The sequence below is a fragment of the Klebsiella sp. K5-204 genome (assembly GCF_030128585.1).
In the GTDB taxonomy this organism is placed as follows: domain Bacteria; phylum Pseudomonadota; class Gammaproteobacteria; order Enterobacterales; family Enterobacteriaceae; genus Klebsiella; species Klebsiella quasipneumoniae.
The window spans coordinates 284,338-490,333 of the sequence record NZ_JAKUZS010000004.1 but is presented as its reverse complement, the minus strand read 5'-3'; the positions used below and the strand labels follow the sequence as shown (position 1 = coordinate 490,333).

184 protein-coding genes, 1 pseudogene and 1 riboswitch (1 of these 186 cut by a window edge) are annotated in these 205,996 nt (G+C 59.3%); of the genes and pseudogenes, 82 read left to right on the top strand and 103 right to left on the bottom strand.

Annotated features, from left to right (window positions below; translation table 11 throughout):
- The 9 genes from MKR05_RS13830 to fkpA all read right to left on the bottom strand — a co-directional run.
- On the bottom strand, window positions 1-232 hold a 232-nt coding region (locus MKR05_RS13830; RefSeq protein ID WP_032439543.1), incomplete at its 3' end, for a GTP-binding protein.
- Between the two features lie 69 nt (window positions 233-301).
- The gene (gene fusA / locus MKR05_RS13825; protein WP_023291175.1) at window positions 302-2,416 is read right to left on the bottom strand and encodes an elongation factor G; all 2,115 of its coding nucleotides are present in this window, start codon (window positions 2,414-2,416) and stop codon (window positions 302-304) included.
- A gap of 96 nt (window positions 2,417-2,512) precedes the next feature.
- Window positions 2,513-2,983 (bottom strand): 30S ribosomal protein S7, encoded by a 471-nt coding sequence (rpsG, locus tag MKR05_RS13820; RefSeq protein WP_002920113.1) that lies wholly within the window; start codon window positions 2,981-2,983, stop codon window positions 2,513-2,515.
- 96 nt (window positions 2,984-3,079) lie between these two features.
- Window positions 3,080-3,454 (bottom strand): 30S ribosomal protein S12, encoded by a 375-nt coding sequence (rpsL, locus tag MKR05_RS13815; RefSeq protein WP_002920115.1) that lies wholly within the window; start codon window positions 3,452-3,454, stop codon window positions 3,080-3,082.
- A 124-nt stretch (window positions 3,455-3,578) separates the two neighbouring features.
- A complete protein-coding gene (gene tusB / locus MKR05_RS13810) occupies window positions 3,579-3,866 on the bottom strand; it encodes a sulfurtransferase complex subunit TusB (RefSeq protein WP_004202221.1) in 288 nt (95 codons plus the stop codon).
- Between the two features lie 7 nt (window positions 3,867-3,873).
- On the bottom strand, window positions 3,874-4,233 hold the full coding sequence (gene tusC / locus MKR05_RS13805; RefSeq protein WP_032454214.1) for a sulfurtransferase complex subunit TusC: 360 nt from the start codon (window positions 4,231-4,233) through the stop codon (window positions 3,874-3,876).
- Window positions 4,233-4,619 carry a sulfurtransferase complex subunit TusD gene (tusD, locus tag MKR05_RS13800; RefSeq protein WP_002920128.1) on the bottom strand — a complete coding sequence of 129 codons (387 nt, stop codon included), beginning with the start codon at window positions 4,617-4,619 and terminating at the stop codon, window positions 4,233-4,235. The genes tusC and tusD overlap by 1 nt, the downstream gene beginning before the upstream one ends.
- Window positions 4,619-5,341 (bottom strand): transcriptional regulator, encoded by a 723-nt coding sequence (locus tag MKR05_RS13795; RefSeq protein ID WP_002920130.1) that lies wholly within the window; start codon window positions 5,339-5,341, stop codon window positions 4,619-4,621. The genes tusD and MKR05_RS13795 overlap by 1 nt, the downstream gene beginning before the upstream one ends.
- A gap of 168 nt (window positions 5,342-5,509) precedes the next feature.
- A complete protein-coding gene (gene fkpA / locus MKR05_RS13790) occupies window positions 5,510-6,340 on the bottom strand; it encodes an FKBP-type peptidyl-prolyl cis-trans isomerase (RefSeq protein ID WP_004202215.1) in 831 nt (276 codons plus the stop codon).
- Window positions 6,341-6,562: 222 nt separating this feature from the next.
- On the opposite strand from fkpA, the gene MKR05_RS13785 reads away from it, so the two are divergent.
- A complete protein-coding gene (locus tag MKR05_RS13785) occupies window positions 6,563-6,781 on the top strand; it encodes a protein SlyX (RefSeq protein WP_002920136.1) in 219 nt (72 codons plus the stop codon).
- 58 nt (window positions 6,782-6,839) lie between these two features.
- Here MKR05_RS13785 and slyD read toward each other — a convergent pair whose 3' ends face one another.
- From slyD to kefG, 4 genes are all read right to left on the bottom strand, one after another.
- Window positions 6,840-7,433: a peptidylprolyl isomerase gene (gene slyD / locus MKR05_RS13780; RefSeq protein ID WP_004202213.1), complete on the bottom strand. Its 594-nt coding sequence runs from the start codon at window positions 7,431-7,433 to the stop codon at window positions 6,840-6,842.
- Between the two features lie 93 nt (window positions 7,434-7,526).
- The gene (locus tag MKR05_RS13775; protein WP_002920143.1) at window positions 7,527-7,727 is read right to left on the bottom strand and encodes a YheV family putative zinc ribbon protein; all 201 of its coding nucleotides are present in this window, start codon (window positions 7,725-7,727) and stop codon (window positions 7,527-7,529) included.
- 11 nt (window positions 7,728-7,738) lie between these two features.
- Window positions 7,739-9,544 (bottom strand): glutathione-regulated potassium-efflux system protein KefB, encoded by a 1,806-nt coding sequence (gene kefB / locus MKR05_RS13770; RefSeq protein ID WP_004202210.1) that lies wholly within the window; start codon window positions 9,542-9,544, stop codon window positions 7,739-7,741.
- Window positions 9,531-10,094, bottom strand: coding sequence for a glutathione-regulated potassium-efflux system ancillary protein KefG (gene kefG / locus MKR05_RS13765; RefSeq protein ID WP_004202208.1), 564 nt, complete (start codon window positions 10,092-10,094; stop codon window positions 9,531-9,533). Before kefG ends, kefB begins: the two co-directional genes overlap by 14 nt.
- Before the next feature lie 173 nt (window positions 10,095-10,267).
- Between kefG and MKR05_RS13760 the strand changes: the two genes are divergently transcribed.
- From MKR05_RS13760 to MKR05_RS13745, 4 genes are all read left to right on the top strand, one after another.
- A complete protein-coding gene (locus MKR05_RS13760) occupies window positions 10,268-12,172 on the top strand; it encodes an ABC transporter ATP-binding protein (RefSeq protein WP_023291178.1) in 1,905 nt (634 codons plus the stop codon).
- Between the two features lie 219 nt (window positions 12,173-12,391).
- Entirely contained in the window at window positions 12,392-13,390 is a 999-nt protein-coding gene (locus MKR05_RS13755) for a hydrolase (protein WP_072096663.1), read from the top strand.
- Window positions 13,387-13,605 (top strand): YheU family protein, encoded by a 219-nt coding sequence (locus tag MKR05_RS13750; protein WP_002920151.1) that lies wholly within the window; start codon window positions 13,387-13,389, stop codon window positions 13,603-13,605. Before MKR05_RS13755 ends, MKR05_RS13750 begins: the two co-directional genes overlap by 4 nt.
- 36 nt (window positions 13,606-13,641) lie before the next feature.
- Complete coding sequence (locus MKR05_RS13745) at window positions 13,642-14,511, top strand: phosphoribulokinase (RefSeq protein WP_004202201.1); 870 nt, start codon at window positions 13,642-13,644, stop codon at window positions 14,509-14,511.
- 55 nt (window positions 14,512-14,566) lie between these two features.
- On the opposite strand, the gene MKR05_RS13740 is transcribed toward MKR05_RS13745, so the two are convergent.
- A complete protein-coding gene (locus tag MKR05_RS13740) occupies window positions 14,567-14,971 on the bottom strand; it encodes an OsmC family protein (RefSeq protein ID WP_023291180.1) in 405 nt (134 codons plus the stop codon).
- Window positions 14,972-15,277: 306 nt separating this feature from the next.
- On the opposite strand from MKR05_RS13740, the gene crp reads away from it, so the two are divergent.
- On the top strand, window positions 15,278-15,910 hold the full coding sequence (gene crp / locus MKR05_RS13735) for a cAMP-activated global transcriptional regulator CRP (protein ID WP_000242758.1): 633 nt from the start codon (window positions 15,278-15,280) through the stop codon (window positions 15,908-15,910).
- Between the two features lie 51 nt (window positions 15,911-15,961).
- Window positions 15,962-18,040, top strand: a complete 2,079-nt coding sequence (locus MKR05_RS13730) for a YccS/YhfK family putative transporter (protein ID WP_023291181.1) — start codon at window positions 15,962-15,964, stop codon at window positions 18,038-18,040.
- Here MKR05_RS13730 and MKR05_RS13725 read toward each other — a convergent pair.
- The 5 genes from MKR05_RS13725 to ppiA form a co-directional block, all read right to left on the bottom strand.
- Window positions 18,030-19,250 carry an aspartate aminotransferase family protein gene (locus tag MKR05_RS13725; protein ID WP_238874789.1) on the bottom strand — a complete coding sequence of 407 codons (1,221 nt, stop codon included), beginning with the start codon at window positions 19,248-19,250 and terminating at the stop codon, window positions 18,030-18,032. The genes MKR05_RS13730 and MKR05_RS13725 overlap by 11 nt on opposite strands.
- Window positions 19,251-19,339: 89 nt before the next feature.
- Window positions 19,340-19,903, bottom strand: coding sequence for an aminodeoxychorismate synthase component 2 (gene pabA / locus MKR05_RS13720; RefSeq protein WP_044524952.1), 564 nt, complete (start codon window positions 19,901-19,903; stop codon window positions 19,340-19,342).
- A 31-nt stretch (window positions 19,904-19,934) separates the two neighbouring features.
- Window positions 19,935-20,537, bottom strand: a complete 603-nt coding sequence (locus MKR05_RS13715) for a putative adenosine monophosphate-protein transferase Fic (RefSeq protein WP_238874787.1) — start codon at window positions 20,535-20,537, stop codon at window positions 19,935-19,937.
- Complete coding sequence (locus tag MKR05_RS13710) at window positions 20,527-20,694, bottom strand: YhfG family protein (protein WP_004202194.1); 168 nt, start codon at window positions 20,692-20,694, stop codon at window positions 20,527-20,529. Before MKR05_RS13710 ends, MKR05_RS13715 begins: the two co-directional genes overlap by 11 nt.
- Before the next feature lie 106 nt (window positions 20,695-20,800).
- Window positions 20,801-21,370 (bottom strand): peptidylprolyl isomerase A, encoded by a 570-nt coding sequence (gene ppiA / locus MKR05_RS13705; RefSeq protein WP_032454218.1) that lies wholly within the window; start codon window positions 21,368-21,370, stop codon window positions 20,801-20,803.
- 276 nt (window positions 21,371-21,646) lie between these two features.
- On the opposite strand from ppiA, the gene tsgA reads away from it, so the two are divergent.
- Complete coding sequence (tsgA, locus tag MKR05_RS13700; RefSeq protein WP_004202192.1) at window positions 21,647-22,834, top strand: MFS transporter TsgA; 1,188 nt, start codon at window positions 21,647-21,649, stop codon at window positions 22,832-22,834.
- Here tsgA and MKR05_RS13695 read toward each other — a convergent pair.
- Entirely contained in the window at window positions 22,831-24,153 is a 1,323-nt protein-coding gene (locus MKR05_RS13695; RefSeq protein WP_050533984.1) for a cytosine deaminase, read from the bottom strand. The genes tsgA and MKR05_RS13695 overlap by 4 nt on opposite strands.
- Window positions 24,154-24,391: 238 nt before the next feature.
- Here MKR05_RS13695 and nirB point away from each other — a divergent pair, with 238 nt between their 5' ends.
- The 3 genes from nirB to cysG all read left to right on the top strand — a co-directional run bounded on the left by nirB (window position 24,392) and on the right by cysG (window position 28,785).
- Entirely contained in the window at window positions 24,392-26,935 is a 2,544-nt protein-coding gene (gene nirB, locus MKR05_RS13690; protein ID WP_147734104.1) for a nitrite reductase large subunit NirB, read from the top strand.
- Window positions 26,932-27,258: a nitrite reductase small subunit NirD gene (nirD, locus tag MKR05_RS13685; RefSeq protein WP_023291187.1), complete on the top strand. Its 327-nt coding sequence runs from the start codon at window positions 26,932-26,934 to the stop codon at window positions 27,256-27,258. The genes nirB and nirD overlap by 4 nt, the downstream gene beginning before the upstream one ends.
- Window positions 27,259-27,411: 153 nt before the next feature.
- On the top strand, window positions 27,412-28,785 hold the full coding sequence (gene cysG / locus MKR05_RS13680; RefSeq protein ID WP_023291188.1) for a siroheme synthase CysG: 1,374 nt from the start codon (window positions 27,412-27,414) through the stop codon (window positions 28,783-28,785).
- 74 nt (window positions 28,786-28,859) lie between these two features.
- Here the strand turns inward: cysG and trpS are convergent, their stop codons facing one another.
- The 12 genes from trpS to MKR05_RS13620 form a co-directional block, all read right to left on the bottom strand.
- Window positions 28,860-29,864: a tryptophan--tRNA ligase gene (trpS, locus tag MKR05_RS13675; RefSeq protein WP_002920253.1), complete on the bottom strand. Its 1,005-nt coding sequence runs from the start codon at window positions 29,862-29,864 to the stop codon at window positions 28,860-28,862.
- Window positions 29,857-30,618 (bottom strand): phosphoglycolate phosphatase, encoded by a 762-nt coding sequence (gene gph / locus MKR05_RS13670; RefSeq protein WP_023291189.1) that lies wholly within the window; start codon window positions 30,616-30,618, stop codon window positions 29,857-29,859. Before gph ends, trpS begins: the two co-directional genes overlap by 8 nt.
- Window positions 30,611-31,288, bottom strand: coding sequence for a ribulose-phosphate 3-epimerase (gene rpe, locus MKR05_RS13665; protein WP_023291190.1), 678 nt, complete (start codon window positions 31,286-31,288; stop codon window positions 30,611-30,613). The genes gph and rpe overlap by 8 nt, the downstream gene beginning before the upstream one ends.
- Window positions 31,289-31,305: 17 nt before the next feature.
- Window positions 31,306-32,133 carry an adenine-specific DNA-methyltransferase gene (gene dam, locus MKR05_RS13660; RefSeq protein WP_004202178.1) on the bottom strand — a complete coding sequence of 276 codons (828 nt, stop codon included), beginning with the start codon at window positions 32,131-32,133 and terminating at the stop codon, window positions 31,306-31,308.
- A gap of 78 nt (window positions 32,134-32,211) precedes the next feature.
- Entirely contained in the window at window positions 32,212-33,501 is a 1,290-nt protein-coding gene (gene damX, locus MKR05_RS13655) for a cell division protein DamX (RefSeq protein ID WP_032429003.1), read from the bottom strand.
- An 84-nt stretch (window positions 33,502-33,585) separates the two neighbouring features.
- On the bottom strand, window positions 33,586-34,680 hold the full coding sequence (aroB, locus tag MKR05_RS13650; RefSeq protein ID WP_023291192.1) for a 3-dehydroquinate synthase: 1,095 nt from the start codon (window positions 34,678-34,680) through the stop codon (window positions 33,586-33,588).
- A gap of 55 nt (window positions 34,681-34,735) precedes the next feature.
- Window positions 34,736-35,257 (bottom strand): shikimate kinase AroK, encoded by a 522-nt coding sequence (aroK, locus tag MKR05_RS13645; protein WP_002920267.1) that lies wholly within the window; start codon window positions 35,255-35,257, stop codon window positions 34,736-34,738.
- A gap of 270 nt (window positions 35,258-35,527) precedes the next feature.
- Window positions 35,528-36,769 carry a DNA uptake porin HofQ gene (hofQ, locus tag MKR05_RS13640; RefSeq protein ID WP_284118847.1) on the bottom strand — a complete coding sequence of 414 codons (1,242 nt, stop codon included), beginning with the start codon at window positions 36,767-36,769 and terminating at the stop codon, window positions 35,528-35,530.
- Entirely contained in the window at window positions 36,705-37,085 is a 381-nt protein-coding gene (locus MKR05_RS13635) for a HofP DNA utilization family protein (protein WP_023291194.1), read from the bottom strand. The genes hofQ and MKR05_RS13635 overlap by 65 nt, the downstream gene beginning before the upstream one ends.
- Entirely contained in the window at window positions 37,075-37,503 is a 429-nt protein-coding gene (locus tag MKR05_RS13630) for a pilus assembly protein PilO (protein WP_072413867.1), read from the bottom strand. The genes MKR05_RS13635 and MKR05_RS13630 overlap by 11 nt, the downstream gene beginning before the upstream one ends.
- On the bottom strand, window positions 37,493-38,026 hold the full coding sequence (locus tag MKR05_RS13625; protein WP_087826923.1) for a PilN domain-containing protein: 534 nt from the start codon (window positions 38,024-38,026) through the stop codon (window positions 37,493-37,495). Before MKR05_RS13625 ends, MKR05_RS13630 begins: the two co-directional genes overlap by 11 nt.
- Window positions 38,010-38,810, bottom strand: coding sequence for a pilus assembly protein (locus MKR05_RS13620; RefSeq protein WP_284118849.1), 801 nt, complete (start codon window positions 38,808-38,810; stop codon window positions 38,010-38,012). Before MKR05_RS13620 ends, MKR05_RS13625 begins: the two co-directional genes overlap by 17 nt.
- A 118-nt stretch (window positions 38,811-38,928) precedes the next feature.
- Between MKR05_RS13620 and mrcA the strand changes: the two genes are divergently transcribed.
- Complete coding sequence (gene mrcA, locus MKR05_RS13615; RefSeq protein ID WP_032454231.1) at window positions 38,929-41,487, top strand: peptidoglycan glycosyltransferase/peptidoglycan DD-transpeptidase MrcA; 2,559 nt, start codon at window positions 38,929-38,931, stop codon at window positions 41,485-41,487.
- Window positions 41,488-41,540: 53 nt separating this feature from the next.
- Here the strand turns inward: mrcA and nudE are convergent, their stop codons facing one another.
- Window positions 41,541-42,101 carry an ADP compounds hydrolase NudE gene (nudE, locus tag MKR05_RS13610; protein WP_004202164.1) on the bottom strand — a complete coding sequence of 187 codons (561 nt, stop codon included), beginning with the start codon at window positions 42,099-42,101 and terminating at the stop codon, window positions 41,541-41,543.
- A 320-nt stretch (window positions 42,102-42,421) separates the two neighbouring features.
- Here nudE and MKR05_RS13605 point away from each other — a divergent pair, with 320 nt between their 5' ends.
- The 5 genes from MKR05_RS13605 (at window position 42,422) to pckA (ending at window position 48,578) form a co-directional block, all read left to right on the top strand.
- The gene (locus MKR05_RS13605) at window positions 42,422-44,551 is read left to right on the top strand and encodes an intracellular growth attenuator family protein (protein WP_248569183.1); all 2,130 of its coding nucleotides are present in this window, start codon (window positions 42,422-42,424) and stop codon (window positions 44,549-44,551) included.
- Between the two features lie 60 nt (window positions 44,552-44,611).
- The gene (gene yrfG / locus MKR05_RS13600) at window positions 44,612-45,295 is read left to right on the top strand and encodes a GMP/IMP nucleotidase (RefSeq protein ID WP_072413864.1); all 684 of its coding nucleotides are present in this window, start codon (window positions 44,612-44,614) and stop codon (window positions 45,293-45,295) included.
- Window positions 45,292-45,693 carry a ribosome-associated heat shock protein Hsp15 gene (gene hslR, locus MKR05_RS13595; protein ID WP_023291201.1) on the top strand — a complete coding sequence of 134 codons (402 nt, stop codon included), beginning with the start codon at window positions 45,292-45,294 and terminating at the stop codon, window positions 45,691-45,693. Before yrfG ends, hslR begins: the two co-directional genes overlap by 4 nt.
- An 18-nt stretch (window positions 45,694-45,711) precedes the next feature.
- Window positions 45,712-46,596: an Hsp33 family molecular chaperone HslO gene (hslO, locus tag MKR05_RS13590; RefSeq protein ID WP_017899960.1), complete on the top strand. Its 885-nt coding sequence runs from the start codon at window positions 45,712-45,714 to the stop codon at window positions 46,594-46,596.
- Between the two features lie 359 nt (window positions 46,597-46,955).
- Window positions 46,956-48,578: a phosphoenolpyruvate carboxykinase (ATP) gene (gene pckA, locus MKR05_RS13585; protein ID WP_023291202.1), complete on the top strand. Its 1,623-nt coding sequence runs from the start codon at window positions 46,956-46,958 to the stop codon at window positions 48,576-48,578.
- 77 nt (window positions 48,579-48,655) lie between these two features.
- On the opposite strand, the gene envZ is transcribed toward pckA, so the two are convergent.
- Complete coding sequence (gene envZ / locus MKR05_RS13580; protein WP_044524966.1) at window positions 48,656-50,011, bottom strand: two-component system sensor histidine kinase EnvZ; 1,356 nt, start codon at window positions 50,009-50,011, stop codon at window positions 48,656-48,658.
- On the bottom strand, window positions 50,008-50,727 hold the full coding sequence (gene ompR, locus MKR05_RS13575; protein ID WP_001157751.1) for a two-component system response regulator OmpR: 720 nt from the start codon (window positions 50,725-50,727) through the stop codon (window positions 50,008-50,010). The genes envZ and ompR overlap by 4 nt, the downstream gene beginning before the upstream one ends.
- A 227-nt stretch (window positions 50,728-50,954) precedes the next feature.
- Here ompR and greB point away from each other — a divergent pair, with 227 nt between their 5' ends.
- From greB to feoC, 5 genes are all read left to right on the top strand, one after another.
- Window positions 50,955-51,428: a transcription elongation factor GreB gene (greB, locus tag MKR05_RS13570; protein ID WP_002920503.1), complete on the top strand. Its 474-nt coding sequence runs from the start codon at window positions 50,955-50,957 to the stop codon at window positions 51,426-51,428.
- Between the two features lie 101 nt (window positions 51,429-51,529).
- Window positions 51,530-53,860, top strand: a complete 2,331-nt coding sequence (locus MKR05_RS13565; RefSeq protein ID WP_044524967.1) for a Tex family protein — start codon at window positions 51,530-51,532, stop codon at window positions 53,858-53,860.
- Window positions 53,861-54,278: 418 nt separating this feature from the next.
- A complete protein-coding gene (gene feoA / locus MKR05_RS13560) occupies window positions 54,279-54,506 on the top strand; it encodes a ferrous iron transporter A (RefSeq protein WP_002920506.1) in 228 nt (75 codons plus the stop codon).
- 28 nt (window positions 54,507-54,534) lie between these two features.
- A complete protein-coding gene (gene feoB / locus MKR05_RS13555; protein ID WP_032454235.1) occupies window positions 54,535-56,853 on the top strand; it encodes a Fe(2+) transporter permease subunit FeoB in 2,319 nt (772 codons plus the stop codon).
- A gap of 9 nt (window positions 56,854-56,862) precedes the next feature.
- Entirely contained in the window at window positions 56,863-57,102 is a 240-nt protein-coding gene (gene feoC, locus MKR05_RS13550; RefSeq protein ID WP_004202151.1) for a [Fe-S]-dependent transcriptional repressor FeoC, read from the top strand.
- 87 nt (window positions 57,103-57,189) lie between these two features.
- Here feoC and MKR05_RS13545 read toward each other — a convergent pair whose 3' ends face one another.
- Both MKR05_RS13545 and bioH read right to left on the bottom strand, forming a co-directional pair.
- Window positions 57,190-57,459, bottom strand: a complete 270-nt coding sequence (locus MKR05_RS13545) for a YdgH/BhsA/McbA-like domain containing protein (protein ID WP_004202149.1) — start codon at window positions 57,457-57,459, stop codon at window positions 57,190-57,192.
- 120 nt (window positions 57,460-57,579) lie between these two features.
- Window positions 57,580-58,353: a pimeloyl-ACP methyl ester esterase BioH gene (bioH, locus tag MKR05_RS13540; RefSeq protein ID WP_049013521.1), complete on the bottom strand. Its 774-nt coding sequence runs from the start codon at window positions 58,351-58,353 to the stop codon at window positions 57,580-57,582.
- A 39-nt stretch (window positions 58,354-58,392) separates the two neighbouring features.
- Between bioH and gntX the strand changes: the two genes are divergently transcribed.
- The 3 genes from gntX to gntT all read left to right on the top strand — a co-directional run bounded on the left by gntX (window position 58,393) and on the right by gntT (window position 61,354).
- The gene (gntX, locus tag MKR05_RS13535; RefSeq protein ID WP_023291207.1) at window positions 58,393-59,067 is read left to right on the top strand and encodes a DNA utilization protein GntX; all 675 of its coding nucleotides are present in this window, start codon (window positions 58,393-58,395) and stop codon (window positions 59,065-59,067) included.
- 58 nt (window positions 59,068-59,125) lie between these two features.
- On the top strand, window positions 59,126-59,701 hold the full coding sequence (gene nfuA / locus MKR05_RS13530; protein WP_004202143.1) for a Fe-S biogenesis protein NfuA: 576 nt from the start codon (window positions 59,126-59,128) through the stop codon (window positions 59,699-59,701).
- Window positions 59,702-60,037: 336 nt separating this feature from the next.
- Window positions 60,038-61,354: a gluconate transporter gene (gene gntT / locus MKR05_RS13525; protein ID WP_008806999.1), complete on the top strand. Its 1,317-nt coding sequence runs from the start codon at window positions 60,038-60,040 to the stop codon at window positions 61,352-61,354.
- Window positions 61,355-61,456: 102 nt separating this feature from the next.
- Here gntT and malQ read toward each other — a convergent pair whose 3' ends face one another.
- Together malQ and malP are read right to left on the bottom strand one after the other, a co-directional pair.
- Window positions 61,457-63,550, bottom strand: a complete 2,094-nt coding sequence (malQ, locus tag MKR05_RS13520; protein WP_087848951.1) for a 4-alpha-glucanotransferase — start codon at window positions 63,548-63,550, stop codon at window positions 61,457-61,459.
- A gap of 10 nt (window positions 63,551-63,560) precedes the next feature.
- Window positions 63,561-65,951, bottom strand: coding sequence for a maltodextrin phosphorylase (gene malP, locus MKR05_RS13515; protein ID WP_023291209.1), 2,391 nt, complete (start codon window positions 65,949-65,951; stop codon window positions 63,561-63,563).
- 624 nt (window positions 65,952-66,575) lie between these two features.
- Here malP and malT point away from each other — a divergent pair.
- A complete protein-coding gene (gene malT / locus MKR05_RS13510) occupies window positions 66,576-69,281 on the top strand; it encodes an HTH-type transcriptional regulator MalT (protein WP_023291210.1) in 2,706 nt (901 codons plus the stop codon).
- Window positions 69,282-69,296: 15 nt separating this feature from the next.
- Here malT and MKR05_RS13505 read toward each other — a convergent pair whose 3' ends face one another.
- From MKR05_RS13505 to glpE, 3 genes are read right to left on the bottom strand one after another with little or no spacing between them, the layout of a single operon-like run.
- Complete coding sequence (locus MKR05_RS13505) at window positions 69,297-70,055, bottom strand: DeoR/GlpR family transcriptional regulator (RefSeq protein ID WP_002920548.1); 759 nt, start codon at window positions 70,053-70,055, stop codon at window positions 69,297-69,299.
- Window positions 70,056-70,104: 49 nt separating this feature from the next.
- The gene (glpG, locus tag MKR05_RS13500) at window positions 70,105-70,935 is read right to left on the bottom strand and encodes a rhomboid family intramembrane serine protease GlpG (RefSeq protein ID WP_004151408.1); all 831 of its coding nucleotides are present in this window, start codon (window positions 70,933-70,935) and stop codon (window positions 70,105-70,107) included.
- A gap of 50 nt (window positions 70,936-70,985) precedes the next feature.
- The gene (glpE, locus tag MKR05_RS13495; RefSeq protein ID WP_023291211.1) at window positions 70,986-71,315 is read right to left on the bottom strand and encodes a thiosulfate sulfurtransferase GlpE; all 330 of its coding nucleotides are present in this window, start codon (window positions 71,313-71,315) and stop codon (window positions 70,986-70,988) included.
- A gap of 204 nt (window positions 71,316-71,519) precedes the next feature.
- Here glpE and glpD point away from each other — a divergent pair, with 204 nt between their 5' ends.
- A complete protein-coding gene (gene glpD, locus MKR05_RS13490; protein ID WP_049013519.1) occupies window positions 71,520-73,028 on the top strand; it encodes a glycerol-3-phosphate dehydrogenase in 1,509 nt (502 codons plus the stop codon).
- Between the two features lie 101 nt (window positions 73,029-73,129).
- Here the strand turns inward: glpD and glgP are convergent, their stop codons facing one another.
- From glgP to asd, 6 genes are all read right to left on the bottom strand, one after another.
- Window positions 73,130-75,577 (bottom strand): glycogen phosphorylase, encoded by a 2,448-nt coding sequence (gene glgP, locus MKR05_RS13485; RefSeq protein WP_023291212.1) that lies wholly within the window; start codon window positions 75,575-75,577, stop codon window positions 73,130-73,132.
- Between the two features lie 17 nt (window positions 75,578-75,594).
- Window positions 75,595-77,028: a glycogen synthase GlgA gene (gene glgA, locus MKR05_RS13480; protein ID WP_004202133.1), complete on the bottom strand. Its 1,434-nt coding sequence runs from the start codon at window positions 77,026-77,028 to the stop codon at window positions 75,595-75,597.
- Entirely contained in the window at window positions 77,028-78,323 is a 1,296-nt protein-coding gene (glgC, locus tag MKR05_RS13475) for a glucose-1-phosphate adenylyltransferase (protein ID WP_002920566.1), read from the bottom strand. Before glgC ends, glgA begins: the two co-directional genes overlap by 1 nt.
- Window positions 78,324-78,403: 80 nt before the next feature.
- On the bottom strand, window positions 78,404-80,380 hold the full coding sequence (glgX, locus tag MKR05_RS13470) for a glycogen debranching protein GlgX (protein ID WP_023291213.1): 1,977 nt from the start codon (window positions 80,378-80,380) through the stop codon (window positions 78,404-78,406).
- Complete coding sequence (gene glgB / locus MKR05_RS13465; protein ID WP_284118862.1) at window positions 80,377-82,563, bottom strand: 1,4-alpha-glucan branching enzyme; 2,187 nt, start codon at window positions 82,561-82,563, stop codon at window positions 80,377-80,379. The genes glgX and glgB overlap by 4 nt, the downstream gene beginning before the upstream one ends.
- A gap of 239 nt (window positions 82,564-82,802) precedes the next feature.
- Window positions 82,803-83,909, bottom strand: a complete 1,107-nt coding sequence (gene asd / locus MKR05_RS13460) for an aspartate-semialdehyde dehydrogenase (protein WP_023291215.1) — start codon at window positions 83,907-83,909, stop codon at window positions 82,803-82,805.
- A gap of 103 nt (window positions 83,910-84,012) precedes the next feature.
- Between asd and MKR05_RS13455 the strand changes: the two are divergent.
- Window positions 84,013-84,374: pseudogene (locus MKR05_RS13455) on the top strand (hypothetical protein).
- On the opposite strand, the gene gntU reads toward MKR05_RS13455, so the two are convergent.
- From gntU to MKR05_RS13430, 5 genes are all read right to left on the bottom strand, one after another.
- Window positions 84,371-85,711, bottom strand: coding sequence for a gluconate transporter (gene gntU, locus MKR05_RS13450; protein ID WP_004202127.1), 1,341 nt, complete (start codon window positions 85,709-85,711; stop codon window positions 84,371-84,373). The pseudogene MKR05_RS13455 and the gene gntU overlap by 4 nt on opposite strands.
- Window positions 85,711-86,241 (bottom strand): gluconokinase, encoded by a 531-nt coding sequence (gene gntK / locus MKR05_RS13445; RefSeq protein WP_065812634.1) that lies wholly within the window; start codon window positions 86,239-86,241, stop codon window positions 85,711-85,713. Before gntK ends, gntU begins: the two co-directional genes overlap by 1 nt.
- Before the next feature lie 180 nt (window positions 86,242-86,421).
- Window positions 86,422-87,417, bottom strand: a complete 996-nt coding sequence (gene gntR, locus MKR05_RS13440; RefSeq protein WP_023291217.1) for a gluconate operon transcriptional repressor GntR — start codon at window positions 87,415-87,417, stop codon at window positions 86,422-86,424.
- A gap of 239 nt (window positions 87,418-87,656) precedes the next feature.
- Window positions 87,657-88,352: a pirin family protein gene (locus tag MKR05_RS13435; protein ID WP_002920779.1), complete on the bottom strand. Its 696-nt coding sequence runs from the start codon at window positions 88,350-88,352 to the stop codon at window positions 87,657-87,659.
- A 121-nt stretch (window positions 88,353-88,473) separates the two neighbouring features.
- A complete protein-coding gene (locus tag MKR05_RS13430) occupies window positions 88,474-89,511 on the bottom strand; it encodes an oxidoreductase (RefSeq protein WP_032454242.1) in 1,038 nt (345 codons plus the stop codon).
- Between the two features lie 264 nt (window positions 89,512-89,775).
- Between MKR05_RS13430 and MKR05_RS13425 the strand changes: the two genes are divergently transcribed.
- Together MKR05_RS13425 and yhhY are read left to right on the top strand one after the other, a co-directional pair.
- Window positions 89,776-90,417, top strand: a complete 642-nt coding sequence (locus tag MKR05_RS13425) for a polymer-forming cytoskeletal protein (RefSeq protein WP_023291219.1) — start codon at window positions 89,776-89,778, stop codon at window positions 90,415-90,417.
- Window positions 90,418-90,657: 240 nt separating this feature from the next.
- Window positions 90,658-91,134, top strand: coding sequence for an N-acetyltransferase (gene yhhY, locus MKR05_RS13420; RefSeq protein ID WP_072421083.1), 477 nt, complete (start codon window positions 90,658-90,660; stop codon window positions 91,132-91,134).
- An 89-nt stretch (window positions 91,135-91,223) separates the two neighbouring features.
- On the opposite strand, the gene ggt is transcribed toward yhhY, so the two are convergent.
- Complete coding sequence (gene ggt / locus MKR05_RS13415) at window positions 91,224-92,969, bottom strand: gamma-glutamyltransferase (protein ID WP_023291221.1); 1,746 nt, start codon at window positions 92,967-92,969, stop codon at window positions 91,224-91,226.
- Window positions 92,970-93,092: 123 nt separating this feature from the next.
- On the opposite strand from ggt, the gene MKR05_RS13410 reads away from it, so the two are divergent.
- Complete coding sequence (locus MKR05_RS13410) at window positions 93,093-93,413, top strand: DUF2756 family protein (protein ID WP_023291222.1); 321 nt, start codon at window positions 93,093-93,095, stop codon at window positions 93,411-93,413.
- A 24-nt stretch (window positions 93,414-93,437) separates the two neighbouring features.
- Here the strand turns inward: MKR05_RS13410 and ugpQ are convergent, their stop codons facing one another.
- The 10 genes from ugpQ to livK all read right to left on the bottom strand — a co-directional run bounded on the left by ugpQ (window position 93,438) and on the right by livK (window position 103,521).
- Window positions 93,438-94,178, bottom strand: a complete 741-nt coding sequence (ugpQ, locus tag MKR05_RS13405; RefSeq protein WP_238874780.1) for a glycerophosphodiester phosphodiesterase — start codon at window positions 94,176-94,178, stop codon at window positions 93,438-93,440.
- Window positions 94,175-95,245 (bottom strand): sn-glycerol-3-phosphate import ATP-binding protein UgpC, encoded by a 1,071-nt coding sequence (locus tag MKR05_RS13400; protein ID WP_238874779.1) that lies wholly within the window; start codon window positions 95,243-95,245, stop codon window positions 94,175-94,177. Before MKR05_RS13400 ends, ugpQ begins: the two co-directional genes overlap by 4 nt.
- A 1-nt stretch (window position 95,246) precedes the next feature.
- Window positions 95,247-96,092 (bottom strand): sn-glycerol-3-phosphate ABC transporter permease UgpE, encoded by an 846-nt coding sequence (gene ugpE / locus MKR05_RS13395; RefSeq protein ID WP_008806976.1) that lies wholly within the window; start codon window positions 96,090-96,092, stop codon window positions 95,247-95,249.
- On the bottom strand, window positions 96,089-96,976 hold the full coding sequence (ugpA, locus tag MKR05_RS13390; RefSeq protein WP_032454247.1) for a sn-glycerol-3-phosphate ABC transporter permease UgpA: 888 nt from the start codon (window positions 96,974-96,976) through the stop codon (window positions 96,089-96,091). The genes ugpE and ugpA overlap by 4 nt, the downstream gene beginning before the upstream one ends.
- A gap of 106 nt (window positions 96,977-97,082) precedes the next feature.
- Window positions 97,083-98,399, bottom strand: a complete 1,317-nt coding sequence (gene ugpB / locus MKR05_RS13385; protein ID WP_032454248.1) for a sn-glycerol-3-phosphate ABC transporter substrate-binding protein UgpB — start codon at window positions 98,397-98,399, stop codon at window positions 97,083-97,085.
- Between the two features lie 271 nt (window positions 98,400-98,670).
- A complete protein-coding gene (livF, locus tag MKR05_RS13380; RefSeq protein WP_074423169.1) occupies window positions 98,671-99,384 on the bottom strand; it encodes a high-affinity branched-chain amino acid ABC transporter ATP-binding protein LivF in 714 nt (237 codons plus the stop codon).
- 1 nt (window position 99,385) lies between these two features.
- Window positions 99,386-100,153: a high-affinity branched-chain amino acid ABC transporter ATP-binding protein LivG gene (gene livG / locus MKR05_RS13375; RefSeq protein ID WP_023291227.1), complete on the bottom strand. Its 768-nt coding sequence runs from the start codon at window positions 100,151-100,153 to the stop codon at window positions 99,386-99,388.
- Window positions 100,150-101,427, bottom strand: a complete 1,278-nt coding sequence (gene livM, locus MKR05_RS13370) for a branched chain amino acid ABC transporter permease LivM (RefSeq protein WP_004202111.1) — start codon at window positions 101,425-101,427, stop codon at window positions 100,150-100,152. Before livM ends, livG begins: the two co-directional genes overlap by 4 nt.
- Window positions 101,424-102,350 carry a high-affinity branched-chain amino acid ABC transporter permease LivH gene (gene livH / locus MKR05_RS13365; RefSeq protein WP_002920807.1) on the bottom strand — a complete coding sequence of 309 codons (927 nt, stop codon included), beginning with the start codon at window positions 102,348-102,350 and terminating at the stop codon, window positions 101,424-101,426. The genes livM and livH overlap by 4 nt, the downstream gene beginning before the upstream one ends.
- Before the next feature lie 61 nt (window positions 102,351-102,411).
- On the bottom strand, window positions 102,412-103,521 hold the full coding sequence (livK, locus tag MKR05_RS13360) for a branched-chain amino acid ABC transporter substrate-binding protein (protein ID WP_248569186.1): 1,110 nt from the start codon (window positions 103,519-103,521) through the stop codon (window positions 102,412-102,414).
- A gap of 423 nt (window positions 103,522-103,944) precedes the next feature.
- On the opposite strand from livK, the gene panM reads away from it, so the two are divergent.
- Window positions 103,945-104,328 carry an aspartate 1-decarboxylase autocleavage activator PanM gene (gene panM, locus MKR05_RS13355; RefSeq protein ID WP_023291228.1) on the top strand — a complete coding sequence of 128 codons (384 nt, stop codon included), beginning with the start codon at window positions 103,945-103,947 and terminating at the stop codon, window positions 104,326-104,328.
- Between the two features lie 646 nt (window positions 104,329-104,974).
- Here the strand turns inward: panM and livJ are convergent.
- The 3 genes from livJ to MKR05_RS13340 all read right to left on the bottom strand — a co-directional run bounded on the left by livJ (window position 104,975) and on the right by MKR05_RS13340 (window position 108,992).
- The gene (gene livJ / locus MKR05_RS13350) at window positions 104,975-106,078 is read right to left on the bottom strand and encodes a branched chain amino acid ABC transporter substrate-binding protein LivJ (protein WP_002920812.1); all 1,104 of its coding nucleotides are present in this window, start codon (window positions 106,076-106,078) and stop codon (window positions 104,975-104,977) included.
- 257 nt (window positions 106,079-106,335) lie between these two features.
- Window positions 106,336-107,580 carry an aromatic amino acid transport family protein gene (locus MKR05_RS13345; RefSeq protein WP_023291229.1) on the bottom strand — a complete coding sequence of 415 codons (1,245 nt, stop codon included), beginning with the start codon at window positions 107,578-107,580 and terminating at the stop codon, window positions 106,336-106,338.
- A 146-nt stretch (window positions 107,581-107,726) separates the two neighbouring features.
- A complete protein-coding gene (locus tag MKR05_RS13340) occupies window positions 107,727-108,992 on the bottom strand; it encodes a 4-aminobutyrate--2-oxoglutarate transaminase (protein WP_238875245.1) in 1,266 nt (421 codons plus the stop codon).
- A gap of 118 nt (window positions 108,993-109,110) precedes the next feature.
- Here MKR05_RS13340 and MKR05_RS13335 point away from each other — a divergent pair, with 118 nt between their 5' ends.
- A complete protein-coding gene (locus MKR05_RS13335; protein WP_032454254.1) occupies window positions 109,111-110,634 on the top strand; it encodes a PLP-dependent aminotransferase family protein in 1,524 nt (507 codons plus the stop codon).
- Window positions 110,635-110,679: 45 nt separating this feature from the next.
- Here the strand turns inward: MKR05_RS13335 and rpoH are convergent, their stop codons facing one another.
- The 4 genes from rpoH to ftsY form a co-directional block, all read right to left on the bottom strand.
- Window positions 110,680-111,534: an RNA polymerase sigma factor RpoH gene (gene rpoH / locus MKR05_RS13330; RefSeq protein WP_002920815.1), complete on the bottom strand. Its 855-nt coding sequence runs from the start codon at window positions 111,532-111,534 to the stop codon at window positions 110,680-110,682.
- A 269-nt stretch (window positions 111,535-111,803) separates the two neighbouring features.
- Complete coding sequence (gene ftsX, locus MKR05_RS13325; RefSeq protein ID WP_002920816.1) at window positions 111,804-112,859, bottom strand: permease-like cell division protein FtsX; 1,056 nt, start codon at window positions 112,857-112,859, stop codon at window positions 111,804-111,806.
- On the bottom strand, window positions 112,852-113,520 hold the full coding sequence (gene ftsE / locus MKR05_RS13320; RefSeq protein WP_004202097.1) for a cell division ATP-binding protein FtsE: 669 nt from the start codon (window positions 113,518-113,520) through the stop codon (window positions 112,852-112,854). Before ftsE ends, ftsX begins: the two co-directional genes overlap by 8 nt.
- A 2-nt stretch (window positions 113,521-113,522) precedes the next feature.
- The gene (ftsY, locus tag MKR05_RS13315) at window positions 113,523-115,055 is read right to left on the bottom strand and encodes a signal recognition particle-docking protein FtsY (RefSeq protein WP_238875250.1); all 1,533 of its coding nucleotides are present in this window, start codon (window positions 115,053-115,055) and stop codon (window positions 113,523-113,525) included.
- A 182-nt stretch (window positions 115,056-115,237) separates the two neighbouring features.
- On the opposite strand from ftsY, the gene rsmD reads away from it, so the two are divergent.
- The gene (gene rsmD / locus MKR05_RS13310) at window positions 115,238-115,834 is read left to right on the top strand and encodes a 16S rRNA (guanine(966)-N(2))-methyltransferase (protein WP_023291233.1); all 597 of its coding nucleotides are present in this window, start codon (window positions 115,238-115,240) and stop codon (window positions 115,832-115,834) included.
- Window positions 115,824-116,099 (top strand): DUF1145 family protein, encoded by a 276-nt coding sequence (locus MKR05_RS13305; protein ID WP_004202092.1) that lies wholly within the window; start codon window positions 115,824-115,826, stop codon window positions 116,097-116,099. Before rsmD ends, MKR05_RS13305 begins: the two co-directional genes overlap by 11 nt.
- Window positions 116,100-116,112: 13 nt before the next feature.
- Here MKR05_RS13305 and MKR05_RS13300 read toward each other — a convergent pair whose 3' ends face one another.
- Window positions 116,113-116,463 carry a DUF2500 domain-containing protein gene (locus MKR05_RS13300; RefSeq protein ID WP_023291234.1) on the bottom strand — a complete coding sequence of 117 codons (351 nt, stop codon included), beginning with the start codon at window positions 116,461-116,463 and terminating at the stop codon, window positions 116,113-116,115.
- A 150-nt stretch (window positions 116,464-116,613) separates the two neighbouring features.
- Between MKR05_RS13300 and MKR05_RS13295 the strand changes: the two genes are divergently transcribed.
- Together MKR05_RS13295 and zntA are read left to right on the top strand one after the other, a co-directional pair.
- Window positions 116,614-117,240 (top strand): lysoplasmalogenase, encoded by a 627-nt coding sequence (locus MKR05_RS13295; protein ID WP_072422216.1) that lies wholly within the window; start codon window positions 116,614-116,616, stop codon window positions 117,238-117,240.
- A gap of 78 nt (window positions 117,241-117,318) precedes the next feature.
- Window positions 117,319-119,529, top strand: coding sequence for a Zn(II)/Cd(II)/Pb(II) translocating P-type ATPase ZntA (gene zntA / locus MKR05_RS13290; RefSeq protein ID WP_284118869.1), 2,211 nt, complete (start codon window positions 117,319-117,321; stop codon window positions 119,527-119,529).
- Between the two features lie 364 nt (window positions 119,530-119,893).
- Here zntA and tusA read toward each other — a convergent pair whose 3' ends face one another.
- Window positions 119,894-120,139: a sulfurtransferase TusA gene (tusA, locus tag MKR05_RS13285; RefSeq protein ID WP_044524980.1), complete on the bottom strand. Its 246-nt coding sequence runs from the start codon at window positions 120,137-120,139 to the stop codon at window positions 119,894-119,896.
- A gap of 206 nt (window positions 120,140-120,345) precedes the next feature.
- On the opposite strand from tusA, the gene MKR05_RS13280 reads away from it, so the two are divergent.
- The gene (locus MKR05_RS13280) at window positions 120,346-121,011 is read left to right on the top strand and encodes a 7-cyano-7-deazaguanine/7-aminomethyl-7-deazaguanine transporter (protein ID WP_023291236.1); all 666 of its coding nucleotides are present in this window, start codon (window positions 120,346-120,348) and stop codon (window positions 121,009-121,011) included.
- A gap of 73 nt (window positions 121,012-121,084) precedes the next feature.
- The gene (locus MKR05_RS13275) at window positions 121,085-121,642 is read left to right on the top strand and encodes a DcrB family lipoprotein (protein WP_023291237.1); all 558 of its coding nucleotides are present in this window, start codon (window positions 121,085-121,087) and stop codon (window positions 121,640-121,642) included.
- Here the strand turns inward: MKR05_RS13275 and MKR05_RS13270 are convergent, their stop codons facing one another.
- Window positions 121,643-122,863, bottom strand: coding sequence for an MFS transporter (locus MKR05_RS13270; protein ID WP_072422214.1), 1,221 nt, complete (start codon window positions 122,861-122,863; stop codon window positions 121,643-121,645).
- Between the two features lie 405 nt (window positions 122,864-123,268).
- On the opposite strand from MKR05_RS13270, the gene MKR05_RS13265 reads away from it, so the two are divergent.
- The 20 genes from MKR05_RS13265 (at window position 123,269) to MKR05_RS13170 (ending at window position 140,033) form a co-directional block, all read left to right on the top strand.
- The gene (locus MKR05_RS13265) at window positions 123,269-123,664 is read left to right on the top strand and encodes a lipoprotein (protein ID WP_023291239.1); all 396 of its coding nucleotides are present in this window, start codon (window positions 123,269-123,271) and stop codon (window positions 123,662-123,664) included.
- A gap of 62 nt (window positions 123,665-123,726) precedes the next feature.
- Complete coding sequence (locus MKR05_RS13260; RefSeq protein WP_032454260.1) at window positions 123,727-124,788, top strand: methyltransferase; 1,062 nt, start codon at window positions 123,727-123,729, stop codon at window positions 124,786-124,788.
- Window positions 124,789-124,808: 20 nt separating this feature from the next.
- Entirely contained in the window at window positions 124,809-125,531 is a 723-nt protein-coding gene (locus MKR05_RS13255; RefSeq protein WP_060589759.1) for a beta-ketoacyl synthase chain length factor, read from the top strand.
- Window positions 125,510-126,343, top strand: coding sequence for a 1-acyl-sn-glycerol-3-phosphate acyltransferase (locus MKR05_RS13250; RefSeq protein WP_170849519.1), 834 nt, complete (start codon window positions 125,510-125,512; stop codon window positions 126,341-126,343). The genes MKR05_RS13255 and MKR05_RS13250 overlap by 22 nt, the downstream gene beginning before the upstream one ends.
- A complete protein-coding gene (locus MKR05_RS13245; RefSeq protein WP_072422212.1) occupies window positions 126,324-126,581 on the top strand; it encodes a phosphopantetheine-binding protein in 258 nt (85 codons plus the stop codon). Before MKR05_RS13250 ends, MKR05_RS13245 begins: the two co-directional genes overlap by 20 nt.
- 11 nt (window positions 126,582-126,592) lie before the next feature.
- On the top strand, window positions 126,593-126,844 hold the full coding sequence (locus MKR05_RS13240; RefSeq protein ID WP_072422211.1) for an acyl carrier protein: 252 nt from the start codon (window positions 126,593-126,595) through the stop codon (window positions 126,842-126,844).
- Window positions 126,845-126,850: 6 nt separating this feature from the next.
- Window positions 126,851-127,432 (top strand): hypothetical protein, encoded by a 582-nt coding sequence (locus MKR05_RS13235; protein WP_032454262.1) that lies wholly within the window; start codon window positions 126,851-126,853, stop codon window positions 127,430-127,432.
- Window positions 127,429-128,778 (top strand): AMP-binding protein, encoded by a 1,350-nt coding sequence (locus MKR05_RS13230; protein ID WP_072422210.1) that lies wholly within the window; start codon window positions 127,429-127,431, stop codon window positions 128,776-128,778. Before MKR05_RS13235 ends, MKR05_RS13230 begins: the two co-directional genes overlap by 4 nt.
- Window positions 128,765-129,118 carry a beta-hydroxyacyl-ACP dehydratase gene (locus tag MKR05_RS13225; protein WP_023291247.1) on the top strand — a complete coding sequence of 118 codons (354 nt, stop codon included), beginning with the start codon at window positions 128,765-128,767 and terminating at the stop codon, window positions 129,116-129,118. The genes MKR05_RS13230 and MKR05_RS13225 overlap by 14 nt, the downstream gene beginning before the upstream one ends.
- The gene (locus MKR05_RS13220; RefSeq protein ID WP_072422209.1) at window positions 129,109-130,800 is read left to right on the top strand and encodes a glycosyltransferase; all 1,692 of its coding nucleotides are present in this window, start codon (window positions 129,109-129,111) and stop codon (window positions 130,798-130,800) included. Before MKR05_RS13225 ends, MKR05_RS13220 begins: the two co-directional genes overlap by 10 nt.
- A gap of 3 nt (window positions 130,801-130,803) precedes the next feature.
- On the top strand, window positions 130,804-131,226 hold the full coding sequence (locus tag MKR05_RS13215) for a thioesterase family protein (protein WP_284118594.1): 423 nt from the start codon (window positions 130,804-130,806) through the stop codon (window positions 131,224-131,226).
- Window positions 131,223-131,828 (top strand): outer membrane lipoprotein carrier protein LolA, encoded by a 606-nt coding sequence (locus MKR05_RS13210; protein ID WP_049014526.1) that lies wholly within the window; start codon window positions 131,223-131,225, stop codon window positions 131,826-131,828. The genes MKR05_RS13215 and MKR05_RS13210 overlap by 4 nt, the downstream gene beginning before the upstream one ends.
- Window positions 131,797-134,115 carry an MMPL family transporter gene (locus MKR05_RS13205; RefSeq protein WP_284118595.1) on the top strand — a complete coding sequence of 773 codons (2,319 nt, stop codon included), beginning with the start codon at window positions 131,797-131,799 and terminating at the stop codon, window positions 134,113-134,115. The genes MKR05_RS13210 and MKR05_RS13205 overlap by 32 nt, the downstream gene beginning before the upstream one ends.
- Entirely contained in the window at window positions 134,112-134,696 is a 585-nt protein-coding gene (locus tag MKR05_RS13200) for a DUF3261 domain-containing protein (protein WP_049014523.1), read from the top strand. The genes MKR05_RS13205 and MKR05_RS13200 overlap by 4 nt, the downstream gene beginning before the upstream one ends.
- A 1-nt stretch (window position 134,697) precedes the next feature.
- Window positions 134,698-135,867: a beta-ketoacyl-[acyl-carrier-protein] synthase family protein gene (locus MKR05_RS13195; protein WP_072422207.1), complete on the top strand. Its 1,170-nt coding sequence runs from the start codon at window positions 134,698-134,700 to the stop codon at window positions 135,865-135,867.
- Window positions 135,864-136,340, top strand: a complete 477-nt coding sequence (locus MKR05_RS13190) for a 3-hydroxy-fatty acyl-ACP dehydratase (protein ID WP_072413848.1) — start codon at window positions 135,864-135,866, stop codon at window positions 136,338-136,340. The genes MKR05_RS13195 and MKR05_RS13190 overlap by 4 nt, the downstream gene beginning before the upstream one ends.
- The gene (locus MKR05_RS13185; protein WP_065812648.1) at window positions 136,337-137,068 is read left to right on the top strand and encodes a 3-ketoacyl-ACP reductase FabG2; all 732 of its coding nucleotides are present in this window, start codon (window positions 136,337-136,339) and stop codon (window positions 137,066-137,068) included. Before MKR05_RS13190 ends, MKR05_RS13185 begins: the two co-directional genes overlap by 4 nt.
- The gene (locus MKR05_RS13180; RefSeq protein ID WP_023291256.1) at window positions 137,065-138,294 is read left to right on the top strand and encodes a beta-ketoacyl-ACP synthase; all 1,230 of its coding nucleotides are present in this window, start codon (window positions 137,065-137,067) and stop codon (window positions 138,292-138,294) included. Before MKR05_RS13185 ends, MKR05_RS13180 begins: the two co-directional genes overlap by 4 nt.
- A 1-nt stretch (window position 138,295) precedes the next feature.
- Entirely contained in the window at window positions 138,296-138,898 is a 603-nt protein-coding gene (gene acpT / locus MKR05_RS13175; RefSeq protein ID WP_072422206.1) for a 4'-phosphopantetheinyl transferase AcpT, read from the top strand.
- Window positions 138,899-138,983: 85 nt separating this feature from the next.
- The gene (locus MKR05_RS13170) at window positions 138,984-140,033 is read left to right on the top strand and encodes an AI-2E family transporter (protein WP_004202085.1); all 1,050 of its coding nucleotides are present in this window, start codon (window positions 138,984-138,986) and stop codon (window positions 140,031-140,033) included.
- On the opposite strand, the gene arnF is transcribed toward MKR05_RS13170, so the two are convergent.
- The 8 genes from arnF to MKR05_RS13130 all read right to left on the bottom strand — a co-directional run bounded on the left by arnF (window position 140,030) and on the right by MKR05_RS13130 (window position 148,308).
- Window positions 140,030-140,410, bottom strand: a complete 381-nt coding sequence (arnF, locus tag MKR05_RS13165) for a 4-amino-4-deoxy-L-arabinose-phosphoundecaprenol flippase subunit ArnF (protein WP_032454284.1) — start codon at window positions 140,408-140,410, stop codon at window positions 140,030-140,032. The genes MKR05_RS13170 and arnF overlap by 4 nt on opposite strands.
- Complete coding sequence (gene arnE / locus MKR05_RS13160; protein WP_023291259.1) at window positions 140,410-140,748, bottom strand: 4-amino-4-deoxy-L-arabinose-phosphoundecaprenol flippase subunit ArnE; 339 nt, start codon at window positions 140,746-140,748, stop codon at window positions 140,410-140,412. Before arnE ends, arnF begins: the two co-directional genes overlap by 1 nt.
- On the bottom strand, window positions 140,745-142,400 hold the full coding sequence (arnT, locus tag MKR05_RS13155; protein WP_023291260.1) for a lipid IV(A) 4-amino-4-deoxy-L-arabinosyltransferase: 1,656 nt from the start codon (window positions 142,398-142,400) through the stop codon (window positions 140,745-140,747). Before arnT ends, arnE begins: the two co-directional genes overlap by 4 nt.
- Window positions 142,400-143,302 (bottom strand): 4-deoxy-4-formamido-L-arabinose-phosphoundecaprenol deformylase, encoded by a 903-nt coding sequence (gene arnD, locus MKR05_RS13150; protein WP_072422205.1) that lies wholly within the window; start codon window positions 143,300-143,302, stop codon window positions 142,400-142,402. The genes arnT and arnD overlap by 1 nt, the downstream gene beginning before the upstream one ends.
- Window positions 143,299-145,284: a bifunctional UDP-4-amino-4-deoxy-L-arabinose formyltransferase/UDP-glucuronic acid oxidase ArnA gene (gene arnA / locus MKR05_RS13145; RefSeq protein ID WP_032454287.1), complete on the bottom strand. Its 1,986-nt coding sequence runs from the start codon at window positions 145,282-145,284 to the stop codon at window positions 143,299-143,301. Before arnA ends, arnD begins: the two co-directional genes overlap by 4 nt.
- A complete protein-coding gene (gene arnC, locus MKR05_RS13140) occupies window positions 145,281-146,264 on the bottom strand; it encodes an undecaprenyl-phosphate 4-deoxy-4-formamido-L-arabinose transferase (protein WP_048298531.1) in 984 nt (327 codons plus the stop codon). The genes arnA and arnC overlap by 4 nt, the downstream gene beginning before the upstream one ends.
- 1 nt (window position 146,265) lies before the next feature.
- Complete coding sequence (gene arnB / locus MKR05_RS13135) at window positions 146,266-147,405, bottom strand: UDP-4-amino-4-deoxy-L-arabinose aminotransferase (RefSeq protein ID WP_048298533.1); 1,140 nt, start codon at window positions 147,403-147,405, stop codon at window positions 146,266-146,268.
- A 396-nt stretch (window positions 147,406-147,801) separates the two neighbouring features.
- A complete protein-coding gene (locus MKR05_RS13130) occupies window positions 147,802-148,308 on the bottom strand; it encodes a phenolic acid decarboxylase (protein WP_012540376.1) in 507 nt (168 codons plus the stop codon).
- A gap of 97 nt (window positions 148,309-148,405) precedes the next feature.
- Here MKR05_RS13130 and MKR05_RS13125 point away from each other — a divergent pair, with 97 nt between their 5' ends.
- From MKR05_RS13125 to MKR05_RS13090, 8 genes are all read left to right on the top strand, one after another.
- A complete protein-coding gene (locus MKR05_RS13125) occupies window positions 148,406-149,266 on the top strand; it encodes a LysR family transcriptional regulator (RefSeq protein ID WP_048298535.1) in 861 nt (286 codons plus the stop codon).
- 137 nt (window positions 149,267-149,403) lie between these two features.
- A complete protein-coding gene (gene nikA, locus MKR05_RS13120; RefSeq protein ID WP_048298536.1) occupies window positions 149,404-150,972 on the top strand; it encodes a nickel ABC transporter substrate-binding protein in 1,569 nt (522 codons plus the stop codon).
- Window positions 150,972-151,916 (top strand): nickel ABC transporter permease subunit NikB, encoded by a 945-nt coding sequence (gene nikB, locus MKR05_RS13115; RefSeq protein ID WP_023291267.1) that lies wholly within the window; start codon window positions 150,972-150,974, stop codon window positions 151,914-151,916. Before nikA ends, nikB begins: the two co-directional genes overlap by 1 nt.
- On the top strand, window positions 151,913-152,746 hold the full coding sequence (nikC, locus tag MKR05_RS13110; RefSeq protein WP_048298537.1) for a nickel ABC transporter permease subunit NikC: 834 nt from the start codon (window positions 151,913-151,915) through the stop codon (window positions 152,744-152,746). Before nikB ends, nikC begins: the two co-directional genes overlap by 4 nt.
- Window positions 152,746-153,510: a nickel import ATP-binding protein NikD gene (gene nikD / locus MKR05_RS13105; protein ID WP_044524994.1), complete on the top strand. Its 765-nt coding sequence runs from the start codon at window positions 152,746-152,748 to the stop codon at window positions 153,508-153,510. The genes nikC and nikD overlap by 1 nt, the downstream gene beginning before the upstream one ends.
- A complete protein-coding gene (gene nikE / locus MKR05_RS13100) occupies window positions 153,507-154,298 on the top strand; it encodes a nickel import ATP-binding protein NikE (protein WP_044524995.1) in 792 nt (263 codons plus the stop codon). The genes nikD and nikE overlap by 4 nt, the downstream gene beginning before the upstream one ends.
- Window positions 154,286-154,684 carry a nickel-responsive transcriptional regulator NikR gene (nikR, locus tag MKR05_RS13095; RefSeq protein ID WP_023291271.1) on the top strand — a complete coding sequence of 133 codons (399 nt, stop codon included), beginning with the start codon at window positions 154,286-154,288 and terminating at the stop codon, window positions 154,682-154,684. The genes nikE and nikR overlap by 13 nt, the downstream gene beginning before the upstream one ends.
- A 98-nt stretch (window positions 154,685-154,782) precedes the next feature.
- A riboswitch (M-box (ykoK) riboswitch) is annotated at window positions 154,783-154,964 on the top strand.
- Window positions 154,965-155,020: 56 nt separating this feature from the next.
- Window positions 155,021-156,034, top strand: coding sequence for a magnesium transporter (locus tag MKR05_RS13090; RefSeq protein WP_023291272.1), 1,014 nt, complete (start codon window positions 155,021-155,023; stop codon window positions 156,032-156,034).
- A gap of 37 nt (window positions 156,035-156,071) precedes the next feature.
- On the opposite strand, the gene MKR05_RS13085 is transcribed toward MKR05_RS13090, so the two are convergent.
- Window positions 156,072-157,265 (bottom strand): NAD(P)/FAD-dependent oxidoreductase, encoded by a 1,194-nt coding sequence (locus tag MKR05_RS13085; RefSeq protein ID WP_032454294.1) that lies wholly within the window; start codon window positions 157,263-157,265, stop codon window positions 156,072-156,074.
- 229 nt (window positions 157,266-157,494) lie between these two features.
- Here MKR05_RS13085 and pitA point away from each other — a divergent pair, with 229 nt between their 5' ends.
- Window positions 157,495-158,991, top strand: a complete 1,497-nt coding sequence (gene pitA, locus MKR05_RS13080; protein WP_004204940.1) for an inorganic phosphate transporter PitA — start codon at window positions 157,495-157,497, stop codon at window positions 158,989-158,991.
- Window positions 158,992-159,050: 59 nt separating this feature from the next.
- Here the strand turns inward: pitA and uspB are convergent, their stop codons facing one another.
- Window positions 159,051-159,386: a universal stress protein UspB gene (gene uspB / locus MKR05_RS13075; RefSeq protein ID WP_002921203.1), complete on the bottom strand. Its 336-nt coding sequence runs from the start codon at window positions 159,384-159,386 to the stop codon at window positions 159,051-159,053.
- Between the two features lie 382 nt (window positions 159,387-159,768).
- Between uspB and uspA the strand changes: the two genes are divergently transcribed.
- Together uspA and dtpB are read left to right on the top strand one after the other, a co-directional pair.
- Complete coding sequence (gene uspA, locus MKR05_RS13070) at window positions 159,769-160,206, top strand: universal stress protein UspA (protein WP_284118601.1); 438 nt, start codon at window positions 159,769-159,771, stop codon at window positions 160,204-160,206.
- Window positions 160,207-160,461: 255 nt separating this feature from the next.
- The gene (gene dtpB, locus MKR05_RS13065) at window positions 160,462-161,934 is read left to right on the top strand and encodes a dipeptide/tripeptide permease DtpB (protein ID WP_044524998.1); all 1,473 of its coding nucleotides are present in this window, start codon (window positions 160,462-160,464) and stop codon (window positions 161,932-161,934) included.
- Window positions 161,935-162,079: 145 nt separating this feature from the next.
- On the opposite strand, the gene rsmJ is transcribed toward dtpB, so the two are convergent.
- The 3 genes from rsmJ to MKR05_RS13050 form a co-directional block, all read right to left on the bottom strand.
- Window positions 162,080-162,832, bottom strand: coding sequence for a 16S rRNA (guanine(1516)-N(2))-methyltransferase RsmJ (rsmJ, locus tag MKR05_RS13060; protein WP_032429010.1), 753 nt, complete (start codon window positions 162,830-162,832; stop codon window positions 162,080-162,082).
- Window positions 162,833-162,839: 7 nt separating this feature from the next.
- Window positions 162,840-164,882, bottom strand: a complete 2,043-nt coding sequence (gene prlC / locus MKR05_RS13055) for an oligopeptidase A (protein ID WP_023291276.1) — start codon at window positions 164,880-164,882, stop codon at window positions 162,840-162,842.
- A 182-nt stretch (window positions 164,883-165,064) separates the two neighbouring features.
- The gene (locus tag MKR05_RS13050; protein ID WP_048298538.1) at window positions 165,065-166,336 is read right to left on the bottom strand and encodes a phosphatase PAP2 family protein; all 1,272 of its coding nucleotides are present in this window, start codon (window positions 166,334-166,336) and stop codon (window positions 165,065-165,067) included.
- Between the two features lie 193 nt (window positions 166,337-166,529).
- Between MKR05_RS13050 and MKR05_RS13045 the strand changes: the two genes are divergently transcribed.
- Window positions 166,530-167,372, top strand: a complete 843-nt coding sequence (locus tag MKR05_RS13045) for a 23S rRNA (adenine(2030)-N(6))-methyltransferase RlmJ (protein WP_004204945.1) — start codon at window positions 166,530-166,532, stop codon at window positions 167,370-167,372.
- Window positions 167,373-167,444: 72 nt separating this feature from the next.
- The gene (gorA, locus tag MKR05_RS13040) at window positions 167,445-168,797 is read left to right on the top strand and encodes a glutathione-disulfide reductase (RefSeq protein ID WP_048298539.1); all 1,353 of its coding nucleotides are present in this window, start codon (window positions 167,445-167,447) and stop codon (window positions 168,795-168,797) included.
- 32 nt (window positions 168,798-168,829) lie between these two features.
- Here the strand turns inward: gorA and MKR05_RS13035 are convergent, their stop codons facing one another.
- The gene (locus MKR05_RS13035; RefSeq protein ID WP_048298540.1) at window positions 168,830-169,921 is read right to left on the bottom strand and encodes a serine hydrolase; all 1,092 of its coding nucleotides are present in this window, start codon (window positions 169,919-169,921) and stop codon (window positions 168,830-168,832) included.
- A 195-nt stretch (window positions 169,922-170,116) separates the two neighbouring features.
- Complete coding sequence (locus MKR05_RS13030; protein ID WP_048298718.1) at window positions 170,117-170,740, bottom strand: glutathione S-transferase family protein; 624 nt, start codon at window positions 170,738-170,740, stop codon at window positions 170,117-170,119.
- 126 nt (window positions 170,741-170,866) lie between these two features.
- Here MKR05_RS13030 and MKR05_RS13025 point away from each other — a divergent pair, with 126 nt between their 5' ends.
- From MKR05_RS13025 to MKR05_RS13015, 3 genes are all read left to right on the top strand, one after another.
- Entirely contained in the window at window positions 170,867-172,015 is a 1,149-nt protein-coding gene (locus tag MKR05_RS13025) for an iron-containing alcohol dehydrogenase (protein WP_048298541.1), read from the top strand.
- A gap of 239 nt (window positions 172,016-172,254) precedes the next feature.
- Entirely contained in the window at window positions 172,255-173,907 is a 1,653-nt protein-coding gene (locus MKR05_RS13020; RefSeq protein WP_023291282.1) for an alpha,alpha-trehalase, read from the top strand.
- Window positions 173,908-173,973: 66 nt separating this feature from the next.
- Window positions 173,974-174,507, top strand: coding sequence for a GNAT family N-acetyltransferase (locus tag MKR05_RS13015; RefSeq protein ID WP_023291283.1), 534 nt, complete (start codon window positions 173,974-173,976; stop codon window positions 174,505-174,507).
- Window positions 174,508-174,541: 34 nt separating this feature from the next.
- On the opposite strand, the gene MKR05_RS13010 is transcribed toward MKR05_RS13015, so the two are convergent.
- The gene (locus MKR05_RS13010; RefSeq protein WP_023291284.1) at window positions 174,542-175,300 is read right to left on the bottom strand and encodes an SDR family NAD(P)-dependent oxidoreductase; all 759 of its coding nucleotides are present in this window, start codon (window positions 175,298-175,300) and stop codon (window positions 174,542-174,544) included.
- Between the two features lie 119 nt (window positions 175,301-175,419).
- Here MKR05_RS13010 and MKR05_RS13005 point away from each other — a divergent pair, with 119 nt between their 5' ends.
- From MKR05_RS13005 to MKR05_RS12995, 3 genes are all read left to right on the top strand, one after another.
- Window positions 175,420-176,319 (top strand): LysR family transcriptional regulator, encoded by a 900-nt coding sequence (locus MKR05_RS13005; protein WP_023291285.1) that lies wholly within the window; start codon window positions 175,420-175,422, stop codon window positions 176,317-176,319.
- Window positions 176,320-176,425: 106 nt separating this feature from the next.
- A complete protein-coding gene (yhjD, locus tag MKR05_RS13000) occupies window positions 176,426-177,457 on the top strand; it encodes an inner membrane protein YhjD (protein WP_012967097.1) in 1,032 nt (343 codons plus the stop codon).
- Between the two features lie 271 nt (window positions 177,458-177,728).
- Entirely contained in the window at window positions 177,729-179,051 is a 1,323-nt protein-coding gene (locus MKR05_RS12995) for an MFS transporter (RefSeq protein WP_017900001.1), read from the top strand.
- 37 nt (window positions 179,052-179,088) lie between these two features.
- On the opposite strand, the gene MKR05_RS12990 is transcribed toward MKR05_RS12995, so the two are convergent.
- Window positions 179,089-181,140: an AsmA family protein gene (locus MKR05_RS12990; protein WP_064158038.1), complete on the bottom strand. Its 2,052-nt coding sequence runs from the start codon at window positions 181,138-181,140 to the stop codon at window positions 179,089-179,091.
- A 194-nt stretch (window positions 181,141-181,334) separates the two neighbouring features.
- On the opposite strand from MKR05_RS12990, the gene MKR05_RS12985 reads away from it, so the two are divergent.
- Window positions 181,335-182,264 carry a sugar kinase gene (locus MKR05_RS12985; protein WP_044525007.1) on the top strand — a complete coding sequence of 310 codons (930 nt, stop codon included), beginning with the start codon at window positions 181,335-181,337 and terminating at the stop codon, window positions 182,262-182,264.
- 54 nt (window positions 182,265-182,318) lie between these two features.
- Here the strand turns inward: MKR05_RS12985 and MKR05_RS12980 are convergent, their stop codons facing one another.
- From MKR05_RS12980 to bcsR, 9 genes are all read right to left on the bottom strand, one after another.
- Window positions 182,319-183,821 carry a pitrilysin family protein gene (locus tag MKR05_RS12980; protein ID WP_101990860.1) on the bottom strand — a complete coding sequence of 501 codons (1,503 nt, stop codon included), beginning with the start codon at window positions 183,819-183,821 and terminating at the stop codon, window positions 182,319-182,321.
- A gap of 219 nt (window positions 183,822-184,040) precedes the next feature.
- The gene (locus MKR05_RS12975) at window positions 184,041-185,327 is read right to left on the bottom strand and encodes a dicarboxylate/amino acid:cation symporter (RefSeq protein ID WP_023291290.1); all 1,287 of its coding nucleotides are present in this window, start codon (window positions 185,325-185,327) and stop codon (window positions 184,041-184,043) included.
- 156 nt (window positions 185,328-185,483) lie between these two features.
- Window positions 185,484-187,490 (bottom strand): biofilm formation regulator HmsP, encoded by a 2,007-nt coding sequence (hmsP, locus tag MKR05_RS12970; protein ID WP_064154933.1) that lies wholly within the window; start codon window positions 187,488-187,490, stop codon window positions 185,484-185,486.
- A 243-nt stretch (window positions 187,491-187,733) separates the two neighbouring features.
- Window positions 187,734-191,213: a cellulose synthase complex outer membrane protein BcsC gene (bcsC, locus tag MKR05_RS12965; protein WP_238875241.1), complete on the bottom strand. Its 3,480-nt coding sequence runs from the start codon at window positions 191,211-191,213 to the stop codon at window positions 187,734-187,736.
- Window positions 191,195-192,304, bottom strand: coding sequence for a cellulose synthase complex periplasmic endoglucanase BcsZ (gene bcsZ / locus MKR05_RS12960; protein ID WP_023291293.1), 1,110 nt, complete (start codon window positions 192,302-192,304; stop codon window positions 191,195-191,197). The genes bcsC and bcsZ overlap by 19 nt, the downstream gene beginning before the upstream one ends.
- 3 nt (window positions 192,305-192,307) lie before the next feature.
- Window positions 192,308-194,653: a cellulose biosynthesis cyclic di-GMP-binding regulatory protein BcsB gene (gene bcsB, locus MKR05_RS12955; protein WP_049013024.1), complete on the bottom strand. Its 2,346-nt coding sequence runs from the start codon at window positions 194,651-194,653 to the stop codon at window positions 192,308-192,310.
- A 10-nt stretch (window positions 194,654-194,663) separates the two neighbouring features.
- Window positions 194,664-197,282 (bottom strand): UDP-forming cellulose synthase catalytic subunit, encoded by a 2,619-nt coding sequence (gene bcsA, locus MKR05_RS12950; RefSeq protein WP_238875239.1) that lies wholly within the window; start codon window positions 197,280-197,282, stop codon window positions 194,664-194,666.
- The gene (gene bcsQ, locus MKR05_RS12945) at window positions 197,279-198,010 is read right to left on the bottom strand and encodes a cellulose biosynthesis protein BcsQ (RefSeq protein WP_072421040.1); all 732 of its coding nucleotides are present in this window, start codon (window positions 198,008-198,010) and stop codon (window positions 197,279-197,281) included. The genes bcsA and bcsQ overlap by 4 nt, the downstream gene beginning before the upstream one ends.
- 11 nt (window positions 198,011-198,021) lie before the next feature.
- Window positions 198,022-198,210, bottom strand: coding sequence for a cellulose biosynthesis protein BcsR (gene bcsR, locus MKR05_RS12940; protein WP_023291297.1), 189 nt, complete (start codon window positions 198,208-198,210; stop codon window positions 198,022-198,024).
- Between the two features lie 169 nt (window positions 198,211-198,379).
- Here bcsR and bcsE point away from each other — a divergent pair, with 169 nt between their 5' ends.
- Genes bcsE through bcsG form a run of 3 tightly spaced genes read left to right on the top strand, consistent with a single transcriptional unit; the run spans window position 198,380 to window position 201,803 of the window.
- The gene (gene bcsE, locus MKR05_RS12935) at window positions 198,380-199,933 is read left to right on the top strand and encodes a cellulose biosynthesis protein BcsE (RefSeq protein ID WP_023291298.1); all 1,554 of its coding nucleotides are present in this window, start codon (window positions 198,380-198,382) and stop codon (window positions 199,931-199,933) included.
- On the top strand, window positions 199,933-200,130 hold the full coding sequence (bcsF, locus tag MKR05_RS12930; protein ID WP_004204976.1) for a cellulose biosynthesis protein BcsF: 198 nt from the start codon (window positions 199,933-199,935) through the stop codon (window positions 200,128-200,130). The genes bcsE and bcsF overlap by 1 nt, the downstream gene beginning before the upstream one ends.
- Window positions 200,127-201,803: a cellulose biosynthesis protein BcsG gene (gene bcsG, locus MKR05_RS12925; protein ID WP_044525010.1), complete on the top strand. Its 1,677-nt coding sequence runs from the start codon at window positions 200,127-200,129 to the stop codon at window positions 201,801-201,803. Before bcsF ends, bcsG begins: the two co-directional genes overlap by 4 nt.
- Window positions 201,804-201,909: 106 nt before the next feature.
- Here the strand turns inward: bcsG and MKR05_RS12920 are convergent, their stop codons facing one another.
- The 3 genes in view from MKR05_RS12920 to MKR05_RS12910 are tightly spaced (at most 11 nt apart) and all read right to left on the bottom strand, a layout consistent with a single transcriptional unit that may run on beyond the window.
- The gene (locus tag MKR05_RS12920; RefSeq protein WP_023291300.1) at window positions 201,910-202,911 is read right to left on the bottom strand and encodes a glycosyl hydrolase family 8; all 1,002 of its coding nucleotides are present in this window, start codon (window positions 202,909-202,911) and stop codon (window positions 201,910-201,912) included.
- Window positions 202,912-202,922: 11 nt separating this feature from the next.
- On the bottom strand, window positions 202,923-203,399 hold the full coding sequence (bcsD, locus tag MKR05_RS12915) for a cellulose biosynthesis protein BcsD (RefSeq protein WP_004204979.1): 477 nt from the start codon (window positions 203,397-203,399) through the stop codon (window positions 202,923-202,925).
- Window positions 203,399-205,996, bottom strand: partial view of a cellulose biosynthesis protein BcsC gene (locus MKR05_RS12910; RefSeq protein WP_101995562.1) — the 3' portion only. Its footprint extends 1,455 nt past the window's final position; only the last 2,598 of its 4,053 coding nucleotides appear in the window; its start codon lies beyond the right edge, outside the window; the stop codon is at window positions 203,399-203,401. Before MKR05_RS12910 ends, bcsD begins: the two co-directional genes overlap by 1 nt.

Here is a 205,996-nt window from a genome sequence, read left to right as displayed (position 1 = left end):
CGTAGTGGCGAGTCGGGGTGTCATATTCAACGTGAGAGGTGTTGATGGTGATACCACGAGCTTTTTCTTCCGGCGCGTTATCGATCTGGTCGAATGCGCGAGCGGAACCACCGTAGGTTTTAGCCAGAACGGTAGTGATGGCAGCAGTCAGGGTAGTTTTACCATGGTCAACGTGGCCGATAGTACCAACGTTGACGTGCGGTTTTGTACGTTCAAATTTTTCTTTAGACACGGCTATATTCCTTACTATAGTGCTCTCCCCTTCGGAGAGAGCACGGGACTTAGGTTTTAATCCTGTGGATTATTTACCACGGGCTTCAATAACGGCCTGAGCAACGTTGTTCGGCGCATCATCATACTTCAGGAATTCCATGGTGTATGATGCACGACCTTTGGTCAGAGAACGCAGCTGAGTTGCATAACCGAACATTTCGGACAGCGGTACTTCAGCGTGGATCTTAACGCCGGTTACTTCGGATTCCTGACCGCGCAGCATACCGCGACGACGGCTCAAGTCACCGATAACGTCACCAGTGTTCTCTTCCGGAGTTTCTACTTCAACCTTCATGATCGGCTCAAGCAGAACTGGTTTTGCTTTCTTAAAGCCTTCTTTAAAGGCAATAGACGCAGCCAGTTTAAACGCCAGCTCAGAGGAGTCAACGTCGTGGTAAGAACCGAAGTGCAGACGGATACCCATATCAACTACCGGGTAACCTGCCAGCGGACCAGCTTTCAGCTGTTCCTGGATGCCTTTATCAACGGCCGGGATGTATTCGCCAGGAATTACACCACCTTTGATGTCGTTGATGAACTCGTAACCTTTCGGGTTAGAGCCCGGCTCCAGCGGGTACATGTCGATCACAACGTGACCGTACTGACCACGACCACCAGACTGCTTGGCGTGTTTACCTTCGATATCGGTAACTTTCGCGCGAATTGCTTCACGGTAAGCAACCTGAGGTTTACCGACGTTCGCTTCAACGTTGAATTCACGCTTCATACGGTCAACGATGATGTCGAGGTGCAGCTCACCCATACCGGCGATAATGGTCTGGTTAGACTCTTCGTCAGTCCATACGCGGAAAGACGGGTCTTCTTTAGCCAGACGACCCAGAGCCAGACCCATTTTTTCCTGGTCAGCTTTGGTTTTCGGCTCAACGGCGATGGAGATTACCGGCTCAGGGAATTCCATACGCTCCAGAATGATCGGCGCATCCGGGTTACACAGGGTGTCACCAGTAGTTACGTCTTTCAGACCGATTGCAGCAGCGATGTCGCCCGCGCGAACTTCTTTGATCTCTTCACGTTTGTTAGCGTGCATCTGTACGATACGACCGAAACGCTCACGTGCAGCTTTCACGGAGTTCAGTACGGTATCACCAGAGTTAACCACACCGGAGTACACGCGGAAGAAGGTCAGGTTGCCCACGAACGGGTCAGTAGCGATTTTGAACGCCAGTGCAGAGAACGGCTCGTCGTCGCTTGCGTGACGCTCAGCCGGAGTATCTTTACCGTCGTCCAGGATGCCGTTGATCGCCGGAACGTCAACAGGGGATGGCAGGTAGTCAATTACCGCATCCAGCATCGCCTGAACACCTTTGTTCTTGAACGCAGAACCACAGGTTACCAGGATGATTTCGTTGTTCAGAACGCGCTGACGCAGAGCTTTTTTGATCTCTTCTTCAGTCAGTTCTTCACCACCCAGGTATTTTTCCATCAGCTCTTCAGAAGCTTCAGCTGCGGACTCGATCAGGTTCTGGTGCCATTCGTCAGCCAGATCCTGCATGTCAGCCGGGATATCTTCGTATTCGAAGGTTACGCCCTGGTCTGCATCGTTCCAGTTGATGGCTTTCATTTTCACCAGGTCAACAACGCCGGTGAAACCTTCTTCAGCACCAATTGCCAGCTGCAGCGGAACCGGGTTCGCGCCCAGACGGGTTTTGATCTGACCAACAACTTTCAGGAAGTTAGCGCCCATGCGGTCCATTTTGTTAACGAACGCGATGCGCGGAACTTTATATTTGTTTGCCTGACGCCATACGGTTTCAGACTGCGGCTGAACACCACCAACTGCGCAGTAAACCATTACCGCACCATCAAGAACACGCATGGAACGTTCTACTTCGATAGTGAAGTCAACGTGCCCCGGGGTGTCGATGATGTTTACACGGTGCGGTTCATACTGCTTAGCCATACCAGACCAGAATGCAGTAGTCGCAGCGGAAGTGATGGTGATACCACGTTCCTGCTCCTGCTCCATCCAGTCCATGGTAGCGGCGCCGTCATGAACTTCACCGATTTTGTGGTTTACACCGGTGTAGAACAGAATACGTTCGGTAGTAGTGGTTTTACCGGCGTCGATGTGCGCACTGATACCGATGTTACGGTAGCGTGCGATGGGTGTTGTACGAGCCATTTGATTCCTCGTTTATTTCTTTAGGCGTTCAGTTAAGTTATCCAGAGCGGGCGACTCATCTGAAGCGCCCGCCTGGTGACTATGACTCCGAAGGGATTACCAACGGTAGTGAGCGAACGCCTTGTTGGCTTCGGCCATACGGTGAACGTCTTCACGTTTCTTAACTGCAGTACCTTTGTTGTCTGCAGCATCAGTGAGTTCGTTCGCCAGGCGCAGAGCCATGGATTTATCACCGCGTTTACGAGCAGCTTCAACGATCCAACGCATTGCCAGGGCATTACGACGGACCGGACGAACTTCAACTGGAACCTGATAAGTAGAACCACCTACGCGGCGGGACTTAACTTCGACAGTCGGGCGCACGTTTTCGAGCGCAACTTCGAAGGCTTCCAGTTCAGATTTACCAGAACGCTGAGCCAGGGTCTCCAGCGCGCTGTATACGATAGTTTCTGCAGTAGATTTTTTACCATCTACCATCAGGATATTGACAAATTTAGCCAGCAGTTCTGATCCGAACTTCGGATCCGGCAGAATTTTACGCTGACCAATGACGCGACGACGTGGCATGGAAATACTCCGTTGTTAATTCAGGATTGTCCAAAACTCTAAGAGTTTAGTATGACATTAAGATAAATCAGTTTGGCCTTACTTAACGGAGAACCATTAAGCCTTAGGACGCTTCACGCCGTACTTGGAGCGAGCCTGCTTACGGTCTTTAACGCCGGAGCAGTCAAGCGCACCACGAACGGTGTGGTAACGAACACCCGGAAGGTCTTTAACACGACCGCCACGGATCAGGATCACGGAGTGCTCCTGCAGGTTGTGACCTTCACCACCGATGTAGGAGGTGACTTCGAAACCGTTAGTCAGACGCACACGGCAAACTTTACGCAGTGCGGAGTTCGGTTTCTTAGGAGTGGTGGTATATACGCGAGTACATACGCCACGTTTCTGCGGGCAGGCTTCCAGCGCTGGCACGTTGCTCTTTGCAACTTTGCGCGCGCGTGGTTTGCGTACCAGCTGGTTAATTGTTGCCATTAAATAGCTCCTGGTTTTAGCTTTTGCTTCGTAAACACGTAATAAATCGCCTCATATATTATGAGGACGCAGAATTTTAGGGCGGTGCCGAAAAGGTGTCAAGAAATATACAACGATCCCGCCATCACCAGGCCAACTGACCGGCATGTTTGACTGTGAGTCTGACGAAATCAGTATAGCTAACCCTGCCGACACTGTCCGCAATTTGACCAGTTAGCCCGCGGGCGTCAACGTCGTCTTGCAGCACGTAAAGGGTTATGGGGGCGGATTGCAGGATCTCAAGGAAGCGACCGCCGGCGATAGCCGCCGCGACGCCATCAGACAGCAGTAACAGATCGTCACCCTGCTCCATCAAGCGAAGCATTGCTGCGATATCGGCATGCCAGGGAGAAACACTGAGCGTATGGAGCATGGGGGCCTCAGAAACGCAAAATCACATCAAATTCATGCAGACGGGCGCGCAGGGCATCCGGCGCCAGGCATTCGACATCCACCACCCACGGTGTCGCGGGGTCCAGGCCGCGCTCTCGCGCCGACTCGGCGCACAGCCAGCACTGGTCGATATCATATAGCGACAGCAGTTTAAAAGTGGCGATGTAATCGCGGGCCAGCACAGCGCCAGGCCGCTGGGCGGGCAACAGCTGAAACACGCCGTCGCCCACGAAAAATACGCCAATCTCGTCGGTGAGGGCGGAGGTGGCTAATAAGGCGTCGAGGCCTTCCCTGCCGGCGGCGCTGCCGTGCGGCGCGGAGGAAAAAACGAAAGCCACACGTTTCATCAAAACTGTACCATCCGATCGCAAGTAAGCGCCGCTTCCGCCAGCGCGCCAAGTCCGCTCAACGTAAACCCCGGCTGCAGATTATGGCCAGGCAGAGCGAGCTGTTGCGCTTCGCGCTCGTCCGTTACGCCACGACGCAGGGCGGCCGCCACGCAGATATGCAGCGCGACGCCGTGCTCATCGTGGAGGGATTGCCACCCGCGCACCAGATCGAACTCATCGCTGGCGGGCGCCGTCAGCTGGTTAGCGTTAAGCACGCCTTCGCGATAGAAAAAAACGCACGCCAGCTCATGGCCTTCCTGCAGCACGGCCTGCGCAAATTGCCAGGCGCTGCTCGCCTGCTGCGTGCCATAGGCAGGGCCGGTCACCGTGAGGGCAAAACGCATTACTTATCCAGCCCCTGGAAATCGCCGCTTTTGAACTGGCGAATATAGAGGTAGACGGTGTGCTTGGAGATGTTCAGACGATCGGCCACCTGGTTAATGGCGTCTTTAATATCGAAGATCCCTTTCTCGTAGAGATTCAGCACGATTTGACGGTTTTTAGCATTGTTGGACACGCTGCGATCGGCATTCACCTCTTCGATGGTAAATTCCAGAGTCTGGGCGACCAGATCGTCAACCGAGGAAGCAAAGTTCACCGGCGAGTTAACCTCGGGCGTTTCTGGCGGAATAAAGGTGCTCATGATCTGGGAAAACGGCACATCCAGATTCATATTGATGCACAGCAGACCAATCACCCGGTGATCGCGGTTGCGGATGGCAATCGTCACCGACTTCATCAGGACGCCGCTTTTGGCGCGGGTAAAGTAGCATTTGGAAACGCTGCTATCGGCGCCCGTCATATCGTGCAGCATGCGCAGCGCAAGATCGGTAATCGGTGAACCGATTTGGCGGCCGGTATGTTCACCATTGGCGATACGGATGGCAGAGCATTTCAGATCCTGCAAAGAATGCAGCACGATTTCACAGTGCGAACCGATGAGCATCGCCAACCCGTCCACCACCGCTTCATAAGATTTAAGAATATCGAAATCGGTCTGGTCAAAGGGACGTTGATCCAGCAGGTCAAGCTCGCTGGTTTCGTTGGTTAAAAGCGACCTGGACATGAAAAAAAGCACTCCTTTTCAGGAGCCTGTCGTTATTGTCAGGGCAGGCTCATCATCATTATTAAGCTATCTAAAGTAATACAGCGCCTGAGGATCTTTCCAGTTTTAATTATATCTGCGCTCAATAAAAAAGCCGCCGCCTCTGACGAGACGGCGGCCTGAACCCGATTACTTCTTAGCGTCAGCTTTCGCGTCCGCGGCTTTCGCATCGCCAGCGGCTTCCGGCTGAGCATCTGCCTTCGGCGCCGGTTTGATATCCAGCAGCTCTACATCAAAGACCAGCGTAGAGTTGGCCGGGATGCCCGGGACGCCGGTTTTGCCGTAGGCCAGATCTGGCGGAATGACCAGCTTGATTTTGCCGCCTTTCTTGATGTTCTTCAGGCCTTCAGTCCAGCCCGGGATCACCCCGTCGAGACGGAAAGAGAGCGGCTCGCCGCGGGTATAAGAGTTATCAAACTCTTTGCCGTCGATCAGCGTACCTTTGTAGTTAACCACCACGGTGTCGCTGTCTTTCGGCGCATCGCCAGTGCCTTCTTTCTCGACTTTATACAGCAGGCCAGTTTTCGACGTTTTCACGCCCTTCTCTTTGGCAAAGCTGTCACGGAAAGCTTTACCTTTGGTTTCGTTCTCAGTGGCGTCTTTTTCCATTTTCTGCTGAGCCGCGGTCTTCACGCGCGTTTCAAAGGCCTGCAGAGTCTGTTCGATCTCCTGGTCGGACAGTTTGCTCTTATCGGCAAACGCGTCCTGTACGCCGGCGATCAGCTGGGCTTTATCCAGCTTAATGCCGAGTTTTTCTTGTTCTTTCAGGGAGTTTTCCATGTAACGCCCCAGGGACGCGCCCAGCGCATAGGCCGATTTCTGATCGTCATTTTTAAATGCCGATTTACTCTCAGCCGCCGGGGCTGCTTTCGCCGCGGTATCTGCAGCAAAGGTCAGCGGTGCATTCAGGGCGACGGCCATTGTGGTCGCCAGCAGCGTTACTTTAAACAGTGATTTCATCCATTTCTCCAGGGCCGGGGCCTCTCACCCCAGGGTTATCGTAAAAAGCAAAAAACGTACTATAGAACGTCGCCGTTAAAATCTACATACGGACGTTCCTGAATATCGCCTCTTTTAGGACTATTTTTGTATGAATAAGTTTCCTGTAGGACGCAGCGATGCTGCGCGCCGGGGGAAACTTAAGTAGAATCCGCCCGCAGGATCAGACTAAAGAGGTTACCCATGCACGATAGCACATTAGAAACGCGCCTTGCGGAGCTGGAAAGCCGGCTGGCGTTTCAGGAAATCACCATCGAAGACCTCAATAAAACCGTAACCGCCCACGAGATTGAGATGGCAAAGATGCGCGAGCATATGCGTCTGATGATCGAGAAGCTGAAGGCGACCCAGCCCTCCCATATCGCCTCCCAGGCCGAAGAGACGCCGCCGCCGCATTATTGAGGCGTAAAAAAAGCGGGTCTCCCCGCTTTTTTGTTGTCTTCGTGCCGAAGCGCGAAGATTAGTGGCAACCGCAGCCACCGTGGCCGCCGCAACCGCCTTTACCATGGTCGTGGCCATGATCGTGGTCGTGACCGTGACCGCCGCAGCAGCCATCGTGACCATGATCGTGGTCGTGATCATGACCATGCGCGCCGTGCACGTGACCGTGCTCCAGTTCTTCAGCGGTCGCTTCGCGGATGGCGACAACTTCCACATTGAACTTCAGGTTCTGGCCTGCCAGCATGTGGTTGCCATCAACCACAACGTGGTCGTCTTCAACTTCAGTAATCTCTACTGGTACCGGACCCTGATCGGTTTCCGCCAGGAAGCGCATGCCAACCTGCAGTTCATCAACGCCCATGAAGACGTCTTTCGGTACACGCTGCACCAGGTTTTCGTCATACTGACCGTAAGCGTCGTTAGCGCCAACGGCTACGTCAAATTTGTCGCCCACTTCGTGGCCATCCAGCGCGTTTTCCAGGCCGGAAATCAGGGAGCCGTGACCGTGCAGGTAATCCAGCGGCGCGCTTACCGGAGACTCATCAACCAACACACCGTCTTCTGTACGTACCTGATAGGCCAGGCTGACCACCAGGTCTTTTGCTACTTTCATGATATCTCCTGAGATGGGAAGAATAGTGGCGCAGATTGTAGCGGAATTCTGCTGCCGTGTACCCTTTAGCTTAAAAAAAGCCGACGGATAACGCTAGTCGGGATGAAAAATGCCAATCACCTGCTCCTCTTTGCGTACATGCTCACGGGCCTCTTTATCCGCCTCACGCATCTGATGACCGCACTTAACGCATTCAACAACATCGACATTATTCTCACGCCACATCGCCAGTGAATCCTGCGCCTGGCACGCCGGACATTTCGCCCCGGCAATAAAACGTTTACGTACTGCCATATGATTTACCTTTATTCAAACTCGTCCCAGCCGTCCAGCTGCCGGCTCTCTTTCTGCATTTCGCGCTGAAAAATCTCTTCCAGTTCGCGCCGGGCTTCCCGCACGCGTGATATCTGTACCGTATCAGTATGCACCGGCATTAACTCACGCAGCATTCGCATATCGAGGCGTCGGAAGTGCAGCTGCGCGCGCTGGGCCTGGTGAGGATGCATCCCGAGGGTGATGAGCGCTTTACGCCCCAGCTCCAGCGCGCTGGAGAAAGTCTCACGAGAAAACTGCGTCACGCCGGCCTGCAGCAGCTCATGCGCCTCGACGCGCCCGCGAGCGCGCGCCAGGATGTGCAGATGTGGAAAGTGTTGTTGACACATCTCCACCAGCCGCATGGTGTCTTCCGGCTCATTACAGGTAATGACGATCGACTGCGCCTCCTCCGCCCCCGCCGAGCGCAGCAGCTCCAGCTGGGTGGCGTCGCCAAAATAGACTTTATAGCCATAGTTGCGCATCAGATTCACCGCGCTGATGTCTCGCTCCAGCACCGTAATACGCATCTTATTGGCCATCAGCAGGCGACCGATGACCTGGCCGAAACGGCCAAAGCCAACAATAATCACCTGCGGTTTATCGTCCTCTACCCACGGCGCCTCATCGGTATCCTCCGCTGGATTCAGGCGTCGCGACAGTATCTTATCGATCCCTTTCATCAGCAGCGGCGTGGTCATCATCGACAAGGTGACGGCCACCAGCAGCAGCGCCATCTGGTCGTGCTGGAACAACCGCTGAGAAGCGGGCAGCGAAAAGAGGACAAACGCGAACTCGCCGCCCTGGCTTAATACGCCCGCAAACTGCATACGCTCGGAACTCCGCAGGCCATAGAGACGGGCCAGCAGATAGAGCACCAGCATTTTTACCGCCACCAGCACCGCCACGCTCACCGCCACCCACAGCAGATGGGTGTACAGCACGCCAAGGTTCAGCGCCATACCGACGGAGATAAAGAACAACCCAAGCAGCAGCCCCTTGAACGGATCGATGGCGATCTCCAGTTCATGGCGATACTCACTTTCCGCCAGCAGCACGCCGGCGATAAAGGTACCCAGCGCCATCGACAGCCCCAGCGCCTCCATAAACAGGGCGGATCCAAGGACCAGCAGCAGCGTGGCGGCAGTGAACACTTCCCTGACCCCGGAGCTGGCGATAAAGCGGAACACCGGCCGCAGTAAATAGCGTCCGCCAATCAGCATCCCGGCAAACGCCAGGACCTTCATGCCGACCGTTAGCCAGTTCACATGCTCATCCGCGGAACCCGCCAGCAGAGGCACCAGCGCCAGCGCCGGGATCACCGCCAGATCCTGAAACAGCAGGACCGAAAAGCCTAACTGCCCTGATTCGCTGCGGCTCATTCCCTTCTCGCGCATCAGCTGCAGTGCCATCGCGGTAGAGGACATCGCCAGGCCGATCCCGCCGACCACCGCCGCCTGCCATGAAAATCCTGTCGTCATCAACAGACCGCCGAGGATCGCCGCGCTGAGCATCACCTGCGCCGCGCCAACGCCGAAGATGGAGCTTCGCAGCCGCCATAGCTTGGCGGGATTGAGCTCCAGGCCGATGATAAACATCAGAAACACCACGCCGAGTTCAGAGAAATGGAGAATTTCATCCACATCGCTGATAAACCCGAGCCCCCACGGACCTATGGCGATCCCGGCCAGCAGATAGCCCAGCACCGCGCCAATCCCCAGTCTTGAAGCCAGAGGGACGGCGATAACGGCCGCGAACAAAAACAGCACCCCTGCCAGCAGCAAATCAAATCCCGCCATGGACACCTCCGGCGGCAAGGGGGTTGGCCAGCCAGTCCCGATAGGCCAGGGCGCGGCTGCGCAGCTCCTCTGGCTGTTGCCGCCGGGCCCAGTAGACGATAATGGGGCTCATCCAGTGCATACGGCACATGCCGGCGGTCAGTTCAAAAGGACGTAAAATATCGTTCATCGGATAGCGATTCGCATCGCGACGGTAGGCGCTCTCAGGTTCGCCGGTGGTGATCACGCTGCGCCAGTACTTTCCCGCCAGTTCGTTCCCTCCGGCGCCGCTGGCGAAGCCGCGGCTTAAGACACGATCCAGCCACTCCTTGAGCAGCGCCGGACAGCTCCAGGTATATAAAGGATGCTGGAAAACGATCACCTCATGCTGGCGCAGCAGGTCCTGTTCGTGAGCAATATCGATAAAAAAATCCGGATAGTGCGCGTAGAGATCGTGCACGGTGACGTTTGGCAACTGTAAGGCCGGTTGTAATAAAACCCGGTTGGCCACGGAATCCTGAGATTCTGGGTGGGCATACAGCAGCAACACTTTCGCTGTCTGAGACATCATTCCCCTCCCGTAGGTCTTCTGGCGGCCTGCACAGCCCTGGCGTTTTGACACAGCCAGAATGACTTTGTGTATCGTCTTCGTTTTGGGCTACCATGGCGGCCCGGTGAAGCGATTCGCTTCCACACTACATTATCATAATGACAAATTAACATAGTCTGAACATACGGCGCCTTATGATTGTTTTCTCCTCGTTACAAATTCGTCGCGGCGTACGCGTCCTGCTGGACAACGCCACCGCTACCATCAACCCTGGCCAGAAGGTCGGTCTGGTGGGGAAAAACGGCTGCGGGAAATCGACGCTGCTATCGCTTTTGAAAAACGAGATAAGCGCTGACGGCGGCAGTATGACCTTTCCCGGCAACTGGCAGCTGGCCTGGGTGAATCAGGAAACCCCGGCCCTGCCGCAGCCGGCAATCGATTATGTCATTGACGGCGATCGCGAATATCGCCAGCTGGAAGCCGCGCTCCAGCAGGCTAACGAGCGCAACGACGGCCATGCCATCGCCACCGTCCACGGCAAGCTGGACGCCATCGACGCCTGGACCATCCGCTCCCGCGCCGCCAGCCTGCTGCACGGCCTGGGTTTCAGCAATGAACAGCTCGAGCGGCCGGTCAGCGATTTTTCCGGCGGCTGGCGTATGCGTCTTAACCTCGCGCAGGCGCTGATCTGCCGCTCCGATCTGCTGCTGCTCGATGAACCGACTAACCACCTCGACCTTGATGCGGTGATCTGGCTGGAGAAGTGGCTGAAGGGCTACACGGGGACGCTGATCCTGATCTCCCACGATCGCGATTTCCTCGATCCTATCGTCGACAAAATTATCCATATCGAACAGCAGACGATGTTTGAGTACACCGGCAACTACAGCTCGTTTGAAGTGCAGCGCGCCACCCGGCTCGCTCAGCAGCAGGCGATGTACGAAAGCCAGCAGCAGCGTGTCGCGCATCTGCAAAGCTATATCGATCGCTTCCGCGCCAAAGCCACCAAAGCCAAGCAGGCGCAGAGCCGTATTAAAATGCTGGAGCGGATGGAACTCATCGCCCCGGCGCACGTGGATAACCCGTTCCACTTCAGCTTCCGCCAGCCGGAGAGCCTGCCAAACCCGCTGCTGAAGATGGAGAAAGTCAGCGCCGGCTATGGCGAGCGTATTATCCTCGACTCCATTAAGCTCAATCTGGTGCCGGGGTCGCGTATCGGCCTGCTGGGCCGCAACGGCGCAGGGAAATCGACGCTGATTAAGCTGCTGGCTGGCGAACTCCAGCCCGTGAGCGGCGAGATCGGCCTCGCCAAAGGCATCAAGCTCGGCTACTTCGCCCAGCATCAGCTGGAGTTCCTGCGCGCCGATGAGTCGCCGCTGCAGCACCTGGCGCGCCTGGCGCCGCAGGAGCTGGAGCAGAAGCTGCGCGATTATCTTGGCGGCTTTGGTTTCCAGGGGGATAAGGTCAGCGAAGAGACCCGCCGCTTCTCCGGTGGAGAAAAGGCGCGTCTGGTGCTGGCCCTGATCGTCTGGCAGCGCCCTAACCTGCTGCTGCTCGACGAACCGACCAACCATCTCGACCTCGATATGCGCCAGGCCTTAACCGAAGCGCTGATCGACTTTGAAGGGGCGCTGGTGGTCGTATCGCACGATCGCCACCTGATCCGCTCCACCACCGACGATCTGTACCTTGTCCACGATGGCAAAGTCGAACCGTTCGACGGCGATCTGGACGATTATCAGCAGTGGCTCAGCGACTCGCAAAAACAGGAGTCCCAGAGCGGCGACGCGCCAAAAGAGAGCGGCAACAGCGCGCAAGCGCGCAAAGACCAGAAGCGTCGGGAAGCGGAGCTGCGCAGCCAGACCCAACCGCTGCGCAAAGAGATCGCCCGTCTGGAGAAAGAGATGGACAAGCTCAACGCGCAGCTGGCCAGTGCGGAAGAGAAACTTGGCGACAGCGAACTCTACGACGCCTCGCGGAAAGCGGAACTGACCGAATGCCTGCAGCAGCAGGCCAGCGCGAAATCCGGGCTGGAAGAGTGCGAAATGGCCTGGCTGGAGGCTCAAGAGCAGCTGGAGCGCATGCTTCAGGAAGGCTAACGCCGCCTCATCATTCTGCCTGCGACGGCGCGGGCAGAATGGGTTTCTGCCATTCCCATGCTCAGGCCATCAATGACATCAATGGTTTGTTTTCGGTGTCACCGGGCGTCATTGGCCACAAGACCACATATTGGCTAACTCCCGCGCGCCCTGCGCGGTATAGTCATCATCACGTTTATTAATTATTCTGGTGCTATGGTTGAAATCATCCCCACAGACATGACGCCCCCCGAAAACGATTCGCGTGAGTTCCATCCCATGCGCGGCGTGGGCAATCGTCATCTGCAAACCATGCTGCCGCGGCTGATCCGCCGTAAATTGCGCTTTACCCCGCACTGGCAGCGCCTTGAGCTGCCGGACGGCGATTTTGTCGATCTCGCCTGGAGCGAAGACCCGCACCAGGCGCGCCACAAGCCGCGCCTCGTCGTCTTTCATGGTCTGGAAGGGAGTCTGCACAGCCCGTATGCCCATGGCCTGATCCACGCGGCGATGCAGCGCGGCTGGCTGGGCGTGGTCATGCACTTTCGCGGCTGCAGCGGCGAACCTAACCGCAATCACCGCATCTATCACTCCGGCGAAACGGAAGATGGCACCTGGTTTCTCCACTGGCTGCAGCGCGAGTTTGGCCCCGCGCCGACCGCCGCCGTCGGCTATTCGCTGGGCGGCAACATGCTGGGCTGCCTGCTGGCAGAAGAAGGCGACCGCTGCCCGCTGGATGCGGCGGTGATCGTTTCCGCGCCTTTCATGCTGGAAGCCTGCAGCTATCATATGGATAAGGGCTTCTCGCGAGTTTATCAGCGTTATCTGCTCAATCTGTTAAAAGCCAACGCCTCACGTAAGCTGAAAGCGTATCCTGGCTCGCTGCCCGTCGATTTACGCCAGCTCAAAGGGATGCGCCGCATCCGGGAATTTGACGACATGATCACCGCCAAAATCCATGGCTTCGCCGATGCGCTGGATTATTACCGGCAATGCAGCGCTATGCCGCGGCTCAGCGATATCACTAAGCCGACGCTCATCATCCATGCGAAAGACGACCCGTTTATGGACCACCACTCCATTCCCCCGCAGGAGCAACTGCCGGCGAACGTTGAGTATCAATTGACTGAACAAGGCGGCCACGTCGGCTTCGTCGGCGGCACCCTGCGTAAACCGGAGATGTGGCTGGAAAGACGCATTCCCGACTGGTTAAACCGCTGGCTGGAGGTTCCCGTATGATTATTCCCTGGCAGGATCTGGATCCCGAAACGCTGGATAACCTGATTGAAAGCTTTGTGTTACGCGAAGGCACCGATTATGGTGAACATGAACGTTCACTTGCCGATAAAGTCGCCGATGTAAAACAGCAGCTGAAACGCGGAGAGGCGGTCCTCGTGTGGTCGGAACTGCATGAGACAGTCAATATTATGCCGCGCGCCCTGTTTAACGGCTAAGGCGACGCCACTACATCGTTTAACCAGGGAGTTGTTATGTCTGCCAAACATCCGGTGATCGCCGTCACGGGCTCCAGCGGCGCGGGCACTACCACCACCAGCCTCGCCTTTCGCAAAATCTTCGCGCAGCTAAATCTTCACGCCGCGGAGGTGGAAGGCGACAGCTTTCATCGCTACACCCGCCCGGAAATGGACATGGCGATCCGCAAAGCGCGGGATCAGGGCAAACATATCAGCTACTTTGGCCCGGAGGCGAACGACTTCGGCCTGCTGGAGCAGACCTTTGTCGACTATGGCCGCCATGGCAAAGGCCAGTCGCGTAAATACCTGCACACCTATGACGAAGCCGTGCCGTGGAATCAGGTGCCGGGAACCTTCACCCCATGGCAGCCGCTGCCGGAGCCGACGGACGTGCTGTTCTATGAGGGGCTGCACGGCGGGGTTGTCACGCCGCAGCATGATGTCGCCAGCCATGTCGACCTGCTGGTCGGGGTCGTGCCTATCGTTAACCTGGAGTGGATCCAGAAACTCATTCGCGACACCAGCGAACGCGGCCACTCCCGGGAGGCGGTGATGGACTCCGTCGTCCGATCGATGGAAGATTACATCAACTTCATCACCCCGCAGTTTTCCCGCACCCATATCAATTTCCAGCGCGTGCCGACGGTGGACACCTCCAACCCGTTTGCCGCGAAGGCGATCCCCTCTCTGGACGAGAGCTTTGTGGTGATCCATTTCCGCAATCTGCAGAACATCGACTTCCCCTGGCTGCTGGCGATGCTACAGGGCTCGTTTATTTCGCACATGAACACCCTGGTGGTGCCGGGCGGTAAAATGGGGCTGGCGATGGAGCTTATTATGGCGCCGCTGGTCGAGCGTCTGATGGAAGGCCGAAAGATCGGCTAACAGAAAAAACCCCGGCCAGGCCGGGGTTGAGATCATTCACATCAGCAGGCGAAGACTACGCCTCGATCACTTCATAGGAGTGGGTGATCTTCACCGCTTTTTCCAGCATCAGCGCCACCGAGCAGTATTTCTCTGCCGACAGATCCACCGCACGGGAGACTGCGGCATCTTTCAGCGCCTTACCGGTGACGATAAAGTGCAGATTAATATGCGTGAACAGGCGCGGCGCCTCTTCCCGACGCTCAGAGGTCAGCTTCACTTCGCAGTTGGTCACGTCGTGACGACCTTTTTGCAAAATAGAGACCACATCGATCGCACTGCAACCGCCCGCCGCCATCAGCACCATCTCCATCGGGCTGGGCGCCTTATCTCCGGAGTTGCCATCCATCAGAATCTGGTGTCCTGACGCGGACTCCCCGATAAAGGTTAACCCTTCAACCCATTTCACACGCGCTTGCATAAAATTTAACTCCAGTATCGCAATATTCCTGTCAGATTACGCGCACATAACAATTCTCGCAACGGAAGGCGACCTGCGTCATGCTGAAGCGAGACACCAGGAGACATGCGGCGAAAGCTATGCTAAAACAGTCTGGATGCTACAGTAATACATTGATGTACTGCATGTATGCAGAGGAGTTCACATTACAGGCTGTCGAAAAATCATCAGCCAGCTTCCCAGGTATAGGGAAACAATACGATTGCATGCCCGGACGCCGTGTAGTGTCGGCGCCCGGAGATAGCTTATAACAGAGGATAACCGCGCATGGTGCTTGGCAAACCGCAAACAGACCCTACCCTTGAATGGTTCTTGTCTCATTGCCACATTCATAAGTACCCATCAAAGAGCACGCTGATCCACCAGGGTGAGAAAGCAGAAACGCTGTACTACATCGTTAAAGGCTCCGTGGCTGTACTCATCAAGGATGAAGAAGGTAAAGAGATGATCCTCTCCTACCTCAACCAGGGCGATTTCATCGGTGAATTAGGCCTGTTTGAAGAGGGTCAGGAGCGTAGCGCCTGGGTACGGGCGAAAACCGCATGTGAAGTGGCCGAGATCTCTTATAAGAAATTCCGTCAGCTGATCCAGGTGAACCCGGACATTCTGATGCGTCTCTCTTCGCAAATGGCTCGCCGTCTGCAGGTGACGTCTGAGAAAGTGGGCAACCTCGCCTTCCTCGACGTGACGGGCCGTATCGCCCAGACGCTGCTGAACCTGGCGAAGCAACCCGATGCCATGACCCACCCGGACGGTATGCAAATTAAAATTACCCGTCAGGAAATTGGTCAGATCGTCGGCTGCTCTCGTGAAACCGTTGGCCGTATTTTGAAAATGCTGGAAGATCAGAACCTGATTTCCGCCCACGGTAAAACTATCGTCGTCTACGGCACCCGTTAAGTTGCTAAGCGGCGTATTGCTCCTGCAGTACGCCGTTTTTGTTTTTCCCTCATGTGGCGCAGGCTGATTTACCACCCGGAAGTCAACTATGCACTGCGGCAAACGCTGGTGCTGTGTCTGCCTGTGGCCATCGGTCTTCTGCTCGGCCATCTCCAGCAGGGACTCCTGTTTTCCTTAGTTCCCGCCTGCTGCAACATCGCCGGTCTCGACACTCCGCATAAGCGCTTTTTTAAGCGTCTGATTATCGGCGGCTGTCTGTTTGCCGGATGCAGCCTGGTGGTGCAGCTGCTGCTCGCCCAGACCATACCTTTGCCGCTTATTCTCAGCGGCCTGGCGCTATTGCTCGGCGTCACCGCGGAAATCAGTTCGCTGCACGCGCGCCTGCTGCCCGCGTCGCTGATCGCCGCCATCTTTACCCTGAGCCTGGCGGGCAATATGCCCGTCTGGGAGCCGCTGCTGATCTACGCCTTCGGCACGCTATGGTACGGCGTGTTTAACTGGTTCTGGTTCTGGCTGTGGCGCGAACAGCCGCTGCGGGAGTCGCTCAGTCTGCTCTACCGGGAACTGGCCAATTATTGCGAAGCCAAATATAGCCTGTTGACCCAGCATACCGATCCCTCGACCGCCCTGCCGCCGCTGCTCATCCGCCAGCAGAAGGTGGTCGATTTAATCACCCAATGCTATCAGCAGATGCATATGCTGGCCGCCAACCAACGTAACGACCACAAACGTCTTCTGCGAGCGTTCCAGATGGGGCTGGATCTACAGGAGCATATTTCGGTTAGCCTGCATCAGCCGGAAGAGGTGCAAAAGCTGGTTGAGCGCAGCCATGCCGAAGCGGTGATCCGCTGGAACGCGCAGACCGTCGCCGCCCGGCTGCGGGTGCTGGCGGATGACATGCTCTATCATCGTTTTCCGCAGCGTTTCCAGATGGATAAACAGATCGGCGCCCTGGAAAAAATCGCCCGCCAGCATCCGGATAACCCGGTCGGCCACTTCTGCGCCTGGCACTTCAGCCGTATCGCCCGGGTGCTGCATACCCAGCGCCCACTGTATGCCCGGGATCTGATGGCTGACAAAGAGCGTCGTTTACCGTTGTTTCCCGCGCTAAAGAACTATCTGTCGCTGAAGTCGCCCGCGCTGCGCAACGCCGCCCGCATCAGCGTGATGCTGAGCATCGCCAGCCTGATGGGCAACGCCCTGCATTTGCCGAAGCCCTACTGGATCCTGATGACCGTCCTCTTCGTGACACAGAACGGCTATGGCGCCACGCGGGTACGTATTGTCCACCGGGCGGCGGGGACGCTCGCCGGCCTGATCATCGCCGGGCTGACCTTGCACTTTCACGTTCCGGAGAGCTATACCCTGAGCGGGATGCTGCTGATCACCCTGCTCAGCTATCTGATCATCCGCAAACACTATGGCTGGGCGATGGTGGGGTTTACGGTGACGGCGGTATATACCCTGCAGCTGCTGACGCTCAACGGCGAACAGTTTATTATCGCCCGGCTGATCGACACGCTGATCGGCTGCCTGATCGCCTTCGGCGGGATGGTCTGGCTGTGGCCGCAGTGGCAGAGCGGCCTGCTGAAAAAAAACGCCCACGATGCGCTGGAGGCCGACCAGCAGGCGATTCGCCTGATCCTCAGCCCCGACCCCAAAGCGCCCGCGCTGGCCTACCAGCGCATGCGCGTCAATCAGGCGCACAACGCGCTCTACAACTCCCTGAATCAGGCGATGCAGGAGCCCGGGTTTAATACCCACTACCTGGAAGATATGAAGCTATGGGTGACGCACAGCCAGTTTATCGTCGAACACATCAACGCCATGACCACTTTGGCCCGGGAGCATACGATGCTCACCCCGGATCTTGCCCAGCGCTATCTCGAATCCTGTGAGATTGCCCTGCAGCGCTGTCAGCAGCGGCTGGACAGCGATGGTCCCGGCAGCGCAGGGGATGTCAATATTATGGAGTCACCGGAAAGCGAGGTGCCGATCGGTCCGTTAAGCACCCTGGAGCAGCATCTGCAACGCATTCTGGGCCATCTGAACACCATGCACACCATTTCGTCAGTGGCATGGCGTCAGCGGCCGCATCACGGCATCTGGCTGCGGAAGATCAGCCGTTAATCACCTTTGCCACGGCCTGGGCAAAGCGCGCCATCCCCTCGACAATATCCTGCTCTTCGATGATCAGCGAGGGAACAAAACGCATCACGTCCGGCCCGGCGTTAAGCACCATGACGCCGGCTTCCGCAGCGGCATAGAGAAAATCACGCGCGCGGCCCTTGTGCTGCGGCTTGAGTTCGGCGCCAATCAGCAGGCCCATCCCGCGAATATCACTGAACAGATCAAACTCGGCATCCAGCTGCTGCAGGTGTTTGACGAACAGTTCGCGTTTGGCGTTCACGCCATCCAGCACCGCCGGGGTATTGATCAGATCGAAAGCGGCGTTGGCGACCGCGCAGGCCAGCGGGTTGCCGCCGTAGGTTGAGCCATGGGAACCCGCATGGAAGGCGCTGGCGATCTCGTGGGTGGTCAACATGGCGCTGACCGGGAAACCGCCGCCCAGCGCTTTGGCGCTGGTGAGAATATCCGGGGTTACGCCATAGTGCATATAGGCAAACAGCGATCCGGTACGCCCCATTCCGCACTGCACTTCATCAAAGACTAACAGCGCCTGGTGTTGATCGCACAGTTCGCGCAGCCCCTGCAGGAACGCCGGCGTCGCTGCCGTCACGCCGCCTTCGCCCTGAATCGGCTCCACCACCACCGCGCAGGTGTGGTCATCCATCACCGCTTTTACCGCCTGCAGGTCGTTGAAGGGAACATGGACAATATCCGCCGGTTTCGGGCCGAAACCATCGGAGTACTTCGGCTGCCCGCCGACGGAGACGGTAAACAGGGAGCGACCATGAAAGGCATTATGGAAAGCGATGATTTTGGTTTTGTACGGGCTATGGCGGGTCACCGCATAGTGACGCGCCAGCTTAAAGGCCGTTTCATTGGCTTCGGTACCGGAGTTCATAAACACCACTCGCTCGGCGAAGGTGGCATCGACAAGTTTACGTCCCAGGCGCAGCGCTGGCTCATTGGTAAAGACGTTGCTGGTATGCCACAGCGTTTCGCCCTGCTCGTGGAGCGCCGCCACCAGCGCCGGGTGGCAATGGCCGAGCGCCGTCACCGCGATACCGCCGGCGAAATCAACATACTCTTTGCCCTGCTGATCCCAGACGCGGCTGCCTTTTCCCTTTACCGGGATGAATTCTGCCGGTGCATAAATTGGCAAAATAACTTCATCGAATGTGGCGCGGGTGATTGCCGGTTGTTCAGTTGCCATGTCTTGCCCATCCCTCTTCGTTATGCAGATGCGATTATGATAATCTAATCACAAAATATGCATAAAAAATCAGTCAATGGCAACCGAAATCACCGCTTAATAAAGTTCGCCAGCAATTGATGGCCCTGTTCGCTGAGGATGCTTTCCGGATGGAACTGCACGCCCTCGAGATCCCAGTCGCGATGACGGATCCCCATAATCTCACCGCTGGCGCTGCGGGCGGTGACGATAAACTCAGGCGGCAGCGTCGGCGGGTCAATCACCAGCGAATGATAGCGGGTCACCGTCAAAGGATTATTCAGCCCCTGAAACACCCCTTCGCCGTTATGCTCGATAAGCGAGGTTTTTCCATGCATCACCTGCGCCGCCCGCACAATGGTCGCGCCAAACGCCTGGGCTATCGCCTGATGCCCGAGGCAGACGCCCAGCAGCGGCGTTTTCCCTGCATAGTGACGGATTACCGCGAGGGAAATCCCCGCTTCATCCGGCGTACAGGGACCAGGCGAAATCACTATCTTCTCCGGCGCCAGCGACGCTATCTCCTCCAGCGTCAACGCATCGTTGCGCCTGACCAGCACTTCCGCCCCCAGTTCGCAAAAGTACTGATACAGATTCCAGGTGAAAGAGTCATAGTTATCGATAAGCAGGATCATAGCGGCTCCGGAACAATCAAACCGGGCTATTCTACTCAGATTCCCGCGCTTCGCTTACCACTTTGCGAAAGATCGCCGCCAGCGGGTCCGGATCGCCCATCGCGCCCTGCTGACAGGCGGTGCTCCAGGCGGCAGGATCGACGTCACGCCAGTCAAGAAGGTAGCCGGCATGTATCGCCAGCTGTTCAAAGAAAATGCGCTGGGTCAGGCCATTGCCGAGACGAAAAGGGTGCAGCACATTAATTTCACCATAGAACCAGCTCAGGCGTTCGATAAAGGTATCCCGCGGCAGGCCGCAGAGATAATCCTCCTGCTCCAGGGCCTGCATCAGGGCGTTCCCCTCCTCTTCGATGCGGGCAAAGTGGCAGAACGGCGTATCGCCCAGGTAGAGGTTCACTTCACGCAGCCTACCCGCCCAGTCAAACAGATCCTGATACAGCTGATGATGAATAGCGCACAGATAGGGTAAGCCGCGCACCCGCGGGCCCAGCGGCAGGGTGGCCGCCCGCAGGGACGTCATCTTTAGGGCAGCCTGCTGCAGCGTTTTAGCCTGGCGGATGCCGAGGCGGTTGCGCAGGACGTTCAGCGCCGGATAGAGGTAAGGATCGCGTTCATCGCCAAATTTATCGCTCATACTCCCTCCGCAGCGTCGCGAGACGAGCCTGCGCCTCCTCGGCAGTCAGCGTAACCAGCGGCACCGATACGCCTTCGAGGCGACGGCTGGCCTGAAAATTGCTATTACGTGTCTGTTCCCAGAGCCGGGATTTTTGCTTATCGGTGAGTGGACGCATCGTCGCCCCCCTTATCGTCCCCTGTGTGCCACAAGTATAAGCAGCAATTACAGGTTATGCCGGGGGGCAACCGGGCGCGGCGATAAACCACCGCGCCGCGGGAGGATTAGGGCAGCACTTTCGCAGAGAGGATAACAACCGGTTTAGACGGCACATTCTGGTATGGGCCGACGTTATGGGTCTGGACCTGGGAGATCTTATCCGCAACGTCCATGCCTTTGACTACCTTGCCAAACACCGCATAGCCAAAGTCGCGCTGGCCATGGTCGAGGAAGGCGTTATCCGCCACGTTGATAAAGAACTGGCTGGTGGCGCTATCCTGATCGGCGGTACGCGCCATCGCGATGGTGCCGCGGGTGTTGCGCAGGCCGTTGTCTGCTTCATTCTTGATCGGCGGGTTAGGCTGTTTCTGCTGCATCTGCTCGTTAAAGCCGCCGCCCTGCACCATGAATCCCGGGATCACGCGGTGGAAGGTGGTGTTGTTGTAGAAGCCGCTGTTAACGTACTTCAGGAAGTTATCCACTGAAATCGGGGCTTTCTGGCTGTTTAACTCAAGCTCAATGTTACCTGCCGAGGTGGTCAGCAGCACATGCGGATCGCCCTTTGCCGCCATGGCCGGGGAGAAAGCTGAAATGGCGAAAACGGCAGCCATCGCCGCCAGTGTTGATTTGAGCATGGAAATTCCTTAACGGAGCAGAATAAAAGCGAGTGCCTTGATTCTAAAGAGCCTTTGCATCCTGGGCCAGCCTTTTACCAAATTTTACTTAGCTGTAATAATTGTAACCGCGCAAACGTTCTCCCTGGCGTCGAAAAAGCGTGATGCAAGTCACATTAAAACATGCAAAAGATAACGTATTTCACAATAAACATTTAATTACATCACCTGAACGACTAAAATCTGTCCGCCCGGCGCAGCGTCAACGCGCTTTACCTTTCTATTCACAGGCCAGTCATGACTAACAGCAACCGTATTAAGCTCACATGGATCAGCTTCTTCTCCTACGCCCTGACCGGCGCGTTGGTGATCGTCACCGGGATGGTGATGGGTAACATTGCGGATTATTTCCATCTGCCCGTTTCCAGTATGAGCAACACCTTTACCTTTCTGAACGCCGGTATTCTGATCTCCATCTTCCTCAATGCCTGGCTGATGGAGATCGTGCCGCTGAAAACTCAGCTGCGTTTTGGCTTTATTTTAATGGTGCTGGCGGTGGCCGGCCTGATGCTCAGCCACAGCCTGGCGCTGTTCTCCGCGTCGATGTTCGTTCTCGGCCTGGTCAGCGGGATCACCATGTCGATCGGGACCTTCCTGATCACCCATATGTATGAAGGCCGTCAGCGCGGGGCGCGTCTGCTGTTTACCGACTCCTTCTTTAGCATGGCGGGAATGATTTTTCCGATGGTCGCCGCGGTCCTGCTGGCGCGCAGCATCGAGTGGTACTGGGTCTACGCCTGTATCGGTCTGGTGTATGTCGCTATTTTCGTCCTGACATTCGGCTGTGACTTCCCGGTGCTCGGCAAAAAAGCGCAGAGCGAAAACAGCCAGCCGGTGGTGAAAGAGAAGTGGGGCATCGGCGTGCTGTTCCTCTCCGTCGCGGCGCTGTGCTACATCCTCGGTCAGCTGGGCTTTATCTCCTGGGTACCGGAATATGCCAAGAGCCTGGGCATGAGCCTCGGCGATGCCGGTAAACTGGTGAGCGATTTCTGGATGTCCTACATGATCGGCATGTGGTCATTCAGCTTTATCCTGCGCTTCTTCGACCTGCAGCGCATCTTAACCGTCCTCGCCGGCCTCGCGACGGTGCTGATGTACCTGTTTATCAATGGTTCGCCGGAGCATATGCCGTGGTTTATTCTGACACTGGGCTTCTTCTCCAGCGCCATCTACACCTCGATCATTACGCTCGGTTCGCAGCAAACTAAAGTCGCTTCACCAAAGCTGGTGAACTTTATCCTCACCTGCGGCACCATCGGCACCATGCTGACTTTCGTGGTCACCGGCCCGATTGTGGCTGCCAGCGGTCCGCTGGCAGCGCTGCACACCGCTAACGGCCTCTACGCCGTGGTGTTCGTGATGTGCTTTATCCTCGGCTTCGTCTCCCGTCACCGCCAGAACAACGCGCAGGCGGCGTCTCACTAAGCCTTCGGCCCCTTTGCGTCCGCAAGGGGGCTGTTCCTCATAAAAGAGAGCGCCTCGCCACCGCGGTCGGTCTGGATCCAGGTTTGCGCCAGCTGGGTAATCGCGATCACCCTTCCCTGGCGAATTGACCAGCGCACCGGCACCTGGCAGCGTACCGCCTCAAAGCCATTCTCCGCCGGGAGGATGATCAGGTTAGCCGGGTTGCCGCTGACGATGCCGTAATCGGTCAGGCCAAACGTGCGGGCGCTGTTGTCAGTGATAAGCTGCAGGCCGTCGTTAATCTGCTGGTAGCCCATCAGCTGGCAAACGTGCAGCCCCATATGCAGGACCTGCAGCATATTACCGGTCCCCAGCGGGTACCACGGGTCAAAGACATCATCATGACCAAAGCAAACGTTGATCCCCGCCGCCATCAGCTCCTTCACCCGGGTAATGCCCCGTCGCTTCGGGTAGTCGTCAAACCGGCCCTGCAGATGAATATTGACCAGCGGATTGGCGACAAAGTTGATGCCGGAGAGCTTTAGCAGGCGGAACAGGCGCGAGGTATAGGCGCCATTATAGGAGTGCATTGCGGTGGTATGGCTGGCCGTCACCCGCGGCCCTATCCCCGCCTTTAGCGCCAGCGCGGCAACGGTTTCAACAAAGCGCGACTGTTCATCGTCAATTTCATCGCAGTGAATATCCAGCGGGCGGTCATATTTCTGCGCCAGTCGAAAGGCGATATGCAGCGATTCCACCCCATATTCACGGGTGAACTCAAAGTGCGGGATCGCCCCGACGACATCCGCCCCCAGCTTCAGGGCCTCTTCCAGCAGCGCCTCGCCGTTGGGGTAAGAGAGGATCCCCTCCTGCGGAAAAGCGACAATCTGCAGCTCGACCCATGGCGCCACCTCCATTTTGACCTCCAGCATCGCCTTCAGCGCCGTCAACGTTGGATCGGAGACATCGACATGGGTACGGACAAACTGCACGCCATTGGCGATCTGCCACTTGAGGGTTTTCCACGCCCGGGCTTTAACGTCCTCATGGCTGAGCAGCGCTTTCCGCTCCGCCCAGCGCTCAATCCCCTCGAACAGGGTGCCGGACTGGTTCCAGTTCGGCTCACCGGCCGTCTGGGTGGTATCCAGATGGATATGCGGCTCAATAAAAGGCGGGATCGCCAGGCCGCCGCGAGCGTTCAGCACCTCGTAGCTTTCGTCCCGCGCCTCCCCCATCGGTGTGATCTCGCCAAAGCGGCCCTTATCTATCGCTATCTGCCACAGGCCGTCGCGGTCTGCCAGGCGTACGTTCTGAATCAACCAAAGCGGCGCTGCTGTCATATCACCCTCTCTATTCAATACGGCTTGTTTTCTACTCAACCCCAATCGCGACCCACCCAATTCTTGTACACAAAATCGGCAAAAAGGAAAAGCCAGCGTTTTCCACAACTTAGAAAATTACAGACAAATCAATTATATACCCATTAAGTGGTAGGTGAAGTTGTCATTGATTTGCATCAATAAGCCTGATGGCTGAATCGTTAAGGTAGGCGGTAATAGAAAAGAAATCGAGGCAAAAATGAGCAAAGTCAGAATCGCTATTATCGGTAACGGCATGGTTGGCCATCGCTTTATCGAAGAGCTTCTCGATAAGGCGCCTACCGGACAGTTCGACATTACCGTGTTCTGTGAAGAACCGCGTATCGCCTACGACCGTGTCCACCTGTCGTCTTATTTCTCCCACCATACCGCAGAAGAGCTGTCGCTGGTCCGCGAAGGTTTCTATGAGAAACACGGCGTCAAGGTGCTGGTCGGCGAACGGGCCATCACCATCAACCGCCAGGAGAAAGTGATCCACTCCAGCGCCGGGCGCACGGTGTTCTACGACAAGCTGATTATGGCAACCGGCTCATACCCATGGATCCCGCCGATTAAAGGCGCGGAAACTCAGGATTGCTTCGTCTATCGCACCATTGAAGATCTTAACGCCATTGAATCCTGCGCCCGTCGCAGCAAACGCGGCGCGGTGGTCGGCGGCGGCCTGCTCGGCCTGGAAGCCGCAGGCGCCCTGAAAAACCTCGGTGTCGAAACCCATGTTATCGAATTCGCGCCGATGCTGATGGCCGAGCAGCTCGACCAGATGGGCGGCGAGCAGCTGCGGCGCAAAATTGAAAGCATGGGCGTGAAAGTTCACACCAGCAAAAACACCAAAGAGATCGTTCAGCAGGGTACCGAGGCGCGCAAAACCATGCGCTTCGCCGACGGTAGCGAGCTGCAGGTCGATTTCATCGTCTTCTCTACCGGGATCCGCCCGCGCGATAAACTGGCCACCCAGTGCGGACTGGCGGTTGCCCAGCGCGGCGGCATCATGGTCAACGATAGCTGCCAGACCTCCGACCCGGATATCTATGCCATCGGCGAATGCGCCAGCTGGAACAACCGCGTGTATGGCCTCGTCGCGCCGGGTTATAAAATGGCCCAGGTGGCCGTCGACCACCTCCTCGGCAGTGAAAACAGCTTCACCGGCGCCGACCTCAGCGCCAAGCTGAAGCTGCTGGGTGTAGACGTGGGCGGTATCGGCGATGCCCACGGCCGCACGCCGGGCGCCCGTAGCTATGTCTATCTCGACGAAAGCAAAGAAGTTTATAAGCGTCTGATCGTCAGCGCCGACAACAAAACCCTGCTCGGCGCGGTGCTGGTCGGCGACACCAGCGACTACGGCAACCTGCTGCAGCTGGTGCTGAACGCCATCGAGTTGCCAGAGAATCCGGATTCGCTGATCCTCCCGGCCCACGCCGGCAGCGGCAAGCCGTCGATCGGCGTCGATAAACTGCCGGACAGCGCGCAAATCTGCTCCTGCTTCGACGTCAGCAAAGGCGACCTGATCGCCGCCATAAACAAAGGCTGCCATACCGTCGCGGCGCTGAAAGCGGAAACCAAGGCCGGTACCGGCTGCGGCGGCTGTATCCCGTTGGTCACCCAGGTACTCAACGCCGAGCTGGCGAAACAGGGTATCGAGGTCAACAACAACCTGTGCGAACATTTCGCTTACTCCCGCCAGGAGCTGTTCCACCTGATCCGCGTGGAAGGCATCAAAACCTTCGACGAACTGCTGGCCAAACACGGCCAGGGCTACGGCTGTGAAGTGTGTAAACCGACCGTCGGCTCCCTGCTGGCCTCCTGCTGGAATGAGTACATCCTCAAGCCTCAGCACACGCCGCTGCAGGACACCAACGACAACTTCCTCGCCAACATCCAGAAAGATGGCACCTACTCGGTCATTCCGCGCTCCGCGGGCGGCGAAATCACGCCGGAAGGGCTGGTCGCCGTGGGCCGTATCGCTCGTGAATTCAATCTGTACACCAAAATCACCGGTTCCCAGCGCATCGGCCTGTTTGGCGCGCAGAAAGACGACCTGCCGGAGATCTGGCGGCAGCTGATTGAAGCGGGCTTCGAAACCGGCCACGCCTACGCCAAAGCGCTGCGTATGGCGAAAACCTGCGTCGGCAGCACCTGGTGCCGCTACGGGGTCGGCGACAGCGTCGGCTTCGGCGTCGAACTGGAAAACCGCTACAAAGGCATCCGTACGCCGCACAAAATGAAGTTCGGCGTCTCCGGCTGTACCCGCGAATGTGCGGAAGCCCAGGGCAAAGACGTCGGGATCATCGCCACCGAGAAAGGCTGGAACCTGTACGTGTGCGGTAACGGCGGGATGAAGCCGCGCCACGCCGATCTGCTGGCCGCGGACCTCGATCGCGAGACGCTGATTAAGTATCTCGACCGCTTTATGATGTTTTACATCCGCACCGCCGATAAGCTGACCCGCACCGCGCCGTGGCTGGACAACATGGAAGGCGGGATCGACTATCTGCGCAGCGTCATCATCGATGACAAGCTCGGTCTGAACGACCATCTGGAAGAGGAGCTGGCTCGCCTGCGCGCCGCCTTCGCCTGCGAGTGGACCGAGACCGTCAATAACCCGGCGGCGCAGACCCGCTTCAAACACTTTATCAACAGCGACCAGCGCGACCCGAACGTTCAGGTGGTGCCAGAACGTGACCAGCATCGCCCGGCCACGCCGTATGAGCGCATCCCGGTTACTCTGGTGGAGGAAAAAGCATGAGCCAGTGGGTAAACATCTGCAACATTGACGACATCCTGCCCGCCACCGGCGTCTGCGCCCTGCTCGGTCAGCAGCAGGTGGCGATCTTCCGTCCCTATCATGACGACAGGGTGTTCGCCATCAGCAACATTGATCCGTTCTTTAACGCCAGCGTACTGTCTCGCGGCATTATCGCCGAGCATGACGGCGCCCTGTGGGTTGCCAGCCCGCTGAAAAAACAACGTTTCCGCCTGAGCGACGGCCTGTGTATGGAAGATGCCAGCCATTCTATCGCCCGTTTCGACGCCCGGGTAAAAGACGGCCACGTTCAGCTTAAGGCGTGAGTCCCGCATCCTCCCCCCGGCCACGGGGGGAGATATAAGTAACACTTCTGACCGACAGCGCATGAGTGCGGGATATGTCGCATGTTTTGTATTACCTTTGCTGCTATTCTACGACCACTCATTTTCTACCCCTTATTTTTATGAGGTTATTCTGTGGATCACTTACCCATATTCTGCCAGTTGCGCCAGCGTGATTGTTTACTGGTTGGCGGCGGGGATGTCGCCGAACGCAAGGCCCGTCTGCTGCTGGATGCTGGCGCAAACGTCACGGTCAATGCGCTCGACTTTACCCCGCAGTTTCATGTGTGGGCCGATTCACAGATGCTAACCCTGGTGCAGGGGGAGTTTATCCCCTCGCTGCTGGACAACTGCTGGCTGGCCATCGCCGCTACCGATAATGAGACGGTGAACCAGCAGGTCAGCGACGCGGCCGAAGCGCGGCGTATCTTCTGTAACGTGGTGGATGCCCCGCGCCAGGCCAGCTTTATCATGCCGTCCATTATCGACCGCTCGCCGCTGATGGTCGCCGTCTCCTCGGGCGGGACATCCCCGGTGCTGGCGCGCCTGTTGCGCGAGAAGCTGGAGTCAGTCTTACCCCTGCATCTTGGCCAGCTGGCCCGCTACGCCGGCCATCTGCGCGCGCGCGTGAAGCAACAGTTTGCCACCGTAGGCGAACGCCGCCGCTTCTGGGAGAAGCTGTTCGTTAACGACCGGCTGGCGCAGTCGCTGGCCAATGACGATCGGCAGGCGGTGGCGGATACCACCGAGCAGCTGCTGACCGAGCCGTTAGAGCATCGCGGCGAGGTCGTCCTGGTTGGCGCCGGCCCAGGTGACGCCGGGCTGCTCACGCTTAAAGGCCTGCAGCAGATCCAGCAGGCCGACGTGGTGGTCTATGACCGGCTAGTCTCCGACGACATTATGAATCTGGTGCGCCGCGATGCCGACCGGGTGTTCGTCGGCAAGCGCTCAGGCTATCACTGCGTGCCGCAGGAGGAGATCAACCAGATCCTGCTGCGCGAAGCGCAAAAAGGAAGACGCGTGGTCCGGCTGAAAGGCGGCGATCCCTTTATCTTTGGCCGCGGCGGAGAGGAGCTGGAGACCCTCTGCGAGGCGGGGATCCCCTTCTCGGTTGTGCCCGGCATCACCGCCGCCTCCGGCTGCTCCGCCTACTCGGGGATCCCGTTGACCCATCGCGATTTCGCCCAGGGCGTCCGCCTGGTCACCGGCCATCTGAAAACCGGCGGCGAGCTGGACTGGGCGAACCTGGCGGTGGAGAAGCAGACCCTGGTGTTCTACATGGGTCTGAACCAGGCGCCGGCGATCCGCGAGAAGCTTATCGCCCACGGCATGGCGGAAGATATGCCTGCCGCCATCGTCGAGAACGGCACCGCCGTGACGCAAAAAGTGGTCAGCGGCACCTTAGGACAGCTGGATATTCTGGCGCAGCAGATGGCCAGCCCGGCGCTGATCATTGTCGGCCGTGTGGTCGGTCTGCGGGATAAACTGAACTGGTTCTCGAACCACTAACCTTCGCCTGACGGTGTGAACGACAGGCATAAAAAAGGGCGGGATAATCCCGCCCTTTTTAGCTGTTGCGTCGCTTACGGCTTGGCGACAAAGCCAATCGCTTCGTATACCGCTTTCAGGGTTTGAGAAGCCCGCGCGCTGGCCTTTTCTGCGCCGTCCTTCATCACCTGATTGAGAAACGCTTCGTCGTTACGGAAACGGTGATAGCGCTCCTGCAGGTCAATCAGCATGCCCGATACCGCTTCGGCGACTTCGCCTTTCAGGTGGCCATACATTTTGCCTTCGAAATGCTGCTCCAGCTCAGGAATGGTTTTCCCGGTGACCGCGGAGAGGATATCCAGCAGGTTGGAGACGCCCGCTTTCTCTTTCAGGTCGTAGCGCACCACCGGCGGCTCGTCGGAGTCGGTGACCGCACGTTTGATCTTCTTGACCACCGATTTCGGGTCTTCCAGCAGGCCGATGACGTTGTTGCGGTTGTCGTCGGACTTGGACATCTTTTTCGTCGGCTCCAGCAGCGACATCACGCGCGCGCCGGATTTAGGGATAAACGGCTCAGGCACTTTAAAAATATCGCCGTAGATGGCGTTAAAACGCTGGGCGATATCGCGGCTCAGTTCAAGGTGCTGTTTCTGATCTTCGCCCACCGGAACCTGGTTGGTCTGGTACAGCAGAATGTCAGCGGCCATCAGTACCGGATAATCAAACAGACCGGCGTTGATGTTCTCCGCGTAGCGCGCGGACTTGTCTTTAAACTGGGTCATGCGGCTCAGTTCGCCGAAATAGGTGTAGCAGTTCAGCGCCCAGCCTAACTGGGCATGTTCCGGCACGTGAGACTGAACGAAAATAGTGCTTTTCTGCGGGTCGATGCCGCAGGCCAGATACAGCGCCAGGGTGTCCAGCGTCGCCTTACGCAGCTGCTGCGGATCCTGGCGCACGGTGATGGCGTGCTGGTCCACGATGCAATAGATGCAGTGGTAATCGTCCTGCATGTTTACCCACTGACGCAGCGCACCCATGTAGTTGCCAATGGTCAGTTCACCTGAGGGCTGTGCGCCACTAAAAACGATGGGCTTAGTCATGTTTCAATTCCTGAGTTTCACTGTGCGGTAACCCGAGAGCGGGTAAGAGTTCATTAAACTGGTCGAAGAGATAGTCCGGCTCGCTCAGCGCAAGCGGTTCGCCATAGTTATAGCCGTAGGTCAGGCCAACAGAGCAGCAGCCTGCCGCTTTGGCCGCCTGAATATCATTACGGGAATCGCCGACGAACAGCAGCGCCTCCGGCGTCAGGCCGAGCTTTTGCGCCACCAGCAGCAGCGGTTCCGGATGCGGCTTTTTGTTCTGTACGTCATCGCCGCCGATCACCACGGTAAAGTATTTCGCAATATCGAGCGCGTCCAGCAGCGGGGCGACGAACGGCGTCGGCTTATTGGTCACCAGCGCCAGCGGCAGGCCTTTGGCCTGCAGCGCGCCGAGCGTATCGGCCACTGCCGGAAACAGGAAACTGCCCTCTTCCGCCGCTTCGGCGTAATAGCGGTCAAACAGTTTACGCAAAATGCGCAGCTGTTCGTCTTGCGGAATATCATGATCGTCGACGGAAGGCTTGCCCATCGCCGCACGTAACGTTGCACGCTCCTGACGAGCCCAGGTCAGCGCCCGCTCCATCAGAACATCGGCGCCGTTGCCGATCCAGGTCACGACGCGTTCTTCTCCCGCCACCGGCAGCTCCAGGGCGTAGAGGGCGTTATCAACGGCGGCGGTCAGACCCGGCGCGCTGTCCACCAGCGTGCCGTCGAGATCAAACGCGATGCCGCGGATCGCCTGTAATTTATCCATGACTTACCTTCGCTAATTCATTACGCATGTGATCAATGACTTTCTTGTAGTCCGGCTGGCCGAAGATCGCCGAACCGGCAACGAACATATCCGCACCCGCCGCGGCGATTTCGCCGATATTGCTCGCTTTCACTCCGCCATCCACTTCCAGGCGAATATCGTAGCCGGACGCATCGATGCGCTGGCGCACTTCACGCAGTTTATCCAGCGTCTGCGGAATAAAGGACTGGCCGCCAAAGCCCGGGTTAACCGACATCAGCAGGATCACGTCCAGCTTATCCATCACGTAATCGAGATAGCTCAGCGGCGTCGCGGGGTTAAACACCAGGCCCGCTTTACAGCCGTGCTCTTTGATAAGCTGCAGGCTGCGGTCGACGTGTTCGGAAGCTTCCGGGTGGAAGGTGATGATGCTGGCGCCAGCTTCGGCAAAATCAGGAATGATGCGGTCGACCGGCTTCACCATCAGGTGGACGTCGATCGGCGCGGTAATACCGTAGTTACGCAGCGACTTCAGCACCATCGGGCCAATCGTCAGGTTCGGCACGTAGTGGTTGTCCATGACGTCGAAGTGCACGACATCCGCACCCGCCGCCAGCGCCTTCGCGGTATCCTCACCCAGACGGGCAAAATCAGCCGACAGAATCGAAGGGGCAATCAAATACTGCTTCATCCGCATCTCCTTGAAATTTATTTGGTCTTAGGCGGACGGTAGAGCGCTAAGAGCTCGTCCACCTTTTTACGCGTACCACCGTTGCTGCTGATGCTGCGCCGAACCTTCACAATATGCGTTTCTGCCGCGTTTTTATACCACTCCTGCGTCAACGGCGTGCGGTGGTTGGAAATCAGCACCGGGATCCGTTTCTTCATCAGCGATTCCGCCTTTTGCGCCAGCAGCACCTGTTGCTCCAGGTTGAAGCTGTTGGTGTGGTAGGCGGTAAAGTTCGCCGTCGCCGTCAACGGCGCATAGGGCGGATCGCAATACACCACCGTGCGGCTATCCGCACGCTGCATGCACTCTTCATAAGATTCGCAGTAAAACTCAGCGTTTTGCGCCTTGTCGGCAAAATGATAGAGCTCAGCCTCGGGGAAATAGGGCTTCTTATAGCGGCCAAACGGCACATTGAATTCGCCGCGCAAATTGTAGCGACACAGGCCGTTGTAGCCGTGACGGTTCAGATACAGGAACAGCACCGCGCGACGCAGCGGATCCTGGCTCTGGTTGAATTCATCTCGGTACTGGTAGTAGCGCTCAGCGACGTTGTTTTCCGGGGTAAACATCTCGCGGGCGGCAGCGACATACTCGTCGGTGCGCAATTTGACGATGTTGTACAGGCCGATTAAATCACTGTTGATATCCGCGAGGATATAACGAGAAAAGTCGGTATTGAGAAATACCGACCCGGCGCCCACAAAGGGCTCGATTAAGCACTCACCTTCCGGCAAATGCTTTTTAATATCGTCAAGCAGGGGGTACTTCCCCCCTGCCCACTTTAGAAAAGCGCGATTCTTTTTCATGCTGCCTAACTAATTACACATTCTCCGGCTGTGGAGAAAGCTCCGACAGCATCCTGCGCTTAAGACTACCCCACGGCATTATTTCAGATCAGCCTGAACCTGATGCAGTGGTTTTGCCCATGGATTTTTCGCCTGCACGTCCGGCGGCAGCGAGGTGACCGCGCGTTTCGCTTCATCTTTCGATGAATAGATACCGCTCACCAGCACGTACCACGGTTGGCCGTTACGCGACGTTTCATAGACAACATATCTGTCCAGCTTCTCTTTCTTCGCCCAGTTATTCAGGTTTTCATAGTTAGAGGAGCTGCTGAGCTGCAGGGTATAGTTACCCGACGGCGCAGATTTCATCGAGCTGACGTCACCTGCCGTTTTACCGCTCTTCGCCGCCGGCGCTGCCGCGGCTGCCGTTGCGGCTGGCGCTGCGGTCGTCGCGGTCGTGGCTGGTTTGCTCTGCGCGGTGGCTGCCGGTTTACTTTCGCTGACGGTCGTTTTCGCCGGAGCGGTAGTGGCCGCGCTTTCAACATGCTTCGGCTGGACCGGTTTCGTTTCTACCGGCGCTTTCGCCACCGCCTGTGGTTTAGGCTGCGGCTTCGCTTCGATGACGGTGTGCTTACGCTCGGCCGGACGCGGCGTTGCAGCCGTCTGACGTTCGGTCGTCTGGCGCGGCGCCGCGGCGCCACTGGCGCCATTACGGATCGGCGCGACGGTTGCCGGCTCAGTTGGCAGCGTCGAGTTAGCTACGGCGCCGTCCAGCTGGCCCTGCTGCTGGGTCAGCGCGTTATTCAGATCGCCCTGAACTTCAACGCGCTGCTGGCCCTGCGGCTCTGCCGCTGCCTGGCCCTGGGTCGGGTTCGCGGCAATAGGCGGTACCGTGACGTCCTGCTGTGTGGTGGTATTGGCGGCTGTCTGATCCTGGCCGGCAGCTGGGGTGCTGGCGGACTGGTCATCAGACAGATTAATGCTCTTCTCGCCGGAAGCGGTCTGCTGGCTGGACGAAGATGGCGATTTCAGCGCGGAACCGATACCTACGATTAACAGCAACAGCACCAGAATCCCCACGCCCATCATGATGTACTGGCGGGAAGCGGGTTTCGCCGGCGCTTTTTTACGCTTACGCGGACGACGCTCTACAGGCTGCTCTTCGAGCATCTCCTCATCTTCCGCATCCAGTTCTTCTTCGAACTCTTCCTCTTCACGCTCACGACGGGCCTTGCCGGCGCGCGTCGGACGGCCTTCATCGGCATCAAGATCAACATCGTCAAAATTGATCTGCGGATCGGCATCACGCTCGGAAGACTGACGGGAACGACCAGCACGACGATCGTTGCGATCGGCTTTCATATCGTCTTCTGGTTTGAAATCATCCATTTAACACCCCACTAAAAGGCTTATGCTCACGATTATTGCACATCACCCGAAATGATAACGCCGCGCGAACGCGGCCAGACCTTCTTATTGTTGCGCCTGCTGAGTATCAGCAATCGCGCCAAGAACCACATCATGCGGCACTCCGCCGCGCAGCTCGCTGCTTCCTATTGCGAGCGGGAGCACCAGCCGCATTTCGCCAGCCAGTACTTTCTTATCGCGCATCATATGGGGCAAATACGCCTGCGCACTCATTTCCTGCGGGCCGCGTACCGGTAAACCTGCACGCTTGAGCAGATCGATAAGGCGCTGAGTATCCTGCGAGCGGAACTGCCCCAGCCGCTCGGACGTATGCGCCGCCATCACCATACCTGCCGCCACCGCTTCGCCGTGCAGCCAGTTACCGTAGCCCATTTCAGCCTCGATAGCATGGCCGAAGGTATGTCCAAGATTGAGTAAAGCACGTAACCCGGTTTCACGCTCGTCGGCAGCCACAACTTCCGCTTTCAGCTCACAGCAACGGCGAATGCAGTACGCCATGGCCTTTTCATCCAGCGCCAGCAGGGCATCAATGTTGTTTTCCAGCCAGCTGAAGAATGCGCCGTCGAGGATCACCCCATACTTGATGACCTCAGCCAGTCCGGAAGCGAGTTCGCGCTTCGGAAGCGTCTTCAGACAGTTAAGATCAACCACCACGGAAACCGGCTGCCAGAAGGCGCCAATCATGTTTTTGCCGAGAGGGTGGTTCACTGCGGTTTTGCCGCCGACCGACGAGTCGACCTGCGACAGCAAGGTGGTAGGGACCTGGATAAAACGCACGCCGCGCTGATAGCTTGCCGCGGCGAAACCGGTTAAATCACCGATAACACCGCCGCCGAGCGCCACCAGCGTGGTGTCGCGGCCATGGGGTTTTTGTAACAGCGCGGTAAATACGGTATCCATCACCGCCAGGCTTTTATACTGCTCGCCGTCGGGCAGGATCACGCTGTCAACGTTGACCCCTGCCTGCTCCAGCGCAGAGCGGACGGTATCCAGATAAAGCGGCGCCAGCGTTTCGTTGGTGACCAGCATAGCCTGGTCGCCCGACTTGAGTGGCAGGAAGGAAGCTGGATCGTTAAACAAACCAGCCGCGATGGTAATCGGGTAACTACGTTCCCCGAGGGTAACAGTAAGCCTCTCCATAACGCGACATCCACCTCAATGACTTTTACTCTGACGCACTTTTATTAAGCCAGAATCAGTTGCTTTCCAGCATATGAATAATCTGGTTCGCGACGACTTTCGCACTCTGATCGTCTGTGCGGATAGTCACATCGGCGATCTCTTCATACAGCGGGTTACGCTCGTCAGCCAGCGCTTCCAGTACTTCACGAGGCGGCGCATCGACTTGTAGCAAAGGACGCTTTTTATCGCGCTGCGTACGGGCCAACTGCTTCTCGATCGTTGTTTCCAGGTAGACCACCACGCCGCGGGCGGAGAGACGGTTACGCGTTTCACGGGATTTTACAGAGCCGCCGCCAGTCGCCAGCACAATCCCCTGTTTTTCCGTCAACTCATTGATAATTTTTTCTTCACGGTCGCGGAAGCCTTCTTCGCCTTCAACATCGAAGACCCAGCCCACATCAGCGCCAGTGCGTTTCTCAATCTCTTGATCAGAATCGTAAAATTCCATGTTGAGCTGTTGGGCTAACTGGCGCCCAATAGTGCTTTTGCCGGCACCCATAGGCCCAACCAGAAAGATATTGCGTTTCTCTGCCATTTTTTCGGTACTACTAAGACTATTCGTTAATGATAAACCCGCTTCGCAGACACCCAGCGCCGCAGGGCATGAACTGAAACCTCATATGCAATAGAGCGAGAGTCAGACTAAAAATTATCTCAATACTCCGGCTGGTTTGGCAACTGAATAAAATCGCCGGACAATAAAGGGAGGATTGATGTCGTACCCGACTCTCAAATCGGTACCCCTTGTATGCTAAATCCGTCCTCACGTCAAACACCTGAAACGTGTTTAGCATGAAAAACCTGCTTAACGTACTGCCAGAATCCGTGGCGTAATAAAGACAACCAGTTCACGGCGTTCATTATCTTTCCCGTCGCGGCGAAACAGACGCCCCAGCACCGGGATATCGCCAAGCAGCGGGACGCTGTCGCGGGCGGTTTTGTTTTTCTGCGAAAAGATGCCGCCCAATGCCAGGGTCTCGCCGCTGCGGACTTCCACCAGGGTCTCGATCTCCTGTTTATCAATGGCCAGCGCCTCGCCGTTATCCTGCTTCAGCACCTGGCCTGGCGTGTTCTCGCTTATTCGCAGCTTCAACCGCACTCTCCCCTGCTGCAGCACCGTCGGCGTCACCTCCATGCCCAGCACCGCCTCTTTAAACTCCACCGACGTGGCGCCGCTTTCACCGCTGGAGACCTGATAGGGGATCTCGCTCCCCTGCTTGATGCTGGCGGGCTGCATATGGGAGGCGAGCAAACGAGGACTGGCGATAATCTCGACCTGCTGCTTGCGCTCCAGCGCGGAAAGCTCCAGCTCAAGCAAGCGCCCGTTAATTTTGCCGATGTTAAAGCCTGCGCGGGTGCTGGCATCGTTGACCGACACATCGCTGCTTAGGGTGGTGATGTGCCCGGATCCCGGGGTGCTTTCAGCCTCCGCCAGCCGCCACTTCACCCCCAGTTCACGCAGGCTGGTTTCGCTCATCGACACGATATGGGCGGCCAGCTCCACCTGTCCGACCGGCAGATCCATCTCCTGCGCCCAGGCCTTCAGCGCCGGCAGATGCCGCGCATCATCGCGGATCAGCAGCCGATTGGTCCGCTTGTCCGCCATCAGGTTTCCCCGGGCGCTAAGCAACTTACCGCCGCTTTTAGCCAGCTCCTCGGCATCGGCATAGTGCAGCGTCACGCTCTCCGCCAGCAGCGGCAGGTTCTGCAGACGTTTCGCCTGTTCAGCTTCGCGCTGCGCCAGATTGGCTTTTTGCCAGGCCTGCGTATGCGCGTAGATGACCGTCCCCTGCTGTTGCAAAGAGAGGCCTGCGCTATCCGCCACTGCCCGCAGCGCCTGGGTCCAGGGGACCTTCTGCAGGCGCAGGGAGAGCGTGCCGCTGACGTCCGGTGCGACAACGAGGTTCTTATGGTTCATTTCGGCCAGGGCTTGCAACACCTGGGCCACTGGCGCGTCGCCAACGACCAGCGAAACCGGCTTGTCATTTCGCGCGGCGACCACCGCCAGCGGTAGCAGCAGAAGCAGCAGGCTTATCCATCGCATCATCTTGTTTTCCTTCACGTTGCCAGCGCCACGCTGGCGGTTCACATCCCGGGGGCGTGACGATGTCCAGCTCGCCGGCCGTCAGCCGACTCACCCGCCAGCCCGTGGGCAATTGCTCATCCAGCCGTACCCGTCGCCACATGCCGCTTCCGTCCTGCAAAAACCCCGTCCAGCCTGCGCCATCGCCGGCCGCGCCGCCATAGCGCCATTGCGACAGCTGCGCCGTGCGGCAAGGATCTTCAACCGGCAGGAAAGGATCGCGCCCGGCCGCCAGCAGCGACAGCGGCAACCACAGCAAAATCCAGCATTTACCGCCCATCTTCCGCCTCCAGCTGCAGCCGCATGCGCAGCGCCTGCCCCTCGCGCTCCAGCGAGAACGAACGCGGGTTCATCCCGCAGCGCGCCAGCCATGAGAACAGGGCGGGTACCGTCGGCCAGGGGAGAGACAGCGCCATCTCACCGCCGCTCCCCTGCGGATGCCAGGCGATTAGCTTCGCGCCGGCGAGCGGAATGGCGATGGGCGAAAACGGCTGCTTGTCGATGCGTTCCCCGGAACTTTCACCGGCGGGGATGCGCAGCGCCATGATCCGCCGCCACTGCGTTTGCAGAGCGCCATCGCGGGACAGCGCCGCCAGCGGCTGGGGGGCATCGCGCCAGAGCGCCACGCCGCCCCCCATCAGCCCCATCGCGAGCAGAATCAACAGCCCCGCCCGGGTGCGCCGGGTGTTAATCCGCATCGGTGCGCGCTCCCGACAGGGTAAAACTGAACTGCCAGCGCCCCTCGGCGTCGCGCTGCGTTCCGCCGGCTTTAGCCGGCGCGAATCCCGCGACGCTGGCCAGAGCAGCCTCCACCCGGGCCAGCGCCTGCAGGTTGAGGGCCAGGCCATCCAGCGTCAGGCGCGCCCCCTGGTACTCCAGCCGCGTCAGCCATGCCTGAGCGGGCAGGCCTGCCGCGAGCGCCATTAGTCGGGGTTGCCAGGCGGCGATCGTCGATCTGCGCTGGCGCTGCTCGCGCTGGCGTTGATGCTGCTGCCATGCCTCGCGCATCGCCTGTTCGCGCTGTTTGAGCGAGGCGAGCAACGCTGCGTCGGCTGTCGTGTGGATCCTCGCCAGGGCGTCGCGCTGTAGACCCGCTGTTCGCCCCGCCTGCAGGGTCGTTCCCACCAGCAGCACGATACCGGTGGCTAACAACAGGGCGTAGCGCAGGCGCTGGCGGCGACGCAGGTCACGCCAGGGGAGAAGATTAACGACATGCGTCATGGCGCCCGCCTCCCAGCGCCAGCCCAAGGGCAATGGCGTAGCGATCGCCGTCGGCTGGCAGCGGAGGCTGCCGGCGGTAAACCACCTGCCAGACATCAAAACGACTGGCCTCGTCGCCCGCATCAGCGCACAGGCGCAGAGGAACCTGAAGTTGCCCCGCCAGCTGGCTTAAGGACCCTATCGCATCGCAGGCGTCACAGCCCCAGGCCTCCTGGGTCGCCCATAGCCAGTACTTTTCATCCCGCCACGCCAGGCCTTGCTCTGCTGCCGTCACCCAGGGGAAAAAGGCGCCGAGCGCGCTGGCATCCGGTACGATGGCCGCCACCCGCAGCCGCAGCCGCCCTGCCAGCTCCCGCAGAACATTGATATCCAGCCGCTGCGCCGCCGTCACCTGCCAGCCGTCATCCCGCGAGGTGGGCGCATAATCAATACATAGAGAGGAGGCGGGCATCGCCAGCTGTTGGGTCATGGCGCTGGCTATCCACGTCGCCTGTTCCCGCTCTCGCAGGGCGAACTGGGGATAAGGCAGGCGTTTTTGCAGCGTGCGAGCCGCGGGAAAGGCGATACTGATCTGATGCTGCGCCGGTAGCTCCCGCCGCCAGGCGGCCAGCCGTGAGCCGAGGGCGCTAACGTCCGCCACCATCCCCTGCCGCACCAGACCTGGCGGCAGAGGAATGCGCCACCAGCGGCGCAGTGCCCAGTGTGAGCGCTCATGCAGTAGCGCGACAATGGCAATGCTATCCTGTTGGATATGCATTCCGATCCGCCAGTTTCTGAAAGCCATGCTTACGATCTCCTTATCCGGCAAAACTGTCCGGCTATATCAATGCACCTGGCTTGCCTTTATACTACCGCGCGTTTGTTTATAAACTGCCCAAATAAAACTAAATGGGAAAACACCGGTGAAGTTCGTAAAGTATCTATTGATCCTTGCAGTCTGTTGCGTACTGCTGGGAGCAGGCTCGATTTTTGGCCTCTACAAATACATAGAGCCGCAACTCCCCGACGTCGCAACCCTGAAGGATGTGCGTTTGCAGATCCCGATGCAGGTCTATAGCGCCGACGGTGAGCTTATTGCGCAGTACGGCGAAAAGCGCCGTATCCCTGTAACGTTGCAGCAAATTCCCCCCGAGCTGGTGAAAGCGTTTATCGCCACCGAAGACAGTCGTTTCTATGAGCATCACGGCGTCGATCCGGTGGGTATTTTCCGCGCCGCCAGCGTGGCGATGTTCTCAGGCCACGCCTCGCAGGGCGCCAGCACCATCACCCAGCAGTTAGCGCGTAACTTCTTCCTCAGCCCCGAGAAGACGTTGATGCGTAAGATTAAAGAGGCCTTTCTGGCCATCCGCATCGAGCAGCTGCTGAACAAAGATGAAATCCTTGAGCTGTATCTGAACAAGATTTACCTCGGCTACCGCGCCTATGGCGTCGGCGCCGCGGCGCAGGTCTATTTTGGCAAACCTATCGACCAGTTGACCCTCAGCGAAATGGCGGTGATTGCCGGTCTGCCGAAAGCCCCGTCCACCTTTAACCCGCTCTATTCGATGGATCGCGCCACAGCCCGTCGCAACGTGGTGCTGTCGCGTATGCTGAGCGAGGGGTACATCACCCAGGCGCAATACGATGAAGCGCGCAGCGAACCCATCGACGCCAGCTACCACGCGCCGAAAATCGCCTTCTCAGCGCCTTATCTGAGCGAAATGGTGCGCCAGGAGATGGTGAATCGCTATGGCGAGCAGGCCTATGAAGATGGCTACCGGGTGTACACCACGATTACCCGCAAAAACCAGCAGGCGGCCCAGCAGGCGGTCCGCAATAACGTGCTGGATTACGATATGCGTCACGGCTACCGCGGCCCGGCCAGCGTGCTGTGGAAGGTCGGCGAAACGCCGTGGGAGGCGAAAAAGATCGTCGACGCCCTGAAGCGCCAGCCTGGCTTAGGCCCGCTTTCTCCTGCGGTGGTCACCTCCGCGAATGCCCAGGAGGCCGTCGCGCTGTTGGCTAACGGCGACTCCGTTTCACTGACGATGGACGGCGTGCGCTGGGCTCGTCGCTTTATCTCCGATACGCAGCAGGGAGCGACTCCGCGTAAAGTCAACGACGTCGTGCAGGCCGGGCAGCAGATCTGGGTTCGCAAAGTGGGTGACAGCTGGTGGTTGTCGCAGGTCCCGGACGTCAACTCGGCGCTGGTCTCCATTAACCCGCAAAACGGCGCGATTATTGCCCTTGTCGGTGGGTTTGACTTTAACCAGAGCAAGTTTAACCGCGCCACCCAGGCGCTGCGCCAGGTCGGCTCCAACATCAAGCCGTTCCTCTACACCGCTGCGATGGATAAAGGCTTAACTCTGGCAAGCATGCTCAACGATGTGCCAATCTCGCGCTGGGACGCCGGGGCCGGCTCCGACTGGCGGCCGAAAAACTCGCCGCCGCAGTATGCCGGTCCGATTCGTTTACGCCAGGGCCTGGGGCAGTCGAAAAACGTGGTAATGGTGCGCGCCATGCGCGCCATGGGCGTTGACTATGCCGCCGAGTATCTGCAGCGCTTTGGTTTCCCGGCGCAAAACATTGTCCACACCGAATCGCTGGCGCTGGGCTCCGCCTCATTTACGCCTCTGCAGGTCGCCCGCGGGTATTCGGTGATGGCCAACGGCGGCTTCCTGGTCAACCCGTTCTTTATCAGTAAGATTGAGAATGATCAGGGTGGGGTCCTCTTCGAGGAGCGCCCGAAAATCGCCTGCCCGCAGTGTGATTTACCGGTGATTTACGGCGATACGCCAAAATCCAATGTGCTGGAAAACAAAGATGTGGAAGATGTCGCCACCTCGACGGAACCGCAGAATGGCAACGTGCCGCCGCAGCCGCAGCTGGAGCAGGCCAATCAGTCACTGGTGGCGCAGAGCGGCGCCCAGGAATACGCGCCGCATGTGATCAATACCCCGCTGGCCTTCCTGATCAAGAGCGCGCTGAACAGCAACATCTTTGGCGAACCGGGCTGGATGGGAACCGGCTGGCGCGCCGGACGGGATCTGCAGCGGCATGATATCGGCGGCAAAACCGGAACCACCAACAGCTCGAAGGACGCCTGGTTCTCAGGCTACGGGCCGGGCGTGGTGACCTCGGTTTGGATCGGCTTTGACGATCATCGTCGCGATCTTGGCCGGACCACCGCGTCAGGGGCGATTAAAGATCAGATCTCCGGCTACGAAGGCGGCGCCAAAAGCGCCCAACCGGCCTGGGACAGCTTTATGAAGAGCGTGCTGGAAGGCGTTGCGGAAGAGCCGTTAACGCCGCCGCCGGGAATCGTCACGGTGAATATCGATCGCAGCACCGGTCAGCTGGCGAACGGGGGCAACAGCCGGGCGGAATACTTTATTGAGGGTACCCAGCCCACGCAGCAGGCGGTCCATGAGGTGGGCACCACCTTGACGGACGGCGGCGGTGAAACCCACGAGCTGTTCTGACAAAAAAAGCGCCTGCGGGCGCTTTTTTATTGCTGCTTAGCGTGAACGCTCGTTCAGAGTCTCCCCTGGGCCTGCAGCCATTCCCGCACTAAAAACAGCGCGCTGACGTTGCGGGCCTCGTTAAAATCTTCTTCATCCAGCAGCGACATCAGCTGCGCCAGCGGCCAGCGCACCTGCGGCAGCGGCTCGGGCTCATCGCCCGGCAGCGACTCCGGATAGAGATCTTCCGCCACCAGGATATTCATTTTGCTGGAGAAGTAAGAGGGAGCCATACTGAGCTTCTTCAGGAACGTCAGCTTATTGGCGCCGAAGCCAACCTCTTCTTTCAGCTCGCGATTGGCCGCTTCATCCACGGTTTCACCCGGATCAATCAGCCCTTTGGAGAAGCCCAGCTCGTAGGATTCCGTCCCGACGGCATACTCGCGAATCAAAATAATATGATCATCCACAATCGGCACAATCATTACCGCTTCGCGGGTGGAAGGCCGCATACGTTCATAAACGCGACGCACACCGTTGCTGAATTCCAGATCGACGCTTTCGACATTAAAGAGGCGCGAACGGGCGACAGTTTCAACATTGAGAATGGTGGGTTTTTGTAATGATTTGCTCATTGTCATCGGTCTATGCTGTGATTAAGCAGTCATTGTGCGATACGCAACACGCTTTCGGCAATCCAAATCGCCACTTATTTACAGAGTTGTAACCTTTTCCCTGCAAAGGTGAAAGTAATAAAGATAAAAAAGTCAATAGCTTGAATTCTGTTTGAGAATTTACCGATTTCTGCGCTTTAACGTTTTTGGTAAGCTTATACACTGCTGCATGACATATTCACTACCCTGCAAGCAGGTGCGCCGCTAACACTGCAGCTTGACGTTAGTCTTCACGTTCACCGACGATTTCGTAAGAAAAATATAACTATGATGGGATGGGCATGGGCACCTTTCTGATATTCCTTACAGCTCTGCTAATCTGCGTATTGCTCATTGGATGGTGGTATCGCACGCACGCCAGACGCCGCCGGCTCCCCCTACTGCACGCCTTTAGCGATGCCACCACGCGGCCGCTCCCTGCCGATGAGCGCCAGGCCATCGAAAAGTATCTTGCCGAACTGAGCCGCGCCCAGCAGGTGCCCGCGTCCGGCGCCACCAGCGCGCCCGTCGCTCTGGCGCTAAACGAACAGAGCGATACCGTCTATGGGTTGACGCGAGCCATCACCCGCTACGGGATCACCACCGACGCGCCGAATAAATGGCGCTATTTTCTCGATTCGGTGGAGGTACATCTGCCGCCGTTCTGGGAACAGCATATCAACGATGAAAACAGCGTCGAGCTGATCCCCACCGACAGCCTGCCGCTGGTTATCACCCTTAACGGTCATACCCTGAGCGACTATCGTCAGGAAGCGCAAAGCTACGCTCTGGAACGCGCCTCGGCCACCCAGGCCTCGATTCGCGGCGAAGAGAGCGAACAGGTAGAGCTGCGGCAGATCCGGCGGGAAAGCCCGGAAGAGCACGCCCTGAATCGCCCGGACGGTCTGCGGGAAGCGATCCTGATCGTCGCCTCTTTCCTGGTCTTTTATTTCAGCCTGATTGGGCCAGCCGTCTTTACCCCGTGGCTGGTGGCCGCCGGTTTGCTGCTGCTCGCCGCCGGCCTGTGGGGGATCTATGCCCCGCCGCGCCGCGCCGCGCTGCGCGAAATCCACTGCCTGCGCGGCGTCCCGAAGCGCTGGGGGCTGTTCGGCGAAAACGATCAGGAACATATCAATAATATCTCGCTGGGCATTATCGATCTCATCTATCCGCGCCACTGGCAGCCCTGGATCGCCCAGGACCTCGGACAGCAGACCGATATTGATATCTATCTCAACCGCCATGTGGCCCGTCAGGGACGCTACTTGTCGCTTCATGATGAAGTGAAAAATTTCCCGCTGCAGTACTGGCTGCGCAGCGCGATTATCGCCGCCGGCGCCCTGGTGGTGGTGATCATGCTATGGGCCAGCGTACCGCTGAATATGCCGTTTAAGTTCACCCTGTCGTGGCTGAAGGGGGCGCAGACGATTGAAGCCACGACCGTCAGCCAGCTGGAAAAGGCCCATGTGCGCATTGGCGATACGCTGCGCCTGACCGGTACCGGGATGTGCAACATCCGCACGCCGGGCAGTTGGACGGCCAAAGAGGATTCGCCGTTCCTGCCTTTCGATTGTTCGCAGATTGTGTGGAACGATGCCCCTCCTCTGCCGCTGCCGGAGTCTGACATTGTCAGCAAAGCGACCGCCCTGATGGAGTCCGTCCAGCGTCAGCTGCACCCGGAAACCGACGACGACTCCCGCGTCAGCCCGGCGCTGCGCTCCGCCATTCAAAAATCTGGCATGGTGCTGCTGGATGATTTCGGCGATATCGTTCAGAAAACCAACGATCTCTGTTCGGCTGCCGATGATTGCCTGCGCCTGAAGAACGCGCTGGTTAATCTCGGCAATACCCGTAACTGGGAGACCTTAACCAAGCGCGCGTCCGCCGGGAAACTGGATGGCGTGAACGTGCTCCTGCGACCAGTCAGCGCCGAGTCGCTGGAGAATCTGGTGACCACCTCAACCGCCCCCTTTGTAATGCGTGAAACCTCGCGAGCGGCGCAGGCGCTCAACAGCCCGGCCCCGGGCGGCTTCCTCATCGCCAGCGACGAGGGCAGCGTGCTGGTCAATCAGCCGTGGCCGGCGGTAAGCCTGTATGATTACCCGGCGCATGAGCAATGGGGCGAACTGCGGCGGCTGGCCGGTATGCTGATGCATACTCCCTTCCATGCCGAAGGGATCGTCACCAATCTGTTTACTGACGCCAACGGCACCCAGCATATCAACCTGCACAGCATTCCCGACCGCAGCGGCCTGTGGCGCTATCTGGGCATCACTCTTCTGCTGCTGTCGATGGTGGGATGCATGGCTTACCACGGCGTGCAGGCGCTGCGTCGTTATCAACGCCATCGCCAGCGTATGGAAGAGATTCAGAAATATTACGAAAGCTGCCTGAACCCGGTGCTGCTCCCCTCGTCTGACCCGCAAGATTAATTTCCCCGGCGGCAGGGTGTGATACCCTGTCGGCCATTTCCCGCTCGCTGGAGAGTCATCATGCATTTTGATATCGCCTGGCAGGAGGTCGATACCGTTCTGCTGGATATGGACGGCACGCTCCTGGATCTCGCTTTCGATAACTATTTCTGGCAAACGCTGGTGCCGGAAACCTGGGGGGCCGCCCGCGGCCTCAATCTGCAACAGGCGAAAGAGGCCATGCGCCAGGAGTATCATGCCGTGCAGCATACGCTAAACTGGTACTGTCTGGATTACTGGAGCGAGCGCCTGGGTTTGGATATTTGTGCGATGACCAGCGAACAGGGTCCGCGCGCCACGCTGCGTGAGGATACCGTGCCGTTCCTTGATGCGCTCAAGGCCAGCGGTAAGCGACGTATTCTGTTGACCAATGCCCATCCCCACAATCTGGCGGTGAAACTCAAACACACCGGCCTGGATGCGCACCTTGATTTATTACTTTCCACCCACACATTTGGTTATCCGAAAGAGGATCAGCGTCTGTGGCGCGCCGTGGCGGAGGAAACCGGCCTTGAGGCGCATAAAACGCTGTTTGTCGACGACAGCGAGGCGATTCTGGATGCCGCGAGGGAGTTTGGCATTCGCTACTGCCTGGGCATTACCAATCCCGACTCCGGGCTGGCGGAAAAGCAGTATCTGCGCCATCCGGGGCTGAATGATTACCGACGACTGATCCCTTCGCTTACCCCGAAGGAGAGGCGATGAAAGAGAAGCCTGCCGAAACCGTCAGACTGGATAAATGGCTTTGGGCCGCCCGCTTTTACAAGACCCGCGCGCTGGCGCGGGAGATGATTGAAGGCGGCAAGGTGCATTACAACGGACAACGCAGCAAACCAGGGAAAATCGTCGAACTGGACGCCATGCTGACGCTGCGTCAGGGCAACGACGAGCGGACGGTGCGCATCGTCGGTATCACCGAGCAGCGCCGCCCGGCAAGCGAAGCCGTCACCCTGTATGAAGAGACGGCGGAGAGTATCGAGAAGCGTGAAAAAATGGCCCTGGCGCGCAAAATGAACGCCCTGACCATGCCGCACCCTGACAGACGTCCGGACAAGAAAGAGCGCCGCGACCTGATGAGATTTAAACACGGCGAGAGTGAGTAACTCGCGCCAGAAAGAGAGATGATTATGACTCAACACGATCAATTACATCGTTATCTGTTTGAAAACTATGCCGTGCGCGGCGAGCTGGTGACGGTGTCGGAAACCCTGGAACAGATACTGGCGAATCACACTTATCCCCAGCCGGTGAAAACGGTGCTGGCGGAGCTGCTGGTCGCCACCAGTCTGCTGACTGCGACCCTGAAGTTTGCCGGCGACATTACCGTGCAGCTGCAGGGCGATGGGCCTTTACAGCTGGCGGTGATCAACGGCAATAACCAGCAGCAGCTGCGCGGCGTCGCGCGCGTGCAGGGCGAGATTGCGGACGATGCGGATCTAAAAGCGATGGTCGGCAACGGTTATCTGGTCATTACCATCTCCCCGGAAGAGGGTGAGCGCTATCAGGGCGTCGTCGGTCTGGAAGGCGATACGCTGGCCGCCTGCCTGGAAGATTACTTCCAGCGTTCAGAGCAGCTGCCGACGCGCCTTATCATCCGCACCGGCGAACATGAAGGCCAGCCGATGGCGGGCGGGATGCTGCTGCAGGTGATGCCGGCCCAGGATGCCCAGACTGCCGACTTTGAGCACCTGGCGACGCTCACCGAGACCATCAAGGCGGAAGAGCTGTTCACCCTGCCGGCGAACGATGTGCTGTGGCGTCTGTACCATGAAGAAGAAGTCACGGTCTACGATCCGCAAAGCGTGGAGTTCAAGTGCACCTGCTCCCGCGAACGCTGCGCCGGCGCGCTGAAGACGCTGCCGGACGAAGAGATAGATAGCATCCTTGCCGACGAAGGCGAGATTGATATGCACTGCGACTACTGCGGTAACCACTATATCTTCAACGCCATGGACATCGCCGAGATCCGTAACAACGCCTCTCCGGCCGACCCGCAGGTCCATTAATCCTCACTTCTTCTTCAGGCGCCGGGCGGCGATGTGGTTTGTCGCCCGGTGCCTGACTTTTATTTATTCACGAGTTGAATCGATTCTCGCTGAAAGAGTTACGTAATTTTATTCCAGGAAAGCGATTACATTCACATTTCAGCAGTTTTTTTAATTACTTTTTAACCATTGAGAAACATCTAACCCCACCATCCGGCCATTTCCTGAGATAATCCACTTCACTTCGTGACAGGAGTCACCGTTTTTTTCGTCATTCTGCGGAATGTCGAGATAGGTAAATCTATGAGCCTGGTCGCGGTCAATACCCGGTAATAAACCCTACAATTTACAGCAGTACATCTTGGCTAAGGAGCAGTGACATGCGCGTTAATCATGGTTTAACCCCGCAGGATCTCAAGGCTTATGGTATCAATGACGTTCAGGATATCGTCCACAACCCCAGCTACGACATGTTGTTTCAGGAAGAGCTCGACCCCAACCTGGAAGGCTACGAACGTGGCGTATTAACCAGTCTGGGTGCTATCGCCGTCGACACGGGCATTTTTACCGGTCGTTCTCCGAAAGATAAGTACCTCGTGCGCGACGACACCACCCGCGATACCGTCTGGTGGTCCGATAAAGGCAAGGGTAAAAACGACAACAAGCCGCTTTCGCAGGAAACCTGGCAGCATCTGAAAGGGCTGGTGACACAGCAGCTGTCCGGTAAACGCCTGTTTATCGTCGACGCCTTCTGCGGCGCTAACGCCGATACCCGTCTCAGCGTACGTTTCATTACCGAAGTGGCCTGGCAGGCGCACTTCGTGAAAAACATGTTCATTCGCCCGAGCGACGAAGAGCTGGCGGAATTCGCGCCCGACTTCATCGTGATGAACGGTGCGAAGTGCACCAACCCGCAGTGGAAAGAGCAGGGCCTGAACTCGGAAAACTTCATCGCTTTCAACCTCACCGAGCGCATTCAGCTGATCGGCGGCACCTGGTACGGCGGCGAAATGAAGAAAGGGATGTTCTCGATCATGAACTACCTGCTGCCGCTGAAGGGCATCGCCTCCATGCACTGTTCTGCCAACGTCGGCGAGAAAGGCGATGTCGCCATTTTCTTCGGCCTCTCAGGCACCGGCAAAACCACCCTTTCCACCGATCCGAAACGCCGCCTGATTGGCGATGACGAACATGGCTGGGATGACGATGGGGTGTTTAACTTCGAAGGGGGCTGCTACGCCAAGACCATCAAGCTCTCTGAAGCGGCCGAGCCGGATATCTATCACGCCATCCGCCGCAACGCCCTGCTGGAAAACGTGGTGGTGCGCGCCGACGGCACAATCGATTTCGATGACGGTTCAAAAACCGAAAACACCCGGGTCTCCTACCCCATCGACCATATCGATAATATCGTCAAACCGGTCTCCAAAGCGGGTCACGCCACCAAAGTGATCTTCCTGACGGCCGATGCGTTCGGCGTACTGCCGCCGGTCTCCCGCCTGACCGCCGATCAGACGCAGTACCATTTCCTGTCCGGGTTTACCGCCAAACTGGCCGGCACCGAGCGCGGCGTGACCGAACCCACGCCAACCTTCTCCGCCTGCTTCGGCGCCGCCTTCCTGTCGCTGCATCCGACGCAGTACGCCGAAGTGCTGGTCAAACGTATGCAGGCGGCTGGCGCGCAGGCTTATCTGGTCAATACCGGCTGGAACGGCACCGGCAAGCGCATCTCGATTAAAGATACCCGCGCCATCATCGACGCCATCCTCAATGGCTCGCTGGACAACGCGGAGACCTTTACCCTGCCGATGTTTAATCTGCAGATCCCGACGGCGCTCCCGGGCGTGGATACCCAGATCCTCGATCCGCGCAGCACCTATGGTTCCCCGGAGCAGTGGCAGGAAAAAGCCGACCAGCTGGCGAAGCTGTTTATTGAGAACTTTGAGAAGTATACCGATACGCCAGCGGGCGCCGCGCTGGTGGCGGCAGGGCCGCAGCGCTAACGGACGCAGAGATGAAAAAGCCGGGCTTGCCCGGCTTTTTATTGCGCAACGTTTTGACCAGCCAACCGCGGGCGCGATCAGCTCTCTTTGGCCGGTTTCATCGGCGTCAGCGCCCGGTGCACCGGCAGCCAGGCGCGGATCAGTAACCCGCCGCGTTCGCTGGAGCCAATCTCCAGCCGGCCGTTGTGATTGTCGATAATACGCTGAACAATCGCCAACCCCAGCCCGGTTCCGCTGGTGCTGCGGGCGCTGTCGCCGCGCACAAACGGCTGAAACAGGTGCTCCCGCTGCTCAGGTTTAATCCCCGGTCCGTCATCTTCAACCTGGAACCACGCCCGGCTCGCTTCGCTGCCGCTGCTGACCTTGATCCAGCCATTGCCATAGCGGGCCGCGTTGACCACCATATTCGCCAGCGCGCGCTTGATAGACAGAGGATGCATGCGTACCGGAATTTCGCCGGCCTGCAGGGCGGTGGCGATCTCCCGCTCATAGCCGCTCTCCGCAGCGATCACTTCCCCCAGCACCGCATTCAGATCCGCCAGCTCCAGCGGCATCTCCTGCCCGGTGCGCAGGTAGTCGATAAACTGCTCGATGATGGCATTGCACTCTTCGATATCTTTGTTGATCGACTCTGCGAGATAGCCATCCTGCTCGCCCATCATCTCGGTGGCCAGACGAATGCGGGTCAGCGGAGTACGTAAATCATGGCTGACCCCGGCCATCAGCAGCGTACGGTCGTCGGCCAGCTGCTTCACGCCCGCGGCCATGTGGTTGAAGGCGCGGGTCACCGATCGCACCTCAGAGGCGCCGTACTCGCGCAGCGGCGGCGGGATAATGCCGCGCCCGACCTGCAGCGCCGCATGCTCCAGATCCACCAGCGGGCGGTTCTGAATACGGATAAACAGCCAGGCGCCGCCTATCGCCAGCAGCATGATCGCCAGGGTATAGCGGAACAGCGGCGAGAAGTCGCCCTGATGGATCTCGGTCAGCGGCACCCGCACCCAGATATTGGGCGACAGCCAGGTCTTCAGCCACACCACGGGGGAGCTTTTATTGACCTCCACCCGCACCTCAGTGGGGCCGCCAAGCTGATGAGCCATCTGCTGGCTCAAGAATTCATAATGCTGCGCCCAGCGCAGGCCTGCGTCTTCCGCCGCTTCATTGGAATAGAGCGAAATCCCCAGCTCGCGATAAATTTCACGACGAAACGCCGGGGGCACCACCAGTTGGGTGCCATCCTCCAGCTGCAGCTTATCGGTCATCAGCATACGCACTTCGTAGGCCAATACTTTATTAAACTGCTGGAGGCTCGGCAGGATCGCGAAATTCAGTACCACCAGATAGGTCGTCACCAGGCTGACGAACAGCAAGGTGACGATCAGGAGCAGCGTGCGAGCAAAGGAGCTGCGCGGCGAAAAGCGCACGCGTTTCATGCCTTAGAACCGTCCGGGACGAAGACGTAGCCCAGACCCCAGACGGTCTGGATATAGCGCGGATGCGCCGGGTCCTCTTCCACCATGCGGCGCAGGCGGGAGATCTGTACGTCGATGGAACGCTCCATCGCAGAGTATTCGCGGCCGCGAGCGAGGTTCATTAACTTATCGCGCGACAGCGGCTCACGAGGATGGCTCACCAGCGCCTTCAGGACCGCGAACTCGCCGCTGGTCAACGGCATCGGCTCGTCTTCACGGAACATTTCGCGGGTGCCCAGGTTCAGTTTGAATTTACCAAAGGCGATAACCGCCTCTTCCTGCGACGGCGCGCCCGGCAGCTCGTTCGCCTGACGGCGCAGCACCGCGCGGATGCGGGCCAGCAGTTCGCGCGGGTTGAACGGCTTCGGAATATAGTCGTCAGCCCCGATCTCCAGGCCTACGATCCGATCGACCTCTTCGCCTTTCGCCGTCACCATAATGATCGGCATCGGGTTGCTCTGGCTGCGCAGACGGCGGCAAATCGAGAGTCCATCTTCCCCGGGCAGCATCAGATCCAGCACCATCAGGTGGAAGGATTCGCGGGTTAACAGACGATCCATCTGTTCGGCGTTCGCCACGCTACGAACCTGGAAGCCCTGCTCGGTCAGATAACGTTCGAGCAGCGCACGCAGGCGCATGTCGTCATCCACAACCAGAATCTTATAATTCTCTTGCATTGTTTGTACTCCCAAAGGTTCACTGCAATAGTCAGTGCGTATTCTCAAAAAAGCCCGGCGCGCTCACCAGCTAAATCTGGTATACATTCCAGGCTAAATTGTTACAAAGCATATTTAACAGCAGGTTAAGTATACATTTAATCATAAGACACAGTATTTATCCTGTCGGTATTATTGCGCGCTACAAATTGTGCGCAACGACAGACTGTCAGAAGGTTGAACTCACGATGAAAACGCCGCTGATCACCCGCGAGGGATATGAAAAACTGAAGCAGGAGATGGACTACCTGTGGCGCCAGGAGCGCCCGGAAGTGACCAAAAAGGTGACCTGGGCCGCCAGCCTTGGCGACCGCAGCGAGAACGCGGATTACCAGTACAACAAAAAGCGCCTGCGCGAGATCGATCGCCGGGTCCGCTATCTGACCAAATGTCTGGAACAGTTAAAGATCGTCGATTACTCCCCGCAGCAGGAGGGCAAAGTCTTCTTCGGCGCCTGGGTAGAAATTGAAAACGATGAAGGCGATATCAAGCGCTTTCGCATCGTCGGTTACGATGAAATTTTTGGCCGTAAAGACTATATCTCCATCGACTCGCCGATGGCGCGCGCGCTGTTAAAAAAAGAGGTCGGCGATCTGGCCATCGTTAACACGCCGGCGGGGGAAGCCAGCTGGTATGTCAACGAGATCGAATACGTAAAATAGACAAGAACTTTCCGAGAGACGCCGGGCGCGGCTGGCATTTTCAGCCGCCAGTCCGTATAACTAGTCCCTGTTTTTTTGACCCTAAAGATGAATTAAAAGCCATGATGAATGATTCGCTCTGCCGCATTATTGCGGGTGAACTTCAGGCCAGAGCCGAACAGGTAGAAGCTGCCGTTCGCCTGCTTGATGAAGGGAACACCGTGCCGTTTATTGCACGATATCGTAAAGAAGTCACCGGCGGTCTGGATGACACGCAGCTGCGTAATCTGGAAACCCGCCTCGGCTACCTGCGCGAACTCGAAGACCGTCGTCAGGCGATCCTCAAATCCATCGCTGAACAGGGCAAACTGACCGACGCGCTGGAAAAAGCCATCACTACCACGCTCAGCAAAACCGAACTGGAAGACCTCTACCTGCCGTACAAGCCGAAGCGCCGTACCCGCGGACAGATCGCCATCGAAGCCGGGCTGGAGCCGCTGGCTGACCTGCTGTGGAACGAACCGTCCCACGATCCGGAAACGGAAGCCGCAAAATATATTGACGCCGATAAAGGCGTGGCCGACAGCAAAGCGGCGCTGGATGGCGCGCGCTATATTCTGATGGAGCGTTTTGCCGAAGACGCCGCGCTGCTGGCGAAGGTCCGTGACTATCTGTGGAAAAACGCCCACCTGGTTTCCACCGTCGTCAGCGGCAAAGAAGAGGAAGGCGCCAAATTCCGCGACTACTTCGATCACCACGAACCGATCGCCGCCGTGCCGTCGCATCGTGCGCTGGCGATGTTCCGCGGCCGCAATGAAGGCGTCCTGCAGCTCTCTTTAAACGCCGACCCGCAGTTTGACGAGCCGCCGAAAGAGAGCCACGGCGAGCAGATTATTATCGACCACCTGGGCCTGCGCCTGAACAACGCCCCGGCGGACAGCTGGCGTAAAGGCGTCGTCAGCTGGACCTGGCGGATCAAAGTCCTGATGCACCTCGAAACCGAGCTGATGGGCACCGTGCGCGAGCGCGCCGAAGACGAAGCCATTAACGTCTTCGCCCGCAACCTGCACGACCTGCTGATGGCCGCGCCCGCCGGGCTGCGCGCCACCATGGGCCTTGACCCGGGTCTGCGCACCGGGGTGAAAGTGGCCGTGGTTGACGGTACCGGCAAACTGGTGGCGACGGACACCATTTACCCCCACACCGGCCAGGCCGCCAAAGCGGCCGTCGCCGTCGCCGCGCTGTGTGAGAAATACAACGTTGAGCTGGTGGCCATCGGCAACGGTACCGCCTCGCGTGAAACCGAGCGTTTCTTCCTCGACGTGCAGAAGCAGTTCCCGAAGGTCACCGCCCAGAAGGTGATCGTCAGCGAAGCCGGGGCTTCCGTTTACTCCGCCTCCGAGCTGGCGGCGCAGGAGTTCCCGGACCTCGACGTGTCGCTGCGCGGCGCGGTCTCCATCGCCCGCCGTCTGCAGGATCCTCTGGCCGAGCTGGTGAAAATCGACCCGAAATCCATCGGCGTCGGTCAGTATCAGCATGATGTCAGCCAGACCCAGCTGGCGCGTAAGCTGGACGCGGTGGTGGAAGACTGCGTGAACGCCGTCGGCGTTGACCTGAACACCGCCTCCGTGCCGCTGCTGACCCGCGTTGCCGGCCTGACCCGCATGATGGCGCAGAACATCGTCGCCTGGCGCGACGAGAACGGCCAGTTCCAGAACCGTCAGCAGCTGCTGAAGGTCAGCCGTCTGGGGCCGAAAGCCTTTGAACAGTGCGCCGGCTTCCTGCGTATCAACCACGGCGACAACCCGCTGGACGCCTCCACCGTTCACCCGGAAGCCTATCCGGTGGTCGAGCGCATTCTGGCCGCCACTCAGCAGGCGCTGAAAGATCTGATGGGCAACAGCAGCGAGCTACGGAACCTGAAAGCCGTCGATTTCACCGATGAGAAGTTCGGCGTACCGACCGTTACCGACATCATCAAAGAGCTGGAAAAACCGGGCCGCGACCCGCGTCCTGAGTTCAAAACCGCTCAGTTCGCCGACGGCGTGGAGACTATGAACGACCTGCTGCCGGGGATGATCCTCGAAGGCGCGGTGACCAACGTCACCAACTTCGGCGCGTTTGTTGATATCGGCGTTCACCAGGACGGCCTGGTGCATATCTCTTCCCTTTCGAACAAGTTCGTTGAAGACCCGCATACGGTGGTGAAAGCGGGCGACATCGTGAAGGTCAAGGTCATGGAAGTCGATCTGCCGCGTAAGCGTATCGCCCTGACCATGCGTCTCGACGAGCAGCCGGGCGACAGCAACGCCCGCCGCGGCGGCGGTCAGGATCGCCCGCAGGGCAATCGCCCGGCCGCGAAAGCCGCCAAACCCCGCGGTCGCGACGCGCAGCCTGCCGGCAACAGCGCGATGATGGATGCCCTCGCCGCGGCGATGGGTAAAAAACGCTAATCCCTCCCTGCCCCTTTTCAGGGGCAGTTTTCCTTTTCATTGTCACTGCCCTATAGCCGCCTTTTCGCGCAAATGGCTCTCAGTTATTTCTGATAACCTGCATTTATTCCGCGCCGGGCAGATAGCGAAATTAATATTTTCATTTCGTTAACTTAAGAAACCTTAATTAAACATTAGAGCGACGAAATAATATTTCGCATATTTTCGATCACTGGCGGACTTTGCGGCATATCAATAAAAAGGTGAATTTCACTTTAAAAATGGCATAAAGCGCATCATATGTATTGATGATAAAAACCATTCTCATTATCATCGCTTGCAGAATGTTTTTTCTTTTTCGTTGGCTACGGTCCCCGGCGCAACTGCCTCCAGGCGTCCGGAAAATTCTTCTTCGGTTAGCGATAGACAAGTAGGCCCTATGCAATTCACACCTGATAGTGCGTGGAAAATTACCGGATTTTCCCGCGATATTAGCCCAGCATACCGTCAGAAATTGCTCTCCCTCGGCATGCTGCCCGGATCCTCTTTTCATGTGGTGCGCGTGGCGCCGCTCGGCGATCCTGTTCATATTGAAACCCGACGCGTCAGTCTGGTATTACGCAAAAAAGATCTCGCCTTAATCGAACTGGAAGCGGTTGCACAATAACGGCTGACCCGGCACAAGAGTTTGAAATATGAAAAAATTAACCGTTGGTTTAATTGGTAATCCTAATTCCGGCAAGACTACCCTGTTTAATCAGCTGACCGGCGCCCGCCAGCGCGTGGGCAACTGGGCCGGGGTCACCGTTGAGCGTAAAGAGGGCGTGTTCGCCACCACTGACCACCAGGTCACGCTGGTCGACCTCCCGGGAACCTACTCTCTGACCACCATCTCTTCGCAAACCTCGCTGGACGAGCAGATCGCCTGCCACTACATCCTCAGCGGCGACGCCGACATGCTGATTAACGTGGTCGACGCCTCCAACCTCGAGCGAAACCTCTATTTGACGCTGCAGCTGCTCGAGCTGGGGATCCCCTGCGTCGTGGCGCTGAACATGCTGGATATTGCCGAAAAGCAGCAGGTGCGTATCGATATCGATGCCCTCGCCGCACGCCTCGGCTGCCCGGTCATTCCGCTGGTTTCGACCCGCGGACGCGGGATCGAAGCGCTGAAGATTGCCCTCGACCGTCATCAGGCGAACAGCGATATCGAGCTGGTCCACTATCCACAGCCGCTGCTGCGCGAAGCCGACCTGCTGGCGCAGCAGATGTCAGCGCAGATCCCGGCCCGGCAGCGGCGCTGGCTCGGTCTGCAGATGCTGGAGGGCGACATCTACAGCCGGGCCTATGCCGGCGACGCCGCCGATAAACTGGATATCGCCCTGGCGAATCTCAGCGACGAGATCGACGACCCGGCCCTGCATATCGCTGACGCGCGCTATCAGACCATCGCCGCCATTTGCGACGCCGTCAGCAACACCCTGACCGCCGAGCCGAGCCGTTTCACCGCGGCGATGGACAAAGTGATCCTCAACCGCTTCCTCGGGTTGCCGATTTTTCTCTTTGTTATGTACCTGATGTTCCTGCTGGCCATCAACATCGGCGGCGCGCTGCAGCCGATTTTCGACGCCGGCTCGGTCGCGGTCTTTATTCACGGTATTCAATGGCTGGGTTACACCCTGCACTTCCCGGACTGGCTGACCGTCTTCCTCGCCCAGGGGATCGGCGGCGGTATCAACACCGTACTGCCGCTGGTGCCGCAGATCGGCATGATGTATCTGTTCCTCTCCTTCCTCGAGGACTCCGGCTACATGGCGCGCGCCGCCTTTGTCATGGACCGCCTGATGCAAGCTCTCGGCCTGCCGGGGAAATCCTTTGTCCCGTTGATTGTCGGTTTCGGCTGCAACGTGCCGTCGGTGATGGGCGCCCGCACCCTCGACGCCCCGCGCGAACGTCTGATGACCATTATGATGGCGCCGTTTATGTCCTGCGGCGCGCGGCTGGCGATCTTCGCCGTCTTCGCGGCCGCCTTCTTTGGTCAGAACGGCGCGCTGGCGGTCTTCTCGCTCTACGTGCTGGGCATTGTGATGGCCATTCTCACCGGCCTTATGCTGAAGCACACCATTATGCGCGGCGAAGCCTCGCCGTTCGTGATGGAGCTGCCGGTGTACCACGTCCCGCATATTAAGAGCCTGATTATCCAGACCTGGCAGCGCCTGAAAGGCTTTGTGCTGCGCGCCGGGAAGGTGATCGTCATTGTCAGCATCTTCCTCAGCGCGCTGAACAGCTTCTCGCTGAGCGGTAAGGTCGTCGACAACATCAACGACTCCGCGCTGGCCTCGGTGAGCCGGGTCATTACTCCGCTGTTTAAGCCGATCGGCGTGCATGAAGATAACTGGCAGGCCACCGTGGGCCTGTTTACCGGCGCAATGGCGAAGGAGGTGGTGGTCGGTACGCTGAACACCCTCTATACCGCCGAAGATATCCAAAACGAGGAGTTCAATCCGCAGACCTTCAGCCTCGGCGAGGAACTGCTGGCCGCCGTCGACGAAACATGGCAGGGACTGAAAGACACCTTCAGCCTCAGCGTCCTGGCCAACCCCATCGAAGCCAGCAAAGGCGATGGCGAAATGGCCACCGGCGCGATGGGCGTGATGGGCAGTAAATTTGGCAGCGCCGCGGCGGCTTACAGCTACCTGATCTTCGTTCTTCTCTATATCCCCTGCATCTCGGTGATGGGGGCCATCGCCCGCGAATCGAGCCGCGGCTGGATGACCTTCTCTATTCTGTGGGGACTGAATATCGCCTATTCGCTCTCGACGCTCTACTACCAGACCGTCAGCTTTAGCGACCATCCGCGCTACAGCCTGGTGTGTATCCTGGCGGTGATATTGTTCAACGTGGTGCTCTTCGGTCTGCTGCGTCGGGCGCGCAGCCGGGTTGACGTCTCGCTGCTGGCCACCCGGAAAACGCCGGCCTCCTGCTGTTCCAGCCCGGCTGGCGATTGCCACTAAGGAGGATCTGTGGCGTCGTTAATGGAAGTCCGCGATATGCTGGCCCTGCAGGGCCGCATGGAGGCGAAACAGCTCAGCGCCCGCCTGCGGACGCCTCAGCCGCTGATTGACGCCATGCTCGAACGCATGGAAGCCATGGGTAAGGTGGTACGGATCAGCGAAACCAGCGAGGGCTGTCTCTCCGGCAGCTGTAAAAGCTGTCCTGAAGGGAAAGCGGCGTGCCAGCAGGAGTGGTGGGCGCTGCGATGAAGGGAGTAAGGCCTGCCAGCGCCACGGGATAAAACGAGTGCGACAGCAGGGAAAAACGGGCCAGCAGGCCCGTTTTTTATGACTGGATTATTTATACACGTCAGCGTTAGCGTGAACGGTTTTTTCGTTTTTCTGCCCGGCAATCACCACAAAGTATTTTCCACCCAGCTCATCGGCTTTTTTCGACAGATCGCGTCGGGCGTCCATCGGCGAGGTCGTCCTTGAGGTCGTGATGCTGCCGACCTTGGTCAGATTCATCTTCGCCACGTCCTCTTTTTGGATCTCTTTCGCTGCGAATGCGCCAAAAGACAGACAGCCAATCACCAGAGATGCAACCATTCCTGTAACAAGTTTCATAGCCTCTACTCTCCATTAGGTTGTTATTTTAGGTCACGGTGGCGGAATGAAATAATCAACCACCGTAACAACCTAAGTATTGCTGTGAATGGCCCTTTTACCATGGCGCGGCAAAAAAAATTACCCCAGCCGTTTTTTCAACGCCAGCAGCGGCTCGCAGAAGGCTGCGGGATGGGAAACAAACGGCGCATGCGCTGCCTTGTCAAAGAGAATGGACTCACTTTCCGGCCATAGCTTATCCAGCAGCGGGACAATCTTGCGCGGCACCAGCCCGTCCAGCCGACCGTACAGCCGCAGAAACGGCATCGGCAGTCCGACCAGCGCCTGACGCAGATCGACGGTTCTGAGGATCTCCAGACCGCCGTTCAGCGCCTCAGCGGAAGGCATCGGCAGCGAGAGCACCGCCTGCTTTAACGCCCGCGCATCCTGACGGGCGCTCTCCGTTCCCATGGTTTGCAGGGCGAGGAACCGCTCGACGGTACGCTGGAAATCCTCGCTCAGCTGCTGCTGAAACCCGGCCAGCACCTCCGGCTTGATGCCCGGCCAGTCCTCATGGGCCGCGAAACAGGGGGAAGAGGCGACCGTTACCAGCGCCTGCACCCGTTGCGGGCACCTTATCGCGATCTGGCTGGCCACCAGCCCGCCCAGGCTCCAGCCCAGCCATACCGCCTGAGGCGGAGCCTGCTCCAGCACCCGCTGCGCCATCGCCTCCAGCGACATCGCCCCAAACCCGCCGCTACGGCCATAGCCCGGCAGGTCCACCAGGTGAAGGGTAAAATGCGAAGCCAGCTGCGGCGTGATGCAATCCCAGACCTGAGCGTTCAGCCCCCAACCGTGCAGCAGCACAAGATGACAATCACCTTCGCCGATTGTTTGCCACCAGATGTCGTTCATCCGTTACCGTTCTCTTTTTTACTGTACAGAAGGCCAAATATGCTAACAGCACACAGCTTATGCTGGCTATGCCAAATGCCGCTGGCGGTCGCCCGCTGGGGGATCTGCTCTCGCTGCAGCCGCGCCCTGCTCGCCTGCCCCCCGCTCTGCCCGCAATGCGGCCTGCCGTCGGCAATGTCCCGGCATCCCTGCGGCCGCTGCCTGCAAAAGCCGCCTCCCTGGCATCGGATGGTGGCGGTCAATGACTATCGTCCGCCGCTGAGCGATCTGGTGCGGCAGCTGAAGTTTCACCATCGTCCGGAACTGGGCCCCGCCCTGGCGCGCCTGCTGCTGCTGCGCCTTAAACAGCGTGACGATTTGCCGCCGGTAGACGCGCTGGTCGGCGTGCCGCTGGGGCATCGCCGCCGCTGGCGCCGGGGTTATAATCAGTGCGATGAGCTGTGCCGACCGTTAGCCCGCTGGCGTGGGTGCGTCTGGCGTCGCGACGGCCTGACGCGCCAGCGAGCGGGCGCCGTGCAGCATTCGCTTAATGCCCGCCTGCGCAGGCAGAACCTGAAAAATGCCTTTCAGCTTGAATTTGCCGTGCAGGGACTCCATATCGCTCTGGTGGATGATGTCGTCACGACCGGCAGCACCGTCGCCGAGATATCCCGCCTGCTTTTGCGAAACGGCGCCGCGACGGTTCAGGTATGGTGTGTATGCCGTACCTTGTAGACCCCCGCTGATGGGCGTATTATAACCCAGTAAAATAGTCAACTATTAGGCCAACGCTATGATCCGTATTTCCGATGCTGCACAAGCGCACTTTGCCAAACTGCTGGCAAATCAGGAAGAAGGGACGCAAATTCGCGTATTTGTGATTAATCCCGGCACCCCAAACGCTGAGTGCGGCGTATCCTACTGCCCACCGGATGCGGTGGAAGACACCGACACGGCGCTGAAATTTGAACAGCTGACCGCCTATGTCGATGAGCTCAGCGCGCCCTATCTGGAAGACGCTGAAATTGATTTCGTCACCGACCAGCTTGGCTCGCAGCTGACCCTGAAAGCGCCGAACGCCAAAATGCGCAAAGTCGCTGACGATGCCCCGCTGATGGAGCGCGTCGAGTACCTGCTGCAGTCGCAGATTAACCCGCAGCTGGCCGGGCACGGCGGCCGCGTGTCGCTGATGGAGATCACCGACGACGGTCTGGCTATCCTGCAGTTCGGCGGCGGATGCAACGGCTGCTCGATGGTCGACGTGACCCTGAAAGAAGGTATTGAAAAACAGCTGCTGAACGAGTTTCCGGAGCTGAAAGGGGTTCGCGATCTGACCGAGCACCAGCGCGGCGAGCACTCCTACTACTAAGCCTTCCCTCCGGCGGCAGCCTGTCGCCGGCTCTCCTTTCTCCTTTCTGTGTTACCGCGCAACATCTCCCGCTACACGACCGGCAAAAACCGGGGAAAGAGTATGACTTAAGTCTCATATTTAACATTTTCCCCCGCCAGGTGATTCTCAACCCTCACATGTTACCCGTATCATCCCCTTCAGGCGCCACCGGCAAAAAAATAGCCAGCTATCCTTTCTCTGGGTAAGGATAATGCAAGCGTTTACGGTGCCAGACTATTTTGCTCCCTGACGGAGCGAATGTTGTAAAGGTTGAAACTTTGACGTTACCCATAACAAATTAAGGCCAGGTAAATCATGCCATTAATCATCGTTGCTATCGGGGTTGCCCTGTTATTGCTGTTAATGATCCGTTTCAAAATGAACGGCTTCATTGCGCTGGTTCTGGTGGCGCTCGCCGTCGGATTAATGCAGGGTATGCCGCTGGATAAAGTGATCGTCTCCATCAAGAACGGCGTCGGCGGTACCCTTGGCAGCCTCGCGCTGATCATGGGCTTCGGCGCTATGCTCGGTAAGCTGCTGGCAGACTGCGGCGGCGCTCAGCGTATCGCCACCACGCTTATCAATAAATTCGGTAAGAAGCATATTCAATGGGCCGTGGTCCTGACCGGCTTCACCGTCGGTTTCGCCCTGTTCTATGAGGTGGGCTTCGTGCTGATGCTGCCGCTGGTGTTTACCATCGCCGCCTCGGCCCGTATTCCGCTGCTGTACGTCGGCGTACCGATGGCCGCCGCGCTCTCCGTCACCCATGGCTTCCTGCCGCCGCACCCGGGTCCGACCGCGATCGCCACCATCTTCCACGCCGATATGGGTAAAACGCTTCTCTACGGCACCATTCTGGCTATCCCGACGGTTATTCTCGCCGGCCCGGTTTTCGCCCGTTTCCTGAAAGGCATTGATAAGCCGATCCCGGAAGGCCTGCATAACCCGAAAGTGTTCACTGAAGAAGAGATGCCTGGCTTTGGCGTCAGCGTCTGGACCTCGCTGGTTCCGGTGATCCTGATGGCGATGCGCGCCGTTGCCGAGATGATCCTGCCGAAGGGCCACGCCTTCCTGCCGATTGCCGAGTTCTTCGGCGACCCGGTCATGGCCACCCTGATTGCGGTACTGATCGCGCTGTTCACCTTCGGTTTGAACCGCGGCCGCTCCATGGAGCAGATCAACGATACCCTGACCTCTTCGATTAAAATCATCGCCATGATGCTGTTGATCATCGGCGGCGGCGGCGCCTTCAAACAGGTGCTGGTGGATAGCGGCATGGATAAATATATCGCTTCTATCATGCACGAATCGAATATGTCTCCGCTGTTTATGGCCTGGTCCATCGCCGCGGTGCTGCGTATCGCGCTGGGTTCGGCGACCGTTGCCGCCATCACCGCGGGCGGGATCGCCGCGCCGCTGATCGCCACCACCGGCGTCAGCCCGGAGCTGATGGTTATCGCGGTCGGCTCCGGCAGCGTTATCTTCTCCCACGTGAACGATCCGGGCTTCTGGCTGTTCAAAGAGTACTTTAACCTGACCATCGGCGAGACCATCAGGTCCTGGTCGGTGCTGGAAACCATTATCTCGGTCTGCGGCCTGGTAGGCTGTCTGCTGCTGGGGATGGTGGTGTAAGGTTACTCCCGCCATAGAAAAAGGCCGGTCCGCATGATGCGGACCGGCCTTTTTTATCGGACATACTCTTCGCCGCGCTGAGGTGTGCGCGGCGGGGAGTCATCAGGAGGCGGCTTTTTTGCTCGCCGCCTTGCGCCGTTTATCCAGATCCTTAATCAGCTTATTGACCTGTTCATCGGCAAACATCTGCTCAAGGGTGACGGACAGCTTCCGGCGCCAGTTTGGGTACTCAGTGCTGGTGCCCGGAATATTGACCGGCGACGCCATCTCCAGCCAGTCTTCCGGCTGCAGGCCCAGCAGGGCGCTGTTGCTGTCGGCAATATAACGTTGCATCCCCCGGTTGAGGATCCCCGTCATGCTCATCAGGGAGGCCTTATGGCCGGCACGCTTGGGCAGACAGCCGTACTTATGCAGCGCATCCAGCAGCCCTTGCTTCGCCAGCTCACGGTCCTGGTACAGCCCGCGCAGCACCACCTCATCAGGATAGAGACCCAGCGCTTTGCCTAACGTTAGATCGCCGCTTTCCCAGTAGCCGCGGAGGGTGGGCAGGTCGTGCGTCGTCGCCACAGCCATTGATTGCTCCGGGTACAGCGCCGGCGCGCGGAACGTTTTCTCTGCATCACTCTCAAAATAGAGCACCTTATACGAATAGACGCCGCTGTTGCGTAACTTGCTGACGATCTCCACCGGTACCGTGCCCAGATCTTCGCCGATCACCATGCAGCGATGACGCTGGCTTTCCAGCGCCAGAAGCGACAGCAGATCGTCGACGGGATACTGAACGTAAGCGCCATGGTCGGCGGTTTCACCATAGGGGATCCACCACAGACGCAGCACCGACATCACGTGATCGATACGCAGCGCGCCGCAGTTCTGCATATTGGCGCGCAGCAGGTCGATAAACGGCTCATAGGCGCGAGCGGCAATAATATGCGGATCCATCGGCGGCAGGCCCCAGTTCTGGCCCAGCGGGCCCAGAATATCCGGCGGCGCGCCCACGGACGCTTTCAGACAGTACAGCTCACGGTCGCACCAGGTCTCCGACCCGCCTTCGGCGACGCCCACCGCCAGATCGCGGTAGAGGCCGATCGGCATCCCGTCGCGCTGGCTGGTTTCCCAGCAGGCGGCAAACTGGCTCCAGGCCAGCCACTGCAGCCAGAGATAGAAACTGACGTCGTCCTCATGCTCGACGCAGAAGGCTTTCACCTCCGGGCTGTCGATATCCTGAAAGGCCTTCGGCCAGGCCGGCCAGCCCCAGCGCAGCGGGTCCTGTTGAACCTGCCAGGCGTGCAGCGCATCGAAAGCGGCCTGCCAGTAGAGGCTTTCCCCTTCGCGCAGAACAAACTCGCGGAACGCCGTCATCTGTTCATCTTCACGACGGGAGAATCGTTTCCACGCCATACGCAGCGCGGTCATTTTCAGCGTGGTGACGGCGGTGTAATCCACATCATCCGTTTGCCGCGCCGCCTGCAAGGCCTGCTGGGTCGCAGCGGACTGCCACCACGCCTGCGCCTCTTCGCTACGCTGGAAATCTTCAACCGCGTTGACGTCGATATAGATGACGTTCAGCCAGCGCCGTGAAGACGGGCTATACGGACTGGCGCTCTCCGGGTTCGCCGGATAGAGGGCATGGATCGGGTTGAGGCCAATAAACGACCCGCCGCGGCGGGCGATTTCCGGGAGCATGGCGCGCAGATCGCCAAAATCGCCGATCCCCCAGTTTTTCTCCGAACGCAGGGTATACAGCTGCACGCAGGTGCCCCACAGCTTTTTCCCCTCTTTCAGCGGCTGCGGCTCATAGCAGCGGGCCGGGGCGACGATGGTCCGGCAGTGCCAGCGCTCCCCCTCCTGGGTGAGCGTCAGGGAGTGATACCCCTCCGGCAGTCTGGCCGGCAGCGGCAGCGTCTCGCCGCCGCGGGTTTTACCCTGATACTGCTTACCGTCCTCAGTGGTCAGGATCCACTGATACTCACCGCGTCCTGCCACCGGCAGCGACATTTTTTTGCCGTGGGTGAAGATCTTCACGTTCGGCAGCGGGTTAACCGCCACTTTCGTGGCGGCGGTTGAGCGATGCATCGCATCCAGCAGACGCTGTTTGGTGGCAGCCGCGATAGACTGCGGCTTGCCGTGCGCGTTGATATAGCTGGGGCTGATGCCCGCCGCCAGCGCGGCATTATCGAGGCGTTTACTCTCCATAGGCCTTCCTTTAGCGTTTCGCCTGCCAGATACGTTGCTGATAATCGCGGATCGAGCGGTCGGAGCTGAACATACCGCAGCGCGCTGTGTTGAGGATTGTCGCGCGGGTCCAGGCCTCCTGGTCGCGATACAGCTCATCTACCCGTTTTTGCGCCGCCACGTAGGCTTCGAAATCGGCCAGCACCAGATACGGGTCGCCGCCCTGCAGCAGACTATGCAGCATCTGGTCGAAGGCATGCTTATCGCCGTTGCTATAGGTGCCGTTCTCCAGCTCCTTAAGCACTGCATCGAGCAGTTTGTCTTTTTTACGCCATTTCAGCGGATCGTAGCCTTTCGCTTTCAGGGCTTTCACTTCTTCTACCGTGTGGCCGAAGATAAAGATGTTCTCTTCACCGACCTGCTCGGCGATTTCCACGTTGGCGCCATCCAGCGTCCCGACGGTCAGCGCGCCGTTCAGCGCCAGCTTCATGTTGCCGGTGCCAGAGGCTTCTTTGCCCGCGGTGGAGATCTGCTCGGAGATATCCGCCGCCGGGATCAGTTTTTCCGCAGCCGATACACAATAGTCCGGCAGGAAGACCACTTTCAGCTTATCGCCGACTTTCGGGTCGTTGTTAATCGCTTCCGCTACCTTGTTGATGGCAAAAATAATGTTTTTCGCCAGATAATACCCCGGCGCCGCTTTCGCGCCGAACAGGAAGACGCGCGGAACGCGGTCGGCCTGCGGGTTTTCGCGGATCTCTTTGTACAGCGCAAGGATATGCAGCAGGTTGAGGTGCTGACGCTTGTACTCGTGCAGACGTTTGATCTGAATGTCGAAAATCGCCTGCGGGTTGATCTCAATCCCGGTACGTTGCTTCACAAACTCAGCCAGATGAACTTTGTTGGCCTGCTTGATATCGCGATAAGTCTGACGGAATGCCGCATCGTCAGCATATTTTTCCAGATTGATCAGCTGGTCGAGGTCATTGGCCCACTCTTTTTTCAGCGTCTCATCCAGCAGCGTGGCCAGCGCCGGGTTGCACTGCTTGATCCAGCGGCGCGGCGTGATGCCGTTGGTCACGTTATGGAATTTGTTCGGCCACAGCTGGTTATATTCCGGGAACAGATCTTTCACCACCAGGTCCGAGTGCAGCGCCGCCACGCCGTTGACGGCAAAACCGCCCACCACGCACATGTTGGCCATCCGCACCTGCTTGTCATGCACCACCGCCAGTTTCGCCCAGACCTGCTTATCGCCCGGCCAGGTTTTGTCCACCAGCAGTTTAAATTTGTCGTTAATCGCGTTGATGATCTGCATATGGCGCGGCAGCAGCGCTTTCACCAGCTTCTCATCCCAGCACTCCAGCGCTTCCGGCATCAGGGTATGGTTGGTGTAAGCAAAGGTTTTGCTGGTGATCGCCCAGGCGTCGTCCCAGCTCAGCTGGTGCTCGTCGATCAGCACGCGCAGCAGTTCCGGGATGGCGATGGTCGGGTGCGTATCGTTCAGCTGGATCACTTCGTAATCCGCCAGCTCGGCCAGCTTGCGGCCTGCCAGATGATGACGACGCAGGATATCGGCCACTGAGCAGGCACACTGGAAGTACTGCTGCATCAGGCGCAGTTTTTTACCGGCCTGATGGTTGTCGTTCGGGTACAGCACCTTAGTCAGTTTTTCCGCGTCGATGCCCTGCTGCTCGGCGCGCAGGAAATCGCCGTCGTTGAATTTGGTCAGGTTAAACGGATGGGCGTGTTTGGCCTGCCACAGACGCAGCGGCTGGGCGACGTTGTTGCGATAGCCGAGCACCGGCAGGTCCCAGGCTTCGCCGGTAATGACGAACGCCGGCTGCCATTCGCCGTTTTTGCTGACTTTGCCGCCGATGCCGACCTGGACATCCAGCGCCTCGTTATGGCGGAACCACGGGTAGCTGCTGCGACCCCAGTCGTCCGGGGCTTCCTTCTGCTGGCCATCGTCAAAGGATTGGCGGAACAGACCATACTGGTAATTGAGGCCGTAGCCGGTCGCCGACTGCCCCACGGTCGCCATGGAGTCGAGGAAGCAGGCTGCCAGACGGCCCAGGCCGCCGTTACCCAGCGCCGGGTCGGTCTCTTCTTCCAGCAGATCGGTGAGGTTGACGTCATAGCCTTTCAGCGCGTCGCTTACGCCCTCGTACCAGCCCAGGTTGAGCAGGTTGTTGCCGGTCAGGCGACCAATGAGAAACTCCATCGAGATGTAGTTAACGTGACGTTGTCCTTGCGCTGGTTTTGCCACCGGCTGCGCCGACAGAAGTTCCGCCAGCGCTCCGCTGACGGCGCGCCACCATTGACGCTGCGTCATCTCGGAAGCGGACTGTAAACCAAAACGCTGCCACTGACGCGTCAGTGCAGCCTGAAACTGAGCTTTGTTAAATGAAGTCTGTGACATAATGAGATCCGGGTCCTTTACTAAAACGATGGCGCTAGTGTGCCGACCTCCCGATTCATCGTCCTCATCCCGACGGGGATTAGACAGGGAGGAGTACCGGGGATGAGCGAAAAGTGTGATCCTGGCCACTATAGTGTGGGTGAGAAGGCCAAAATATGCTGTAAAAATCACCGCTGTATGACAGTCGAGATGTCACCTGTGCAGGGTAAAAATTTGTTACAGGCCACTACGCGGCAAAACGCTTCCCGCCTTTCGCCTGGTTATTAAAAAAATAAATTGCGACCTCCGGGAAAATAAGCACATTTCATCACATTACTCCGCAAAAAAGATTACTTCTAAGAAATCACTGACAATAATTTAATAAAAACAAACAACTACTCCCGATATAAAATAAATCTCTCCCCGCTCCGCCAGCTGCCGGCTAAAAACCGCTGATGACGAGTCCTGCCTGCGATTTTTACCCATTCGCAACCAATGTCGAAATTTGTGACATAGAGCAAATTCAAGAGCATAAACTTCGGACATAACTTGCAATAAATTTCATAATCACCGACCTTATTAGATATTAATTACGAAGCGCAAAAAAAATCGCAACCTCTCTCTTGCACAGCGAAATGTAGAACTATGTTGATTCCGTCCAAATTAAGTCGTCCGGTCCGCCTTGAACACACCGTGGTTCGTGAGCGTTTACTGGCGAAACTTTCCGGCGCGAACAATTATCGTCTCGTGCTGATCACCAGTCCTGCCGGGTACGGTAAAACAACGCTCATTTCTCAGTGGGCCGCAGGTAAAAACGATCTTGGGTGGTTTTCGCTGGACGAAGGCGACAACCAGCAGGAGCGTTTTGCCAGCTATCTGATCGCGGCGATCCAGCAGGCCACCGGCAACCACTGCGCGGCCAGTGAAGCGATGGTGCAAAAGCGCCAGTACGCCAGCCTCTCCTCTCTTTTTGCGCAGCTGTTTATTGAACTCGCCGACTGGCAGCGCCCGCTGTACCTCGTCATTGATGATTATCATCTGATCAATAATCCGGTGATCCATGACGCGATGCGCTTTTTCCTGCGCCATCAGCCGGAGAATATGACCCTCGTGGTCCTGTCGCGGAACCTGCCGCAGCTGGGCATTGCCAACCTGCGCGTCCGCGATCAGCTGCTGGAGATTGGCAGCCAGCAGCTGGCCTTTACCCACCAGGAAGCGAAACAATTTTTCGACTGTCGTCTGACGTCGCCTATCGAAGCCGACGACAGCAGTCGGCTGTGCGACGACGTCGCCGGGTGGGCCACCGCGCTGCAGCTCATCGCCCTCTCCGCCCGCCAGAATAACTCCTCCGCCCAACACTCCGCCCGTCGCCTCGCCGGGATTAACGCCAGCCATCTGTCGGATTATCTGGTGGATGAAGTGCTGGATAACGTCGACGCCCGCACGCGCAACTTTTTGCTGAAGAGCTCTCTGCTGCGCTCAATGAACGACGCGTTAATCGTGCGCGTCACCGGCGAAGAGAATGGCCAGATGCAGCTGGAGGAGATCGAACGTCAGGGGCTGTTCCTGCAGCGGATGGATGATTCCGGCGAATGGTTCCGCTATCACCCGCTGTTTGGCAGTTTCCTGCGCCAGCGCTGTCAGTGGGAGCTGGCGGTTGAACTGCCGGAGATCCACCGCGCCGCGGCGGAGAGCTGGATGGCGCAAGGCTTCCCCAGCGAGGCCATCCACCATGCGCTGGCGGCCGGCGATGCCAAAATGCTGCGCGATATCTTGCTCAATCACGCCTGGGGCATGTTCAACCATAGCGAACTGGGTCTGCTGGAGCAGTCGCTGTCGGCGCTGCCCTGGTCAAATCTGCTGGAAAATCCGCGCCTGATCCTGCTGCAGGCCTGGCTGATGCAGAGCCAGCATCGCTACAGCGAAGTCAATACCCTGCTGGCGCGCGCCGAGCAGGAGATGAGCGTCGAAATGGATACCGCGATGCATGGCGACTTCAACGCCCTGCGCGCGCAGGTGGCGATTAACGACGGCGACCAGGACGAAGCGGAACGTCTGTCGATGGTGGCGCTGGAAGAGCTGCCGCTGGCCAACTATTACAGCCGCATCGTCGCCACCTCAGTACATGGCGAAGTCCTCCACTGTAAGGGGAAACTGACCAAATCTCTCGCCGTGATGCAGCAGACCGAACAGATGGCCCGCCGTCACGACGTCTGGCATTACGCCCTGTGGAGCATCATTCAGCAAAGCGAAATTCTGTTCGCCCAGGGCTTCCTGCAGGCCGCCTGGGAGAGCCAGGAGAAAGCCTTCCATCTGGTACGCGAACAGCATCTTGAGCAGCTGCCGATGCATGAGTTCCTGCTGCGCATCCGCTCTCAGCTGCTGTGGGCATGGGCGCGCCTCGACGAGGCTGAAGCCTGCGCCCGCCAGGGGATGGCGGTTCTCTCAACTTATCAACCGCAGCAGCAGCTGCAGTGCCTGGCGCTGATGGTGCAATGCTCGCTGGCGCGCGGCGATCTGGATAATGCCCGTAGCCACCTGAACCGGCTGGAAAACCTGCTCGGTAACGGTCACTACCACAGCGACTGGGTCTCCAACGCCGACAAGGTGCGGGTGATCTACTGGCAGATGACCGGCGATAAAACCGCGGCGGCCAACTGGCTGCGCCAGACGCCGAAGCCGGAATTCGCCAATAACCACTTCCTGCAGAGCCAGTGGCGCAATATTGCCCGCGCGCAGATCCTGCTGGGCGATTTCGAACCGGCGGAAATGGTGCTGGAAGAGCTGAACGAAAATGCGCGTTCACTGCGTTTGATGAGCGATCTCAACCGCAACCTGCTGCTGCTCAACCAGCTGTACTGGCAGGCAGGACGCAAGAGCGAAGCGCAGAAAGCCCTGCTGGAAGCCCTGACGCTCGCCAACCGCACCGGCTTTATCAACCACTTTGTGATTGAAGGCGAGGCGATGGCCCAGCAGCTGCGCCAGCTGATCCAGCTGAACACCCTGCCGGAGCTGGAGCAGCATCGCGCCCAGCGCATTCTGCGCGACATCAACCAGCATCATCGCCACAAATTCGCCCACTTTGACGAAGGGTTCGTCGAGCGGCTGCTGAATCACCCGGAGGTGCCGGAGCTTATCCGCACCAGCCCGCTGACCCAGCGCGAATGGCAGGTGCTTGGCTTAATCTATTCCGGCTACAGCAACGAGCAGATTGCCGGCGAGCTTGACGTGGCGGCCACCACCATCAAGACCCATATTCGCAACCTGTATCAGAAACTGGGCGTCGCCCACCGTCAGGACGCGGTGCAGCATGCCCAGCAGTTGCTTAAGATGATGGGATACGGCGTCTGACGACGCCGTTGTCGCTTAGCACAGCTCGAGCTGGAGGTTGTTATCGGTGATGACCTTGAGCACGCCCGCCGGGGGCAGCACATCGGTATAGACCGCATCGACCATGCTGATGCTGCCCATGTTGACCATCGCGTTACGGCCAAACTTGGTATGATCCACCACCAGCATCACGTGGCGTGAATTCTCAATAATCGCGCGCTTGGTGCGCACTTCATGATAATCAAACTCCAGCAGCGAGCCATCGCTGTCGACGCCGCTGATGCCGAGAATGCCGAAGTCGAGACGGAACTGCGAGATAAAGTCGAGGGTGGCTTCCCCGATGATCCCGCCATCGCGGCTGCGCAGTTCGCCGCCGGCGAGAATAATGCGGAAGTCCTCTTTCACCATCAGCGTGTTGGCGACGTTCAGGTTATTGGTCACAATCCGCAAATCGTTGTGATCGAGCAGGGCGTGCGCCACCGCTTCCGGCGTGGTGCCGATATCGATAAACAGCGTCGCCCCGTCCGGGATCTCGCTGGCCACCCGCCGGGCGATACGCTCTTTCTCCGCCGTCTGGGTCGCTTTGCGATCGTGCCAGGAGGTGTTCACCGAGCTGGAGGGCAGCGCCGCGCCGCCGTGATGACGGAGGATCATTTTCTGTTCGGCTAAATCGTTCAGGTCGCGGCGGATGGTCTGCGGGCTGACCGCGAACTGCTCAACCAGCTCTTCCGTGCTGACGTAACCCTGTTTTTTTACCAGCTCGATAATGGCGTCATGACGTTGTGTTTGTTTCATGAAATATCCCTGGAAAAATGTCGCCTACCCGACCCCTGTCGGTAAGTCTTTATGCGCGTTTTCGCCCATGCAAGGTATCGACAAACGCCATCGCCAGGCCGGTCGCCAGACCAGCCACGTGCGCGCCGTTAGCGATCGCCATGCCGAAAACGTCAAACCAGCCAGCAATTAACCACACTAAAGAGAAGAGTATCAACCCGCGCTGCAGATAAATACCGCTCTGCGGATCGCGCTCGCCCCGCAGCCAGACATAGCCCATCAGCGCGTAAACCACGCCCGACAGCCCGCCAAACCACGGGCCGCTAAACTGGTGCTGCACAAAGCCGCTCAGCAGGGCGCTGATGACGGTGATCACCACCAGCTTGCCGCTGCCGATGCGCTTTTCCACCGCGCCGCCGAGATACCACCACCATAGCAGGTTGAAGAGAATATGCATCAGCGAGAAATGCATGAAAGCATGGCTGAAATAGCGCCAGGCTTCGAACTGCAGCGAAGGATCGTAGGGCCAGGCCAGCCAAATCATCACCGGCTGATCGCCCAGCAGATTTTGCAGGATGAACACCGCGATGCAGATCAGCAGAATCGCCCAGGTGAACGGGCCGGCGTTATGCCGCAGCGTGGCAAAGAAAGGAAAGCGCTGATAGCGCAACCCGCTGTTGGTCTGTCCGGACTGCCAGCTCGCCGCCAGATAGCGCGGGTCCGCCGGGTTTTCGAGAAAACGCGCCAGCTCAGCCCTGACGCGCCCGGCCTGACTCTCATCAGCCAGCCAGACGTCGCTCTGGGTGTGCTGCTGGATAGTCAGGATAATCCCCTGCGTCGCCATATAATCGACAAACGCCTGGGCCACGCGCGGGTTGGCAAAAGAGGTAATCATTAACATGCAGCGAATCGCTTATTCCACACAAAGGGAGATAGTATACCTGCCAGTCGTTAAAACGTCCCGTGCGCCACTTCCGCCGGGAAATGGCGATGCCAGGCGTCGAACCCGCCGTCAACGCTGTAGACCTTATCAAACCCCTGCTGCAGCAGATACTGCGCGGCGCCCTTGCTGCTGTTGCCGTGATAGCACATCACCATCACCGCCGTGTCAAAGTCGTTGTCACGCATAAACGCGCCCAGGGTATCGTTGGTCAGATGAAACGCGCCCGGCGTATGGCCCATCGCATAGCTTTGCGGATCGCGGATATCGACCAAAACCGCCGTCTGCTGATGCAGTTTCTGGTGCGCTTCTTCAACGTTGATACATTCAAACTGTTCCATGGTTCTCTTCTCTTTCTCGTCATGACGGGCAGTGGCCGGCCCAATTTTACCCTGTAGTGTACCGTCAGGCGGTAAAGAAACGCCAATATGTTACATCCATCACTCCAAAATGTTTTTTTGATGTTACCAAAAGCGCGTTTGTTTGCTATAGTGAGCGATATCGAGCATTTGTGAGCTTAAACGAAAGTGTGAGAGGGTAAGAACGTGGAAACCAAAGATCTGATTGTGATAGGCGGAGGCATCAACGGTGCCGGTATCGCGGCAGATGCCGCCGGGCGTGGTTTATCCGTACTGATGCTGGAAGCGCGCGATCTCGCCTGCGCCACCTCCAGCGCCAGTTCCAAACTGATCCACGGCGGGCTACGCTACCTCGAACACTATGAGTTCCGCCTGGTCAGCGAAGCGCTGGCCGAACGCGAAGTGCTGTTAAAAATGGCCCCGCATATCGCCTTCCCGATGCGCTTTCGTCTCCCGCATCGCCCGCATCTGCGTCCGGCATGGATGATCCGCATCGGCTTGTTTATGTACGATCATCTGGGCAAACGCACCAGTCTGCCGGGATCCACCGGCTTGCGTTTTGGCGCAGAATCGGTACTTAAGCCGGAAATTGTGCGCGGTTTCGAATATTCCGACTGCTGGGTCGACGATGCCCGCATGGTGCTGGCCAACGCGCAGATGGTCGTCCGCAAAGGCGGCGAGGTGCGGACCCGCACTCGCGCCATCTCGGCAAAACGGGAGAACGGCCTGTGGGTGGTGGAAGCGGAAGATATCGATAGCGGCGAGAAGTTTACCTGGAAGGCGCGCGGTCTGGTCAATGCCACCGGTCCATGGGTCAAACAGTTCTTCGACGAAGGGATGCATCTCCGCTCGCCTTACGGTATCCGCCTGATCAAGGGCAGCCACATCGTGGTGCCGCGGGTGCATACCCAGAAGCAGGCCTACATTCTGCAAAACGAAGATAAACGTATTGTGTTTGTTATCCCGTGGATGGATGAGTTCTCCATCATCGGCACGACGGACGTCGAGTATAAGGGCGATCCGAAAGCGGTGGCCATTGATGATAAAGAGATTAATTACCTGCTGAACGTCTATAACGCGCACTTTAAAAAGACCCTCAGCCGGGACGATATCGTCTGGACCTACTCCGGCGTCCGTCCGCTGTGCGACGACGAGTCGGATTCACCGCAGGCGATCACCCGCGACTACACGCTGGATATTCACGATGAGAACGGCCAGGCGCCGCTGCTCTCCGTCTTCGGCGGGAAGCTGACCACCTATCGCAAACTGGCCGAGCATGCGCTGGAAAAACTGACCCCCTATTACAAAGGGATCGGCCCGGCATGGACCAAAACCGCGGTGCTCCCCGGCGGCGATATCGGCGGCGACCGCGACGACTACGCGGCAAAACTGCGCCGTCGCTTCCCGTTCATCAGTGAATCACTGGCCCGCCATTATGCCCGCACCTACGGGAGCAACAGCGAGTGGATCCTCAAGGAAGCCAGCGCCCTGAGCGATCTGGGGGAAGATTTCGGCCATGAGTTTTATGAAGCCGAGCTGAAGTATCTGGTTGAGCATGAATGGGTGCGCAGCCTGGATGACGCCATCTGGCGTCGAACCAAACAGGGCATGTGGCTGAATGGCGAGCAGCAGGCGCGCATCAGCGAATGGCTGGCGCAGCATGCGGGAAAGTCTGAGCTGTCGTTAGCGTCTTAACGCGCCCGGCTGCGCGGGCCTGCGCAAACGCCTGAGGCCGGATCCAACCGCAATAATGAAACAACGGGGCCAAATGGCCCCGTTGTGTTGCGTTGACTGGCTTACAGCCTTACCGGGTCGATATGCCAGATATATTTCGCGTACTCTTGGATCGTCCGGTCGGAAGAGAAGTAGCCCATATTGGCAATATTCAGCATCGCCTTGTAGGCCCACTCTTCCGGATGTTGATACAGCTCGTCGACGCGATCCTGGCAGTCCACATAGCTACGATAGTCCGCCAGCACCTGGTAGTGGTCGCCAAAGTTAATCAGCGAATCCAGCAGGTCGCGGTAGCGCCCCGGTTCCGCCGGGCTGAAAACGCCGGTACCGATCTGCGTCAGCGCCTGGTGAAGCTCTTCATCCTGCTCGTAATATTCGCGCGGTTTATAGCCGCTGCGACGCAGCTCCTCCACCTCTTCCGCGGTGTTGCCGAAGATAAAGATATTCTCTTCGCCCACGTGCTCCTGCATCTCCACGTTCGCCCCGTCGAGGGTGCCGATCGTCAGCGCGCCGTTAAGAGCAAACTTCATATTACTGGTGCCGGAGGCTTCCGTGCCTGCGAGCGAGATCTGTTCCGACAGGTCTGCCGCCGGAATGATCAGCTGCGCCAGGCTAACGCTGTAGTTGGGGATAAAAACGACCTTCAGCTTGTCGCCAATCTGCGGATCGTTATTGATCACCGCCGCCACATCGTTGATCAGGTGAATAATATGCTTGGCCATGTAGTAGGCTGAAGCCGCCTTACCGGCGAAAATGTTCACCCGCGGCACCCACTCCGCCTGCGGATCGGCTTTGATCCGGTTATAGCGGGTAATGACGTGCAGCACATTCATCAGCTGGCGTTTGTACTCGTGAATGCGTTTGATCTGCACATCAAACAGCGCCTTCGGATTCACCACCACATTAAGCTGCTGCGCAATATAGCTGGCCAGCCGCTGTTTGTTTTCCAGTTTAGCCTGACGCACTGCCTGATTGACCGTCGGATAGTCGATATGCTGCTTCAGCTCGTCAAGCTGGCTCAGATCGGTCCGCCAGGTGCGGCCGATATGTTCATCCAGCACTTTCGACAGCGGCGGGTTGGCCAGCGCCAGCCAGCGGCGCGGCGTGACGCCGTTGGTCACGTTGATAAAGCGCATCGGGAAAATTTTGGCGAATTCGGCAAACAGCGACTCCACCATCAATCGGGAATGTAGCTCCGACACCCCATTGACCTTGTGGCTGACCACCACCGCCAGCCAGGCCATCCGCACGCGACGGCCATTTGACTCATCGATAATCGAGGTCCGGCTGAGCAGCGCGGTATCGTTGGGATACTGCTCCTGCAGGGTCTTGAGGAAGTAGTCGTTAATCTCAAAGATAATCTGCAGATGGCGCGGGAGAATTTTGCCCAGCATATCCACCGGCCAGGTCTCGAGCGCTTCGCTCATCAGGGTATGGTTGGTATAAGAGAAGACCTGACAGGTCACCTCGAACGCCTCGTCCCAGCTGAATTTATGCTCGTCGATAAGCAGGCGCATCAGCTCCGGTATCGACAGCACCGGGTGGGTGTCATTCAGGTGGATGGCTATCTTGTCCGCCAGGTTGTCATAGGTCTTATGCAACAGATAGTGGCGGTTCAGAATATCCTGCACCGTGGCCGAGACGAGGAAATACTCCTGGCGCAGGCGCAGCTCGCGGCCGGAGTAGGTCGAGTCGTCCGGATAGAGGACGCGGGAGACGTTTTCGGAGTGGTTCTTATCCTCTACCGCGGCGAAGTAGTCGCCCTGGTTAAACTTACCGAGGTTAATTTCGCTACTGGCCTGCGCGCTCCACAGACGCAGCGTGTTGGTGGCGTCGGTGTCAAAGCCGGGGATAATCTGATCGTAGGCTTCGGCAATGATCTCTTCCGTCTCTATCCAGCGGGTTTTCTTCCCCTCCTGCTGAATGCGGCCGCCGAAGCGCACTTTATAGCGGGTGTTGTGGCGCTCAAACTCCCACGGGTTACCGTACTCCAGCCAGTAGTCAGGGGACTCTTTTTGCCGGCCATCGACGATATTCTGTTTAAACATCCCGTAGTCGTAGCGGATCCCGTAGCCACGTCCCGGCAGCCCCAGCGCCGCCAGGGAGTCAAGGAAGCAGGCCGCCAGGCGGCCCAGACCGCCGTTGCCAAGCCCGGGGTCGTTCTCTTCATCGATCAGCTCTTCAAGATCGAGCCCCATCTCCGCCAGCGCGCTGCTCACATCGTCATAGATGCCGAGCGACAACAGGGCATTCGAGAGGGTACGGCCGATCAGGAACTCCATCGACAGATAGTATACCTGGCGCACTTCCTGCGAGAGCTGCGCGCGGTTGGAGCGCAGCCAGCGCTCCACCATGCGATCGCGAACGGCAAACAGCGTGGCGTTAAGCCATTCATGCTTGTTGGCGATGGCCGGATCTTTACCGATGATAAACATCAGCTTATAGGCAATAGAATGTTTTAACGCCTCAACGCTCAGCGTCGGTGATGCATAGCTAAAGGGTACATTCATAACAATGACTCCAGTGATTACATCAAGCGTTGATAAAGTTCGCGATAGGAGTTCGCGGCAACCTGCCAGCTAAAATCCATATTCATCGCCTGACGCTGCACATAGCGCCAGAGCGATGGGCGCGACCAGAGGACAAAGGCGCGACGTATAGCGCGCAGCAATGACAGCGCATTGCTGTCCTCAAAGACAAAACCTGTCGCCAGACCATCGGCAAGGTTCTCAAGCGAACTGTCAGAGACCGTGTCCGCCAGCCCGCCGGTGCGGCGCACCAGCGGCAGCGTACCGTACTTCAGACCGTACAGCTGGGTCAGGCCGCAGGGTTCAAAGCGGCTCGGGACCAGAATGACGTCGGCGCCCCCCATAATGCGGTGGGAGAAGGCCTCATGATAGCCAATCTGCACCCCCACCTTGCCCGGGTGTTCGGCAGCGGCGGCGAGGAACCCTTCCTGCAGCACCGGATCGCCGGCGCCCAGCAGCGCCAGCTGGCCGCCCTGCTCGAGCAGGCCCGGCAGCGCTTCAAGCACCAGATCGAGCCCTTTCTGGCTGGTGAGACGGCTGACGACGGCAAACAGCGGCGCTTTATCATCGACCTTCAGGCCCATGGCGATCTGCAGCTGACGCTTGTTCTCCGCCTTCTCCTCCAGCGTGTCGCGATCGTAGCGCATCGGCAGCAGGAGGTCGTTTTGCGGGCTCCAGATACCGTCGTCAACGCCGTTGAGAATTCCCGACAGCCGCCCTTCATGATGGCGCTGACGCAGCAGCCCCTCCATGCCGTAGGCGTACTGCGGCTCGGTGATCTCGCGCGCGTAGGTCGGGCTCACCGCCGTAATATGGTCGGCGTAGTAAAGGCCGGCCTTCAGAAACGAGATCTGGCCGTTAAACTCGAGGCCATGCATGTTGTAAAACGACCACGGCAGCTCGATATCATTCATATGCCAGGAGTAAAACATCCCCTGGTACGCCAGGTTGTGCACGGTAAAGACCGATTTAGCCGGACGCCCGCGCGCCGCCAGGTAGGCCGGCGTCAGGCCGGCGTGCCAGTCGTGGGCATGGACCACATCCGGGCGCCAGAACGGATCCAGTCCGCTGGCCATTTCGCTTCCCACCCAGCCCAGCAGCGCAAAGCGCAGAACGTTGTCGGTATAAGCGTGCTGGTTGGTATCGTGGTAAGGGCTCCCCGGCCGGTCATAGAGATGCGGGGCGTCTATCAGATAGATCCCCACGCCGTTAAAGTGGCCGTACAGCAGCGTGATCCGCCCGGCGAACGTATCCCGGCGGGTCACCACCTGGGCATCCACCACGCCGCGGCGGATATCGGGAAACGCCGGCAACAGCACGCGCGTATCGATACCCTCCGCGATTTGCGCCGCCGGCAGCGCGCCGATGACGTCCGCCAGACCGCCCGTCTTTAACAGCGGGAACATCTCAGAACATACATGTAAGACCTGCATTAGCGCTCCTGTTTGTGCCCCAATTTCCGCAGCATGTCGCGGGTCACCAGCACGATACCTTCCTCTGAGCGATAGAAGCGGCGTGCATCCTCTTCCGCGTTCTCACCAATCACCATTCCTTCCGGGATGACGCAGGCGCGGTCAATCACGCAGCGACGCAGGCGGCATGAGCGCCCCACCCAGACATCTGGCAACAAGACTGCCGAATCAATGTTACAGAATGAGTTCACCCGCACGCGCGGGAACAGCACCGACTGCACCACCACCGACCCGGAGATAATGCAGCCCCCGGAGACCAGCGAGTTCAGGGTCATGCCGTGGCTTCCGGAACGGTCCTGCACGAACTTCGCCGGCGGCAGCGATTCCATATGGGTACGGATCGGCCAGTTCTGGTCGTACATATCCAGCTCCGGCGTGACTGACGCCAGATCGAGGTTGGCCTTCCAGTAGGCCTCCAGCGTCCCCACGTCGCGCCAGTACGGCTCGGCGTTCGGGTCGGACTGCACGCAGGAGAGCGGGAAAGGATGTGCATAAGCCATGCCAGCTTCGGTGATCTTCGGAATGATGTCTTTGCCGAAATCATGGCTGGAGTTCTCGTTGCGATCGTCTTCCTCCAGCAGCTCATAAAGATAAGCGGCGTCGAAGACATAAATGCCCATGCTGGCCAGCGATTTGGTCGGGTCGGTCGGCATCGCCGGCGGGTTGGCGGGTTTCTCGACAAACTCAATGATTTTTTCGTTTTCGTCGACCGCCATGACGCCGAAGGCGGATGCCTCTTCAATGGGCACCGGCATGCAGGCCACGGTGCAACGCGCCCCTTTTTCGACATGGTCGATCAGCATGCGCGAGTAGTCCTGCTTATAAATATGGTCGCCCGCGAGGATCACCACGTACTCGGCCTTGTAGCGGCTGATGATGTCCAGGTTCTGCGTCACCGCGTCCGCCGTGCCGCGATACCAGTTTTCGCCGTGTACGCGCTGTTGGGCCGGCAGCAGATCGACAAACTCGTTCATCTCTTCGCTGAAGAACGACCAGCCGCGCTGTATATGCTGCACCAGCGTATGCGACTGATACTGGGTAATAACGCCGATGCGGCGGATCCCTGAGTTAATGCAGTTAGATAATGCGAAATCGATAATACGGAACTTGCCGCCGAAGTGAACGGCAGGTTTCGCACGCTTAATGGTGAGATCCTTAAGCCGGGTGCCACGGCCGCCCGCGAGGATCAACGCCACGGATTTGATAGGTAATTGACGCGCCAGCATCAGCGGATCGTTTTTTTCAAGCCTAACCATGATTAACTCCTTTTTACACCCTCGCTTTCCTGCTCATCCCGCCGCGCCGCCGCCACGGGTTCAACCGGAAGCTTCAGGGCTTACGACCTTTGAAATACGCACACTCCGTGCGCGGGCCCATGCCAGACAGCCATGATGACCGGATTATCCTCTCCGGCGAATGGAGGAACGGCGCGCCATTCCCCCTCGGGTAAAACCATATCGACCACCTCTGCGGTGGCGTTCAGCGTGAGCAGCCAGCGATCCGACAACTGGATCTGCATACACGCTGCCCCCTGCTGCCACTCCCCGGCAGTCAGCGGCTGGGCATGGCGATTAAGCCAGCGGACGCTGCCATCCCCCTCCTGCCACCAGCGGTTGCGGGTGAGCGCCGGAATGCGCCGGCGCAGGTGGATCAGCGCCGCGGTAAAGGCGGTTAATCCCGGGTTCGCCTGGCGCCAGTCGAGCCAGGTCAGGGCGTTGTCCTGACAGTAGGCATTATTGTTGCCGTGCTGGCTGTGGCCCTGCTCATCGCCCGCCAGCAGCATCGGCGTCCCCTGAGCCAGCAGCAGCGTCGTCAGCAGCGCATGCACGCTGGCGCGTCGCCGTTCAATCACCGCAAAATTAGCTTCTAATCCTTCTATACCATGATTGTTGCTGTAGTTATTGTTAGTCCCATCGCGATTCTCCTCCCCGTTCGCCTCATTGTGTTTCTGATTGAAACAAACGCAGTCGCGCAGCGTGAAGCCATCGTGGGCCGTCACCAGATTGACCGTCGCCGATGGCGGCTTGCCATCACGGGCAAAGAGATCGCTGGAGGCCGCGAAGCGTTGCGCGAAATCCCCCAGGGAGACGTTTTGCTGCAGCCAGAAGCGGCGGGCGCTATCGCGAAAATGGTCGTTCCACTCGGCGAACAGCGGGGGAAAATTGCCCACCTGGTAGCCCCCCGGGCCGATATCCCAGGGTTCGGCGATCAGTTTCACCTGCGACAGCACGCTGTCGTGGCGGATAGCCTCGAACAGCGGCGCATCCTGGCGGAATTCCGGCGTCCGCCCCATCACTGAGGCGAGATCGAAGCGAAAACCGTCGACATGGCACTCATCCACCCAGAAGCGCAAACACTGGCGCGCCAGTTCCACTACCCCCGGGTGGCTGAGATTGAGCGTATTCCCGCACCCGGTCCAGTTGTGATAATCGCCATCTTCCCTTACCCAATAATAGCTACGGTTGTCGATTCCGCGCAGGGAGACGGTGGGACCTTCAAGATCGATTTCCGCGCTATGGTTGAGCACGATATCCAGAATCACCTCGATACCGGCGGCATGTAGCGCCTTAACCGCATCGCGAAACTCATCCAGGGCGCGCGTCGGGTCGCTGGCATAGCGCGGATCCAGCGCGAACCAGGCCAGCGGGTTGTAGCCCCAGTAGTTGCTCAACCCCATCCGCTGCAGTCGCGGCTCGCTGGCGAACTGCGCCACTGGCAACAGTTCAAGGGCGCTGATGCCCAGCGATTTGAAGTAAGCGATCATCACCGGGTGGCCCAGCGCCTTATACGTTCCGCGAATGGCTTCCGGCAGCTGCGGATTAAGCAGGGTGAGCCCTTTCACGTGCGCTTCATAAAGCACCGTTTCCCCCCACGGGGTACGCGGCGGTTTATCGCCCAGCCAGTCGTAACGCAGATCCACTACCTGCGATTTTGGCGCTATCGCGGCGCTATCGCGATGATCCGGCTGCCACATTCCGCCGTGCAGGCGCTCGTCGTCCGGCAGATCGCCCTCAACCCGGTGAGCGCAGGGATCGAGCAGCAGCTTGGCCGGGTTAAAGCGGTGTCCCTGCGCCGGATCCCAGGGGCCATGCACCCGGTAGCCGTAGCGCAGGCCCGGCCCGACGGCAGCCAGCCAGCCGTGCCAGATGTCGCCGCTGCGCGCCGGGAGATCGAAGCGTTGCTCGTTGCCCTGCTCGTCGAACACGCACAGCTCCACCCGCTCCGCGTGGGCGGAGAAGAGGGCGAAGTTCACCCCCTTGCCGTCATAGCTGGCGCCCAACGGCGCAGGCTTGCCTGCCGCGAGGTTGGTCATTGCGCCTCCCGGACCAGCCAGATCGTCGCCAGCGGCGGCAGGGTCAGGGACAGCGAATGTTCGCGACCGTGGCTGGGGATGGCATCGCTTTCCACCACCCCGCCGTTGCCCTGGTTGCTGCCGTGATAGTGCATTGAGTCGGTATTCAACGCCTCGCGCCAGCGGCCCGGCTGGTTGATGCCGAAGCGGTAGTCGTGGCGCGGCACCGGCGTGAAGTTGCTGGCGACGATAATCTCGTTCCCCGCCCGGTCGCGGCGCACAAAGACAAACACTGAGCGCTCGTGGTCGTCCACCACCAGCCATTCGAAGCCGTACGGGTCAAAGTCCAGCTCGTGCAGCGCCTTATGGTGGCGATAGGTATGGTTCAGGTCGCGCACCAGCCGCTGGACGCCGTGGTGCCAGTTGTCGCCGCCCTCCAGCAGATGCCAGTCGAGGCTGCCGTCGTGGTTCCACTCGCGGCCCTGGGCGAACTCATTGCCCATAAACAGCAGCTTTTTCCCCGGGAAGGCGAACAGCCAGCCGTAGTAGGCGCGCAGGTTGGCGAACTTCTGCCAGGCGTCCCCCGGCATGCGGTCGAGAATCGATTTTTTGCCGTGCACCACTTCATCGTGGGAGAGCGGCAGCACAAAGTTCTCGGTGTAGTTGTAGAGCATGCCGAAGGTCATTTTGTTGTGATGGAAGCGGCGGTGCACCGGATCGAGTTTCATGTAATCCAGGGTGTCGTGCATCCAGCCGAGGTTCCATTTGAACCAGAAACCGAGGCCGCCGCCGGCTGGCGGACGGGTTACCCCGGCGAAATCGGTGGACTCTTCCGCCATGGTGACCGCGCCCGGCGTCTGTTCGCCAAGGATGCGGTTGGTGTTGCGCAGAAACTCAATGGCTTCCAGATTTTCCCGGCCGCCGTATTCATTGGGGATCCACTCCCCCGCCTTGCGGCTATAGTCGCGATAGATCATCGAGGCCACTGCGTCGACGCGCAGAGCATCGATGCCGAAGCGTTCGATCCAGTACAGCGCATTTCCCACCAGGAAGTTGCTGACTTCGCGGCGTCCGTAGTTGTAGATCAGGGTATTCCAGTCCTGGTGATACCCCTCGCGCGGATCGCTGTGCTCATACAGCGCGGTGCCATCGAAAGAGGCAAGGGCAAAATCATCCGCCGGGAAGTGGCCAGGCACCCAGTCCAGAATGACGTTTAGCCCGGCGGCGTGCGCGGCGTTGATAAAGTAACGGAAATCATCGCGGGTGCCGAACCGGCGGGTCGGCGCATAGAGGCCGGTGGGTTGATAGCCCCAGCTGCCGTCGAACGGGTGCTCGTTAACCGGCAGCAGCTCGAGATGGGTGAAGCCCATCCATTTCGCGTAGGGCACCAGCTGGTCGGCCAGCTCGCGGTAGCTCAGCCAGAAATTATTGTCGGTATGACGACGCCATGAGCCAAGATGCACTTCATAGATAGAGACAGGGGCATCGAACTGGTTCGCCGCTTTGCGGTCCGCCGGCTGTTCGACTTTAGGCGGCAGATCGCAGATAAGCGAGGCGCTTTCCGGACGCATTTGCGATTCAAAGGCGTAAGGGTCGGCTTTGACCCGCAGATGGCCGTGGGCGTCAATCAGCTCGAATTTATACAGCTGGCCATTGTGCGCGCCCGGGACGAACAGTTCCCATATGCCGGACTCTTTGCGGAATCGCATCGGGTGGCGCCGGCCGTCCCAGTAGTTAAACTGCCCCACCACTGAGACGCGACGGGCGTTCGGCGCCCATACCGAGAAACGGGTGCCGGTGACGCCGTCCATGGTGGCGGCGTGCGCGCCCAGCGTTTCGTAAGGGCGCAGGTGGGTCCCTTCCGACAGCAGCCAGACGTCAAGATCCTGCAGCAGCGGACCAAAGCGATAAGGGTCATCAATCAGATTCTGCTGCCCGTGCCAGGTGACGGCCAGCTGATAGCGAAAGGCGTTTTTACGCCGCGGCAGAACGCCGCTGAAGAAACCACGCGAGTCGAGGCATTCGAGCTTGCCGACTTTGCGTCCGGTTTTCGGTTCAATAACCCACACATCGGTGGCATCGGGTAATAATGCGCGCACTTCCAGCCCGGCGTCGGTACGGTGCATGCCGAGCACGGAAAAAGGGTCCGCGAAATGACCGGCGATTAGCGCATTAATCACGTCTCTATCGATATGATTAGACATGCTTTCATCCTGTTGTAAGTGTCGCTCATTCCTGTAACTGGCGACTTTTTTTGACCTGAACGGCGCAGCGCCTTCTGCATCCTTCTGCTCCGTCCCACCTTCAGGTAAGGAATTCCTTACTTAAAGCATAGCCAAGGCTGAGTTACCTCCGTGGGGAAAAATCTAACATCCGCGTTTACTCCTTGTATTACGCAAAAAAAAAAGGGGGCTCGAAGACCCCCTTTCTGTTTATCCTGCGCTTACGCCAGCTGGCGAAGCATCCGGCGCAGCGGCTCCGCGGCGCCCCACAGCAGCTGGTCGCCAACGGTAAAGGCCGACAGATACTCCGGCCCCATATTCAGTTTACGCAGGCGACCTACCGGGGTGGTCAGGGTGCCAGTCACCGCGGCTGGGGTCAGCTCGCGCATGGTAATGTCGCGATCGTTCGGTACCACTTTGGCCCACGGGTTGTGCGCGGCCAGCAGCTCCTCAACGGTCGGGATAGAGACATCTTTTTTCAGCTTGATGGTGAACGCCTGGCTGTGGCAGCGCAGCGCGCCAACGCGGACGCACAGGCCGTCTACCGGGATAACGGACGAGGTGGCGAGGATCTTGTTGGTCTCCGCCTGGCCTTTCCACTCTTCGCGGCTCTGGCCGTTATCCAGCTGTTTGTCGATCCACGGGATCAGGCTGCCCGCCAGCGGTACGCCGAAGTTATCCACCGGCAGCTCGCCGCTGCGGGTCAGCGACGTCACTTTGCGCTCGATATCCAGAATGGCGGAAGCCGGGTCCGCCAGCTCTGCCGCGACGTGGTTGTGCAGCTGGCCCATCTGGCTCAGCAGTTCGCGCATATGACGCGCGCCGCCGCCGGAAGCCGCCTGGTATGTCGCCACGCTGACCCACTCCACCAGATCCTGGGCAAACAGGCCGCCGAGGGACATCAGCATCAGGCTGACAGTACAGTTGCCGCCGACAAAGGTTTTTACGCCGTTGTTCAGGCCGGCGGTGATCACGTCCTGGTTAACCGGGTCGAGGATAATGATCGCATCGTCCTTCATGCGCAGCGAAGAGGCAGCGTCAATCCAGTAACCCTGCCAGCCGCTTTCGCGCAGCTTCGGGTAAATCTCGTTGGTGTAATCGCCGCCCTGGCACGTGACAATAATGTCCAGTGCCTTCAGCGCGTCCAGATCGAACGCATCCTGGAGCGTGCCACCGGTGCTACCGCCGAAAGACGGCGCTGGCTGTCCCAGCTGGGAGGTAGAGAAGAACACCGGGCGAATGGCGTCGAAATCGCGCTCTTCAACCATGCGTTGCATGAGAACAGAGCCGACCATTCCGCGCCAGCCGATAAAACCAACATTTTTCATAACGTATTCCTGCGAGGTGTGTGCTGTTTGTGCCTGACCAGTTTCCAACTGGATTATCCCTCACCTTACAAAATGCAGCTAAAGTCGCAAGTGAAATTAATCAATGATTGCTGAACAATCAGAAAAGCAACTTATCCTGCACATTGTCCACCGTCGCTGGTCGTCGTCAAAGCGCAATGATTATCGGGGAAATCACCCAGGGAATGGAACATTTTCCGTCGCGATTTTATTGATCCTGATTATGGATTAAGCGCGAAATCCGCTGATTTTCCCCTTGCCAAAAAGAGGCAACAAACCCAGGTGCAGCAAGGCTTGCCGAAGGATACGAGCATCGTCGTAGCGCTAATAAGGGCGAGGAGCGGGAAGAGAAAAGAGGGAAAAAGCGCGGCTTATCGCCGGGAAGCCAGGGTAAACGGCGTTACCCTGGCTTTTGGCCACCCGCGAGCGGGTGGCGAACAGACTTAGCTCAGCAGCTGGAAGGCAATCATGCCGACAATCGCCCCGGTGGTGCCGAGGATGGTTTCCATCATCGTCCAGGTTTTCAGCGTCTGGGCTTCGGTGGCGCCGGTAAATTTACCGAACAGCCAGAAGCCGGCGTCGTTCACATGGCTCACGACAATCGAGCCGCCGGCGATACAGATAGACAAGGCCGCCATCTGCGCGCCGCTGTAGTTCAGCTGCTCAATCACCGGCATCACCAGGCCGACCGCCGTCAGGCACGCCACGGTGGCGGAACCCTGGATGATACGCACCGCCGCCGCCAGCACGAAGCAGGTAATGGCGATCGGCAGCCCCATACCGGTCAGCGCTTCACCCAGCGCCGGGCCGACGCCGGAGTCAACCAGCACCTGCTTGAAGACGCCGCCTGCCCCGATCACCAGCAGGATAATGCCCGCCGGCTGCAGCGCATGACCGCAGATCTCCATCACCCGGTCTTTCGCCATCCCCTGACGTACCGCCAGGCCGTAGATCGCCACCAGGCAGGCTACCAGGATCGCGGTGAATGGGTGACCGATAAATTCAAACCATTCGTAAGCGGTCGACCCCACCGGCACAAAGCGCGCGGCGATGGTTTTCAGGCCTACCAGCACCAGCGGCAGCAGGATCAGCGACAGGCTGAAGCCGAAGGAGGGCATTTTGCCTTCGCCGAGATGCGGCTCCGTCACGTCGTCAGGAATATGCAGCTCAACGTAGCGGCTGATGAAGTTGCCCCACAGCGGTCCGGCGATAATCATTCCCGGAATTGCCGCGCACAGGCCAATCAGGATCATCCAGCCAAAGTCGGCGTGCATTTGCGACGCCAGCAGCATCGGCGCCGGTCCCGGCAGCAGGAACGCCGCGGCGGCGGCCACCCCGGCAAACAGCGGGATCACCAGCTTCACGAGGTTAGTGCCGGTATGGCGCGCCATCGAGAAGGCGACGCTGATCAGTAGCACGATCGCCACTTCGAAAAACAGCGGCAGCGCGCAGATGAGGCCGGCGAGACCAATCGCATAGTGCGCGCGATTGTGGCCGAAGGATTTGAGCATCTTGACGGCAATCTGATCGACCGCCCCCGTTTCATGCAGGATCTTCCCGAACATCGCGCCCAGCGCGACGACGATCGCCAGGAAGCCCAGCGTACCGCCCATCCCCTTCTCCATCGTCGCCGCGATTTTATCCAGCGGCATGCCGGAGAAGAGACCTGCGCCAATAGAAACCACCATCAAAGCCACGAAGGCGTGCATCCGCGCCTTCATGACTAAAAACAGCAGCAGCAATACCGAGCCGACTGCTGTTAAAACAAGCGTTAAAGTACTCACTAGTGACTGCCTTTGTTGATCACCTCAATGGTGCTGGCCACCACGCCTTCCAGCGGCTGGTCGATATCGACGATAAGCACATCGCTCTCGTCGGCGCCTGGTTCCTGCAGCGTTTCAAACTGCGTCACCAACATTTGGGTTTTGAAGAAGTGCCCTTTACGCGCCTTCAGACGGTTTTCGATCACCTCGAAGCCGCCTTTCAGGTAGATGAAGGAGAGGTTCGGGTTGCCCTTGCGCAGAATGTCGCGATAGCTCTTCTTCAGCGCCGAACAGACGATCAGCGACACCTTATTGGTACGCTGCATGGCAAACGCGGCGTCATTTAGCGCCTGCAGCCACGGGGTACGGTCGTCATCGTTGAGCGGCTCACCGGAGGCCATCTTGGTGATATTGCTGCGCGGATGCAGAAAGTCGCCGTCGAGAAACGCGGCATGCAGCTGATGCGCCACTTCGCTGGCGACAGCGGATTTCCCGCTGCCGGAAACGCCCATCAGAACGTAGACGTGGTGATCATGATTAGTCGTGCTCAAAGCATCCTCCCACCGGACAGGTACGCCGCGCCGGGGCTGACTCATTGAGCGCGAAGGCGGCGTATCGGTTAATTGTTACGGGTAACTGTTATCGGTAACATTGTCATGCCGGACCTGTGGAGAAGCAATATCCATTCGTGCCAGATGTGAATATGTGTGATCTACTTCAAACTTGTCAGTTTAAATTGATCCGCCCGGTGACAATGTGAAACCTAAATCTAACATCTTAGGGGTAATCGCTTCGCCACGAATGCGCGCCAGCAGACGTTCGGCGCCAATGCGCCCCATCCGCTCGCGCGGGGTCAGGACGCTGGCCAGCCGCGGCTCCATCACCTGGCCGATATCGTGGCCATGGAAACCGGCTATCGCCATGTCGTCCGGGATCTTCAGCCCCAGGCGCTGGCACTCAAAGGCCGCGCCGACCGCGAGGTCATCGTTGGTGCAAAAGATGCCGTCAAGCTGCGGGTATTCACGGCGCGCCTGGCGCATCAGCTCAATCCCGGATGAATAGGACGAGGACTGCTCCACCATCACGCTGTAGGGCGTCATGCCCGCATCGAGCATCGCCTGCTCGTACCCCTTCTGTTTGATGATAGTACGTTCATCAAGACGCGCGCCGAGATAAGCAACGTGGCGGTGGCCGCGGGCGATAATCGCCGCCGTCATCTGCCGCGCCGCTTCGAAGTTATCGAAACCGACCGCGATATCGAGGCACGGTGACTGGCTGTCCATTAGCTCCACCACCGGAATGCCGGCGACTTCAATCATCTTCAGGGTGCGGGGCGTATGGGTGCGTTCGGTGAGGATCAGGCCGTCAATGTTCCAGGAGAGCATCGATTCGAGGCGTTTCTCTTCCATTTCCGGCTTGTAGCCGTAGTGCGCCAGCATGGTTTGATAGCCGAAGGCGTCAGTGACGCTTTCAATCCCGCGTAGCACTTCCGAGAACACCTGGTTGGTTAACGATGGCAGCAGCACGCCAATGGCGCGGCTGGTGGCGTTGGAGAGAATGTCAGGGGCGCGATTGGGAATATAACCCAGTTCATCGAGGGCAACGGCAATCTTGCCACGCAGCGCTTCGGAGACCTGCTCCGGGTTGCGTAAATAGCGACTGACCGTCATTTTGGTCACGCCGACAAGATCGGCTACATCCTGAAGTACGGGTCTTTTCTTTTTCATCGTCCTGACTGTGATCAACGGGGAACATTTTCTCAGTTTATCACGGACAAAGCGCAACCTTCCCTAACATGAGGGAAGGCTACGCAATTTATTTATACCCATCATACTTCGAGTTGCATGCGCGTTGGCTTTCCTCGCTCACCCCCAGTCACTTACTTAAGTAAGCTCCTGGGGATTCTCTGCGTCGCCGCCTTTCTGCAACTCAAATTATTTTGGGTATAGACGACCTCAGATAACGATCAAACCGGCGGCAGATCGAACAGCAGGATTTCGCTATCGCTGTCGGCATGAACCGAAATCGCCTGCTCGTCCCAGATAGCCAAACCATCGCTGGTAGTGGCTTTGGTACCGTTGATGGTCACTTCGCCTTTGACGACCTGGATCCAGACGCGACGTTCCGCGGCAATCTGGTGAACCGACTGCTCATCTTTCAGCAGCGCCCAGCGATACAGCTCCATATCCTGATAGACCTTCAGCGAGCCATCCCGTGCATCCGGCGACAGCACCAGCTGTTTGCCCTGGGCGGCGTCGAAGCGGCGCTGCTCGTAGCGCGGGGTAATGCCGGTTTCTTCCGGAATAATCCAGATCTGGTACAGACGCAGACGATCGGTTTTGCTCGGGTTGTACTCAGAGTGACGCACCCCGGTACCCGCGCTCATGATCTGGAACTCGCCCGCCGGCACCTGCTCTTTGTTGCCCATGCTGTCCTGGTGCTCCACCGCCCCTTCCAGTACATAGGTCAGGATCTCCATATCTTTGTGTGGGTGGGTACCGAAGCCCTGACCGGCGTCGATGACGTCGTCGTTAATCACCCGCAGGGCGGAGAAGCCCATAAAGTTCGGGTCGTAGTAGTTGGCGAAAGAGAAAGTATGCCAGGAATCCAGCCAGCCATGGTTAGCGTGGCCACGTTCGTTCGCTTTGCGTAAGTAGATCATGTTGCACCCCCATATGTTTTCGATGGAGTCAGTGTGGACCCATTTCGCCGACGATCATAGAGGGTGAAAATTGACTCCTCTGTTCAAAAAATATGAACAAGCGCCGAGGAGCCGACTGGGCTTATTTCACCAGAGTAATGGTGGCCGGTGAGGGCTGCTCAAAGCCGCGCTGCAGGATCTCCATATTGGTAAGAACGTCAGATTCCTTGACGTAATTTGGCTGGCCGTTGACGAGGGTGTCGTACAGCGCGTCGTAGACCCGGCCATAGTCGCCGCTCTCCAGCGGGACCGCTTCGCGCACCGTCTCCCCTGCCTCGTTGACATACACCAGCTCGCCGACGCTGTCGTCCGCGCCAAAGCCCGGCTCGCCCGGCATGATATTGGCTTTCAGGCTGGTCTCCTGCTGGTCGATACCATATTTCACAAACGAGCCTTTATGGCCGTGGACGATGAATTTCGGGTAGTCGATCTGCACCAGGTGGCTGGTCTTAACGATGGCCTTCAGATCGCCGTAGAACAGCTGGGCCTCAAAGGTATCATCCGGGTTAGCTTTGTTGCGCAGCGAGCGCAGATCGTAAGCGACATGGTCCGGGCGGCCGAACAGGGAAATAATCTGGTCCAGGGTATGCACGCCAAGGCCATAGAACTCGCCGTTTTGCGGGCCGCCGGGGTTGGTCTCCGCCAGCGGGCGGTAGTTGTCAAAATGGCTTTCAATCTCCACCAGTTCGCCAAGTTTGCCGCTCTCAATCACCTTTTTAGTGGTCAGGAAGCAGGAGTCGAAACGGCGGTTCTGGTAGGGCGTCACCGTCAGGCCTTTGCTGTTCGCCAGCGCAAACAGGGTCTTGGCTTCCTCCAGCGTCGGGGTGAACGGCTTTTCCACCAGCACGTTTTTCCCCGCCTCCAGCGCCTTTTTCGCATAGTCAAAATGGCTGTCGGCATGGGTGCAGACCACCACCAGCCTGACCTGCGGGTCGTTTAATACTTCATCGAGATCGCTGGTGAAATGGATGTGGGAATACTGCGGCGCCTGCTCCTCGGGCTTCGCCCGACGGCGATAGATGTGCGCCACCTGCCAGCGGTCCTGGCGGTGTAACACGTAAGGAAGATGGTAGCGGGTGGTGCTTTTGCCGAAGCCAATAAATGCGCAGTGCAGAGTCATAACGCTGTCCTTAGTTAATGAGCTACCTTCAACCATAGCGCAAGCCGGGACATGACTTCATCCTCTCAGTCCGTTTTCCGTGAAGATTCGTCAAAAAAATAGGTCGCGTACCATCCATACGCAATTATTAACAACTCATTGATTAACAACAGATTAAATCGACATTTTTCGGTTAAATATCTTGATCTCAATGGCGAAACTGCGGATAAGTGGAGGGCAAACCAGGACGTTGCTGATGACTAACGGAGTAGCCAGCCGCTACGGATGGACAAACAGTATCTCGCCTTAAACGGCGCCCTTTTTTTCTGGCTTCTCGCGCTGATCGCCTGGTCTGTCGATGCGATCGTGCCGGCGCGCCTGGCGGCCGCCTGCGCACTGGTCGCCTTTCTCCTCCATAGCCAACGGAACAAAATTAACGCGATGTTTATTAAGAAAAATAAAACGGAACCTCAGACGTCAGAAGTGGCCACGCCTCCGGCAAACAACCCAGAATCCCAGGCGGTCGCCAGCAAAAAACAAGAGACTACGGTCATCGCCAGCGGGGTGCATTTCGTCGGCAATATTGTCGCCAGCGGCCATGTCTATATTCACGGCCAGCTTACCGGCAACATCGAGGCGAAAGAACATCTGATTAAGGTGATGCGTGAAGGTCAGGTCGAGGGCAACATCAGCTGCCGTGAGCTGATTATTGATGGCAAGGTTCAGGGCCAGTGCCGCGGCGACAGCATCACCATTGAGGAACACGGCAATCTGGATGGCACCCTCGCCTATCGCTCGCTGGCGATTAAAAAGGGCGGCCAGTTCACCGGCAGCGCCGAGGTGCTGGCCGCGGCGGAAAGCAAAAGTCATCTCATCGGCCTGGTTGCGGAAGACGGCGTGATGTCCGCCAGGCCGCAAAGCGCCTGAGGTTGCAGCAAAAAAAAAGCCAGCACCCGGCTGGCTAAAGTAATACTGGAAGCAATGTGAGCAATGTCGTGCTTTCAGGCTTTCCGCAAGGGTCTTCCTGAATGCAGGACAATAATAATCATTCTCATTCGCACTTGTCTATCTTTTTTTTGCAAAAAACGGCATTGACTCCCCGGCTGCCGTCAGAGATGGTGAAGGAGAATCAACCACCAAAAAGAGGACAAGGGAATGAGTGACATAGTGATACGCCATGCCGAACCGCGCGATGCTGAACCTTTACGTATGCTGATGGCGCACCCGGAGGTCTATCATGACACGCTACAGATCCCTTACCCCGCCATGGAAGCCTGGCAGGAGAAGCTACAGCCCAAACCCCATACCTTCCATCTGGTGGCGACGCTGGACGATCGGGTTACCGGGCATCTGTCGCTCCATGTCGAACCGCGCCCTCGTCGCAGCCACGTGGCGACCTTTGGCATGGCGGTTGCCGCCGGCCATCAGGGGCGCGGTATCGGCAGCGCGCTGATGCGCGAGATGATCGACCTGTGCGATAACTGGCTGCGCATTGACCGCATTGAGCTGACGGTGTTCGCTGATAACAAGCCGGCGATTGCGGTATACAAAAAACACGGATTTGAGATCGAAGGCACAGGCAAGCGTTACGCGCTGCGCAACGGTGAATATGTGGATGCATATTATATGGCGAGAATGAAGTAGCATGTTGTCGGGTGGCGGCTTCGCCTTACCCGACCTACGTTCGTGCAGTGGTTGGCCCGGTAAGCGCAGCAGCGCCACCGGGCAACATATCAATACCCCGCCGTTAAATCATCCGGCGAACGCGGGTCGGAGGCGCCATACAGCATCCCGTCCGGCCCCACCATAATGCTCTGAGTGCTGCCCATCGCCTCTTTCAGCGCCACTTTCTGCCCTTTCGCCTCCAGCAGCTTCAGGGTATCCGGGCTAAAGCCTTTCTCCACCCGCAGCTCATCCGGCAACCATTGATGATGGAAGCGCGGGGCGTTGGTGGCTTCTGCGACGTTCATCCCGAAATCGATGGTATTGACCACCATCTGCAGCACAGTGGTGATGATCCGGCTGCCGCCCGGGCTGCCGGTCACCAGCCAGGTTTTGCCGTCTTTCACCACAATGGTCGGCGACATCGACGACAGCGGGCGTTTTTTCGGCTCCACCGCATTGGCGTCGCCGCCCACCAGGCCATAGACGTTAGGTACGCCGGGCTTCGCCGAGAAATCATCCATCTGGTTATTCAGCAGAATGCCGGAGTCCCCCGCCACAATGCCGGTGCCGAAGGTGGTATTCAACGTATAGGTCACCGCCACCGCATTGCCGTCTTTATCGACCACCGAGAAGTGGGTGGTCTGGTTGCTTTCATAGGGCGCCAGCTTGCCCGGGCGGATCTGGCTGGAAGGCTTCGCCTTATTGACGTCGATCTCGGCGGCAATCGCTTTGGCGTAGGCTTTGCTGGTCAGCGCCTGCCACGGCACTTTGACGAAGTCAGGGTCGCCGAGATATTCAGAGCGGTCGGCATAGGCGTGTTTCTCCGCCTCCGCCATCACCTGCATAGCGTCGGCGCTGCCAAAGCCATATTTCTGCAGATCGAAGTTTTCGAGGATATTGAGGATCTGCACGATGTGGATCCCGCCGGAGGAGGGCGGCGGCATAGAGTAGATCTCATACCCGCGATATTCGCCGCTAATCGGCGTGCGCTCCACGGCCTTATAGTTAGCGAGGTCGGCTTTGGTGATAAGCCCGCCGTGCTTTTTCATCTCGTCCGCGATCTGGTCGGCAATAGCGCCTTTATAGAAGGCATCCGGACCGTGCTCGGCAATCAGCTCGAGGCTTTTCCCCAGGTTCTTCTGTACCAGCCGGTCGCCCTTCTTCAGCGGCTCGCCGTTCTTCCAGAAGATCGCTTTACTGTTTTCGTGCTGCGGGATCACTTCGCTGCCGTAGGTCTTCAGATCGTCCGCCAGCGCATCGTTAACAATAAAGCCCTCTTCCGCCAGCTTGATTGCCGGGCGGATCACTTTGTTCAGCGGCATGGTGCCGTATTTTTCCAGGGCAAGAGAGAAGCCCGCCACGCTGCCTGGCGTACCGGAGGCCAGATGCGAGGTGAGCGATTTTTTACTGTCCGGGTTACCCTGGTCGTCGAGGAACATGTCGCGGGTGGCCTGCTCTGGCGCCATTTCGCGGAAATCGATCGCCGTAGTCTTGCCGTCTTTCGTCCGCAGCATCATAAAACCGCCGCCGCCGATATTCCCCGCCTGCGGATGAGTGACCGCCAGCGCGTAGCCAACCGCCACCGCCGCATCGACAGCGTTGCCGCCCTGGCGCAGAATATCCACCCCGACGCGGGTGGCCAGCGCATCCACCGAGGCCACCATGCCCTGCCGGGCGCGCACCGGGTGGAATACATCCTCCTCTACGCCATAAGAGACCGGCGGCGGCGGCGGTGGACTGGCGGCGACGGTAAAACTACCGCCCGCCAGCAACGCAGCGATGACCACCTGACGCCAGATTGTTGTTTTTATCATTGTCTTACTCCTGATAGGTAGGTTTCATTCCCCGCTTAAGCCTGGTTGATAACTCCTAAAAAATCATTGTTATGGCGGATTCGAGGTACACTTAAGTGATCCCACGCACGGGAGGAGAAAACCATGAAAGCGATGTTATTTCTGGCGGCGCTGATGCCGCTCGGCGTTTTAGCCCAGCCAATCAATATTGATAACAACCCCAACCAGCCGGGTTACGTGGTCCCCAGCCAGCAGCGCATGCAAAATGAGATGAAGGTGCAGCAACAGCAGCAACAGAGCATGCTGAAGCAGAATCTGAACAATCAGACTCGCTCCCAGCAGCAGCATTTGCAAAACCAGCTGCAGACCAATCAGCAGCGCGCGGCGCAGGGCGGGAATCTCAATCCGCCGCAGCAGGTGCTGCCGAACAACAACGGAGGGATGCTGCGGCAGACCAACCCGTAAAGGCCAGCCGCCGCGCAGCGGTTATTAAGGCTGGAAATGGGGCCCGATGACGTCAATGGCATCGGTGCAGATGCAGTCTACGCCCCAGCGCAGCAGCTCGGTGGCGCGCTGGGGTTTGTTAACGGTATACACCAGGATATGCAGGCCGGCCTGTTTCAGGCTTGCCACCCGCCCGGCGTCCAACAGCTTGTGGTTAAGGTGAATGGAGACGCAGCCCAGCCGGGTGGTCAACTCCCGCCAGTCCTCACGCCACTCATCCAGCAACAGCCCGCGCGGCAGCTCGGGGGCGGCTTCCTGCGCCGCTTCCAGGGCATCGATTTCAAACGACGACAGCAGCGGCGCGGTCATTCCCGCCCACAGCTCCCGCGCCGCCAGGGCCACCACGTTGCCGGTCTGCGGCCCAAGGCCGGTGGTCGGTTTAATTTCGATATTCGCCATCATGCCGTGACGGCGGCAGCGCTCCGCCACCTGGGAGAGCAGCGGCAGCGGCTCGCCCTTAAATTCACGGCTGAACCAGCTACCGGCATCAACCTTCAGCAGATCGTCCCATGGCAGCTCCCCCGCCACGCCCCAGCCGTTGCTGGTGCGTTCGAGATTATCGTCATGCAGCAGAAAGATCTGCCCGTCCTTTGACAGCTTGGCGTCAAATTCAATCATCGTGTGCCCGTAGCGAGCGCCGACGTCGATAGCCGCCAGGGTGTTCTCCGGCGCCAGTTTACCGCCGCCGCGATGGGCGACGATACGGGGATAAGGCCAGTTACTCATGCGCGTTGTCCTGTTTCACCATCAAAGAGGTGCAGATGTTCCAAAGGCAGATGCAGCCATAGCGTGCTGCCTGCCGCCGGGCGCTGCTGGTGCGGCAGTCTGACCACCAGCTTCTGTTCGCCCCAGCGCCCGTGGGCAAGGTTATCGGCGCCTAAAATTTCCAGGGAGTCCATCAGCAGCGGAATGCCGCCTTGCGCCTGCGAGCTTAAGATAAAATGCTCCGGGCGGATACCGAGGGTCATTTTACGCCCGGCGTGGCGCCGGTGCTCATGATTCGTCGGCAGCTGGATGCCGCCCGCCAGCTCAAAGCAACCGCCGTCATCGCTGATGCGCCCTTCCAGCAGGTTCATGGCCGGGCTGCCGATAAAGCTCGCAACAAAGCGGCTGGCCGGCTTCTCATACACTTCCACCGGGGTGCCGATCTGCTCGGCAACGCCTTTATTCATCACCATCACCCGCTGGGCGAGGGTCATCGCCTCCACCTGGTCATGGGTAACGTACAGCGAGGTGGTTTTCAGGCGGCGATGCAGCTGTTGCAGCTCAAGACGCATCTGCACGCGCAGCTTGGCGTCGAGGTTTGACAACGGTTCGTCGAAGAGGAATACCGCCGGGTCACGCACGATGGCGCGGCCCATCGCCACGCGCTGGCGCTGGCCGCCGGAGAGCTCGCGCGGGCGGCGCTTGAGCAGGCCGTCGAGCTCAAGAATACGCGCCGCCTCCTGCACCCGCTCGGCGATCAATCCCTTACCCATGCCGCGGATCTTCAGCCCCCACGCCATGTTCTCTTCCACGCTCATATGCGGATAAAGGGCATAGTTCTGGAACACCATGGCGATGCCGCGATCCTTCGGCTCCATCTCGGTGACCCGCTTGCGGTCGATCCAGATATCGCCGCTGGTCACCCGCTCCAGTCCGGCGACCATCCGCAGCAGCGTTGATTTCCCGCAGCCCGACGGGCCGACCATGACGATAAATTCCCCGTCCGCCACGTCCAGCGTCAGCGGTTGAATCACCTGGGTTTTGCCATCCCAGCTTTTGCTTACTGCCTGTAGTTTTAAACCAGCCATTTTATTTCTCACTATCGACCAGGCCACGCACAAATGCGCGCTGCATGGCTAAAACGATGACAACCGGCGGGATCAGGGTCAGCAGCATCGCCGCCATCACCTGATTCCACTGGGTAGTGCCTTCGCCGGTGGCGATCATGCCTTTGATGCCGGCGACGGCGGTGCCAAGATTCACATCCTGAATAATCAGCAACGGCCACAGATACTGATTCCAGCCGTAGATAAAAGTGATGACGAACAGCGCCGCGAGGTTGGTTTTCGACAGCGGCAGCACGATGTCGCGAAAGAAGCGCATCGGCGAAGCGCCATCGATACGCGCTGCTTCAATCAGCTCGTCCGGCAGGGTCATAAAGAACTGGCGGAACAGGAAGGTGGCGGTGGCCGAGGCCATTAGCGGCAGCGTAAGCCCGGCGTAGCTGTCGAGCATGTTGAGATTGGCGATCACTTCCACCGTCGGGAAAATACGCACCTCGACCGGCAGCATTAGCGTGATAAAAATCATCCAGAAGAACAGGTTACGCAGCGGAAAGCGGAACCAGACGATGGCGAACGCCGACAGCATCGACACGACGATTTTGCCCACCGTAATGGCGAACGCCATGATGAAGCTGTTGAGCATCATCAGCCAGAACGGCGCGCTGTTGACGCCAACGCCGTTCACCCAGATGGTCTTCATGTTCTCCAGCAGATGTCCGCCGGGGATCAGCGTCATCGGCGTTTCGAACACCGATTGGTTATCCAGCGTCGCCGCCACGAAGGCGACGTACAGCGGGAATAAAATGACGGCGATGCCCAGAATCAGCATGGTGTGGCTGAAAATCGTCAGCCCGCGACGGTTCTCAATCATTGGTAACGCACCTTACTTTCAACGTAACGGAACTGCACCACCGTCAGGATAATGACGAGGAACATCAGCACCACCGACTGCGCGGCGGAAGCGGAAAGATCGAGCCCGGCGAAACCTTCGCGATAGATTTTGTAAATCAGGGTGGTGGTCGCCTGCACCGGGCCGCCGGCGGTGGCGGCATCGATCACCGGGAAGGTGTCGAAGAAGGCGTAAACCAGGTTGACCACCAGCAGGAAGAAACTCACCGGCGCAATCAGCGGCAGCGCCAGCCTGAAGAAGCGGCGGATTGGCCCGGCGCCGTCGATAGCGGCAGCCTCAACCAGCGAACGCGGGATCGACTGCAGCGCGGCGAAGAAAAACAGGAAGTTGTAGCTTATCTGCTTCCATACCGAGGCGAAGACCACCAGGAACATCGCCTGGCCGCTGTTCTGCGCGTGGTTCCAGTCGTAGCCCAGCTCGCCGAGGAAATGGGTGATCAGCCCGCGCCCGGGGTTAAAGAGGAAGATCCACAGCACCGCCGCCACCGCGGGGGCCACGGCATACGGCAGCAGCATCAGGGTCTGATAGAAGCGGCTGCCGCGCACCACGTAGTCGACCAGCGCAGCGAAAAAGAGCGAAATAAGCAGGCCGCTGACGGTCACCAGGGCGCTGAATTTGATAGTGGTCCAGAACGAGTCCAGATAGTACGGGTCATGGAACAGCGCCACGAAGTTATCCAGGCCGACAAACTGGCTGGACAGGCCAAACGGATCGACGCTCTGCAGCGAATACCACAGCGCTTCGCCCGCGGGCCAGATAAAGAAAATCAGCGTGATAATCAGCTGCGGCGCGACCAGGACATAGGGCAGCCAGCGCGAGCGGAATACCGGACGGGATGATGACATTGAGATTGGGTTCCTGAACAATGCCGGGTGGCGGCTACGCCCTACCCGGCCTACATAAGGCACATCGTAGGCCCGGTAAGCGCAGCGCCACCGGGCAAGTTACAGATTACGATTTGGTTGCTTGTTCGAAGCGGCGCAGCAGCTGATTCCCACGCTGAACGGCGGAATCCAGCGCCTGTTGCGGGGTTTTCTTGCCGGTCCACACGCTCTCCAGCTCTTCATCGACGATGGTGCGGATTTGCGGCATGTTGCCCAGACGCAGGCCTTTGGTGAACGGCAACGGCGGCTTGTTCAGCATCTGGCGCGTGGCGATATCGGCGCCCGGGTTCTTATCATAGAAGCCCTGCTGGCGGGTCAGATCGTAGGCCGCGGTGGTGATCGGCAGATAGCCGGTTTTCTGGTGCCATTCGGCGGCATTTTCCGGTTTGGTCAGGAAGTCGAGGAACTTCGCCACGCCGGTGTAGGTCTCTTTGTCTTTACCCTGCATCACCCACAGGCTGGCCCCGCCGATGATGGCGTTCTGCGGCGCGCCTTTCACGTCGGCATCGTAGGGCATCATGCCGACGCCGTAGTTAAATTTGGCGTACTGGCGGATATCGGCCAGCGAGCCGGACGAGGCAGTGGTAATGGCGCAGTCGCCGTTATAGAACTTTTCGGTGGACTCGTCTTTACGCCCGAAGTAGCTGAAATCGCCCTTCTTGTTCATCTCTTCGAGCAGCGCGATATGCTTCACCTGCTCCGGCTTGTTGAACTCAAGAACCGCGTCGGTGCCGTCAAAGCCATTGTTTTTCGTCGCCACCGGCAGGCCGTGCCAGGCGCTGAAGTTCTCAATCTGGATCCAGCCCTGCCAGCCGCTGGCGTAGCCGCACTTCATTCCGGCGGCTTTCAGCTTCGCGGTGTAGGCCGCCAGATCCTGCCAGGTCTTCGGCGGCTGCTCTGGATCTAAACCGGCTTTTTTGAAGGCGTCTTTGTTGTAGTACAGCACCGGCGTGGAGCTGTTAAACGGCTGGGAGAGCAGATGGCCGGTTTTCGAATCGGTGTAATACCCGGCGACCGTTGGCACAAACTGCGATTCATCAAACGTGATGCCCGCCTCGCTGAACACCTGGTAGACCGGCTTAATGGCTTTTGACGCCATCATGGTGGCGGTACCCACTTCATACACCTGCAGGATCGCCGGCGCGTTGCCGGTACGGAAGGCGGCGATACCGGCGCTCAGGCTCTGTTCATAGTTGCCCTTGTATACCGGAACGATTTTGTAATCAGGATTGGCCGCGTTAAAGCGTTGCGCCAGAGAATCCACTTCTTTACCCAGTTCGCCTTCCATTGAGTGCCAGAACGGGATGGTGGTAACCGCCAGGGCCTGACCGGCAAAAGCCAGGCTCAGCGCCAGTCCTAAAGCTGTATGTCGTAACGATATCATCGGTTATCTCTCTTGTTGTGCCGGATGCGCGATTTCACGCGTTTTATGCTCGCGGGGTAACATGACATGTTCGAATTACAGAAAAATAACTTTTTTATTACAAAAAAAAGATAGTAACGGGTCAGAGAGATGACAAGCCGATGAAAGGACGGGGGAAGTAAAGTGGGAGCTGAGACACGGATAATAGTTGTGCGATCGGCTCCCGGGGTCGGCGCAAGCGCCTCGCCCGGGCTACAAACCGGCGAAGTGAACGACGCCGGGTTGCGATGAATTAACCGCCGAGATAGGCGCTGCGCACCGCCTCGTTGGCCAGCAGCGCGTCGCCGGTATCCTCCAGCACCACGTGGCCGTTCTCCAGCACGTAGCCGCGATCGGCCAGCTTCAGCGCCTGGTTAGCGTTCTGCTCAACCAGGAAGATAGTCATCCCCTGCTCGCGCAGCTGCTCGATGGTATCGAAGATCTGCTGAATGATGATCGGCGCCAGCCCCAGCGACGGTTCATCCAGCAGCAGCAGACGCGGCTGGCTCATCAGGGCGCGGCCGATGGCCAGCATCTGCTGTTCGCCGCCGGACATGGTGCCGGCGCGCTGGATACGGCGCTCGTGCAGACGCGGAAACAGCTCATACACCCATTTGATGCGGGTCTGGAACTGATCGCGGGCGGCAAAAAAACCGCCCATCGCCAGGTTCTCTTCCACCGTCATTCGCGAAAAGACGCGCCGCCCTTCCGGGACGATCGCCACCGCCTCGCGCATGATCTTCGCCGTCTGCCAGTCGGTAATATCCTTACCGTCAAAGACAATACGCCCGCTGGAGGCGCGCGGATCGCCGCACAGCGTGCCGAGCAGGGTGGTTTTCCCCGCGCCGTTGGCGCCGATAAGCGTGACGATCTCGCCCTGTTTGATATGCAGGCTGACGTTGTGCAGCGCCTGAATCTTGCCGTAGTGGGCGCTGACGTTGTCAAAAGTTAACATCGCGTTTTCCATCTTATGCCTCACCAAGGTATGCGCGGATCACGTCCGGGTTATTACGAATCTCTTCCGGCGTCCCGTTGGCCAGCGGTGTCCCCTGGTTCACGACGTAGATGCGATCGGAAATGCCCATCACCAGCTTCATATCGTGTTCGATAAGCAGGATGGTGGTGTTGTGATGGTTACGCAGCTCGGCGATAAGCTCGTCCAGCTCTTTGGTCTCTTTCGGGTTCAGCCCCGCCGCCGGTTCATCGAGCATCAGAATTTCCGGCTGGGTCACCATGCAGCGGGCAATCTCCAGCCGGCGCTGGTCGCCATAGGCCAGGTTGCTGGCCTGCCGGTTAGCGTGCTCCAGCAGGCCGATACGCTCAAGCCAGGTGGCCGCGCGGTCCAGTGCTTCGCTCTGCGCCCGACGGAAGGCCGGCGTTTTCAGCAGGCCGGAGAAGAGCCCGGTTTTCAGCTGCTGATGTTGCGCCACCAGCAGGTTTTCAATGACCGTCATTTCGCGGAACAGGCGCACGTGCTGGAAGGTCCGCACCACGCCCATCCGGGCAATCTGCTGGCCTGGCAGCCCTTCCAGATGCTGGTCGCGCAGCAGAATGGTGCCGCCGGTGGGCTTGTAAAAACCGGTCAGGCAGTTAAAGACGGTGGTCTTCCCGGCGCCGTTGGGGCCGATCAGCGAGACGATCTCGCGCTCTTTGAGCTCCAGCGACACATTGTTGACGGCCAGCAGACCGCCGAAACGCATCATCAGGCCGCTGACGGATAATAATGGCTGACTCATGCCTGCTCTCCTTTCGCCTGACCGTTTTTCAGCTTCAACTGCACGCGCGTCATTGGCAGAAGCCCCTGCGGACGCCAGATCATCATCAGCACCATCAGGCCGCCGAGCATTAACATGCTGTATTCGTTAAAGTCACGCATCAGCTCACGCGACACCACCAGCAGAATAGCCGCCAGGATCACCGCGAACTGCGAGCCCATCCCGCCCAGCACGACGATCGCCAGTACAAAGGCGGACTCGGCGAAGGTAAAGGATTCCGGGCTGACGAAGCCCTGGCGCGCGGCGAACAGCGTCCCGGCGAAGCCGGCAAACGCGGCGCTGATGGTAAAGGCGGTCAGCTTGATGCGCGTCGGGCTCAGGCCCAGCGAACGACAGGCGATCTCATCTTCACGCAGCGCTTCCCACGCCCGCCCCAGCGGCATCCGCAGCAGGCGGTTGATAACGAACAGGCTCAGCACCACCAGCAGCAGCGCCACCAGATAGAGGAAAATGACCCGGTCGGAGGGATCGTATTTGACGCCGAAGAAGTTGCTGAAGGTATCCCAGCCGCCTTCGCGGGCGCTGCGGCTGAATTCGAGGCCAAAGAAGGTCGGTTTCGGGATCTGGCTGATGCCGTTTGGCCCGCCGGTGATTTCGGTATTGTTGAGCAGCAGAATACGCACGATCTCGCCGAAGCCTAAGGTCACGATCGCCAGGTAGTCGCCGCGCAGACGCAGCACCGGGAAGCCAAGCAGGAAGCCAGCCGCCGCGGAGACCAGGCCGGCCAGCGGCAGACAGGTCCAGAAGCCGAGACCGTAATAGTGGTTCAGCAGCGCGAAGGTATACGCGCCGATGGCGTAGAACCCGCCGTAGCCCAGGACCAGCAGGCCGGAAAGGCCGACCACCACGTTCAGCCCAAGGCCGAGAATGATATAGATCATCGTCAGGGTGGCGATATCCACCGTACCGCGCGACACCATAAACGGCCAGGCCACGGCAATCACCAGCAGGGCTATCAGGAACAACTTCTGCTTCACCGTCGAGCCGTCAATCGCCGGCATAATAAACTTCGGCCCGGAGACGTTCTTAACCGCTTTCTGGAACAGCGGCCGCAGCAACTGGAAGAAAAAGACCACCGCGGTGCCGATGAAGATCCACTGCCAGCGAATATCGGCGGCGGTATCCACCACCAGTTTGGTGCCGTTCAGCTCCAGCTGCACGCCCATAAAGACACCCGCCAGAATGAAGAACATCGCAGCAGAGAGCAGCGCCATTGCAATTTGCATCGGTTTCATACTTTTTCCACCTCCGGGCGGCCCAGAATGCCGGTCGGCATCACTAACAGCACCAGAATCAGCAGCGCAAAGGAAACCACGTCCTTATATTCGGTGCTGAGATAGGCAGAAGAGAGCGCCTCGGCAATACCCAGGATCAGGCCGCCGATCATCGCGCCGGGGATACTGCCGATACCGCCGAGCACGGCGGCGGTGAAGGCCTTCATCCCGGCCATAAAGCCGATGTAGGGGTTAATCACGCCGTAGAACTGACCCAGCAGCACGCCCGCCACCGCCGCCATCGCTGCGCCGATGACAAAGGTCAGGGCAATGACGCGATCGGTGTTAATGCCGAGCAGGCTCGCCATTTTCAGGTCTTCGGCACAGGCGCGGCAGGCGCGCCCCATCCGCGAGTAGCGAATGAACAGCGTCAGGGCCAGCATGGCGATAAAGGTCACCACCCAGATCACCAGCTGCATGGTGGTGATCGTCGCGGAGAAGCTGTCGCTGTGGCCGACGACCCACTGGCCGTTAAACAGGCTCGGCAGCGCCACGTCGCGGGAGCCCTGGGTCAGGCTGACGTAGTTCTGCAGGAAGATAGACATCCCGATAGCGGAGATCAGCGCAATCAGACGCTTGGAATTACGCACCGGCCGATAGGCCACGCGCTCAATGCTCCAGCCGTAGGCGCTGGCAATCACAATGGCGCCCACGAAGCCGGCGGCGACCAGCAGCCAGCTGGTGTCGATACCCATCATCATCAGCGCGGCGATGATCATGAAGGAGACATAGCTGCCAATCATGTAGACCTCGCCATGGGCGAAGTTGATCATGCCGATAATGCCGTACACCATCGTATAGCCGATGGCGATCAGCGCGTAGGTACTGCCCAGCGTGACGCCGTTAAACATCTGCTGCAGAAAATAGAGAAACTGCTCGGACATAAGGTAACCTTTTTCAAACCGCCCGCGGATCGCGGGCGGAGGGATAACTCATCTTCAGCGCTTATTTCGCCGCGCTCGAAGAGCCGTCGGCGTGCCACTGGAAGACACCAAACTCAAATCCCTTCAGATCGCCTTTTTCATCCCAGGTCAGCGGCCCAATCACGGTTTTCGCCCCGTGCGCTTTCAAATCTTTTATTAAATCCAGCGGCTGCTGGCTGCCGGTTCTGTCCATCGCCTGCGCCAGCGACTGAACCGCGGCGTAAGTGATCCAGACATACGGCCCGCTCGGATCTTTCTTCTCCGCTTTCAGCGCGTTGACGATGGCGCTGTTGGCAGGGGCCTGATCGTAGCGTTTTGGCATCGTCACCAGCATCCCTTCCGCCGCGGCGCCCGCGATATTGGACAGCGAGGCGTTGCCGACCCCTTCCGGCCCCATAAACACGGTTTTCAGCCCCACGGAGCGCGCCTGGCGCAGCATCTGGCCCATTTCCGGGTAGTAACCGCCGTAGTAGACGAAGTCGATGTTCTCTTTCTTCAGGCGCGCCAGCAGCGCGGAGAAATCTTTCTCGCCCGCGGTGATACCGTCAAAGAAGACGATGTTGGCCCCGTCTTTTTTCAGGTTGTCCTGCACCGAACGCGCCAGCCCTTCGCCGTACTGCTGCTTGTCATGAATGATGGCGATACGCTGCGGTTTGACTTTCTCGACGATATATTTCGCCGCGGTCGGCCCCTGCGAGGAGTCGAGGCCGGCGGTACGCATGATGTACTGATAGCCGCGCTGGGTCAGCTCCGGGTTGGTCGCTCCCGGGGAGATCATCAGGATGCCTTCATCCTCATAGATATCGGAAGCCGGCTGGGTGGAAGAGGAGCACAGGTGGCCGATAACGTACTGAATACCGTCGTTGACGATTTTGTTGGCCACCGCGACCGCTTGCTTCGGATCGCAGGCGTCGTCATATTCGACGGCCACCAGCTTGTCGCCCTTAATACCGCCGCTGGCGTTGATGTCTTTAATCGCCTGACGCGCGCCGTTGAACTCCATGTCGCCCCACTGGGCCACCGGACCCGACATCGCGCCGACCACGGCGACCTTAATATCCTTGGCCATCGCCGCGTGCGACATCGCTAATGCGACAATGCCCGCGACGATGGTTTTCGCGTTCCTTTTCATGCTGCAGAACCCCGTTCGTGATGTGGTGTAAATGTTTTGTATTTTTATGGTTAAAAAGCATTCTGTGCTTTTATTAAACAACGCCATTTTTACCATTGAGTTTAATGGTTTAGCGCAGCTTTTCACTAAAAAACAGATTAAAATCTCTATTTTTCAGTCGATTAAGCAAAGATAATATTCTGTATTTTGCTGAAGATAAACAAAAAAAAGTCCATGCGGCAGCATAAAATAACGATACATAAGGCGGAATAAAACGCTGCACATTAGGTTAAAATCCTGCTTATTTTTCGATCCATGACGGATTGCGCTACCCCAACAACGCCAGGAAAACGAATCCCCTGATGTATGCGCAAAAAACAGCGCTCCGCCAGACAGCAATTTTGGGTACACTGGCGCCTCTGTTTTGCACTGGACTTGCCGCCCATGAAACTGACTATTATCCGTTTACAGCACTTCAGCGATCAGGATCGCATTGATCTGGGGAAAATCTGGCCGTCGCAGGATCTGTCGACGCTGACCCTGGATGAAAACCATCGTCTCTATGCCGCCCGCTTTAACGAGCGCCTGTTGGGCGCTGTGCGCGTTACCCTGCGCGGCGTCGAAGGTGAGCTCAGCGATCTGTGCGTGCGTGAAGTGACCCGCCGCCGCGGCGTCGGGCAATATTTAGTGGAAGAGACATTGCGTGATAACCCGGCGATCAATAGCTGGCGCGTCGCCGACCGCGGGGTGGAAGACCGCGGCGTGATGGCGGCCTTTATGCAGGCGCTCGGCTTTAGCGCCCAGCAGACCGGTTGGGAAAAGCATTAAGCCGTAGCCCCAATAAGCGGAGCATGGCCAAGGAAGAACCCGGCGGCGCTTCGCTTAGCCGGGCTACCTGGCAACTATAGCCCTGGTAAGCGCAGCGCGAGCGGGCGCAGACAACGCATTTGCAGCGTGAAAGGCGCCCCACCCATTTAACCCAGCATTTCGCGTTGCAAAAAGGCGTCAAGACCCGAAATCCCCGGGAGCTTACATCAGTAAGTGACCGGGGTTGAGGGATGCAGACAACGCATTTGCAGCGTGAAAGGCGCCCACCCATTTAACCCAGCATTTCGCGTTGCAAAAAGGCGTCAAGACCCGATATCCCCGGGAGCTTACATCAGTAAGTGACCGGGGTTGAGGGGCGCAGACAACGCATTTGCAGCGTGAAAGGCGCCCACCCATTTAACCCAGCATTTCGCGTTGCAAAAAGGCGTCAAGACCCGATATCCCCGGGAGCTTACATCAGTAAGTGACCGGGGTTGAGGGGCGCAGACAACGCATTTGCAGCGTGAAAGGCGCCCACCCATTTAATCCAGCATTTCGCGTTGCAAAAAGGCGTCAAGACCCGACATCCCCGGGAGCTTACATCAGTAAGTGACCGGGGTTGAGGGGCGCAGACAACGCATTTGCAGCGTGAAAGGCGCCGGTTAAATTATTTGGCGTCGGTCGCCGTACCGTTAGCATGCCAGGTAAAGACACCGAACTCGAAGCCTTTCAGGTCGCCTTTCTGATCCCACGACAGCGGGCCCATCACGGTGTCTACCGTCGCGCCTTTCAGGTATTTAGCGATTTCCGCCGGATCGTCAGACTGATTCAGGCCCGCCTGCAGCGACTGCAGCGCCGCGTAGGTGGTCCAGACGAAGGCGCCGCTCGGATCCTGTTTCTTCGCCTTGATCGCATCCACGATCGGTTTGTTCGCCGGCACCTGGTCGTAGTTCTTCGGCTTGGTCACCAGCAGGCCTTCCGCCGACTCGCCGGCGATGTTAGACAGGGAGACGTTCGCTACGCCTTCCGGGCCCATAAACTGGGTTTTCAGACCGGCAGCGCGGGCCTGACGCAGGATCTGGCCCATTTCCGGGTGGTAACCGCCGTAGTAGACGAAGTCGATATTCTCTTTCTTCAGGCGCGCCACCAGAGTGGAGAAATCTTTCTCACCGGCGGTGATCCCGTCGAAGAAGACCACGTTCGCCCCGCCTTTTTTCAGGCCATCCTGCACCGCACGGGCCAAACCTTCGCCGTACTGCTGTTTGTCATGCACGACTGCGATACGCTGCGGCTTCACTTTGTCGAGAATGTATTTCGCCGCGGTTGGTCCCTGGTCGGAGTCCAGACCGGTGGTGCGCAGGATCAGCTTATAGCCGCGCGCGGTCAGCTCCGGCGCGGTCGCAGCGGGGGTGATCATCAGAATGCCTTCGTCTTCATAGATGTCAGACGCCGGCTGAGTGGAAGAGGAGCACAGGTGGCCGATAACGTATTTGATCCCGTCGTTGACCACTTTGTTGGCGACCGCTACCGCCTGTTTCGGGTCGCAAGCGTCATCATATTTTACGATCTGCAGCTTATTGCCCTTAATGCCGCCCTTCGCGTTGATATCCGCTACCGCCTGCTCGGCACCGGTAAACTCCTGATCGCCGTACTGGGCCACCGGGCCGGACATCGCCCCGACTACCGCGATTTTGATATCTTCCGCCAGCGCCGCGCTGCTCATAACTAAGGCAATACATCCTGCCAGTAACGCTTTACCCTTCATATTCATCCTGAGGCTCCCCATTATTATGGTTTTTGCATTTGTTGTGATGTTGTTTGTTAGCGCATTATTTTGTTTATATCGATAGGAAAAGCATATGATAGCTAACCAACCGGGGGCTGCTCGCGCTTTTGCAGCACACTATGCTAAACATACCGTCATTCTGAGGAATTTGAAACGACTAAATTGCGGGCTATGTAACAGATAAGTGACAAATAAAAAAACCGCGCCAGCATGAACCGGACGCGGTGCAAAACAGGCCCTGATTACCAGCCAGCGGGCAGGTAGCCTACCGCGGACGCTACCGCGTAGACGGCGCTGCAAAGATACAACAACACAATGAAGCATTGGATAAGCGGATGGGTCATCCAGGCCGGACAGGTCCAGCCCGGCGTCAGGTCGCCACGCTGGCGGGCGCCCTTGAGCATCAGGATCGGCATAATCGATAAAATAACGCCGCTGAACACCCCGGCAAAATAGAGCGCGTTGACGAAAGAGACCATACCGCTGTAGGCCAGCACGAACGGCGGGATCGCCACCACCAGCAGCACCATCAAGCGGCGGGCGGGCTGTTCATCATTCCCCAGGCGGAACTGATCGAAGATATTGGTCAGGAAGCTGCCGCCCAGTCCCCAGTAGGAGGTCAACATCGCGCACAGCGCAAACAGGTTGGCGGAGAAGAAGGCCCATTCGCCAAGTGCCCTGCCCCAGGAGATGGTGGCCACATCCGAAATATTGTCCAGGCCATTAAGCGAGATCACCGACAGCGGCACCAGCGCCAGCAGGGTAAAGGTCAGCGCCATACCGACCATAATGGCTTTAGGCAATTTTTCCGGTTTGTCGGCGAAGCCTCGCGCCATTTCCGGGACGATATACTGTGCCGAGAAGCAGAACGCCACGACATTGAAGACCGGAACCATATACAGCCAGTTGCCGTCGAGCAGATAGCCCACGCGGGTAGTCTCTTTCAACAGCGTGGCAATCACCAGCACCGAGATCATCACCACCATACCGATGCTGATAAATTTCTCGCCGCGGCCGATCGCCTTCAGCCCCAGATAAAGCACCCCTGCCGCCGGGACGAAAAACAGCACGCTGCCCAGCGCCGGCGAAATGCCAAACAGGGAGTAGAGCAGCTTGCCGCTGCCGGTCATATAAGCCGTCAATGCGCCGACGCTGTTGACGCAGACGGAGAGGAACATCATCAGCGCGCCAAAGCCGCCGACGTAGCGCTTTGATAATCCGCTGAGCTGCAGATGTTTACGCGTGCGGAGCGTAGATTCCGCGACATAGAGCATGGTCACCGTGGTCAGGCTGCCCACCAGCACCAGCCAGAACAGCAGCGGTAAGAAGCCCGCTTTGCTTGACGCATAGGCGATGGAGAGGACACCCGCGCCGATATTGGTACCGACAATCATCGATACCCCTTCGACGAAGCTCAGAGATTTTGCAGGGACAGCCGTACGTTCCCGGCCGGTGAGGACGGGAGAAAAGGTGGAGTTTTCAGACATAATACTTTCCGTTTTACTCCGGCGGTTTTCTCCGCCGGAAAAAAGGTGATATCAGGGTGATAAACCACTCACGCTGAGCATGAACAGCCGGCTGCGGCTTCCTGTTTCTGTTCGGCTTCCCTGCCGCCGCAGCCCACCGGGAGACGTTAGCTCTTCAGTACGCGCGCCAGAATATCCAGCGCTTTCGAGAACTGGGCGTCCGGAATCGTCAACGGATAGAGGAAGCGGATCACGTTGCCGTAGACGCCGCAGCTCAGCAGCAGCAGGCCGTTCTCCTGCGCTTTCTGTTGCACCTGGCGGGTAAACTCCGGCGACGGCTCGCCAGTTTGCGGATCGTTAAACTCCACCGCCACCATCGACCCCCGACCGCGGACATCGACAATCGCCGGACAGGTGGCGCGCGCCTGGTTGAGCACTTCCTGCAGATGGCTACCCAGCTGTTCAGCGCGCTGGCACAGCTGCTCTTCAGCAATCACATCCAGCACCGCGAGCGCCGCGGCTACCGCCAGCGGGTTACCGGCATAGGTTCCGCCCAGGCCGCCTGGCGCTGGGGCATCCATCACCTCGGCGCGACCAACGACGCCCGACAGCGGGAAACCGCCGGCGAGGCTTTTCGCCATCGTCATCAGATCCGGTTTCACATCATAGTGCTGCATGGCGAACAGCTTGCCGGTACGGGCGAAACCGGTCTGCACTTCATCGGCGATCAGCAGAATGCCGTGGGTATCGCACAGATCGCGCAACGCCTGCATGAAATCGGCTGGCGCGACGTTAAAGCCGCCTTCTCCCTGGATCGGCTCGAGGATGATGGCCGCGACCTGGTCCGGCGCAATATCCGCTTTGAAAATGCGCTCCAGGCTTTTCAGCGCATCCGCGGTGGAGACGCCGTGCGCCGCATTCGGGTAGACACCGTGATACACCGAGCCCGGGAAGGGGCCGAAGCCGATTTTGTAGGGCGCGACCTTACCGGTGAGCGCCATGGTCATAAAGGTACGGCCGTGGAAGCCGCCGCCGAAAGTAATCAGCCCCGGACGGCCGGTGTAAGCGCGGGCAATTTTCACCGCGTTCTCGACCGCTTCCGCGCCGGTGGTGAAGAAGGCCGTTTTTGCCGGCCCGTCAATCGGCGCCAGATCGTTGATACGTTCCGCCAGCGTGACATAGCTTTCGTACGGCACAATCTGATAGGCGGTGTGGGTGAACGCCTGCAGCTGGTCAGCGACCGCGGCAACCACCTTCGGATGACGGTGACCGGTATTTAACACGGCGATACCGGCGGCGAAATCGATCACCTCATTGCCTTCGATATCCCACAGCGTGGCGTTCTCCGCCTTCTCGACAAAGTAGTTACACATTACGCCTACGCCGCGCGGCGTCGCCTGCTGGCGACGTTGATTCAGTTCTGAGCTTTTCACCTGCGAATCTCCTGTCGTGTATGTCACGTTATCGCAACAAATTAGAAACGATGTCGTTTATTTACACAGGAGTTGGCCCTATAATCGAGTACCAATTTTGAATATCTGAGGGATCCAATTGCGTTCGCTGGTGGGTGACCTGGTGCTGGTCCGTCTGCAGGAAGAGCGCGACCCTCTTCTGCACAAACGCTTATACAACGCGCTTCGCCGCGCGATCCTTGACGGTTCGCTGGCGCCGCAAAGCCGCCTGCCGCCGTCGCGGGACCTGGCGGGAGAACTCGGCGTATCAAGAAACACCATATTAACAACTTATGAACAATTACTGGCGGAAGGATATGTGGTTTCCCGTCGGGGAAGCGGAACATTCGTTGCCCAAACCGCGCCTGAAAGTTCATTGACCGCTAAGGGGAAGCGGGAAAACAGCAGTATCGCGACATCGACGGCGCACCTTTCACGCCGTGGCCAGCACCTGCTCGGCCAGGTCAGCGCCAGCCCACGCCAGTGGGGAGCGTTTATTCCCGGCGTACCGGACGTTAACGCCTTTCCCCATCCGCTGTTCAGCAAGATCCAGGCCCGCATCAGCCGTCGGCCAAAGCCGGAGCGGCTTAGCTACAGCTGCAACGGCGGTACCCCGGAACTGCAGCAGGCGCTGGTGGATTATCTGCGGGTATCGCGCGGCGTCCACTGTCAGGCAGATCAAATTCTTATCACCGAGGGGATCCACCAGGCGATTGACCTGGTCACTCGCATGCTGTGCGACAACGGCGATCTGGCGTGGGTGGAGGAGCCTTCCTACTGGGGCATTCGCCATGTGCTGGCGATGAACGACGTCCGGGCGGCCCCCATCACCGTCGATGCCAATGGGCTGTGCCCGCCGGAAACGGTTGACGATGCGCCGCGACTCATCTTCGTCACCCCTTCTCACCAGTATCCGCTGGGCGCAGTGATGAGCCTTGAACGCCGTCAGCGGCTGCTGGCGCTCGCCCGCCAGCAGGGCAGCTGGATCGTCGAAGATGATTATGACAGCGAGTTTCGCTTTTCCGGGCAGCCCATCCCCGCCCTGCAGGGGCTGGTGGCCGATGCGCCGGTGGTCTATATCGGCACCTTCAGCAAGACGCTCTATCCAGGCCTGCGCCTGGGCTATGTGGTGATCCCCCGCCCGCTGGTCAGCGATCTGAAGCACGCCCACGCCGAGCTTTATCGCGGCGGCCATTCGCTGATCCAGATGGCGCTGGCGGAGTTTATTACCGCTGGTCACTACTCGGCGCATATCCGCCGCATGCGGCTGCTCTACAGCCGTCGTCGCGCCTTTTTAACCGAGCTGATTCAGCGGCACTGTATGCCCGACGCCCTGTCGGACTTCAGCGATAATGCCGGACTGCATTTGATCCTCAATTTACCGGAGGAGGCGGACGATGTGGCGATCGCCCGCGAGGCCAATGCGCGCCACATTCTGGTGCGGCCGCTCTCGCGCTACTACCTGACGGCGGCGCGTAAGAAAGGATTATTGATGGGATTTGCCAGCCAGCCCGAGGAGCAGATGGCGCCGGCGTTCAGCGTGCTGATAGGCTGCCTGCGGACGCACTGTCCAGAGGTGCTGCTGCCCATGGATGGCGCAGAAAAACAAAACGCCCCAACCTGAGGCGGGGCGTTATCGGGGTGCCTGGCGTCAGGCAGGGGTGGCGTATCAGGCTTCGATCGCGGCACGCAGTTTTTTCATGGCGTTCTTTTCCAGCTGACGCACGCGCTCTGCGGAGACGCCGTAGCGGTCAGCCAGCTCCTGCAGCGTGGACTTGTTGTCTTCGTCCAGCCAGCGGGCGCGGATGATATCCTGGCTACGCTCGTCCAGGCCCTGCATCGCGTCAGTCAGCTTATTCGCCGCCTGCTCTTCCCAGTTGTCGTCTTCGATGCCGTCGGCAAAGTTTGACGTTTTGTCCTGCAGATAAAGAACCGGCGCCATCGGCTGGCTGTCGGATTCATCGTCCGACGACATGTCGAACGTCATGTCCTGGGCCGCCATACGGGATTCCATCTCGCGGACGTCTTTGCTCGACACGCCCAGCTCACGGGCCACCATTTCCACTTCATCCTGGTTGAACCAACCCAGACGCTGTTTGGTTTTACGCAGGTTAAAGAACAGCTTACGCTGTGCTTTGGTGGTAGCGACCTTCACGATACGCCAGTTGCGCAGCACGTATTCGTGAATTTCGGCTTTAATCCAGTGCACGGCGAAGGAGACCAGGCGCACACCCACTTCCGGGTTGAAGCGACGCACGGCTTTCATCAGGCCGATATTGCCTTCCTGGATCAGATCCGCCTGCGGCAGGCCATAGCCCGAGTAGTTACGAGCAATGTGAACAACAAAGCGCAGGTGAGACAGAATCAGCTTTTTCGCTGCTTCCAGATCGCCCTGGTAATGCAGCTTTTCAGCAAGCTCCCGCTCTTCATCAGCCGACAGCATCGGCCAAGTGTTAGCGGCCCGGATGTACGATTCCAGGTTACCAACGGGGGCTAAAGCTAAAGTTTGCATTTCTTTGGTCATTCAAATCCTCTCAATTGATATCTTCTGACGTGGTCTTGTCCCCATCAGGCAACAAGCATGCCAGCATTCATGAGCAACGAGAATATCACTCACATTAGTATCAGACAGTGATTTTATCCACAAGTTCCCTGCAACGGTGTGAATAAATTACGCACAAAATGTGACACCACGATGAAAAAGTGAGGGCAGGAAAAGGAGAACAAGCTTGCGGTATCTTTCCCTGCGAACAGGAACTCATTGCAGCAGGGAAAGATTATATCACGCTTTTTTTAATCGGGAGTAAAGTGACGTAAATGTTGCACTGTCGCCAGCCAGGCGGCCACCCACCCGATCATCGAGCAGACGATCAGCATCAGCAGACACTCGTCAAAGCCTAAGCCGCTCAGCTCAAACTGGGTGCCGAACACCTTCGCCACCTCGGTCACTGCCGACGAGAGGCGCATCACCAGAATCTCCGACAGGATCAGCGATAAAAACGCGCCGGAGAAGCCCAGCATCGCCCCGCCGTAGAGGAACGGACGCAGGATAAAGCCGTCGGTGGCGCCGATCAGTTTCTGCACGTTAATGGTATCGCGGCGGGCGAAGATGCTCAGGCGCACACTGTTGCCGATCACCAGGAACACCGCCGCCACCATCAGCACGCCGATCATCGCCGACACGCGACCCACCAGCCCGGTGAGCGAGGAGAGGCGGGCAAACCAGCTGTCGTCCATCCGTACTTCATCGACCCCCTGGATCCGCGATACCCGATCGCGCAGGGTGTTCAGCGCTTCCGTGCTCTGGAAATCCAGCTTCGGCACCACGATGGCGACCGCCGGCAGCGGGTTCTCTTCCAGCATATCCAGGGCGCCGCCAAAGCCGGACCAGTTACGGAATTCACCCAATGCCTCGTCACGTGACAAATAGTTCACCTTGTCGACGCCCTGCTCCGCCTGCAGCTGGCCGACCACCCGCGCCGCGGCATCGTCATCCAGCGTTTTTTCCAGATACACGGTGATCTGCGGCGAGGGATAGTACTGTGACGCCGCGCTGCTGACGTTTTTGTAGACCATGTAGCAGACGCTTGGCAGGGTCAACGAGATGGCGATAACCATCACCGTCAGGAAGGTCGCCAGCGGCGTGCTTTTTAAATCCTGGAGCGCGCCGTGCCAGGCGTAGCGCACCTGCTCGTTGAACACGTTGCTCTTACGCGAGGCCGGGTTAGGCGCCGCTTTCGGCCGTTTTGGCGCATTGCGCCCGCCGCCGCCGCCGCCCGCCGCGTTGCGCAGGCGATCGAACTTGCTGCCGAACTGGCGGATTTGGTTCATTGCGTCGCGCTTATTCACCCCGAATGCCTCCATGCAGATGGCCGTCGCTGAGCGTCAGCACGCGGTACGGACGGCTGGAGATAAGCCCCAGATCGTGCGTGGCCATCAGTACCGTCACCCCGACGCGGTTAAACTCTTCAAACAGACGTAAAATCCCCTCCGAGAGCGCCTCGTCGAGGTTACCGGTCGGTTCATCCGCCAGCAGCACCGCCGGCTTGTTGACCACCGCGCGAGCGATCCCCACGCGCTGCTGCTCGCCGCCGGAGAGCTGAATCGGAAAGTTCTTCGCTTTGTCCAGCAGCCCGACCTTATCCAGCGCCGCCGAGACCCGGCGACGAATGTCATCGCCGCTGGCGCCGGCGATAATCAGCGGGATCGCCACGTTGTCATACACGGTACGATCCATCAGCAAATGGTGGTCCTGGAAAATCATGCCGATCTGGCGGCGCAGGAACGGCACCTCACGGCTCTTCAGGCGGCTGATTTCATGACCGCTGAAGAAGATTTTCCCGGCGCTGGGCCGTTCGATACCACAGATAAGCTTCAGCAGGGTACTTTTCCCTGCGCCGGAGTGGCCGGTCAGAAACGCCATCTCGCCCGGCTGCAAGTGGAAGTTCACCCCCTGCAGCGCTTGTCTCCCACCGAGATAGGCTTTGCTGACTTGTTCAAAGCGAATCATTCTTAATCCTCTCGGGCAAAAAGTGCCTCAATAAAGTCGCCCGCATTAAACGGACGCAGATCCTCAATACGCTCGCCGACGCCAATATAGCGAATCGGAATGCCGAACTGGTCGGCCACCGAGAAGATCACGCCGCCTTTGGCGGTGCCATCCAGCTTGGTCAGGGTGATCCCGGTCAAACCTACCGCTTCATGGAACAGTTTGGCCTGGCTAATGGCATTCTGCCCGGTGCTGGCGTCGATGGTTAACATCACCTCATGCGGCGCGTCGACGTCCAGCTTTTTCATCACCCGGACGATCTTCTTCAGCTCTTCCATCAGGTGCGATTTATTCTGCAGACGCCCGGCGGTATCGGCAATCAGCACATCAACATGGCGCGCCTTCGCCGCCTGAATGGCGTCGAAAATCACCGAGGCGGAATCGGCGCCGGTGTGCTGGGCGATCACCGGGATATTGTTACGCTGGCCCCAGACCTGCAGCTGTTCTACCGCCGCCGCACGGAAGGTATCCCCCGCCGCCAGCATCACCGTTTTGCCCTGCTGCTCAAACTGACGCGCCAGCTTGCCGATGGTGGTGGTTTTCCCCACCCCGTTCACGCCGACCATCAGAATAACAAATGGCGTTTTGCCTTCAACGTTCAGCGGCGCATCCACTTTGGCGAGAATCTCACCCATCTCTTCTTTCAGCAGGCCGTACAGCGCCTCCGCATCGCGCAGCTGCTTACGGCTGGCGCCCTCAGTGAGGTTAGTAATGATCTTGCGGGTGGTCTCCACCCCGACGTCGGCGATCAGCAGCTGCTCTTCCAGCTCTTCAAACAGATCGTCGTCGATCTTCTTACCGCGGAACAGGCTGATAAATCCGGAACCGAGATTTTCTTTTGTTTTCAGAAGACTACGTTTTAGGCGGGCAAAAAAGCCTTCTTTCGTCGGTTTTTCCTGCTCCTGGGCCAGCGCTTCCACCGGCGCCTCGTCTTCTGGCGCCGGCACCACCACCGCCGCCTCTTCTGCCGCCTCGGCCGCCAGCGCCTGCGCTTCCAGCTCTTCATCGCTTAACGGCGCGTCCTCTTCCGGCGCTTCCGTCTCCTGAGGTTGGGCGACGACATCCTCTACAGGCTGCTCAGCCACGGCCTCCGCCGCCACCGGTTCGGCGATAACGTCCTCCACCAGCGACTCAACCACTGCCGGCTGTTCCTCCGCCTTCAGCGGTTCGCTGACCGCAGGCTCCGGCGCGACGACCGGCGCCTCTTCAACCAAAGCAGGCGCTGGCGCCGCCTCTTCTTCCTGCGCGCTGGCAGGCTCCGCGAGGTGGGCCTTTTCGCTTTCGACCACCGTCCCGGTGACTTCGACGACCTCTTCGGCAAACGCCTCCGGGTCCGCTTTCGGCGCGCTCGGCTCAGCAGGGGTTTCCGCCGCCGGCGTCTCCTGGGCAACCGCTTGTTGTTCTTCTACTTTTTGTTCAGTCTCGGTTTCCTGTGCCTGCTCTTTCTGTCCAAAGCCCAGCCAGGAAAAGAAGCCACGTTTTTTCTCTTTTGCCATTTGCGACCACACTCCTCGCTGTTTATTCATGGCGCAGCTTCATCAGAAGCTGAAAAAATGATGAAATTAGTTGGATAGTCTATCACTTAACTTAACTCGCAGCACCGCCCCCGGATTAAGGTTTCGTCAACCGCCGTCGATCGCTAGAATAGCAGGCCGGAAGTTGAGACTTGAGCAGAGAGATGAAAAAACCAAACCACGCGGGCAGCGGCCAGATCCGCATCATCGGCGGGCAATGGCGCGGCCGTAAATTACCGGTGCCGGAGAGCCCGGGCCTGCGGCCGACCACCGACCGGGTTCGCGAAACCCTTTTTAACTGGCTGGCGCCGTCCATCGTTGACGCGCACTGCCTCGACTGCTTTGCCGGTAGCGGCGCGCTGGGGCTTGAGGCGCTGTCTCGCTATGCGGCCAGCACCACGCTACTGGAGATGGAGCGCGGCGTCGCTCAGCAGTTGCAAAAAAACCTGGCCACCCTGAAAGCGGATCGCGGCAAGGTGATCGCGACTAACACCCTCAGCTTCCTGAGCCAACCGGGCACGCCGCATCAGATTGTGTTTGTCGACCCACCGTTCCGTCAGGGGCTGCTGGAGGAGACGCTGCGCCTGCTGGAAACGCAGGGCTGGCTGGCCGACGAGGCCCTGGTGTACGTCGAAAGCGAAGTCGAAAACGGTTTACCGCCGGTACCGGCGAACTGGCATCTGTATCGTGAAAAAGTGGCCGGACAGGTCGCGTACCGTCTTTACCAACGTGAGGCCCAAGGAGAGAACCATGCTGATTAATTTAGGCCGCCTGCTGATGCTGTGCGTCTGGGCCTTTCTGTTATTGAATCTGTTTCAGCCCTTCCCGAAGCCGCTGAATATCTTCGTCAACGTCGCGCTGATTTTTATGATCCTGATGCACGGTCTGCAGCTGACGCTGCTCAAGGCGACGCAGCCGAAGGATGCCCCGCCGCTGGGCCGCTTTGAGCAAATCCGCATTTTTATCTTCGGCGTGTTTGAGCTCGTCGCCTGGCAGAAAAAACTGAAGGCGACGCTGAAGAAATAGTCCTGACAAGGGCTCAGGGATCGGGCGTGAACGCCACGAACGCTGTGCCCTTATAACTTAACATCCCGCGATCGCCGACGCTCAGCGCATGATACTGCGGCGCGTCAAGGCGAAACACCACCTCCAGCCCGCCGTTCTCAGGGCGAAAGCTCGCTTCATAGCGCATCTCGCTGCCCGCAGGCGTCACCGTCTGCTGCCGCGAACGCCGATCGTTAATCACTTTTTCCCGCTTATTGCTGACGATCACCCGCTTTTGCAACACCGGCGCGGCGTCGTTCGCCAGTTTTTCGCGGCGCTGCTGCACATAGCGAAACGAAGCCGCCACCACAATCACCGCGACGACCAGAACAAAAAAGAGCGGCATTTTACTCATTAAGGTTACCCATAAAAAATATCAGGAATCAGCATACTGCGACTGGAATAACATTGTCATCTGCTGCGCCAAACCACTACACTGAGTGGTAGCTTCACGCATCCGTAACTTTCCTTATGATAACAGATACAGGGACTTACTATGCTTTGGTCATTTATTGCTGTCTGTTTCTCCGCATGGCTTTATGTCGATGCATCCTATCGCGGGCCGGCCTGGCGACGCTGGGTATTTAAACCTGTCACCCTGATTCTGTTGCTGTTGCTGGCCTGGCAGGCGCCGATGTTCAATGCCATCAGCTACCTGGTGCTGGCCGGCCTGTGCGCCTCACTGCTCGGCGACGCCCTGACCCTGCTGCCGCGCCAGCGGGTGATGTACGCGGTGGGCGCCTTCTTCCTGTCGCATCTGCTGTATACCATCTGGTTCGCCAGCCAGCTGACGCTGTCGTTCTTCTGGCCGCTGCCGCTGGTGCTGCTGGTATTCGGCGCCCTGCTGATGGCGGTGATCTGGAGCCGGCTGGAAGAGATGAAAATGCCGGTGCTGACCTTTATCGGCATGACGCTGGTGATGGTCTGGCTGGCCGGCGAGCTGTGGTTTGCCCGCCCTACCAACACCGCGCTGTCCGGATTCGCCGGCACCGCTCTGCTGCTGCTGAGCAATGCCGTGTGGCTGGTGAGCCACTATCGCCGCCGTTTCCGCGCCGATAACGCCATTGCCGCCGCGTTTTACTTTGCCGGCCACTTCCTCATAGTGCGCGCGCTGTACCTGTAATTTAGTCCTTGACTCTGGAGTCGACTCCAGAGTGTATCCTACGGCTAATGAGAAAATTATCATTTACCGGAGGGTGCCATGTCGACTCCAGACGCGCAGGATAAAAAAGTCCCACAATTCTCGTCATTCACCATGCGGCCAGCGCCCGCCCCGGCGGAAAGCTGCTGCACAGACCACGCCTGCGCCGCAGAGAGCGCGCCTGCCGCCGAAGCGCTCAGCGACGCCCGCTACAGCTGGCAGGTTGCAGGCATGGACTGCGCCGCCTGCGCCCGCAAGGTGGAAACGGCGGTTCGTCAGGTGCCCGGCGTCAGTCAGGTTCAGGTGCTGTTCGCCACTGAAAAATTATTGGTTAACGCCGAGGGCGACGTTCGGGCTCAGGTTGAGCAGGCGGTACGTCAGGCAGGCTATACGCTGCGCGATGCCGATGCACCCGCGTCAGAGAAAACTCAGGGCTCGCGGCTGCGCGACAATTTACCGTTGCTGACGCTGATCATGATGATGGCCCTGAGCTGGGGGCTGGAGCAGGCCAACCACCCTGCCGGTCAGTTAGCCTTTATTGCCACCACCCTGGTCGGCCTGTGGCCGGTTGCCCGCCAGGCGCTGCGCCTGATCAAGAGCGGGAGCTGGTTCGCCATTGAAACGCTGATGAGCGTCGCCGCCATCGGGGCGCTGTTTATCGGCGCCACCGCAGAGGCGGCGATGGTCCTGCTGCTGTTCCTGATCGGCGAGCGTCTCGAAGGCTGGGCCGCCAGCCGCGCGCGGCAGGGGGTGAGCGCGCTGATGGCGCTGAAGCCCGACACCGCCATTCGCCTGCGCAACGGCGTGCGGGAAACCGTCGCCCAGCGCGATCTGCGCCCCGGGGATGTGATCGAAGTGGCCGCCGGTGGGCGTCTGCCGGCGGATGGTCAGCTGCTGTCGCCATTTGCCAGCTTTGATGAAAGCGCCCTGACCGGCGAGTCGGTGCCAGTGGAGCGCCAGGCCGGAGAACGGGTAGCGGCGGGCGCCACCAGCGTCGACCGCCTGGTGCAGCTGACCGTGATCTCCGAACCGGGCGACAGCGCCATCGACCGCATCCTGAAGCTGATTGAAGAGGCGGAGGAACGTCGGGCGCCGATCGAGCGTTTTATCGACCGCTTCAGCCGGATCTACACTCCGGCCATTATGGTGGTGGCCCTGTTGGTGGCCATTGTCCCGCCGCTGTTCTTCGCCAGCGCCTGGCTGCCATGGATCTATAAAGGCTTAACGCTGCTGTTGATCGGCTGCCCGTGCGCGCTGGTCATCTCCACCCCGGCGGCCATCACCTCCGGCCTGGCGGTCGCCGCCCGACGCGGGGCGCTGATCAAAGGCGGCGCGGCGCTGGAACAGCTGGGCCAGGTGCGCCAGGTGGCGTTCGACAAAACCGGCACCCTGACCGTCGGGCAGCCGCAGGTGACCTCGGTCATCGCCACGGCTGAGAATGACGACAACGCGCTGCTGGCGCTGGCGGCGGCGGTGGAGCAAGGCTCCAGCCATCCGTTGGCGCAGGCCATCGTCCGCGAAACGCAGCGGCGCCAGCTGAGCATTCCGCTGGCCAGCGGCCAGCGGGCGCTGGCAGGTTCCGGTATCGAAGCCGAGGTCAACGGCAGCCGGATTTTAATCTGCGCGGCCAGCAAAGCCGCCCCGGCAGAGCATGAGGCGCAGATCCAGCAGCTGGAGAGCGCCGGGCAAACGGTGGTGCTGGTCATGCGCGGCGAGACGCTTCTCGGCATCCTGGCGCTGCGCGACACCCTGCGCGACGACGCGCGTCAGGCAGTGGATGCCTTACACCAGCTGGGGGTGCAGGGGGTGATCCTCACCGGGGATAACCCGCGCGCCGCGGCGGCCATTGCCAGCGAACTGGGGCTGGAATTCCGCGCCGGCCTGCTGCCGGCGGACAAAGTCGAAGCGGTGATGGCGCTGAATGCCGATGCGCCGCTGGCGATGGTCGGGGACGGCATCAACGACGCCCCGGCGATGAAGGCGGCGACCATCGGCATCGCCATGGGCAGCGGCACCGACGTGGCGCTGGAGACCGCCGACGCCGCGCTGACCCACAACCGTCTGACCGGCCTGGCGCAGATGATCTCCCTGGCGCGGGCGACCCACGCGAATATTCGCCAGAACATCGCGATTGCCTTAGGGCTGAAGGGGATTTTCCTTGTCACCACCCTGCTCGGCCTGACCGGCCTGTGGCTGGCGGTGCTGGCGGATACCGGCGCCACCGTACTGGTAACGGCTAACGCGCTGCGGTTATTGCGTAAGAAGTTGTAGCATAGATACCGGCTTCCCTGCTCGCGCTACGCTTAGCAGGGCTACGGTTCCAGACCGTCGGGTAGCCCGGATAAGGCGCTACGCGCCGCCATCCGGGATATTCCCTGCTCGCGCTACGCTTAGCAGGGCTACGGTTCCAGACCGTCGGGTAGCCCGGATAAGGCGCTACGCGCCGCTATCCGGGGTATTCCCTGCTCGCGCTGCGCTTAGCAGGGCTACGGTTCCAGACCGTCGGGTAGCCCGGATAAGGCGCTACGCGCCGCCATCCGGGATATTCCCTGCTCGCGCTACGCTTAGCAGGGCTACGGTTCCAGACCGTCGGGTAGCCCGGATAAGGCGCTACGCGCAGCCATCCGGGAGAGACTCAGTGGCTTTTGCGGATCAGGTAGCGGTACGGCAGAGCTTCGGTTTGCTGGGCCACCAGCTCATGCTCCATAAAGCGGCAGAATCCCGGGATATCGCGGGTGGTGGCCGGATCGTCAGCAATAATCAGCAGCGTCTCGCCGACGGGCATTGTCCGCACGGTTTTACGCACCATCATGACCGGCTCCGGGCAGCGCAGTCCCAGGGCATCCAGAGTGTGGTCTGGAGTGGAGAAAAGTTCGCTCATTTTAGTCTCACATCAACAAAACGGCCCTAGTTTACCCCCAGTTCGCCAGTACGCAAGCCAGGTTAACGTTTGCGCGAAAAACAACCATTGCATTACGCCGGCAACGCAGTATCATGCAGCCGTTTTTCATTGGGTTCCCTCACCCCAACGTTCCGCTGCCGATTGCTCATTTACCTGAAGCATGACGGGCATAAAAAGGTCACAATATGAATCCGTTTACTACCGTACAGCGCAAAAAAGCGCTCGTCTGGCTTTCGCTATTTCATCTGCTGGTGATCACCTCCAGCAACTATCTGGTTCAGCTACCGATCTCCATCTTTGGTTTCCATACCACCTGGGGGGCGTTCAGTTTTCCGTTTATCTTCCTCGCCACCGATCTGACGGTGCGAATTTTTGGCGCGCCGCTGGCGCGACGCATTATTTTTGCGGTGATGGTCCCGGCGCTGGTCATCTCCTACGCCATCTCCGCCCTGTTTTACATGGGTGAGTGGCAGGGTTTCGCGGCGCTGGGCACCTTTAATCTCTTCGTCGCGCGTATCGCCATCGCCAGCTTTATGGCCTATGCGCTGGGGCAGATCCTCGACGTCCACGTCTTCAACCGCCTGCGGCAGAGCCGCCGCTGGTGGCTGGCCCCCACCGCCTCGACGCTGTTCGGCAACATCAGCGATACCGTGGCGTTCTTCTTCATCGCCTTCTGGCGCAGCCCGGATCCATTTATGGCCGCCCACTGGGGGGAAATCGCCCTCGTCGACTACAGCTTTAAAGTGCTTATCAGCATCATTTTCTTCCTGCCGATGTACGGCGTACTGTTAAATATGCTGTTGAAAAGGCTGGCGGATAAATCTGATTTGTCGGCATTGCAGCCGAGTTAAAGGTACTCGCGGGCTGATGTGTTAAGATAGCCGGATGAGCCATTAGTGGCCGTTTATCGAAAGGAAGATGTCAATGCGCAATTTGGTTAAATATGTCGGTATTGGCCTGCTGGTGATGGGGCTTGCCGCCTGCGATAACAGCGATTCAAAAGCGCCAACCGTTGGGGCAGCAGCGGAGAGCAACACCAGCGGCCAGGCGATCAGCCTGCTGGATGGCAAACTGAGCTTCACCCTGCCTGCGGGCATGGCCGACCAGAGCGGCAAACTGGGTACTCAGGCGAACAACATGCACGTCTATTCTGACGCCACCGGCCAGAAAGCAGTCATCGTCATCGTCGGCGACAGCACTAATGAAGACCTGGCGGTGCTGGCGAAACGCCTGGAAGATCAGCAGCGTAGCCGCGACCCGCAGCTGCAGGTGGTGAGCAATAAATCGCTGGAGATCAAAGGTCACACCCTGCAGCAGCTGGACAGCATCATCTCCGCCAAGGGGCAGACCGCCTGGTCTTCCGTACTCCTCGGCAAAGTGGATGACAAACTGCTGACCCTGCAGGTCACCCTGCCGGCGGACAACCAGCAGCAGGCGCAGACCGAAGCGGAAAGCATCATCAGCACCCTCACCATCCAGTAATTACTGGCCTGGTGCGACGGCCCCCGGTTCGCTGACCGGGGGCCGTTTTTTTAACCGCCAGCCCAGCAGCAGCGCCGCCATTACCAGACCTGCCGCCGCCAGATATATCACCGGGATCCCGGTCCACGCCATCAGCAAGCCGGCCAGCGGCCCGGTGACGCCTAACGACAAATCCATAAACACGGTATAGGTAGCCAGCGCCGACCCCTGGTTATGCTGCGGCACCGCTTTCACCGCCACCACGCCCAGCGCCGGAAAGACCAGTGAGAACCCGGCCCCGGTAAGAAAGGTGCCGATTTTCGCCAGCAGCGGCGTATCGGCAAAGCCGACCAGCAGCAGGCCGATGATCTCCACGCTAAAGCAGAGCATCGCCACGTTCAGCCCGCCGAGGCGGTTAATGGCGTTGGGAAACAGCAGCCGCGCGCCAACGAACGCGCAGCTGAACAACGTCAGGGCGAAGGCCGCCCCGTCCCAGCCTTTGGCGTCATAAAACAGCGTGATAAAGGTGGCGATAACCCCGAAACCGGCGGAGGCCAGGGCCAGCGCCATGCCGTAGGGCCACACCCGCCCGAGCACCGCGCGAAACGACATTGCTTTGCCTTTCGCCGCCTTCACCGCTGCGCGGGGCAGCGCGCAGAGGATAGCCACCAGCGCAACCGCCATAATGACCCCGGCCAGGCCGCTGAGGCCAATTTGCGAATAGCACAGCACGCCGAGCGGGGCGCCCATCGCCATCGCCCCGTAGGTCACAATGCCGTTCCATGAGATCACCCGCCCGATATGCAGCGACCCAACAACGCCGACGCCCCACAGCGTCGAGCCGGTGCCGGCAAAGCTCTGGCCGATGCCGAGAATGACTCGTCCGAGGCATAGCAGCAGCAGGCTAACCAGCGGCCAGCCGCTGCTCCAGGCGGCCAGCAGATAGCTCAGCCCGCTTAAAAAGCAGCCGCAGAGGCCGAAGACGACAATCTTTTTGGGCCCCAGCAGGTCAGCGTAGCGCCCGGCGTGCGGGCGGCTGAGCAGCGTGGCGAAATATTGCAGACTAATCACCAGGCCAGCCCAGAAAGCGCTAAAGCCCATTACATCATGCACATAGCCAGGAAGTACCGCCAGCGGCAAGCCGATGGTGAGGTAGCTGGCAAAGTTAAAAATAACCACGGAGACAATCCGCAGATTGAGGCGCAGTCCATTGAGCGCCGGTTCGGCGACGGATTCGGGCATCAGGTTCCACCAGATTTGTACTATACAGAGCCACTATTACCACGACTTCTGTTGAAAAGCAGCCTTCCGATGGCAATAACCTCAGCGGCGCCATCGCCGCGCTCATCAGCATAAATTGCCGCGACGATTATTCGACTTTCCTTAATGGAAGGATAAATACATATTAATAATTATCGCTATTGCCTGAGCAGGGTTAAATTACTTATACTTCCTCACGGCTCTGATAGCGCCTCATTGTTTATCATGATGTTAATATTTCTATAACATCATATTTCCCTCTCCGGCCTGTTTTAATACAGATGAACATATTGCCTGACAGAACAACCACAGCATATCAGCCTATATAAAAGTTTCTTACGTGGCATAAGTTAATGCCAGTAGCCAATATATTGACATGGAGTATTCATGAAAAAAATTATTCACTGGATGATTGCCGCTACGGTTGTCGGTGCGCTCGCCGGTTGCGCACGGACAGCCCCTATTGAACAGGTCAATGCGATAGTGAGCGCCGGCCATACGGAAGCGCAGGTCAAGGATGCCATTATCAAAGCAGGTGCTCAGCGCCAATGGATTATGTCTGACGCGGGCCCTGGCGTCATAAAAGGTAAATTGCAAAATCGCGACCATGTCGCGGATATTAAAATTAACTACTCCGCAACAAGTTATTCTATTGTCTATGTGAGTAGCATTAATCTCATGGCCGCCAACGGAAAAATTCATAGAAACTATAACCGCTGGGTACACAACCTCGATAAAGATATTCAGGTTACGCTGGCAGCAAACACCGCTCTGCAACAATAAATATACATACGGGTCACTACTGACCCGTTTCGCCGATTATTTGTAATAAGGTTGTACCGAACGTGTACCAAAAGGATTCTCTCAGCGCACTTGATGCCATTACTGAAGCGCAGCGTATTGCTTTTGCCCCCATGCTCTTTCAAACCGCATTATGTCTACGCAACTCAGGTATTTTGGGTTATCTGGACCAACAAGGTAAACGCGGTGCAACGTTTGCAGCCATCAGTGAAATTTTCGACGGAAAAGAATATGCCGTTAGCGTTTTGCTCGATATGGGATTAAGCGGTCGTATCCTGACCTATAAAGAGGAACGCTACCACCTCTCTAAAATAGGACATTTCTTACTTCATGATCCGATGACGCGAGTAAATATGGATTTTACTCAAGACGTTTGTTATCAAGGATTATTCTTTCTGGAAAATGCGCTCCAGGAGGGAAAGCCTTCAGGATTAAAAGTTTTTGGTGAGTGGCCAACGATTTACCCTGCCTTGTCACAGCTACCACCCGCGGCGCGCAAAAGCTGGTTTGCCTTCGACCATTACTATTCCGATGGCGCCTTCACTGCAGCGCTGCCCTATGTATTCGCCAGCCAGCCCGCAAGGCTGTACGATGTAGGCGGTAATACCGGGAAATGGGCGCTACGCTGTTGCCAGTACGATGAAAATATCGCGGTCACGTTATTAGATTTACCGCAACAAATTGCACTGGCACGGGAAAATATAGAAAATGCTGGCCTTGCCCATCGCATCGATTTTCATGCTGTGGATATGCTGAGTGACGCCCCCCTACCCGGAGAAGCGGATATCTGGTGGATGAGTCAGTTCCTGGACTGTTTCTCGCCAGAACAAATCATCACCATACTCAGTAACGTGGCACAGGTCATGAAACCTGGCGCCCGCCTGTACATTCTGGAATTGTTCTGGGATGCGCAGAAATTTGAAGCAGCATCATTTAGTCTGAATGCGTCTTCACTTTATTTTACCTGTATGGCCAACGGCAACAGCCGTTTCTACAGCGTAGAGAAATTTTACCGCTATCTTGAAATGGCGGGGTTCGAAGTAGAACAGCGTCACGATAATTTAGGCGTTGGGCATACCTTGTTGATATGCCACAAGAATAATTGATTGATCGCGGATGCGAGTGGATGACATTTTCATTTAACATTGTTGATTGGCAGGCCTTCGCGCCTGGCGTCAGTGGCCCCGAGCAATGGCAACGGTGGTCACAGCATTTGCACGCCATCGATCCCGCCGCGGCGCCACCCAAACTCAGCGAATTGCCGATGATGACCGCACGCCGACTCAGCTCGGGAAGTAAGCTGGCTGTGGAATGCGGTCTGGCTATGCTCCGTCGCCATGAAATCGATGCCGTTCTTTATACCAGCCGTCACGGCGAACTGGAGCGCAACTATCGGATCCTCCATGCGCTGGCTATGGAGCAAGCGATCTCGCCGACCGATTTCGCCTTATCGGTGCATAATTCCGCCGTGGGTAATCTGACGATTGCTGCAAAAAAAGCGATTATGTCGTCATCCCTTTCTGCCGGACGCGACACGTTTCAGCAGGGATTATACGAAGTGATGGGCCTGCTACAGGCGGGTTATCAGCGCGTGCTGATGGTTGATTTCGACGGTTTTCTCCCTGAGTTTTACCACGCTCAGTTGCCGCCAGGTATCACCACCTGGCCATATGCGGCAGCCTGGGTGATTGAGCCCGGTCGCCAGTGGCAATGCCACGCCCAGCCTCATGCAGCCGTTGCTGAAAGTCCATTACCGCAAAGTTTACTGTTCTTGCAGTACTATTTGCAGAATGCCCGCACGTTCGCGCTTCCCGGCGATCGCGTGCAATGGCAATGGAGCCGCGCATGAAGCCGTTTTTCCACCGGCTTAATCGGCTCTGGCGCGCAGCGATGACCGGTTTCTGCTTCGCACTGTTTGGCATTGGCGGCCTGCTGCTCTCGCTCATCTGGTTTAATCTGCTGCTGGTTTTGGTACGTAATAAAACCCGCCGACGCTGCATCGCGCGGCGCAGCATTTCCGTTAGCTTTCGCGTATTCCTCAGCGTGGTGAAAAGCGTCGGCGTTCTCGATTACCGTATCGATGGCCGCGATATTTTGCGCGCGGAGCGCGGTTGCCTGGTGGTCGCCAATCACCCCAGCCTTATTGACTATGTGATGCTGGCCTCGGTGATGCCGGAGACCGACTGCATGGTAAAAAGCGCGCTGCTGAAAAATCCATTCGTCAGCGGCGTGATCCGCGCCGCCGATTATCTGATTAACGATCAGGCCGATGCCCTGCTGCCGGCAAGCCGGCAACGTTTACAGCAAGGCGATACGATTTTGATTTTCCCTGAAGGCACGCGCACCGTGCCGGGGAAAAAAATGCAGCTACAGCGGGGGGCGGCTAATATCGCGGTACGCTGCGGCAGCGATTTACGCATTGTCGTCATCCGCTGTACCGAGCATATGCTGGGTAAACAAAGCAAATGGTACGACGCGCCGCCAACTAAGCCGCGGTTTACCGTCGAGGTTGGAGAACGGCTGCCAATACATCAGTTTTATGATGCCAATAAACAAGAACCGGCGCTGGCCGCAAGACAGTTGAACCGTCATATTTTGCTTAAATTAGAAACAGGCACTCTCCCTGAAACAGGAATGAATGATGCAAGCGCTCTATCTTGAAATTAAAAATCTGATCATCAGTACCTTGAACCTGGACGAGCTGTCCGCTGATGATATCGACACCGACGCCGCGCTTTTTGGCGATGGTCTGGGCCTGGACTCAATTGATGCGCTGGAGCTGGGTCTGGCGGTGAAAAATCAGTACGGCGTGCTGCTGTCGGCTGAAAGTGAAGAGATGCGTCAGCATTTCTACTCTGTCGCCACGCTGGCGGTATTTATTCAAGCACAGCGCGCCTGAGGAGAGTGGTTATGAATGAACAACAAGCCATTTACGAAGAAATCTCCGCGCTGCTGGTGAACGTGTTTGAAATCGATCTGCAGGATATTACGCCTGAGGCCCGCCTGTACGAAGATCTTGAACTGGACAGTATCGACGCCATCGACATGATCGTCCATCTGCAAAAGAAAATTGGCAAGAAAATCAAGCCAGAAGAGTTCAAAACTGTCCGCACCGTGCAGGATGTGGTCGATGCGGTAGAACGCCTGTTCAAAGAAGAATAATTCACCGTGTCGGGCATTCGCTCACTGCCAGTTGTGCCATTGCTGACGGGCATATTGCTGCTGGCCTGGCCGTTTATAATCTGGTTCGGCCTCGCGCATAACAGCCTGCAAGGGTTGTTACCGCTCATGGCGCTGATGTTGTTTTTACGCTTTCGTCAGACCCGGCGACGGGCGGGAGCGCTGAGCGTGGTCACTCAGATTGTGGCGGTGGCCGGCATGACGCTGTGTATTGCCAGCTACCTGCTGAAAACCCATCAGTTACTGCTATTTTACCCGGTGGTGGTGAACAGCGTGATGCTGGCGGTGTTTGGCGGTTCGCTATGGTCCAGGATGCCGATAATCGAGCGTCTGGCGCGACTGCGTGAACCGGATCTTCCGGAGCGGGCTGTACGCTATACCCGGCGCGTCACCCAAATCTGGTGCGCCTTTTTCATCATTAACGGTGGCATTGCGCTTTTTACCGCGCTGTATGGCGATCTGTCCCTGTGGACGGCGTGGAACGGCATGATTTCCTATCTGCTGATGGGCACGCTCATGGCCGGCGAGTGGCTGGTGCGCCAGCGGGTGATAAAACGAGATAAACCATGAAGCAGTCTCTCCCGTTGGACCAGTGGCTCAGCGCCGCGCGTTCGCCGGAAACGCCGATCGCCTGGCAGGACACGCACCTCTGGACGCTTGCACATCTGCGCCATGATGTCGCCCACCTGCTCACGCACTTGCGTCAGCAGCCAGCCATGCGCTGGGCGTTGTGCATTGAAAATAGCTACTTGTTTATCGTCGCTCTGCTGGCAACCCTGCATGCCGGCAAAACGCCGGTCCTTCCCGGCCACGGCCGTATTTCGCTGTTAAATGAGCAGAAGGCGCTGTTTGACGGCATTCTCAGCGATAAAGCGCTGGCATGGGATGGCGCGCTGGTGATTGTCGAGTCCACGATGGCGGTAACGAGCGGCCAGATGCATTTTCCCGCGCCAGGCAAAGAGGCTTGCATTGAATTATTCACCTCCGGTTCCACCGGTCAACCGAAGCGAATTTGCAAACCGATCGGCTCGCTCGACCGCGAGGCGGCGCTGTTATCCGCCTGCTATGCCGGGCGTCTGGCAGGCTGTCGGGTGGTGGCATCCGTAGCGCCGCAGCATATGTATGGCCTGACGTTTCGACTGTTCTTGCCAATGGCGTTGGGTTTACCGCTTCACGCGGACATGCTGGAGTACACCGAGCAGTTAACGGCGTTAAGCCGGAAGCATCGCTATCTGTTTATTAGTAGTCCGGCCTTCCTTAAACGTCTCGACCACCGGCTTACCCCTCCGCCGATCGAAATGATCGTGTCCGCAGGCGGCAAGCTGCTTTGGCAGGATGCCGTGCAAACGGCCCGCTGGTGCAATACCTGGCCGGATGAAATTTACGGCAGTACGGAAAGCGGCGTCATCGCCTGCCGCCAGCGCGTGCAGGATGAGGCGCCATGGCAACCGTTTCCCGGCATCCGCTTTCAGCCAGAAGGCGATGCGTTCCGCCTCTTTTCTCCGCTTATTACCGATAACCGCGGCCAGCTGCTCGAGGATATTTTGCATTTTCGCGAGAGTGGCCACTTCCATTTGGCAGGCCGTCGGGATCGCGTGGTCAAAATTGAAGAGAAGCGCATATCGCTGAGCGAAGTGGAGCAGCGCCTGCTGGAACTTGAAGGCATCATTGATGCCGCCGTGTTACCCATCACCCGCGGCAGCCGTCAGAGTATTGGCGTATTGCTGGTGCTGGATAACCATGCCCGCCAGCGCTGGGGAAAAAGCCAGGAGACTCATTGGCGAAAAGCACTGCGCCCTCTGCTGGAACCGGTCGCCATTCCCCGCTACTGGCGGGTTATCGACGAGATCCCCGTCAATAGTATGAACAAGCGTGTCTACGCACAGTTACAGGAGTTATTTCATGCAGCCCCATGAAATTGAGCGCCGTCAGCCACAAGCCGATCGGGTTGAAATCATTTTATCGGTGGATCCGGCGTTATTCTGGTTTCGCGGCCACTTTGCCGTTCAGCCCTTGTTGCCAGGCGTCGCGCAGATTGACTGGGCGATGCATTACGCCACCACCCTGCTGGCGCCCGGCTGGCGCTTTCACGATATTCACAATGTGAAATTCCAGTCGCCACTCCTGCCGGGGGCGATCGTGACGCTCACTCTTAGCTGGCAGGAGGCGCGTCAGCTCATCACCTTCAGCTATCAGCGCCACGATGGCGAAACACGACATACCGCCAGCAGCGGGAAGATTCGCTTATGTCGCTAACCTTTTCCCCCTGCGTGGTGATCCCGTGCTATAACCACGGCGCGATGATGTCGCGGGTGCTGGCGCGCCTGCAGCCGTTTGATCTTCCCTGTATCGTGGTGGACGACGGCAGCGACAGTCGCACACAGCTGGAGCTGGAGCGACTGGCGCTGGAAACCCCGGATCTGACGTTGATCCGCTTACCGCAGAACGCCGGAAAAGGCGCCGCGGTCATCTGCGGATTACAGGCCGCAGCGCAAGCCGGGTTCAGCCACGCGGTGCAGGTCGATGCCGATGGGCAGCACGCCATCGAAGATATTCCGCAGCTGCTGGCGCTGGCGCAGAAGCATCCCGAGGCGCTGATCTCCGGCCAGCCGGTTTACGACGACTCAATCCCGCGCTCGCGCCTGTACGGACGCTGGATCACCCACGTCTGGGTATGGATTGAAACGCTATCGCTGCAGCTAAAAGACAGCATGTGCGGCTTTCGCGTCTATCCGCTGGCGCCGACGCTGCAGCTGGCTAAGCGCGTGCCCCTCGGCAAGCGGATGGATTTTGATACCGAAGTGATGGTGCGCCTCTACTGGCAGGGGAACACCAGCTACTTTGTCCCGACCCGCGTGACCTATCCGCCGGACGGTTTGTCGCATTTCGATTCCCTCAGAGATAACTGCCGCATCTCGCTGATGCATACCCGACTGTTCCTCGGCATGTTGCCGCGGATCCCCTCGCTGCTGTTTCGCCGCGCTTCGCCGCACTGGGCGCGCCAGAAGGAGGTCAAAGGCTTATGGGGCATGCGCCTGATGCTGTTGGTGTGGCGGCTGTTGGGACGACACGCGTTTTCGCTGCTGCTCTACCCGGTGGTCGGCGTCTACTGGCTAACGGCCAGCACCGCGCGCCGCGCTTCGCAAAACTGGCTTACCCGCGTGCGCGACCAGTTAGCCGCTCGTCAGCTGCCGGAGCCGGGCGAACTCAGTAGCTATCGTCACTTCCTGCGCTTTGGCAACGCGATGCTGGATAAAATCGCCAGCTGGCGCGGCGAACTGCAGTTTGGTCGCGATGTGGTGTTTGCCGCAGGTGCCGAAGAGACGCTCAATATCGACGATCCGCGCGGCAAACTACTGCTGGCCTCACATCTCGGCGATGTTGAAGCCTGCCGTGCGCTGGCGCAGCTGCAGGGCAGCAAGACCATCAACGCGCTGGTGTTCAGCGACAATGCCCAACGCTTTAAGCAGATTATGGCGGAGATGGCCCCGCAGGCCGGACTCAACCTGCTGCCGGTCACCGATATCGGCCCGGAGACCGCCATGCTGCTGCAGGAAAAACTGGATCGCGGAGAATGGATCGCCATTGTCGGCGATCGTATTGCGGTCAATCCGCAGCGCGGCGGCGAGTGGCGCGTCTGCTGGAGCCGTTTTATGGGGCAACCGGCCCCCTTCCCGCAGGGGCCCTTTATCCTCGCGGCTATTTTGCGCTGCCCGGTCAATTTGATGTTCGCTCTGCGTCAGCAGGGCAAGCTGCGCATTTACTGTGAGCCGTTCGCTGACCCGCTGCCGCTGCCGCGCGCCAATCGCCAGCAGGCACTGCAACATATCATCGATCGCTACGCCGAACGGCTGGAATATTACGCGCTGCAGTCGCCGCTCGACTGGTTTAACTTTTTCGATTTCTGGCGTTTGCCGGAGCCCAAAGATAAGGAGTAAAGGGTGCTTAACGATCCCCGTTTTACTGCTGAAGTAGAGCTAACCATTCCCTTTCACGACGTCGATATGATGGGCGTCGTCTGGCATGGCAACTATTTCCGCTACTTCGAAATTGCCCGCGAGGCGCTGCTTAACCAGTTCAACTACGGCTACCGGCAGATGAAAGCCTTCGGCTATCTGTGGCCGGTGGTGGATACCCGCGTGAAGTACCGGGACGTTATCACCTTCGAGCAGCGTATTCGCGTCCGCGCGCGTCTGGAAGAGTTCGAAAACCGCCTGCGCATTGGCTATGAAATTTTTGCCGCCGAGAGCGGCAAACGCACCACCACCGGCTACACCATCCAGGTCGCGGTGGACGAAAAAAGCGGCGAGATGTGTTTTGTCAGCCCGCAAGTTCTGTTTGAACGCATGGGGGTCACGCCATGAAATTGCTGCTGTTGGTGGGACTGTTCATCAGTCCGTTGGTCAGCGCGCTGACGCTCGATGACCTGCAAAAACAATTTAGCGAACAGCCGGTGGTGCGCGCCCACTTCGATCAAACCCGCACCATAAAGGATCTTCCGCAGCCGCTGCGATCCCAGGGGCGGATGTTGATCGCCCGCGACCAGGGCTTGCTGTGGGATCAAACCTCACCGTTCCCGATGCAACTGCTGCTGGATGACAAACGGATGGTGCAGGCGATTAACGGCCAGCCGCCGCAGACCGTCACCGCCGAAAACAACCCGCAGATGTTCCAGTTCAACCATCTGCTGCGCGCGCTGTTCCAGGCCGATCGTAACGTGCTGGAGGAGAACTTCCGCGTGGAATTCGCCGATAAAGGCGACGGGCGATGGACGCTGCGCCTGACGCCTGTCACCACGCCGCTGGATAAGATTTTCGCCAGCATCGATCTCGCCGGAAAAACCTACCTGGAGCATATTCAACTCAATGATAAACAAGGCGATCGCACCGATATCGCCCTTTCCCAACATCAACTGACGCCAGCGCAACTGACCGATGACGAACGCCAACGCTTTGCCGCCCAGTAAACGTCCTGCGCTGATCTGGGGCGTCGTCTGCCTGATACTGGCGGGCGCGCTGCTGGCGCTGTTGCCGCAGGCCCGGCTCAACAGCAGCGTGCTGGCGATGCTGCCCAAACAGACGCTCGGCGCGATCCCCCCGGCGCTGAACGACGGCTTTATGCAGCGTCTGGATCGCCAGCTGGTCTGGCTGGTCAGCCCCGGTAAACAGGCCGACCCGCAGGTGGCTCGCGACTGGCTGCGGTTGCTGCAAACCTCAGACGCGCTGGCCGAGCTCAAAGGCCCAATGGATGCCGCCAGTCAGCAGGCCTGGGGAACGTTTTTCTGGCAACATCGCAATGCGTTAATCGACCCCGCCACCCGCGCACGTCTGCAGGAGGGCGGCGAAGCGCAGGCCCAGTGGATCCTTTCGCAGCTCTATTCGGCGTTTTCCGGGGTCAGCGGTAAAGAGTTACAAAACGACCCGCTGATGCTGATGCGCGGCTCACAGCTGGCGATGGCGAATAGCGGCCAGCGGATGCAGCTGCAGGACGGGTGGCTGACCAGCAAAGACGCGCAAGGCAATGTCTGGTATCTGCTGCACGGCGAGCTGGCGGGTTCGTCGTTCGATATGCGACAGACGCACCGCCTGGTGACCACCCTCGCGCAGCTTGAAAAGGAATTAAAAGCGCGCCACCCGCAGGCGCAGCTGCTGTCGCGCGGCACCGTATTTTACAGTGATTACGCCAGCCAGCAGGCGAAGCGCGATATCTCCACTCTCGGCGCGGCCACCCTGTTCGGCGTCATCCTGTTGATCGTGGCCGTGTTCCGCTCGCTGCGTCCGCTGCTGTTATGCGCGATCTCTATCGCTATCGGCGCACTGGCCGGCACCGTTGCCACGCTGCTGCTGTTTGGCGAGCTGCATCTGATGACCCTGGTGATGAGCATGAGCATTATTGGCATTTCCGCAGATTACACGCTCTATTACCTGACCGAACGGATGGTCCATGGCGCAGCGGCTTCACCGTGGCAAAGCCTTGTTAAAGTACGGAAAGCGCTGCTGCTGGCGCTGCTTACCACCGTGGCGGCTTATTTAATCATGATGCTGGCCCCCTTCCCGGCCATTCGCCAGATGGCGCTATTTGCGGCCGTGGGGCTAAGCGCCTCATGCCTGACGGTGATTTTCTGGCAGCCATGGCTGTGCCATGGGCTCCCGGTGCGTCCCGTTCCAGCGATGGTGCTGATGTCGCGCTGGCTCGCGGCATGGCGGCGTAACAAAAAACTCGCCATCGGTCTGCCGGTGGTTCTGGCCATTTTCTCCCTGACGGGGCTCGCTCTCCTGCGGGTGGATGACGATATCTCACAGCTGCAGGCGCTACCGCAGAATATCCTCTCCCAGGAGCATGCCATCACCGCGCTCACTGGCCAAAGCGTCGATCAAAAGTGGTTCGTGGTTTACGGCGACACGGCGCAACAAACGCTGCAGCGGCTTGAAGCCTTTATGCCCGCACTGGCTAAAGCGCAAACCGACGGTATGCTTGGCGGGTATCGCGCCATTCCGCTCAATTCACTGGCCCGCCAGCAGCAGGATCTGGCCCTGCTGAAGCAGGCGGCGCCGGCCATCGGCCAGGCGCTGAATAACGCCGGACTCACCGCTGTTCACCCCGACCTGCGGCCGATGCCGGTGACAGTCGGCGACTGGCTTGCCAGTCCGGCCAGCGAAGGCTGGCGGCTGCTATGGCTGACGCTGCCGGATGGCGAAAGCTGCGTACTGGTGCCAGTGAGCGGGGTGAAAGATAGCCCGGCGCTGAAGGCGCTCAGCACAACCCAGACTGGCGTGGCGTGGGTCGATCGTAAAAGCGATTTCGACCAGCTTTTCGCGCTCTACCGTCATATTTTAACCGGGCTGCTGGGCGTTGCGCTGGCGGTGATTGCCTGCGGCGCCGCTATCCGCCTTGGCTGGCGCAAGGGCTTAATAAGCCTGGTGCCGTCGGTATTGTCGCTGGGATGCGGCCTGGGGGCGTTGGCGCTCATCGGCCACGCCGTTAACCTGTTCTCCTTACTGGCGCTGGTGCTGGTACTTGGGATTGGCATCAACTACACCCTGTTTTTCAGCAACCCGCGCGGCACGCCGCTGACATCGCTGCTGGCGGTTACCCTGGCGATGATGACCACCTTATTAACGCTTGGCATGCTGGTGTTTAGCGCCACCCAGGCCATCAGCAGCTTTGGCACTGTCCTGGTCAGCGGTATTTTCACCGCTTTCCTGCTGTCGCCGCTGGCGATGCCGAGCAAAAAAGAGAAAAAAAGACGATGAGAAGACCATCATTCTGGCGCGCCTTCGCGCTCTTCACCGCCTTATTGCTGGCCGGCTGCAGTCATTCGCCGCCGGAGCCGCAAGGCCGTCCGCAGGCGTGGCTGGAGCCGGGTACGCGCGTCACGTTGCCGCCGCCGGGCATCTCGCCGGCCATCAGTTCCCAGCAGTTATTGACCGGCCGCTTCAACGGCCAAACCCAGTCGCTGCTGGTGCTGCTCAATGCCGATGATAAAAAGCTCACGCTGGCGGGCCTGTCGTCCGTCGGTATCCGCCTGTTCCTGGTGACCTATGATCAACAAGGGCTGCGCGCGGAACAGTCGATGGTGATCCCGCAACTGCCGCCCGCCAGCCAGGTGCTGGCCGATGTGATGCTCAGCCACTGGCCGCTTAGCGCATGGCTGCCGCAGCTGCCGAAAGGCTGGACGCTAACCGACCGCGGCGACAAACGCGAACTGCGTAACGCGCGCGGAAAACTGGTCACCGACATCACCTATATCAACCGCAAAGGCAAGCGCGTGCCGATTAGCATCGAGCAGCACGTCTTTAAATACCACATCACCATTCAATACCTGGGTGACTGAGATGATCTTCATTTCTGCTGTCGGCATGATTAACGCCCTGGGACGCGATAATGATGAAATCGCCGCCAATCTGGCCCGCGGTATAGCGCCCGGCATGCGCCCGCGTGAAGGGTGGTTACAGGGGCATCCGCAGGCGATTTTCGCGGGGGTGGACGGCGAACTACCCGCCATTCCCGATACCTTTCGCGACCATCGTTCGCGCAATAATCAGCTGCTGCTGGCGGCGCTGGCGCAGATCCGGCCGCAGGTGGATCGCGCTATCGCCCGCTATGGCCGGGATCGGGTCGCCGTGGTGTTGGGCACCAGTACGTCAGGGCTGGATGAAGGCGACGTACACGTTAATTTGACGCTTAACGGCAAGGCGAGCGAGGCCTGGCGCTATCCACAGCAGGAGCTGGGCGACCCGTCGCGTTTTCTCAGCCGCTGGCTGGCGCTGGATGGTCCGGCATATACCCTGTCAACCGCCTGCTCCTCCAGCGCGCGGGCGATGATCAGCGGACGGCGGCTCATTGAGGCGGGACTGGCGGATGTGGCGATCGTCGGCGGCGCGGATACCCTTAGCCGGATGCCCATCAACGGCTTTCACAGCCTGGAGTCGCTCTCCACGACGCAGTGCCAGCCGTTTAGCCGCGACCGCTGCGGGATCACCATCGGCGAAGGGGCAGCGCTGATGCTGCTGACCCGCGAGCCGCAGCCCATCGCGCTGCTGGGTATCGGCGAATCCAGCGACGCCTGGCATATTTCCGCCCCGCATCCCCAAGGAGAAGGGGCGATGCGCGCCATTCAGCAGGCGCTGGACGACGCGGGCATCATGCCGGAGCAGGTGGGTTACATTAACCTGCACGGCACCGCTACGCGGCTTAACGACCAGATAGAAGCCCGGGTGATCAACGCGCTGTTTGGCGAAAGGGTGCCCTGTAGTTCCACCAAACATCTGACCGGACATACGCTGGGTGCGGCGGGGATCACCGAGGCCGCCATCGGCATGCTGATCCTGCAGCGCAATCTGTTGTTACCGGCACAGGATTTCAGTCAGTCTCCGCAGGATGACACGCTACCGCCGTGCGGGCTCATTGAACATCCGCAGCCGCTGTCGCGGCCAGTTATCCTGTCGAACTCTTTTGCCTTTGGCGGCAATAACACCAGCATCCTGCTCGGGAGAATGTCATGAGCCACTTTTTATCACCCGGCAGTTACCTGCCGCACGACGCGCCGATGCTGCTGCTGGAAGAGGTCGAGGCGGTGACTGCCGACACCGCCACCTGCCGCGTCGCGGTCTCACCCGGCAGCGTTCTGGAGCCATTTCTCGATACCAACGGCGATCTTCCCGGCTGGTTCGCCCTTGAATTAATGGCGCAGACCGTCGGCGTCTGGTCCGGCTGGCACCGCCAGCAGCAAGGACAAACATCGCTCGCTTTAGGCATGGTGCTGGGCGCGCGCGAACTGGTTTGCGCGGCCGGGAGCCTGCCGGGCGGAAAGACGCTGTCCATCAGCGTGAAGCTCTTGATGCAGGATGAACGTTTCGGCAGCTTCGAAGGCACCATTATGGTGGACGATGACGTCCTGGCCAGCGGGCGGGTCAACACCTTCCAGCCCACAACAGAAGAACTTAGCACTTTATTTCAACAAGGAGCGTCAGAATGAGTCGTTCAGTTTTGGTTACCGGCGCCAGCAAAGGCATCGGTCGCGCTATCGCCTGCCAGCTGGCAGCGGACGGTTTTGTGGTGGGCGTCCACTATCATCGCGACCGCGCGGGGGCGCAACAGACGCTGGAGGCGATAACCGCCGCCGGCGACGACGGCCGGCTGCTGAGTTTTGACGTCGCCGATCGTCAGCAATGCCGCGAGGTACTGGAGCAGGATATGGCCGACCATGGCGCATGGTATGGCATTGTCAGCAACGCCGGCATCGCCCGCGACGGCGCCTTCCCGGCGCTTGGCGATGACGACTGGGACGCCGTGATCCACACCAACCTCGACAGTTTTTATAACGTCATTCATCCCTGCATCATGCCGATGATTAGCGCGCGCCAGGGCGGACGTATCATCACCCTCTCCTCGGTTTCCGGCGTCATGGGCAACCGCGGCCAGGTCAACTACAGCGCCGCCAAGGCGGGCATTATCGGCGCCACCAAAGCGCTGGCGATAGAACTGGCAAAACGCAAAATCACCGTTAACTGTATTGCGCCGGGTCTTATCGACACCGGGATGATTGACATGGAAGAGCACGCGCTGAAAGAGGCGATGACCATGATCCCGATGAAACGCATGGGTCAGGCCGACGAGGTGGCCGGGCTTGCCAGCTATTTAATGTCGGATATCGCGGGCTACGTCACCCGCCAGGTCATTTCCATCAACGGGGGGATGCTATGATACGCCGGGTGGTCATTACAGGGATGGGCGGGGTGACCGCGTTTGGCGAAAACTGGCAGGATGTCGCCACCAGGCTGCGGGAATATAAAAATGCGGTGCGTAAGATGCCGGAATGGCTGGCTTATGACGGACTGCATACGCTGCTGGGGGCGCCAATCGACGATTTCACCCTGCCGGAGCATTATACCCGCAAGCGTATCCGCGCGATGGGGCGGGTATCGCGACTCTCCACCCGCGCCACTGAGCTCGCGCTGGAGCAGGCCGGGCTTATCGGCGACACCGTGCTGACCAACGGCCAAACCGGCATCGCTTACGGCTCGTCAACCGGTAGTACCGGTCCGGTGAGCGAGTTCGCCACCATGTTGACGGAGAAACATACCAACAATATCACCGGCACTACCTATGTGCAGATGATGCCGCATACTACCGCGGTGAATACCGGATTATTCTTCGGTCTGCGGGGGCGCGTGATCCCCACCTCCAGCGCCTGCACCTCCGGCAGCCAGGCGATTGGCTACGCCTGGGAAGCCATTCGCCATGGTTACCAAACGGTGATGGTGGCCGGCGGGGCCGAGGAACTCTGCCCTTCGGAAGCCGCAGTATTCGATACCCTCTTCGCCACCAGCCAACGCAATGACGAACCGGCCCTCACCCCCTCTCCGTTCGATGAACAGCGAGATGGTCTGGTGATTGGCGAAGGCGCCGGCACGCTGATCCTTGAAGATCTTGAGCATGCCAAAGCGCGCGGCGCAACCATCTACGGTGAAATCGTCGGGTTCGCCACTAACTGCGATGCGGCCCATATTACCCAGCCGCAGCGCGAAACCATGCAGATCTGCATGGAACAATCGCTAAACATGGCGGGCTTAAGCCCCCGTGACATCGGCTATATTTCGGCCCACGGCACCGCCACCGATCGCGGCGATATCGCGGAAAGCCAGGCAACGGCGGCCGTTTACGGCGACAGCGTGCCGATCTCTTCGCTGAAAAGCTATTTCGGCCATACGCTTGGCGCTTGCGGGGCGTTAGAAGCGTGGATGAGCCTGCAGATGATGCGCGAAGGCTGGTTTGCGCCAACGCTGAATCTCCATAAACCGGACGCCAACTGTGGCGAACTGGATTACATCATGGGGGAAAAGCGCAAACTGGAGTGTGAATTCCTGCAGAGCAACAACTTCGCCTTCGGCGGCATTAACACCTCAATCATTATTCGACGCTGGCCTTGAAATGTATCAGCTTTTTCTGGGTAAGATCTCCGCCCTTAGCGCCCTGCCGTTACCGCCTGCGTTGATGGCGCAGGCGCCGGACGGACCGCGACGAGCCAGCTGGCTTGCCGGCCGCGCGCTGCTGGCGCAGGCGGCTGCCCCGCTGACGGATATTCAGCTTGGCGAACAGGGCAAGCCTGCCTTCCCCGTCGCGCGCGGGCTTTGGTTTAACCTTAGCCACAGCGGCGACGATATTGCCCTGCTGCTCAGCGATAAAGGCGAGGTGGGTTGCGACATCGAAGTGATTCGCCCGCGCGAAGGCTGGCGCCGCCTGGCTAACGCCCTGTTCAGCGAAAGCGAGCACCAGGAACTGGCGCAGGCTTCGCCGGCGCAGCAGCTCACGGTCTTCTGGCGTATCTGGACGCGCAAAGAGGCGCTGGTGAAACAGCGCGGCGGCAGCGCCTGGCAGATGGCCTCCGTTGACAGCGCCTGTCACGGCCCGCTGTCGCTCAGCCAGATTCTGCACGATGGGTTAAGTATTGCGGTCTGTACGCCGACGCCGTTCACGCTGACGGACGCGCGCATTCAACATTTCAGCGGCGCGGTTAAAGCGATCAAAAGATGATGGCGGAAAAGCCGCTCGCCTTTCGGAATATTGGCAGCCAGCGAACCGCTACACTTATCAGGCGCGACTCACAAAAGGAATACCTATGTCCCCTCCGCAGGCTGATAAAGCCGGGCTCCATATTTTACTTAAGCTGGCGGCGCTGGTGATTATCCTCGCCGGGATCCACGCCGCCGCCGATATTCTGGTGCAGCTCCTGCTGGCGCTGTTTTTCGCTATCGTCCTCAACCCGCTGGTCACCTGGTTCATTCGCCGCGGGGTGCGGCGCCCGTTCGCCATTACGCTGGTGGTGACGGCAATGCTGGTCATGCTGACCGCGCTGCTTGGCGTGCTGGCGGCGTCGCTCAATGACTTTGTCGCCATGCTGCCCGATTTCAACCGCGCCCTGACGCGTAAGATCGTCCAGCTCCAGGAGTATCTCCCCTTTCTCAACCTGCATATCAATCCGGAGCGCATGCTGCGACGTATGGATTCAGAACGGCTGATGACCTGGGCCACGACGCTGATGACCCAGCTTTCCGGGGCGATGGCCAGCATTGTGCTGCTGGTGATGACGGTGATCTTTATGCTATTTGAGGTTCGCCACCTGCCCTACAAACTGCGTTTTGCCCTCAATAACCCTCGCCTGCATATCGCCGGGCTGCACCGGGCGCTGAAAGGCGTCACCCACTATCTGGCGCTGAAAACGCTGATCAGCCTGTGGACCGGCCTGATTGTCTGGCTGGGGCTGCTGGCGATGGGGGTGCAGTTCGCGCTGATGTGGGGGGTGCTGGCGTTCCTGTTGAACTATGTGCCGAATATCGGATCCGCCATCTCCGCCATCCCGCCCATGCTGCAGGCGCTGCTGTTCAGCGGCATCTATGAGTGCCTGCTGGTCGGGGCGCTGTTTCTGGTGGTGCATATGGTGTTGGGCAACATGGTGGAGCCGCGCATGATGGGCCACCGGCTGGGGATGTCGACCCTGGTGGTGTTCCTGTCGCTGCTGGTCTGGGGCTGGCTGCTGGGGCCGGTGGGAATGCTGCTCTCGGTGCCGTTAACCAGCGTCTGTAAAATCTGGATGGAGACCACCGTCGGGGGCAGCAAGCTGGCGATCCTGCTCGGCCCGGGGCGCCCCAAAAGCCGGCTCCCCGGCTAGCGGCGTTTCACCGGCCAGAAGATGGTCAATACGCCGGCGACGATAATCGCCACGCCCAGAAGCGATTGCCAGTGGAACGGCTCATGCCAGCCGGGCAGCCAGATGGCGGCGGCCCACACCAGGATATAGCTCAGGCTCAGCAGCGCATACGCTTTTGATAACGGCAGACGGTGGAGGGCAAAGTACCAGCAGACCATCGACAGCAGGTAGCCCAGCAGGCCGAAAAACAGGCCGAAGGTGCCGGGCTGGAGATGCAACAGATGCTGGAGAAACGCCAGAATATCGGTCAGCGGCGGCAACACCACCATGGCGCTGCGCAGCAGCAGCTGCGCGCCGCTGACGAGGCCGACGCTGAATAATGCCCAGAGAAAGCCCATCAGACGCTGGTCCCCAGAATGACAATGCCCACGACGATCAACCCGACGCCAAACCAGTGGCGGGGAGCGACCGGCTCATGCCAGATGCCCCAGCCCGCGAGGGTGACCCAGACGAAGTTCAGACTCAGCATCGGATAGGCGATGCTCACCGGAATTGACTGCAGGACGCTCAGCCACAGCAGCATGCCGCAGCCGAGGCATAACAGCGCCATCCCCAGCCAGAAGAGTATATGACGACTCCGCCGTCCGCGACGGGACGGGCGGGTCGCCTGTTTCTGGCACAGCTGTCCGGCGCAGCTCAGCAGGCTGGCGAACACCAGACAGATCCAGACGCTCATTGCGGCAGATACTGAAGGAAAACGACCCGCCCCAGCTCGTAAGCGTTATCGGGTTTCGGTAACGGTAAGTCGAGCATACTCTCTCCTTTATCCATCAACAGCACCAGCGAGACCGGCCCCTGCTGACGATGCGCGGCCAGCCAGTCGGCAAACCCGGCCTGGCTGACAAAGCTTCCCTGAGCGTCCGGCCAGTCGAGACCGTACTTCAGCTCACCCTGTTTGTCGAACATAATAATATCGCTTCGCTTCAGCTCCCAGGCCAGGCCGCCGGCGATCCCGACGTTGTTGGTCAGGACGTAGCGGCTGGGCTGCAGGGATTCGCTGACGATATCCACGAGGAACTGCGGCTGTTTGCTGTCGATAACCCGGTCCGGGATGGCGAAGCCCACCAGCAGCGCCAGGCCGAGCGGGCAAAGCGCCGCCAGGCTCCAGCGGCGGCCAGCGTCTTTCATCGCCAGCCAGCCCATCAGCGCCCAGACGGCGAAGGCGATCGCCGCCAGCAGACATTTATACAGCTCAATCTTGGTCCACACCGGCTTATGCATCACACCCCAGGGCGAGACCACCAGCACGGCGATCAGCCCCAGCAGGCCGACGCCCAGGTTGATCATCCCGTTGACCCGTAACGCTTTCGCGCCGGTCTTCGCCGCCTCCAGCGCGTAGCGCGCCATCAGGATCGACAGCGGCGCAAAGCACGGCAGGATATAGGTCGGCAGTTTGCCTTTGGCGATACTGAAGAACAGGAGCGGCATCGCCACCCAGCCTAACAGATACAGCGCGCCGCGGGCCTCATCGCGCTCAAGCCAACCGCGCTTCAGCGCCCCCGGCAGCAGGGCCAGCCACGGCAGGCTGCCGGCGATCAGGAACGGGATGTAGTACCAGAACGGCGCTTTGTGCTGGGCGTCTTTTTCGGCGAAACGCTGAATATGCTCGACCCAGAAGAAGTAGCGCCAGAAGTCCGGCTCGCGCTGGGCGATAGCCAGCCCCCAGGGCAGCACCACCAGCGTACAGACGACCACCGCCAGCCAACCGTAGGTCAGCACTTCACGCCAGCGTCGACGGGCGATCACCCACGGCAGAACGCCCACTACCGGCACCGCCAGCGCAAGGAAGCCTTTGGTCATCACCCCCATACCGCAGGCGACGCCCAGCAGCGCGTAACCCAGTATTTTGCCGCTGCGGCTCTGCGCCTGCGTCGCGCCCCAGAAACTGCACATCGCCAGCGCCAGCCACAGGGTGATCATCGGGTCCAGCACTGCATAGGTGCCAATCGCATACACCAGCATCGCGGTGAGAAAAATCACCGGCGACAGGACGGCTACCTTTTTGTCGCGAAAGACGCGCCACGCCAGCCAGGCCACCAGCACGGCGGTCATGGTGATGGCGAAGACCGACCCAAAGCGTACGCCGAAGTTATTATGGCCAAACAGCCATTGACCGATACTGTTGATCCAGTAACCGGCAATCGGCTTTTCGAAATAGCGCAATCCGAGAAAATGCGGCACCACCCAGTCGCCGGTGGCCAGCATTTCACGGCTGATCTCCGCGTAGCGGGTTTCATCGGGTTGCCAGAGCAAACGGAAATTAAGCGGCAGCAGGTAATACAGCGCAAACAGCGCAATCAGAGAGACGCCATAGCGAATGCTTTTCATCAAACACCCGAAGTCAGTAATTGTTCACGTCCGAGCCAGCCTTCCCGGCCAGCCAGTTCACCCCGAACCACTTTGCCAGACGGCAGCTCGCTAAAGTCAGCGGGCAACAGCTGGCTCAGTGGGCAAAACTGAATTTCTTCTTCCGCCGCCATGGTCAGCAGTTCATTGAACTGATCCGCGTAGGCAATGCCTTCCACTTCGGCGTGAATGGTATAGACCGGCACGCCCGGGTCGCGATGGATGCAGTCGAGGAGATAGCGGTTAAAGCCGGCGATATCCACCGCCGTGCCCACCGCCTCGTCCCAGGTCGGCAGCGTGACCGGGATCTGCACCGTACCGGAGATGCCGCTGCCGAGCTGGGGCAGAAACGGCCGCGTGCCGCGACAGTCGCTGTTGTAGAGGAAATCGAAGGATTCTTTGGCTTTCACCACTCGCTGATCGGCGCGCCAGCCGGCGACAGCCGAGCAGGTGACCGGCCGGCCGATGATGCGTTCGAGCTCCAGCAGGCCGCGCTCAACCTCCAGCGTCAGCCGTTCCTGCGGCCAGACGCCGCTCCACGCCTGCCAGCTGTAGTGGTCCCAGGCGTGCAGGCCCACTTCATGAGACTCGGCGGCAGCGCGGATCACCGCCTCGTTCCCCGCGCCGATGCGGCGTCCCGGCCACGCGGTGCCGGCCAGCAGAATATCCCAGCCGTACAGCGAGGCCGCTCTGGAGCGCAGCATCTTCCACAGAAACTTCGGTTTTACCAGGCGCCACAGGTGGCGCCCCATATTGTCCGGCCCGACGCTGAAGAAGAAGCTTGCCTGGATCCCGTGCTGACCCAGCAGGTCCAGCAGCCGCGGAACGCCGTCCCGCGTGCCGCGAAAGGTATCGACATCTATGCGTAAGCCGACCTGTTTCATGGATTTTTAGCGTCCACCAGTTCAACCGTGCGCAGGAAGAAGTCCAGCGTATGCTCAACGGTCTCTTCCATCTCCACCTTCGGCTCCCAGTTCAGGCAGCGTTTGGCGTTGCGGATGCTCGGTTTGCGATGCTCAACGTCCTGATAGCCCTTGCCGTAGTAGTCGCTGCTTTCCACTTCGCGGAAGCCGGCAAACGGCGGGAAGCGATCGCGCAGCGGATGGCGTTCGAAGCAGGCCAGCAGCATCTCCGCCAGCTCTTTGATGCTCGCTTCGTTATCCGGGTTACCGATGTTGATGATCTGCCCGTCGCAGCGGCCGTCTTTGTTCTCGATGATGCGGAACAGCGCTTCGATACCATCGCTGATGTCGGTGAAGCAGCGCTTCTGCTTACCGCCTTCGATGAGCTTGATCGGCGAGCCTTCCACCAGGTTGAGGATCAGCTGGGTGATGGCGCGGGAGCTGCCGATACGCGCGGCGTTGAGGTTATCCAGTCGCGGCCCCATCCAGTTGAACGGACGGAACAGAGTGAACTTCAGGCCATTCTTATCGCCGTAGGCCCAGATCACGCGGTCCAGCAGCTGCTTGGAGACCGAGTAGATCCAGCGCTGTTTGTTGATCGGCCCGACCACCAGATTGGAAGTGTCTTCGTCGAAGTTTTTATCTGTGCACATGCCGTACACTTCCGAAGTCGACGGGAAGATGATGCGCTTATTGTATTTCACGCAGTCGCGGATGATCTTCAGGTTCTCTTCGAAATCCAGCTCGAAGACTCGCAGCGGGTTGCGGGTGTACTCGATAGGAGTGGCGATGGCCACCAGCGGCAGCACCACGTCGCATTTCTTAATGTGATATTCGATCCACTCGGAGTGAATGCTGATATCGCCTTCCACAAAGTGGAAACGCGGGCAGTCGAGGAAACGGCTGATGGCGTCGGAGCCGATATCCAGGCCGTAAATCTCATAGTTGTCGTCCTGCAGCAGGCGTTCGGTCAGATGGTTACCGATAAAGCCATTGACGCCGAGGATCAGCACCCGGGTGCGACGCTTAACCGCCACCACCGGTTTGCTGCTGATCACCGCCCCGGACACCAGGCCCAGCCCCTGCGCCAGCTGGGCGCCCTGCATGTACACCCCGCGTTCGGTCTGGCCGGTGACAATCTCCAGCGCCCCCTCCTGGCACGCCACGATCAGCGGCGCAACGGAGATAACGGTACCCGGTTTGGCTGCCGGCAGATCATGACGGACGCGGGATTTCCAGACGATAAACTTGTTCGCGCCGGCGTAGCCGAAGGCGCCCGGCCACGGATCGGAGACCGCGCGCACCAGATTGTGCAGGGTCTGCGCCGGCTGCTCCCAGTCGAGGCGGCCATCTTCCGGGGTACGACGCCCCACATAGGTCGCCTGGCTGTGATCCTGCGGACGTTCATCGGTGGTTCCGGCGAGGATCGCCGGCAGCGCCTGGCCCAGCAGCCCGGTGGCGGCGGCGCACAGCTTGCGGTGCAGCGTCAGGGCGGCGTCATCCGGGCCAATCGCCACGGCCTGCTGGGCGACGATATCCCCCGCGTCGGCGCGGTTCACCATCCGGTGCAGGGTGACGCCGGTTTCGCTTTCGCCATTGACCAGCACCCAGTTCAGCGGCGCGCGGCCGCGATATTTCGGCAGCAGCGAACCGTGCAGGTTAAACGCCCCTTTCGGCGCGAGACGGAGGATCTCATCGCCCAGCAGATTGCGGTAGTAAAAGGAGAACAGCACGTCCGGCTTCATCTCGCGGATACGCTCAATCCACAGCGGATGGTTCACGTCTTCCGGCGCCCACACCGGAATGCCCTGCTCGGCAGCAAGGCGCGCCACGGAGCCAAAGAAATGGTTTTCGCCAGGGTTATCCGGGTGGGTGAAAATAGCAGCGATATCATACCCGGCGTCCAGCAGAGCCTGGATACCGGTGCAGCCCATATCGTGATAAGCGAAGACTACGGCTTTCATGAACGATCTTCCTCTTTAGATGCCGTTTCCGGCTGGCGAACAACACGTTGAATAAAGTAGCGGGGACGCGCGCGCACGTCGTTATAGATGCGTCCGATATACTCCCCGAGCAGGCCCATACCGATAAACTGAGCGCCGATGAACATAAACAGCACGGCGAAGAGCATAAACACCCCTTCCGCCGCCCACTGCGGGCCAAAGGCCAGACGCAGCACCACCAGCAGCAGGCCGAAGGCGAAGCCCAGCAGGGCTATCACGCTGCCGAAAATGCTGAGCAGACGCAGCGGCGTGGTGGTCAGACAGGTCACCAGGTCGTACATCAGGTTGATCAGGCGCATAAAGCTGTATTTGGAGTCGCCGAATTCACGCTCGGCGTGCATCACCGGGATCTCCACCGCGCGACGGGCGAAGGTATTCGCCAGAATCGGGATAAAGGTGCTGCGCTCGTGGCAGTTGAGCATCGCGTCGATAATGTGGCGACGGTAGGCGCGCAGCATGCAGCCGTAGTCGCCCATCGCTTTGCCGGTGGTGCGCTGGATCAGGCGGTTGATCATCTTCGAGGCGGTTTTGCGGAAGATGCTGTCCTGACGGTTCTGACGGACGGTGCCCACCACGTCGTAACCTTCATCCGCCTTCGCCACCAGCCGCGGGATCTCTTCCGGCGGGTTTTGCAGGTCGGCATCAAGGGTAATAATCAGATCGCCCGTCACATGGCTGAAGCCGGCCATGATCGCCGAGTGCTGGCCGTAGTTACGGTTTAACAGCACGGCGACGACGTGACTGCCTTCCGCCTCGGCGGCTTCGGTGAGCATGCGCGCGGAATCGTCGCTGCTGCCATCGTCGATCAGCAGAATTTCATATTGCCGCCCCAGCGTGGCGCAGGCGGTTTCCGTACGACGAAGCAGCTCCGGCAGGCTATCCTGTTCGTTAAAAACCGGGATAACCACCGAGACCTTCTTCACGGGAGGGTAAGTAAGCATATCAACGTCCTGACAGCTGGCGCAGTGCGGAAATGACGCGAGTGACATCGTCATCGGTCATGTCCGGGAACAACGGGAGAGAACAGATGCGGGCGCTGTTCCATTCAGTATTCGGCAGGGAAACCTCAGGGAAGCGCTCGCGGTAATATTTTTGCGTATGGGCCGCACGGAAGTGCAGACCGGTGCCGATACCCATCGCCTTCAGCTTTTCCATCAACGCGTCGCGGCTGATGCCGCACGCAGCCTCATCGACGCGGATGATAAACAGATGCCAGGCGTGCTGGTGATCCCAGGCCGGGACGGTCAGGGGCGTAAACGGCGTGTCCGCCAGTTCGCACAGATAGCGCTGGGCAATTTCCGCCCGGCGCTGGTTGGCGTGAGGCAGTTTTTCCAGCTGGACCAGCGCCAGCGCGGCGTTGATGTCGGCAAGGTTGTATTTAAAGCCCGGAGCGATCACCTCCGCCTGCGGCGCGCGGCCGTGGGTCTGGCGGTCATAGGCGTCCACGCCGAGGCCATGGAATTTCAGGCTACGGATGCGGGAGGCCAGCTCGTCGTCGTCGGTGACAACCAGCCCGCCTTCAGCGCAGGTCATATTTTTGATCGCGTGGAACGAGAAAATCGCGGTCCCCTGCCAGCCTACGTGGCGGCCTTTATAGTGGGTCCCCGCCGCATGGGCGGCGTCTTCGATCACCGGGATGCCATGGCGCTCGCCCACCGCGCGAATGGCGTCGATATCGGCTGGCGCCCCCGCGTAGTGCACAGGAATAATCGCTTTGGTCCGCGAGGTGATCGCCGCTGCCACCGCCTCAGGGGTGATCATCAGATTGTCGTTATCGACATCGATCATCACCGGCGTGGCGCCCAGCAGGCAGATCATATTGAGGGTGGAGACCCAGGTCTGGGACGGCGTAATGACTTCATCGCCGGGGCCAATACCCAGCGCCATCAGGGTCACGTGCATCCCGCCGGTCGCTGAACTGACGGCAATCGCGTGGCGGTTGCCGGTCAACTGGCAGAATGCCGCTTCAAGTGCCTGATTCTTCGGCCCGGTGGTGATCCAGCCCGACGCTAAAACTTCACGCAGCGCTGCCAGCTCTGCGTCGCCCATCGACGGGCGCGAAAAAGGCAAAAAATCGCTCATCATCATCCTGTTCTGTAGATGACCCACGCACAAATCAGGGTCGTTAGAATAAAATATCCTGCGCCTGTGGACTTAAACGAAATTAAAATGAAGTGAGTTCAGCGCGGCATTCCATTTCAGGGTATTTCGACCACTATTAATGTAGTTGACCTTGCTTAGGATAATATTAAGAAATTAATCTTTTCTCAGCATAGCCAAATAAATCATTAATAAACAGAATGATAGGTTTTATTTATGGCAGAATTTTGACAAAAAAACGTTCCTGTCTGGAAAAGCAAACAGGAACGCTATCGCGGAAAGTAAACGGGGGTTAAACCAGATAACAATTAATGACGCTGTCTTTGTCACGCTTGATGACAAAAAGTTAGCGCAGATCACAAAGTTATTTCTGCATAATTACAAATTTGCAGGAAAATCCGCAGGCAATTCACTCGCCGGGCAATTAATTACCTCATCATTATCTGCGCCACAGTCGCGAATGAAGGTGATGGTGGCGAACTCGTCAATCACTTCTGTCGGGTAGGCCGGGCCGGCATCGCGGTAAGAATTCATCAGCGGAATGTGATCGTTCTGGAAGCAGACGGTTTTTTCCGGGTTATTCATGATCCAGCGCGGGAAGAAGATGGTGCCGTGGAACAGTTTATCGCCCAGGTTGACGATCAGGCTCACGTCGGTACCGGTCGGTTCGGTCCAGGAGATTTTGTAGATACTTTCCCCCACCCGCACGATGTACGCTTCCTGATCTTTCACCCAGCGATTGCCGACGATGCCGCTGTGAATACGGTAGTCGAGGGTATGGCCGTTTTTGACGTAAATTTCGTAGTTCCAGCCGTTGTCGTAGGTGTAGACCAGATGTTTACCGATAAAGCCGCTGAGGTCATGTTTGTCGAAAGTGCTCATCATTTGTTCTCCTCTGTGTTGTTGAGGACAGCATACGTCTTTAAAAATTGAATGAATAACGCTATGTTTGGATTAAATACATCCAAATTTTAGATTGATTATGCACAAGACAACCCTGGAGCAGTGGGCATTACTGGAAAAGGTAGTGGAACTCGGGAGCTTTGCCAGAGCGGCGGAGGAGACCAACCGCAGTCAGTCTTCGGTGAGCTATAACCTCGCGCTGCTGCAGGAGCGCTTAGGGGTGGCGCTGCTGGCGCCGTCCGGTCGGCGGGCGGTGCTGACCCCGGCCGGCGAACTGCTGCTGAATCAGGTCAAACCGTTGCTGCAGGCCTTCGCCTACGTTGAGACGCATGCTGCCACTCTGCGCAACGGGGCGCGCACCCGTTTGGACCTGGTGGTCGACAGCATTTTCCCGCGCCAGCGGCTGTTCGCCATTTTGCGCCAGTTTCAGCAGCGTTATCCGCAGACTCAGGTCAGACTCACCGAAGTGCTGGAAAATATTGATGACGAGGGCGCGGCGCGAACGGAAGCCGATGTCATGGTTCTGACCCGCCGCCAGGATATTACCGGCCGCGGAGAGTGGCTGATGAATATTGATTTTATCGCCGTCGCCCACCGCGACCATCCTCTCGCCGCCCTCGACGGTCCGCTGGAGGATAGCGCGCTGGCGCCATGGCCGCTGGTGCGCATTGCCGACCAGAGCGGCGATGGCCAGGCGACGCGTGACGCCTGGACCTTCTCCACCATTGACGCGGCCATTGATGCGGTGATGTATCAGGTCGGCTTCGGCTGGCTGCCGGAAGAGCGCATTCGTTCCCATCTCGATCAGGGCGTGCTGAAGCGGCTGCCCCTCAGCCACGGCGCGCGCCGCGCGACGCCGCTGCATCTGATCGTCAAGCGGGATCTGGCGCCGATCGACGAACAGGTGGCCACGCTGCTGGGGTTGTTCCGGACGCCCTGAGGGGTAAGGCGGCGCCTGCCCCTGCGCATAATCATACGGATTACTTATACTTTCCGGCGCAATATTGATCCAGGTTACTCCGAAAGTATGATGAATCACTAAAATCGTCATACTTTCCTGTCGCTGAGAACGCCGTCTTGTCTATTTTCCGCCTCACTCTGCTGGCGCTGGTCGCCTGCGCCCCTCTGCTGGCTCAGGCCGCGCAGCACTCGCTTACTACCGCCTGGCCGGTGAACGTCGGCCCGCTGAATCCGCATCTCTATACGCCCAACCAGATGTTTGCCCAAAGCATGGTCTATGAACCGCTGGTGAAGTATCAGGCTGACGGCAGCGTGCAGCCCTGGCTGGCGACCCGCTGGCGCCACTCCGCCGATGGTAAAACCTGGTGGTTTACCCTGCGCGAGGATGTGACCTTCTCCAACGGCGAACCCTTTAACGCCCAGGCCGCGGCGGCTAATTTCCAGGCGGTGCTCGCCAACCGCCAACGCCACGCCTGGCTTGAGCTCGCCAATCAGATAACCGACGTGCGGGCGCTCAGCGCCAGCGAGCTGCAGCTCACTCTGAAAAGCGCCTACGCCCCCTTACTCCAAGAGCTGGCCCTGCCGCGCCCGTTCCGCTTTATCGCCCCCTCGCAGTTTATCGATGACGGCACCGCCAACGGCATCAAAGCCCCGATCGGCACCGGGCCGTGGCGACTGGCGAGTTCGCAGCTCAATCAGCGCGACGTGCTGGTACGCAACGAACGCTACTGGGGTAATAAACCCGCGCTACAGCAAATCACCATCAAAGTGATCCCCGACGCCACCAGCCGCGCGGTGGCGTTCGAAACCGGGGAAATCGACATGCTCTACGGCGACGAGGGGCTGCTGCCGCTGGATACCTTCGAACGCTTTCGTCATCACCCCGGCTACGCGGCTCGTCTCTCCGCCCCGGCGGAGACGGTGATGCTGGCGCTGAACGCCAGCCAGGGCCCGACCCGCGAGCAGGCGGTGCGCGAGGCGCTCAACTACGCCGTCGACAAGCAGACCCTCGTCGATAGCGTGCTCTACGGCACCCAGCAGGTTGCCGACACCCTGTTTGCGCCCTCGGTCCCCTACGCCCCGCAGGATCTGACGCCGCGCCGTTACGACCCGGCAAAAGCCCGCGCCCTGCTGGCGCAGGCCGGCTGGCAGCAACCGGAAGGCCAGCCCTGGCGACAAAAGGCCGGGCAACCGCTGGCGATTGAGCTGGCGTTTATCGGCACCGACGCGCTGGCTAAATCGATGGCCGAAATTATTCAGGCCAATCTGCGGGAGGTCGGCGTCCGCGTCACCCTGGTGGGCGAGGAGGAGAGCAGCATCTATGCGCGCCAGCGCGAAGGGCGGTTCGGCATGATCTTCAATCGCACCTGGGGCGCGCCCTACGATCCGCATGCCTTTTTAAGCTCGATGCGCGTGCCCTCCCATGCCGATTATCAGGCCCAGCGCGGCCTGCCCGACAAGGCGCTGATTGATAAAGAGATTAGCGAGGTGCTGACCACCAGCGACGAGGCGCAGCGGAAACGGCTGTACCACGATGTGCTGAGCCGCCTGCATCAGGACGCGGTGTACCTGCCCATCAGCTATGTCTCGCTGATGTCGGTTGCGCGCCGGGAAGTCGGGGAGATCCCGTTCGCGCCGGTGAGCACCGAGATCCCTTTCGACCAGATTAAACCGGTAACGCCATAATGCTACGCTATATTTTACGCCGCCTGCTGCTGCTGATCCCGCTGCTGCTCGCCGCCTCCGCCATCATCTTTCTGCTGCTGCGGCTCGGCACCGGCGACCCGGCGCTGGATTATTTACGCCTGTCAAACCTGCCGCCCACTGAAGAGATGGTCGCCTCGACCCGCGAACTGCTGGGGCTCAACCAGCCGCTGGCGATGCAGTATCTGCACTGGCTGTGGCGGGCGCTGCACCTGGACTTTGGCCTCTCCTATGCCACCCGGCGCCCGGTGCTGGATGACCTGCTGCACTTCCTGCCGGCCACCCTGCTGCTCACCGGCGCGGCGCTGGCGCTGATCCTCGTCACCTCGCTGCCGCTGGGGATCTGGGCGGCGCGCCATCGCGATCGCCTGCCGGACTTTGCTGTGCGGCTGATTGCCTTCCTCGGCGTGTCGATGCCGAACTTCTGGCTGGCCTTTCTGCTGGTGATGCTTTTTTCCGTGCATCTGCAGTGGCTTCCGGCGATGGGGTACGGCGACTGGCAGCACCTGATATTGCCCGCCGTCTCCATCGCCTTTATGTCGCTGGCGATCAACGCCCGTCTGCTGCGCGCCAGCATGCTGGAGGTCTCCAGCCAGCGTCACGTGGTGTGGGCGCGGCTGCGCGGCTTGAGCGCGCGCCAGGTGGAGCGGCGGCATATCCTGCGCAACGCCACCCTGCCGGTGGTGACCGCCATGGGCATGCACATTGGCGAGCTGATCGGCGGCACCATGATTATTGAAAATATCTTTGCCTGGCCGGGGGTCGGCCGCTACGCGGTTTCCGCGATCTTCAATCGCGATTACCCGGTGATTCAGTGCTTTACGCTGATGATGGTCACGGTGTTCGTGCTGGCTAACCTGGCGGTGGATGTGCTCAACGCGGCGCTCGACCCGCGCCTGCGCCGCCATGAGGAGGTGAGCGTATGAGATGGCTGCGAAACTTCCGCTGGCCGGTGAAACTGGCCCTGCTGGTTATTGCGCTGCTGGCGGTCATCGCCATCGGCAGCGGCTGGTGGCTCCCCTCGGATCCGGCGGCGATTAACCTGCAGCAGCGACTGCTGCCGCCAGGGGCAGCGCACTGGCTGGGGACCGATCATCTAGGACGGGATATTTTCTCGCGCCTGCTGGCCGCCACCCGCGTCTCGCTGGGGGCGGTAATGGCCTGCCTGCTGCTGGTGCTGCTGATCGGTCTGGCGGTTGGCGGCAGCGCCGGGCTGCTGGGCGGCCGCGCTGACCGCGGCCTGATGCGCCTCGCCGAACTGTTTATGACCTTTCCAACCTCGATCCTGTCGTTCTTTATGGTGGGGGTGCTCGGCACCGGGCTGACCAACGTGATCCTCGCCATTGCGCTATCGCACTGGGCCTGGTACGCCAGAATGGTGCGTAATCTGGTGGTCTCCCTGCGCCAGCGCGAATTTATCCTCGCCGCCCGCCTGAGCGGCGCCAGCCAGTGGCGGCTGTTCAGCGACCATCTGGCAGGGGCGGTGATCCCCTCGCTGCTGGTGCTCGCCTCACTGGATATCGGCCATATGATGCTTCACGTGGCCGGTATGTCGTTCCTTGGCCTCGGCGTCAGCGCGCCGACGGCGGAATGGGGGGTGATGATCAACGACGCCCGGCAGTATATCTGGACCCAGCCGCTGCAGATGGTCTGGCCGGGGCTGGCGCTGTTCATCAGCGTGATGGCCTTTAACCTGCTGGGCGACGCGCTGCGCGATCGCCTCGATCCTCACCTGATCGCGGAGCATAGCCACTGATGCCGCAAAAGATCCAACTGCAACAGATCGCCCTTGCCGCCGACCGCCCGCTGGTCAGCGACGTCTCTCTTACCCTGCGCCGCGGCAAGGTGCTGGCGCTGCTCGGCAGCAGCGGCAGCGGGAAATCGCTTACCTGCGCCGCCGCGCTGGGCCTGCTGCCGCCCGGCGTCAGCCAGACCGCCGGCCGGGTGTTGCTTGACGGCATGCCGGTGCACGGCGAACAGCTGCGCGGCGCGACTATCGCCACCATCATGCAGAACCCACGCAGCGCCTTTAATCCGCTGCATACCATGGCCGCCCACGCTCGGGAAACTTGCCGGGCGGCGGGCCGCGAAGCGAATGACGCCGCCCTGCTGGCGGTGATGGAAGAGGTGGGTCTGGATAATCCGCGCTCGCTGCTCAGCCGCTATCCCTTCGAGATGAGCGGCGGCATGCTGCAGCGGATGATGATCGCCCTCGCCCTGCTCAGCCGCGCGCCCTTTATCATCGCCGACGAGCCGACCACCGACCTCGATGCCATCGCCCAGGCGCGGATCCTCGATCTGCTGGCGGATATCGTCGCCAGCCGCGGTCTGGGGCTGCTGCTGGTAACGCATGACATGGGCGTTGTGGCGCGGCTGGCGGATGACGTGATGGTCATGGAGAACGGTCGCCTCGTTGAACAGTGCGATGTAAACACGCTGTTCAGCGCCCCACAGCACCCGCTGAGCCAGCGCCTGCTGGCGGCGCATCTGGCGCTGTACGGACTGGAGAAAACAGCATGAATTTACTCAGCGTCAACGGGGTGAGCCACAATTACCCCCACCACGGCAGGGTCCTGCACGAGATCCAACTCGCCATCGCCCCCGGCGAAACGGTGGCCCTGCTCGGGCGCAGCGGCTGCGGCAAGAGCACCCTGGCGCGGATGCTGGTGGGCCTGGAAACGCCGCAGCACGGCGATATTGTCTGGCGCGGCACACCGCTGACCGCCCTGAAGGGCGAGGCCGTCGGCGCCTTCCGCCGTGATATTCAGCTGGTGTTTCAGGACGCCTTCAGCGCGGTGAATCCGCGCAAAACGGTGCGCGAGATCGTCAGCGAGCCGCTGCGCCATCTGTTCCGCTTGTCGCGCGAGGAACGCGCATGGCGGGTGGAAGAGATGCTGCACGCGGTCGACCTTTCCACGACGCTGCTCGATAAACGCCCGGCACAGCTCAGCGGCGGACAGCTGCAGCGCGTCTGCCTGGCTCGCGCCCTGGCGGTGCGGCCGCAGCTGTTGATCCTGGATGAAGCGGTCTCGAATCTCGATCTGCTGCTGCAGGCGGAGATTATCGCCCTGCTGAAGCGCCTGCAGGCCCGGTTTGGCACCGCCTGCCTGTTCATTACCCACGACCTGCGGCTGGTGGAGCGCTTTTGCCAGCGGGTGCTGGTGATGGAGCACGGACGCATCGTCGAAACCGCAACGGTCAGTCTACCGCTGCGCCTGCGCTCCCCTGCCGGACAGACGCTCCAGCAGGCGGTGCTGCCACCTTTTCCTGCCACTCTGCTCAACGAGGCCATGCCATGCAGCGCGTAACCCTGACCCTTGATGATGACCTGCTGGCCGCTCTCGATGCGCTCAGCGCCCGCCGCGGCTACCACAACCGTTCGGAGGCGGTACGCGATATTCTGCGCGACGCCCTCAACCAGGATCCCGCGCCGTCGGAGCCGCGGCGCGGTTATGCCGTCCTGTCATATGTCTACGAGCATGAAAAACGCGAACTGGCGAGCCGGCTGGTGGCCACCCAGCATCATCATCACGATCTCTCCGTCGCCACGCTGCATGTGCATATCAGCCATGACGACTGCCTGGAGATTGCGGTGCTGAAGGGAGACATGGCCGAGGTGCAGCATTTTGCCGACGACGTGATTGCCCAGCGCGGTGTGCGCCATGGGCATTTGCAGTGTTTAGCGGATGATTAACTATTTGAAAATGAGTGGGTGGTTTATCAACAGTTGATAAACCACCTAAACTATACGCTTTGTGAATTATCCCTCTTCGCCAATAATGGCGCCTCATTTAACGATCTCGTTATGGCGAGGCTCCTGCATAAATACAAGTTACCGCCCTGTTGGTATCGAGAGAGACCACTCAGGGAAATACAGGCTTCCATCGAATCAAGGTGTTGCCAAGGTAACTTCTGTCGGTCATGACCGTACAGATACGTTATGCAGTGCTAAAACCAGGACGTAGGGATCTGCCTGCGCTAACCCTGTCTTGTTCGCCCCTATGAGTGATTTTTTATAGGGATTTTAATCATGTCTTCCATTCAACTCTGCGCCGCCCATCAGGCGACCTCTGGCTTCGACGGCGATGCCATCGCCCAGTACATGCGTACCGACTTTATTACGCTGCAGGAACATCTCAGCGTCCATGAGGCGCGGGAGCACTTTATCTCACAGCTCACCAGCGATGATATTCCCGGCCAGGTGTTTGTGGTCGCCGGCAAGAAGCTGCGCGGCAGCCTGTCGGTCAAAAAGCTACTGCAGGAAGGGGATGTCGGGCAGTCTATCCGCTACCTGATGGACAGCTGCCTGTTCCGCGTCAAACCTGACGATGAACGCCCGCAGGTGATAGCCGAGCTCAACGAGCGCGGCCTCGACCTGGTTCCCGTCGTCGATAAAGGCGAGCTGGTCGGCTGCCTGATGGAAAAGGAGATCGCCCATCTGCTGGAGGATGACGTCACCGAGGACGCCCAGCTGCAGGGGGCGACCCTGCCGCTGGAAAAACCGTATCTGGACATCAGCCCCTGGACGCTGTGGAAGAAACGCTCGGTGTGGCTGCTGCTGCTGTTCGTGGCCGAAGCCTACACCAGCAGCGTGCTGCAGCATTTTGAAGAGGCGCTGGAATCGGCCATCGCGCTGGCCTTCTTTATTCCGCTGCTCATCGGTACCGGCGGCAACAGCGGAACGCAGATCACCTCGACGCTGGTGCGCTCGATGGCGCTGGGAGAAGTACGGCTGCGAGATATGGGGCGGGTGATCCGCAAAGAGGTATCGACCTCGTTTCTGATTGCCTTAACGCTGGGGCTGGCGGGCTGCCTGCGCGCCTGGATGATGGGCATCGGCATGGAAATCACGCTGATCGTCAGCCTGACGCTGGTATGCATTACCCTGTGGAGCGCGATTGTCTCGTCGGTCATCCCGATGGTGCTTAAACGGATCGGCATCGACCCGGCGGTGGTTTCCGCGCCGTTTATCGCCACGCTGATCGATGGCACCGGACTGATCATCTATTTCAAAATCGCCCAGTATTTTCTTGGGTTGAACTAACCTACACGCCCGGGCGCCGAATGCCCGGGCCCTTAGTTTAAGCGTCCACCAGCGCCTGCGCGCAGGCCCAGGCGCTTGACCACGCCCACTGGAAGTTATACCCGCCGAGCCAGCCGGTGACGTCCATCACTTCGCCGATAAAGTAGAGGCCCGGCGCCTTGCGCGCCTCCATAGTACGCGACGAGAGCTCATTGGTGTCCACGCCGCCGAGGGTCACCTCCGCCGTCCGGTAGCCTTCGGTGCCGTTCGGCTGCACGCGCCAGGCGGTCAGCGTCTCCACCAGCGCCTGCTGGTCGCGAACGTTCAGCTGCTTCAGCGTGACATCAGGAATTTGCCCCAGCTGCTGCAGGCACTCCACCAGCCGCTTCGGCAACTGCATCGCGAGGGTGTTTTTCAGGCTCTGGTTGGGATGCGCGCCGCGCTGCTCGTTAAGGAAGTCTTCAAGATTGCAGTCCGGCAGCAGATTCACGGTGACGAACTCGCCGGGCTGCCAGTAGCTGGAAATTTGTAGCACCGCCGGTCCGGAAAGGCCGCGATGGGTGAACAGCAGATTTTCGCGGAACAGGGTGCCGTTCTCGGCGGTGATGGTCGACGGCACCGAGACGCCGGAGAGAACCTGCAGCTGCTCAAGCAGCGGCTTGTGCAGGGTAAACGGCACCAGACCCGCACGGGTCGGCAGCACCTTCAGGCCGAACTGTTCGGCGATTTTATAGCCGAACGGCGAGGCGCCAAGGCCCGGCATCGACAAGCCGCCGGAGGCGATCACCAGCTTTTTGGTCGCCAGCGTTTCGCCGTTCACCTGGAGCCGGTAACCTTGCTCGTCGCGCTCGACGCTGAGGATTTCGCTGCGCAGGCGGATCTGCACGCCGCCCTTTTCGCATTCCGCCAGCAACAGATTGACGATCTGTTCCGCCGAATCATCGCAAAACAGCTGACCGAGGGTTTTCTCATGCCAGGCGATGCCATATTTGCCGACCAGCTCGATAAAGTCCCACTGGGTGTAGCGCGCCAGGGCAGATTTGCAAAAATGCGGGTTTTGGCTCAAATAGGCCGCCGGCTCAACATACATATTGGTAAAGTTGCAGCGACCGCCGCCGGACATCAGAATTTTTCGCCCCGGCTTTTTGCCGTTGTCGAGCAGCAGAACGCGACAGCCGAGCTGCCCCGCCTGCGCTGCGCAAAACATTCCCGCCGCTCCGGCGCCAACGACAATGGCATCAAACCTTTCCACAGCGCATTCCTCGTTCCCCAATTGTCGGGTTTTGTAAATATTTCACTCTGGTCACACCAGCGGGAAAAATCCCGCATTAGATACATCATTGAAAGATATAGGATTACTCCCAACAGGGTAAAACCTAAACAGGAAGAAAATCAAAAAAAGTCTATATTTCACTTTGCCCGCGCCGCTAAAGTCACTGATAATGCGCCGCGTTCATGTCCTCAAAATGGCGTAACGTCCTATGCTACATTTATTTGCCGGTCTGGATTTACATACCGGACTATTATTATTGCTTGCTTTAGCTTTTGTACTGTTTTACGAAGCGATTAACGGTTTCCATGATACCGCAAACGCGGTGGCTACGGTTATCTACACTCGCGCTATGCGCTCACAGCTCGCTGTGGCGATGGCGGCGCTCTTCAACTTCTTCGGCGTTCTGCTGGGGGGTCTCAGCGTAGCCTATGCCATCGTGCATATGCTGCCGACCGATCTGCTGCTTAACATGGGTTCCGCACATGGCCTCGCCATGGTGTTCTCTATGCTGCTGGCGGCGATCATCTGGAACCTCGGTACCTGGTACTTCGGCCTGCCGGCATCCAGTTCCCATACGCTGATCGGCGCTATCATCGGGATCGGTCTCACCAATGCCTTAATGACCGGTACGTCGGTCGTTGACGCGCTGAATATCCCGAAAGTCATCGGCATTTTTGGATCGCTGATTATCTCGCCTATCGTCGGCCTGGTGATCGCGGGCGGCCTGATTTTCCTGCTGCGTCGCTACTGGAGCGGCACCAAGAAACGGGCGCGTATCCACCTGACCCCAGCGGAGCGTGAAAAGAAAGACGGCAAGAAAAAGCCGCCGTTCTGGACCCGTATCGCCCTGATCCTGTCCGCTATCGGCGTGTCGTTCTCTCACGGCGCTAACGATGGACAGAAAGGCATTGGTCTGGTGATGCTGGTCCTGATCGGCGTCGCCCCGGCGGGCTTCGTGGTGAATATGAACGCCTCCGGTTACGAAATCACCCGTACCCGCGATGCGGTCAACAACGTGGAAACCTTCTTCCAGCAGCGCCCTGACCTGCTGAAGAAAGCCACCGGCGTTGACCAGCTGGTTCCCTCTCCGGACACCAATACCGCGGCCAACGGCGAGTTTCATTGTCATCCGGCGAACACCATCAACGCCCTTGACCGCGTGAAGACCATGCTGACCGGCGTTGAGAACTACGAGTCGCTAAAACCGGAACAGCGCGGCCAGCTGCGTCGCATCATGCTCTGCATCTCCGACACTACCGACAAAGTGGCGAAACTGCCGGACGTGAGCGCTGACGACCAGCGTCTGCTGAAGAAACTGAAAACCGATATGCTGAGCACCATCGAGTACGCGCCAATCTGGATTATCATGGCGGTCGCGCTGGCGCTGGGTATTGGCACCATGATCGGCTGGCGCCGCGTGGCGACCACTATCGGTGAGAAGATTGGTAAGAAGGGCATGACCTACGCCCAGGGGATGTCGGCGCAGATGACCGCGGCGGTGTCTATCGGTCTGGCGAGCTACACCGGGATGCCGGTCTCCACCACCCACGTACTCTCCTCCTCGGTAGCGGGGACGATGCTGGTGGATGGCGGTGGTCTGCAGAAAAAGACGGTGACGAGCATTCTGATGGCCTGGGTACTGACCCTGCCGGCAGCGATTATCCTTTCAGGCGTCCTTTACTGGCTCTCCCTGAAGCTGATTTAAGCGCTATTCGTTCAAAACGGGCCAGCTTGCTGGCCCGTTTTTTTATCCCGAAGATGCCGTCAGTGCCAGATCATCAACGCAATCAAGCTCACCACCACCAGGCCGCACAGGGCGCTGGTCAGAATAAACTGGCGACGAACACGTTCGCAGCGACGAATAAATTCATCGTCATGATGGTCACGGTAGCGCTGGGCATAGATATACCACACCAGGCGCATCTGTTTGCTGGGCTGCCCGTGCGAGGTAAAAAAGCCGCCGCCATCGACGTACTGATAGAGCAAGGGATCGCAACCACGTAGCACAACCAATAATGCACGCAACGATGAGAAGTAGCGTGCCATATTCACCACACAAACGACACACAGGGCCCAAAACAGCGCAATAGTGCTGATCATACCTCCTCCCCGGCGACCCGCCCACGGAGAAACCCTCCGCGGCTACCGCTCCCCAAATAACCGACGACAATACCGTAAAGAGTGCGATTCCGATCACATTTATTTTTCCGACCGGCTCATTAAATAGTGTAGGAGATCCATTAATTTTTTTACCACAAGGTTATTCGTTATCAATACGTAAGACGGATAAATTTGTTTAACTTTTAGGTGAACCCAGTGCATTGACGGAGTGCGGGGGGCGCTATAAGGTAAGAAATATCTTCTACAATGAAGTCCTTAAAGGCTACCCTCCCGCGAATGTAGCACGCAGGACGCGGGCGAAACGGCAGCGCCAGCTGTCAGGTCCAATGGTCATCGACAAACTTATGGAAGGAGTAACACTATGGCTTACAAACATATTCTGATTGCAGTAGACCTGTCCCCGGAGAGTAAAGTACTGGTTGAAAAAGCCGTTTCTATGGCCCGCCCGTATAACGCGAAAGTCTCCCTGATCCACGTGGATGTGAATTACTCCAACCTCTACACCGGGCTGATTGACGTGAACCTCGGCGACATGCAAAAACGCATCTCCGAAGAGACCCATCACGCGCTGACCGAGCTCTCGACCAACGCCGGCTACCCGATCACCGAGACCCTGAGCGGCAGCGGCGACCTGGGCCAGGTGCTGGTCGATGCGATTAAAAAATATGATATGGACCTGGTGGTCTGCGGCCACCATCAGGACTTCTGGAGCAAGCTGATGTCCTCTGCCCGTCAGCTGATCAACACCGTCCATGTCGACATGCTGATTGTCCCGCTACGCGACGAAGAAGACGAATAACCGTCCCGTTGTGTCATGCCAGACGCCCGCCGCTGCGGGCGTTTTTATTTTCGCTTCCGCCTCGCCAGACAATAGAGCTTAACTCCATAAAAAAGCCATTCAATTAGTGTGATCAACCAGTTATTCACTAAAACATCTATATAATAATCTATTCAATAAGCCAATAACCGCAGCATGGCGAGTTATCAGACATTTTCGGCGCGTTCTGGCATACGCGTTCATACTTTTTGGGAAAGTAATACAAGGCGAAGGAATATGAATACAACTGCACCTACGGGCTTGCTGCAGCAACCTCGTCCGTTCTTTATGATCTTCTTTGTGGAGCTCTGGGAACGTTTTGGCTATTACGGCGTTCAGGGGATCCTGGCGGTCTTCTTTGTTAAACAGTTGGGCTTCTCTCAGGAACAGGCCTTTATCACCTTCGGCGCCTTCGCGGCGCTGGTTTACGGGCTGATCTCCATCGGCGGCTACGTGGGCGACCATCTGCTGGGGACCAAACGCACGCTGGTGCTCGGCGCGATTGTGCTGGCCATCGGCTACTTTATGACCGGGATGTCGCTGCTGAAACCGCAGCTGATCTTTATCGCCCTCGGCACCATCGCCGTCGGCAACGGTTTGTTTAAAGCCAACCCGGCGAGCCTGCTGTCAAAATGCTATCCGCCGAAGGATGCCCGTCTCGACGGGGCGTTTACCCTGTTTTATATGTCGATAAACATCGGTTCGCTGCTGTCGCTGTCGCTGGCGCCGGTGATCGCGGAAAAGTTTGGCTACGCGGTGACCTATAACCTGTGCGGCGCGGGGCTGATTATCGCGCTGCTGGTCTACCTCGCCTGCCGCGGGATGGTGAAAGAGATTGGTTCCGAGCCCGATCATCGCCCCCTCTGCCTGCGCAATCTGGCGCTGGTGCTGGCCGGTACGGTGGTGATGATTTTTCTCTGCGCCTGGCTGATGCATAACGTGATGATCGCCAACCTGGTGCTGATTGTCCTGTCGGTCGTGGTCATTGCGTTCTTTTTCCGCGAGGCGTTTCGCCTTGATAAAACCGGGCGCAACAAAATGTTCGTCGCCTTTATCCTGATGATCGAGGCGGTGCTGTTTTACATTCTCTACGCCCAGATGCCGACCTCGCTGAACTTCTTCGCCATCAATAACGTCCATCATCAGATCCTGGGTTTTACCATCAACCCGGTCAGTTTCCAGGCCCTGAACCCCTTCTGGGTGGTGGTGGCCAGCCCGGTGCTGGCGGCGATCTACACCCATCTCGGCCACAAGGGTAAAGACCTGACCATGCCGGTGAAATTTACCCTCGGGATGTTCCTCTGCGCGCTGGGCTTCCTTACCGCCGCGGCCGCCGGGATGTGGTTCGCCGACGCCCAGGGATTAACCTCGCCGTGGTTTATTGTGCTGGTTTATCTGTTCCAGAGCCTGGGCGAGTTGCTGATCAGCGCCCTGGGGCTGGCGATGGTCGCCGCGCTGGTGCCGCAGCATCTGATGGGCTTTATTCTGGGGATGTGGTTCCTGACCCAGGCCGCCGCGTTCCTGCTCGGCGGCTATGTGGCTACCTTCACCGCGGTGCCGGAAAATATCACCGACCCGCTGCAGACGCTGCCCGTTTACACCAGCGTGTTCAGTAAAATTGGCCTGGTGACCCTGGGGGTCACGGTAGTGATGGCGCTGATGGTGCCGTGGCTGAACCGGATGATTAATACCCCGGCCAGCGCCGAGTAACCGTTTAAGATGGCCGATCCGCACTGGCGCCGTTTGTTCAAATATTACGGTTCCCGGCTTGCGCTACGCTGAGCCGGGCTACAATGCGGTAGCCCGGATAAGGCGCGTTGCGCCGCTATCCGGGAGATACCACCACGGCGTAATATTACGCCGGCGTGCCGGCGTAAATATCAAACCGATGCCCTTTGGTCACCACCGCGTTCGGCGTGGCGACTTCCGCCAGCGGCGGCGCGTAATCCGGGCGCTTCACCACCACCCGTTTGGTCGCCAGCTGGCGCGCCGGGGCCAGCAGGCCATCGGCGTCTAAATCGGGCCCCACCAGCGACTGAAAGACGCGCATCTCTTTCTTCACCAGCGCGCTTTTCTGCTTATGCGGGAACATCGGGTCGAGGTAGACCACCTGCGGACGCGGGGTAATATCGGTCAGCGCCGTCAGGCTGGAGGCGTGGATCAGCTGCAGCCGCTCCTGCAGCCAGCCGCCGATTTCCGCATCGGCATAGCCGCGGGCCAGGCCATCATCGAGCAGCGCGGCGACCACTGGATTACGCTCCAGCATCCGCACGCGACAGCCGACCGACGCCAGCACAAAGGCGTCACGCCCCAATCCGGCAGTGGCATCGACGACATCCGGCAGATAATCGCCTTTAATACCGACCGCTTTGGCCACCGCTTCACCGCGGCCGCCGCCAAACTTGCGCCGGTGGGCCATCGCCCCGCCGACGAAATCGACGAAGATACCGCCGAGTTTGGGCTCATCGCGCTTACGCAGCTCCAGATGCTCAGCGGTCAGCACCAGCGCCATCAGATTATCGTCATCCTGCTCCAGCCCCCAGCGGGCGGCTAAAACAGATAAGGCGCCGTCTCCGGCGCCCGTTTCATCAATTAAGCAGATCTTCACCGCAGACTTAACCCTTGATCCCGTAATGCTCCAGCATCGCATCCAGCTGCGGCTCGCGCCCGCGGAAGCGTTTGAACAGCACCATCGGCTCTTCAGAACCGCCGCGGCTCAGGATGTTATCGAGGAACGACTGACCGGTTTCACGGTTGAAGATCCCCTCTTCTTCGAAGCGTGAGAAGGCGTCTGCCGCCAGCACGTCAGCCCACAGGTAGCTGTAGTAACCCGCCGCGTAACCGCCGGCGAAGATATGGCTGAAGGCGTGCGGGAAGCGGCCCCAGGTTGGGCCCGGCACCACGGCGACCTGCTTTTTAATCTCCGCGAGGGTCTCAAGGATTTTCGCCCCCTGCTCCGGCTTGTACTCCGCGTGCAGGCGGAAATCGAACAGGCCGAACTCCAGCTGGCGCAGAATAAACATCGCCGCCTGGTAGTTTTTCGCCGCCAGCATTTTCTCCAGCAGCGCCTGCGGCAGCGGTTCACCGGTTTCATAATGACCGGAGATAAAGGCCAGCGCTTCCGGCTCCCAGCACCAGTTTTCCATAAACTGGCTCGGCAGCTCGACCGCATCCCACGGCACTCCGCTGATGCCGGAAACCCCGGCGGTATCGATGCGGGTCAGCATGTGGTGCAGACCGTGGCCGAACTCGTGGAACAGAGTGATCACTTCGTCGTGGGTGAACAGCGCCGGTTTGCCGTTGACCGGACGGTTGAAGTTACAGGTCAGGTAGGCGACCGGCTTCTGCAGGGAACCATCCAGCTTACGCATCTGGCCGACGCAGTCGTCCATCCACGCCCCGCCGCGCTTGTGCTCGCGGGCATACAGGTCGAGATAGAAGCTGCCGCGCAGCTCGTTGTGTTCGTCATACAGCTCGAAGAAGCGCACTTCCGGATGCCACACGTCGACATCGGTACGCTCTTTGGCGGTAATGCCGTAAATGCGCTTCACCACTTCGAACAGACCGTTAACGGCTTTGTTTTCCGGGAAATAGGGGCGCAGCTGCTCATCGCTGATGCTGTAGAGATGCTGTTTCTGTTTTTCGCTGTAGTAAGCGATGTCCCACGGCTGCAGCTCTTCGACGCCGAACTCGGCTTTAGCGAAAGCGCGCAGCTGGGCCAGCTCTTTTTCGCCCTGCGGACGGGCGCGTTTTGCCAGGTCGGTGAGGAAGTCGAGCACCTGCTGCGGATCCTCCGCCATTTTGGTGGCGAGGGATTTAAAAGCGTAGCTGTCAAAGCCCAGCAGCTGCGCCAGCTCGTGGCGCAGGGCGAGGATCTCCGCCATCACCGGGCTGTTATCCCATTTACCGGCGTTTGGCCCCTGGTCGGAGGCGCGCGTGGAGTAGGCGCGGTACATCTCTTCGCGCAGCGCCTGGTTGTCGCAGTAGGTCATCACCGGCAGGTAGCTCGGGATATCCAGGGTCAGCAGATACCCTTCCTGCTCTTTGGCCTGGGCCTGCGCCTGAGCGGCGGCCAGCGCGCTTTCCGGCATACCGGCCAGATCGGCGACGTCGGTCACCAGCTTGTTCCAGCCCATGGTGGCGTCAAGGACGTTGTTGCTGTACTGGTTGCCCAGCTCAGAGAGGCGCGCGGCGATTTCACCGTAGCGTTTCTGCGCCTCCGGCGGCAGGCCAATACCGGATAATTCGAAATCGCGCAGCGCGTTATCCACCGCTTTTTTCTGCGCGGTATTCAGCGTGGCGTAGTTATCGCCATCGCGCAGATCGCGGTAGGCTTTATACAGGCCTTCATGCTGGCCGACCCAGGTGCTGTACTCGGAGAGCAGCGGCAGCGTCTGTTCGTAGGCCTCACGCAGTTCCGGGCTGTTTTTTACCGAATTGAGATGGCTGACAGGCGAGAAGATGCGTCCCAGCACATCGTCCACTTCCGCCAGCGGCTGGCAAAGATTTTCCCAGCTATACGGCGCGCCGTGCGCCACTGCGCTTTCCACCGCGGCCCGGCAATCCTCCAGCGCTTTGGTGACCGCTGGGACCACGTGCTCTGGTTTGATCGCAGAAAAAGGCGGCAGGGAAAAAGGCGTCAGTAATGGATTGGTCATATGCGCTGTCCTGTTGAAAAGGGTGAGTGAAGCGCGCGTCCGGCGCTTATGCATGAGATCTAGAATGGGGGATAGTTGGGGGAATTTCAATGACGGGCGGTGCGTCAGCCTGGGTATTGCTGCGATAAGTCCGCCCGTTGCCGGAAAAGCGCGACACGCGGCGCAGCGTGCCGGAAACCGCATTAATGCCTTTTTTGCGCCATCTCCCAGGCCGCCGACAAATTCAGCCGCTGCCAGAACTGCTGTTCGGGGGTGGCGCCGGACAGCGGGTAGCCCGCCGGCAGCGCGGTGTTGACCATCAGCGCCCGACGCTGGGCCGCTGACAGCTGCGGCAGAGCAGCCTCCAGCAGCACTTCCGCCCCCTCCGGCGCCTGCAGGCGCGGCTGCGGCCCCTTCTGCCGCGGCAGGTCGTAGGTCATGGCGAAACGAGTGAAATCATGCATCGCCGGATCGCGCCATGGATCGTCTTTCACGCTGCTCTTCGCGCACTCGGCAAGCGACGTACCGCAGGCTTTCGCCAGCGCGGCGCGCAGCTGATCGCGGGCTTCGTTAAATAATACCCGGTAGCGCGGATCGTTAAGATAATGGGCCACGTTGCGCTCGGCCACCATCCGCGAGCCGATCACGTCTAGCGGATAGTGGACGCCCAGCACAATGCGCGAGTAGCCATAGCGGGCGCCGCGCGCCACCAGCGCGTCGTAGCGCTCCGGGATCATCGCCGCCAGCAGCAGCGCATCGGTATAGCCAGTGTTGGTGTGGCCGCTGGGGAACGAGCCGCCGTCGGCGGTATAGGGCTGGTTATCCTTCACCACCACGTCGTCCGGCACCAGGTGAATGGTGTTGCCCTGGACCAGGAACGGCCGCGGATTGTGGAAGTGCTTTTTCGCCTCGCCGGTGCTGACTTCCGAGGCTTTGATCAGCGCCGCCGCTTTCCCCAGCGCGCCCTGGTCATAGGCGGTCAGAAACGCGTTGCCCAGACGAGGCCCCAGCGCGTCGCTGAGGAAATAGAGGTAGCTAATCCCTTGCGCATCGGCCAGCGCCTGACGGCGGGTGGTCTGCACGGCGTCGCGGTTGATGGCGGTCACCGTCGCCAGGTTCTGCTTCACGACGGTCTCCGGCAGACTGCTGAACGCCGACAATAGCGCAATATCAGCCTGCTGGTTTGCCCGTGTCTGGAAGTCGTAGCCGCTGGCCTTCAGCCAGGCGGTATCGGCCTGGGTTTTGTTTTGTTTCGTGTGCGCCAGCCGATCGCGGGTCAGCGTCGCGGCATCCCCTTGCAGCGCGTGGCGCAACTGCGCCAGCGCCTGTTGCTCAAGATCGTCATACGCCTGGCTGGAGGCAGCCGGCGTCACGCTATTGGCGACGGCCGCCGCCCTGTTCAGCGGGATGTCTTTAGCCAGAACCGGTTGCGCCAGCAGCAGCGCGACGGCCAGCAGCGAGAGTTGCTTTTTCATTATTTTTCCTTTTATTCAAACAATTACCTTGCCTGTCTCCGACGCTAGCGCGGCCGTTTGACGCTTTTATGACAGTGTTATGTTTTGCAACGCTTTTGGCAGAAATGAAACAGCGCGGCGGCGCAGCGGTAATCTCGGCCGATCTGCGGTAAACTATCGGTTAACTTGTTTATTTCCCGGAATCTCTGCATCCATGCTCAGTTATCGCCACAGCTTTCACGCAGGCAACCACGCCGACGTCCTCAAACACACCGTTCAGAGCCTGATCATTGAAGCGCTGAAAGAGAAAGAAAAACCGTTTCTCTACCTGGACACCCACGCCGGCGCGGGCCGCTATCAGCTGAGCGGCGAGCACGCCGAGCGTACCGGCGAGTATCTCGAAGGCATCGCCCGCATCTGGCAGCAGGACGACCTGCCGGCAGAGCTTGAGCCCTATATTTCGGTGGTCGAACACTTCAACCGTAACGGCCAGCTGCGCTACTACCCGGGTTCTCCGCTGATCGCCCGCCAGCTGCTGCGCGAGCAGGACAGCCTGCAGATGACCGAGCTGCACCCGAGCGACTTCCCGCTGCTGCGCGCCGAGTTTCAGAAAGACAGCCGCGCGCGCGTCGATAAAGCCGATGGCTACCAGCAGCTGAAAGCCAAACTGCCGCCGGTCTCGCGCCGCGGTCTGATTCTGATCGACCCGCCGTACGAAATTAAAACCGACTATCAGGCGGTGGTGACCGGAATTAACGAAGGCTACAAACGCTTCGCCACCGGCACCTACGCGCTGTGGTACCCGGTGGTGCTGCGCGCGCAGATCAAACGCATGATCAAAGACTTAGAAGCCACTGGCATTCGCAAGATTCTGCAGATTGAGCTGGCGGTACGTCCTGACAGCGACCAGCGCGGCATGACCGCCTCCGGGATGATCGTCATCAACCCGCCGTGGAAGCTGGAGCAGCAGATGAACAATGTGCTGCCGTGGCTGCACAGCAAGCTGGTGCCGGCCGGTACCGGTCACACGACCGTCAGCTGGATCGTGCCGGAGTAATCGCAACCATCGGTGGAACCTTTTACGCCTCGCGTTACAATCGCGGCAATCAACGATTAAGGACATATGGTCATGAGCAAACATTATGATTACCTCGCCATCGGCGGCGGTAGCGGCGGTATCGCCTCGATTAACCGTGCGGCCATGTACGGCCAGAAGTGCGCGCTGATTGAAGCCAAAGCGCTGGGCGGCACCTGCGTCAACGTCGGCTGCGTGCCGAAAAAAGTGATGTGGCATGCGGCGCAGATCCGCGAAGCGATTCATCTTTACGGCCCGGACTACGGTTTCGATACCACCATCAACCATTTCGACTGGGAGAAGCTGGTCGCCAGCCGCAGCGCCTATATCGACCGCATTCATACCTCCTACGACAACGTGCTGGGTAAGAACAACGTCGACGTGATCAAAGGCTTTGCGCGCTTTGTCGATGCCCACACCGTGGAAGTGAACGGCGAAACCATTACGGCCGATCATATCCTGATCGCCACCGGCGGCCGTCCGAGCCACCCGAACATTCCGGGCGTGGAATACGGTATTGATTCCGACGGTTTCTTCGAACTGCCGGCGCTGCCGAAGCGCGTGGCGGTGGTCGGCGCGGGCTACATCGCCGTTGAGCTGGCGGGGGTGATTAACGGCCTCGGCGCTGAAACCCACCTGTTCGTGCGCAAGCACGCGCCGCTGCGCAGCTTCGATCCGCTGATCGTCGAAACGCTGGTGGAAGTGATGAACGCCGAAGGTCCGCAGCTGCATACCAACGCCATCCCGAAAGCGGTGGTGAAGCATGCCGACGGCAGCCTGACCCTTGAGCTGGAAGATGGCCGCAGCCAGACCGTTGACTGCCTGATCTGGGCGATTGGCCGCGAACCGGCGACCGATAACTTCAACCTGGCGGCTACCGGCGTGAAAACTGACGATAAAGGCTACATCGTCGTCGATAAGTTCCAGAACACCAGCGTGCCGGGCATCTACGCCGTGGGCGATAACACCGGCGCCGTTGAGCTGACCCCGGTGGCCGTGGCCGCAGGCCGTCGTCTCTCCGAACGCCTGTTTAACAACAAACCGGAAGAGCATCTGGACTACAGCAACATTCCGACCGTGGTCTTCAGCCACCCGCCTATCGGCACCGTCGGCTTAACCGAGCCGCAGGCGCGCGAGCAGTATGGCGACGACGCCGTGAAGGTCTACAAATCCTCCTTCACCGCGATGTACACCGCCGTCACCTCGCACCGCCAGCCGTGCCGCATGAAGCTGGTGTGCGTCGGCCCGGAAGAGAAGATTGTCGGTATCCATGGCATCGGCTTCGGAATGGATGAGATGCTGCAGGGCTTTGCGGTGGCGTTGAAGATGGGCGCCACCAAAAAAGACTTCGACAACACCGTCGCTATTCACCCAACGGCGGCAGAAGAGTTTGTCACCATGCGCTAAGGCGCGCAGCCCCGTCTCCGGACGGGGCTTTTTTATTGCGCCGCCAGGTGAAGCAGGATCTGGTGGCCGATATAGTTGCTCCAGTTAAAACTGTTTTGCAGCACCACCACCGCATTCTGATTCGCTTTATCAAAACCGATATAGCTCGAATAGCCGCCGATGTACCCCACCTGATAGGTTAATTGCTGCTCGCCGAACGTGTCTGTTACCCAGGCGATATTCGCCGCTTCAATCCGTCGCGGATAATAGTCGACGCTAACGTCGCGGAACGCCTGGTCCAGCGCCGCCTGACCGGTGGGCGCGAAGTGGGCGCGGGCATAGTGAATCAGATCCCCGGCGTCGCTGTACAAACTCGCCGCGCCGACCATGTTATGACGGAACTGCCAGTCCGGCGTCAGCGCGCCGCGGGGTTTAAACTTCGGCTGATCGCCAGCATGGCCCAGCGCCCGCCACGGATAATCACGCAGCGTTTGCGGCAGGAAGCTGGTGTTCCCCATCGCCAGCGGGCGGAAGATCATCCGCGAGGCCAGCGTCTCAATCGATTCGCCAGTCTGGTACTGGAGAAGATAGCCGAGGATCGCGTAGCCGAGGTTGGAGTAACTCGGCGCCGGTTCCGCCGGGGCCTGGAAATTCTGCAGATAACTCAGTACGCCATCGGCATCGAGCTCATGGTAGAAGTTCTCGCCATCGTTGAGATAGGCCAGCAGGTGCTCAAGCGACAGCATATTCATCGGTTGCCGCGGCAGCCCTGAGGTATGCGTCACCAGCTGCAGCAAGGTTATCTTACGGGCATCCTCACTCAGCGCGGTACCCGGCGGCAGCAGGATCTGCAGCGTGTCGTGCCAGTGGAAACGGCCTTCGTTCACCAGCATCGTGACCACTTCGGCGGTAACCCCTTTGCTCAGCGAGCCGAGGGCAAACAGCGTATGCGGGGTTATCGGGTAGCGATGTTGGTCATCGGTCACGCCGAAGCAGTGAAACTCCGCCGGGCCGTTATGATGAATAATTGCCACCACCATGCCGCTGACCTGCTTCTCGCGCATGTAATGCCTGACATAATCATCGACGGAAAGCCGCTGACCGTTGCGCCCTGTCAGACTGGTTTCATTGCTGGGCGGGCTCATTTGCGACAGCGTGCCGGAACAGCCTGAAATCAACAGTAATGCCAGTAGCACAAGGCCTAACCGTTTTTTCAAACTGCACCTGCCTGCCACACGTTATTTGGGATGGGATAAAAAATAGACGCGGGATCGTAGCGGCATTACCCCGCCAGTGCAAAGCGAATACGCTGAAAAATCGATAAGGCCCTGGCCCGTTCGCTACGCCACGCCGTTATTTCCATGGCGCATAAACGCCGGGCGCTGATTGAGCGCCATATACCAGCGCTCCACGGCCGGCATTTCCGGATGGGCAAAGGGCGTCATCTTCCAGCGATGCACCGACAGGCCCAGCACAATATCAGCCAGGGTGAAGCGCTCGCCGGCGACCCACGCCCCGGTCCGCTGCAGCTGCGCTTCGACAATGCGCACGCAGTGGGTCCAGGCGGCAATGCTCTCTTTAATCGCCGCCGGATCCTGAAAGCGGGGATCTTTACGCACCAGCCCCATAAAAGCATGGCGCCAGGCATTATTGAACTCGGTCGCCTGCCAGTCCATCCAGTGCTCCACCTCGGCGGCGGGCTGCGGCTCGGCGGGCAGCAGATCCCAGCGCTCCGCTTTTCGCGCCAGATAGCGGCAGATACTGTTCGACTCCCAGAGCACAAAGTCATCGTCCAGCAGCACCGGCACCAGGCTGTTAGGATTCAGGCGTTGAAATTCGGGGGTGTCCAGGGGCTTAAACCCGCTGCCGTAATCCTCCTGCTGGTACGCCAGCCCGATCTCCTCGCAGGTCCACAGCACTTTCCGTACATTGATTGAAGAGCGTTTGCCCAGAATTGTTAGCATCGTCAGCGATTCCTCAGCCATAAAAGAGAGTTCATTCACTCTACTCTATTGCCAGCCAGCAACAAGGCAGAGCGCTGGATAATGTGTATAGTTGATTCCAGCCTGTTTGCCGAAAAGGAACCCGACATGTTGACCCCTTTTACCGTTTTGATGCCTGAAAATATTCGTTTTGGCCGCGGTCAGGCCCAGAGCGCCGCCCCCTGGCTGGCGCAGCAGGGCGGTCCTGTTCTGCTGGTGCATGGCGCCAGCCCGCAGCGGGCGGCGTTTCTCCGCCATCAGCTGGAGGCGCTGCAGCTGGCGGTCACGACGCTGGCGATAAGCCGCGAACCCTGGCTTATCGATATTGAGCAGGGCGTCCAGCTGGCGCGCGAGAAAGGGATCAGGGCGGTGGTTAGCCTCGGCGGCGGCGCGGTGATTGACGCCGGTAAGGCGATTGCGGCGCTGGCGCCCGCCACCGGCCCGCTGATCGACTATCTGGAAGTCGTGGGAACGGGCCGTCAGCTGGAAGCCAGCCCGCTGCCGTTCGTGGCGATCCCCACCACCGCGGGCACAGGCGCGGAAGTCACTAAAAATGCGGTGCTCAACGTCGTGGAACAGCAGCGGAAAGTGAGCCTGCGCGACGACCGGATGCTGCCTGACCTGGCCATTGTCGACCCGGCGCTAACCGACAACGCGCCGCGCAGCATCACCCTGAGCTCCGGCCTCGACGCCCTGACCCAGGTGATCGAGCCCTGGCTCTGCAGCCGGGCCACCCCTTTCACCGACGCCCTCTGTCAGCAGGCGATCCCGCGCGGCATCCGCGCGCTGAAGGTTCTGATGGAAAAAGAGTGCCCGGCCAGCCGCGACGAGATGGCCTGGGTCAGCCTGTGCGGCGGAGTGGCGCTGGCGAACGCCGGGCTGGGGGTGATCCACGGCCTCGCCGGCCCGCTGGGCGGCCTGAGCCGCGCCTCGCACGGCGCCTTATGCGGCAGCCTGCTGCCGTTTGGGCTGGCGCTGAATGAGTCGCAGATAAACGACCCCGCCCTGCGCCAGCGCTTCAACGACGTTCGCCGCTGGCTGGCCGAGGGGCTGGAGGTCCCGGCGGATCGGGTCTGGGACAGCCTGCGGGAATGGAGCCATCGCGCCGGTCTCGGCACCCTGCGCGACCTCGGCGTGGCGCGCGACGCCCTGGAGCCGGCGGCGCTGGCCGCCAGCACCTCCTCGTCGATGAAGGCCAATCCGGTCAGCCTGAGCAGCCAACAGCTGCTGGAGATGCTGGAGGCGGCGTGGGAGTGAGCGCGCCGGGATAAAATTTTGTTGCATAATGAATGCTCCGAATTTTATCTTCACCTAATCGCGGATTTATTTATTATTTATCAAGGTGTTAATTAGAAATCACCGCGTCCCCTGCCGGCGGAAAAGCGTGATCTAACGCACAGTTTACTTCACACTCACCGAAGCGACTGTCTACGCTTAAAAGACAAGGCCGGGTACGCCCGGCCGCGAACTCACGCTATCCGGAGGTCCGTATCGCTATGTTCAGCCAGAAATTACGCCACGTTGAAGACGACGAGTTAAGGATCGACATCGATCCCTGCTACGAAGCCGATCCGTACGAATTAAAGCTGGATGAGATGATTGACGCTGAACCGGAGCCTGAGGTGATCGAGGGGCTTCCGGCCTCCGATGCCCTCACCCCGGCGGATCGCTATCTTGAGCTGTTTACCAACGTGCAGAAATCACGCATTTTTGCCGACAGCAAAACTTTTCCCGACTGCGCGCCGAAACACGACCCGCTGGACATCCTGCGGAACTACCGGAAGGTCAAACGCCAGCCCGATTTCGACCTGCGGCAGTTCGTTGAGGATAATTTCTGGCTGCCGGAGAGCCATACCGACGTCTACACCTCCGACCCCAGCCTGACGCTGAAAGAGCATATCGATAAACTATGGCCGGTGTTGACCCGCGAGCCTCAGGATCATATCCCCTGGTCATCGCTGCTGGCGCTGCCGCAGGCCTATATCGTGCCCGGCGGTCGCTTTAGCGAAACCTATTACTGGGACTCTTATTTCACCATGCTGGGGCTGGCGGAGAGCGGCCGGGAAGATCTGCTGAAATGCATGGCCGATAACTTCGCCTGGCTGATTGAAACCTACGGTCACATTCCGAACGGCAACCGCACCTACTACCTCAGCCGCTCGCAGCCCCCGGTGTTCGCCCTGATGGTCGAACTCTTTGAAGAGGACGGCGTGCGCGGCGCGAAGCGCTATCTGGATCATCTGAAGATGGAGCATGCCTTCTGGATGGACGGCGCCGAGTCGCTGATCCCGCATCAGGCGTATCGGCACGTGGTGCGCATGCCGGATGGCTCCCTGCTCAATCGCTACTGGGACGACCGGGACACGCCGCGGGATGAATCGTGGCGCGAGGACGTGGAGACCGCCCGACACTCCGGACGGCCGGCCAATGAAGTCTACCGCGACCTGCGGGCGGGCGCCGCGTCCGGCTGGGACTACTCCAGCCGCTGGCTGCGGGATATCACGCGACTGGCCAGTATCCGCACCACGCAGTTTATCCCCATCGACCTGAACGCCTTCCTGTTCAAGCTGGAGACGACCATCGCCAACCTCTCCGGCCTGAAGGGCGATCGCGAGACGGAAGCAGCCTTCCGCCAGAAGGCTCAGGATCGGCGGGCGGCGGTTAACCGCTATCTGTGGGACGATGAGAACGGCTGTTTTCGCGATTATGACTGGCGCCGCGAACAGCTGGCGCTGTTTTCCGCCGCCAGCATTGTCACCCTTTACGTCGGCCTGGCGACCCACGAACAGGCGGAACGCCTTGCCGATGCGGTGCGGGCCCGCCTGCTCACCCCCGGCGGGATCATGGCCACCGAATACGAGAGCGGCGAGCAGTGGGATAAACCCAACGGCTGGGCGCCGCTGCAGTGGATGGCGGTGCAGGGATTTAAACGCTACGGCCAGGATCCGCTGGGCGATGAGATCGCCTGGAGCTGGCTGCAGACGGTCAACCACTTCTACAAGCAGCACCACAAGCTGATTGAGAAATACCACATCGCCACCGGCGTTCCGCATGAGGGCGGCGGCGGGGAGTATCCCCTGCAGGATGGCTTCGGCTGGACCAACGGCGTCGTGCGCCGGCTGATTGGCCTCTACGGCGAGCCAACCTAGTCGGGCTGTTCCCGGCGGCCTTCTCCTGCTATGTTCAGAGGATTCGCCCTGCCCGGAATGACGCTTATGCCTGAACTTCTGACGCCGCGCCTGCGCTGCTCACCGCTGCAGCTGGACGACTGGTCGTTTTTTCTTTCCCTGCAGCAGGATCCGCAGGTCATGCTTTACGTGGCCGACCCCAGGCCGCAGGCGGCCATCCGCGAGGCGTTCGATTCGCGGCTGCCGCCGTGGACGCCCGGGGATGAACACTGGCTGTGCCTGGTGGTGCGCGACAGGCTGACCCATACCCCGCTCGGCCTCACCGGTTACCAACATCATCAGCGCGACATTGCCGAGGTCGGCTTTCTCTTCGCTCCGGCGGCGCAGGGTCGTGGCTACGGCTACGAATCGCTGCGCGCGCTGTGCGACTACGCCTTCACCACCGGCGGCGTCCGCCGCCTGACCGCCAGCGTCACCGCCGGCAACGAGGCGTCCAAGCAGTTACTGCTCAAAGCCGGCTTCCGGCTGGAGGGGGAGCTGCGTGAGAACTACTGGCTCAACGGGCGCTGGCACAACGACTGGCTGTTTGGTCGGCTGCGCGCGGAGGGCGATGCGCCCTAGCGCACCGCCGCTCACGGTCTGACGACAGCGGGGTTCAGAGGAACATCCCTCCCGAGACTTCCACGCGCTGCGCGTTCATCCACGCCAGCTCATCGCTGAGCAGGGCGGCGATGGCGTCGCCGATATCATCCGGTAGCCCGACGCGCCCCAGCGCGGTCTGGGCGGCGATATGCCGATTCACCTCGGCGTTATCGCGCACCACCCCGCCGCCAAAGTCGGTCTCAATGGCCCCCGGCGCGATGATGTTCACCGATATCCCCCGTCCGCCCAGCTCTTTCGCCTGATAGCGGGTCAGAACCTCCATCGCCCCCTTCATCGCGGCGTAGGCCGCATAGCCCGGCAGGGCAAAGCGCGCCAGGCCGCTGGAAACGTTGAGGATGCGCCCCCCGTCCTGCAGGAGGGGCAGCAGCCGCTGGGTCAGGAAAAACGGGCCTTTGAACTGGATGTTCATCAGCTCGTCAAACTGCGCTTCGCTGGTCTCGGCGAAGGGGACGTTGAGGCCGATCCCGGCGTTGTTCAGTAAATAATCAAAGGTGGTGCGTCCCCACTTCTGCGCCAGCACCTGCGCCACCTCGCTGGCGAAAGCGTCGAATGTTGAAGGATCGCCGACGTTCAGCGCCAATGCTGCCGCCTTCACCCCTTTTTGCTCAATCTCTGCCACCACCTCGAGCGCCGCCTGGCGGTTGCTGTGATAGGTCAGAAGAATGTCGGTTCCCTTCGCCGCCAGCTTCAACGCGGCGTTTTTACCCAGACCGCGGCTGCCGCCGGTCACTAAAGCGATACGTTGTGTCATCAGAAGACCCCTTTCAGGTTGCGTTGTGATTGTGTTCCAGCTTATTAACTGCCAGTGAAACAATAAATACGCTACATTACGTTTTACTGTTTCATTCACAACAACAATAGGCCATCGGCATGGATAAAATTCATGCAATGCAGTTATTCATTCGCGTAGCGGATCTGGAGAGTTTCTCCCGCGCCGCCGAGACCCTGGCGCTGCCGAAAGGCAGCGTCTCGCGGCAGATTCAGGCTCTGGAAAGCCATCTTGGCGTGCGGCTCCTGCACCGCACCACCCGCCGGGTTCAGCTCACCCAGGATGGAATGGTCTACTACGAGCGGGCGAAGGATCTGCTGAGCAACCTCGACGAACTGGACGGTATGTTCCAGCACGATCCGGCGAGCATCAGCGGCCGGCTGCGGGTGGATATGCCGGTCGGTTTTGCCAAAAAGCTGGTGATCCCGCACCTGCCGGCTTTTTTGCAGCAGTATCCGGGCATCGAACTGGAGCTGAGCAGCAGCGACCGGCTGGTGGACGTGATCCGCGAGGGGTTTGACTGCGTGGTGCGCGTCGGCGCGCTCAAAGACTCCGGGCTTATCGCCCGCCCGCTGGGCAAGCTGACGCAAATTAACTGCGCCAGCCCGGACTACCTGACCCGTTTTGGCTACCCGCAATCCCTGGAGGATCTGGCGGATCATGCCCTGATCCACTACGCCAGCACCCTCGGGGTCCGTCCTTCCGGCTTCGAGGTGGTGATCGACGGCGCCGTGCGCTGGGTAAAAAGCGGCGGCATATTGACGGTCAACAGCACGGAAACCTATCAGGCGGCCTGTATCGCCGGGCTGGGAATTATTCAGGTGCCACGCACCGGCGTGCGCGAGGCGTTACGCGCCGGCGAACTGATTGAGATCCTGCCCCAGTACCGCGCTGAGCCGCTGCCGGTCTCGCTTATCTACCCGCACCGGCGCAATCTCTCCCGCCGCGTGCATCTGTTTATGGAGTGGCTGGGCGGGCTGATGAAAGATTACGTCGATTGATCCGCGCGGAGGGTGAACGGGGGGCGGGCAGATGCGTTCCTGCAGGATACGGCATTTAAGGTATACTTTTTGCTGAATCTCGCGGTAAAAAAGGAAGAAATCACGTATGACGCCGGAAAACGACGATCGACGCCCCCCACAGGAACCGGACACGCAGCCGGAGAAAAACAAAAGCCCCCTCGACGCTCTCAATGACACGGCCGTCGGGCAAAAAGCCAGCCAGGCGCTGAAGACCGTCACCGGAACGGCGGCCAAAGTGCAGCGCAACCCGGTGATCGCCCACCTGATACGCGCCGCAGAGCGCTTCAACGACCGGCTGGGCAATCAGTTCGGCGCGGCCATCACCTACTTCTCGTTCCTGTCGATGATCCCGATCCTGATGGTCTCGTTTGCCGCCGCCGGCTTCGTGCTGGCCTGGCATCCGACCCTGCTGCAGGACATTTTCGACAAAATTCTGCAAAACGTCAGCGACCCGACGCTGGCGGCGACGCTGAAAAACACCATCAACACCGCGGTGCAGCAGCGCACCGCCGTCGGCCTCGTCGGCCTGCTGGTGGCGCTCTATTCCGGTATTAACTGGATGGGCAACCTGCGCGAAGCGATCCGCGCTCAGTCGCGCGACGTCTGGGAGCGCCGGCCGCAGGACGAGGAGAAAATCTGGATAAAATACTTCCGCGATCTTATCTCGCTGATCGGTCTGCTGGTGGCGCTGATTATTACGCTGTCGATCACCTCTGTCGCCGGTTCCGCCCAGCAGTTGATTATCTCCGCGCTGTATCTGGACAATATTGAATGGCTGAAACCCGCCTGGCGGCTGATCGGTCTCGCCATCTCGATTTTTGCCAACTATCTGCTCTTTTTCTGGATCTTCTGGCGGCTGCCGCGCCACCGTCCGCGGCGCAAAGCCCTGTTTCGCGGCACGCTTATCGCGGCGATTGGCTTTGAAATCATCAAAATCGTCATGACCTGGACGCTGCCGGCGCTGGTGAAATCCCCTTCCGGGGCAGCGTTCGGATCGGTGCTGGGGCTGATGGCCTTTTTCTATTTCTTTGCCCGCCTGACGCTGTTCTGCGCCGCGTGGATCGCCACCGCGGAGTATAAAGACGACCGGCGGATGCCGGGCAAAACCCACCGCTGAGGTATTGCGAGGATGAATAAAAGAGGCAAAATTCATCCTCGCGCTTGATTTCAGCAGATAAATCCAGGACGTAACTTTTATTTAACGAAAAACTGGTTTTATTCTCTATCTTTTTAATTGTGTGAAGCATTTCATAGAACTATTTTTTCTGGCGTAAAAATTATCCGCTTTTTGCCTCTTTTTTGCTCATTTTCCGCGTTTGTTACAGATTGAAATGTCCCGGTGGCTGTGGCTATATGGCTTTTCGTTCGCGCAAAAATAAGAAAGATCTATGCAAGCCACAGCCACCACACTCGAAAACACGCAGGAAACCGCCCCGGTCAACTCACGCAATAAAGTCGTTGTCGCCTCGCTCATTGGCACCGCCATTGAGTTTTTCGACTTCTACATCTATGCCACTGCCGCGGTCATCGTCTTCCCGCATATCTTCTTCCCGCAGGGCGATGCCGCCGCGGCCACCCTGCAGTCGCTGGCCACCTTCGCCATCGCCTTCGTCGCCCGGCCAATCGGCTCCGCGCTGTTTGGCCACTTCGGCGATCGCGTCGGCCGGAAGGTCACCCTGGTGGCCTCGCTGTTAACCATGGGGATCTCCACTGTGGTGATCGGCCTGCTGCCCGGCTATGAAAGCATTGGCATTGTCGCGCCGATGCTGCTGGCGCTGGCGCGCTTCGGTCAGGGACTTGGCCTCGGAGGGGAGTGGGGCGGCGCAGCGCTGCTGGCAACGGAAAACGCCCCGGCGCGCAAGCGCGCCCTGTATGGCTCCTTCCCGCAGCTGGGCGCGCCGATCGGCTTCTTCTTCGCCAACGGCACCTTCCTGCTGCTCTCCTGGCTGTTAACCGATCAGCAGTTTATGGAGTGGGGCTGGCGCGTGCCGTTTATCTTCTCCGCGGTGCTGGTGATCATCGGTCTGTATGTTCGCGTTTCGCTGCATGAGACCCCGGTCTTCGCCAAAGTGGCGGCGGCGAAAAAACAGGTCAAAATCCCGCTGGGTACCCTGTTGACCAAACACGTCCGCGTGACGGTGCTGGGCACCTTCATCATGCTGGCAACCTATACCCTGTTCTACATCATGACCGTCTACTCGATGACCTTCAGCACCGGCGCGGCGCCGAATGGCCTGGGCCTGCCGCGTAACGAAGTACTGTGGATGCTGATGATGGCGGTGATTGGCTTTGGCGTGATGGTGCCGATCGCCGGCCTGCTGGCGGACGCCTTTGGTCGTCGTAAGAGCATGATTATCATCACCACGATGATTATTTTGTTCGCCCTGTTCGCCTTTAAACCGCTGCTGGGTTCCGGTAACCCGCTGCTGGTCTTTGCCTTCCTGCTGTTGGGCTTAAGCCTGATGGGACTGACCTTTGGCCCGATGGGCGCGCTGCTGCCGGAGCTGTTCCCGACGGAAGTGCGCTACACCGGGGCGTCGTTCTCCTATAACGTGTCGTCGATCCTCGGCGCCTCGGTCGCGCCGTACATTGCCGCCTGGCTGCAGGGCAACTATGGCCTCGCGGCGGTCGGCACCTATCTGGCGGCGATGGCGGCGCTGACGCTGATCGCCCTGCTGCTGACCCACGAGACCCGCCACCAGTCGTTGTGATCCTTCGCCCTGACGCCGCTGGCGTCAGGGCTCTCCCCTACTTTTTCATCTGCGACAATATGGTCCGGCACTGGTTGCTATCGCCCTCCGCCGGGGAGATCAGCGCCAGCAGCGCGGCAGCCGGCGTCACCAGGGTTGCCAGGGCCGCCGCTACCGCGCCGCGGACAATCAGCGGCCCGGCCTTCACCCCCGCCTGCGGCGATTTAAAGGTGCCGCGAACATACAGCGGGGAACGCAGAGTGATCACCCGAAAGCCTTTGCTTTCCGGATCGATGGTCAGGTCCAGCTGCTCGGAGGCGAAGCTGGCGGTCCCGGTCACATTGATCAGCGCGTTTTCCGTATCGAAGGCAAAAATCTGCGGCCGGGCGACGCCGTTGGTCACGTCGATATTGGCCGCCGCGCAGTTCACCCGAACCTCCTCATCGCCAAAAATCTGGCCGATCAGGTAGTTGCCGACGTTAAGGCCGAGAATTTCCATCAGGTTGCGACTGATCAGGCCGTCATTCATCAGCAGCTTCAGGTTGCCGTTGCTGTTGCCGAGCAGGGCCGCCACCGAGTTGCCGCTGCCGCGCAGCTGAACGTCGCCATTCATCTCGCCGAGGGTTTTCTGCATCATCTCGACGTTCGGCATCAGCGCCTTCAGCTTCAGGCGCCGCGCCTGCAGATTGGCCTCACCCTGCAGCGGCTTTTTATCGCCCTGCAGGTGCACGCTGCCGGCAATCGACCCGTTGGCCAGGCCAAAGCGCACCGGCTGCAGGCGCAGGTCGCCATCCTCCAGGATCACGTGGGTCGCCAGATCGCTGATCGGCAGCGTACCGCCGTGCTCAATTCTCCGGCCCTTAAAGCGTACATCGGCATCCATCACCTGCCATTTATCGGTTTCAAAGCGGTCCGCCGGCAGCACTTTACCCGCCGGCTGCGGCCGATCGCCCGCCTGGCGCGCAGCGCTTTTCTTCGTCCCTTTGCCGGAGTCGACGCCGATTAACGGCCCGAGATCCGCCAGCCGCAGCTGCTTCGACTCCATGTCGCCGCTGAGCTTCGGCCGCGGTTTGCCAGTGGTATAGGTCAGGGAACCATGAATGTCGCTATCGCCGATCCGGCCGTTAAAATTCTGATAGTCAAAGCGCATGCTGTTTTTCTGCTTAAAGTCGGCGCGCAGACGGCCGTCGGTGGAGAACGACGGCGTCTCCGGCAGCAGCACGCCGGTCAGGTCGTAGAGATCGCGCAGCGAATCGCCGGCGAATTTCAGCCGCAGGTCAATGCCGCCGACGTTGAGCGGATCGCTGACCGTGCCGCTGAACGCCACCCGCGTATTGCCGGAGCGGAAGTCGCCCTGCAGCGGGAAAGGCGTGCTTGCGCTGCGCAGAGCCAGCATGCCGCCGATTTTACCGTTGCCGGTGACCGGCTGGTCCTTATAGCGGCCCTTCAGCGACAGGCCAAAGACGTAGTCGCCTGGTTTCGCCGCGCTATGCCGATCCTTCGTGCCAGTGACTTCGCTGAACGGCAGCGGTTTGCCGAGGGGATCGACGAGAATGGTGATATCGCTGCGGGTGATCTTGTCATCAATGGCGATAGTCCCGCGATCGAAGAGAATGTTATCGAGGCGGAAAGACCAGCTGGAGGGGGCGCTGTCCCCCGCGGCACGCTGATCGCCAGCCAGCTGAAAGGTCCAGTTATTGTTGTCTTCCGCCAGGCGGATCAGCCGCACGTCGGGCTGTTCCAGCTTGATCCACGGCAGATACACCGTTTTGCTCAGCAGCGCCAGCGGGGCGAGGGTCGCCTCCACCCGCGGCAGGTGGATCATGGTCACCTGGGGAATGGCCGGCGGGTTGCCCAGCACGATATCCTCCGCGTGCACATGGGGCCACGGGATCCAGCTGCGCCAGCCGCGCTCCTCCGGCTGCCGCTCCCAGACCACGCCGAGATCGCCGCGGATGGCGAACGGGCGGTTCAGCTCGGCAGACACTTTCTGATTAATCGTCGGCTTCAGCCGGTTCCAGTCGAAGGTGGCCAACACGATAAAAAAGAGAACGATCAGCAACAGTATCGTTCCTGTGATGATAACCAACGTTTTACGGGTTCTGCTCATCCCTACTCCGCTCCTTTTGCATCACGTCAGTCCTGAATATAGTCAAAAAGCGGCGTTTCTCCTGGAAATGCGCTTTTCGTCACATTACGCGCGTCAGGTCAAAAAAATAATGGAACGATGTTTTAATATGATTGACCAGCAAAACAGCGCAGCGCACACTAGCGCTTATATCGATTCCATTGCAGGTTCTGGCTATGTCTAAAAAAATTGCCGTCATTGGCGAATGCATGATTGAGCTGTCAGAGAAGAACGGGGCCGTTAACCGCGGCTTTGGCGGCGATACCTTAAACACCTCGGTCTATATCGCGCGGCAGACGGATGCCAGCGCGCTGAGCGTCCACTACGTCACCGCGCTGGGAACCGATGCGTTCAGCCAGCAGATGCTCGACAGTTGGCAGCAGGAAAACGTCAACACCAGCCTGATCCAGCGGATGGCCGACCGCCTGCCGGGGCTGTATTACATTGAAACCGATGACGCCGGCGAGCGCACCTTCTACTACTGGCGCAACGAGGCGGCGGCAAAATTCTGGCTGGAGAGCGATCGCGCGGCGGCGATTTGCGAAGAGCTGGCCACGTTCGACTATCTCTACCTGAGCGGCATCAGCCTCGCCATTCTCAGCCCGGCCAGTCGTGCCAGGCTGTTCACGCTGCTGCGTGAGTGCCGCGGCAACGGCGGCAAGGTGATCTTCGACAACAACTATCGCCCGCGCCTGTGGGCCAGCCAGGCGGAGACGCAGCAGGTCTATCAGGAGATGCTCGCCTGCACCGATATCGCGTTTCTGACCCTCGATGATGAAGACGCGCTGTGGGGGGAAAAACCGGTCGCCGAGGTGATCGCCCGCACCCACGCCGCCGGCGTGGAAGAGGTGGTGGTGAAGCGCGGAGCGGATGCCTGCCTGGTCTCGGTGAGCGGGCAACCGCTGCGGGAAGTGCCGGCCGTCAAGCTGGCCAAAGAGAAAGTGGTGGATACCACTGCCGCCGGCGACTCCTTCAGCGCCGGCTATCTGGCCGTGCGCCTGACCGGCGGCGATGCTGAATCCGCCGCCAGACGCGGACATCTGACCGCCAGTACGGTGATCCAGTATCGCGGGGCGATCATCCCCCGGGAAGCAATGCCGCAATAATCCTCACCTGTAAGCGCTCTCCGGCCGCCGCTGGCGCGCCGGAGAGGCGTCAGGTTACTGCCCCGACGGGATGTCGCTGGCCTCGCTGTGGGCGTCAACCGTATCGGCGCTGCCGCTGGTCGCTGCGGTCGCCGGACTCGGCACCATCAGTTTTTCCCACGTGGCCTGCAGCTCCTTCATGTTGTATTCCGGTTCGCCTTTCGGCTGCTGCAACACCAGCGCCATATCCTGAGACAGTTGCTGACGCAGGTACTGGTTCAGCATGTCCACCGTCAGGGAGTTGAGGAACTCCTGACGCAGCTTCTGGTACTGCTCCGGCGCGATATCCACCACCTGATTTTGCAGGGAGCGCATGCGCTGGCTCATCAGAATGTCGGTATCGGTGCGCGCATAGGTGGCAAACAGCTTCTGCAGCTCGAGGCTTTTCTGAGCGATAAGCGCGTCAAACTCCTCCTGCGGCAGGCCGTTGTCGCGCACTTTCGCCAGCTCGCGCGAGACCACGCTCAGGTTGTTATTCAGGCGCTCGCCCGGCGATTCGATGTTGATGGCGCACTGCGCGCGCTGATAGAGCACCCGGCAGTCAAAACCAAGACCAATATCCTTGACGTTATTTTTACTCAGGCTCTGCTGCACGTGCCAGAACAGCGCTTCGCGGGCGAGGTCGTCGCGCCAGTAGCGCTGCAGCGCCGCGGAGTCGCGGATCGGCTGCCAGGGGGCGTCCCACATGATGGACAGTTTGTCCTGGCGCACGGCGCTGGTCATGATGCTGACCGGCACGGTGGGCAGCGGCGATAAGGTCGGCACCGCCGCGGGCGTTTCCCGCTTGCCCTTCAGATCGCCAAAGGTTTTGCTGATTTGCTCAGCGACGCTGCGGCTGTCGACGTTACCCACCACGATCAGCGTCATGGCGTCGGGGGTGTACCATTTTTGATAAAAGTCTTTCAGATGCGCCACGTCGATCGGCTGCTTCAGCGGCGCGGCCGGATCGTGGCCCAGCATGGTGGAGCCCTTGAGGCGATAGCGCCACCAGCCCTCTTTGGTATCCAGCGGCCAGGTCGCCACCATGTCGTTGCCTTGCAGCGCGTGATTGATCGATTCAGGCGTAATGGTCAGTTTACCGCTGGCGTCCGCCAGCCAGCTCAGCGCCTCTTTCAGCAGATCGTTGCGGTTATTCGGCAGGCTGAGATTAAACATCGTGTAATCGTAGGAGACGATGGCCGGCGGCAGAGGACGCTTCGGGTCAATACTCTGCTGCCACAGCGAGCGCGCCTGCATCGTCGGCAGGCTGCCGCTTTGCGTCAACGCCAGACGGGGAATAAAACGGCTGAAGCCGCTCTGCTGAGTGCTTTCGCTCAGCGAGCCAATATTCACGGACAGACGGACTTCGATACGGTCGCTGGGACGCTGCGGCGTGGCCAGCACCTGCCACGACAACCCATTCGCTAAGGTCCCTTGTTGCCAGGCCGGATCAGGCTGGAGCGCTTCTGCCTGCACATAACCGGCCGCCGCTACCATCAGCAAACCGCCCGTTAAGAGTTTAATTGTTGTGCCCTGCATGTGAACCCCTGATGAACATTCCTGGTTACAACAGCATCCCACTGACGGGCTGCCGAAAAAAGTGAGAGTGAAATACGTCGGTTAGACCACACGGAGACGAAAATGTCGCATGACAACGTAAAATAATCATTTCGTGTCATTCCCGCCGGGCGGAAATGACCTCTAATTATGCGCAGGAGCCCGTACTCCAGCAAGGGAGTACGGGCCTAAGAGGAGGATTTAAGAGGATAATTCGTGCGTTTTGTTCGCGGGAACACGGTTATTCAGCACATCATCCATCTGTTTGGCATCGAGTTCTTTAACCCATTTCGCGACCACCACCGTGGCGACGCCGTTACCCACCAGGTTAGTCAGCGCACGGGCTTCGGACATAAAGCGGTCAATACCGAGGATCAGCGCCAGGCCAGCCACCGGCAAATGCCCGACGGCCGAGATGGTCGCCGCCAGCACGATGAAGCCGCTGCCGGTCACTCCCGCCGCCCCTTTCGAAGAGAGCAGCAGCACCACCAGCAGGGTGATTTGATGGAAAATATCCATATGGCTGTTGGTCGCCTGGGCGATAAAGACCGCCGCCATCGTCAGATAGATAGAGGTGCCGTCGAGGTTGAACGAATAGCCGGTCGGGATCACCAGGCCCACCACCGATTTACGACAGCCGAGCTTCTCCATCTTGTCGAGCATGCGCGGCAGCGCCGATTCGGATGAAGAGGTCCCCAGCACGATCAGCAGCTCTTCGCGGATATAGCGGATAAATTTAAAGATGCTGAAGCCGGTGGCTTTGGCGATTGACCCCAGCACCACCACCACGAACAGGATACAGGTGATATAGAAGCAGATGATCAGCTGGCCCAGCTGCACCAGGGTGCCGACGCCATATTTACCGATGGTGAAGGCCATGGCCCCGAAGGCGCCGATCGGCGCCAGGCGCATGATCATATTGATGATGCCAAAGATGACCTGCGAGAAACTTTCAATGACGTTGAAAATCAGCTGGCCCTTGCTGCCCAGACGATGCAGGGCAAAGCCAAACAGAACGGCGAACAGCAGAACCTGAAGGATGTTGCCGCTGGCGAAGGCGCCAATGACGCTGCCCGGGATCACATCCAGTAAAAAGGCCACCACCCCCTGGTCTTTCGCCTGCTCAGCGTACACCGCCACCGCTTTCGCATCGAGCGTCGACGGGTCGACGTTCATCCCGGCCCCCGGCTGCACCACGTTGACAATAACCAGACCGATAATCAGCGCGATGGTGCTGACCACTTCGAAATAGAGCAACGCCACCGCCCCGGTACGGCCAACGGCTTTCATGCTCTCCATTCCGGCGATCCCCGTCACGACGGTACAGAAGATAACCGGAGCAATCACCATTTTAATCAGCTTAACGAAGGCGTCGCCGAAGGGTTTCATTTGCGCGCCCAGTTCCGGGTAAAAATGGCCCAGCAGAATACCGATCGCTATGGCCGTCAGAACCTGGACATAGAGGCTTTTAAAGATAGAGGTTTTCATAGGGTGTCCTTTGGGAATAACCACAGAGCAAGAAGGGATATTTGGCGTCTGTGGCTTAAAAATAACACCCTGGAAACATTTCAGAAATAACTAACGTCGAAAGTGCAACGCGATTGTTAAAATCTTTGAGCTGACTCGCACAAGTCAACAAAACATTTACAAATTTGCATCTTCCCGGACCGGGGATAAATAGCGGGCGCTGAACGCCTCCTGCGGTAAAGCGCAACCGAACAGGTGGCCCTGGAGCACCTCGACGCCGGCGGCTTGCAACCAGCGAGACTGGTCTTCCGTTTCCACCCCTTCCGCCACAATGCGCAGCGACAGGCCGCGCGCGAGCTGGATTATCGCCGGCACCATGCTGACATCCTCCGGCAGCATATCGATGAATACCTTATCAATTTTCAGAATATCCACCGGCAGAGCCTTCATCTGCTGCAGCTGGTGCAACCCGGCATAACCCATGCCAAAATCATCCAGCGCAATCCGCACGCCGGCCTCGCGCAGAGGCCGCAACCGCGCCATCACATCCTGCGGATCGTCCATCCGGCAGCTCTCCGTCACCTCAAGGATGAGGGTGCCCGGCGCAATGCGGTAGCGGGCGATCAGCTTCAGCATCTCCTCGCCACGGTCGTGCTCCAGCAGCTGGAGCAGGGAAACATTGACCGACAGCGGCAGCATAATGCCCTGGCTTTGCCAGGCGGCCAGCTGGCGGCAGGCCTCTTCCATCACCCAGTAGCCGACCGGGATAATCAGCCCGCAGGACTCAATGCGCTCAATCAGCGCCGGCGGTAGGGACCAGCTGCCATCCGCCTGCCGCTGGCGCAGCAGCACCTCGGCGCCGCAGAGCTCGCCGCTGGCGCAGGCCACCTGCGGCTGCAGCCAGATCGCGAACTGCTGGTTGTCGAGGGCGGTCATAATTTCGTGCTCTTCCATCAGGCGGCGCTGAGCCTTTTCCATCTGCTCGGGATCGAAGAACTCAATCTGATTTTTACCTTTGCGTCTTGCGGTGACCGCGGCCGAGACCGCGCGCCGGTAAAACTGTTCGGCGCTGAGACCGGGGTGGAACATGGCGATCCCGACGCTGGCGTAGGGCCGCAGCTGCAGACCATGCAGCGGTAAACGTTCATTAATAATAGTGAGCACTTGCTTACTTATCGTCACCGCCTGCCAGGATTCGGCGAGGCCATCGGCGAGAATGGCGAAGTCATAGCCGCTTACCTGGGCCAGCACCATCTGCGGCGGGATCGCGGCGCGCAGCTTCTCCACCAGCGTCAGGAGCAGCATTTCGCGCTGGCTCTCCTTGAGCACGCCGGCGGCGTCCTGCAGGGTTTCACAGGCGACGACGATCAGCGCGGCGCTCTGCGGGCGGGCCACCGTCTGCTCCAGCATCGCCAGCAAAAAGGCTTTATTCGGCAGCTCGGAGACAGGGAAGCGGGTCGACTGGATGGACAGCTCATCATGCTGGCGCACCAGGCTCTGCTGGTTGCGGTTATAGCTGCGCACCAGCATGCCGATCTCGTCGTCATGGTGCAGGCGCGGGAGGGTCAGCTGATGGCCAAGACGCTCCTGCTGGGAGAGATCGTTCAGCTCGCGGGCGATACGCCGCAGGGGGCGAACCATCAGCCGGTTGATGCACCAGGTGAGCGCCACCGTCAGCATTAGCACCAGAAGTAAGTAAGCAGTTACTAACGTAGCAAGGGCGCTCATGACGAATTTATACATGCGATAGGAGTCGGCCTGCAGCACCAGATAGGCCAGCGGTTGCGGGTTGGCCGGCCGCTCCAGCGAATAAATGGGCAGCGAAATCTGCACCGGCAGCTCAAACAGCCGGGTGATGGTCACCGGCACCGACCGCTCAGGGATAAACCGCATCCGCAGCGCCTGGAACTGGTTGGGCAAGACGACATCCGCCCGGCTGACGATGCCAGCAGGCTGGATACGGCTTAAAATGGCTTCCGCTTCCGGAATATCGGCTTTCAGAATAGCCGCAGACAGCGGTTCGCGAACGGATCGCGCGATACTTTCTAACTGCGTGGCCGTGGTAAAGCGACTCTGTTGCACAAAGTGAAACAGCAAAATAGTGCAAAAAACCAATACAAAGGCCATGGACACGCTCGCGACCATCGCCATCTGTTTGATTGTAAGTGAACGGCTGACGCGCAACGGTGTTCTCCACTGATACTGAATGCATACCCGGCATTAATCCATCAATCCCGGTCGTTTCAGGCTGATTATATACTTAAATCCTTCGCCCACGCCCGCGAGGGATGAAGTGACGGGATAGCTCCGCGCGGTGGCGCAGACGCCGGAGAGACCTCCCCGGCGGCCGACGGTGGGCAACGCCTCACGAGTATACGCGAAGCGCGCCGTGGAGTGGTGCTCTGTGACGTAATTCAGCCTATTCTGCTACCAGTCGGCGTAAGGCACCAGCGGCTGGGGCGGCATATCCAGATCCCCCTGCCAGCCGGCCGCCGAATAACGCACGTAAAGCAGCGCATGGCTCGGGGTGTAGTCCTTCGCCTGCTGAATATCGACCGCGGCGCCAACGAACCAGTTGCTGGTCACCCGCCGCTCCACCAGCGCTCTGGCGGTGTAACCGAATCCCTGGCTGCTGCCGCCCTCCTCCGTCAGTTCGCTGGCGCGCTGCCGGTAGTCGGACGGGATCAGGTTCAGCAGCGGATAGCGGGCTTGCGTCTGGGTACGCGAATGGGACCATGAGACCGATCCGCCGAGTTCCCAGGACCAGTTCTCCGTGCGCTGACGCCAGGTCACCGGCACAGCGAACGAGAGATACTCCTGCGGGCTGTAATAGCCGCCCTGGCCGAGGGTGTAACCGCTGAGATCTTTGTCGTAGTGCCAGATCATATTGTTGAGGCCGACGGTGACGCGACGATTATTCTCGTTAATCACCTTATAGTAGTAGCCGGTCATCCAGCGCACGCGCCAGTTATCCGCCACGTTTTTACCGGTCAGCGAGTCGGCCCCCAGCGAGGACCAGATACCGTGCGCTTCGCCCCGGTCATAGCTGAGGCTCACACCGCCGCCGTCGGCGCGAACGCCGCCCCAGGTGGTGCCAGTATGGCTGTTGCTGTCTTTCTGCCCGCCAAAGGAGAGCAGCGAGCTGGAGATGGGCCGCCGGTGCACGTTGACCGTGTACCCCACCGGCCCGACGTCGCTACTGTAGCTCAGGCCGCCGACCACATCGACGACATTGAAGCCCATCGGCGTGGTGCCGATATCGCCGCTCCAGGTGTCATTCTTCCAGCCGACCGCTACGCTGGCCCCGCTGTCGGTCTGATTTTTACTGCCGCTGGTACAGGCGATCTCCCCGCAGGTGCCCCAGCTGGGCGAGTAGCTCCCGTCGCTGTGGGTGGAAAAGCTGCCGGCATCCATATTGACCAGGTCGGTGCGGAAGAACATCCGGCCATCCGCCAGCGGGGCATCCACCTGCAGCATGGTGGTATGCGCCTTGAGGTCGGAATAGCCGCCGGTGCCGCTGGATCCCCAAAAGTCGTGTTCCAGGGTGACGTTCAGATCCTGCTGGCGATAAAGGTCGGCGGCATCGCTGCGGATCCCGCGCTTCAGCCAGTCATCCCGGCTGTCGTTGCGCGTCAGCCGGGTAAAGGTATCGTTATCCTGCGGCTGCGCGGGGGTGATGCCGGAGGCCACCATCGCCTCCCGGTAGTGGGTCAGCGCCTGCTGCGGCTCCCCGTTCCGGGTGGCAAAGCGCGCGGCATCGCGCAGCGCCAGCGCGCTCTCCATCGAGGGCGGCTGCGCCTTCGCCTGCGGCACAATCTGGTTAAAAATCTGTTGGGCGTCCGCGGTATCGCCAAGGCCAGCTCGCGCCAGGGCGACCCGCCGCTGCATATTCATGGATTCGGCCTCTGCGCCTTTCAGCTGCATGACCTGCGCCCGGGCGGCCTGTTTATCGCCCTCGGCCAGATAGACTTCCGCAAGGCCGAGGCGCGCATCGCCGTTGTCGGCTTCCTGACGCAGCACCCGCTGATAGTCGGCAATCGCCGTCTGGTTGTCCCCGCGCTGCTGGGCCCAGTCGGCCAGCGTCAGGTCATAGCGCACCGAGGCCGGCTGCTGTTTGATGAGGGCGATCGCCTGCGCTTCCTCGCCGCTGTCGCGCAGCTGGTTCGCCTGGCGCAGCACTCGGTCGCTTTGCAAACGCGCCTCAAGTTCACGAATGTTATCCGTCCACGCGCTGCGCGGCAGAGCGGCGATTTGCGCCAGCGCCAGATCGTCCTGGTCGTTCCCCGACAGGTAGAGCCCCGAGGCGTAGACCCGTTCGGCATCCTGCGGCTGGCGGTTGACCATCGTCCGCATCAGTGCGTCGGCCTCCTGGCGCTCACCGGCGCTGACCAGATCCCGCGCCAGACGGTAGGTTATCCACACGCTGTCCGGCTCGAGCGCCAGGCGCCGACGCTGAACTTCCGCCGCCTGCGCCCAGTTGCCCTGGCTCTCCAGGGCCTGCGCTTGTTTCTCCAGCCGGTCGTTGGTCAGGCTGCGCTCGATATCATCGATGCTGCGCCGCTGGGCGGCAGGAAGACCAGCGATCCAGGCGCTGGCTTTCTCCGGCGATTCGGCGCGATAGAGGTTGGCCAGGCCGCGCACCGCCAGGTTATTGCCGCGATCCAGGCGCAACGCCTGCTGGTAATAGCGCTCCGCCGCCGCCGCCTCTTTGCGCGCCGCCGCGACGTCGCCCAGCCCCAGCACGGCATAGCTGTCGGTCCGATCGACCCGCTGCGCCTGGGCATAATAATTCTGCGCCTGTGAAAGCTGACCGGCCTTCAGGGCGTTATCCCCCTGCTTGATCAGCAGCCAGTAGCGGTTGGTTTGCAGCAGGCTGTCCCATTTGCCGCGATTCGGGCTGTCGGGATCCATGGCAATCGCTTTATTGAGCTGGGCCACCGCGCGCGCTCGGTCGCCGCGCTGGGAATAGGCCTGGCCGAGGGCGCCCACCGCATCGCTGTCGCGGCTGTCGGCCTGAACGGCTTTCTGCAGATCCGCCACCGCATGCGAGGTATTTCCGGATTTGACCGCCGCCAGCCCTTCCGAGCGGGCGCGGAACGTCGGATCCTGCAGCTGCGCCTGCTGCTGGTCAAGCAGGACGCGGGCGTTCGCCGCCACCGAGCCGGTAGGAAACTGCAGCAGGAATTGCTGCAACGCCTGCACGCTGGCCTTGCTCACCGGCATGCTTTTCACTTCGCTGAACCACATATCGGCGGCGATACCGCGTCCTGAGGCTGAGCGGGCCATTTCCGCCAGATAGGCGAACCCTTCCTGCGGTTTGTTATCGGCAAACATCTGCTTCGCCAGCGCCGTCAGCAGGCTGACGTTGCCCGGCGCGCTGGCGTTCAGTTTTTTCAGCTGGCTGACGCCTTCGCTATGACGGGCCGGCAGGCGCGCCACCAGCGTCCAGTATTCAATAGCGGCATCAACATCATCCGGCACGCCGCCGAACAGTTTTTCATAGGCGGCGATGGCTTCATCGACCTTCCCGGCCACGCCCAGCAGTCGCGCCTGCTGCAGCGCCTGACGGCCCTCGCCGGTGTTGCTTTTCATCTCATTGCGCGACGCCTTCAGCTCAGGGGAATCCGGCGCCAGCTTCGTCAGTCGCTCCAGCTCTTTTTGCGCCCCGGCGGTATCCCCCTGGCGCAGCAGATAGCGCATCCGCGCGGCAATCAGGTCCGGGTTGTTGGGGTCGATCAGCTCCAGACGGTATAGCGACTGGCGCACCAGGTCTTCACGATTGCTGGCCTCGCCGAGGCGCACCTGCTCCAGCAGATGTTCCTGGGCGGGCGTCGTCGCCGCCTGCGCTAACGGCAGCAGCGCAACGCCGAGGGACAGCGTGAGTAAACTTAGTGAGAGCTTGCGCATTCCTGGTTCCAGTCAGGTTGTAATTCGCCACCCGCAGTGAAACGAAAACGGTGTTGATCCCAACCCTGACCGAACAGCGTCAGGACCGCGCTGTAGTAGGCATCCGCGCCGGGATAGTTATCGGCGACGCGCTGTCGTTGCACCGACCGGGCCTCGTCGTTCTGTAAAAACGGCAGCATCACCGCGGAGAAGCCCACCGGCCCCTGGCCGCTGGTTTTACCGGTGGCGATATTCACTTTCTCCGGCGGTACCCCCTGTTCCGTGGTCTGTGCCGCCATCGGCGCAAAGCGGGCCAGCAGACGCGCTTTTTGCTTATCGCCATCATGAAGCATGCCCACCCACAGGTAGACGCGAATCGCGTCATAGCTGCCGATCAGCGGCTTCTCCGTTTTCAGCTGCCAGCCTTTCCCTTTCTCATAGCGCACCCAGTCCGGGGTAAAGCCTTTCGGCGCGGTCTCCAGCAGCAGACGCAGGTTCGTGTCGCGCAGGGTGGGCCACGGCGCGCCAAAACGCACAAAATAGGTGGCCAGCTGCGGCGGAAGATAGCTGGGATTAAACCGCCAGCCGCTGTCGTCGGCAAAACCGACTTTTCCCGGCAGCAGCATCGTGCCAAGGCCCGGCACCGCCACCGTCTCTTCGTCAACAATCCGCGCCAGCAGCGCTTTCCCGGTCTCGGTGTACTGCGGCTGCTGCCACAGGCGCCCCGCCTCCAGCAGCGCCCAGGCTATCCACAGATCCGAGTCGGATGCCGAATTGCTGTCCAGCAGCGTCCACTGTTCGTCGTCCTTTTTCCCCCACAGCCAGCCCGGCAGATGCTGCCGCAGGTCGCCCTCCGCCAGATTGTTCTGCGTCCAGGTCAGCAGCTTGTCGAACCCCGCGCGATCGTTGGCCGCCAGGGCAAAGAACAGGCCATAGCTCTGTCCTTCGGAAGTGGAAATTTTGCGCGCATCGCTGGGGTCGATCACCCGCCCCTCGGGGCTGACGTACGCTTTCTTAAACTGCTCCCAGGCGGGCCACTGGCAAGCGGCGCTCGCCTGGCCCGCCGCCAGTACCAGCGCGGAGAGCACCGCGCCGCAAAGTACTTTCATCATCGTTTATTCATCATCCAGGCTAAGGCGGCGGCGGCTGATAATGCGCAGCATGCGCCACAGCACCCACGCCAGCAGCACGATACTGACCGCGGCGAAGATCGCCAGCAGTATCGGGTGGTTAGAGAGCGCGAACCAGATGCGCTCGAACCAGGGCAGATGGCCGACATAGTAAACATCGCCCACCCGCAGGCTGTTGACGCCGGATTCGCGGATCACCGCCACCGAGCCAAACATCGCCGCCCGCTTACCGCTGTCGTTGAGGGCGTTGGTCAGCAATTCATTACCGCGCGGGCTGTCGGCCAGCAGGGCCACCACGCTACGCTGATCGTTGTAGGGCGACTGGAAGCCAATCACCGCCGCCATCGGTCCGGAAGAGGTGATGTCGGTGCGGGTGTTGGGCGTGCGGGCCTCGTCATCGGGATAAATGCTCGCCAGGTCATAGTGGCGCATCGGCATTTTCACCCAGCTTTTGGTCGCCTCGACCAGCAGGTTGATTTTGGTATCGTCCTTGAGAGACGAAGGGATCGCGCCGATCAGCAGCAGATCCGCGTCTTTATTCTTGATCTGGTTGCCATCGTCGGTCATTTGCAGATTAATCGCCGCCAGGCCGGTCTGCGAACCGATGCCGCCCAGCGCCTGCAGCAGCGTCGCCACCTGGCCCTGGGTCGGCGCCTTCGGCACCACCACCAGGGTGTCAGCGAGGTCAGCCATTCGGCTGTAAGGGAAGCCCGCATTGGCGAAGACGCGCAGGTCCGGCAGCGCAATAAAGTGATAATACTTCGAGAAGTCGATGGTCGAATCGTCGCCGATCACCACATGGTTCTGCACCGGCTGGAAGGTAATACAGTTGTCGATGGAGCCGCCGGGCATCGGGTTCATGTACTGGAAGTCAAAGCGCAGCTGGTTCACCGCCCCAAGACGCAGCGCGGGGATGGTGACCTCCGATTTGCCGTCCAGCAGCCCCTGCAGCACCGGCAGGCGCAGGATCAGTTTGTTCACGTCCTGGGAGCTGTTAAGGCTGAACGACTGCAGGAACTGGTCGTTGAGGCTGATATCCATCCGCGAACTGTCCTTCACCGGCGGCATGGTGTAGCGATATTTCAGATCCATATCGATGCCGTTGGCCCGCAGCAGATAGAGATCCGGCGGCAGGTTAAGCGCCACGGTGATGGCATCCGGCACCAGCCCGCTGGACTGCAGCTGTTGCTCATAGGTTTTCAGCTCAGCAAAGGTGACCGAGCGGTCGGTGCGCACCCAGTTTGGCGCATCGTATGGCTGCCGCGGCTGCAGGGTTTTGATGCCGTCCACGGTGACGCTGCTGCCGCGGAACAGAATATTGCCCTGGGCAATCCCCTTCGCCGCCAGCAGCAGGTCTTTATCATCGCGGCCGAAAATCACCAGCAGCTTGACGTAAGGATCGTTCGGGTTGTCGATCATTTCGATGGTCGGCGCGTTGACCGGCGGATGATCGCGCAGGAAATCCGGACGCTTGTCGTTGGTGGCGAAGACAATGGCGTTACGATCCGGCAGTTCGTTGAAATAGACCGGGAACTGCTGGCCGCGCCAGCCGGCCTTGCTGCCGAACCATGAGGCGATAATCGCCGCCGCCTGCTGCTGGGCCACCGCCGGCGAACCCGGGAAAATCATCGGCAGCGTCAGCGGGCGGTTGTCGCGCGGATCGTAGAACGGCACCGGGAAGTGCGACAGATCGTTATGCACCTTCAGCGACTGGTAGGTGAGATCCAGATAGCTTTCGCGCCCGACGTCCAGCCACAGCGTGCTGCTGGCCGGGTTTTCGCAGACATCGCGATAGTGGCCGACAAACTCCAGCCGTATGCGGTTGAAGTCGGTGATATACAGCGGGTCAATCGGCAGCTGCGCACGGATCTTTTTCCCCAGCTGCTCTTTGGTGACGGGCAGAACGCCCATCAGCTCATCGTTGAGATAGACTTTCAGCTGCGACTGCACGGGCAGCAGTGAGGGCGACGGGGTATATTCCAGATTGAGCAGCGCGTTGGCGACCAGCTCATCGCTGCGCATGCCGAATTCGACCGAGGCGTCAGGCCGTGAGCCGCGCAGCACAATGCTGCCCGGAGGCGGCGCGATGGAGGCAAAGGTCAGCTTCACCTCCCGCTGCGGGATATTCTCGGCGACCACCGCCGGAGCGGTCGGTTCGGCGAGGGTCGCCGTCGGCTCGCCAATCGTCACCGGCGCGGGCGGGGTGGCCGCCTGCGGCTGAACGCCAGGAGCCGGGTTCACCACGGCGGCCGGCGCCGCGTAAGAGGCCAGCGGATACCAGCTGCACATGCCCACCGCTACTGCACACATCCAGGAAAGTTTTCTTTTCATCGCATTATCATCATTGTTGAGCCATTGCCGGGTCTGCGGAGAGCGTCGGCGCGGCGCGTTCAGGGCGTCGGGGTACAAACGACACTATCCATGCCACCAGCGAGGTGAGCGCGCGGAAAATGACCTTCACCGACGGCGGCGAAAACTCCGCCAGGTGACGGTAACCACGGAATCCCAGCTTGAGGATATCCAGCAGGCTTTCCATCGGCTTATCTTCCGGGAAGCTATCCTGCCAAAGCGCCCACGTATCGGCGCGGGCAAACGTACACTGCACAAAATCGATATGCTGCTGGTTGGTCAACGGCAGCAGCTGCAATCCCACTTCGTTGCCGTTTACCCGCGCGACCCGCACCGGGAAGACATACTCCTGCTGTCCCCGTTTGAGCAGCAGCCTGGCGTTCTGCCCCTCCAGCACCTGCGCGTCGCTGTGAATTTTGATCCCCAGGCCGCCGTCGGAATAGTCGTGAACGGTGCAGGAGAACAGATGGCCGTCATCGCGGGCGATGGCCGCCGGCATGCTCATTTCGACACGATGCGACCGGCGGACCTGCTTGCTTTCAACCGAGACCGCCACCGCGCCGCCAAGAATAATCAGGTTGTAGAACACCCAGACAATACTCACCCAGACGGTGAGAATTTCGTTTTCCGGGCCGTACATAAAGCGCCAGATCCCCACCGCGACGCCGACCAGGTTGAGCAGCACGAGGTAGATATAGGGCCGGGAGATCACCCAGTCGACATACTCCTCTTCCACCAGCCCACCCTTCGCGGTGACGTTGAATTTGCCTTTATGCGGGTTAATCAACGCCACAAAGGTGGGCGGCGCGATATACCAGGCGAGCACCGTCTCGTAGATTTCACTCCAGAACGAATGGCGGTATTTGCCCTGAATCTTCGAGTTGGTCAGGCTGGCGTGGATCATATGCGGCAGCACGAACAGCGCGATCATCAGCGCCGGCGCATAAATGATATAGGCATGGAGCAGCAAAAAGGCCAGCGGCGCCGTGAGGAAGATGAGGCGCGGAATACCGGAGAGGAAGTGGAGCATGGCGTTGGCGTAGCAGACGCGCTGCGCCAGCTTCAGCCCCTTGCCAAACAGCGGGTTATCGAGACGGAAAATCTGCACCATGCCGCGCGCCCAGCGGATGCGCTGGCCAATGTGCGCCGACAAACTCTCCGTCGCCAGCCCCGCCGCCTGCGGAATACGCATATAGGCGGAGGTGTAGCCGCGCCGGTGCAGGCGCAGCGAGGTGTGGGCATCTTCGGTCACCGTTTCGACGGCAATGCCGCCAATCTCATCCAGCGGGCCGCGGCGGATCACGGCGCAGGAGCCGCAGAAGAAGGTGGCGTCCCACATATCGTTCCCGTCCTGTACCAGGCCGTAGAACAGGGTGCCTTCGTTCGGCGTTTTGCGAAAACGGCCAAGGTTGCGCTCAAAGGGGTCTGGGGAGAAGAAATGGTGCGGGGTCTGCATCATCGCCAGCTCTTTCTCTTTCATGAACCAGCCCATGGTCATCTGCAGAAACGAGCGCGTCGGCACGTGGTCGCAGTCAAAGATCGAGACAAACTCCCCTTTGGCGTATTTCAGCGCATTGTTGATGTTACCGGCCTTGGCGTGCTCATGGCTGGTACGGGCGATGTAGTGCACCCCGACATCTTTGGCAAACTGGCGAAACGCTTCCCGTCCGCCGTCGTCGAGGATCCAGATGTTGAGCTTGTCCTTCGGCCAGTCGATGCCCTGCGAGGCATAGATGGTGTTTTTCACCACGTTGAGATCTTCGTTGTAGGTGGGGACGAAGATATCCACCGTCGGCCACAGATCCATGTCCTCCGGCAGCGGCACCGGTTGGCGGTTCAACGGCCAGACCACCTGGAAGTAGCCCAGCACCAGCACCACCCAGGCGTAGGTTTCGGCGAACAGCAAAATAATCCCGCACACCAGGCTTACCGGGTCGTTCCAGTTCAGCGTCGAGGTGTAGCGCCACCAGATATAGCGGCACGAGACCGTCAGCGACAGCACGATCAGCATCAGCGCCGAGAAGCGGCCGGGGATGCGCCGCACCAGCAGCGCCACGCCCCACAGCAGCATCAGGAAGATAAATTGCGACAGCGGGTTAAAGGGCTGCGTAATACACATCAGCGCCAGCACCAGCGAGCAGCAGGTCACCACTCCGAGGATTGCCCGGCGCAGTTTAGGATTGAGGTGCGCCAGCTCTTTCTGTTTATCCAGATGGCGGGTGCGGGCGTTAACCTGCTCAGGCAGTTTCTCCATCCATTGCGCGTAGCGACCATGCACCCCTTCCAGCGCCGCCAGCGAACGCCAGTTGACCTTTTTCTCCGGCTCCGGCACGCGGGTCGCCAGCAGCCACAGGGATTGCAACAGATAGCGCAGCGGATCCAGGAGCCGTGGCCGGTGCGGATTAATATGGGGGAAATAGGTGTCATGGTGCGCCAGAATCGCCTGCCAGCGCGGCGTCTCCAGCGGCATGAGCGCCCAGACCAGCGATGCCCACAGGCAGCCAAGCGACGCCGACAGCCAGGAGGCGCCATGCTGCCGGTAGTCGTCATAGCGCGCGCGCAGCCGTTCCCCCACCGGCGGGGCCAACAGCAGCGTGCTGAGGCGGATCATACCGCCCTCCCGCCGGCATAGTGGATCAGGCACCAGTTCGCCAGGGTCAGCACCTCTTCCGCCGCCAGAGAGTCCTGGCGATACTCCCCAAGGGGCTGTTTCGCCGCCAGGCACTCGGCCATCGCCTCGTCGCGGTGAATGGTCACCGGCAGGATCCGCGGCTGGCTCTCGAGCCACAGCTGGTAGAGATCTTCCTGCAGCTGGCTGCCGACCCGCAGATCGTTAATCAGAATATCGCTGTTGGCCGGAAAGGGCTGCTGGTGCAAACGGATATGGCTGTTGGCGTCGGGATGGACCACCACCAGCGAGCGGTCGCAGAGCGTCAGCAGCTCGCGGGTCAACGGCGAATAGCCCGCCGGCAGATCCAGCAGCAGCCAGCGGTACTGGCCCTGCAGCTGCTGTACCGCTTCCGTCATCGCTCCCAGGGTGGGCAGCAGCTGGTCGACGTTTTCTCTTTCGCCCGCGCTGAGCTGGCCAAACGGCAGCAGATCGATATGTTGCGTATAGCGCAGACCCGCGTCGCGCCAGTCACGGCCGTCAAGCAGCGACCGGGCCCAGCCGTCCTGATGATGGATATCGGTGTTGAAAAAAAAGCGCAGCATATTATCCGGGCTGGCGTCGATCGCCAGCACGCTTTCACCGAGCAATTGCAGCGCCCAGGCGAGTGCAGCCGTAATGGACGTGACGCCAGTTCCCCCGCGCACGCCCTGTAACCCCAGAATAGCCATCTCCGGCTTCCTTATTTTTTCTCTGCAAACTCTGCCAGCAGCGGCCAGCGCTTCAGCGCTGCGTTCAGCTGTTCACGCCTCGAAATATCATGATAATCAATATCCGGCAGGGAAAATGCCCGGCTTAGCGCCAAAAAATCATTTTGAAAGGTGTACCCCAGCGTGGCGTCCGTGGGTACGACAGGATCTTTTGCTGGCATATCTCTGTCCGTTCGAAATTTATTATTAAACCAGAGGACGTATACAGCGCTTCCTTAAAAAGCAGGTGTACATGCTAAAACTGATGACCTTTAATTTCAATGTTAGGTTTACTCTGTCAGTTTCGCTAGTAAACTTATCCAGTGTGAATCAGGGCGCACGAGGGATGCCGTGGATAGTGTATTTACTTTGGGTATTTCATCATTATGGGATGAAGTGTGCCATATGCCGGTCGGCGGGGTATGGTGGCTCAACGTTGACCGTTATGCCGATGCCGTCAGTCTGGTTAATCAGACGCTGGCCGCGCAGGCGAAAAACAGCAAAGTTGCCGCGCTGGTCATGGGTGATAAACCTGATGATATCATTTCATTAGATAGCATTCATGGCCCGAATAATATCGCGCTGTTTACCCTGCCGAATCGCCCGGAGGCGCTGGAAGAAATACATCGTGATTTAGTCTGCTCCCTCGAGCCTGGCAATTATTTGTTTATTCTGCTATGCGCTGAAAATGCCTGGCAAAATATAAATAATGAAAAGTTATGCGCCTGGGTGGAAAAAACCAGTCGCTGGGCGCAATATCATCGCTGCACGTTCTTAGCGATCAATCCCGCCCAGGATATCGATCGGCAGCTCACCCCGTTATTACGCGCGTACCGATCCCTTTCCGGTCTGGCAAGTATTCGCTACCAGGGCGACCGCCATCTTTTTGATATTGCCTGGTGGGGAAGCGATAAAGGCATCAGCGCCCAGCAGCAGCTGATGGTGCAACACGACGACGCCGGCTGGCGATTAGCGCAGGATGCTGAAACCAGCGTGCAGCCGCGTAGCGACGAAAAAGCGATCCTCAGCCATGTGCGCGTCCTCGAAGGCGCCCCGCCGCTCTCGGAATACTGGACCCTGTTCGATACCAATGACGAGGTCTTCAACGCCGGGCGCACTGCGCAGGCGGCGACGATCCTCTTCTCCATTACCCAGAATACGCAAATTGAACAGCTGGGGCGCTATATTCATACCCTGCGTCGTCAGCGCGGCACCGCGCTGAAAATTATTGTCCGCGAACAAACCCCCAGCCTGCGCGCGACCGATGAGCGGCTGCTGCTCAGCAGCGGCGCCAGCCTGGTGATCCCCAACAGCGCGTCGCTTTCCCGCTGCCTGACGCTGATTGAAAGCGTACAGAACCAAAAGTTCTCCCGGCGTATCCCGGAAGATTTTGCCACCCTGCTCACCTGGAGCCAGCCGTTAAAGCTGCGGGGCTATCAGAAATGGGACGCCTTTTGCGAAGCGGTGCACAACGTGATGACCAATACCCTGCTGCCGGCCGACAGCAAAGGCGTGATGGTGGCCCTGCGCCCGGCGCCGGGGCTGCGCGTCGAGCAGGCGCTGACGTTATGCAAACCCAACCGGATGGGCGACATCATGACCATCGGCAATAACCGGCTGGTGCTGTTCTTGTCATTTTGCCGAATCAATGACCTCGACACCGCGCTAAATCATATTTTCCCGCTGCCGACCGGCGATATTTTTTCTAACCGTATGGTGTGGTTTGAAGACAAACAGATCCTCTCGGAAATCGTGATCATGCGCGGCGTCGAGCCGGCGCGCTGGAACACGCCGCTGCCCCTCTCGGTCGGTAAAAACGAAACCATCAACGCCACCCATGATGGACGCCACTGGCGACGCTATCCCGAACCACACCGGTTAACCACCCGTGAGGAGCAAGCCTGATGATGTCTATCGCCGATATTCTGCAACTGGTGGTGCTCTGCGCCCTGCTGTTTTTTCCGCTGGGCTACCTGACGCGCCACTATCAGCGCCGGATCCGCACGACATTAAGATTGATGTTCTTTAAACCCCGTTACGTGAAACCGGCAGGGGTATTACGCCGGGGAACAACGGTTAAGCAAGGCAAAGCGAATAAATGACAAATAAAAAAACGACCGCGGCACCGCTTCCGCTCTGGCAGTACTGGCGCGGCCTTGGCGGCTGGAACTTATACTTTCTGGTCAAGTTTGCCCTGCTGTGGGCCGGGTATCTCAATTTCCACCCGATGCTGAACCTGGTGTTTCTCGCCTTTCTGCTGGTGCCGATCCCGCGTGAAAAGCTGCACCGCATCCGCCACTGGATCGCCATTCCGCTCGGCTTCGCGCTGTTCTGGCATGATACCTGGCTGCCCGGGCCGGAGACGCTGCTTAGCCAGGGCTCGCAAATCGCCGGCTTCAGCGCCAGCTATATCTGGGATCTGATTGTCCGCTTTATCAACTGGAGCATGGTCGGCGCCTTCTTTGTTTTACTGGTGCTATGGCTGTTTATCAGCCAGTGGCTGCGCGTTACCGTGTTTGTCTCCGCGATGGTCGTCTGGCAGGCGGTCAGCCCGTTGCTGCCGGCCTTTACCATTTGGCCTGCCGGTCAGCCCACCACCGCCGCCGCCACCGCGCCGGCCAACGTCGGGACCAACGCCGCCGCTGGCGCCGCGTCCAGCCCGGCCAGCAGCGATATTCCGCCGCAGACCGAGCCGCCGACCTCGGCCAACCTCACCAACTGGCTGAACGGTTTCTATGCCGCCGAGCAGAAGCGCAAGACGCCGTTCCCGGACCAGCTGCCGGCGGATGCGCAGCCGTTTGACCTGCTGGTGATCAATATCTGCTCGCTCTCCTGGTCGGATATTGAAGCCGCCGGGCTGATGGACCACCCGCTGTGGAAGCATTTCGATATCGTCTTCAAAAACTTTAACTCCGCAACCTCCTACAGCGGACCGGCGGCGGTGCGCCTGCTGCGCGCCAGCTGCGGCCAGCTGTCGCATACCAACCTGTATCAGCCGTCCGGCGCCGATTGCTACCTGTTTGAAAACCTGGCGAAACTCGGCTTCAACCAGCAGCTGATGCTCGGCCACAACGGCCTGTTCGGCGACTTCCTGAAAGAGCTGCGTTCGCTGGGCGGCATGCAGAGCCCGCTGATGGACCAGAGCGGTCTGCCGGTCAGCCTGCAGGCGTTTGACGGCTCGCCGGTGTACGAGGATCTGGCGGTCCTCAACCGCTGGCTGAAGACCGAAGAGGCCAGCAGCAATCCGCGGAGCGCCACCTTCTATAACACCCTGCCGCTGCATGACGGCAACCACTTCCCGGGACAAAGCAAAACCGCGGACTACAAAGTGCGCGCGCAAAAGCTGTTTGACGACCTGGATAACTTCTTCACCGAGCTGGAAAAATCGGGGCGGAAGGTGATGGTGGTGGTGGTGCCGGAACACGGCGGCGCGCTGAAGGGCGATAAGATGCAGGTGTCTGGCCTGCGTGATATCCCGAGCCCGTCGATCACTAACGTCCCGACGGCGGTGAAATTCTTCGGCATGAAGGCGCCGCATGAAGGCGCGCCGATTATCATCGATCAGCCCAGCAGCTACCTGGCGGTGTCGGAGCTGGTGGTGCGCGCCCTCGACGGCAAAATGTTCAGCGAAGAGAGCGTCAACTGGCAGCAGTATGTCGCCAACCTGCCGCAGAGCGCGGCGGTGTCCGAAAACGCCAACGCCATCGTTATCCAGTATCAGGGCAAGCCGTATGTCCAGCTGAATGGCGGAAGCTGGGTGCCTTATCCGCAATAAGCGACAAGGCCGCCCATGCTGGCGGCCTGACATCGTGAGACGTTCCTGCTCTTCCCTCTCAGCCCGCAGGCATACGGGCTGAGAGGCCTGCAAAGCCATCACCGCGCTAGCGCTGATCCTGTTTCGCCAGCCAGACCAGCAGCTTGAGGCTGGCGGAGTAATAATCATCCTTGTCGTCAATCTGCGGCGCTTCCTGCGGTTCGCCAAGCGTTAAATCACGCACCGCCAACAGGCCGCCGGCCATATTCCACGGGGCGACCTCGTTAGTGCTAACGTTGATCCACGCCGGGGTTTGCAGACGCGGGTAACTCTGCATCCAGGCTTTCCACGGCGCGAGCAAGGCGCTATGCGGATCGACCCACGAGATATACAGCGGAATACGGATCGCATCGAAACTCATCCGCGGCGGCCACTCTTTGGCCGGCAGCATCTTGCCATCCGCCCGCAGCGCCACCCAGTCGCTGGGCAGGTGCGATTTCCCCCAGCCCATCTGCCCCAGCAGCGCCTGCCCGTCACTCTGCAATGTCCGCCAGGCGGTCAGGTGCGTCCGCTCCGCAAAGGCGCGCCAGGCCGGAAAGATGAAATAGGAGGGGTTAAGGTTCAGGTGGTCGTTGCGGTTGAACCCCTTCACCCCCGGGAGCATCACCTGGCGACCGGCGAAAGTCACCACCGTATATTTCAGCAGGGAGGCGGTGATGGCATCGGAGGCCGTCGCGTAGCGCTTGTCCTGCCACTGCTTTTGCGCGCGCAGCAGCGCCCAGGCGATCAGGGTATCGCCATCGGTGGCGTTGTTTTTATCGGCGATCGGGTCCGGCGCCACCGGGTTATAGCGCCAGTAAAACAGCCCGTTAGACTTGTCGCGCAGGGTGCTGTCCGTCCACTGCCACAGTTTGTCGAACGCCGGGCGATCGTTATTCGCCACCGCCAGGAGCATGGCGAAGCCCTGGCCTTCCGTATGCGACACATTGCCATTGGCGGTATCAATGATACGACCGTCCGGCATCATAAAACGGGCCTTATAGCGCTCCCATGCCGTATCCGCCCACGCCCGGGGCACCAGCATCACTGCCGTTGTCACTATCACCGCCACTAAAGCACGCAGGGGCATAAATTCACTCTTTATGGATGGTAGTAAAGAAACTGAACGTCAGAGACGGAGAACACCCGCTCACGCTGCAATATCACGTGAGCACTGCCTCCCTGACTCTGCAGCCAGCGAGAATATAACCCCTCGAGTATGGCACAGAACGCGTTGCACCAGCGCACGCGCCCTGCGTCGTCGCGGCTGACCGGCAACGCCTGATGGCGCAGGCGCAGGCCGTCCTCGCCGACGTCGATGGTCACCACCCCCCAGTGGAAATGGGTCAGCAGCCGGTTGATATTCGCCTCCAGCTCCCCCACGGTCTCCGACGCCGGCAGCGGATGGGTCTCCGCCAGCGAAGCGCCCATCTGACGCAGGAAAGGCTGGCTCTCCAGCTCGCCGGCATTATTGAGCATACCTTCGACCATAATAATCAACAGATCGAACCATCCGGCAGGCGTCTGCTGCTGCTGAAACCAGGTCATCACCACCGGGTTATTGTTCTCCGTCATCATCAATGATCTCCTAACATATAGCGAATATAGAGCCCGGCGGTGCTTTCGTTATAATCCCCGAAGGTGTCATAGCCAATCTGGCCCCCCAGCGTCATCTGTTTGTTGACCTTGTAATCCGCCCCGGCGCGCAGGGTATAGCCGATGCCGCTCTTCGAGGTCGCGGAATAGTAGGCTTCCTTGGCAAACCCGTTGCTTACCGCCGTCTCCAGGGTTTGCTGCCACTCCGAATTGGTCGGGAAATAGGCGCTCTTATCCTGGCTGTAAGACTGGTAGCCCACCGAGCCGCCGAGCTTCATGGTCCAGTTATCATATTTCTCCGTCAGACTGACCGGCAGCGACACGCTGACGTAATTTTGCGGACTAAAGTAGCCCCCCTGGCCATAGGTGAAGTAGCTGAGGTTTTTGGAGTAATCCATATAGCTCATGCTCAACCCGGCCTGCAGCTGGCGGTATTCGTCATGATAGGGCCGCAGATAGACCCCGGCATTGGCATTGATGCTGGTGTTGCTGGCGACGTTCTGTCCGAGATAGCTGTATCCGCCGCCGCCAACGTAGAAGCCCGCATCGCCGTCGTCATAGCTCAGCTGCAGGGTGCCGCCGTTTTTCGTCACCTGCCCCCAGTTTTTCCCGGAATAGGCATCCTTCAGACCGACATAAGAAAGCAGGCTGTCGGTCAGCGAGCGGCGTTCGCCGGTGAGGATCAGCGACAGATAGTTGGTCAGCTTGGGCGACCATTTCACCCCGCCGACAACGGTATTAAGATCCTGGCCCAGCGGCGTGCTGCCGATATCGACCCGGTAATCGTCGCCGCTTAGCGCCAGCGCCAGTTCGACGCCGTTGGCCTTCTGCGAATCGGTCGAGCCGCTGGTCTGGTCAACGTTCGGCTTGCGGCTGGACGAGGAGAGATAGCTGGCCACCTGCCCCGAATCATAGCTCCCGAGCTTGGCCAGGTTTTCCATCCCGCTGCTGGTGGTCGGATTGAAATCCGCCGCGTTCAGGGTGCCGAGGCCGCTTAACGCCTCAGCGCCCGGATTGCTGGCAAAATAGGCCGTCCGCTCCGCCTCGGTCATCGCGGCGATCGCCGCCTGCTCGCTGGTGGCGGTACTCACCATATTGGAGACCGCATTGGCCAGCGGGTTTGCGCCGTAGCGACGCCAGGCGTCGCCGCTGGCGGTCCCGGCGTTTAACGACACCGGGGTGACGGTAAAGTCAAAGCGCGAGTCGCCAAACGGCGAGGAGGACCAGGTCAGCGGCGTTCTGAGCTCCGTCAGCTTGCTGGTGCCCGATTCGCCGTCGCGTCCGCGCACGTCCATTCCCCCCTGCAGCCAGCTGCCGGTTTTCTCCTGCAGCGACTCCATCATGGTGTCCACCTGACGCAGCATCCGCGTCTGGGCGGTGTCCACCGGCAGGTCGGTGCGCTGGATCCCCGGCAGCGAGGAGCCGGGCGCGACGGCCGACTGGGCGACCTGCCACGGCATATACTGGCCGTAGGCGGAGGCCGTCCGCGTCGGCGCCGACGTTTGCGACACGCCGATAAAGGGGTTATCCGCCGCCAGCACCCCGCCGACGGTCGGCGTTTCGCTGCTGTTGGTGCTTTGCATGCCCAGCAGTTTGCCCCGGGCGCTGCGCAGGTAGGTCATCGCCTGCTGATGATGACCCTGGGCCTCCGCCACTCTCGCCAGCAGCAGCAGGCGATCCGGGGAGTTATCCTGACGCAAGCCGCCGGCCAGCTGTTCAGCGCGATCGTTGTTCCCCGCCGACAGCGCCACGTCGATGGCCCCGGCGCGCGCATCCTGGTTCGGCGTATCGCGCGTCATCAGGTAGTCATAGACCACCCCGGCCTCTTTGTTCATTTTGCCGCTCTGGTACAGCCGCGCCATGGCGAACATCAGATCGGTGTTTTGCGGATCGCTTTGCATGGCGCGGATCAGCTTGTCATACGCCGCGGCGTAATTGCCCTGCTCGCGCAGGCGATCGGCCTCGTTGATCACATAGCCATTGCGAATGCTCGCCAGCTGCGTCGGCGTACTGCTGGCCTGCAGCTGCGGATTGCTGATCAGGTTCTGCGCCTCGCCGGTCAGCCCGGCCTGGTTCAGGACGGCGATCTGATCGGCGTAATCGCCGGCGTTGCCGGACACCCCGCCGCTGATATTGTTGCGCACCAGCGATACCGCAGTGGTCAGGTCGCCGCTCTCGGCCAGCAGCCGCGCCAGCTTGCCGGCGTCCGCCGGGGCTTTCGGCGGCGTAGAGGCCATCGCCCGCAGGGTATTGCTGGCGGCGATGGTATTGCCCTGCGCCAGGTAGTTTTCGGCCGTCACCAGCTGCAGGTTGTAGTTCACCCGCTGACGTAAATCGCGCATGTCGCTGGTCTGGCTGCCGCCGGGAATGCGCGACAGCAGCGTCTGCGCCTGCTGCCAGGCGCCGTTTTCGCTGGCGAACAGCGCGGCGGCATACAGCGCGCTGTTGCTGGCGCCGGGGCGATAGGCCGCCGACATCAGCGAAGAGGCCTCGCTGGCGTTACCCGATTTTTGCAGCAGTCGGGCCAGATCGAGACGCAGCCAGGGATCGTCCGGATAGCGGGCGACGCCCTGGCGCAG

What these genes read in the sequence shown, in the direction of transcription:
- fusA (WP_023291175.1), bottom strand. Translation starts at nt 2,416, where the DNA reads ATGGCTCGTACAACACCCATCGCACGCTACCGTAACATCGGTATCAGT.
- rpsG (WP_002920113.1), bottom strand. Translation starts at nt 2,983, where the DNA reads ATGCCACGTCGTCGCGTCATTGGTCAGCGTAAAATTCTGCCGGATCCG.
- rpsL (WP_002920115.1), bottom strand. Translation starts at nt 3,454, where the DNA reads ATGGCAACAATTAACCAGCTGGTACGCAAACCACGCGCGCGCAAAGTT.
- tusB (WP_004202221.1), bottom strand. Translation starts at nt 3,866, where the DNA reads ATGCTCCATACGCTCAGTGTTTCTCCCTGGCATGCCGATATCGCAGCA.
- tusC (WP_032454214.1), bottom strand. Translation starts at nt 4,233, where the DNA reads ATGAAACGTGTGGCTTTCGTTTTTTCCTCCGCGCCGCACGGCAGCGCC.
- tusD (WP_002920128.1), bottom strand. Translation starts at nt 4,619, where the DNA reads ATGCGTTTTGCCCTCACGGTGACCGGCCCTGCCTATGGCACGCAGCAG.
- MKR05_RS13795 (WP_002920130.1), bottom strand. Translation starts at nt 5,341, where the DNA reads ATGTCCAGGTCGCTTTTAACCAACGAAACCAGCGAGCTTGACCTGCTG.
- fkpA (WP_004202215.1), bottom strand. Translation starts at nt 6,340, where the DNA reads ATGAAATCACTGTTTAAAGTAACGCTGCTGGCGACCACAATGGCCGTC.
- MKR05_RS13785 (WP_002920136.1), top strand. Translation starts at nt 6,563, where the DNA reads ATGCACGATAGCACATTAGAAACGCGCCTTGCGGAGCTGGAAAGCCGG.
- slyD (WP_004202213.1), bottom strand. Translation starts at nt 7,433, where the DNA reads ATGAAAGTAGCAAAAGACCTGGTGGTCAGCCTGGCCTATCAGGTACGT.
- MKR05_RS13775 (WP_002920143.1), bottom strand. Translation starts at nt 7,727, where the DNA reads ATGGCAGTACGTAAACGTTTTATTGCCGGGGCGAAATGTCCGGCGTGC.
- kefB (WP_004202210.1), bottom strand. Translation starts at nt 9,544, where the DNA reads ATGGCGGGATTTGATTTGCTGCTGGCAGGGGTGCTGTTTTTGTTCGCG.
- kefG (WP_004202208.1), bottom strand. Translation starts at nt 10,094, where the DNA reads ATGATGTCTCAGACAGCGAAAGTGTTGCTGCTGTATGCCCACCCAGAA.
- MKR05_RS13760 (WP_023291178.1), top strand. Translation starts at nt 10,268, where the DNA reads ATGATTGTTTTCTCCTCGTTACAAATTCGTCGCGGCGTACGCGTCCTG.
- MKR05_RS13755 (WP_072096663.1), top strand. Translation starts at nt 12,392, where the DNA reads ATGACGCCCCCCGAAAACGATTCGCGTGAGTTCCATCCCATGCGCGGC.
- MKR05_RS13750 (WP_002920151.1), top strand. Translation starts at nt 13,387, where the DNA reads ATGATTATTCCCTGGCAGGATCTGGATCCCGAAACGCTGGATAACCTG.
- MKR05_RS13745 (WP_004202201.1), top strand. Translation starts at nt 13,642, where the DNA reads ATGTCTGCCAAACATCCGGTGATCGCCGTCACGGGCTCCAGCGGCGCG.
- MKR05_RS13740 (WP_023291180.1), bottom strand. Translation starts at nt 14,971, where the DNA reads ATGCAAGCGCGTGTGAAATGGGTTGAAGGGTTAACCTTTATCGGGGAG.
- crp (WP_000242758.1), top strand. Translation starts at nt 15,278, where the DNA reads ATGGTGCTTGGCAAACCGCAAACAGACCCTACCCTTGAATGGTTCTTG.
- MKR05_RS13730 (WP_023291181.1), top strand. Translation starts at nt 15,962, where the DNA reads ATGTGGCGCAGGCTGATTTACCACCCGGAAGTCAACTATGCACTGCGG.
- MKR05_RS13725 (WP_238874789.1), bottom strand. Translation starts at nt 19,250, where the DNA reads ATGGCAACTGAACAACCGGCAATCACCCGCGCCACATTCGATGAAGTT.
- pabA (WP_044524952.1), bottom strand. Translation starts at nt 19,903, where the DNA reads ATGATCCTGCTTATCGATAACTATGACTCTTTCACCTGGAATCTGTAT.
- MKR05_RS13715 (WP_238874787.1), bottom strand. Translation starts at nt 20,537, where the DNA reads ATGAGCGATAAATTTGGCGATGAACGCGATCCTTACCTCTATCCGGCG.
- MKR05_RS13710 (WP_004202194.1), bottom strand. Translation starts at nt 20,694, where the DNA reads ATGCGTCCACTCACCGATAAGCAAAAATCCCGGCTCTGGGAACAGACA.
- ppiA (WP_032454218.1), bottom strand. Translation starts at nt 21,370, where the DNA reads ATGCTCAAATCAACACTGGCGGCGATGGCTGCCGTTTTCGCCATTTCA.
- tsgA (WP_004202192.1), top strand. Translation starts at nt 21,647, where the DNA reads ATGACTAACAGCAACCGTATTAAGCTCACATGGATCAGCTTCTTCTCC.
- MKR05_RS13695 (WP_050533984.1), bottom strand. Translation starts at nt 24,153, where the DNA reads ATGACAGCAGCGCCGCTTTGGTTGATTCAGAACGTACGCCTGGCAGAC.
- nirB (WP_147734104.1), top strand. Translation starts at nt 24,392, where the DNA reads ATGAGCAAAGTCAGAATCGCTATTATCGGTAACGGCATGGTTGGCCAT.
- nirD (WP_023291187.1), top strand. Translation starts at nt 26,932, where the DNA reads ATGAGCCAGTGGGTAAACATCTGCAACATTGACGACATCCTGCCCGCC.
- trpS (WP_002920253.1), bottom strand. Translation starts at nt 29,864, where the DNA reads ATGACTAAGCCCATCGTTTTTAGTGGCGCACAGCCCTCAGGTGAACTG.
- gph (WP_023291189.1), bottom strand. Translation starts at nt 30,618, where the DNA reads ATGGATAAATTACAGGCGATCCGCGGCATCGCGTTTGATCTCGACGGC.
- rpe (WP_023291190.1), bottom strand. Translation starts at nt 31,288, where the DNA reads ATGAAGCAGTATTTGATTGCCCCTTCGATTCTGTCGGCTGATTTTGCC.
- dam (WP_004202178.1), bottom strand. Translation starts at nt 32,133, where the DNA reads ATGAAAAAGAATCGCGCTTTTCTAAAGTGGGCAGGGGGGAAGTACCCC.
- damX (WP_032429003.1), bottom strand. Translation starts at nt 33,501, where the DNA reads ATGGATGATTTCAAACCAGAAGACGATATGAAAGCCGATCGCAACGAT.
- aroB (WP_023291192.1), bottom strand. Translation starts at nt 34,680, where the DNA reads ATGGAGAGGCTTACTGTTACCCTCGGGGAACGTAGTTACCCGATTACC.
- aroK (WP_002920267.1), bottom strand. Translation starts at nt 35,257, where the DNA reads ATGGCAGAGAAACGCAATATCTTTCTGGTTGGGCCTATGGGTGCCGGC.
- hofQ (WP_284118847.1), bottom strand. Translation starts at nt 36,769, where the DNA reads ATGATGCGATGGATAAGCCTGCTGCTTCTGCTGCTACCGCTGGCGGTG.
- MKR05_RS13635 (WP_023291194.1), bottom strand. Translation starts at nt 37,085, where the DNA reads ATGGGCGGTAAATGCTGGATTTTGCTGTGGTTGCCGCTGTCGCTGCTG.
- MKR05_RS13630 (WP_072413867.1), bottom strand. Translation starts at nt 37,503, where the DNA reads ATGCGGATTAACACCCGGCGCACCCGGGCGGGGCTGTTGATTCTGCTC.
- MKR05_RS13625 (WP_087826923.1), bottom strand. Translation starts at nt 38,026, where the DNA reads ATGACGCATGTCGTTAATCTTCTCCCCTGGCGTGACCTGCGTCGCCGC.
- MKR05_RS13620 (WP_284118849.1), bottom strand. Translation starts at nt 38,810, where the DNA reads ATGGCTTTCAGAAACTGGCGGATCGGAATGCATATCCAACAGGATAGC.
- nudE (WP_004202164.1), bottom strand. Translation starts at nt 42,101, where the DNA reads ATGAGCAAATCATTACAAAAACCCACCATTCTCAATGTTGAAACTGTC.
- MKR05_RS13605 (WP_248569183.1), top strand. Translation starts at nt 42,422, where the DNA reads ATGGGCACCTTTCTGATATTCCTTACAGCTCTGCTAATCTGCGTATTG.
- yrfG (WP_072413864.1), top strand. Translation starts at nt 44,612, where the DNA reads ATGCATTTTGATATCGCCTGGCAGGAGGTCGATACCGTTCTGCTGGAT.
- hslR (WP_023291201.1), top strand. Translation starts at nt 45,292, where the DNA reads ATGAAAGAGAAGCCTGCCGAAACCGTCAGACTGGATAAATGGCTTTGG.
- hslO (WP_017899960.1), top strand. Translation starts at nt 45,712, where the DNA reads ATGATTATGACTCAACACGATCAATTACATCGTTATCTGTTTGAAAAC.
- pckA (WP_023291202.1), top strand. Translation starts at nt 46,956, where the DNA reads ATGCGCGTTAATCATGGTTTAACCCCGCAGGATCTCAAGGCTTATGGT.
- envZ (WP_044524966.1), bottom strand. Translation starts at nt 50,011, where the DNA reads ATGAAACGCGTGCGCTTTTCGCCGCGCAGCTCCTTTGCTCGCACGCTG.
- ompR (WP_001157751.1), bottom strand. Translation starts at nt 50,727, where the DNA reads ATGCAAGAGAATTATAAGATTCTGGTTGTGGATGACGACATGCGCCTG.
- greB (WP_002920503.1), top strand. Translation starts at nt 50,955, where the DNA reads ATGAAAACGCCGCTGATCACCCGCGAGGGATATGAAAAACTGAAGCAG.
- MKR05_RS13565 (WP_044524967.1), top strand. Translation starts at nt 51,530, where the DNA reads ATGATGAATGATTCGCTCTGCCGCATTATTGCGGGTGAACTTCAGGCC.
- feoA (WP_002920506.1), top strand. Translation starts at nt 54,279, where the DNA reads ATGCAATTCACACCTGATAGTGCGTGGAAAATTACCGGATTTTCCCGC.
- feoB (WP_032454235.1), top strand. Translation starts at nt 54,535, where the DNA reads ATGAAAAAATTAACCGTTGGTTTAATTGGTAATCCTAATTCCGGCAAG.
- MKR05_RS13545 (WP_004202149.1), bottom strand. Translation starts at nt 57,459, where the DNA reads ATGAAACTTGTTACAGGAATGGTTGCATCTCTGGTGATTGGCTGTCTG.
- bioH (WP_049013521.1), bottom strand. Translation starts at nt 58,353, where the DNA reads ATGAACGACATCTGGTGGCAAACAATCGGCGAAGGTGATTGTCATCTT.
- gntX (WP_023291207.1), top strand. Translation starts at nt 58,393, where the DNA reads ATGCTAACAGCACACAGCTTATGCTGGCTATGCCAAATGCCGCTGGCG.
- nfuA (WP_004202143.1), top strand. Translation starts at nt 59,126, where the DNA reads ATGATCCGTATTTCCGATGCTGCACAAGCGCACTTTGCCAAACTGCTG.
- gntT (WP_008806999.1), top strand. Translation starts at nt 60,038, where the DNA reads ATGCCATTAATCATCGTTGCTATCGGGGTTGCCCTGTTATTGCTGTTA.
- malQ (WP_087848951.1), bottom strand. Translation starts at nt 63,550, where the DNA reads ATGGAGAGTAAACGCCTCGATAATGCCGCGCTGGCGGCGGGCATCAGC.
- malP (WP_023291209.1), bottom strand. Translation starts at nt 65,951, where the DNA reads ATGTCACAGACTTCATTTAACAAAGCTCAGTTTCAGGCTGCACTGACG.
- malT (WP_023291210.1), top strand. Translation starts at nt 66,576, where the DNA reads ATGTTGATTCCGTCCAAATTAAGTCGTCCGGTCCGCCTTGAACACACC.
- MKR05_RS13505 (WP_002920548.1), bottom strand. Translation starts at nt 70,055, where the DNA reads ATGAAACAAACACAACGTCATGACGCCATTATCGAGCTGGTAAAAAAA.
- glpG (WP_004151408.1), bottom strand. Translation starts at nt 70,935, where the DNA reads ATGTTAATGATTACCTCTTTTGCCAACCCGCGCGTGGCCCAGGCGTTT.
- glpE (WP_023291211.1), bottom strand. Translation starts at nt 71,315, where the DNA reads ATGGAACAGTTTGAATGTATCAACGTTGAAGAAGCGCACCAGAAACTG.
- glgP (WP_023291212.1), bottom strand. Translation starts at nt 75,577, where the DNA reads ATGAATGTACCCTTTAGCTATGCATCACCGACGCTGAGCGTTGAGGCG.
- glgA (WP_004202133.1), bottom strand. Translation starts at nt 77,028, where the DNA reads ATGCAGGTCTTACATGTATGTTCTGAGATGTTCCCGCTGTTAAAGACG.
- glgC (WP_002920566.1), bottom strand. Translation starts at nt 78,323, where the DNA reads ATGGTTAGGCTTGAAAAAAACGATCCGCTGATGCTGGCGCGTCAATTA.
- glgX (WP_023291213.1), bottom strand. Translation starts at nt 80,380, where the DNA reads ATGACCAACCTCGCGGCAGGCAAGCCTGCGCCGTTGGGCGCCAGCTAT.
- glgB (WP_284118862.1), bottom strand. Translation starts at nt 82,563, where the DNA reads ATGTCTAATCATATCGATAGAGACGTGATTAATGCGCTAATCGCCGGT.
- asd (WP_023291215.1), bottom strand. Translation starts at nt 83,909, where the DNA reads ATGAAAAATGTTGGTTTTATCGGCTGGCGCGGAATGGTCGGCTCTGTT.
- gntR (WP_023291217.1), bottom strand. Translation starts at nt 87,417, where the DNA reads ATGAAAAAGAAAAGACCCGTACTTCAGGATGTAGCCGATCTTGTCGGC.
- MKR05_RS13435 (WP_002920779.1), bottom strand. Translation starts at nt 88,352, where the DNA reads ATGATCTACTTACGCAAAGCGAACGAACGTGGCCACGCTAACCATGGC.
- MKR05_RS13430 (WP_032454242.1), bottom strand. Translation starts at nt 89,511, where the DNA reads ATGACTCTGCACTGCGCATTTATTGGCTTCGGCAAAAGCACCACCCGC.
- MKR05_RS13425 (WP_023291219.1), top strand. Translation starts at nt 89,776, where the DNA reads ATGGACAAACAGTATCTCGCCTTAAACGGCGCCCTTTTTTTCTGGCTT.
- ggt (WP_023291221.1), bottom strand. Translation starts at nt 92,969, where the DNA reads ATGATAAAAACAACAATCTGGCGTCAGGTGGTCATCGCTGCGTTGCTG.
- MKR05_RS13410 (WP_023291222.1), top strand. Translation starts at nt 93,093, where the DNA reads ATGAAAGCGATGTTATTTCTGGCGGCGCTGATGCCGCTCGGCGTTTTA.
- ugpQ (WP_238874780.1), bottom strand. Translation starts at nt 94,178, where the DNA reads ATGAGTAACTGGCCTTATCCCCGTATCGTCGCCCATCGCGGCGGCGGT.
- MKR05_RS13400 (WP_238874779.1), bottom strand. Translation starts at nt 95,245, where the DNA reads ATGGCTGGTTTAAAACTACAGGCAGTAAGCAAAAGCTGGGATGGCAAA.
- ugpE (WP_008806976.1), bottom strand. Translation starts at nt 96,092, where the DNA reads ATGATTGAGAACCGTCGCGGGCTGACGATTTTCAGCCACACCATGCTG.
- ugpA (WP_032454247.1), bottom strand. Translation starts at nt 96,976, where the DNA reads ATGTCATCATCCCGTCCGGTATTCCGCTCGCGCTGGCTGCCCTATGTC.
- ugpB (WP_032454248.1), bottom strand. Translation starts at nt 98,399, where the DNA reads ATGATATCGTTACGACATACAGCTTTAGGACTGGCGCTGAGCCTGGCT.
- livF (WP_074423169.1), bottom strand. Translation starts at nt 99,384, where the DNA reads ATGGAAAACGCGATGTTAACTTTTGACAACGTCAGCGCCCACTACGGC.
- livG (WP_023291227.1), bottom strand. Translation starts at nt 100,153, where the DNA reads ATGAGTCAGCCATTATTATCCGTCAGCGGCCTGATGATGCGTTTCGGC.
- livM (WP_004202111.1), bottom strand. Translation starts at nt 101,427, where the DNA reads ATGAAACCGATGCAAATTGCAATGGCGCTGCTCTCTGCTGCGATGTTC.
- livH (WP_002920807.1), bottom strand. Translation starts at nt 102,350, where the DNA reads ATGTCCGAGCAGTTTCTCTATTTTCTGCAGCAGATGTTTAACGGCGTC.
- livK (WP_248569186.1), bottom strand. Translation starts at nt 103,521, where the DNA reads ATGAAAAGGAACGCGAAAACCATCGTCGCGGGCATTGTCGCATTAGCG.
- panM (WP_023291228.1), top strand. Translation starts at nt 103,945, where the DNA reads ATGAAACTGACTATTATCCGTTTACAGCACTTCAGCGATCAGGATCGC.
- livJ (WP_002920812.1), bottom strand. Translation starts at nt 106,078, where the DNA reads ATGAATATGAAGGGTAAAGCGTTACTGGCAGGATGTATTGCCTTAGTT.
- MKR05_RS13345 (WP_023291229.1), bottom strand. Translation starts at nt 107,580, where the DNA reads ATGTCTGAAAACTCCACCTTTTCTCCCGTCCTCACCGGCCGGGAACGT.
- rpoH (WP_002920815.1), bottom strand. Translation starts at nt 111,534, where the DNA reads ATGACCAAAGAAATGCAAACTTTAGCTTTAGCCCCCGTTGGTAACCTG.
- ftsE (WP_004202097.1), bottom strand. Translation starts at nt 113,520, where the DNA reads ATGATTCGCTTTGAACAAGTCAGCAAAGCCTATCTCGGTGGGAGACAA.
- ftsY (WP_238875250.1), bottom strand. Translation starts at nt 115,055, where the DNA reads ATGGCAAAAGAGAAAAAACGTGGCTTCTTTTCCTGGCTGGGCTTTGGA.
- rsmD (WP_023291233.1), top strand. Translation starts at nt 115,238, where the DNA reads ATGAAAAAACCAAACCACGCGGGCAGCGGCCAGATCCGCATCATCGGC.
- MKR05_RS13305 (WP_004202092.1), top strand. Translation starts at nt 115,824, where the DNA reads ATGCTGATTAATTTAGGCCGCCTGCTGATGCTGTGCGTCTGGGCCTTT.
- MKR05_RS13300 (WP_023291234.1), bottom strand. Translation starts at nt 116,463, where the DNA reads ATGCCGCTCTTTTTTGTTCTGGTCGTCGCGGTGATTGTGGTGGCGGCT.
- MKR05_RS13295 (WP_072422216.1), top strand. Translation starts at nt 116,614, where the DNA reads ATGCTTTGGTCATTTATTGCTGTCTGTTTCTCCGCATGGCTTTATGTC.
- zntA (WP_284118869.1), top strand. Translation starts at nt 117,319, where the DNA reads ATGTCGACTCCAGACGCGCAGGATAAAAAAGTCCCACAATTCTCGTCA.
- tusA (WP_044524980.1), bottom strand. Translation starts at nt 120,139, where the DNA reads ATGAGCGAACTTTTCTCCACTCCAGACCACACTCTGGATGCCCTGGGA.
- MKR05_RS13280 (WP_023291236.1), top strand. Translation starts at nt 120,346, where the DNA reads ATGAATCCGTTTACTACCGTACAGCGCAAAAAAGCGCTCGTCTGGCTT.
- MKR05_RS13275 (WP_023291237.1), top strand. Translation starts at nt 121,085, where the DNA reads ATGCGCAATTTGGTTAAATATGTCGGTATTGGCCTGCTGGTGATGGGG.
- MKR05_RS13270 (WP_072422214.1), bottom strand. Translation starts at nt 122,863, where the DNA reads ATGCCCGAATCCGTCGCCGAACCGGCGCTCAATGGACTGCGCCTCAAT.
- MKR05_RS13265 (WP_023291239.1), top strand. Translation starts at nt 123,269, where the DNA reads ATGAAAAAAATTATTCACTGGATGATTGCCGCTACGGTTGTCGGTGCG.
- MKR05_RS13255 (WP_060589759.1), top strand. Translation starts at nt 124,809, where the DNA reads ATGACATTTTCATTTAACATTGTTGATTGGCAGGCCTTCGCGCCTGGC.
- MKR05_RS13250 (WP_170849519.1), top strand. Translation starts at nt 125,510, where the DNA reads ATGGCAATGGAGCCGCGCATGAAGCCGTTTTTCCACCGGCTTAATCGG.
- MKR05_RS13245 (WP_072422212.1), top strand. Translation starts at nt 126,324, where the DNA reads ATGCAAGCGCTCTATCTTGAAATTAAAAATCTGATCATCAGTACCTTG.
- MKR05_RS13240 (WP_072422211.1), top strand. Translation starts at nt 126,593, where the DNA reads ATGAATGAACAACAAGCCATTTACGAAGAAATCTCCGCGCTGCTGGTG.
- MKR05_RS13230 (WP_072422210.1), top strand. Translation starts at nt 127,429, where the DNA reads ATGAAGCAGTCTCTCCCGTTGGACCAGTGGCTCAGCGCCGCGCGTTCG.
- MKR05_RS13225 (WP_023291247.1), top strand. Translation starts at nt 128,765, where the DNA reads ATGCAGCCCCATGAAATTGAGCGCCGTCAGCCACAAGCCGATCGGGTT.
- MKR05_RS13220 (WP_072422209.1), top strand. Translation starts at nt 129,109, where the DNA reads ATGTCGCTAACCTTTTCCCCCTGCGTGGTGATCCCGTGCTATAACCAC.
- MKR05_RS13210 (WP_049014526.1), top strand. Translation starts at nt 131,223, where the DNA reads ATGAAATTGCTGCTGTTGGTGGGACTGTTCATCAGTCCGTTGGTCAGC.
- MKR05_RS13205 (WP_284118595.1), top strand. Translation starts at nt 131,797, where the DNA reads ATGACGAACGCCAACGCTTTGCCGCCCAGTAAACGTCCTGCGCTGATC.
- MKR05_RS13200 (WP_049014523.1), top strand. Translation starts at nt 134,112, where the DNA reads ATGAGAAGACCATCATTCTGGCGCGCCTTCGCGCTCTTCACCGCCTTA.
- MKR05_RS13195 (WP_072422207.1), top strand. Translation starts at nt 134,698, where the DNA reads ATGATCTTCATTTCTGCTGTCGGCATGATTAACGCCCTGGGACGCGAT.
- MKR05_RS13190 (WP_072413848.1), top strand. Translation starts at nt 135,864, where the DNA reads ATGAGCCACTTTTTATCACCCGGCAGTTACCTGCCGCACGACGCGCCG.
- MKR05_RS13185 (WP_065812648.1), top strand. Translation starts at nt 136,337, where the DNA reads ATGAGTCGTTCAGTTTTGGTTACCGGCGCCAGCAAAGGCATCGGTCGC.
- MKR05_RS13180 (WP_023291256.1), top strand. Translation starts at nt 137,065, where the DNA reads ATGATACGCCGGGTGGTCATTACAGGGATGGGCGGGGTGACCGCGTTT.
- acpT (WP_072422206.1), top strand. Translation starts at nt 138,296, where the DNA reads ATGTATCAGCTTTTTCTGGGTAAGATCTCCGCCCTTAGCGCCCTGCCG.
- MKR05_RS13170 (WP_004202085.1), top strand. Translation starts at nt 138,984, where the DNA reads ATGTCCCCTCCGCAGGCTGATAAAGCCGGGCTCCATATTTTACTTAAG.
- arnF (WP_032454284.1), bottom strand. Translation starts at nt 140,410, where the DNA reads ATGGGCTTTCTCTGGGCATTATTCAGCGTCGGCCTCGTCAGCGGCGCG.
- arnE (WP_023291259.1), bottom strand. Translation starts at nt 140,748, where the DNA reads ATGAGCGTCTGGATCTGTCTGGTGTTCGCCAGCCTGCTGAGCTGCGCC.
- arnT (WP_023291260.1), bottom strand. Translation starts at nt 142,400, where the DNA reads ATGAAAAGCATTCGCTATGGCGTCTCTCTGATTGCGCTGTTTGCGCTG.
- arnD (WP_072422205.1), bottom strand. Translation starts at nt 143,302, where the DNA reads ATGAAACAGGTCGGCTTACGCATAGATGTCGATACCTTTCGCGGCACG.
- arnA (WP_032454287.1), bottom strand. Translation starts at nt 145,284, where the DNA reads ATGAAAGCCGTAGTCTTCGCTTATCACGATATGGGCTGCACCGGTATC.
- arnC (WP_048298531.1), bottom strand. Translation starts at nt 146,264, where the DNA reads ATGCTTACTTACCCTCCCGTGAAGAAGGTCTCGGTGGTTATCCCGGTT.
- arnB (WP_048298533.1), bottom strand. Translation starts at nt 147,405, where the DNA reads ATGAGCGATTTTTTGCCTTTTTCGCGCCCGTCGATGGGCGACGCAGAG.
- MKR05_RS13130 (WP_012540376.1), bottom strand. Translation starts at nt 148,308, where the DNA reads ATGATGAGCACTTTCGACAAACATGACCTCAGCGGCTTTATCGGTAAA.
- MKR05_RS13125 (WP_048298535.1), top strand. Translation starts at nt 148,406, where the DNA reads ATGCACAAGACAACCCTGGAGCAGTGGGCATTACTGGAAAAGGTAGTG.
- nikB (WP_023291267.1), top strand. Translation starts at nt 150,972, where the DNA reads ATGCTACGCTATATTTTACGCCGCCTGCTGCTGCTGATCCCGCTGCTG.
- nikC (WP_048298537.1), top strand. Translation starts at nt 151,913, where the DNA reads ATGAGATGGCTGCGAAACTTCCGCTGGCCGGTGAAACTGGCCCTGCTG.
- nikD (WP_044524994.1), top strand. Translation starts at nt 152,746, where the DNA reads ATGCCGCAAAAGATCCAACTGCAACAGATCGCCCTTGCCGCCGACCGC.
- nikE (WP_044524995.1), top strand. Translation starts at nt 153,507, where the DNA reads ATGAATTTACTCAGCGTCAACGGGGTGAGCCACAATTACCCCCACCAC.
- nikR (WP_023291271.1), top strand. Translation starts at nt 154,286, where the DNA reads ATGCAGCGCGTAACCCTGACCCTTGATGATGACCTGCTGGCCGCTCTC.
- MKR05_RS13090 (WP_023291272.1), top strand. Translation starts at nt 155,021, where the DNA reads ATGTCTTCCATTCAACTCTGCGCCGCCCATCAGGCGACCTCTGGCTTC.
- pitA (WP_004204940.1), top strand. Translation starts at nt 157,495, where the DNA reads ATGCTACATTTATTTGCCGGTCTGGATTTACATACCGGACTATTATTA.
- uspB (WP_002921203.1), bottom strand. Translation starts at nt 159,386, where the DNA reads ATGATCAGCACTATTGCGCTGTTTTGGGCCCTGTGTGTCGTTTGTGTG.
- uspA (WP_284118601.1), top strand. Translation starts at nt 159,769, where the DNA reads ATGGCTTACAAACATATTCTGATTGCAGTAGACCTGTCCCCGGAGAGT.
- dtpB (WP_044524998.1), top strand. Translation starts at nt 160,462, where the DNA reads ATGAATACAACTGCACCTACGGGCTTGCTGCAGCAACCTCGTCCGTTC.
- prlC (WP_023291276.1), bottom strand. Translation starts at nt 164,882, where the DNA reads ATGACCAATCCATTACTGACGCCTTTTTCCCTGCCGCCTTTTTCTGCG.
- MKR05_RS13050 (WP_048298538.1), bottom strand. Translation starts at nt 166,336, where the DNA reads ATGAAAAAGCAACTCTCGCTGCTGGCCGTCGCGCTGCTGCTGGCGCAA.
- MKR05_RS13045 (WP_004204945.1), top strand. Translation starts at nt 166,530, where the DNA reads ATGCTCAGTTATCGCCACAGCTTTCACGCAGGCAACCACGCCGACGTC.
- gorA (WP_048298539.1), top strand. Translation starts at nt 167,445, where the DNA reads ATGAGCAAACATTATGATTACCTCGCCATCGGCGGCGGTAGCGGCGGT.
- MKR05_RS13035 (WP_048298540.1), bottom strand. Translation starts at nt 169,921, where the DNA reads ATGAGCCCGCCCAGCAATGAAACCAGTCTGACAGGGCGCAACGGTCAG.
- MKR05_RS13030 (WP_048298718.1), bottom strand. Translation starts at nt 170,740, where the DNA reads ATGCTAACAATTCTGGGCAAACGCTCTTCAATCAATGTACGGAAAGTG.
- MKR05_RS13025 (WP_048298541.1), top strand. Translation starts at nt 170,867, where the DNA reads ATGTTGACCCCTTTTACCGTTTTGATGCCTGAAAATATTCGTTTTGGC.
- MKR05_RS13020 (WP_023291282.1), top strand. Translation starts at nt 172,255, where the DNA reads ATGTTCAGCCAGAAATTACGCCACGTTGAAGACGACGAGTTAAGGATC.
- MKR05_RS13015 (WP_023291283.1), top strand. Translation starts at nt 173,974, where the DNA reads ATGCCTGAACTTCTGACGCCGCGCCTGCGCTGCTCACCGCTGCAGCTG.
- MKR05_RS13010 (WP_023291284.1), bottom strand. Translation starts at nt 175,300, where the DNA reads ATGACACAACGTATCGCTTTAGTGACCGGCGGCAGCCGCGGTCTGGGT.
- MKR05_RS13005 (WP_023291285.1), top strand. Translation starts at nt 175,420, where the DNA reads ATGGATAAAATTCATGCAATGCAGTTATTCATTCGCGTAGCGGATCTG.
- yhjD (WP_012967097.1), top strand. Translation starts at nt 176,426, where the DNA reads ATGACGCCGGAAAACGACGATCGACGCCCCCCACAGGAACCGGACACG.
- MKR05_RS12995 (WP_017900001.1), top strand. Translation starts at nt 177,729, where the DNA reads ATGCAAGCCACAGCCACCACACTCGAAAACACGCAGGAAACCGCCCCG.
- MKR05_RS12990 (WP_064158038.1), bottom strand. Translation starts at nt 181,140, where the DNA reads ATGAGCAGAACCCGTAAAACGTTGGTTATCATCACAGGAACGATACTG.
- MKR05_RS12985 (WP_044525007.1), top strand. Translation starts at nt 181,335, where the DNA reads ATGTCTAAAAAAATTGCCGTCATTGGCGAATGCATGATTGAGCTGTCA.
- MKR05_RS12980 (WP_101990860.1), bottom strand. Translation starts at nt 183,821, where the DNA reads ATGCAGGGCACAACAATTAAACTCTTAACGGGCGGTTTGCTGATGGTA.
- MKR05_RS12975 (WP_023291290.1), bottom strand. Translation starts at nt 185,327, where the DNA reads ATGAAAACCTCTATCTTTAAAAGCCTCTATGTCCAGGTTCTGACGGCC.
- bcsC (WP_238875241.1), bottom strand. Translation starts at nt 191,213, where the DNA reads ATGCGCAAGCTCTCACTAAGTTTACTCACGCTGTCCCTCGGCGTTGCG.
- bcsZ (WP_023291293.1), bottom strand. Translation starts at nt 192,304, where the DNA reads ATGATGAAAGTACTTTGCGGCGCGGTGCTCTCCGCGCTGGTACTGGCG.
- bcsB (WP_049013024.1), bottom strand. Translation starts at nt 194,653, where the DNA reads ATGAAAAGAAAACTTTCCTGGATGTGTGCAGTAGCGGTGGGCATGTGC.
- bcsA (WP_238875239.1), bottom strand. Translation starts at nt 197,282, where the DNA reads ATGATCCGCCTCAGCACGCTGCTGTTGGCCCCGCCGGTGGGGGAACGG.
- bcsQ (WP_072421040.1), bottom strand. Translation starts at nt 198,010, where the DNA reads ATGGCTATTCTGGGGTTACAGGGCGTGCGCGGGGGAACTGGCGTCACG.
- bcsR (WP_023291297.1), bottom strand. Translation starts at nt 198,210, where the DNA reads ATGCCAGCAAAAGATCCTGTCGTACCCACGGACGCCACGCTGGGGTAC.
- bcsF (WP_004204976.1), top strand. Translation starts at nt 199,933, where the DNA reads ATGATGTCTATCGCCGATATTCTGCAACTGGTGGTGCTCTGCGCCCTG.
- bcsG (WP_044525010.1), top strand. Translation starts at nt 200,127, where the DNA reads ATGACAAATAAAAAAACGACCGCGGCACCGCTTCCGCTCTGGCAGTAC.
- MKR05_RS12920 (WP_023291300.1), bottom strand. Translation starts at nt 202,911, where the DNA reads ATGCCCCTGCGTGCTTTAGTGGCGGTGATAGTGACAACGGCAGTGATG.
- bcsD (WP_004204979.1), bottom strand. Translation starts at nt 203,399, where the DNA reads ATGATGACGGAGAACAATAACCCGGTGGTGATGACCTGGTTTCAGCAG.